199 protein-coding genes, 6 tRNA genes, 3 rRNA genes, 1 other RNA gene, 2 pseudogenes and 1 other annotated feature (2 of these 212 cut by a window edge) are annotated in these 230686 nt (G+C 52.5%); of the genes and pseudogenes, 123 read left to right on the top strand and 88 right to left on the bottom strand.

What is annotated here, in order from left to right; all coding sequences use genetic code 11:
- A protein-coding gene (gene hypF / locus I6L74_RS03510; protein WP_059177708.1) for a carbamoyltransferase HypF crosses the window boundary here: on the top strand, positions 1 to 498 show its 3' portion. 1758 nt of this gene lie to the left of the window's left edge; only the last 498 of its 2256 coding nucleotides appear in the window; its start codon lies off the left edge, out of view; its stop codon occupies positions 496 to 498.
- Positions 479 to 1501: a HoxN/HupN/NixA family nickel/cobalt transporter gene (locus tag I6L74_RS03505; protein WP_059177709.1), complete on the top strand. Its 1023-nt coding sequence runs from the start codon at positions 479 to 481 to the stop codon at positions 1499 to 1501. The genes hypF and I6L74_RS03505 overlap by 20 nt, the downstream gene beginning before the upstream one ends.
- Positions 1502 to 2012: 511 nt before the next feature.
- Here the strand turns inward: I6L74_RS03505 and norW are convergent.
- Positions 2013 to 3146: an NADH:flavorubredoxin reductase NorW gene (gene norW, locus I6L74_RS03500; protein ID WP_059177710.1), complete on the bottom strand. Its 1134-nt coding sequence runs from the start codon at positions 3144 to 3146 to the stop codon at positions 2013 to 2015.
- Positions 3143 to 4591 carry an anaerobic nitric oxide reductase flavorubredoxin gene (norV, locus tag I6L74_RS03495; protein WP_059177711.1) on the bottom strand — a complete coding sequence of 483 codons (1449 nt, stop codon included), beginning with the start codon at positions 4589 to 4591 and terminating at the stop codon, positions 3143 to 3145. Before norV ends, norW begins: the two co-directional genes overlap by 4 nt.
- A gap of 187 nt (positions 4592 to 4778) precedes the next feature.
- Here norV and norR point away from each other — a divergent pair, with 187 nt between their 5' ends.
- Positions 4779 to 6293: a nitric oxide reductase transcriptional regulator NorR gene (gene norR / locus I6L74_RS03490; RefSeq protein ID WP_059177712.1), complete on the top strand. Its 1515-nt coding sequence runs from the start codon at positions 4779 to 4781 to the stop codon at positions 6291 to 6293.
- On the opposite strand, the gene gutQ is transcribed toward norR, so the two are convergent.
- Positions 6290 to 7255, bottom strand: coding sequence for an arabinose-5-phosphate isomerase GutQ (gene gutQ, locus I6L74_RS03485; protein WP_059177713.1), 966 nt, complete (start codon positions 7253 to 7255; stop codon positions 6290 to 6292). The genes norR and gutQ overlap by 4 nt on opposite strands.
- A 202-nt stretch (positions 7256 to 7457) precedes the next feature.
- Here gutQ and mltB point away from each other — a divergent pair, with 202 nt between their 5' ends.
- The 19 genes from mltB to I6L74_RS03390 all read left to right on the top strand — a co-directional run bounded on the left by mltB (position 7458) and on the right by I6L74_RS03390 (position 22273).
- Positions 7458 to 8558 carry a lytic murein transglycosylase B gene (gene mltB, locus I6L74_RS03480; RefSeq protein ID WP_059177714.1) on the top strand — a complete coding sequence of 367 codons (1101 nt, stop codon included), beginning with the start codon at positions 7458 to 7460 and terminating at the stop codon, positions 8556 to 8558.
- Between the two features lie 311 nt (positions 8559 to 8869).
- Positions 8870 to 9523, top strand: a complete 654-nt coding sequence (locus I6L74_RS03475; protein WP_059177715.1) for a metal ABC transporter ATP-binding protein — start codon at positions 8870 to 8872, stop codon at positions 9521 to 9523.
- Entirely contained in the window at positions 9520 to 10383 is an 864-nt protein-coding gene (locus I6L74_RS03470; protein ID WP_059177716.1) for a metal ABC transporter permease, read from the top strand. The genes I6L74_RS03475 and I6L74_RS03470 overlap by 4 nt, the downstream gene beginning before the upstream one ends.
- 2 nt (positions 10384 to 10385) lie before the next feature.
- Entirely contained in the window at positions 10386 to 11264 is an 879-nt protein-coding gene (locus I6L74_RS03465; protein WP_059177717.1) for a metal ABC transporter substrate-binding protein, read from the top strand.
- Positions 11265 to 11394: 130 nt separating this feature from the next.
- Entirely contained in the window at positions 11395 to 11892 is a 498-nt protein-coding gene (gene pncC, locus I6L74_RS03460) for a nicotinamide-nucleotide amidase (protein ID WP_041689711.1), read from the top strand.
- A 92-nt stretch (positions 11893 to 11984) separates the two neighbouring features.
- Positions 11985 to 13043, top strand: a complete 1059-nt coding sequence (gene recA, locus I6L74_RS03455; protein WP_059177718.1) for a recombinase RecA — start codon at positions 11985 to 11987, stop codon at positions 13041 to 13043.
- A gap of 67 nt (positions 13044 to 13110) precedes the next feature.
- Complete coding sequence (gene recX / locus I6L74_RS03450; RefSeq protein WP_059177719.1) at positions 13111 to 13611, top strand: recombination regulator RecX; 501 nt, start codon at positions 13111 to 13113, stop codon at positions 13609 to 13611.
- Positions 13612 to 13742: 131 nt separating this feature from the next.
- Positions 13743 to 16370 (top strand): alanine--tRNA ligase, encoded by a 2628-nt coding sequence (gene alaS, locus I6L74_RS03445; protein WP_059177720.1) that lies wholly within the window; start codon positions 13743 to 13745, stop codon positions 16368 to 16370.
- Positions 16371 to 16611: 241 nt separating this feature from the next.
- The gene (gene csrA, locus I6L74_RS03440) at positions 16612 to 16797 is read left to right on the top strand and encodes a carbon storage regulator CsrA (RefSeq protein ID WP_000906486.1); all 186 of its coding nucleotides are present in this window, start codon (positions 16612 to 16614) and stop codon (positions 16795 to 16797) included.
- Positions 16798 to 17139: 342 nt separating this feature from the next.
- Positions 17140 to 17232, top strand: a tRNA-Ser gene (locus I6L74_RS03435).
- Positions 17233 to 17236: 4 nt separating this feature from the next.
- Positions 17237 to 17313: transfer RNA gene (locus tag I6L74_RS03430), tRNA-Arg, on the top strand.
- 197 nt (positions 17314 to 17510) lie between these two features.
- Positions 17511 to 17587, top strand: a tRNA-Arg gene (locus I6L74_RS03425).
- A gap of 29 nt (positions 17588 to 17616) precedes the next feature.
- Positions 17617 to 17693, top strand: a tRNA-Arg gene (locus I6L74_RS03420).
- A 160-nt stretch (positions 17694 to 17853) separates the two neighbouring features.
- Positions 17854 to 17930 (top strand) — tRNA-Arg (locus I6L74_RS03415).
- Between the two features lie 251 nt (positions 17931 to 18181).
- Positions 18182 to 18748 (top strand): fructose-1-phosphate/6-phosphogluconate phosphatase, encoded by a 567-nt coding sequence (gene yqaB, locus I6L74_RS03410; protein WP_059177721.1) that lies wholly within the window; start codon positions 18182 to 18184, stop codon positions 18746 to 18748.
- Positions 18745 to 19173 (top strand): YqaA family protein, encoded by a 429-nt coding sequence (locus I6L74_RS03405; protein ID WP_059177722.1) that lies wholly within the window; start codon positions 18745 to 18747, stop codon positions 19171 to 19173. The genes yqaB and I6L74_RS03405 overlap by 4 nt, the downstream gene beginning before the upstream one ends.
- 82 nt (positions 19174 to 19255) lie before the next feature.
- Positions 19256 to 20800: a glutamate--cysteine ligase gene (gene gshA, locus I6L74_RS03400; RefSeq protein ID WP_059177723.1), complete on the top strand. Its 1545-nt coding sequence runs from the start codon at positions 19256 to 19258 to the stop codon at positions 20798 to 20800.
- 151 nt (positions 20801 to 20951) lie between these two features.
- Positions 20952 to 21467, top strand: a complete 516-nt coding sequence (gene luxS / locus I6L74_RS03395) for an S-ribosylhomocysteine lyase (protein ID WP_015960161.1) — start codon at positions 20952 to 20954, stop codon at positions 21465 to 21467.
- A 41-nt stretch (positions 21468 to 21508) separates the two neighbouring features.
- A complete protein-coding gene (locus I6L74_RS03390; RefSeq protein ID WP_059177724.1) occupies positions 21509 to 22273 on the top strand; it encodes an AraC family transcriptional regulator in 765 nt (254 codons plus the stop codon).
- Here I6L74_RS03390 and leuA read toward each other — a convergent pair.
- The 5 genes from leuA to I6L74_RS03365 all read right to left on the bottom strand — a co-directional run bounded on the left by leuA (position 22270) and on the right by I6L74_RS03365 (position 28990).
- Positions 22270 to 23919 carry a 2-isopropylmalate synthase gene (leuA, locus tag I6L74_RS03385; RefSeq protein ID WP_059177725.1) on the bottom strand — a complete coding sequence of 550 codons (1650 nt, stop codon included), beginning with the start codon at positions 23917 to 23919 and terminating at the stop codon, positions 22270 to 22272. The two genes, I6L74_RS03390 and leuA, sit on opposite strands and share 4 nt — an antisense overlap.
- 111 nt (positions 23920 to 24030) lie before the next feature.
- Positions 24031 to 25578, bottom strand: a complete 1548-nt coding sequence (emrB, locus tag I6L74_RS03380; RefSeq protein WP_059177726.1) for a multidrug efflux MFS transporter permease subunit EmrB — start codon at positions 25576 to 25578, stop codon at positions 24031 to 24033.
- 16 nt (positions 25579 to 25594) lie between these two features.
- Positions 25595 to 26767 carry a multidrug efflux MFS transporter periplasmic adaptor subunit EmrA gene (gene emrA / locus I6L74_RS03375; RefSeq protein ID WP_059177727.1) on the bottom strand — a complete coding sequence of 391 codons (1173 nt, stop codon included), beginning with the start codon at positions 26765 to 26767 and terminating at the stop codon, positions 25595 to 25597.
- Positions 26768 to 26892: 125 nt separating this feature from the next.
- Positions 26893 to 27423, bottom strand: a complete 531-nt coding sequence (gene mprA / locus I6L74_RS03370; protein WP_059177728.1) for a transcriptional repressor MprA — start codon at positions 27421 to 27423, stop codon at positions 26893 to 26895.
- 382 nt (positions 27424 to 27805) lie between these two features.
- Positions 27806 to 28990, bottom strand: a complete 1185-nt coding sequence (locus tag I6L74_RS03365) for an MFS transporter (RefSeq protein ID WP_059177729.1) — start codon at positions 28988 to 28990, stop codon at positions 27806 to 27808.
- A 484-nt stretch (positions 28991 to 29474) separates the two neighbouring features.
- Here I6L74_RS03365 and I6L74_RS03360 point away from each other — a divergent pair, with 484 nt between their 5' ends.
- Positions 29475 to 30623, top strand: a complete 1149-nt coding sequence (locus tag I6L74_RS03360; protein WP_059177730.1) for an integrase core domain-containing protein — start codon at positions 29475 to 29477, stop codon at positions 30621 to 30623.
- A 230-nt stretch (positions 30624 to 30853) separates the two neighbouring features.
- Here I6L74_RS03360 and proX read toward each other — a convergent pair whose 3' ends face one another.
- From proX to I6L74_RS03320, 8 genes are all read right to left on the bottom strand, one after another.
- Positions 30854 to 31849, bottom strand: coding sequence for a glycine betaine/L-proline ABC transporter substrate-binding protein ProX (proX, locus tag I6L74_RS03355; RefSeq protein ID WP_059177731.1), 996 nt, complete (start codon positions 31847 to 31849; stop codon positions 30854 to 30856).
- A gap of 194 nt (positions 31850 to 32043) precedes the next feature.
- Complete coding sequence (gene proW / locus I6L74_RS03350; protein WP_059177732.1) at positions 32044 to 33111, bottom strand: glycine betaine/L-proline ABC transporter permease ProW; 1068 nt, start codon at positions 33109 to 33111, stop codon at positions 32044 to 32046.
- Positions 33104 to 34306 (bottom strand): glycine betaine/L-proline ABC transporter ATP-binding protein ProV, encoded by a 1203-nt coding sequence (gene proV / locus I6L74_RS03345; protein WP_059177733.1) that lies wholly within the window; start codon positions 34304 to 34306, stop codon positions 33104 to 33106. Before proV ends, proW begins: the two co-directional genes overlap by 8 nt.
- Before the next feature lie 332 nt (positions 34307 to 34638).
- On the bottom strand, positions 34639 to 35598 hold the full coding sequence (gene nrdF / locus I6L74_RS03340; protein WP_059177734.1) for a class 1b ribonucleoside-diphosphate reductase subunit beta: 960 nt from the start codon (positions 35596 to 35598) through the stop codon (positions 34639 to 34641).
- A gap of 9 nt (positions 35599 to 35607) precedes the next feature.
- On the bottom strand, positions 35608 to 37752 hold the full coding sequence (nrdE, locus tag I6L74_RS03335; protein ID WP_059177735.1) for a class 1b ribonucleoside-diphosphate reductase subunit alpha: 2145 nt from the start codon (positions 37750 to 37752) through the stop codon (positions 35608 to 35610).
- Positions 37725 to 38135 (bottom strand): class Ib ribonucleoside-diphosphate reductase assembly flavoprotein NrdI, encoded by a 411-nt coding sequence (nrdI, locus tag I6L74_RS03330; RefSeq protein WP_059177736.1) that lies wholly within the window; start codon positions 38133 to 38135, stop codon positions 37725 to 37727. Before nrdI ends, nrdE begins: the two co-directional genes overlap by 28 nt.
- Entirely contained in the window at positions 38132 to 38371 is a 240-nt protein-coding gene (gene nrdH / locus I6L74_RS03325; protein WP_059177737.1) for a glutaredoxin-like protein NrdH, read from the bottom strand. Before nrdH ends, nrdI begins: the two co-directional genes overlap by 4 nt.
- Positions 38372 to 38633: 262 nt before the next feature.
- On the bottom strand, positions 38634 to 38960 hold the full coding sequence (locus tag I6L74_RS03320) for an ElaB/YgaM/YqjD family protein (RefSeq protein WP_015960146.1): 327 nt from the start codon (positions 38958 to 38960) through the stop codon (positions 38634 to 38636).
- Positions 38961 to 39120: 160 nt separating this feature from the next.
- Here I6L74_RS03320 and I6L74_RS03315 point away from each other — a divergent pair, with 160 nt between their 5' ends.
- Positions 39121 to 39465 carry a DUF2002 family protein gene (locus I6L74_RS03315; protein ID WP_059177738.1) on the top strand — a complete coding sequence of 115 codons (345 nt, stop codon included), beginning with the start codon at positions 39121 to 39123 and terminating at the stop codon, positions 39463 to 39465.
- A gap of 32 nt (positions 39466 to 39497) precedes the next feature.
- On the opposite strand, the gene alaE is transcribed toward I6L74_RS03315, so the two are convergent.
- On the bottom strand, positions 39498 to 39947 hold the full coding sequence (gene alaE, locus I6L74_RS03310) for an L-alanine exporter AlaE (protein WP_059177739.1): 450 nt from the start codon (positions 39945 to 39947) through the stop codon (positions 39498 to 39500).
- Between the two features lie 649 nt (positions 39948 to 40596).
- On the opposite strand from alaE, the gene stpA reads away from it, so the two are divergent.
- On the top strand, positions 40597 to 41001 hold the full coding sequence (stpA, locus tag I6L74_RS03305) for a DNA-binding protein StpA (RefSeq protein ID WP_059177740.1): 405 nt from the start codon (positions 40597 to 40599) through the stop codon (positions 40999 to 41001).
- Positions 41002 to 41041: 40 nt separating this feature from the next.
- On the opposite strand, the gene I6L74_RS03300 is transcribed toward stpA, so the two are convergent.
- A complete protein-coding gene (locus tag I6L74_RS03300; protein ID WP_059177741.1) occupies positions 41042 to 41221 on the bottom strand; it encodes a GDFGVC terminal motif YodC-like protein in 180 nt (59 codons plus the stop codon).
- Between the two features lie 218 nt (positions 41222 to 41439).
- Here I6L74_RS03300 and I6L74_RS03295 point away from each other — a divergent pair, with 218 nt between their 5' ends.
- Positions 41440 to 41598 carry a YqaE/Pmp3 family membrane protein gene (locus tag I6L74_RS03295; RefSeq protein WP_072241742.1) on the top strand — a complete coding sequence of 53 codons (159 nt, stop codon included), beginning with the start codon at positions 41440 to 41442 and terminating at the stop codon, positions 41596 to 41598.
- A gap of 3 nt (positions 41599 to 41601) precedes the next feature.
- Here the strand turns inward: I6L74_RS03295 and I6L74_RS03290 are convergent, their stop codons facing one another.
- A complete protein-coding gene (locus I6L74_RS03290; RefSeq protein WP_059177742.1) occupies positions 41602 to 42531 on the bottom strand; it encodes a LysR substrate-binding domain-containing protein in 930 nt (309 codons plus the stop codon).
- A 367-nt stretch (positions 42532 to 42898) separates the two neighbouring features.
- On the opposite strand from I6L74_RS03290, the gene I6L74_RS03285 reads away from it, so the two are divergent.
- The 7 genes from I6L74_RS03285 (at position 42899) to I6L74_RS03255 (ending at position 51667) form a co-directional block, all read left to right on the top strand.
- A complete protein-coding gene (locus I6L74_RS03285; RefSeq protein ID WP_059177743.1) occupies positions 42899 to 43504 on the top strand; it encodes an ankyrin repeat domain-containing protein in 606 nt (201 codons plus the stop codon).
- Positions 43505 to 43612: 108 nt separating this feature from the next.
- Positions 43613 to 45154 (top strand): acyl-CoA synthetase FdrA, encoded by a 1542-nt coding sequence (gene fdrA / locus I6L74_RS03280; protein ID WP_059177744.1) that lies wholly within the window; start codon positions 43613 to 43615, stop codon positions 45152 to 45154.
- The gene (locus I6L74_RS03275) at positions 45154 to 46569 is read left to right on the top strand and encodes a YlbE family protein (protein WP_059177745.1); all 1416 of its coding nucleotides are present in this window, start codon (positions 45154 to 45156) and stop codon (positions 46567 to 46569) included. Before fdrA ends, I6L74_RS03275 begins: the two co-directional genes overlap by 1 nt.
- Positions 46570 to 46580: 11 nt before the next feature.
- Positions 46581 to 48125, top strand: a complete 1545-nt coding sequence (locus I6L74_RS03270; protein WP_059177746.1) for a hypothetical protein — start codon at positions 46581 to 46583, stop codon at positions 48123 to 48125.
- Between the two features lie 334 nt (positions 48126 to 48459).
- Positions 48460 to 49410 carry a carbamate kinase family protein gene (locus tag I6L74_RS03265; RefSeq protein WP_059177748.1) on the top strand — a complete coding sequence of 317 codons (951 nt, stop codon included), beginning with the start codon at positions 48460 to 48462 and terminating at the stop codon, positions 49408 to 49410.
- Between the two features lie 16 nt (positions 49411 to 49426).
- Positions 49427 to 50806, top strand: coding sequence for an amidohydrolase family protein (locus I6L74_RS03260; RefSeq protein ID WP_059177749.1), 1380 nt, complete (start codon positions 49427 to 49429; stop codon positions 50804 to 50806).
- Positions 50807 to 50932: 126 nt separating this feature from the next.
- Complete coding sequence (locus I6L74_RS03255; RefSeq protein WP_059177750.1) at positions 50933 to 51667, top strand: class I SAM-dependent methyltransferase; 735 nt, start codon at positions 50933 to 50935, stop codon at positions 51665 to 51667.
- Here I6L74_RS03255 and I6L74_RS03250 read toward each other — a convergent pair.
- The gene (locus tag I6L74_RS03250; protein WP_059177751.1) at positions 51661 to 52263 is read right to left on the bottom strand and encodes a short chain dehydrogenase; all 603 of its coding nucleotides are present in this window, start codon (positions 52261 to 52263) and stop codon (positions 51661 to 51663) included. The two genes, I6L74_RS03255 and I6L74_RS03250, sit on opposite strands and share 7 nt — an antisense overlap.
- A gap of 97 nt (positions 52264 to 52360) precedes the next feature.
- Between I6L74_RS03250 and I6L74_RS03245 the strand changes: the two genes are divergently transcribed.
- Positions 52361 to 53257, top strand: coding sequence for a LysR substrate-binding domain-containing protein (locus tag I6L74_RS03245; protein WP_059177752.1), 897 nt, complete (start codon positions 52361 to 52363; stop codon positions 53255 to 53257).
- 23 nt (positions 53258 to 53280) lie between these two features.
- Here the strand turns inward: I6L74_RS03245 and I6L74_RS03240 are convergent, their stop codons facing one another.
- Both I6L74_RS03240 and I6L74_RS03235 read right to left on the bottom strand, forming a co-directional pair.
- Positions 53281 to 53844, bottom strand: a complete 564-nt coding sequence (locus I6L74_RS03240; RefSeq protein WP_059177753.1) for an Ail/Lom family outer membrane beta-barrel protein — start codon at positions 53842 to 53844, stop codon at positions 53281 to 53283.
- Positions 53845 to 54142: 298 nt separating this feature from the next.
- On the bottom strand, positions 54143 to 54535 hold the full coding sequence (locus tag I6L74_RS03235) for a YdeI family stress tolerance OB fold protein (RefSeq protein WP_059177754.1): 393 nt from the start codon (positions 54533 to 54535) through the stop codon (positions 54143 to 54145).
- Positions 54536 to 54679: 144 nt separating this feature from the next.
- On the opposite strand from I6L74_RS03235, the gene I6L74_RS03230 reads away from it, so the two are divergent.
- From I6L74_RS03230 to I6L74_RS03220, 3 genes are read left to right on the top strand one after another with little or no spacing between them, the layout of a single operon-like run.
- Positions 54680 to 55192, top strand: a complete 513-nt coding sequence (locus I6L74_RS03230; RefSeq protein ID WP_059177755.1) for a hypothetical protein — start codon at positions 54680 to 54682, stop codon at positions 55190 to 55192.
- 9 nt (positions 55193 to 55201) lie between these two features.
- Positions 55202 to 55651, top strand: a complete 450-nt coding sequence (locus I6L74_RS03225) for a DUF421 domain-containing protein (protein WP_059177756.1) — start codon at positions 55202 to 55204, stop codon at positions 55649 to 55651.
- 9 nt (positions 55652 to 55660) lie between these two features.
- A complete protein-coding gene (locus I6L74_RS03220) occupies positions 55661 to 56185 on the top strand; it encodes a 2-oxo-tetronate isomerase (RefSeq protein ID WP_059177757.1) in 525 nt (174 codons plus the stop codon).
- Positions 56186 to 56211: 26 nt separating this feature from the next.
- Here the strand turns inward: I6L74_RS03220 and I6L74_RS03215 are convergent, their stop codons facing one another.
- From I6L74_RS03215 to I6L74_RS03205, 3 genes are all read right to left on the bottom strand, one after another.
- Positions 56212 to 56718 (bottom strand): ferritin-like domain-containing protein, encoded by a 507-nt coding sequence (locus tag I6L74_RS03215; protein ID WP_059177758.1) that lies wholly within the window; start codon positions 56716 to 56718, stop codon positions 56212 to 56214.
- Between the two features lie 26 nt (positions 56719 to 56744).
- Positions 56745 to 57239: a YciE/YciF ferroxidase family protein gene (locus I6L74_RS03210; protein ID WP_059177759.1), complete on the bottom strand. Its 495-nt coding sequence runs from the start codon at positions 57237 to 57239 to the stop codon at positions 56745 to 56747.
- A 93-nt stretch (positions 57240 to 57332) separates the two neighbouring features.
- Positions 57333 to 57518, bottom strand: coding sequence for a con-10 family general stress protein (locus I6L74_RS03205; RefSeq protein ID WP_059177760.1), 186 nt, complete (start codon positions 57516 to 57518; stop codon positions 57333 to 57335).
- Positions 57519 to 58240: 722 nt separating this feature from the next.
- Between I6L74_RS03205 and I6L74_RS03200 the strand changes: the two genes are divergently transcribed.
- On the top strand, positions 58241 to 59422 hold the full coding sequence (locus I6L74_RS03200; RefSeq protein WP_059177761.1) for an aminotransferase-like domain-containing protein: 1182 nt from the start codon (positions 58241 to 58243) through the stop codon (positions 59420 to 59422).
- 81 nt (positions 59423 to 59503) lie between these two features.
- The gene (locus tag I6L74_RS03195; protein WP_059177762.1) at positions 59504 to 60022 is read left to right on the top strand and encodes a DUF6622 family protein; all 519 of its coding nucleotides are present in this window, start codon (positions 59504 to 59506) and stop codon (positions 60020 to 60022) included.
- A 21-nt stretch (positions 60023 to 60043) separates the two neighbouring features.
- Here the strand turns inward: I6L74_RS03195 and nudI are convergent.
- The 6 genes and pseudogenes from nudI to I6L74_RS03165 all read right to left on the bottom strand — a co-directional run bounded on the left by nudI (position 60044) and on the right by I6L74_RS03165 (position 77193).
- A pseudogene (gene nudI, locus I6L74_RS03190) lies at positions 60044 to 60452 on the bottom strand (nucleoside triphosphatase NudI).
- Between the two features lie 81 nt (positions 60453 to 60533).
- Complete coding sequence (locus tag I6L74_RS03185; protein WP_059177763.1) at positions 60534 to 60971, bottom strand: hypothetical protein; 438 nt, start codon at positions 60969 to 60971, stop codon at positions 60534 to 60536.
- Positions 60972 to 61739: 768 nt separating this feature from the next.
- Entirely contained in the window at positions 61740 to 62909 is a 1170-nt protein-coding gene (locus I6L74_RS03180; RefSeq protein ID WP_096759592.1) for a beta-barrel domain-containing protein, read from the bottom strand.
- 10 nt (positions 62910 to 62919) lie between these two features.
- The gene (locus I6L74_RS03175; protein ID WP_059177765.1) at positions 62920 to 65112 is read right to left on the bottom strand and encodes a type I secretion system permease/ATPase; all 2193 of its coding nucleotides are present in this window, start codon (positions 65110 to 65112) and stop codon (positions 62920 to 62922) included.
- The gene (locus I6L74_RS03170; RefSeq protein WP_059177766.1) at positions 65109 to 66512 is read right to left on the bottom strand and encodes a TolC family outer membrane protein; all 1404 of its coding nucleotides are present in this window, start codon (positions 66510 to 66512) and stop codon (positions 65109 to 65111) included. Before I6L74_RS03170 ends, I6L74_RS03175 begins: the two co-directional genes overlap by 4 nt.
- Positions 66513 to 66591: 79 nt before the next feature.
- A complete protein-coding gene (locus I6L74_RS03165) occupies positions 66592 to 77193 on the bottom strand; it encodes a BapA/Bap/LapF family large adhesin (protein WP_059177767.1) in 10602 nt (3533 codons plus the stop codon).
- A gap of 773 nt (positions 77194 to 77966) precedes the next feature.
- Between I6L74_RS03165 and I6L74_RS03160 the strand changes: the two genes are divergently transcribed.
- From I6L74_RS03160 to I6L74_RS03150, 3 genes are read left to right on the top strand one after another with little or no spacing between them, the layout of a single operon-like run.
- Positions 77967 to 78512 (top strand): tetratricopeptide repeat protein, encoded by a 546-nt coding sequence (locus I6L74_RS03160; protein WP_059177768.1) that lies wholly within the window; start codon positions 77967 to 77969, stop codon positions 78510 to 78512.
- 59 nt (positions 78513 to 78571) lie between these two features.
- Positions 78572 to 79048 (top strand): sigma-70 family RNA polymerase sigma factor, encoded by a 477-nt coding sequence (locus I6L74_RS03155; RefSeq protein ID WP_059177769.1) that lies wholly within the window; start codon positions 78572 to 78574, stop codon positions 79046 to 79048.
- Positions 79045 to 79833 (top strand): anti-sigma factor family protein, encoded by a 789-nt coding sequence (locus tag I6L74_RS03150; RefSeq protein ID WP_059177770.1) that lies wholly within the window; start codon positions 79045 to 79047, stop codon positions 79831 to 79833. The genes I6L74_RS03155 and I6L74_RS03150 overlap by 4 nt, the downstream gene beginning before the upstream one ends.
- Here the strand turns inward: I6L74_RS03150 and I6L74_RS03145 are convergent.
- From I6L74_RS03145 to I6L74_RS03090, 12 genes are all read right to left on the bottom strand, one after another.
- Positions 79828 to 80379: a YceI family protein gene (locus I6L74_RS03145; protein ID WP_059177771.1), complete on the bottom strand. Its 552-nt coding sequence runs from the start codon at positions 80377 to 80379 to the stop codon at positions 79828 to 79830. The genes I6L74_RS03150 and I6L74_RS03145 overlap by 6 nt on opposite strands.
- Positions 80380 to 80498: 119 nt before the next feature.
- Positions 80499 to 80855, bottom strand: coding sequence for a KPN_00521 family repetitive protein (locus I6L74_RS03140; RefSeq protein WP_059177772.1), 357 nt, complete (start codon positions 80853 to 80855; stop codon positions 80499 to 80501).
- Between the two features lie 129 nt (positions 80856 to 80984).
- Positions 80985 to 81140 carry a hypothetical protein gene (locus I6L74_RS03135; protein WP_164841588.1) on the bottom strand — a complete coding sequence of 52 codons (156 nt, stop codon included), beginning with the start codon at positions 81138 to 81140 and terminating at the stop codon, positions 80985 to 80987.
- 154 nt (positions 81141 to 81294) lie between these two features.
- The gene (locus I6L74_RS03130) at positions 81295 to 82149 is read right to left on the bottom strand and encodes a PA4780 family RIO1-like protein kinase (RefSeq protein ID WP_059177773.1); all 855 of its coding nucleotides are present in this window, start codon (positions 82147 to 82149) and stop codon (positions 81295 to 81297) included.
- A 619-nt stretch (positions 82150 to 82768) separates the two neighbouring features.
- Positions 82769 to 83089 (bottom strand): TA system toxin CbtA family protein, encoded by a 321-nt coding sequence (locus tag I6L74_RS03125; RefSeq protein WP_004390416.1) that lies wholly within the window; start codon positions 83087 to 83089, stop codon positions 82769 to 82771.
- 33 nt (positions 83090 to 83122) lie between these two features.
- Positions 83123 to 83488, bottom strand: a complete 366-nt coding sequence (locus I6L74_RS03120) for a type IV toxin-antitoxin system YeeU family antitoxin (RefSeq protein ID WP_032819787.1) — start codon at positions 83486 to 83488, stop codon at positions 83123 to 83125.
- Positions 83489 to 83519: 31 nt separating this feature from the next.
- Complete coding sequence (locus I6L74_RS03115; RefSeq protein ID WP_059177774.1) at positions 83520 to 83741, bottom strand: DUF987 domain-containing protein; 222 nt, start codon at positions 83739 to 83741, stop codon at positions 83520 to 83522.
- An 8-nt stretch (positions 83742 to 83749) separates the two neighbouring features.
- Entirely contained in the window at positions 83750 to 84220 is a 471-nt protein-coding gene (gene radC, locus I6L74_RS03110; protein ID WP_059177775.1) for a RadC family protein, read from the bottom strand.
- 69 nt (positions 84221 to 84289) lie between these two features.
- A complete protein-coding gene (locus tag I6L74_RS03105; protein ID WP_004390419.1) occupies positions 84290 to 85111 on the bottom strand; it encodes a DUF932 domain-containing protein in 822 nt (273 codons plus the stop codon).
- A gap of 539 nt (positions 85112 to 85650) precedes the next feature.
- Complete coding sequence (locus I6L74_RS03100; RefSeq protein ID WP_004390421.1) at positions 85651 to 85830, bottom strand: hypothetical protein; 180 nt, start codon at positions 85828 to 85830, stop codon at positions 85651 to 85653.
- A 50-nt stretch (positions 85831 to 85880) separates the two neighbouring features.
- Positions 85881 to 86735 (bottom strand): hypothetical protein, encoded by an 855-nt coding sequence (locus I6L74_RS03095; protein ID WP_254204912.1) that lies wholly within the window; start codon positions 86733 to 86735, stop codon positions 85881 to 85883.
- The gene (locus I6L74_RS03090; protein ID WP_004390423.1) at positions 86704 to 87138 is read right to left on the bottom strand and encodes a hypothetical protein; all 435 of its coding nucleotides are present in this window, start codon (positions 87136 to 87138) and stop codon (positions 86704 to 86706) included. Before I6L74_RS03090 ends, I6L74_RS03095 begins: the two co-directional genes overlap by 32 nt.
- A 593-nt stretch (positions 87139 to 87731) precedes the next feature.
- On the opposite strand from I6L74_RS03090, the gene I6L74_RS03085 reads away from it, so the two are divergent.
- Positions 87732 to 88355 (top strand): inovirus Gp2 family protein, encoded by a 624-nt coding sequence (locus tag I6L74_RS03085; protein ID WP_032819788.1) that lies wholly within the window; start codon positions 87732 to 87734, stop codon positions 88353 to 88355.
- Positions 88356 to 88711: 356 nt separating this feature from the next.
- Here the strand turns inward: I6L74_RS03085 and I6L74_RS03080 are convergent, their stop codons facing one another.
- Both I6L74_RS03080 and I6L74_RS03075 read right to left on the bottom strand, forming a co-directional pair.
- Positions 88712 to 90244, bottom strand: coding sequence for a YfjI family protein (locus I6L74_RS03080; RefSeq protein ID WP_004390424.1), 1533 nt, complete (start codon positions 90242 to 90244; stop codon positions 88712 to 88714).
- A gap of 147 nt (positions 90245 to 90391) precedes the next feature.
- The gene (locus I6L74_RS03075; protein ID WP_004390425.1) at positions 90392 to 90610 is read right to left on the bottom strand and encodes a helix-turn-helix transcriptional regulator; all 219 of its coding nucleotides are present in this window, start codon (positions 90608 to 90610) and stop codon (positions 90392 to 90394) included.
- Positions 90611 to 90770: 160 nt separating this feature from the next.
- On the opposite strand from I6L74_RS03075, the gene I6L74_RS03070 reads away from it, so the two are divergent.
- Positions 90771 to 92012, top strand: coding sequence for a hypothetical protein (locus I6L74_RS03070; protein WP_059177776.1), 1242 nt, complete (start codon positions 90771 to 90773; stop codon positions 92010 to 92012).
- A 41-nt stretch (positions 92013 to 92053) separates the two neighbouring features.
- Here I6L74_RS03070 and I6L74_RS21355 read toward each other — a convergent pair.
- Positions 92054 to 92183, bottom strand: a pseudogene (locus tag I6L74_RS21355) (IS5/IS1182 family transposase); the annotation flags it as partial.
- Between the two features lie 340 nt (positions 92184 to 92523).
- Between I6L74_RS21355 and I6L74_RS03065 the strand changes: the two are divergent.
- The 3 genes from I6L74_RS03065 to hyoA all read left to right on the top strand — a co-directional run bounded on the left by I6L74_RS03065 (position 92524) and on the right by hyoA (position 101211).
- Positions 92524 to 94833 carry an AAA family ATPase gene (locus I6L74_RS03065; protein WP_059177777.1) on the top strand — a complete coding sequence of 770 codons (2310 nt, stop codon included), beginning with the start codon at positions 92524 to 92526 and terminating at the stop codon, positions 94831 to 94833.
- Positions 94830 to 96779: a UvrD-helicase domain-containing protein gene (locus I6L74_RS03060; RefSeq protein ID WP_059177778.1), complete on the top strand. Its 1950-nt coding sequence runs from the start codon at positions 94830 to 94832 to the stop codon at positions 96777 to 96779. The genes I6L74_RS03065 and I6L74_RS03060 overlap by 4 nt, the downstream gene beginning before the upstream one ends.
- Positions 96780 to 96897: 118 nt before the next feature.
- The gene (hyoA, locus tag I6L74_RS03055; protein ID WP_059177779.1) at positions 96898 to 101211 is read left to right on the top strand and encodes an NACHT domain-containing antiphage protein HyoA; all 4314 of its coding nucleotides are present in this window, start codon (positions 96898 to 96900) and stop codon (positions 101209 to 101211) included.
- Positions 101212 to 101365: 154 nt separating this feature from the next.
- Here the strand turns inward: hyoA and I6L74_RS03050 are convergent, their stop codons facing one another.
- The 5 genes from I6L74_RS03050 to smpB all read right to left on the bottom strand — a co-directional run bounded on the left by I6L74_RS03050 (position 101366) and on the right by smpB (position 106003).
- Positions 101366 to 102256: an SIR2 family protein gene (locus tag I6L74_RS03050; RefSeq protein ID WP_059177780.1), complete on the bottom strand. Its 891-nt coding sequence runs from the start codon at positions 102254 to 102256 to the stop codon at positions 101366 to 101368.
- 69 nt (positions 102257 to 102325) lie between these two features.
- Positions 102326 to 103240: an FRG domain-containing protein gene (locus I6L74_RS03045; RefSeq protein WP_059177781.1), complete on the bottom strand. Its 915-nt coding sequence runs from the start codon at positions 103238 to 103240 to the stop codon at positions 102326 to 102328.
- Between the two features lie 373 nt (positions 103241 to 103613).
- Entirely contained in the window at positions 103614 to 104855 is a 1242-nt protein-coding gene (locus tag I6L74_RS03040; protein ID WP_059177782.1) for an integrase, read from the bottom strand.
- 204 nt (positions 104856 to 105059) lie between these two features.
- Positions 105060 to 105422, bottom strand: a transfer-messenger RNA (tmRNA) gene (gene ssrA / locus I6L74_RS03035).
- 98 nt (positions 105423 to 105520) lie between these two features.
- Positions 105521 to 106003 carry an SsrA-binding protein SmpB gene (gene smpB, locus I6L74_RS03030; RefSeq protein WP_059177783.1) on the bottom strand — a complete coding sequence of 161 codons (483 nt, stop codon included), beginning with the start codon at positions 106001 to 106003 and terminating at the stop codon, positions 105521 to 105523.
- Between the two features lie 162 nt (positions 106004 to 106165).
- Here smpB and I6L74_RS03025 point away from each other — a divergent pair, with 162 nt between their 5' ends.
- Both I6L74_RS03025 and I6L74_RS03020 read left to right on the top strand, forming a co-directional pair.
- On the top strand, positions 106166 to 106603 hold the full coding sequence (locus tag I6L74_RS03025; RefSeq protein ID WP_041689497.1) for a type II toxin-antitoxin system RatA family toxin: 438 nt from the start codon (positions 106166 to 106168) through the stop codon (positions 106601 to 106603).
- Positions 106593 to 106880, top strand: coding sequence for an RnfH family protein (locus I6L74_RS03020; protein ID WP_059177784.1), 288 nt, complete (start codon positions 106593 to 106595; stop codon positions 106878 to 106880). The genes I6L74_RS03025 and I6L74_RS03020 overlap by 11 nt, the downstream gene beginning before the upstream one ends.
- Positions 106881 to 106961: 81 nt before the next feature.
- Here the strand turns inward: I6L74_RS03020 and bamE are convergent, their stop codons facing one another.
- From bamE to nadK, 3 genes are all read right to left on the bottom strand, one after another.
- A complete protein-coding gene (gene bamE, locus I6L74_RS03015) occupies positions 106962 to 107303 on the bottom strand; it encodes an outer membrane protein assembly factor BamE (RefSeq protein ID WP_015960091.1) in 342 nt (113 codons plus the stop codon).
- Between the two features lie 138 nt (positions 107304 to 107441).
- On the bottom strand, positions 107442 to 109103 hold the full coding sequence (gene recN, locus I6L74_RS03010) for a DNA repair protein RecN (protein WP_059177785.1): 1662 nt from the start codon (positions 109101 to 109103) through the stop codon (positions 107442 to 107444).
- 86 nt (positions 109104 to 109189) lie between these two features.
- On the bottom strand, positions 109190 to 110068 hold the full coding sequence (gene nadK, locus I6L74_RS03005; RefSeq protein WP_015960089.1) for an NAD(+) kinase: 879 nt from the start codon (positions 110066 to 110068) through the stop codon (positions 109190 to 109192).
- A gap of 122 nt (positions 110069 to 110190) precedes the next feature.
- Here nadK and grpE point away from each other — a divergent pair, with 122 nt between their 5' ends.
- On the top strand, positions 110191 to 110784 hold the full coding sequence (gene grpE, locus I6L74_RS03000; RefSeq protein ID WP_059177786.1) for a nucleotide exchange factor GrpE: 594 nt from the start codon (positions 110191 to 110193) through the stop codon (positions 110782 to 110784).
- A gap of 35 nt (positions 110785 to 110819) precedes the next feature.
- Here the strand turns inward: grpE and I6L74_RS02995 are convergent, their stop codons facing one another.
- Positions 110820 to 112106, bottom strand: a complete 1287-nt coding sequence (locus tag I6L74_RS02995; protein ID WP_059177787.1) for an HlyC/CorC family transporter — start codon at positions 112104 to 112106, stop codon at positions 110820 to 110822.
- 18 nt (positions 112107 to 112124) lie between these two features.
- Positions 112125 to 112916, bottom strand: a complete 792-nt coding sequence (locus I6L74_RS02990) for a cytochrome C assembly family protein (RefSeq protein WP_041689707.1) — start codon at positions 112914 to 112916, stop codon at positions 112125 to 112127.
- 166 nt (positions 112917 to 113082) lie between these two features.
- On the opposite strand from I6L74_RS02990, the gene ffh reads away from it, so the two are divergent.
- The 7 genes from ffh (at position 113083) to I6L74_RS02955 (ending at position 118638) form a co-directional block, all read left to right on the top strand.
- Entirely contained in the window at positions 113083 to 114444 is a 1362-nt protein-coding gene (gene ffh / locus I6L74_RS02985) for a signal recognition particle protein (RefSeq protein WP_059177788.1), read from the top strand.
- Positions 114445 to 114691: 247 nt separating this feature from the next.
- A complete protein-coding gene (gene rpsP / locus I6L74_RS02980) occupies positions 114692 to 114940 on the top strand; it encodes a 30S ribosomal protein S16 (RefSeq protein WP_059177789.1) in 249 nt (82 codons plus the stop codon).
- Between the two features lie 15 nt (positions 114941 to 114955).
- Positions 114956 to 115492, top strand: coding sequence for a ribosome maturation factor RimM (gene rimM / locus I6L74_RS02975; RefSeq protein WP_059177790.1), 537 nt, complete (start codon positions 114956 to 114958; stop codon positions 115490 to 115492).
- Between the two features lie 31 nt (positions 115493 to 115523).
- Positions 115524 to 116291 carry a tRNA (guanosine(37)-N1)-methyltransferase TrmD gene (gene trmD / locus I6L74_RS02970; protein ID WP_015960082.1) on the top strand — a complete coding sequence of 256 codons (768 nt, stop codon included), beginning with the start codon at positions 115524 to 115526 and terminating at the stop codon, positions 116289 to 116291.
- A 40-nt stretch (positions 116292 to 116331) separates the two neighbouring features.
- Positions 116332 to 116682 carry a 50S ribosomal protein L19 gene (gene rplS / locus I6L74_RS02965; protein WP_059177791.1) on the top strand — a complete coding sequence of 117 codons (351 nt, stop codon included), beginning with the start codon at positions 116332 to 116334 and terminating at the stop codon, positions 116680 to 116682.
- Positions 116683 to 116802: 120 nt separating this feature from the next.
- Positions 116803 to 117210 (top strand): DUF2946 domain-containing protein, encoded by a 408-nt coding sequence (locus tag I6L74_RS02960; protein ID WP_059177792.1) that lies wholly within the window; start codon positions 116803 to 116805, stop codon positions 117208 to 117210.
- 60 nt (positions 117211 to 117270) lie between these two features.
- Positions 117271 to 118638 (top strand): PepSY-associated TM helix domain-containing protein, encoded by a 1368-nt coding sequence (locus tag I6L74_RS02955; protein ID WP_059177793.1) that lies wholly within the window; start codon positions 117271 to 117273, stop codon positions 118636 to 118638.
- A gap of 5 nt (positions 118639 to 118643) precedes the next feature.
- Here the strand turns inward: I6L74_RS02955 and I6L74_RS02950 are convergent, their stop codons facing one another.
- From I6L74_RS02950 to I6L74_RS02935, 4 genes are all read right to left on the bottom strand, one after another.
- Positions 118644 to 119129: an OmpA family protein gene (locus I6L74_RS02950; RefSeq protein WP_059177794.1), complete on the bottom strand. Its 486-nt coding sequence runs from the start codon at positions 119127 to 119129 to the stop codon at positions 118644 to 118646.
- A gap of 13 nt (positions 119130 to 119142) precedes the next feature.
- Positions 119143 to 120363 (bottom strand): diguanylate cyclase DgcN/YfiN, encoded by a 1221-nt coding sequence (gene dgcN, locus I6L74_RS02945; protein ID WP_059177795.1) that lies wholly within the window; start codon positions 120361 to 120363, stop codon positions 119143 to 119145.
- Positions 120356 to 120889, bottom strand: a complete 534-nt coding sequence (yfiR, locus tag I6L74_RS02940) for a regulatory sequestration protein YfiR (RefSeq protein WP_082691901.1) — start codon at positions 120887 to 120889, stop codon at positions 120356 to 120358. Before yfiR ends, dgcN begins: the two co-directional genes overlap by 8 nt.
- A gap of 149 nt (positions 120890 to 121038) precedes the next feature.
- On the bottom strand, positions 121039 to 121413 hold the full coding sequence (locus I6L74_RS02935) for a DUF2799 domain-containing protein (protein ID WP_059177796.1): 375 nt from the start codon (positions 121411 to 121413) through the stop codon (positions 121039 to 121041).
- A gap of 212 nt (positions 121414 to 121625) precedes the next feature.
- On the opposite strand from I6L74_RS02935, the gene aroF reads away from it, so the two are divergent.
- The 3 genes from aroF to I6L74_RS02920 are packed head-to-tail and all read left to right on the top strand — an operon-like array spanning position 121626 to position 124760.
- Entirely contained in the window at positions 121626 to 122696 is a 1071-nt protein-coding gene (gene aroF, locus I6L74_RS02930; RefSeq protein ID WP_059177797.1) for a 3-deoxy-7-phosphoheptulonate synthase AroF, read from the top strand.
- Between the two features lie 9 nt (positions 122697 to 122705).
- Positions 122706 to 123827 (top strand): bifunctional chorismate mutase/prephenate dehydrogenase, encoded by a 1122-nt coding sequence (gene tyrA, locus I6L74_RS02925; protein WP_059177798.1) that lies wholly within the window; start codon positions 122706 to 122708, stop codon positions 123825 to 123827.
- Between the two features lie 60 nt (positions 123828 to 123887).
- Positions 123888 to 124760 carry an SMP-30/gluconolactonase/LRE family protein gene (locus tag I6L74_RS02920; RefSeq protein ID WP_059177799.1) on the top strand — a complete coding sequence of 291 codons (873 nt, stop codon included), beginning with the start codon at positions 123888 to 123890 and terminating at the stop codon, positions 124758 to 124760.
- Here I6L74_RS02920 and pheA read toward each other — a convergent pair.
- From pheA to bamD, 4 genes are all read right to left on the bottom strand, one after another.
- Positions 124757 to 125917 (bottom strand): bifunctional chorismate mutase/prephenate dehydratase, encoded by a 1161-nt coding sequence (gene pheA / locus I6L74_RS02915; RefSeq protein ID WP_059177800.1) that lies wholly within the window; start codon positions 125915 to 125917, stop codon positions 124757 to 124759. The two genes, I6L74_RS02920 and pheA, sit on opposite strands and share 4 nt — an antisense overlap.
- A 29-nt stretch (positions 125918 to 125946) precedes the next feature.
- Positions 125947 to 126072: a sequence feature (Phe leader region), on the bottom strand.
- Positions 126024 to 126071: a pheA operon leader peptide PheL gene (gene pheL, locus I6L74_RS02910; protein WP_106379811.1), complete on the bottom strand. Its 48-nt coding sequence runs from the start codon at positions 126069 to 126071 to the stop codon at positions 126024 to 126026. Its footprint overlaps the feature before it by 48 nt.
- Before the next feature lie 103 nt (positions 126073 to 126175).
- A complete protein-coding gene (gene raiA / locus I6L74_RS02905; RefSeq protein ID WP_059177801.1) occupies positions 126176 to 126517 on the bottom strand; it encodes a ribosome-associated translation inhibitor RaiA in 342 nt (113 codons plus the stop codon).
- Positions 126518 to 126787: 270 nt separating this feature from the next.
- Entirely contained in the window at positions 126788 to 127525 is a 738-nt protein-coding gene (bamD, locus tag I6L74_RS02900) for an outer membrane protein assembly factor BamD (protein ID WP_059177802.1), read from the bottom strand.
- Between the two features lie 130 nt (positions 127526 to 127655).
- On the opposite strand from bamD, the gene rluD reads away from it, so the two are divergent.
- From rluD to rrf, 7 genes are all read left to right on the top strand, one after another.
- Positions 127656 to 128636 (top strand): 23S rRNA pseudouridine(1911/1915/1917) synthase RluD, encoded by a 981-nt coding sequence (rluD, locus tag I6L74_RS02895; RefSeq protein WP_059177803.1) that lies wholly within the window; start codon positions 127656 to 127658, stop codon positions 128634 to 128636.
- Complete coding sequence (gene yfiH, locus I6L74_RS02890; RefSeq protein WP_059177804.1) at positions 128633 to 129364, top strand: purine nucleoside phosphorylase YfiH; 732 nt, start codon at positions 128633 to 128635, stop codon at positions 129362 to 129364. The genes rluD and yfiH overlap by 4 nt, the downstream gene beginning before the upstream one ends.
- Positions 129365 to 129493: 129 nt before the next feature.
- Positions 129494 to 132067 (top strand): ATP-dependent chaperone ClpB, encoded by a 2574-nt coding sequence (gene clpB / locus I6L74_RS02885; RefSeq protein WP_059177805.1) that lies wholly within the window; start codon positions 129494 to 129496, stop codon positions 132065 to 132067.
- A 454-nt stretch (positions 132068 to 132521) separates the two neighbouring features.
- Positions 132522 to 134061, top strand: a 16S ribosomal RNA gene (locus I6L74_RS02880).
- 84 nt (positions 134062 to 134145) lie between these two features.
- Positions 134146 to 134221 (top strand) — tRNA-Glu (locus tag I6L74_RS02875).
- A 231-nt stretch (positions 134222 to 134452) separates the two neighbouring features.
- Positions 134453 to 137363: ribosomal RNA gene (locus tag I6L74_RS02870) — 23S ribosomal RNA — on the top strand.
- 93 nt (positions 137364 to 137456) lie between these two features.
- Positions 137457 to 137572, top strand: a 5S ribosomal RNA gene (gene rrf, locus I6L74_RS02865).
- The 16S, 23S and 5S rRNA genes sit together here with 1 tRNA gene alongside, the layout of an rRNA operon.
- Before the next feature lie 213 nt (positions 137573 to 137785).
- On the opposite strand, the gene I6L74_RS02860 is transcribed toward rrf, so the two are convergent.
- From I6L74_RS02860 to trxC, 5 genes are all read right to left on the bottom strand, one after another.
- A complete protein-coding gene (locus I6L74_RS02860; protein WP_059179489.1) occupies positions 137786 to 138109 on the bottom strand; it encodes a YfiM family lipoprotein in 324 nt (107 codons plus the stop codon).
- A 43-nt stretch (positions 138110 to 138152) separates the two neighbouring features.
- Positions 138153 to 139508 (bottom strand): CDP-diacylglycerol--serine O-phosphatidyltransferase, encoded by a 1356-nt coding sequence (gene pssA / locus I6L74_RS02855; protein WP_059179488.1) that lies wholly within the window; start codon positions 139506 to 139508, stop codon positions 138153 to 138155.
- Between the two features lie 109 nt (positions 139509 to 139617).
- Complete coding sequence (locus I6L74_RS02845; protein ID WP_059179487.1) at positions 139618 to 142281, bottom strand: bifunctional acetate--CoA ligase family protein/GNAT family N-acetyltransferase; 2664 nt, start codon at positions 142279 to 142281, stop codon at positions 139618 to 139620.
- Positions 142282 to 142316: 35 nt separating this feature from the next.
- Positions 142317 to 143015, bottom strand: coding sequence for a tRNA-uridine aminocarboxypropyltransferase (locus I6L74_RS02840; protein ID WP_059179486.1), 699 nt, complete (start codon positions 143013 to 143015; stop codon positions 142317 to 142319).
- Between the two features lie 69 nt (positions 143016 to 143084).
- Positions 143085 to 143504 (bottom strand): thioredoxin TrxC, encoded by a 420-nt coding sequence (gene trxC, locus I6L74_RS02835; protein WP_059179485.1) that lies wholly within the window; start codon positions 143502 to 143504, stop codon positions 143085 to 143087.
- A gap of 206 nt (positions 143505 to 143710) precedes the next feature.
- Between trxC and I6L74_RS02830 the strand changes: the two genes are divergently transcribed.
- Complete coding sequence (locus tag I6L74_RS02830) at positions 143711 to 144808, top strand: tRNA/rRNA methyltransferase (protein WP_059179484.1); 1098 nt, start codon at positions 143711 to 143713, stop codon at positions 144806 to 144808.
- 75 nt (positions 144809 to 144883) lie between these two features.
- Here I6L74_RS02830 and ung read toward each other — a convergent pair whose 3' ends face one another.
- Positions 144884 to 145573, bottom strand: coding sequence for a uracil-DNA glycosylase (gene ung / locus I6L74_RS02825; protein ID WP_059179483.1), 690 nt, complete (start codon positions 145571 to 145573; stop codon positions 144884 to 144886).
- Positions 145574 to 145873: 300 nt separating this feature from the next.
- Between ung and grcA the strand changes: the two genes are divergently transcribed.
- Entirely contained in the window at positions 145874 to 146257 is a 384-nt protein-coding gene (grcA, locus tag I6L74_RS02820; protein WP_015960058.1) for an autonomous glycyl radical cofactor GrcA, read from the top strand.
- Between the two features lie 45 nt (positions 146258 to 146302).
- Here grcA and srmB read toward each other — a convergent pair whose 3' ends face one another.
- Positions 146303 to 147631, bottom strand: coding sequence for an ATP-dependent RNA helicase SrmB (srmB, locus tag I6L74_RS02815; protein WP_059179482.1), 1329 nt, complete (start codon positions 147629 to 147631; stop codon positions 146303 to 146305).
- A gap of 133 nt (positions 147632 to 147764) precedes the next feature.
- Between srmB and trmN the strand changes: the two genes are divergently transcribed.
- Positions 147765 to 148502: a tRNA(1)(Val) (adenine(37)-N(6))-methyltransferase TrmN gene (trmN, locus tag I6L74_RS02810; protein WP_059179481.1), complete on the top strand. Its 738-nt coding sequence runs from the start codon at positions 147765 to 147767 to the stop codon at positions 148500 to 148502.
- Here the strand turns inward: trmN and nadB are convergent.
- The gene (gene nadB, locus I6L74_RS02805; protein ID WP_059179480.1) at positions 148487 to 150106 is read right to left on the bottom strand and encodes an L-aspartate oxidase; all 1620 of its coding nucleotides are present in this window, start codon (positions 150104 to 150106) and stop codon (positions 148487 to 148489) included. The genes trmN and nadB overlap by 16 nt on opposite strands.
- A gap of 325 nt (positions 150107 to 150431) precedes the next feature.
- Between nadB and rseD the strand changes: the two genes are divergently transcribed.
- The 12 genes from rseD (at position 150432) to acpS (ending at position 160040) form a co-directional block, all read left to right on the top strand.
- Positions 150432 to 150536: a rpoE leader peptide RseD gene (gene rseD / locus I6L74_RS02800; protein ID WP_237730711.1), complete on the top strand. Its 105-nt coding sequence runs from the start codon at positions 150432 to 150434 to the stop codon at positions 150534 to 150536.
- Complete coding sequence (gene rpoE / locus I6L74_RS02795) at positions 150533 to 151108, top strand: RNA polymerase sigma factor RpoE (RefSeq protein ID WP_015960054.1); 576 nt, start codon at positions 150533 to 150535, stop codon at positions 151106 to 151108. Before rseD ends, rpoE begins: the two co-directional genes overlap by 4 nt.
- Positions 151109 to 151139: 31 nt before the next feature.
- Positions 151140 to 151790, top strand: coding sequence for an anti-sigma-E factor RseA (gene rseA / locus I6L74_RS02790; protein ID WP_059179479.1), 651 nt, complete (start codon positions 151140 to 151142; stop codon positions 151788 to 151790).
- Positions 151790 to 152743 carry a sigma-E factor regulatory protein RseB gene (gene rseB, locus I6L74_RS02785; protein ID WP_059179478.1) on the top strand — a complete coding sequence of 318 codons (954 nt, stop codon included), beginning with the start codon at positions 151790 to 151792 and terminating at the stop codon, positions 152741 to 152743. The genes rseA and rseB overlap by 1 nt, the downstream gene beginning before the upstream one ends.
- Positions 152740 to 153216 (top strand): SoxR-reducing system protein RseC, encoded by a 477-nt coding sequence (gene rseC, locus I6L74_RS02780; protein ID WP_059179477.1) that lies wholly within the window; start codon positions 152740 to 152742, stop codon positions 153214 to 153216. The genes rseB and rseC overlap by 4 nt, the downstream gene beginning before the upstream one ends.
- Before the next feature lie 186 nt (positions 153217 to 153402).
- Positions 153403 to 155202, top strand: a complete 1800-nt coding sequence (gene lepA / locus I6L74_RS02775; protein ID WP_059179476.1) for a translation elongation factor 4 — start codon at positions 153403 to 153405, stop codon at positions 155200 to 155202.
- Positions 155203 to 155217: 15 nt separating this feature from the next.
- Positions 155218 to 156192, top strand: a complete 975-nt coding sequence (gene lepB, locus I6L74_RS02770) for a signal peptidase I (protein ID WP_059179475.1) — start codon at positions 155218 to 155220, stop codon at positions 156190 to 156192.
- A 220-nt stretch (positions 156193 to 156412) separates the two neighbouring features.
- Positions 156413 to 157093, top strand: coding sequence for a ribonuclease III (gene rnc, locus I6L74_RS02765; RefSeq protein ID WP_015960048.1), 681 nt, complete (start codon positions 156413 to 156415; stop codon positions 157091 to 157093).
- A complete protein-coding gene (gene era, locus I6L74_RS02760; RefSeq protein WP_015960047.1) occupies positions 157090 to 157995 on the top strand; it encodes a GTPase Era in 906 nt (301 codons plus the stop codon). The genes rnc and era overlap by 4 nt, the downstream gene beginning before the upstream one ends.
- A gap of 198 nt (positions 157996 to 158193) precedes the next feature.
- A complete protein-coding gene (gene recO / locus I6L74_RS02755) occupies positions 158194 to 158901 on the top strand; it encodes a DNA repair protein RecO (protein ID WP_041689706.1) in 708 nt (235 codons plus the stop codon).
- A 27-nt stretch (positions 158902 to 158928) separates the two neighbouring features.
- On the top strand, positions 158929 to 159660 hold the full coding sequence (pdxJ, locus tag I6L74_RS02750; RefSeq protein ID WP_059179474.1) for a pyridoxine 5'-phosphate synthase: 732 nt from the start codon (positions 158929 to 158931) through the stop codon (positions 159658 to 159660).
- Positions 159660 to 160040 carry a holo-ACP synthase gene (gene acpS / locus I6L74_RS02745; protein WP_015960044.1) on the top strand — a complete coding sequence of 127 codons (381 nt, stop codon included), beginning with the start codon at positions 159660 to 159662 and terminating at the stop codon, positions 160038 to 160040. The genes pdxJ and acpS overlap by 1 nt, the downstream gene beginning before the upstream one ends.
- On the opposite strand, the gene I6L74_RS02740 is transcribed toward acpS, so the two are convergent.
- Together I6L74_RS02740 and I6L74_RS02735 are read right to left on the bottom strand one after the other, a co-directional pair.
- Entirely contained in the window at positions 160037 to 160297 is a 261-nt protein-coding gene (locus I6L74_RS02740; RefSeq protein ID WP_059179473.1) for a YfhL family 4Fe-4S dicluster ferredoxin, read from the bottom strand. The genes acpS and I6L74_RS02740 overlap by 4 nt on opposite strands.
- A 56-nt stretch (positions 160298 to 160353) precedes the next feature.
- Complete coding sequence (locus I6L74_RS02735; RefSeq protein WP_059179472.1) at positions 160354 to 161202, bottom strand: MurR/RpiR family transcriptional regulator; 849 nt, start codon at positions 161200 to 161202, stop codon at positions 160354 to 160356.
- A gap of 117 nt (positions 161203 to 161319) precedes the next feature.
- Here I6L74_RS02735 and murQ point away from each other — a divergent pair, with 117 nt between their 5' ends.
- From murQ to tadA, 4 genes are read left to right on the top strand one after another with little or no spacing between them, the layout of a single operon-like run.
- On the top strand, positions 161320 to 162213 hold the full coding sequence (gene murQ / locus I6L74_RS02730; RefSeq protein ID WP_059179471.1) for an N-acetylmuramic acid 6-phosphate etherase: 894 nt from the start codon (positions 161320 to 161322) through the stop codon (positions 162211 to 162213).
- A 17-nt stretch (positions 162214 to 162230) separates the two neighbouring features.
- Entirely contained in the window at positions 162231 to 163592 is a 1362-nt protein-coding gene (locus I6L74_RS02725; protein ID WP_059179470.1) for a PTS transporter subunit EIIC, read from the top strand.
- A gap of 3 nt (positions 163593 to 163595) precedes the next feature.
- A complete protein-coding gene (yfhb, locus tag I6L74_RS02720; protein ID WP_059179469.1) occupies positions 163596 to 164231 on the top strand; it encodes a phosphatidylglycerophosphatase C in 636 nt (211 codons plus the stop codon).
- Between the two features lie 24 nt (positions 164232 to 164255).
- Complete coding sequence (tadA, locus tag I6L74_RS02715) at positions 164256 to 164798, top strand: tRNA adenosine(34) deaminase TadA (RefSeq protein ID WP_082691936.1); 543 nt, start codon at positions 164256 to 164258, stop codon at positions 164796 to 164798.
- Here tadA and mltF read toward each other — a convergent pair.
- Positions 164683 to 166236: a membrane-bound lytic murein transglycosylase MltF gene (gene mltF / locus I6L74_RS02710; RefSeq protein WP_059179467.1), complete on the bottom strand. Its 1554-nt coding sequence runs from the start codon at positions 166234 to 166236 to the stop codon at positions 164683 to 164685. The two genes, tadA and mltF, sit on opposite strands and share 116 nt — an antisense overlap.
- A gap of 266 nt (positions 166237 to 166502) precedes the next feature.
- Between mltF and purL the strand changes: the two genes are divergently transcribed.
- The 5 genes from purL to glnB all read left to right on the top strand — a co-directional run bounded on the left by purL (position 166503) and on the right by glnB (position 174928).
- The gene (gene purL, locus I6L74_RS02705) at positions 166503 to 170390 is read left to right on the top strand and encodes a phosphoribosylformylglycinamidine synthase (RefSeq protein WP_059179466.1); all 3888 of its coding nucleotides are present in this window, start codon (positions 166503 to 166505) and stop codon (positions 170388 to 170390) included.
- Positions 170391 to 170982: 592 nt separating this feature from the next.
- Positions 170983 to 172416, top strand: a complete 1434-nt coding sequence (gene qseE, locus I6L74_RS02700; protein ID WP_106379798.1) for a two component system sensor histidine kinase QseE/GlrK — start codon at positions 170983 to 170985, stop codon at positions 172414 to 172416.
- The gene (qseG, locus tag I6L74_RS02695; RefSeq protein ID WP_059179464.1) at positions 172413 to 173177 is read left to right on the top strand and encodes a two-component system QseEF-associated lipoprotein QseG; all 765 of its coding nucleotides are present in this window, start codon (positions 172413 to 172415) and stop codon (positions 173175 to 173177) included. Before qseE ends, qseG begins: the two co-directional genes overlap by 4 nt.
- Positions 173174 to 174511 carry a two-component system response regulator GlrR gene (glrR, locus tag I6L74_RS02690; protein ID WP_059179463.1) on the top strand — a complete coding sequence of 446 codons (1338 nt, stop codon included), beginning with the start codon at positions 173174 to 173176 and terminating at the stop codon, positions 174509 to 174511. Before qseG ends, glrR begins: the two co-directional genes overlap by 4 nt.
- Before the next feature lie 78 nt (positions 174512 to 174589).
- On the top strand, positions 174590 to 174928 hold the full coding sequence (gene glnB, locus I6L74_RS02685) for a nitrogen regulatory protein P-II (RefSeq protein WP_002914032.1): 339 nt from the start codon (positions 174590 to 174592) through the stop codon (positions 174926 to 174928).
- A 38-nt stretch (positions 174929 to 174966) separates the two neighbouring features.
- Here the strand turns inward: glnB and hmpA are convergent, their stop codons facing one another.
- Positions 174967 to 176157 carry an NO-inducible flavohemoprotein gene (gene hmpA, locus I6L74_RS02680; protein WP_059179462.1) on the bottom strand — a complete coding sequence of 397 codons (1191 nt, stop codon included), beginning with the start codon at positions 176155 to 176157 and terminating at the stop codon, positions 174967 to 174969.
- Between the two features lie 302 nt (positions 176158 to 176459).
- Between hmpA and glyA the strand changes: the two genes are divergently transcribed.
- Positions 176460 to 177713 (top strand): serine hydroxymethyltransferase, encoded by a 1254-nt coding sequence (gene glyA, locus I6L74_RS02675; protein WP_059179461.1) that lies wholly within the window; start codon positions 176460 to 176462, stop codon positions 177711 to 177713.
- Positions 177714 to 177761: 48 nt separating this feature from the next.
- Here the strand turns inward: glyA and I6L74_RS02670 are convergent, their stop codons facing one another.
- Positions 177762 to 178184 (bottom strand): DoxX family protein, encoded by a 423-nt coding sequence (locus I6L74_RS02670; protein ID WP_015960030.1) that lies wholly within the window; start codon positions 178182 to 178184, stop codon positions 177762 to 177764.
- 183 nt (positions 178185 to 178367) lie between these two features.
- Between I6L74_RS02670 and I6L74_RS02665 the strand changes: the two genes are divergently transcribed.
- Entirely contained in the window at positions 178368 to 179507 is a 1140-nt protein-coding gene (locus tag I6L74_RS02665) for a 3-phenylpropionate MFS transporter (protein WP_059179460.1), read from the top strand.
- Positions 179508 to 179510: 3 nt separating this feature from the next.
- Here I6L74_RS02665 and csiE read toward each other — a convergent pair whose 3' ends face one another.
- Positions 179511 to 180788, bottom strand: coding sequence for a stationary phase inducible protein CsiE (gene csiE / locus I6L74_RS02660; protein ID WP_059179459.1), 1278 nt, complete (start codon positions 180786 to 180788; stop codon positions 179511 to 179513).
- Between the two features lie 124 nt (positions 180789 to 180912).
- Between csiE and I6L74_RS02655 the strand changes: the two genes are divergently transcribed.
- Together I6L74_RS02655 and I6L74_RS02650 are read left to right on the top strand one after the other, a co-directional pair.
- Positions 180913 to 181551, top strand: a complete 639-nt coding sequence (locus I6L74_RS02655) for a DUF1007 family protein (RefSeq protein WP_059179458.1) — start codon at positions 180913 to 180915, stop codon at positions 181549 to 181551.
- Complete coding sequence (locus I6L74_RS02650) at positions 181542 to 182522, top strand: nickel/cobalt transporter (RefSeq protein ID WP_059179457.1); 981 nt, start codon at positions 181542 to 181544, stop codon at positions 182520 to 182522. Before I6L74_RS02655 ends, I6L74_RS02650 begins: the two co-directional genes overlap by 10 nt.
- A 62-nt stretch (positions 182523 to 182584) precedes the next feature.
- Here the strand turns inward: I6L74_RS02650 and suhB are convergent, their stop codons facing one another.
- On the bottom strand, positions 182585 to 183391 hold the full coding sequence (gene suhB, locus I6L74_RS02645) for an inositol-1-monophosphatase (RefSeq protein ID WP_096759540.1): 807 nt from the start codon (positions 183389 to 183391) through the stop codon (positions 182585 to 182587).
- A gap of 136 nt (positions 183392 to 183527) precedes the next feature.
- On the opposite strand from suhB, the gene trmJ reads away from it, so the two are divergent.
- The 11 genes from trmJ to sseB all read left to right on the top strand — a co-directional run bounded on the left by trmJ (position 183528) and on the right by sseB (position 192597).
- Complete coding sequence (trmJ, locus tag I6L74_RS02640) at positions 183528 to 184262, top strand: tRNA (cytosine(32)/uridine(32)-2'-O)-methyltransferase TrmJ (protein WP_015960024.1); 735 nt, start codon at positions 183528 to 183530, stop codon at positions 184260 to 184262.
- Between the two features lie 149 nt (positions 184263 to 184411).
- Positions 184412 to 184903 carry a Fe-S cluster assembly transcriptional regulator IscR gene (iscR, locus tag I6L74_RS02635; RefSeq protein ID WP_059179455.1) on the top strand — a complete coding sequence of 164 codons (492 nt, stop codon included), beginning with the start codon at positions 184412 to 184414 and terminating at the stop codon, positions 184901 to 184903.
- Between the two features lie 244 nt (positions 184904 to 185147).
- On the top strand, positions 185148 to 186362 hold the full coding sequence (locus I6L74_RS02630; RefSeq protein WP_015960022.1) for an IscS subfamily cysteine desulfurase: 1215 nt from the start codon (positions 185148 to 185150) through the stop codon (positions 186360 to 186362).
- 23 nt (positions 186363 to 186385) lie between these two features.
- Entirely contained in the window at positions 186386 to 186772 is a 387-nt protein-coding gene (iscU, locus tag I6L74_RS02625) for a Fe-S cluster assembly scaffold IscU (RefSeq protein ID WP_005120408.1), read from the top strand.
- 16 nt (positions 186773 to 186788) lie between these two features.
- Positions 186789 to 187112 carry an iron-sulfur cluster assembly protein IscA gene (gene iscA / locus I6L74_RS02620; protein ID WP_015960021.1) on the top strand — a complete coding sequence of 108 codons (324 nt, stop codon included), beginning with the start codon at positions 186789 to 186791 and terminating at the stop codon, positions 187110 to 187112.
- A 196-nt stretch (positions 187113 to 187308) separates the two neighbouring features.
- Complete coding sequence (hscB, locus tag I6L74_RS02615; RefSeq protein WP_059179454.1) at positions 187309 to 187824, top strand: co-chaperone HscB; 516 nt, start codon at positions 187309 to 187311, stop codon at positions 187822 to 187824.
- A 14-nt stretch (positions 187825 to 187838) separates the two neighbouring features.
- A complete protein-coding gene (gene hscA / locus I6L74_RS02610; RefSeq protein ID WP_059179453.1) occupies positions 187839 to 189689 on the top strand; it encodes a Fe-S protein assembly chaperone HscA in 1851 nt (616 codons plus the stop codon).
- A gap of 1 nt (position 189690) precedes the next feature.
- Complete coding sequence (fdx, locus tag I6L74_RS02605) at positions 189691 to 190026, top strand: ISC system 2Fe-2S type ferredoxin (RefSeq protein WP_015960018.1); 336 nt, start codon at positions 189691 to 189693, stop codon at positions 190024 to 190026.
- A gap of 11 nt (positions 190027 to 190037) precedes the next feature.
- Positions 190038 to 190238 (top strand): Fe-S cluster assembly protein IscX, encoded by a 201-nt coding sequence (iscX, locus tag I6L74_RS02600; protein ID WP_015960017.1) that lies wholly within the window; start codon positions 190038 to 190040, stop codon positions 190236 to 190238.
- Positions 190239 to 190425: 187 nt separating this feature from the next.
- Positions 190426 to 191712 (top strand): aminopeptidase PepB, encoded by a 1287-nt coding sequence (gene pepB, locus I6L74_RS02595; protein ID WP_059179452.1) that lies wholly within the window; start codon positions 190426 to 190428, stop codon positions 191710 to 191712.
- A gap of 108 nt (positions 191713 to 191820) precedes the next feature.
- Entirely contained in the window at positions 191821 to 192597 is a 777-nt protein-coding gene (gene sseB, locus I6L74_RS02590; protein WP_059179451.1) for an enhanced serine sensitivity protein SseB, read from the top strand.
- 18 nt (positions 192598 to 192615) lie between these two features.
- Here the strand turns inward: sseB and I6L74_RS02585 are convergent, their stop codons facing one another.
- The 4 genes from I6L74_RS02585 to I6L74_RS02570 form a co-directional block, all read right to left on the bottom strand.
- The gene (locus I6L74_RS02585) at positions 192616 to 193386 is read right to left on the bottom strand and encodes a MurR/RpiR family transcriptional regulator (protein ID WP_059179450.1); all 771 of its coding nucleotides are present in this window, start codon (positions 193384 to 193386) and stop codon (positions 192616 to 192618) included.
- Positions 193386 to 194231, bottom strand: a complete 846-nt coding sequence (sseA, locus tag I6L74_RS02580) for a 3-mercaptopyruvate sulfurtransferase (protein ID WP_059179449.1) — start codon at positions 194229 to 194231, stop codon at positions 193386 to 193388. The genes I6L74_RS02585 and sseA overlap by 1 nt, the downstream gene beginning before the upstream one ends.
- Before the next feature lie 139 nt (positions 194232 to 194370).
- Positions 194371 to 195738 (bottom strand): 6-phospho-alpha-glucosidase, encoded by a 1368-nt coding sequence (locus tag I6L74_RS02575; RefSeq protein ID WP_059179448.1) that lies wholly within the window; start codon positions 195736 to 195738, stop codon positions 194371 to 194373.
- An 11-nt stretch (positions 195739 to 195749) separates the two neighbouring features.
- Positions 195750 to 197294 (bottom strand): PTS transporter subunit EIIC, encoded by a 1545-nt coding sequence (locus I6L74_RS02570; protein WP_059179447.1) that lies wholly within the window; start codon positions 197292 to 197294, stop codon positions 195750 to 195752.
- Between the two features lie 281 nt (positions 197295 to 197575).
- Between I6L74_RS02570 and I6L74_RS02565 the strand changes: the two genes are divergently transcribed.
- The 11 genes from I6L74_RS02565 (at position 197576) to I6L74_RS02515 (ending at position 214338) form a co-directional block, all read left to right on the top strand.
- Complete coding sequence (locus I6L74_RS02565) at positions 197576 to 202528, top strand: alpha-2-macroglobulin family protein (RefSeq protein ID WP_059179446.1); 4953 nt, start codon at positions 197576 to 197578, stop codon at positions 202526 to 202528.
- A gap of 10 nt (positions 202529 to 202538) precedes the next feature.
- On the top strand, positions 202539 to 204854 hold the full coding sequence (gene pbpC, locus I6L74_RS02560) for a peptidoglycan glycosyltransferase PbpC (RefSeq protein ID WP_436970137.1): 2316 nt from the start codon (positions 202539 to 202541) through the stop codon (positions 204852 to 204854).
- A gap of 156 nt (positions 204855 to 205010) precedes the next feature.
- Positions 205011 to 205442, top strand: a complete 432-nt coding sequence (ndk, locus tag I6L74_RS02555) for a nucleoside-diphosphate kinase (RefSeq protein ID WP_059179444.1) — start codon at positions 205011 to 205013, stop codon at positions 205440 to 205442.
- Positions 205443 to 205589: 147 nt separating this feature from the next.
- Complete coding sequence (rlmN, locus tag I6L74_RS02550; protein WP_059179443.1) at positions 205590 to 206756, top strand: dual-specificity RNA methyltransferase RlmN; 1167 nt, start codon at positions 205590 to 205592, stop codon at positions 206754 to 206756.
- A gap of 292 nt (positions 206757 to 207048) precedes the next feature.
- The gene (rodZ, locus tag I6L74_RS02545) at positions 207049 to 208059 is read left to right on the top strand and encodes a cytoskeleton protein RodZ (RefSeq protein WP_059179442.1); all 1011 of its coding nucleotides are present in this window, start codon (positions 207049 to 207051) and stop codon (positions 208057 to 208059) included.
- Positions 208060 to 208085: 26 nt separating this feature from the next.
- On the top strand, positions 208086 to 209204 hold the full coding sequence (gene ispG / locus I6L74_RS02540; RefSeq protein WP_015960005.1) for a flavodoxin-dependent (E)-4-hydroxy-3-methylbut-2-enyl-diphosphate synthase: 1119 nt from the start codon (positions 208086 to 208088) through the stop codon (positions 209202 to 209204).
- Between the two features lie 79 nt (positions 209205 to 209283).
- Entirely contained in the window at positions 209284 to 210558 is a 1275-nt protein-coding gene (gene hisS / locus I6L74_RS02535; RefSeq protein ID WP_059179441.1) for a histidine--tRNA ligase, read from the top strand.
- A gap of 13 nt (positions 210559 to 210571) precedes the next feature.
- The gene (locus I6L74_RS02530; RefSeq protein ID WP_059179440.1) at positions 210572 to 211192 is read left to right on the top strand and encodes a YfgM family protein; all 621 of its coding nucleotides are present in this window, start codon (positions 210572 to 210574) and stop codon (positions 211190 to 211192) included.
- Positions 211193 to 211202: 10 nt separating this feature from the next.
- A complete protein-coding gene (bamB, locus tag I6L74_RS02525; RefSeq protein ID WP_059179439.1) occupies positions 211203 to 212381 on the top strand; it encodes an outer membrane protein assembly factor BamB in 1179 nt (392 codons plus the stop codon).
- 110 nt (positions 212382 to 212491) lie between these two features.
- Positions 212492 to 213964, top strand: coding sequence for a ribosome biogenesis GTPase Der (gene der, locus I6L74_RS02520; RefSeq protein WP_059179438.1), 1473 nt, complete (start codon positions 212492 to 212494; stop codon positions 213962 to 213964).
- A gap of 158 nt (positions 213965 to 214122) precedes the next feature.
- A complete protein-coding gene (locus I6L74_RS02515; protein ID WP_059179437.1) occupies positions 214123 to 214338 on the top strand; it encodes a zinc ribbon domain-containing protein in 216 nt (71 codons plus the stop codon).
- Here I6L74_RS02515 and xseA read toward each other — a convergent pair.
- Positions 214335 to 215708: an exodeoxyribonuclease VII large subunit gene (xseA, locus tag I6L74_RS02510; protein ID WP_059179436.1), complete on the bottom strand. Its 1374-nt coding sequence runs from the start codon at positions 215706 to 215708 to the stop codon at positions 214335 to 214337. The two genes, I6L74_RS02515 and xseA, sit on opposite strands and share 4 nt — an antisense overlap.
- 159 nt (positions 215709 to 215867) lie before the next feature.
- Here xseA and guaB point away from each other — a divergent pair, with 159 nt between their 5' ends.
- From guaB to I6L74_RS02490, 4 genes are all read left to right on the top strand, one after another.
- Complete coding sequence (gene guaB / locus I6L74_RS02505) at positions 215868 to 217334, top strand: IMP dehydrogenase (protein ID WP_059179435.1); 1467 nt, start codon at positions 215868 to 215870, stop codon at positions 217332 to 217334.
- Positions 217335 to 217396: 62 nt separating this feature from the next.
- Positions 217397 to 218974, top strand: coding sequence for a glutamine-hydrolyzing GMP synthase (guaA, locus tag I6L74_RS02500; RefSeq protein WP_015959994.1), 1578 nt, complete (start codon positions 217397 to 217399; stop codon positions 218972 to 218974).
- A 659-nt stretch (positions 218975 to 219633) separates the two neighbouring features.
- A complete protein-coding gene (locus I6L74_RS02495; protein ID WP_164841603.1) occupies positions 219634 to 221073 on the top strand; it encodes an MFS transporter in 1440 nt (479 codons plus the stop codon).
- Positions 221074 to 221136: 63 nt separating this feature from the next.
- On the top strand, positions 221137 to 222816 hold the full coding sequence (locus I6L74_RS02490; RefSeq protein WP_059179433.1) for a glycoside hydrolase family 43 protein: 1680 nt from the start codon (positions 221137 to 221139) through the stop codon (positions 222814 to 222816).
- An 86-nt stretch (positions 222817 to 222902) separates the two neighbouring features.
- Here the strand turns inward: I6L74_RS02490 and I6L74_RS02485 are convergent, their stop codons facing one another.
- Positions 222903 to 224093, bottom strand: coding sequence for an MFS transporter (locus tag I6L74_RS02485; RefSeq protein ID WP_059179432.1), 1191 nt, complete (start codon positions 224091 to 224093; stop codon positions 222903 to 222905).
- A gap of 98 nt (positions 224094 to 224191) precedes the next feature.
- Here I6L74_RS02485 and I6L74_RS02480 point away from each other — a divergent pair, with 98 nt between their 5' ends.
- Positions 224192 to 225103, top strand: a complete 912-nt coding sequence (locus I6L74_RS02480; protein WP_059179504.1) for a LysR family transcriptional regulator — start codon at positions 224192 to 224194, stop codon at positions 225101 to 225103.
- Here the strand turns inward: I6L74_RS02480 and I6L74_RS21350 are convergent.
- A complete protein-coding gene (locus I6L74_RS21350) occupies positions 225072 to 225242 on the bottom strand; it encodes a YfgG family protein (RefSeq protein WP_072241889.1) in 171 nt (56 codons plus the stop codon). The two genes, I6L74_RS02480 and I6L74_RS21350, sit on opposite strands and share 32 nt — an antisense overlap.
- Before the next feature lie 369 nt (positions 225243 to 225611).
- Here I6L74_RS21350 and I6L74_RS02475 point away from each other — a divergent pair, with 369 nt between their 5' ends.
- Positions 225612 to 227852 carry an EAL domain-containing protein gene (locus tag I6L74_RS02475; RefSeq protein WP_059179431.1) on the top strand — a complete coding sequence of 747 codons (2241 nt, stop codon included), beginning with the start codon at positions 225612 to 225614 and terminating at the stop codon, positions 227850 to 227852.
- A 10-nt stretch (positions 227853 to 227862) separates the two neighbouring features.
- Here I6L74_RS02475 and ppx read toward each other — a convergent pair whose 3' ends face one another.
- Together ppx and ppk1 are read right to left on the bottom strand one after the other, a co-directional pair.
- Positions 227863 to 229404 carry an exopolyphosphatase gene (gene ppx, locus I6L74_RS02470; RefSeq protein WP_059179430.1) on the bottom strand — a complete coding sequence of 514 codons (1542 nt, stop codon included), beginning with the start codon at positions 229402 to 229404 and terminating at the stop codon, positions 227863 to 227865.
- A gap of 3 nt (positions 229405 to 229407) precedes the next feature.
- On the bottom strand, positions 229408 to 230686 hold the 3' portion of the coding sequence (ppk1, locus tag I6L74_RS02465; RefSeq protein WP_059179429.1) for a polyphosphate kinase 1. The gene runs 782 nt beyond the window's last position; the window shows 1279 of its 2061 coding nt (coding positions 783-2061); the start codon falls outside the window, past its right edge; the stop codon is at positions 229408 to 229410.

Raw genomic sequence — 230686 nt, 5'->3', positions numbered from 1 at the left:
CTGGCGTCGTCCTGCGGACGGTTATTTGATGCCGTGGCCTGCGCGCTCGCTATTGCGCCAGTGGTGCAAAGCTATGAAGGCGAAGCGGCCTGCAAACTGGAAGCGCTGGCGATGCGGTGCGCCGGAGTGGAACATCCCGTTACGATGCCGCTTAAAAATACTGTGCCAGACTTAGCCACATTCTGGCGGCAGTGGCTCGACTGGCAGGCGGAACCCGATGAACGCGCATGGATATTTCATGACGCGCTGGCGAAAGGGCTGGCAGATTTGGTTCGCTATCACGCCGAACGGCTGTCTCTTTCCACGATCTGCTTTAGCGGTGGTGTGCTGCATAACCGATTGCTGCGGGCACGTCTGCGGTTTTACCTCGCGGACGTCCAACTGCTTTTTCCATCAAAATTGCCTGCGGGCGATGGAGCTTGCTCTTTCGGGCAAGCGGTAGTCGCCGCCGCTCGAACCTGCTCACAAAGGAACTCACATGTTACGACTCATCCGTAGCGAACCCCGCGCGGTGCTTTTGCTCTCGGTTCTGGCAATGGCGAATCTGCTTGCCTGGGGCTGGGCATGGCAGACGTTTAGCGGCAGTACGGCGCTGATGGCTGCAAGCCTGCTGGCGTGGTGTTACGGGCTGCGGCATGCGGTTGATGCCGATCATATTGCCGCGATCGATACCGTGACGCGCAAAATGATGCAGCAAGGTAAACGACCTTCAGGCGTTGGTGCGTGGTTCTCTTTGGGTCACTCCACGATTGTGGTGCTGGCGACGGTCGCCATTGCGGCCACCGCGACGGCATTTCAACAGAACATGACCTGGTTTCATGAAACGGGCAGCGTGATTGGCACCGCTGTTTCCGCAACGTTCCTGCTGGCGATGGCGCTGGTCAATATGGTGATTTTACGTAGCGTCTGGCGCAGTTTTCAGGCGCTGAAAAAAGGGCGCATGACACGCGTTGACGCGGAACTCCCGGTGACAGGTGGCGCGATGAACTGGTTATTTGGCGCGACGTTCCGGTTGGTGAGCAAAAGCTGGCAGATGTATTTGGTCGGTTTCCTGTTTGGTCTGGGTTTTGACACGGCGACAGAAATTGGTGTGCTCGGTATCTCTGCCGCCAGCGCATCACACGGAATGTCGGTCTGGTCGATTATGATTTTCCCGGCGCTGTTTGCCAGCGGGATGGCATTGATTGATACGATTGATAATTTACTGATGGTTGGGGCTTACGGTTGGGCGTTCAATAAACCGCAGCGTAAGCTCTATTACAATATGACCATTACCGGCACCTCGGTCGTGGTGGCGCTTTTTATCGGTGGGCTGGAAGCATTGGGCCTGGTTATGGATAAGTTCCAGCTAAGCGGCGGCATCTGGAATGCTGTGGCGAAGGTCAACGATAATCTTGGCAACGCGGGATTTTTCGTGGTTGGCTTGTTTATCACCTGCTGGGTCATCTCTATGCTTAATTACCGATGGCGTGGTTACGATGCGCTGATGGTGCGCTCGTAGTCGTTTTTTTGCAGCCTGTTCTAACAGGGGATGGCGCTCTTTCAACGTGCGCGCCGCACACTTTTTTGGCAACAAATAAGATAAGGGAAATGGATTTCCCAACGATAATACAGGGCAATTTTTTATCTTTATCGAAAGATATTATCCATTCATATAACTTATTTTATTTCTGTTTCAGCCTATTAATCCAAATGTATGAATAGAAATGCGTTGTGGCTCGTGCGTGTTTTGGGGTAAGTGGGGATGAAAAGATTTTGCGTCCAAATTCGGAATATTATTGTCTTAAGTCGATAAAAACATGAAAATAGTCGTGCGTAATTAATTGATAATTATATGTTATATATTTGCATTTCCCGTATTTATAATAGTGATAATAAACAAAGGAATGATGGTGTGATTTATTTAATAATTATTTACCTTGTGAATCGAGCGCGTAAAAAAAAGCCCCGGGACATCGGGGCTGCGGATAATAAAATCCTAACATCAAGTAAGATGAGCAAGAGACTGAGGATTAAACGGGTAACGATTTCAACAGAGCGAAAGCCTCCTTCATTCGATCTTCGCTGACCACAAAAGCACGCAGCTGACCGTCATCATCTATTCCACGTGCCACCATACCTTGCGGCTCAAGCGTTATCTGCCAGTTAAGATCCTGACGCTGCGTTTCGCCAGCGAGATGCAGTGGCAATTCGGGCGTTTTCACTTTCACCAGCATGGCGGGTAATTTCAGCGGTGTGCTGATGCCAAGCAGATTTTTCGCTAAAACCATCGCACCGATCTGAATGGGCTGCAGGAACGGCAGCACCTGGCCGTTAATTTCTGCACAATCTCCCAGCGCATAAATATCGGGCTGTGTGGTTTGCAGATAGCTGTCGACCTTCACGCCGCGATGGGTTTCTGCGCCGGCCCTGCGGGCAAGCGCGGTTTCTGGCCGCAAACCGGTTGCGGCAATCACCACCTCCACTTCCACGCTGCGGTTACGGTCGAGCGTCGCACGGATCCCGGTGTCGGTTTTTGTCAGACTCTGCAACTGCGATTTCAGCAGGTGGTGCACGCCCATATCCGTCAGGCGATGCTGTAAGCGACTGCTGACTTCTGCGGGCATCAGGGCGGATAAAATACTGGCCGCATGATCAACCAGCGTCACGTATTTACCCGCCCGGCAAAAATCCATTGCCAGTTCGGTACCAATCAGGCCCCCACCAACAATCATCACCCGCCGGGCATCGCGAAGCGTGGTTTCGCACGCCTGGTACTCCTGCTGACTGTTTAGCGTCAGCATCAGCTCGTGGCCTTCAATCGGTGGCACAAAAGCGGATGCACCCGTTGCCAGCACCAGTTTGTTGTAGTGCCATTGCTTATCCTTGGCCTTCACGCAGTGCGCGGCGGCGTCGATATCGGTTACCCAGGTATACGGGAAAAGACGCAGATTGAACTGTTCAGCAAATTCCCCCGCCGGCTGGTGGGTGAGGTCGTTGGCGCGCTGGCTCAGGCTGATGACGTGGCTGAGATCCGGTTTGTTGTACTCGTCCATGCTGTCAGCTGCAATGAGCGTCAGCGGCACAGTCGCGTCCTGTTTGCGGATATTTTTCACCAGCTGACGGGCGGCAAAGCCCGAGCCGATGATCACGATTCCGTGGCTCATTTTGCCTCCGTTGCCAGGACGTCGAAAACGTCTTTGCCAAGTGAACATTCAGGGCACAGGAAATTATCCGGCACGTCACTCCACGGCGTGCCTGGCGCAACGTCCTGAAGCGGTTCGCCCAATGCAGGATCGTAGACCCACTGACAAACGCTGCACTGCATGCACGGGCCAAGTTCTGCTGCCGCAGCGGCGGCGCAGGCGCAATTTTCCTGCTGTTGCGTCGGTTTTACTGTGGCTTCAGGCAGCGGAGCGAGCGCCCACTGACGTGCAATCTCACGGCCGTGCTGGCGGCAAATTTCCAGCGCGTCGACGTCCGGACGCCATTTCGCTTTCAGGCTCATCGACATTTCAAAACCGGCATCTTGTAAGCGCGTGGACAGACGATCAACCGCGCCGCCGCTCCAGCCGTGGGAGCCAAAAGCGCTGGCTCGTTTGTTACGAAAACGCAGGCCCGTCATCTCTTCAACCAGACCGGCGATCTTCGGCATCATCACGTTGTTCATGGTGGACGTTCCCACCAGCACACCTTTCGAGCGGAAAACGTTGGTCAGGATTTCGTTTTTATCACTGCGCGCCACGTTGAAGATTTTCACCGCCACGTTCGGGTCAACTTCATTAATGCCCTGAGCAATCGCGTCCGCCATCATACGAGTATTGTTGGACATGGTGTCGTAGAACAGAGTGATGCGGTCTTCCTGATAATCCGCCGCCCATTTCAGATACAGCTCTACGATTTGCGTTGGGTTTTCACGCCATACCACACCGTGGGAAGTGGCAATCATATCCACGGGCAAATTGAAGCCGAGAATCTCAGTGATTTTTGGCGTCACCAGACGGCTGAACGGGGTCAGGATATTGGCGTAGTAGCGTTGGCACTGCTCGAACAGCTCGGTCTGATCCACTTCGTCGTTGAACAGGCGCTCATCGCAGTAGTGTTGACCAAAGGCGTCGTTACTGAACAACACTGCGTCGCCCGTCATGTAAGTCATCATGCTGTCAGGCCAGTGCAGCATTGGAGTTTCAACGAAGATGAGCTGTTTGCCGTTGCCAATATCCAGCGAGTCACCGGTTTTAACCGTGTGGAAGTTCCACTCCGGATGGTGATGATGACCGTTGATAGAATCAATGGCGTTGGTGGTGCAGTAAATTGGGGTGTTAGGAATGTATGACATCAGCTCGGTCAGCGCACCGGCATGGTCTTCTTCCGCATGGTTAATGATGATGTAGTCGATGGCGTCCAGATCGATTTCGCTGCGCAGGTTCTGCACGAACTCACGGCTGAATTTGTGATCCACAGTATCGATCAGGACATTTTTACCTTCACGAATCAGATAGCTGTTGTAGCTGCTGCCACGGAGGGTTTTATATTCGGTACCATGAAAATCACGCACTTCCCAGTCACGTTGACCCACCCAATGAATATTATTTTTAACCAGAATAGACATAGCAACCTCAAATTAATACGGTGTTTTTAAGTAAGATGATTTACTTATATCAAGTTGCGTGCCAACTATTTATCATGTTGATTTATATGGATTTTAAAAATAATGACTCATAATGAGTAGTCAAAATGACTATCTTGTTGACTGTCAATATGACAACATGCATTGTCAAAATGACCGCGAGGTAAAAATGAGTTTTTCCGTAGAGGTGCTGGCGAAAATCGCCATTGAACTGCAAACCGGGATTGGCCATCAGGATCGCTTTCAGCGGCTGATCTCCACGCTGCGCCACGTGCTGGATTGCGATGCGTCGGCACTGCTGCGCTACGAAGGACGACAGTTTATTCCGCTGGCGATCGACGGGCTGGCGCACGATGTACTGGGGCGTCGTTTTACGCTGGAAGGGCATCCGCGCCTGGAGACCATCGCCCGTGCGGGCGACGTGGTGCGATTCCCGGCGGACAGCGATTTACCCGATCCCTACGACGGATTAATCCCAGGGCAAGAGAGCCTGAAGGTTCACGCCTGTATCGGCCTGCCGCTGTTTGCCGGACAAAATCTGATTGGCGCGTTAACGCTCGACGGTCTGGAGCCGGACCAGTTCGATACGTTTAGCGATGAAGAGCTGCGCCTGATTGCCGCGCTGGCGTCTGGTGCGCTCAGTAATGCCCTGCTGATCGAACAGCTGGAGAGCCAGAACATTATGCCGGGCAGCCCGGTCGCGTTTGAGCACGTCGCGCATACGGAAATGATTGGTCTGTCGCCGGGGATGATGCAGCTGAAAAAGGAGATCGAGATTGTTGCGGCGTCCGATCTCAACGTGCTGATCGGCGGTGAAACGGGCACCGGGAAAGAGCTGGTGGCGAAGTCGATTCACGAAGGTTCGCCGCGCGCGGTTAATCCATTGGTGTATCTGAACTGCGCCGCGCTGCCCGAAAGCGTGGCGGAAAGTGAGCTGTTCGGGCACGTCAAAGGGGCGTTTACCGGTGCAATCAGCAACCGTAGCGGCAAGTTTGAAATGGCCGATAACGGCACGCTGTTTCTTGACGAAATTGGCGAGCTGTCGCTGGCCCTCCAGGCCAAACTGCTGCGCGTGTTGCAGTACGGTGATATTCAGCGCGTCGGCGACGATCGCAGTTTGCGCGTCGACGTGCGTGTTCTGGCGGCCACCAACCGTGACCTGCGCGAAGAGGTGCTGGCCGGGAATTTTCGTGCCGATCTGTTCCATCGTTTAAGCGTGTTTCCGCTGTCGGTGCCGCCGCTGCGCGAGCGTGGCGAAGACGTAGTGCTTCTGGCAGGTTTTTTCTGCGAGCAGTGCCGGTTAAAAATGGGCTTATCACGCGTGGTGTTAAGCCCCGGCGCGCGCAGCCATTTGTTACGTTACGGTTGGCCGGGCAACGTGCGTGAGCTGGAGCATGCCATTCATCGTGCGGTGGTCCTGGCACGTGCCGCACGTTTGGGCGATGAGGTGGTGATCCACGCGCGACATTTTGCTTTACACGATGAAACCGCGCCTGCCGTGGCGCAGGAAACGCCTGTCATAGCTAATGAAAATTTGCGTGAAGCGACGGACGCGTTTCAGCGCCAGATGATTACCCGCGCGCTGGATCAAAATGGACGTCGCTGGGCGGCTTGCGCGCGCGCACTTGAGATGGACGTCGCCAACCTGCATCGGCTGGCGAAACGCCTTGGGCTAAAGGGTTAAATAATCCCGGCTTGATAGAAATCCTGCAGGTTGATGGCGCCGCAAAGCTTGCCGCTGTCGTCAACGACAGGTGCCGCCGTGATTTTACGTTTCATCAATATCTCTTTGGCTTCGATGGCGCGGCTTTCAGCGTTTAATGTCAGCCCGCCCGCGGTCATCGCATCACTCACAATAGCGTCCAGACTGCCGCCGCCGACCAGCCAGCGGCGAAGGTCACCGTCGGTGAAGACACCCTTAACCAGACCGGTTTCGTCGCAGACGGCGACCAGGCCCAGCCCGGTGCGGCTCAATTCCAGCATCGCGTCCATGACGCTGGTGCTGAGTTTGACCTGCGGGACCGCCTCTTCAGTACGCATTAAATGGTGAACTTTGTTGAGCAGACGCGCACCCAGCGCACCTGCTGGATGAGAGCGCGCGAAATCTTCTTCATTAAAACCGCGCGCCTGCATGACGGCCATCGCCAGCGCGTCGCCCATCATCAGGGTATTAACGGTGCTGGACGTTGGTGCGAGATGCATCGGGCAGGCTTCGCGTTCAACGGAAATATCCAGCGTCGCTTTCGCGGCCAGCGCCAGCGGTGAGCGGGACTTTCCGGTCATCGCCAGCAGTGCAACGGATTTTTCCTGCAAACGAGGAATGATCAAATCCAGCTCTTTTGCCGAGCCGGAATAGGAGATAAACAGCATCACGTCGCGACTTTCGATCATCCCCAGATCGCCATGCAGGGCTTCTGCCGGATGGACAAAAAAGGCCGGCGTGCCGGTGCTGGCGAGCGTGGCGGCAATTTTCTTGCCGATATGCCCGGATTTACCAATGCCTGCGACGATCACTTTGCCTTCGCATTGAATAATGGTGTTGGCTGCGCGGACAAAATCATCGCCCAGTCTTTCTGGCAGGCGGCTGGCTTCCTGTAGCTCCAGCATTAATGTCTGACGGCCTGTGTTTAGCAGAAAATCACTCATTTTTATCTCCGGTTAAAATCCCTTGCGCCTCTCGTCTGAGAAGCCGACAGAAATGTGGCTGCGCCCATGATAGTGCATTCTCCTGGTGGGGATCCTGCCCAATACCGAAAGATTTTGCTTAGCGCCACAGAACTCCTTCCTTGAGGTGTCGCGGATGCTTTACCATACTTGCCACTTATCGAATTCTTTCAATGGATGTCTCATGGTCAAGCGTCGTTACGCAGCGCTCATTCCCGCGCTGATTATGCTTGCTGCCTGTAGCAGCAAACCGAAAACAGAGGAAGTTCAACAGACGGCTGGCGCGCCCTCCGGCGGTTTTCTGCTGGAGCCGCAGCACAATGTCATGCAGATGGGCGGTGATTTCGCCAATAACCCTGCGGCCGAACAGTTCATCGATAAGATGGTGAGCAAGCACGGTTTTAACAGACAACAATTGCACGAGATTTTGTCCCAGGCTAAACGTCTGGATTACGTGCTGCGCCTGATGGACAGACAAGCGCCAACCGCGCAGGCTCCGACAGGGCCGAACGGTGCGTGGCTGCGCTATCGTAAACAGTTCATCACCCCGGACAACGTGCAAAACGGCGTGGCATTCTGGAATCAATATGAAGATGCGCTGAACCGCGCATGGCAGGTCTACGGCGTTCCGCCTGAAATCATCGTCGGTATTATTGGTGTGGAAACCCGCTGGGGCCGCGTGATGGGCAAAACGCGCATTCTCGATGCGCTGGCGACGCTTTCCTTTAACTATCCGCGCCGCGCAGACTATTTCTCGTCCGAGCTGGAAACCTTCTTACTGATGGCGCGCAACGAGCAGGACGATCCGCTGGATCTGAAAGGCTCATTCGCGGGCGCAATGGGTTATGGCCAGTTTATGCCGTCGTCCTATAAAGAATACGCGGTGGACTTTAACGGTGACGGGCATATCAACCTGTGGGATCCGGTGGATGCCATCGGCAGCGTGGCGAACTACTTCAAAGCGCACGGGTGGGTGAAAGGCGAGCCGGTTGCCGTGCAGGCCAACGGACAGGCGCCAGGGCTGGAAAATGGTTTCAAAACCAAATATAGCGTGGCACAACTGGCGTCAGCCGGGTTAACGCCAATGCAGCCGCTGAACAACAACCAGCAGGTGAGCTTACTGCGTCTGGATATTGGTACGGGTTATCAATACTGGTACGGCCTGCCGAATTTCTACGCGATTACCCGCTACAACCACAGCACGCACTACGCAATGGCGGTGTGGCAGTTGGGCCAGGCGGTTGCGCTGGCGCGTGTGCCTGCGGCATCCCCGTTTAGTCAGTAAGTTTTCCCACTGATGTATGGTTTGCCGGAGCAGGGGCTCATCTCCGGCAAACCATCAGGTCGCTCGTTGATACGTCGCGCTTTATTTTTACCGCCACGGTAAGAAGAGCAACGGTAACATTTCGCCACACTCCATTATCATCTTCTGTATTTACATCTGCATCGCAATTTATTAGTGTTATGTTATAACATTATTTGTGGTGTCAATATGTCTATCTCGCTTCTCTCTCTTTCCGCGCTGGCGCGACTCCTTATGGCTTTTGGGCTGATATCGATTATTGCGTTGGCGGTGCGCTGGGCGGTGATTCTCCCATGATTGAGCTACAGAATCTGGTGGCCGGATATGACGGCCAGTCGGTTACTCAGGCGCTCAATGGCGTCATTGAGCGCGGCAGTATGACGGCAATTATCGGCGCGAATGGCTGCGGTAAATCGACGCTGCTAAAAACGCTCGCGGGATTTATTCCTCCGGTGAGCGGGGGTTTTCGCTGGCAGGAAAAACGTCCGGTCATCGGCTGGCTGGCCCAGCGCCACTCGCTGGAAGCGCAATTTCCCCTGACCGTCCAGGATGTGGTGAGTATGGGTTGTTGGCCCGGCATCTCTTTATTGTCGGGATTGCAGCGCAAAACGCGTTTGCGTATCGCCAGCGCGCTTGAGCGGGTTGGGTTGCAGGCGCTGGCAACGTCGACGATTGATGAACTCTCCGGGGGGCAATTCCAGCGCATGCTTTTTGCCAGAGTGCTGGTGCAGAACGCGCCGTTGGTGATGCTGGATGAACCTTTTACGGGTGTCGATGAAGCCACCTGTAACGTGCTGATGGAATTGATGCTGGATATGTATTTGCAAGGGCAAACCGTTCTGGCGGTGTTGCATGACAGCGAGCGCGTGGCACGTCATTTCCCTCAGACACTGCGTTTAGATACCGGCACACCGTGTTGGGCAACAGTACGCGCGAGGGTGGCATGATCTGGCATCTCTTTTTCCAGCCATTTATTGAATACGGATTTATGCGTCGCGCGCTGGTGGTGTGTCTGGCCCTTTCTGTGAGTACCACGATGCTGGGCGTTTTTTTACTGCTCCGCCGCATGAGTCTGATGGGTGATGCTCTGTCGCACGCTATTTTACCGGGTGTCGCGGTGGGTTATTTGCTCAGCGGTATGTCACTGCTGGCGATGAGTGTGGGCGGATTTATTGCCGGAATTTTGGTTGCGCTGATTGCCGGTTTGGTCAGTCGGCGTACGCCGCTCAAAGAAGACGCCAGCTTTGCGGGACTTTACCTTGGCTCCCTGGCGCTGGGCGTCACGCTGGTTTCACTTCGCGGTTCCAGTGTCGATCTTCTGCACCTGCTTTTTGGCTCGATTCTGGCGGTTGATAACGCTGCGGCACTGTTTGTGGCGGGCGTCTGCATATTCACCTTATTGATGCTGGCCATTTTCTATCGTGGCCTGGTCACCGAAGCATTCGATACCGCCTGGTTACAGGTCAATTCACGCGCGTTGCCCGGATTGTTACATGGGCTGTTTCTTGCCTTGCTGGTGCTTAACCTCGTCGCCGGATTTCAGGTGCTGGGCACGCTGATGGCGGTGGGCTTAATGATGCTGCCTGCCGTCGCTGCACGCTGCTGGATGCGAACATTGCCAGGACTGTTACTTATGGCGGGCATCAGCGGGATTTTTTGCGCCTGGTTTGGATTGAGCCTGTCATGGGCGGCAAGTTTGCCTGCCGGGCCGTCTATCGTACTGACCGCGAGCGCGTTATTTATTTTTTCCGTTTTATTTGGCTCGCGCAGCAATCTGCGTGCGCTTTTTCAACGCAAGGGGACGTGAAGATGAAACGAACAAGGGTAATGATTGCGCTGGTGCTGGGATTCATGACGCAGAGCGCGCTGGCTAAAACGCTGAACGTGGTGACGAGTTTTTCCATTCTCGGTGACATCACGCAGGAAGTGGGGGGCAAGCATGTGAGCGTGACGACGCTGGTTGGCCCGGATGGCGATCCGCATACCTTTGAGCCCTCACCAAAAGACAGTGCAGCGCTCAGTAAAGCTGATGTGGTGGTGGTGAACGGTTTAGGGCTGGAAGGTTGGCTCGACCGGCTGATCAAAGCGTCAGGGTTTAAAGGGACGCTAGTGGTGGCTTCTTCTGGAGTTAAAATCCACACTTTGGAAGAAGAGGGCAAAAGCGTAACTGATCCTCACGCCTGGAACAGCGCTGCGAACGGGGCGTTGTATGCACAAAATATTCTTACAGGTCTGGTGCAAGCCGATCCGCAAGATAAAGCGGCGCTGGAGGCTTCTGGTCAGGCGTATATCGCTCAGCTCACGCAGCTGGATAGTTGGGCGAAAACGCAGTTTAGCCAGATTCCCCAGCAAAAACGTAACGTGCTGACCAGCCATGATGCGTTCGGCTATTTTAGTCGTGCTTATGGGGTGAATTTTATCGCTCCTCAGGGGCTTTCTTCCGAGAGTGAGGCGAACGCTGCACAGGTGGCGGCGATCATTGATCAGATTAAGGCTGACGGCGTGAAGACCTGGTTTATGGAAAACCAGCTCGATCCGCGTCTGGTGAAACAAATTGCCACTGCAACGGGCGCCCAGCCCGGTGGGGAACTTTATCCTGAGGCGCTGTCGGCCAAAGGTGGCGTGGCGGATACTTACGTAAAAGCCTTTCGTCATAACGTCAAAACGATTGCGGATAGCATGAAGTAATTCTTTTTTTGAGCCGATGACGTCGCATCGGCTTTTTCTGAAGCCTCCTCGTAAAACCTGAACCCCATCTCCCTATCTCACGAGAAAGTGCTACATTGTGCTGCATGTTTTTCAGGAGCCGAAAGCGATGATGACTGACCATGAATTGATGCAGCTGAGCGAAGTGGTAGGGCTGGCGTTGAAGCAGCGTGGCGCTACGCTGACAACGGCGGAATCCTGTACGGGCGGATGGGTGGCAAAAGTGATTACGGATATCGCGGGTAGCTCCGCATGGTTCGAACGCGGCTTTGTAACCTACAGCAACGAAGCCAAAGCCCAGATGATTGGGGTGCGTGAACCGACCCTTGAACAGCACGGCGCGGTGAGCGAGCCGGTGGTGGTTGAAATGGCCATCGGTGCACTTAAAGCCGCGCAGGCAGATTTTGCGATTTCTGTCAGCGGTATCGCCGGACCCGATGGCGGTAGCGACGTGAAACCCGTTGGTACCGTCTGGTTTGGTTTCGCCACGGCACAAGGCCAGGGAATCACCCGCCGGGAGTGCTTCAGCGGGGATCGTGAAAGCGTGCGCCGTCAGGCAACGGAATACGCGTTAAAAACGCTCTGGCAACAATTTCTACAAAACACTTGATACTGTATGACCATACAGTATAATTGCTTCAACAGAACAGTTTTCACCTCCCGGGAATACGTAAGCGGATTTCCGGCATGACAGGAGTAATAATGGCTATCGACGAAAACAAACAGAAAGCGTTGGCGGCAGCGCTGGGCCAGATCGAAAAGCAATTCGGTAAAGGCTCCATCATGCGCCTGGGTGAAGACCGTTCCATGGATGTGGAAACGATCTCCACGGGTTCGCTTTCTCTGGACATCGCGCTGGGCGCGGGTGGCCTGCCAATGGGCCGTGTCGTAGAAATCTACGGACCGGAATCCTCTGGTAAAACGACGCTGACTTTGCAGGTTATTGCATCAGCACAACGCGAAGGCAAAACCTGTGCGTTTATCGATGCAGAACACGCGCTGGATCCAGTCTATGCCCGTAAACTCGGTGTAGATATCGATAATCTTCTGTGTTCTCAGCCGGATACCGGTGAGCAGGCATTGGAAATCTGTGATGCGCTGGCACGTTCTGGCGCAGTTGACGTTATCGTTGTCGACTCCGTTGCGGCACTGACGCCGAAAGCGGAAATTGAAGGTGAAATCGGTGACTCTCACATGGGCCTCGCGGCACGTATGATGAGCCAGGCAATGCGTAAACTGGCCGGTAACCTTAAGCAGTCTAATACGCTGCTGATCTTCATCAACCAGATCCGTATGAAAATTGGTGTGATGTTTGGTAACCCGGAAACCACTACCGGGGGTAACGCACTGAAGTTCTATGCGTCCGTTCGCCTGGATATCCGTCGTATCGGCGCAGTGAAAGATGGCGATAACGTGATCGGCAGCGAAACCCGCGTGAAGGTTGTGAAGAATAAAATCGCCGCTCCGTTCAAGCAGGCTGAATTCCAGATCCTTTACGGTGAAGGTATCAACTTCTTTGGCGAGTTGGTTGATCTCGGCGTGAAAGAGAAGCTGATTGAAAAAGCAGGCGCCTGGTACAGCTACAACGGCGACAAAATTGGTCAGGGTAAAGCGAATGCTATCTCCTGGTTGAAAGAGAACCCAGCAGCAGCGAAAGAAATTGAGAAGAAAGTGCGCGAACTCCTTCTCAGTAACCAGGATTCTAAACCTGACTTCGTTGTTGATGCCGCAGATGCTGAAGAAACCAACCCAGATTTCTAATGATCTGGTGTAAAAACAAGGGCTGCTATTGCGGCCCTTTTTGCATTTGTCATACAGCAGGTTTTATATGAGTGAATCAAAACCGCGTCGTCCTGCCTACGCCCGTTTATTAGACCGTGCCGTGCGGATTCTTGGTGTACGCGATCACAGTGAACAAGAACTGCGGCGCAAGTTAGCTGCTCCCGTTATAGGTAAAAATGGACCGGAGGCGATCGATGCGACTGAGGAAGACTATGATCGCGTGATCGCCTGGTGCTATGAGCACAGCTACCTGGATGACACGCGTTTTGTGACGCGTTTTATCGCCAGCCGGAGCCGTAAAGGTTACGGGCCTGCGCGAATTCGTCAGGAACTTAATCAGAAAGGGATCGCTCGCGAAGCAACAGAACAGGCGATGCGTGAATGCGATATAGACTGGGGTGAACTGGCGCGGGATCAAGCCGTTCGTAAGTACGGTGAACCTCTGCCGCGTGAATTTTCAGAAAAAGTAAAAATCCAGCGTTTCTTACTCTACCGTGGCTACCTGATGGAAGATATTCAGGCTATATGGCGTAATTTTACCGATTGAACGCATGCTGCATTTTACTTCCCTCCAAAGAAAACTTATCTTATTCCCACTTTTTCCAGTAGCTGGCCCGTCCAATCGTCAACAGGTACAGGCTGGCTGCGACATTTCGTTAGCTTGATTTCAGGATAATTATGAGCAAGAGCACCGCTGAGATCCGTCAGGCGTTTCTCGATTTTTTCCATAGTAAGGGACACCAGGTAGTTGCCAGCAGCTCCCTGGTACCGAACAATGACCCGACTCTGCTGTTTACCAACGCCGGGATGAACCAGTTCAAGGATGTATTCCTTGGTCTCGATAAGCGTAATTATTCCCGTGCGACAACCTCACAGCGTTGCGTACGTGCGGGCGGTAAACATAACGATCTGGAAAACGTCGGCTACACCGCACGTCACCACACTTTCTTCGAGATGCTGGGTAACTTCAGCTTCGGCGACTATTTCAAACACGACGCTATCCAGTACGCATGGGAATTGCTGACCGGTGAAAACTGGTTCAACCTGCCGAAAGAGCGTCTGTGGGTTACCGTTTACGAAACCGACGACGAAGCTTACGAAATCTGGGAGAAAGAAGTTGGTATCCCGCGTGAGCGAATTATTCGTATCGGGGATAACAAAGGCGCGCCATATGCGTCTGACAACTTCTGGCAGATGGGCGATACCGGTCCTTGCGGTCCGTGCACCGAGATCTTCTACGATCACGGCGACCATATTTGGGGTGGACCTCCAGGGACAGCAGAAGAAGACGGCGATCGCTATATTGAGATCTGGAATATCGTCTTTATGCAGTTCAACCGTCAGATTGACGGCACGATGGAGCCACTGCCAAAACCGTCCGTTGATACGGGTATGGGTCTGGAACGTATTGCAGCCGTTCTGCAACACGTCAACTCCAACTACGATATCGATCTGTTCAGCACGCTGATTAAGTCTGTTGCTGAAGTGACCGGTGCCACCGATCTGAGCAATAAATCTCTGCGCGTTATCGCAGACCATATTCGTTCTTGTGCGTTCCTGATTGCTGATGGCGTGATTCCGTCGAATGAAAACCGTGGTTACGTGCTGCGTCGCATCATTCGTCGTGCTGTTCGTCATGGCAACATGTTGGGCGCGAAAGACACCTTCTTCTACAAACTTGTCGGTCCGCTGGTGGGCGTCATGGGCGATGCAGGCGAAGAGCTGAAACGCCAACAGTCGCAGGTTGAGCAGGTCCTGAAAACAGAAGAAGAGCAGTTTGCTCGTACCCTGGAGCGCGGTCTGGCACTGCTGGACGAAGAACTGTCTCAGCTGACCGGCGATACGCTGGATGGCGAAACTGCCTTCCGTCTGTACGACACCTACGGCTTCCCGGTTGACCTGACGGCAGACGTTTGCCGCGAGCGCAACATCAAAGTGGACGAAGCTGGCTTTGAAGCCGCCATGGAAGAACAGCGCCGCCGTGCGCGTGAATCCAGCGGTTTTGGCGCGGATTACAATGCGATGATCCGTGTGGACAGCGCATCTGAATTCCAGGGTTACGATCGCCTGGAATTGAACGCCAAAGTTACCGCCCTGTTTGTCGACGGCAAAGCCGTAGAGAGCATTAGCGCTGGTCAGGATGCGGTTGTCGTTCTCGATCAAACCCCATTCTATGCGGAATCCGGTGGTCAGGTCGGCGATAAAGGCGAACTGAAAGGCCACGGCTTTAGCTTCTCTGTCAGCGATACTCAGAAATACGGTCAGGCAATTGGCCATATCGGCAAACTTGCTTCCGGTTCTCTGAAAGTCGGTGAGGGCGTTCAGGCAGAAGTCGATGAAGCACGTCGCCAACGCATTCGTCTGAATCACTCTGCAACGCACCTGATGCACGCCGCATTGCGTGACGTTCTGGGCACTCATGTTGCGCAGAAAGGTTCTCTGGTCAACGACAAAATCCTGCGTTTCGACTTCTCTCATTTTGAAGCGATGAAACCGTCTGAAATCCGCGCGGTTGAAGATATGGTTAACGCGCAGATCCGTCGTAACCTGCCTATCGAAACCAACATCATGGATCTCGAGGCGGCCAGAGCTAAAGGCGCGATGGCGCTGTTTGGCGAGAAATATGATGAGCGCGTTCGCGTGCTGAGCATGGGTGATTTCTCTACCGAACTCTGCGGCGGGACTCACGCTTCCCGTACCGGTGATATCGGCCTGTTCCGTATCCTATCCGAATCGGGTACCGCGGCGGGTGTGCGTCGTATCGAAGCGGTAACAGGTGAAGGTGCTATCGCCAGCCTGCACGCTGAAAGCGATCAGTTGCACGATATTGCTCAACTGTTGAAAGGTGACAGCCACAATCTGGGTGAGAAAGTGCGTAGCGCACTGGAACGTAGTCGCCAGCTCGAAAAAGAACTGCAGCAACTGAAAGAGCAGGCAGCCGTTCAAGAAAGCGCAAATCTCTCCAGCAAAGCGGTTGATATTAAAGGTGTCAAACTGCTGGTCAGTGAACTGGCAGGTGTTGAACCTAAGATGCTTCGTACCATGGTTGATGATCTGAAGAACCAGCTCGGTTCGACAATTATCGTTCTGGCGACAGCGGTCGAAGGTAAGGTTTCTCTGATTGCGGGCGTCTCTAAGGATGTGACTGACCGCGTGAAAGCAGGGGAATTGATTGGTATGGTCGCTCAGCAGGTGGGTGGCAAAGGTGGCGGTCGTCCGGACATGGCGCAAGCCGGCGGTACGGATGCAGCGGCACTTCCAGCAGCATTGGCCAGCGTTGAAAGCTGGGTAAGTGCTAAACTGTAATAATTACAAAGCGTAAACAGACGCCATAACCTTGCAGTTATGGCGTATTAGTTACTACGCTATCGACAATGATAAAGTCAGGTTGAGTTTGTGTATATCGGCTAAACTTACGTTTAACAGAATGTGATGCCGTGACTGCTTACACTTTACGTGTTTGTCATCGCTTACTTTTTGGCGTTATATGATGGATAATGCCGGGATACAAGAGACCCGACTCTTTTAATCTTTCAAGGAGCAAAGAATGCTGATTCTGACTCGTCGAGTTGGTGAGACCCTCATGATTGGGGATGAGGTCACCGTGACAGTTCTAGGGGTAAAGGGTAACCAGGTTCGTATTGGTGTGAACGCCCCTAAAGAAGTCTCTGTCCATCGTGAAGAGATCTACCAGCGTATCCAGGCTGAAAAATCCCAGCAGTCCAGTTACTGATATTATCGCGTCTCGCTTTCCGGCGAGACGCAACCCTCTTGCCATTGTTCCTGCATAAAGTTACCGTTCTATTTCATTCGCTCGATTTTTCACACTCTCCAGAATCTTATCTCATCCAAAATCAGTCTCTTCACCTGCAGAAAGCTGCTTTAACGTGTGTAAAATCCGCTTATAAAACACCCTCTTTGTGGTTTTTGCATGCGAATTGCCTGTGATTTGTGCAAACGATAAATGTCTGTGGAAAATTGTTTGACTTATAAGTCCCAGAAAGTAATATATGCGCCACGCAGCGACGAAGAGCTCTTAACAAGTTCTCCGAAGCACTCGCAAGAGGCGTTGTGTGGTGAGGTGGCCGAGAGGCTGAAGGCGCTCCCCTGCTAAGGGAGTATGCGGTCAAAAGCTGCATCCGGGGTTCGAATCCCCGCCTCACCGCCATTTTGCATCCGTAGCTCAGCTGGATAGAGTACTCGGCTACGAACCGAGCGGTCGGAGGTTCGAATCCTCCCGGATGCACCATCTTCTTCGAGATAACAGCGGCACTGTTATTTCACGGTCCGCGAAATTATCGCGAGCACCAGGGAAGATAACGTTGCTTCAGCAACGGCCCGAAGGGTGAGGCGCAGCCGAGTAATCCTCCCGGATGCACCATCTATTACTTCATATTGCTTTCGAAGTGACATGACGTATCAAGCAGTACCATAGTAAATCCCGATGCATCCGTAGCTCAGCTGGATAGAGTACTCGGCTACGAACCGAGCGGTCGGAGGTTCGAATCCTCCCGGATGCACCATTTACTATTTCTGAAGGCAGTACCCTGATGCATCCGTAGCTCAGCTGGATAGAGTACTCGGCTACGAACCGAGCGGTCGGAGGTTCGAATCCTCCCGGATGCACCATCTTCTCCAAATTAACAGTGAATCTGTTAGTTCATGGTCTGCGACTTTATCGCGAGCACCAGGAAGGATAACGTTGCTTCAGCAACGGCCCGAAGGGCGAGGTAGTACCAAGTCATCCTCCCGGATGCACATTTATCATTTCTGAAGGCAGTACCCTGATGCATCCGTAGCTCAGCTGGATAGAGTACTCGGCTACGAACCGAGCGGTCGGAGGTTCGAATCCTCCCGGATGCACCATCTTCTCCAAATTAACCTCAACTCTACTCATTCATGGTCTGCGAATTTATCGCGAGCACCAGGAAAGATAACGTTGCTTCAGCAATGGCGACGCAGGGTGAGGCAATACCCAGTCATCCTCCCGGATTCACCCTCTCTTTCTTCTTCAATTTATCCCCTGAATTTTTCATCAGCTATCACTCTTACTGTCAGCGACAAAAATCCTTGTTTACGTTAAAGTAATGCTTTGTTAATCGTTGGGCGAGAGCACGATGTACACACAGTATGACGGTCTGATCTTCGATATGGATGGCACTATCCTGGACACCGAACCCACTCATCGTAAAGCGTGGGATGATGTTCTGAGTCGTTACGGAATGCGTTTCGATTTACAGGCAATGGTGGCGCTCAATGGCTCGCCAACCTGGCGTATCGCTCAGGCGGTGATTGAACTTAATCAAGCCGATCTGGACCCCCACCTGCTCGCTCGCGAAAAAACCGACGCCGTCAAAGCGATGCTTTTAGACACGGTTCGTCCGCTTCCGCTGATTGATGTTGTTAAAGAGTGGCACGGCCGTCGCCCGATGTCAGTGGGGACGGGGAGTGAAAGCGCGGTAGCCGAAGCTTTGCTCAATCATCTTGGACTGCGTCACTATTTTTCGGCAGTGGTCGCCGCCGATCATGTTAAAAATCATAAACCCGCGCCGGATACCTTTCTGCTGTGTGCAGAATTAATGGGTGTCGCCGCGTCTCGGTGCGTGGTTTTTGAGGATGCAGATTTTGGTATTCAGGCCGCGCATGCCGCCGGAATGGATGCAGTGGATGTTCGCTTACTGTGAGTGACTTGCTGTCACTTGCTTCGTTATTTGCCAGCAGTTTTTTAAGTGCCACACTCTTACCGGGTAACTCCGAAGTTGTGCTGGTCGCGATGCTGTTGTCAGGCGTGAGTCAGCCCTGGTTGTTGGTCTTAATAGCAACAATGGGTAATAGCCTTGGAGGGCTGACTAACGTTATTCTTGGTCGTTTCTTTCCGCTGCGTAAAAAATCACGCTGGCAGGAAAAGGCAGCAGGCTGGCTTAAACGCTATGGTGCTGCCACGCTTTTATTAAGCTGGATGCCTGTAATAGGGGATTTGCTGTGTCTGCTGGCAGGGTGGATGCGCATCTCATGGGGACCAGTGCTCTTTTTTTTATGCCTTGGTAAGGCGTTGCGCTATGTCCTCGTGGCACTGGCAACACTGCAAGGCATGACGTGGTGGCACTAATTGGTGGAATGAATAAACGACCTTCAATCGTCAACCATTACAATTATGCTGGATAACTATTATTGACAGGCGGGAGGTCAATTTGATCCCGGACGTATCACAGGCGCTAGCCTGGCTGGAAAAGCACCCTCAGGCCCTGAAGGGTATACAGCGCGGGCTTGAGCGCGAAACACTGCGCGTAAACGCGGATGGTAGTTTGGCAACAACCGGCCATCCGGAGTCGTTAGGCTCTGCGTTGACTCATAAATGGATCACGACCGATTTTGCCGAAGCGCTGCTGGAATTTATCACTCCGGTTGATGGCGATATCGATCATATGCTGACGCTAATGCGTGATGTCCACCGCTACACCGCCCGTCAGTTGGGTGATGAGCGCATGTGGCCACTCAGCATGCCTTGCTACATTGAGCAGGGCCAGGATATTGAGCTGGCGCAATACGGCACGTCGAATATTGGTCGACTGAAAACGCTGTACCGCGAAGGTTTAAAAAACCGCTATGGCGCGTTGATGCAAACCATCTCCGGGGTGCATTACAACTTCTCGTTGCCGATGGCGTTCTGGCAGGCAAAATGCGGTGAAACGGATAAAGAAGCGATCTCAGCGGGCTATTTCCGCCTGATTCGTAACTACTACCGTTTTGGCTGGGTGATCCCGTATCTGTTCGGTGCCTCCCCGGCGATTTGCTCCTCATTCTTGCAGGGCAAACCGACGACGCTACCGTTCGAAAAGACCGACTGCGGCATGTACTATCTGCCGTACGCCACCTCATTACGCCTCAGCGATCTGGGTTATACCAATAAGTCGCAAAGCAATCTCGGTATTACGTTTAACGATTTGCACGAGTATGTGGCAGGATTGAAGCGGGCGATCAAAACGCCGTCGGAAGAGTACGAAACGATCGGGCTCGAAAAAGACGGTAAACGCCTGCAAATTAACAGTAACGTTTTGCAGATTGAAAACGAACTGTATGCGCCGATTCGCCCGAAACGCGTCACGCGCAGCGGCGAAGCACCGTCAGATGCGCTGGAGCGCGGCGGCATCGAGTATATCGAAGTCCGTTCCCTGGACATCAACCCGTTCTCGCCCATTGGCGTTGACGAGCAGCAGATCCGTTTCCTCGATCTGTTTATGGTCTGGTGTGTTCTGGCGGATGCGCCGGAAATGAGTGCTGACGAGTTATTGTGTACGCGCACCAACTGGAATCGCGTAATACTTGAAGGACGCAAACCTGGCCTGACATTAGGCATTGGTTGTGAAACGGCACAGTTCCCGCTGGCAAAAGTGGGCAAAGATCTGTTCCGCGATCTCAAACGCGTCGCGCAGACGATGGACAGCCTTTACGGTGGTGAGGAATATCAAAAAGTGTGCGACCAACTGGTCGAGAGCTTTGATAACCCTGAACTGACGTTCTCGGCACGCATTCTGCGTTCTATGATTGATCAAGGTATCGGTGGCACAGGCCGTACGCTCGCTGCGCAGTACCGTGACATGTTGCAGCAGGAGCCGCTGGAAGTGTTGAGCGAAGAAGATTTCGTGGCGGAACGCGAGGCATCCATTGCACGCCAGCGTGAAGTCGAAGCGGCGGACACTGAATCGTTCGATGCGTTTTTGGCGAAACACGCCTGACAGAAAAGAAAATGGCCACATCGCTGTGGCCAAAATAACATCTCTGAAATCAGGGATGATGATAACAAATGCGCGTCTTTCATAGAGTAAGACGCGCGGTTGAACAAAGAGTTCATTTTATTTTAAAAATAATCACTATCGGAGGTGACGTATGCCGTTATTAGATAGCTTCACAGTCGACCATACCCGTATGGAAGCACCTGCTGTACGTGTGGCAAAAACCATGCATACCCCGAGCGGCGACGCGATCACCGTGTTTGACCTGCGTTTTTGCGTGCCAAATAAAGAAGTGATGCCCGAAAAAGGCATTCACACGCTGGAGCACCTGTTCGCAGGCTTCATGCGCGATCACCTGAACGGTAACGGTGTTGAAATCATCGACATCTCTCCGATGGGCTGCCGTACCGGTTTCTATATGAGCCTGATCGGCACCCCTGAAGAAACGCGCGTGGCGGATGCCTGGAAAGCGGCGATGGCCGACGTACTGAAAGTCAAAGAGCAGAACCAGATCCCTGAGCTGAACGTCTACCAGTGCGGTACGTATCATATGCACTCGCTGGAAGAAGCGCAGGAGATCGCGCGTCATATTCTCGATCGTGATGTTCGCGTGAACAGTAACGAAGAGCTGGCGCTGCCGAAAGAAACGCTGAAAGAGCTGCACATTTAGTGCGCCATTCCCCTCTCCTCAGGGAGAGGGAAGCCTAACCCATGACCACCACCACAGCCTTCTCTTTTACCCATCGCCCTTTGGTTCCTTACGCTCATGATTATCGTCATGGTGACAGCGAGCCGTACCATCAGCACGATTGTGCCCAGCTACTGCATAGCCTGAGCGGAGTTGTTCGCGTTGATACGATTGCAGGATGTTGGGTCGTTCCACCTGGACGAGGCGTCTGGTTGCCAGCGGGTACGCAGCATGCGATTCGCATTACCGGCAACGTGGCGGCGCGCACGCTTTTTATCGATCCGCTTGCCCGCGCCGATCTGCCGGCGTCCTGCCAGATCGTGCAGATCTCGCCGTTACTGCGTGAACTTATTGTCGCCTCGCTCGATCTCCCCGAATCTTATTCTCCCGGCAGCCGCGATGAGCGCGTCTACGAACTGATTCTGGATGAAATCCGCACCCTGCCTGTCCTGCCGTTTCATCTCCCGGAACCGCAAAGCGAGTCATTGCGACAGCTTTGTCAGCAGATCCGCCAGGACCCCGGATTAACCTTGAGCAGCGCGCAGGCCGCAAGCCTGACTAGCATGAGTGAGCGCACCCTTAACCGCCATTTTCAGCAGCAAACCGGGTTAAGCTACGGGGAGTGGACGAGAAGGGCGCGTCTGGTTGAAGCCCTGCTGCGACTGGCGCAAGGCCAGCCGGTATTACGCGTTGCGCTGGACCTGGGTTACGGCAGCCACAGCGCTTTCACGGCCATGTTTCGCCGGGTAATGGGCATTTCGCCCAGCGATTATTTCAAAGATGCCTAACCGACGGCGTTAAACAGCGCCTGAATTGACGCGCGCGCCACGTCGCTATCAATCCCCACACCCCATCGACTGGTACCATCCTGGAAAAGACAGCGGATGTACGCCACCGAGCGGCTGTCGCTGCGCTCCCCCAGCGAATGCTCATGATAATCCTTAATCACAAACGGCTTATCCAGCCAACGGCTGATGCCATTGGCGGCGGCCGACAGCAAACCGTTTCCCTGGCCCTCAAGCTGCCGCGTCCCACCACCGGTGACCACCGAGGCGGCCAGGCGCAACTGTCCGTCCTGCAGGCTCTCACTGCGATACGTTTCCAGGGTAAAGTGTCCAGAGGGCATCAGTCCGTAACGGCTGCGGAAAAGCTGCCAGAGCGCGTTTTGCGTCATCTCTTTCCCCTGGCTGTCGGCCTCCTGCTGCACATGCTGGCTAAAATCTTGCTGCAGCGCACGCGGTAATTTCAGACCGTGATTCTGCTCAATCAGCCACGCGCTGCCGCTTTTTCCCGACTGGCTGTTCACGCGGATCACCGCTTCGTAGGAGCAGCCAATATCCTGCGGATCGACCGGCAGATAGGGCATCTCCCAGCGGTCGTCCGGCTGACGCGCATCGAAGCCTTTTTTAATCGCATCCTGATGCGAGCCTGAAAATGCCGTATAAGCCAAACGCCCCGCCCACGGATGACGTGGATGCACCGGGAGCTGATTACAGCTTTCCACCACCTCAACGACCTGATTCATATCGCTGAAATCCAGATCCGGGCTGACGCCCTGGGAGTATAAATTCATCGCCAGCGTCACCAGACACACATTGCCCGTGCGCTCGCCGTTGCCAAACAGACAGCCTTCCACGCGATCCGCACCGGCCATCATCGCCAGTTCGGCACAGGCGACGCCCGTACCGCGATCGTTATGCGGATGAACGCTAATACACACCTCGCTGCGACGGCTAAAGCGGCGGCAGAAATATTCAATCTGATCGGCATACACATTCGGCGTATTCACTTCAACGGTCGCGGGCAGGTTGATAATCATCGGGCGCTCGGGGCACGGCTGCCAGATTTCGGCCACGGCCTCACAAATTTCCAGCGCAAATTCTGGCTCGGTAAAGCAGAACGTTTCCGGGGAGTACTCGTACTGCCAGCTCGTTTGTGGATTTTCTTCGCAGAGCTGTCGGATCAGACGCGTGGACCGGGTTGCGAGCGTAATAATTTGCGCCTTGTCCATGCCAAAAACCAGGCGGCGAAACAGCGGGGCGGTGGCGTTATACAGATGAAGGGTCGCCTTTTTCGCACCGCGCAACGATTCAAAGGTGCGAAGAATCAACTCTTCCCGCGCCTGAGTTAAGACCTGAATCGTGACGTCATCGGGAATGCGATTTTCGTCGATCAGCTGGCGAACAAAATCAAAGTCAGTTTGCGATGCGGATGGGAACGCGACTTCAATTTCTTTAAAACCGCAGCCAAGGAGTAACTCCCAGAATTGCAGTTTGCGTGCGCTGTCCATCGGTTCGGCGAGCGCCTGATTGCCATCGCGCAAATCGGTGGAAAGCCAGCGTGGCGCATGGGTGATACGTTTCTCGGGCCAGCGACGGTCGGGCAGAGAGATTGGGGGGAAAGGCTGATATTTTTGTGCGGGTTGTTTCAGCATGATGCGCTCCTGTTGTCTTTTCACTATCGTGAAGCGATTTCAGGAGCGCTGCTTTATCAGAACTGACAGAAGCTAGAGAGAAACGGACAACTTTCTCGTCTACGGAACCGGTTAGTGCGCACCACCGCCGCCACCACCCGCGCCGAATGGCGGTTTGGCAAACCATATCAAGCTCAGGAGCAGGATAAATATCCCCGCCGAAATCCAGAAAATCTCGTTCGCGGAGATAATCAGACCCTGATTGGTGATCTGCTGGGCGATCCAGCCGGAGGCCTGCTGCTGCGTCATGCCCATTCCTTCGAGCTGGCTGTACATCTGCTGCGCGTTCGGGTTGTAGACGTTAACCGATTCCGTCAGCTGGGCGTGGTGCAATGATTCCCGGCTGGTCCACAAGGTGGTGGTAATCGACGTCCCGATTGAGCCTGCCAGCGTTCGGGTAAAGTTCGATAAGCTCGAGGCCGCCGCCATACGCTCAGGCGGCAAGCCGGACAGCGTGATGGTGGTCAGTGGCATAAAGAAGCACGCCACCGCAAAGCCCTGGATAAACTGCGGCCACGCGGACGCGCCAAAATCCATCCCCGGTTCGAACGTGTAGGCACGCCAGTAGAAACAGACGGCATACATAATAAAGCTGAATGTCACCAGCCTGCGCATGTCGAGTTTATGCGCAAAACGACCGATAATCGGCGACAGGAGTACCGGAATCAATCCCACCGGCGCTGACGCCAGGCCCGCCCAGGTTGCCGTATAGCCGTATACCTCCTGCAACAGCTGCGGAAGCAGCACAATTGCACCGAAGTAGAGCATGTAGGCGAGACTGATACACAGGCAGCCGATGGTAAAGTTTCGCGACTTAAACAACGACAAATCGACTATCGGGTTATCGTCCGTGAGCTCCCAGACAATCAGGAAACTTATCGCGACCACCGCCACGACGGTCAGCACGATAATCTCTTGCGAGGCAAACCAGTCCAGCTCTTTACCGCGGTCCAGCATAATCTGCAGGCTACCGATGCCCACCACCAGCAGTGCAAGACCCACGCCGTCAATGCGTCGTTGCTCGGTCTTCGTCTCGCGACCACGCAGCGTTTGCAGCGTGAGCAGCACGACGACCGCGCCAATCGGCACGTTGATAAAGAAGATCCAGCCCCAGTGATAGTTATCACTGATAAATCCGCCGAGAATCGGTCCGCAAATCGGCGCGACGATAACGGTCATCGACCATAGCGCCAGCGCGATAGAGCGTTTAGCGGGCGGATAGTTGTTCAGCAGCAAACTTTGCGACAGCGGAATCAACGGCCCCGCCACAATCCCTTGAATGACGCGGAAGAAGATCAGCATCGTCAGGCTATTGGACATCCCACACGCCCATGAGGCGAGGACGAACAGTACCGTCGACCACATGAACAATCTGACTTCGCCGACGCGTTTTGCCAGCCAGCCCGTGATAGGAATTGAGATCGCATTCGCGACCCCGAACGAGGTGATCACCCAGGTCCCCTGGCTCAGTGACGAGCCAAGGTTACCGGCAATCGTCGGGATCGCCACGTTTGCGATGGTGGAGTCCAGCACCTGCATGAAGGTCGCCAGCGACAGCGCAATGGTCATAATGACCAGTGGCGCGCCTTCCAATGGTTTTTGCGATTTTTGCGGTTGCATAACGCTCACCTTCGGATTAACCGGCGTTCGCTTTCACGATGTCATCGATCAGCTTATTGACGGGATCAAGGCTGATTTCACGGGCATTACTTTCGTAAGCCGGATTAGTACGCACCTGGTTCGCCAGCATTTGACCATCACGATTGGTGGTATCGACGGTCACCAGCGTGGACAACCCGATACGCAGCGGATGATCCGTTAGCTGTTTTTGATCCAGTTCGATACGCACCGGTAGACGCTGGACCACTTTGATCCAGTTGCCGGTCGCGTTTTGCGCTGGCAGCAGCGAGAACGCGCTCCCTGTCCCCATATCCAGACCGACCACTTTCCCGGTGTATTCCACGTCATCGCCGTAAATATCACTGACGATAGTTGCCGTTTGGCCGATACGCATATGCGCGAGCTGCGTCTCTTTAAAGTTTGCATCTACCCACAGATTAGTGGCCGGAACCACCGCCATCAGCGGAGTGGTTGGGCTAATCTGCGCGCCAGGCTGCACGGAACGTCGTGAGACATAGCCGGTCATTGGGCTGACGATTTTGGTACGCTGCAGGGCAAGCCAGGCGTTACGCACTTCGGTTGCAGCCTGTTTTACCGCCGGCTGGTCTTCCAGGCTGGTGCCCAGAATCATCGCCTGATTCGCGTTGTACTGTTGGATTGCTACATCAAGCTGTGCCTGTGCACTGGCCACGGCGTCACGCGCGTGTTGCAGCTCTTCGCGACCAATCAGGTTCGCCGTGCCAAGCGGTACGCGACGATTCAAATCGCTTTGCGCTTGCGCCAGCGCGGTTTTCTGCACGTCGATGCTGGCCTGCAATTGCTTGCTGTTAATCATCGACTGGCGTGTCTGTCGCACGCTGGAAGCCAGCTCGGTCTGCGCCTTTTCGAACGCCTGCTGAGCATCGGTCGGATCGAGCGTAACCAGCACATCCCCTTTTTGCACAAAGTCGGTATTGTCAGCCCAGACTTTCGTCACGCTGCCCGACACCTGGGCCATAATCTGAACCTGGTTCCCTGCCACGTATGCATCATCCGTTTCCTGAATATGACGCAACACTAAAAACCAATAGATACCATATGCCACAGCAATAATAATAAAGAGCAAGGTCAGCAGCAGAAGGGCACTCTTACGTTTGCCTTTCTTGTTAGCTGGTTGCTGCGGGGGAATATTCTCCGCATTTGCGCTCATTGTTGTTCTCCACGATCTTCTTATTTTCACATCGGCTGAGCCGACCTGTTGTCAGAAAGGCCAGCAGTGTGATGTGCTGGCCTGTCAGTTATTGTTAAATCTGGATGTTTGAGCGTGTCGTCGTGTTAGCTCAGCGCCTCAAGAATGACGCCATCTTCATCCATCTGATCCAGACGGGTGAGGAGCTTACGGGTGATTTGCTCTAGCTGATCGCGCTCGGTCGTGCTCAGCGCCGACCAGAGTTGGTGCAGGCAGTTGTGCTGAGGTGGCAGCACCCCGCGCAGGAATTCGTGACCTTTATCGGTCAATTGTAGATGCAAACAACGGCGGTCGTTGTCGCTTTCACGGCGCTCAATCCAGCCGCGTTTTTCCAGCTCATCGGCGATGCGAGTGGCATTGGTGCGCGATGAACCCAGCGCACAGCTCAGTTCGGACGGCTGAATGCTGTGATCTTCCTGAGACTCCAGGGTAATCAACGCCATAAATAACGTCTCGTTAATCCCTTGAGCTTTCAGCATTTTATTGCGGTTATCCAGCAGTTTACCTTGCATGTGCATGCACAGGCGGGTCAGCAGAATTTCCTGATATGGGAAGTCCTCATGACGACTGGCGCGAAATTTAAGCATTTGTTCAATGGGCGTAAACGAACTATCCATTTGGGCATGACCTCATTAATTACAGTCGATATAGTAACGACAGTGACAAATAATGTAAATGAATTATTTGTGCGGTTATATCCGCCAAACTTATATCACTGTCAGCAAGTGCCGGGTGAATCCGTGACCCGGTGAGCACAGAAAAGGAAGGGCAAACGCCCACGAAAGACGGGGTCGGGCGACGAGAAACAGCATGAGGTTTCAAACGGAGAGGATGTAATGTCAACCTGGTGAAACTGGGAGCAGCCTGTAAGTATGAACTGTTCATGCGGCAATCTAATATGTCACCCACATTAAAATTTCTGGGATAAATGATTACCTTTAACCTTAACAGACTGCAGGGCTCCTTAACACCCTAAGAAGCCCCAAACCGATGTAAAGCTTAGTTAATTGCTTCCTGTAGGTGATATCCGCGCCACCAGATGATGACGTTGATGACAGCGACGACTGTTCCGGCCAGACAAACCCCCGCCCAGCCAGCGTGTTGCCACGCCGAGGCGGAAATCAGTGACCCCGCAGCCCCACCGATAAAGTAGCTGGTCATGTAACCGGCCGTCAGGCGGTTACGCGCCTCGGGTTTCAGGCGATAGATAACCGTCTGGTTGGTGATATGCACGCCCTGAACCGTCAGGTCGAGAACCAGAATCCCAACAATCAACGCCATCACGGAAATATGCCCATACCAGATAGCCGCCCAGGAGAGCAGCAGCAGAATCAGCCCTGCGGTGGTGGTCAGGTGCGATTTGCCCTTATCCGCCAGTCCACCTGCAGGACGTGCGCCTAACGCGCCTGCTGCGCCGGCCAGACCAAACAGGCCAATCATGCCTTCGGAATAGTTAAACGGCGGTGAGGCTAGCAGGAACGCCATCGACGTCCACAAAATGCTGAAGTTGGCGAAGGTAAAACAGCCAAGCAACGCGCGGGTACGCAGCAGTTTATCTTGTGTGAACAAGCTGAAAACGGACCCAAGTAGCTGCGGATAGTTCAGGTGATTTTCCTGCTTCACTTTTGGCAATCCGCGCCACAGCGCCAGAGCCATGATCACCATGAGCACCGACGCCACCCAGTAAACGGTGCGCCAGCCGCCGAGGCTTGCCAGCAATCCTGCCACCGTTCGCGCCAGTAAAATCCCGAGCAATAAACCGCTCATGATGGTCCCGACCACTTTGCCGCGTTTATCAGGTGCAGCCAGCGTTGCCGCCAGAGGCACCAGAATTTGTGCGACGACCGAGAATAACCCCGTGAGCGCGGTGCCAATAATCATCATGGTAAGCGACTGGCTGGATGCGGTGATCAGCATGCCGCCCGCCGCCAGCAGCGTCATGGAGACAATCAGCCTGCGGCGTTCAAACATATCGCCTAACGGCACCAGGAACAGCAAACCGGCGGCGTAACCCAGCTGTGCAGCGGTCACAATAAACCCCGCCGAGCTGGCTGAGAGGGAAAAGGCGCGCGCAATGGTGTCCAGCAGCGGCTGCGCGTAATAGTTACTGGCGACCGCCAGGCCCGTTGCCACAGACATTAAAAGGATGAGTGCAGGGCTAAGCCCTTGAGATGTTTTTGTCATTAGATTCAGGAATCGTGAGTTAAGTAATGATTTTTCCAGAAACCAATCATAACGGATGAGGATGAATGTTGGGGAATTGTTGCGTGGTGGTTTGTGCGGTTTTGATCTATTGCCTGACTACGGACTTTTATTGTGGGGTGAGGGCCGTTGAGCCTGTATTTATCAGGAGAAAATGTATTTGAGGTAATACAGAAATAAAAAGGCGATGGCCTGGTCCGGCTGTAAATCGCCGAGTCGTTGACTATAGGCCGAGGCGACGCGCATGGATGCGCGGCGAGGGCGCATTTACAGGGCCGTTACAGCGCCCGTCCCCGATAGCCGTAGGGAATAAGACGAGGGTACCGCGAAGCGGCGATTTTCTTGCCGGGAGCCGGGATTGTTAAGGGGGCGGCGATGTATGAACCGGTCACATGGGTAACACTTTAAACCGGGCACATGGGTAACAGGTTATAACAGTACGGTAAACAGCTGACGGAGGTTTACCGTGCCCTGGACTGAGACTGTTACCATGCAACGTTTGCAGTTTGTCGCGGCCTGCCTTGAAGGCAACCTTCCAGTTGCCGAGGTATGCCGCCGCTTTAATATCAGCCGTAAGACCGGTTACAAGTGGCTGGCTCGTTTTTCACCGGATGAGGCCGCCTCCCTGGCTGACCGCTCCCGGGCGCGCCATCACCAGAACTCAACCCCTGAACCCATGGTTCAGCTGTTGCTGGACACTAAACAGCAGCACCCGCTATGGGGGCCGGAGAAAATCAGGCAGCGACTGCTTAACCTGAATATCATCTGCGTGCCTGCGGCCAGTACGATTGGAGAGCTGTTTCGGGTTCACGGGCTGGTTAAAAAGCGTCGGCCTCCGGCTTTTAAATCCACACGTCCTCATGAACTACATACTGTCGTCCACCCGAATGAGGTCTGGAGTGCCGATTTCAAGGGTAAATTTACTCATACCGGCGGGCGCTGGTGTCATCCTTTCACGCTGACCGACAACTGTAGCAGGATAGTGCTGGCGTGCGATGCCACCTATATGCCTGACGGCCGGTTTGTCATTCCCTGCCTTGAACGGGTGTTCCGGGAATGCGGTATGCCGCAGGTGCTGCGTACGGACAACGGACCGCCGTTTGCCGGTGCTGGCCTGTGGGGGCTGAGCCAGATGTCCATCTGGCTGATTAAATGTGGTGTCCTGCCGGAACGTATCCGGCCGGGTAAACCCACGGAGAACGGGCGGCATGAGCGGATGCACCGGCCCCTGAAGGATGCACTAAAGCGGCATACAAAGTTCACGTCCCTGGAAGAGCAGCAGGCCTGGCTGGATGCCTGGCGTAGTGAGTTTAATGACATTCGCCCCCACAAGGCGCTGGGCGGAAAAACACCCGGCTCGGTCTGGTATCCGTCAGAGCGCATCTTTACCGGCCCATGGAAGGCAATGCCGGTACCGGATGATGCACGGACATTACGCGTCTCAGTAAAAGGCGATTTATGCTTTAACAGTACCCGGATATTTTTATCGGAGGCGCTGAGGGGAGAATGGATATGGATGAAGCAGGTCGAAGAAGATCTGGATGAGATAGGATTTGGTGCACTGATACTGGCCCGGTACGACAGACGAAATCATCGTATAATCCGGGCCGATTAAGTCAAAAAGTGTTACCTGTGTGACCGGTCAGATCTGTAACCCATGTGACCGGTTCATACACGATAGCCCCCTTAACACGTTCACCGGTTCTGGTGTAACAAAGAAGCCGAGAACGAAAGGTGAACGGAACGAAACTCAGAGCCGCCTGTTCCCCCTCACCCCAGCCCTCACCCAAGAGGAGAGGGCGTTGCCCATGCGGGCATCTCAGGAGCGAGTGGAAAATGAAAAGACTATTTCTGCGCGGCCAGCGCTTCTTTCACCCAGCCATCAAACTGCTGCTGGTGGGCTTTGATCCAGCCGTCAACGTGACCCTGAATATTCGCTTCGGACGATTTGCCTTCATGCATCATCGCGTTCTGCGCGTTGATATCCGCCAGGGGCAGTTTCATCACGGAGAACAGTTTCGCCGCCGCCGGGTTCTTCTCAGCCCAGGCTTTGTTCGCCACGATATGCATCGTATTCACCGGGAAGCCATAGTTCATGCCGTTCGGCAGCTTGGTGTCGATATCTTTCTGCTCGCCTGGCAGAGAGGAGAATGGCACCTGCAGCCACACCACATCTTTACCCGGCTTCAGCACATCGCTGACCCAATATGGGGTCCAGGTGTAATAGATAACCGGTTTACCCTCTTTAAAGCGCGCGATGGTATCTGCCATCATCGCCGAGTAGTTCCCGTGGCTCACGTCAACGGTCTTCTCGAGATCGAACGCTTTGTTCTGATGGTTAATCACCGCTTCACAACCCCAGCCCGGGGAGCAGCCCATCATGTCGGCTTTGCCGTCACCGTTGGTGTCGAACAGTTTGGCGATCTTCGGATCTTTCAGCTGTTCGATATTGGTGATGTGGTATTTCTCGGCGGTTTTCTTGTCGACCAAATAACCCTGCGCCGCACCGGTCACAAACGTCCCTTCGCGATAGAATTTTTTACTTCCGCCCGCAGCAGCGTACATATCATCATGCAGCGGCTTCCAGTTAACGGCGGTGAACGTGGCGTCGCCAGAGGCGATCGAGGTATAGCCCACGTTGTAATCCACTTCACTTGGCTTATTGACCGTATAGCCCAGTTTTTCCAGCGCGCGGCTGACGATCATGGTCTGGAACGTCTCTTCGGAAATGGTGCTCTGAACCGGTTGAACGGTAATGCCTTTGCCCGGGAGATCAGCCGCAAACGTGCTGGTTGAGACAAGGGTGGCAAACGCTGTGGCAAAAAGTACGTTATGTCGCATCGTTATTCCTTATTACATTACACTTCATCATTCCGGCCGCCTCGTCGTTGGCTGCACGCATTCACCCCAGTTAAGTACCATCGGTACGCGCCCTGGGAATCATTCGTTTGCCGCCGCGATGGAACCTGAATAATTTTGTGTAAAGTTCATGAGTTGAAGACCCGACGGCAATGTGTCGCCGGGCGCTTACAGGATTACTTCGTGAATGGGCGGCTCAGCAGGCCGACAGGACCGGTTTGGTACCAGCGACGGTTACCGCGACTGCGTGAATCGCGACCCACAGCCTGGGTCAGACGGTCAAGAATGATGGCGAGGATCACAATCCCCACGCCGCCCACGGTGGCAAGACCCATATCAAGACGGCCAATACCGCGCAGTACCATCTGGCCAAGCCCGCCAACGGCGATCATCGAGGCGATCACTACCATGGAGAGGGCGAGCATCAGCGTCTGATTAACTCCCGCCATAATGGTGGGCATGGCCAGCGGTAGCTGGACTTTGAACAGCATCTGTCGTGGGCTTGCGCCAAACGAGCGTGAAGCTTCAATCAAATCGGCCGGCACCTGGTTAATCCCCAGAATTGTCAGGCGAATAATCGGCGGCAGGGCGAAGATAATGGTCACCACAACACCCGGCACGTTGCCGATACCAAACAGCATCACAATCGGCACCAGATAGACAAACGCCGGTGTGGTCTGCATCGCATCAAGCAGTGGCCGGATGATTTTGGCCGCCCTTGGACTGCGCGCCAGCCAAATGCCCATCGGTAAACCGATGATGATGCAGAAGAACAGGGCAGTGAGCACCAGCGCCAGCGTGACCATGGCCTGCGACCACGCGCCGATAGCGCCAATCGCAATCAGTGAGATCAGCGTGGCAATCCCCATTCCAGCGCTGCCGAACTGCCAGGCGATCATGGCGAACAGGATGATTGCCACTGGCGCAGGCATGCCCAACAACATTTGCTGGAAGCCGTTCAGAATGTAATCTACCGGCACGCGAATGCCCTGGAACACGGGACGGAAATGCGTGACAACCCAGTCGATACCTTCGGTCACCCAACTGTCCAGCGGGATCAGCGTTTTATGGAACGGGTCCATAATATTGAAATGTTCCTGTGCAGGCGCAGGGGCACTGTTTAGCCAGTCTGCTGCACCGCCGCCATCGGTAGGGGCAGGGGTCGAAGAACCCCACGCATCTGCCGATTGTGCCGCGCTATCCGCTGCTTCTGTGGTTCCCCACGGGTTTGATTGATCAGCCATTGTTTGCCCCCTCGCGATCTAAAGCCTGCAGCAACATCCGTTTTGAGATGATGCCGACGTATTGTTGTTCTTCTCCGATAACCGGTACGGCGCACGGCGCCTGACCCACATGAGAGAGCAACTCGCTGAGCGGCGTTTCGGCGTCCACGGCAAGCGGAGCGTCAATTAACGCCGCATCGATTCCCAGATTTTCGCTTAACGCGCTTTTCAGTGAATCGATGGAGACAATGCCAACATATTTATTACCGCGTTCAATCACATAACCGTATTCACGGTCTTCATCCTGCAGCAGCTTCAGCGCCGAGCGCGGGCCAAAACCTGGCGTACGACGAATAATGCCGTTCAGCGCGCGACGGGCAATATCTTTGGCGCTAAATACCTGGCTAATATCCACGCCACGGAAGAAGGTGCGAACATAATCATTTGCCGGATTATTCAGTATTTCGTCCGGGGTGCCGACCTGAACCACTTCACCATTTTGCATAATGGCAATACGGTCGCCAATTCGCATGGCTTCATCAAGGTCATGGGAAATAAATACCACGGTGCGCTGATGTTTTGCCTGAAGTTTTACCAGTTCATCCTGCATCTCGGTACGAATTAAGGGATCGAGCGCCGAGAAGGCTTCATCCATTAATAAAATATCGGGATTAATGGCTAATGCGCGGGCCAAACCCACACGCTGGCGCATACCGCCCGAGAGTTCATCCGGATAACCGTGAGCATAATTTTCGAGCCCAACCTGACGCAATGCATCCAGCGCTTTTTCCTGGCGCTCAGCCGCAGGGATTCCCGCTAATTCCATACCGAAGGCGGTATTATCCAATACCGTCATATGTGGCATTAGCGCGAATGACTGGAAGACCATTGCAATCTTTTTCCTGCGCACGTCGCGCAGCTCAGCATCGGATATTTTTGCGATATCAACGCCGTCAATTAGCACCTGTCCACGAGTGGGTTCAATCAGGCGATTGAGAAGGCGTACCATGGTGGATTTACCCGATCCGGATAATCCCATGATGACGAAAATCTCGCCTTCTTCAATGGCCAGACTGGCGTCTTTAACGCCAAGCGAAAGCCCTGTTTTCTCCAGGATTAATTCTTTTGAAAGTCCTTTTTCAATATATTTGAAGGCTCGCTGCGGATTATCGCCAAATACTTTATACAGATTTTTAACTTCTAATTTAATTGCCATGCAATAGAGTCAGTCCTGTTATTTATCTATGTCGATATCATTACCAGTGGAAATAATTAGCCGGCATTACCCTAACATACTCAGAATCTGAGACAACCCTTGCCAGGCTTGAAGCCTGAATTTTGCAACAAGCGAAACGGCTGAATTTCCCATGAGGTAAGGGCTGAGCGCTGGTCGAATTTTTCTGATATTTTTGTCAATGCACAGGAGAATTTCACCTGAATCGCAATGATTCAGGTGAATATGAAGCCAGGATGACAGTGTAGATCACGCGGAAATATATGTCGGAGATTTTAGGATTTATATTAAATTAATGAACGCTATATTTTGCCTCAGAAATCCCAATCCGCATCTTCGGTTTCTACTGCTTTACCCATTACATAAGACGAGCCCGAGCCGGAGAAAAAATCATGATTTTCGTCGGCATTCGGGGAGAGGGCCGCCAGAATCGCCGGATTCACTTCCGCCATTTCGGGAGGGAACAGCGCTTCATATCCCAGGTTCATCAGCGCTTTATTGGCGTTGTAGCACAGGAACGCTTTCACGTCGGTTTCCCAGCCTGTTCCGGCGTACAATTCTTCGGTATAACTCAGCTCGTTATCGTACAAATCCATCAGCAAATCGAGCGCAAACCCTTTCAGTTCTTCCCGTTTTTCTTCACTGATTTTCTCCAGCCCTTTCTGATATTTATAGCCGATGTAATAGCCATGTACCGCTTCATCACGAATGATCAGACGAATCAGATCGGCGGTATTGGTCAGTTTGCCGCGACTGGACCAGTACATCGGCAGCCAAAAACCAGAATAGAAGAGGAAAGATTCCAGGAACACGCTGGCGATTTTCTTCTTTAAGGGGTCATCGGCGTGATAATACTCCAGCACCAGCTGAGCCTTACGCTGCAGCGAGGCCGATGCTTCGCTCCAGGAATAGGCGGCATCCACGTCTTTGGTCTGGCACAGCGTCGAGAAAATCGAGCTGTACGACCGGGCATGCACCGCTTCCATAAAGCTGATATTCGACATTACCGCTTCTTCATGTGGCGTGAGCGAATCGCCCATCAGCGCGGGCGCACCCACGCTATTTTGAATGGTGTCCAGCAGCGTCAGGCCAGTGAACACGCGGATCGTCAGCTGTTGCTCGGCGTGGCTAAGCGTTTGCCAGGCCGGGATATCGTTCGACAGCGGCACTTTTTCCGGTAGCCAAAAGTTGCTGGTCAGGCGGTTCCAGACCTCCAGGTCTTTATCATCCTGAATCTTGTTCCAGTTGATGGCGCTCACGCGTGACAGTTTCATCCTTTCTCCTTACAGCGCGCAGGACACGCAGCCTTCGATTTCAGTGCCTTCCAGCGCAAGCTGGCGCAGGCGAATGTAGTACAGCGTTTTAATGCCCTTTTTCCAGGCATAAATCTGCGCCTTGTTGATGTCGCGCGTGGTGGCGGTGTCAGGGAAAAAGAGGGTTAACGACAGCCCCTGATCGACATGCTTCGTGGCCTCGGCATAGGTATCGATAATCTTCTCCGGCCCGATCTCATAGGCATCCTGATACAGCGCCAGGTTTTCGTTGGTCATAAAGGGCGCGGGATAGTAAACGCGCCCGGTTTTGCCTTCTTTGCGGATCTCAATTTTCGAGACAATCGGGTGAATACTCGACGTCGCGTGGTTGATATACGAGATCGATCCGGTCGGCGGCACCGCCTGCAGATTCTGGTTATAGATGCCGTACCTCATCACGTCGTCACGTAGCTGCTGCCACATTTCGCGCGTGGGTAGCGTGACGCCGGCGCGGGCAAACAGCGCACGCACTTTCTCGGTTTTCGGTTGCCAGCTGTTTTCCAGATACTGATTAAAATACTCACCGCTGGCGTATCGCGAGTCTTCAAATCCGGCGAAACGCTGACTGCGCTCGCGCGCCAGCCTCATTGAGGTATTCAGCGCATGCCAGGTGATGGTGTAGAAATAGAGATTGGTGAAATCCAGCCCCTCCGGGCTACCGTAGGCGATCCCCTCGCGGGCCAGATAGCCGTGCAGATTCATCTGCCCAAGCCCAATGGCGTGTGAAGCGGCATTTCCCGTTTCAATCGACGGCACGCTGCGGATATGGCTCATGTCTGACACCGCCGTCAGCCCGCGGATTGCCGTTTCGACGGTGCGGCCAAAATCGGGTGAATCCATGGTGTGAGCAATATTCAGCGAGCCCAAATTGCAGGAGATATCTTTGCCGATGTGCGCGTAATCCAGATTCTCGTCATAGGTCGAGGCGCTGTTAACCTGCAAAATCTCGGAGCACAGGTTGCTCATATTGATGCGCCCGGCGATTGGGTTGGCGCGATTCACCGTGTCTTCATACATGATGTACGGATAGCCAGACTCAAACTGGATCTCGGCAAGCGTCTGGAAGAAATCACGGGCGTTAATGAATTTTTTACGCACGCGATCGTCGGCGAGCAGTTCGTCGTAGAGTTCACTGATCGCCACATCACCGAAGGGTTTGCCGTAAATTCGTTCGATATCGTAGGGGGAAAACAACGCCATCTCGGCGTTTTCTTTCGCTAACTGGAAAGTGATATCCGGGATCACTACACCGAGAGAAAGGGTTTTGATACGGATTTTTTCATCGGCGTTTTCACGCTTGGTATCCAGGAAACGCAGAATATCCGGGTGATGCGCATGCAGATAGACCGCTCCAGCGCCCTGACGTGCTCCCAGCTGATTAGCATAGGAAAACGCATCTTCCAGCATTTTCATCACCGGGATAACGCCCGACGACTGATTCTCTATGCGCTTAATCGGCGCGCCGGATTCGCGCAAATTAGAGAGCAGAAACGCAACGCCGCCACCGCGTTTTGATAATTGCAGGGCAGAGTTCACCGCGCGCCCAATCGACTCCATATTGTCTTCGATTCGCAACAGGAAACAGGACACCAGCTCGCCGCGCTGCGCTTTGCCGCAATTCAGGAACGTGGGCGTGGCGGGTTGAAAACGCGCGGAGAGCATTTCGTCCATCAGCTGCTGCGCCAGATTTTCATCTCCTTGCGCGAGCGTTAGCGCCACCATGCACACGCGGTCTTCAAAACTTTCGAGATAGCGCTTACCGTCGAAGGTTTTGAGCGTATAGCTGGTGTAATACTTCCACGCCCCCAGGAACGTCTGGAAACGAAAACCGCTGGCGTGGGCGCGTTCAAACAGATTCAGCACAAAGTGACGATCGTAGCGAGTGAGCACCCGCTCTTCGTAATAACCTTCGTTCACCAGATAGTCGAGCCGCGCGTCCTGGCTGGCAAACGGCACGCTGTTGGGGCGCACGTGGGCGGCAAAAAAAGCGTCCACCGCCTCTGCATCTTTCCCGAACTGAATATGCCCCTCACGATCGTAGAGGTTAAGCATGGCATTCAGCGCGTGGTAATCCGTTGATCCCTGCATTACGCGTTCTGCGGTTGTCGTTGCCAAAATTCGTTCACTCCTTTACGCACGTTTTCTACGTCCTGCTGTGTCCCCATCAGTTCAAAGCGATAGAGATACGGCACGGCGCATTTTTGAGAAATCAGGTCCCCGGCGCGGCAGAAGGCTTCGCCGAAGTTGCGATTGCCTGCCGCGATAACGCCGCGAATCAACGCCCGGTTATGGGGATCGTTGAGAAAGCGGATTGCCTGACGCGGCACTGCGCCCGCCGTTCCGCCACCGCCATAGCTGGGAACCACCAGGATATAAGGCTCGTCTACCTGAATGCGTTCGCGTTCGTTCAGCGGAATGCGCACGGCGGGCAGTCCGACACGCTCGATGAAGCGGAGCGTATTTTCGGAGCTGCTGGAGAAGTAGACGAGAATACTCATGCGCTGGCGGCTTGAGTTTGCAGACGGTTAATCATGTCCGGGCGAAAGCCTGACCAGCTGGTTTCGCCAGCAATCACCACCGGCAATTGGCGGAAACCTTGCTCGCGAAGCGCGTCGGCGGCCTCAGGGACTAAATCGACATTCACCATCTCAAACTCCACGCCGCGGCTTTCCATCGCCCGCTTTGTGGCGTGGCACTGAACACAGTCGTTACGAGTGTAAATAGTAATGCTCATGATTCGTATTTCCCTCTATGATAAGAGAACGGCGCGAATGAACGCGTCAGGCTATGGGTGTCTTGCTAAATGGAATACTAGATGTAGTTGATGTAAGTTTCAACCACACAAGATATGGGAAATTTGAATTGATTGTGGCGTCACGATGAGCGCAGCGGCGCAGGGCGGATGAGATGGGTGTTGTGGCGATTTTGTCGCCATAAAAATAAAACCCCCCGTTCGCGAGGGCGAACGAGGGGTCATTAATAATTCCAGCGCGGAATTATTTACGTAACGTCAGCAGCGCGCCGATAAAAATCCCGACGGCGGCGACAGTACCAATCGCACACACCGGTTTTTCACGAACGAACGTACTTGCGCATCCGATGGCATCGCACGCCGCTTGCGAAGTACGCGAGCGACCATTCATGCGCGCGCGGGTTTCACGTAGCAAAGACTGAGCCTTACGTCTGGCGACATCCGCCTCGTCCTTTGCATCTGAGCCCCAGGATTTTAAAACATCTTCCAGCGTGTCAGCTAATTGGCTGACATCATTACGAATATCCTGAGCGTCGTCATTAATATCGTTTCGGTTCGGTCTGTTAAACATACGATCCTCCATAATTTTGCGTTCACATTCAGTTTAGCCCATGATTTTAATATCTGAAGCGAGTCGTGATGAATCTCGCCCTTTATGGATTTATCTGAAAGCGTTACGAATGCTGATTACTGTAAGGTTGCCCGGCAGTAAAAGATAACGAGGATAAAATATGTATTTACGACCCGATGAGGTGGCACGCGTTCTTGAAAAAGCGGGTTTCATCATGGATGCAGTCACACAAAAAACATACGGTTATCGCCGTGGCGATAATTATGTCTATGTTAATCGCGAGGCTCGAATGGGTCGCATGGCGCTGATTATTCACCCGACCTTGAAAGACAGAAGTTTGTCATTTGCTGAGCCCGCCTCGGATATCAAAACCTGCGATCACTATCAGGAATTCCCCCTGTATTTAGCCGGGGAAAGACATGAGCATTACGGTATTCCGCACGGTTTTAGCTCCCGCATGGCGCTGGAGCGATTTCTGCAAGGATTGTTTGGCGAAGCGCCATAAGCACGCGACTGGCAGTAGCCAGTCGCAGTCGATCACGCTTTAGACGTTGTGTACTGACTCACCTTGAACAGACGGCGACAGTAGTCAAGGAAGTAGCCGTAGGCCGCGCCCATCATCATTGACACCACAATATTCGAACTGACGGCAGCGGCAATTTGATGCCAGTCAGCGCCGACCGTAAGCAAAATCGCGACATAAACCGGTGACTGAAATGTCACATAGGCCAGCACATCTGCCAGGTTTTTCATCCAGCCTGATGGACTGAATCTGCGCGCCATACGCATTATCGCATCACGGTAAAAACCATACGGCCATGCAATAAGGATATTGACCGGAATGGCCACCAGCCTGGAAGAAAGCGACTGCTCAAAAGACATTCCGGAGAGGAATATCTCGATCAGCATGTTCACTACGGAACAGTAGACAACCATCGCGAAAGTGTCCGCTACTGCATGGCGCAGGCGAGACTGCGGTGAGAACATGTCCGAACTCCTTGAGAGCAACACAGTATAGTGACAATACCCGCGGCATAAGGTGCTTTAGGTTGCTTTTTTTGATGTGTATAGAGTATATCTCTGCCTGTTAACTCACAATGAGTGAATAATTTTTATTAAATGCCTTTTTTCCTATAAAATTCTCTAAAAAAGCCTGCTTTTTTATCGTGCTGGTGATTTCTGTTTTTATGTAAAAGATAACTATATTTATCAATTGTTTAAATTTTTTTTTGTTGATGTGAAATCACACTCAACGCTTCTATCAGCAGGCTATCCTTTCGTAAGTTCAAAACACACGGCATTTGTGATTAATGTTCTTTATGCATGTGAAAAGCAGTCGAAAATTCTGTAATCGCAGCAGGTGTTTTATGCAGGTGAGGTGACTGACTATTCAGTTATCAGGATTGTGAAGCAGGAAGGTTGCTCAAAATAGCAAAACGTTGAATTTAAAATTGTGTGATGAATAAAATGAAAGAAGGCATTAAATGACGAAAATAAAAGTAACAATATCTAAATAACTATTTTTGAATAGCCTTAATAATTGTCAGGAAGGAATGCAACTGGATATTCAAAGTAAAGTGGATTACCATGTTGTCCTATTGCTCATTGAATCAACTCATAAAAGGTCTTCAGTAATATGTCTTCAATGTTACAAAATCTTAATAATATCCGTACCCTTCGCGCAATGGCGCGTGACTTCTCAATTGACGTGCTCGAAGAAATGCTGGAGAAATTCCGCATCGTTACGGAAGAAAAACGTAATGAGCAAAACGAAATGCAGCAGCAGCAGGCGGAACAGCAGCAGAAAATTAATGCACTGCTGGAGCGGATGAAAGCGGACGGTATTTCTCCAGAAGATTTACTGGGTAAAGACGTGTTAAAAGGCGCAAGCCAGTCGCAGAAACGTCAGGTACGTGAAGCGAAATATCGTTTTACTGATGTGAATGGTGAAGAAAAAACCTGGACCGGTCAGGGTCGTACACCGAAAGCGATTGCAACTGCACTGGCAAACGGTAAATCACTGGAAGATTTCTTAATCTAATTGTGATGTATTGCAGGGCGGTTTTTCACCGCCCTGAGTATTAGCAAACGCCGAAATCGCCGTCTTCTTTATAAAGCGTCACATCCGCCGCCTTCAACGTGTACTTCTCACCCTGCTCCTGACTCGCCTGAACAGCAATTATTTGATCGCCATGCACTTCAACGACTTTCAGCTTCGGGCCGCCCATACGCGGTTGCACAAGATCGCCAACAGAAAACATATCATCCTCCTCATTTAGTGACCTTTACCTTAGCCCACGCCTCAGTCCTGGTACAGGGGTAACGCGGGTTTACCCCTTAATCGCCAGTCTCTATCAGTGTAAAGAGGGTAAAGGAGGGTAAAAGCGCAGCTGCGAGGTGGCGGAACACGCTAAACTCGCTACGCTTAGAGATAAATCTCTTTTTTTACAATTACCTGCTTAGTGTGTATGGAGAATGTATGGGTTTCTGGCGTGTTGTTTTTACGATTATTTTACCGCCCCTTGGCGTGCTGCTTGGCAAAGGTTTCGGTTGGGCATTTCTGCTTAACATCGTCCTGACCCTGTTGGGGTATATCCCAGGATTGATTCACGCCTTCTGGGTGCAAACCCGCAATTAGATTTTACGTTCGCCAGAGTAAATCGCTATAAATCCCGGTCAGCACTCCCTGTGGGGCAAACTGCTGTTTGATCCAGCGGGTGACCTGACCGGTCGCCGCATGTTGCGTTGCGAGCAACATACGCGAATCCTGACGCGGATTATTAATTCGACGCGTAATCAGCAGCCCATCTTCCATCGCTTCTCGCGCCATATGTTCCGGTAAAAAACCGATTCCATCACCCAGGATCTGACACTGGCATTTGGTGTTAAAGTCCGGGACCAGAATCGCCTCCTGCCCGTGTAACAACCAGCCCACTTTTTTATTGATGGTATGCGCCGTATCTTCGACCATGATATTCGGATAAAGCCGGAGCTGGCTTTCGGCGATGGGTTCAGGCGCAAACGCGAGCGGATGCTGGGGTGAAATCGCAAACACCCAACGAATCGCCCCAATTTCGGTGTAATCAATGCCTCCGCCATCCAGCAGCGTGTCCGGCGCACCAATCGCAATATTGGCCTGATTATTAATAATGGAATCCCAGACGCCGTTATAAACCTCAGTGGTCACCGTAATCTGACAGGTGGGAAACTGCTTTTTTAACACCTGGAGCAGCCTGGCCGTATGGCGCGGGGTATATAAAAGCTGGTTGATACAAATACGCACCCGCGCTTCAATGCCCTGGGAAATGGTATCTATCCCGCGCTTAATCGCGTGAAAGTCATTCAGCAGATCGGTCGCTTTGCGATAAAAGTAAAAGCCGGATTCGGTCAGTTCAATGCTGCGCGTATTGCGCACAAACAGCACCACATCCAGCCCTGTCTCCATACGCTTGATGGTGTAGCTTATCGCCGACGTGGTCACGCCCAACTCTCCAGCCGCTTTGCTGAAACTGCCAAAACGGGCTGCGGTGGTAAACGCCAGCAAGTTTTCTTCCGTAAATATCGAATTCATTACCGCGCGCTCCGCGTAATGGTCAAATGGGATTATTGAATCTATTTGTAATCCGCGCTAACGGCAATCAGTATTGAACAATATTTAACACTGCGGTTACAACTGATTTGAACAGAATCACACTTCTACGATTTTGTTTCAGCCCACGGCTGGCAAGGGGTTTCGAGCCATAAGCAGAATGCCATTTTGCAGGTGAAAAGCGGGCCAGCGATAAGAAAAACATTGCACCGACGCACGTTTTGACTGGATTGTTAATTTTAATTCAACAATCCACGACCTTACGATGAATGATATTTAAGCGGATTCTTTTATGCATGCGCTGTTGCTATTCTCAGGTTATCAGAAATGAAAACATCGGAGTCTTAATATGTCTGCACATGAACTCGTTACTGAATTTCTGCTGGCCGCAGAACAGGGCAATGCCAATGCGCTACAGGCCTGTCTGGATAAAGGCGTGGATATCAACGCCACCAATCGTCAGAAAAGAACCGCCGTTATTATTGCCAGTCTGCATAAACATTATTCTTGCGTTGAACTGCTTATTTCCGCCGGGGCGGATATCGATAAGCAGGATCAAACCTGTTTTAACCCGTTCCTGATTAGCTGCCTGACTAATGACGTAACCCTGCTGCGCATTGTGCTGCCAGCCAACCCGGATCTCGACCGCCTGACGCGTTTCGGCGGTGTGGGCATCACGCCTGCTAGCGAAAAAGGGCACGTTGACATCGTGCGCGAACTGCTGACCCACACCGATATTAACGTCAACCACACCAATTTTGTCGGCTGGACGCCGCTGCTGGAGGCCATCGTATTAAATGACGGCGGCGCAAAACAGCAGGAGATCGTCAGGCTGCTGCTCGACCACGGCGCGAATCCGCATATGACGGATAAATACGGTAAATCACCGCTCGAACTGGCGCGCGAAAAAGGCTATCACCCGATTGCCGAACTGCTGTTAGCCGCCGGCGCGTAATTCATTCGGCAAGTCTTACCGGGCTTGCCTGCACTAAAAAATATCAGTTTTCACATCATGCCTTAAACATGATGACGGCCCCCTTTTGCCCGAATTCGGGAGGAAATAATGCCTACCAAAATCGTTATAAAAAAGAATACCTATTTTGATTCTGTCTCGCTGATGTCGGTCTCGACCAAAGCCAATAAATTGCCCGGCGTTGAACAGGCATTTATCGCGATGGCGACCGAAATGAATAAAGGCGTCTTAAAAAATCTCGGATTATTAACGCCGGAATTGCAGGACGCCAAAAACGGCGACCTGATGATTGTCATTAAAGGTGACGCGGCGGATGACGAAACGCTGGCTGCCATCGAAGCGTTATTTACCCGCAAAGAGAGTTCGGGCTCACACGAATCGCGCTACGCCACGTTGGCTAGCGCCAAAACGCATCGCCCGGACAGTAATCTGGCGGTGATATCCGTCAATGGACTCTTTGCCGCCCGCGAAGCGCGTCAGGCGCTGGAAAACGGTCTCAACGTGATGCTCTTTTCCGATAACGTCAGTCTGGAAGACGAGCTGGCGCTCAAGCAACTGGCGCATGAAAAAGGATTGCTGATGATGGGACCGGACTGCGGCACCGCCATCATCAACGGCGCGGCGTTGTGCTTTGGCAACGCGGTGCGCCGTGGCCCGATTGGCATCGTGGGTGCGTCCGGCACCGGCAGCCAGGAATTGAGCGCGCGCATTCATGAATTTGGCGGTGGGATTTCTCAGCTGATTGGCACAGGCGGACGCGATCTCAGCGAGAAGATCGGCGGTCTGATGATGCTCGACGCCATCGACATGCTCGAAGCCGACGACGCGACCCAGGTCATTACGCTTATCTCCAAACCGCCAGCCCCCTCGGTTGCTGAAAAAGTGCTGGCCCGTGCGCGCGCCTGCCGTAAGCCGGTGGTGGTCTGTTTCCTCGGTCGTAATGAACCGCCTGCGGATGAAGACGGCTTGCAGTTTGCGCGCGGCACAAAAGAGGTGGCGCTGAAAGCCGTCCTGCTGACCGGCATCAAAAAAGAGTCTCTGGATCTGCACCCGCTCAACTGGCCGCTAATCGAAGAGGTCCGCGCGCGCCTGACGCCGCAGCAAAAGTACATTCGCGGGCTGTTCTGCGGCGGTACCTTGTGCGACGAAGCGATGTTCGCCGCGCTGGAGAAATTCGACGACGTTTACAGCAATATTCAGCCCGATCCGACCAAACGCTTAGCCGATGTGAACGTCAGCAAAGCCCACACGTTTCTCGATTTTGGTGATGATGATTTCACCAACGGCAAACCGCATCCAATGATCGACCCGACCAACCGCATCAGCCGCCTGTTACAGGAAGCGCGCGACCCGGAAGTGGGCGTGATCGTGATGGATTTCGTGCTCGGTTTCGGCTCTCACGACGATCCGGTCGGAGTGATGCTCGACGCAATTAAAGAGGCGCAGGCGATTGCCAAAGCCGACAACCGTCCGCTGGAAATCCTGGGCTACGTGCTGGGCACCGATCTCGATACGCCAGCGCTTTCGCAGCAGTGTCAGTTGCTCACCGACGCTGGCGTTATCTGGGCGAGCAGCAGCACCAATACGGGATTACTGGCGCGTGAATTTGTCTGCAAAGGGGAGAAAGCCTAATGAAAACCTTATTTAACCAGCCGTTGAACGTCATTAACGTCGGCATCGCCATGTTCAGCGACGATCTGAAAAAGCAGCACGTTCCGGTCACTCAGCTCGACTGGATCCCGCCGGGGCAGGGCAATATGCAGGTGGTGGAAGCCCTGGATCAGCTGGCGAACACGCCGCTGGCCGACAAAATCGCTGCCGCCAACAAAATCGCGCTGGAGCGCATTATTCAGTCCCATCCGGTGCTGGTGGGCTTTGACCAGGCCATCAACGTCGTCCCTGGCATGACGCGTACCACCATTCTGCACGCGGGCCCGCCGGTAGCGTGGGAAAACATGTGCGGCGCGATGAAAGGCGCGGTGACGGGGGCGCTGGTGTTTGAAGGGCTGGCGAACGATTTAGATGAAGCTAACACGCTGGCGGCATCGGGCAAAATCACCTTCTCGCCGTGCCACGAGCACGACTGCGTGGGCTCGATGGCGGGCGTTACGTCCGCGTCGATGTTTATGCATATCGTCGAAAACAAAACCTACGGCAACCGCGCGTTCACCAACCTTAGCGAGCAAATGGCGAAAATCCTGCGCATGGGGGCGAACGATCAGAGCGTGATCGACCGTTTGATCTGGATGCGTGACGTGCTCGGCCCGATGCTGCGCGATGCGATGAAGGTCATCGGCGAAATCGATCTGCGGCTGATGCTGGCGCAGGCGCTGCACATGGGCGACGAGTGCCATAACCGCAATAACGCAGGCACCACGCTGCTGATTCAGGCGCTGACGCCGGGGCTGATTCAGGCGGGCTATCCGGTTGAGCAGCAGCGCCAGGTGTTTGAGTTTGTCGCCAGCAGCGACTACTTCTCCGGTCCAACGTGGATGGCGATGTGTAAAGCCGCGCTGGATGCCGCTCACGGCATTGAATACAGCACTGTGGTCACCACCATGGCGCGCAACGGGTACGAATTTGGCCTGCGCATTTCCGGCCTGCCGGGTCAATGGTTTACCGGTCCGGCGCAGCAGGTGATCGGCCCGATGTTTGCGGGCTATAAGCCGGAAGATTCCGGCCTGGACATTGGCGACAGCGCCATCACCGAAACCTACGGCATCGGCGGTTTTGCAATGGCCACCGCACCCGCCATCGTCGCGCTGGTGGGCGGCACGGTTGATGAAGCCGTCGATTTCTCGCGTCAGATGCGCGAAATCACGCTCGGTGAAAACCCGAACGTCACCATTCCGCTGCTCTCGTTTATGGGTATTCCGACGGCGATTGATATCACCAAAGTGGCGGGCAGCGGCATTTTGCCGGTGATCAACACCGCCATCGCCCACAAAGACGCCGGCATTGGCATGATTGGGGCGGGCATCGTACACCCGCCGTTTAGCTGTTTTGAAAAGGCGCTGTTGACCTTCCGCGATCGCTACTTCCTATAAGGTAAGCATCCATGAAAAGCATGAAACTGGAGTGGAAAAGAGGTGACTGGGCGGCATATTTCGGGTTGATGACCAACAACCTGACCAATTTGCTCACCATGATGGGGCTGCTCATTTTTGTCGTCGGCATCCCGAAAGAGATTGTTTATGGACGTATCGCGCCGGCCTTCGGGCTGGCGGTACTGGTGGCGAGCGTGTGTTACACCTGGTTTGGCCTGCAAATGGCGCGTCAAACCGGACGTAACGACGTCACCGCGCTGCCGTCGGGACCCAGCGCACCGTCGATTTTTACCGTTACGTTTCTGGTGCTGATGCCCGTTTATCAGCAAACCGGTGACGCAGACTTTGCCATCCAGATTGGGCTGGTGTGGTGTTTTGTTGAAGCGATGATTCTGGCGGGCGGTTCGTTCCTCGGTGAAACCATTCGCAAGATGATTCCACGCACCGTGCTGCTGTCGTGCTTGTCCGGCCTGGGCCTGCTGCTGCTGGCGATGAACCCAATGCTGCAGGCGTTCGAAGCGCCGACCGTGTCGTTCATCGTGCTGCTGCTGATCTTCATCAACTGGTTTGGTAAAAAGCCGATCTTTGCCCGCATTCCGACCGGTTTACTGCTGCTGATCGCCGGTACGGCGCTGGCGTGGATCTCCGGCCTGCAAAGCCCGGAAGCGATCAAAGCGTCCATGTCATCGTTTGGCTTTAACCCGCCGTCAGTCCACGTTGACAGCTTTATGCAGGGTCTGCCACACGCGCTGCCGTATCTGGCTTCTGCGGTTCCGCTGGGACTCGCGAACTACATCTTTGACCTCGAAAACATCGAAAGCGCCCACGCGGCGGGGGATGAATACCCGACGCGTAAAGTGATGCTGGCAAACGGTCTGGCGTCGATGCTTGGCTGTCTGATGGGGAACCCGTTCCCGGTCACGGTTTACGTTGGTCACGCAGGCTGGAAAGCGATGGGCGCGAGCATCGGCTATACGCTGGCGTCTGGCGTCACCATGTTCATCGTGCCGCTGTTCGGGCTGGGGGCGTTTATGCTCGCCATCATTCCGATGACCGCCATTGTGCCAATTCTGGTGTTTATCGGCGTGGTGACCGCCAACCAGGTGGTGAGGGAAACGCCCAAAGTGGAGGTGCCCGTCATCTTTATCTGTCTGTTCCCGTGGATCGCCAACTGGGCGCTCACCATGATGAACAGCGTGATGGGGGCGGCGGGAACCAACGCGGCGAAAATCGGCACCGACGTGCTGCACAGCAAAGGAATTTACTACGAAGGGCTGATGCACCTCGGCAACGGCGCACCGCTCGCCAGTATGCTCTGGGGCTGTATCGCCATTTTCGCCATCATTAATAAACCGCTGCGCGGGGCGATTGCCGCTGCGGTCGGTGCGCTGTTGGCGCTGTTCGGGGTGATCCATGCGCCGGTGGTGGGCTTCGCCGAAGGCAGCTCGCTGACGTTCGTCACGGCCTACCTGATGATGAGCGGCATGTTCGTGGTGAAACATTTCCTCGAGAGCCGTGAAGCGGCGCGTGCGGGATCACCGGTTTCAGAATCCTGATAATGCCTGATGCCCTCACCCTAACCCTCTCCCACGGGGAGAGGGAACACTCCGGAGCAGCATTTCCCCCTTTGCCACGGGGAGAGGGAACAGTCCAGAGCGGCCTTTTCCTTTTTCTCACGGGGAGTAGGAACAGTCCGGGCGGCATTTTCCCCTTTCTCACGGGGGAGTGGGAACAGTCCGGAGCGGCATTTCCCTCTTTCTCAACGGGAGAGGGGATTGCCCGGAGCAATTTTTCCCCTCTCGGCCACAGAGTGAGGGTGCTTTACTCCCTCTCCCTGTGGGAGAGGGCCGGGGTGAGGGCATCAGACCGCACTTTTTCAAAGGAAAACAGATGAAAGAACTCATGGTCGTCGCCATCGGCGGCAACAGCATTATCAAAGACAACGCCAGCCAGTCGATTGAACATCAGGCGGAGGCGGTCAAAGCGGTCGCGGACTCGGTGCTGGAAATGCTGGCCTCCGATTACGACATCGTCCTGACGCACGGCAACGGCCCGCAGGTGGGATTAGATCTGCGTCGTGCAGAGATCGCGCACGAGCGCGAAGGGCTGCCGCTCACCCCGCTCGCCAACTGCGTGGCAGACACCCAGGGCGGGATCGGCTATCTGATTCAGCAGGCGCTCAACAATCGACTGGCCGCGCGCGGGGAGCAAAAAGCAGTCACGGTCGTCACGCAGGTTGAAGTCGACAAAAACGATCCCGGTTTTGCCCATCCGACCAAACCGATCGGCGCGTTCTTCAGCGAAGCCCAGCGCGATGAGCTACAACTCGCCCATCCCGACTGGCATTTCGTTGAGGATTCCGGGCGCGGCTACCGCCGTGTGGTGGCTTCTCCACAACCCATACGGATCGTGGAAGCGGACGCCATCAAAACGTTGACGCAAAAAGGCTTCGTGGTGATCGGCGCGGGCGGCGGCGGGATCCCGGTGATTCGCTCGGAAACGGGCGAGTATCAAAGCGTGGATGCCGTCATCGATAAAGATCTCTCCACCGCGCTGCTGGCGCGTGAGATCTGCGCCGACGTGCTGGTAATCACTACCGGCGTCGAGAAAGTGTGCGTCAACTTTGGCAAGCCGAATCAGCAGGCGCTGGACACGGTGAACGTCGCGCAGATGACGCGCTATAGGGAAGAGGGCCATTTCCCGGCGGGCAGCATGTTACCCAAAATCGTGGCCAGCCTGGCATTCCTGCACCACGGCGGAAAACGGGTCATCATCACCTCACCAGACTGCCTGCCCGCGGCGCTGCGCGGTGAAACGGGCACCCATATTGTGAACGCATAAGAATAAGGAAGATAAGATGAATGAGAATAAAAGCCGCCGGGAGTTTATCAGCCAGAGCGGCAAAATGGTCACCGCCTGCGCGCTGTTTGGTGCGACCGGTTCCGTCGCGTATGCTGCTGATTCTGCGAAACAGACCTGCGAGACCGGCAAACCGATGAACATCACCGCGAAACACTATTATCTGGATAACGTGCTGCTGGAGGCGGGTTTTCATTTTGAAGGCTCAGTGCCCGTCAGCACGCGCACTGAGCTAAAAACGCTGGAGATCAAAGACGGTAAAATCGTCGCGCTGCGCGATAACAAAAGCCACGCCGACGCCACGCTGCCGCACTACGACGCAGGCGGCAAGCTGATGCTCCCGACGATGCGCGACATGCATATCCATCTGGACAAAACGTTTTACGGTGGCCCGTGGCGCTCGCTCAATCGCCCGGCGGGAACCACCATTCAGGATATGATCCGCCTGGAGCACAAGCTGCTGCCCGAGTTGCAGCCCTACACTCAGGAACGCGCGGAAAAACTTATCGACCTGATTCAGTCGAAGGGCTCCACCATTGCCCGCAGCCACTGCAATATCGAACCCACTTCCGGCCTGAAAAGTCTGGAAAATTTACAGGCGGTGCTGGCGCGTCGCAGCGCCGGTTTTGAGTGTGAAATCGTCGCCTTCCCGCAGCACGGTTTGCTGCTTTCAAAATCAGAGCCGCTGATGCGCGAGGCGATGCAGGCTGGTGCGCACTACGTCGGCGGGCTGGACCCGACTAACGTTGACGGCGCGATGGAAAAGTCCCTCGACACCATGTTCCAGATTGCGCTGGACTACGACAAGGGCGTGGATATCCACCTGCACGAAACCAGCCCGGCAGGCGTGGCGGCGGTGAATTACATGGTCGACACCGTCGAAAAAACGCCGGAACTGAAAGGCAAACTGACGATCAGCCACGGCTTTGCGCTGGCGATGCTCAACGAACAGCAGGTCGACGCGCTGGCAACCCGTATGGCCGCGCAGCAGATCGCTATCGCTTCCACCGTGCCGATTGGCACGATGCACATGCCGCTCAAACAGCTGCGTGATAAAGGCGTATTTGTGATGACGGGGACCGACAGCGTGATCGACCACTGGTCGCCGTACGGCCTGGGCGACATGCTCGAAAAAGCCAATTTGTACGCGCAGCTGTATATCCGTCCGAACGAGCAAACCCTTTCGCGTGCGCTGGGGATCGCCACGGGGGATGTGCTGCCGCTCAACGACAAAGGCGAGCGCGTATGGCCGAAGGCGCAAGATGACGCCAGCTTCGTGCTGGTGGACGCTTCCTGTTCTGCCGAAGCCGTGGCGCGCATTTCGCCGCGAACCGCCACCTTCCATAAAGGAAATATCGTGTGGGGTTCGGTGGGCTGAAGCGCTGTTTCCACCCTGGCGGGATCCTCATAAATTGACAATGTGCACAACATACTCCCTCTCCATTTAGGGAGAGGGTAGGGTGAGGGATATACTCTTAAGCACATTCTTACAGAGGGATCTCACATGGCACAGAATATCTACGACAATCCGGCATTTTTCGAAGGCTACGCGCAGCTACCGCGCTCGGTGCAGGGGCTGGACGGCGCGCCCGAGTGGCCCGCGCTGAAAACGATGCTGCCGGACTTGCGCGATAAATCCGTAGTCGACCTCGGCTGCGGTTACGGCTGGTTCTGCCGTGTGGCGCGGGAAATGGGCGCGACGCAGGTCACGGGCATTGATATCTCGGAAAAAATGCTCGCGCGTGCTGCGGAACTGACCAGCGACGCGGCGATTCGCTATCAACGCAGCAGTCTGGAATCGCTGTCGCTTGCAGAAAACAGCCTCGATTTAGTTTACAGCTCGCTGGCACTGCATTATCTGCCGGAACTCGACACCCTGTTTGCCAAAATTCAGCGCGCGCTGAAGCCCGGCGGCAGTCTGGTGTTTTCGATGGAACACCCGATCTACACCTGCGCGTCGCGTCAGGGTTGGCTCACGGATGATAACGGTGTGCGCTATTGGGGCGTGAATCAGTATCAGCAGGAGGGCGAACGCGTCAGCAACTGGCTGGCGGACGGTGTTATCAAATATCACCGCCCGCTTGGCACGACGCTCAATGCGCTGATCGCGGCAGGGCTGACGATTCGTGAAGTCAACGAATGGGGCCCAACGCAGGCGCAGACGGATGCCTGGCCTGCGCTGGCTGAAGAAGCGGAACGCCCGATGCTGGTGCTAATCGCGGCTGAAAAAACTCAGTAACCGACTTTATACACCCGCCCGCTCTGGACGCCTTCGACGCTGCGGCGATAAGCCTGCGCGACGGTGGCGGCGGGTACGCTTTCAAAGCCCGGGAAAAATCCGTCGTAAGCGTCGGCTGATTCGCTCAACACCGTCGGGCTAACCAGGTTGATACGAATTCCGCGTGGCAGTTCGCAGGCGGCGGCGCGGACAAAACCTTCCAGTGCAGCATTCACCGTGGTGGCGTTGACGCCCTGGGCAATCGGCTCGTCTGCCACAATGCCGCTTATCAAGGTGATCGAACCGTCTTCATTCAGGTAGTGCTGGCCCGTCAGCGCCAGCCGCACCTGGCCCAGCAGTTTGTCCTGCAATCCCTGATTAAAATCACTGTCTTTCATGGTCTCCAGAGGGCCAAAATGCAGGCCACCGCTGGCGGAGACAATCGCATCCACTGGACCTATCTTCTCGAACAGCGCCTGGACGCTCTCCTGCGAGGTAATATCCACCTGCTCATCACCGTTCGTACGACCCACACGAATCACCTCGTGGCGACGGCTCAATGCTTCCGTTACCGCACGACCTACCGTACCGCTGGCACCAATAATGACGATTTTCATAGCTGACTCCTTATGTTGTGTGCCTCCATTCTTTAATAAATAAAACATGAGATAAACTGGGCTAAAGTTAGATGATTGCTAACCAGGAGTTTGTAATATGGATAAGCTTCGCGGCATGGAGACGTTTATCGCGGTGGTAGAGAGCGGCAGCTTTACCGGCGCGGCGTCGCGCTTAGCGATGTCGGCGGTGATGGTGGGGAAATACATCGCGCTGCTGGAAACACAGCTGGGCACGCGCCTGCTGGAGCGCAATACCCGTCGTCAGAGCCTGACCGATGCGGGACGCGTCTATTATGACGAGGCCAAACGCGTGCTGGAGCAAGTGTCGATTGCGGAAAGCGCCGTCGAGCGATTGCGCGCCGCACCTGCCGGAACGCTGCGCGTGAGCGCGCCAACCTCATTTGGCGGCTGCGTAATTGCGCCGCTCACCGCCACGTTTTTGCAGCACTGGCCGGATGTGCGGGTTGAGCTGGATCTGACGAACCGAATGGTGGATCTGGTCGATGAAGGCATCGATCTGGCGATTCGGATCGGCGATATTCATCACGAGGATCTGGTGGCGAAATATCTCTGTCCCTACCGGATGATCATCTGCGCGGCACCGGCGTATCTGGCGCGACACGGTACCCCACAAACGCCCGCCGATCTGGTCGATCATTTGTGCCTGTCGCATACGGTGTGGACGGCGCGAAACGAGTGGCGACTGCCGGGTGTAGAAGGGGAAGTGCGCTGGAAGCGCGACGCGATTTTGCGCTGTAACGATGGCTACGGTTTACGCATGGCAGCGATTGCCGGCGCGGGTTTGCTGTTGCAGCCTGAAGTGCTGGTCGCGGAAGCGTTGGCGCAAGGCAGATTGATACGCGTGCTGGAAAATTTCACCCCTGAGCCAAGACCGGTGCATTTACTGTGGCGTCAGGATTTGCGTCCGTTGCCAAAACTCACGCACTTTATTACGCATATTTTAGCGGGAGCACAAACGCTGACCTCTCCCTGACCGGGAGAGGTCAATTCAACAGACTAGAAGCGGTAACCTACGCCCAGGTTCCAGCCATTGATAGAGTAGCTGTCGCCCTGGAGATCGGCGTTGGTTCCTTCGTAACCCACGTTAATTGCCAGATCGGCGGTTGGGTTAAACTGCACGCCCGCGCCGTACGCGAAAGAGGTCGATTTTTCAGAAATGCTGTCTTTCTGCGTGTAGCCATCGCCCGCGTTGACCCATTTGGTGTCGCCATCCGCTTTGGTACGTGCGACGCCGCCCAGAGCATACAGAGAAACGTATTCGTTAATACGGTACGCTGGACCGGCCATCAGTGAGTAATATTTCACATCAATGTGATTTTTCACGGAGTCAGAATCGACAAAATAATTCTGATCTTCATCGCCGCTCATATAGGTGAAAGAACCCACCACGCTCAACGGGGAATCCCATTCATAACGGTACTGTGCGTTCACGCCGCGAATATTTTTAAAGTTCTCAACTTTGCTCTGCGCATAACCCAGAGAAACAGTATGATTATCCGCAAGAGCCGCGCCGCTGACCAGGCTCGCAGCCACGAATACCGCCAGAGATATGTGTTTCATTTTCCGTAATCCTTTATGCCGTTTTTTTGTCGATAATGCCGAATAATATCGGCAAAGATGTCATGGATATTCCATGGCAAAGAGAGCGGTTAAAATTGTTGGTTTTTTTAGCAGGTGATGAAATGGGGAACAATCCTAAAGGACAGATTAATCCTGGTATTTGCATCCCAGATATTGGTAGGGGTTACGATATTCAGTGTGGGTGTCGTTGGAATTTACCTTAAGGCGGAAATATTGCGCAGGGCAAAGCGATCGGTTATCTCTCTTTCTGCTTTGCGCTGCGCAGGCACATCAACGGCTATTTTTGAATATGGTCGACTCGCACGACCGGCGGGGTCATTTTCTTATCCAGACTACCGTTTATGCTGATCGTATTATCGGGTTCAACCGTCCTGCCATCAAAAACTGATTTTGGAATAATAGTGGCAATTTCACCGGTCTTATCGCGGAAGGTGTATTTATCACCCCCCGACCCGTCAATTAAATTACCGCGCAGTGAAATGGTCGCGCCATCGTGCATCTCTTTGGCCTGTTCCACGGTCATGGTGCGCGCATTTTCTGTGCCGCGATATCCATCATCAATCGCGTGCGGTGGCGGTGGCGCGTCCCCTTTTTGAAGCCCACCGGTATCATCCGCCCATGCCGTTGGGATGAGCAAACAACAGAAAAGCGGCGCAAGGGATAATTTCATACTGACCTCCAAAAAAGCGAAACCTGACTTAATATTAAGTCTGGTAGTGGATTCATTATCTGGCAAACGGGATGAGTCCTAAAAGATATTTGTGTTAAGAATCATCTCGCTACAGAGCAATAATCGAAGCGGCTGAGGGGATAAATGACATCGTCACATCATCACCATGACAAATTGCCGGGCGTCAAAGAGAACCGCTTTGCGCTCAATTTTGAGTCCGGGTTTCAGTCGGTGGGTTTTGCGGTTTTGCTGTGCATCATTCTTGCGGCTGTGCTGGGGTTGTTTTCCAATGGCTATTTCAGCTCCGCGCAACAAGACAATAATTCACAAACGCTAAGCGTGAATTATGAACGCTTTGGACGATTGCAAACCGAATTCAAACTTCATTTCACCGTTCATCCCCAGAACACGGATAAGTATGTCGTAAGCCTCGGCGGGAAATTTAATGAGGATTTTCAGCCCGGGAGTCTCTCTCCTCAGCCCGACAGCATGTACAGCCGAGGGAAAACGCTCTATCTGATCTATAACGATGTGAACAATAAAAGTGATTTCAGCGTCTGGATGTATATCACTCCCACTGTTCCCGGAAAATCAGTGAGTTCCATTAGCGTTAACGGCCAGCCAGGTATCACATTCTGGCAGTTTATTTATCCTTAGGAGAGCGATATGGAGATGGTATTCCGTGCGATCGCCATTTACCTTATTTTACTGGTGGTATTTAAAATAGTCGGCCGCCGCGCGTTGTTGCAGATGACCAGCTTTGATTTAATTCTGCTGCTGATCATCAGTGAAGCCACACAGCAGGCATTGCTGGGCAACGATTTCTCGGTAACCGGGGCGATGCTGACGATTGTCACGCTGGTGACGGTGGATATTCTTTTCGGGATCATGAAGAAGTATATTTCCGGCGCGGAGTCTCTTCTTGATGGATCACCCATTATTTTGCTCGAAAATGGCCTGCCTTTGTCTGACAAGCTCAAAAAAGTAGATGTCTCCTGCGATGATATTTTAGTCGCTGCGCGGCAGAATCACGGAATTACAGAATTTAGTAAAATCAAATACGCCATTCTTGAACGTAACGGTCATATTTCCATTATTCCTGTAGACAGTGAGTAGGGAGCCTTGATGAGTACCAGCGTTTATAACGAAGCGAAAACTACGGGCGAGTTGACAAAGCGGGTTGCGAATGTCCTCACCGAGCAAGAATTAATGTTAACCACGGCGGAGTCCTGTACCGGCGGCAACCTTGCCGCGGCGTTGTGCGCTGAGGAAAATACCGCCGCTTTTTATGACGTCGGGTTAATTACTTTTAGCGATGAAGCGAAGCAAAAAATGTTGGGCGTCCAGGCGAACACGCTTGAGAAATATACTGCCGTCAGTGAACAGACCGTCAGAGAGATGTCTGCGGGGGCGCTAGCGCGGGCTGGCGCTGATACCAGTATTGCCATAAGCGGATACGCGGGGCCCGATGGCGGTGATGACGGCACCCCGGCGGGCACCGTCTGGTTTGCGTGGAATTTTCGCGGGGAGATTTCGACGGACAGAGTGATCTTTACTGGCGACTGTCAGGACGTCATCGAGAAAGCCGTGCGGTATGCGCTGTCGGCGTTCCTCGCGAAACTGTCCATCTGGAAAAAGCATAAGAAGTAGCACGCGGGGCGTGCTACTTTCCGCCATTATTTTTTCGCTTCAACGCCTGAGGCGGCCGAGCGGAGTAGAAATTGCTCGGTTGTCGTTGGGATATGCTGAATCAGCCAGTCAGCCATCGCCTGTTCTTCGGCAAGAATGGACTCAATCGCTGGGATCGAGGCGGTATCTCCCGCTCTTTTTGCTGCCGCCAGCAGCGAGGTATAACAGGCAATTTCGAACTGCTCGAAAACGTACCCGCTGATCGAGCCTTTCACGATCTCATCGGATGGGAACATACCGCCGATAGACTGCCCCAGTGCGGCCATTTTGCTCACGGAGTCTTTTATCACCGAGCGGGAAATATCATTTCGGTCGAGGATCTCTTCCAGAACGGTGATTTGACGTTTTGTCTCACTAACATGTTGTTCGATGCGTGCGCGGACGTCAGGATAATTATCGATACGGCTGACCATCGATTCCAGCATGGATTCGGCTTGCTTTTCCATCGCATGGGCATCGCGTAGCCAGTCATGGTAATGTTCTACGTGATTCATTATTATCGTCCTCTGGTTGTGTCGAATTATGCCTGGGCTTTTTGATTGATATTACTAACGGCTAAATCGGTTAATTTCAGGTCGGTGGATTTTTCTTCTTCCAGCGTTTCGGTTAACAATTTCACCGCTTTTTTATAGCCTAATTGCGCTGCAAGGGTGGCGAGCGTTCCGTAACTGGCAATTTCGTAGTGTTCAACTTTTTGCGCCGCGGCAATTAGTGCGGCGTCCCGAACTTCATTTTTTTCAGTGCTTTCGATGACTTCATTGGCTTCTTCAATTAACCCTTCCATCGCCACACATTTCATGCGTTTAATTTTAAGATTTGGTTCCTGCTCAACGATCTGATCGATACGTTCAATTTGTCCGTGCGTCTCTTCAAGGTGAGCTTTAAACGCAGCGCTTAATTTTTCGCTTGAGGCTTCACGAGCTAATTTAGCCAAGCCACGCGTAAGCTGTTTCTCTGCGCTGTACGTATCTGATAGCAGGTGAATAAAAACATCTTCCAGGGTTTTCATATTCATAGGGTTTCCTCACTTACACAGCAAAATACTGCGAGTCCGCAGACTCGCAGAGATAGCGTTTTAACGTCATGACAAAGTTAAGAAATATAAAGCTCAGGACTTGTCAGATTTACGACCGCCGCCGTGACTGTTCTGACCGCCTTTCTTACCGGCTTCGGAGGCGCGTTGCGGATCGTTTTTGAAGTTCCCACCGCTTTGCTGACCGCCTTTTTTCCCTGCATCAGATGCTTTTTCACGGTCTGCAGCGAAATTACCGGAACCACCACGATGCTCTGCCATAATATCAACCCTCTTGATGCGTTTATGTCAGGAGGATACGTAATAAAGCGTATCCGTTGTCGTTCAGTACTTAAATCTAGCCGCTATTTAAAACGTGTCAAACCCCGTAATTGTTAATTAATAGCCTGATTTTTACTGAATGCACAATATATCGCTTCGCTTGTCGCCAGAATATTGGGCGCATAAGCTGATAGTTATTAAGGAAACTTAAGCGGATTGCAGTGAGGTAGGTTTGTGCCGCTTCGAAACAAGAGGCGACTCCAGGCGTGGTGGGGATGTTTACAAGGATTTACAAACGTTTTTTTCGCATAGAACACGCTTTTGAATCGCGCTTGCAGGATAAGTCTTAAATTTTATTGTGTTATTAAATTCCAGGTTTTGTAACGGGGTTTTCCTATAAAGAGGGGGTGATTTAAAAATAGGTGTTATCACATTCTGGAATTAGGTGTTATCACATTCTGGAATACTGGGGTAAACGGCTGTTAATAACTAAAGTGCCATTCTAAAGATTGAGTGTTATTAATTAAAAACAGAGGATATTCTGCATGATATATTTCTTCAAGGATTGTGCTTCTATTTCTTTCTGCCCATCCCTTCACGCTCAGGGGACCGTCAGCGTGAAACCTTTTACGCGGACAGGCACAAAAATGATTATCAAAGCGCAAAACATGTGTTACTAAGTTGTAATCATCATAAAAACAGATAATACAGGTATTAATAGCGTGACAACTCATAAGCTCGCCACCAGTGTCCAGGCACTGCAATCCTCCGCCATTCGTGAACTCTTAAAGCACAGTAAAATGCCCGGCGTCATCTCACTTGGCGGAGGCATCCCTAACCCGGAACTCTTTGATCATGAAGGGTTAAAGATGGCGGCTGAGGCCGTGCTTTCTCACCATTTTGGCGAAGCGTTTCAGTACGGTTTGAGCGAAGGTTTTCCGGAGTTACGTGAGGCCATTCAGCAGATTTCTGCCGAACGCGGTATTCAGTGCAAGGCCGATGATGTGGTGGTGACCTCCGGGTCACAGCAGTCTCTGGATATTCTGGCGCGCGCGTTAATCAATCCTGGTGATACCGTTGTGGTCGAACGCCCAACGTATTTGGCTGCGTTGCAGGTCTTTAGTCTGGCGCAGGCGAATATTGAATCGGTTGGAACCGATGGCGACGGAATGAAAGTCGACGAACTTGAAGCGCTGGTCGCGAATAAAACGATCAAAGCGGTTTATATCGTTCCCACGTTCGGCAACCCTGGCGGTGTAACGCTTTCTGAAAGCCGCCGGAAACAGCTGGTGGAGCTGTCTAAGCGTTATGATTTCGTCATTATCGAAGACGATCCGTACAGCGAAATTAATTATACCGACGATGTTTTCCGCCCACTGATGGCGCACGCCAAAGCCATCGGTAACGAACACAACGTCGTTTACACCTCGACCTTCTCTAAAATCCTGTCACCGGGCACCCGCGTGGGTTGGGTGATTGTTCCCGAGTGGCTGAAAAGGGCTGTCGTCAACCTGAAGCAAACCACCGATCTGCACACCAGTACGCTGTCGCAGCTAATGACCAGCGAATACCTCAAAACCGGCCGTTTGCCAGCGCAGATTAAGATGATCCGCGAAGTGTACCGTCAGAAATATCAGACGTTCTCGCAGGAACTTGACGCTGAGCTGGGCGATATAATGACGTTCCATAAACCAAAGGGCGGCATGTTCCTGTGGGCTAAAATGAGTAACGGGATGAACACCACCGCCTGGCTTGAGAAAACGCTCAGCAACGGCGTCGTGTATGTGCCAGGTGAGTTCTTCTATTGCAGCGAACCGGATCATTCCACGCTGCGGATGTCGTTTGTGACGGCGACGGAAGAGCAACTGAAAGAAGCGGTGAGACGCCTCAAAATTTCGTTGTAATACCAATGCCTACGCATGATGGCGTTTAAGCCATTATGCGTAATAATCACCGGGTGTATCGACGCGACGACGATAAAACCTATGATGGAAACGCTCCCTCAAATTCTGACCCACACACCTGTCTGGGTATGGATTTTATTTGTCTTTCTGATCACCCGGGGCATTAAAGCCCGCCAACCCGCTACCGTGACGCTGGAAAAACTCGCCATCATCCCGGCGATTTTCCTGATCTGGGATATTTACGATCTGGTGATGCACCGTCAGTTGACCCTCAGTACGTTTGCGCTGTGGATTGCCGGGATTCTGGCTGGCGCAGCGCTGGGCTATGTGCTGAGTAAGCACGTTTCGGCCACGCGCGCAGCAGCGCCCCGCAGCATTCATCGTCAGGCCGACTACTCGGCGTTGCCGTTTATGATGCTGGCGTTTCTGGTGAAGTACGCTCTGGGAGTCATGACGGCGATGTCCCCCGAGACGCTGCAACAGCCTGGCATGAGCGCGTTTGCGATTATTTCTGGAGGCGTGTTTGCAGGCGTCTTTTTAGGCAAGTTCATCCGCTACCTGAGCGTCTATTTTTCCGGGGCACCCCAGCAGGCGGGGTAGTGCAAACCGAGCAGTCGTGCGCTACAGCAACCCTTTCTGCGTAAACGTGAGGCGCGTCGCGTCGTTCAAATCCAGCGCGCTCAGTGATTCCGGGGTCACCCATGCAATGTCCTGAAACTCTTCGTTAAACGTCACGTCTCGGTTGGCGCTGATGCAATCGAAAATCAGGTAGATCATGTAAATCTGTTCTGTGGTGCCGTCAGCGTAGGTTTTGACGCGGATGTCATCACGAAACGCCCAGGGTTTGACATCGGTAATCTCAAGCCTCTCGCCCAGCTCCTCGCGAATTTCACGTCGCAACGCCTCTTCCATGGTTTCACCCGGCTCCATACCGCCACCCGACAAACACCCCACGGTCGGACGCCATTTTGCACAGCAGATAGGCCCCGTCATTCTGGATAATCGGACAGACGATAGTGCGTTGACGCATGGTAACTCCCTGATTTTTATGTTGGCGGTACGGTAGCAGAGTAAACAGCCGCACTGTGCGCAAGTGCGGCTGTGCTGTTTCTTAATTAATCGGATTTAAACCCGATTCTGAACGCACCCAGCGCGGGGCTTTCAGTCTGTCGGCAAAAAAGGTGGTCAGTTCACACAATAAGTCTTCCATCACGCTGGCGGCGTGAGGCGCGAGCGCACCGCTGATGAGCAGGTGAGTAATTTCCTCACAGTAACGGCAAAGCTCCACCGGTTCGGGATCGAATAACGGCTCATACAACGGGTGTGAATCGACGGTCAGATAATCCACCAGATGCGCAGGAATCGGGTCGAGCAGCGTCGGGCGCAGCAGAGACAGACAGGTGGAAAGACGCCCACAAAGCGCCGCTTTCGCCACGGGGTCGGTCTCTTCCACTATCGCCTCGCCATAATTTTCGCAGTTGCTGGCCAGTTCAGTGAAATCGGTATGGTGATCGAATGGGGTGGTGATAAATGCGTTGCTGATATTCATATGACAGTTTCCATTAAGTGATTTGATGACCACCACCCGAAATGCCAATTTCATGGGTGGCGGGTCTGAACGGAGTTGGCATTACCGGCCTTAATGGACACCGGCGCGTCTTGCGACGCCCCCGTCCAGCCCACCATTGAGATGTTGCCAGACGCACGGCGCAACAAGATTTTCGCACCGCCATTAAGTTTACCGAGATGCCAATCCCGACGCCAGATTTTGCTGGCGTGAGAGGAACATACGCTTCGGCGAGGCAAGCGAAAAGGGGGGATCAGAACAGAAGTTACATCCTGCGAGGCTGCTTCAGGAAAAATGTACGGTGTTGCATTTTCCCCTCGCCCTCTCCCTAAAAGGGATAAGGCACCGATCGCGTACAGCGATGTGACACCGGTGATTTCACTCAGGCCCTATAGCGCTGTCCTTTTCCGGCTGTAAATCGCTGAGGCGTTGGCTGACGGTAGGGGCGACGCACAGGGATGTGCGTCGAGGGCGCGACTTACAGGGATGTTACCTGCGCCCGTCCCCGTGAGCCGGAAGGAAAAAGACGAAGGCACCGCGTAGCGGCGATTTTCTTGCCGGGAGCAGGGGTCGCCAGGGTGGTGGCGATTGAACCACCCTGGCACGTTCACGTGTTCCGGTGGCAACAGAGAAGCAAGAAACGTGAGGTGAACGGAACCGCCGCTTGAGCAGCATGTTTTCCCTAACCCTAACCCTAACCCTCTCCCCAGAGGGGCGAGGGGATCGAATGTGCAAGCAATTGCCGCAATCTTACCGCTCTCGCATCGCCTCTTTCGCGCGGTTAAACGGTTTAATCATATAATCCATCACCGATTTCTCGCCGGTTTTGATATCCACCGTCGCGATCATCCCCGGCACGATCGAGAAATGCCTGCCCGCTTTGTTAACCAGATAATCCTGGCTGGTGCGAATAAACACGCGGTAATAGAACACTTCGGGCTTGGCCTCATCCTGGATGGTGTCCGGCGAGATGGTTTCAACCACGCCCTGCAACCCGCCGTAGATGGCATAATCGTAAGCGGTGATCTTCACCAGCGCCTTTTGCGCAGGATGAATAAAGGCGATATCGCGCGGCGACAGGCGCGTTTCGATCAGCAGATGATCGTCCACCGGCACGATCTCCATCAGCTCACCGTTGGGGGGGATCACGCCGCCAATGGTTGTGACTTTGATATTTTTCACGATCCCGCGCACCGGGGAGCGCACGGTCAGGCGCGTCACCGAATCTTCGCGTCCTTTCAGCACCGCCGACACCATATCCACTTCCGCATTGGCTTTCGACAGCGCCTCGCGCGCCTGGACGTAATATTGCGAGCGCACGTCGGTGAGCTTCAGCTCCAGATCGCTTTTTTGCCGCTGGAGACGCAGCGCTTCTACCCGGCTGGCGGCACCGGTTTTGATCAGGCGTTGCGTAATATCCAGCTCTTTATTCGCCAGACTTAGCGCGGCTTTCAGCTCCCGCTGGGTGTCTTCCAGCTGCGCCCGCCGGGATGTGTACAGCCGCGTTTCAGTGGCGATCAGGTCCGGCCATTTTTGCAGCGAAGCGGGAAACACCAGCGGCAGATCGTTGACTTCTGCGGTCAGGCGCACGCTGGAGGCCAGCGATGCCCGGTAGCGCGCCGCACTTTCACCGACGTTTGATTCCGAACGGGTGGGATCGAGGCGCGCCAGCACTTGCCCCGCCTGCACCTGATCGCCTTCGTGGACGGTCAGCTCCGCCAGAATGCCTCCGTCGAGCGACTGCAATACCTGCTCGCGGGAGCTGGGGATCACCTTGCCCGTCCCCGTCGACACTTCATCCAGAATGCCGTACCACGCCCAGATGCCGACGACGATAAACAGCAGCAGGGAGAAAATGACAATACGTCGTGCGCCGGAGTAGCCGCTTTCGGAATCGAGCGCGTTATCCAGATCGTCCATCGCCGCGACGTCACGCTGACTGATTTTCATTTTTCCACTCCCGTCCATTTGCCTGCTGTTGCTGCTGCATCCGGCTGTTGTTCAGCGCCTGCGCTTTTGGTGCATCCATGACCAGCATGCCGTCTTTCAGCACCACCACGCGCTCCACCAGTTCCAGCACCGGCACGCGGTGCGTTGCCACAATCAACGTCCGATTGCCGAGCCAGTCATTCAGGCGCTGGATAAATTCGCGCTCGGTGTGTTCGTCGAGTGATGCGGTGGGTTCGTCCATTAGTACGATATTGGGATCGCGCAGGAACATGCGCGCCAGTAAAATCGACTGGCGCTGCCCGCCCGACAGCCCGACGCCGTTTTCCATGATGGGATAATCCAGCCCTTTCGGCAGCTTTTGCACAAAGCTCGCCGCACCGCACATCTCCAGCACGGCGACGATCTCTTCATCGGTGGCGCGCGGCATGCCCAGCGTGATGTTTTCGCGCAGCGTGCCGTAAAACAGGCGCGCGTTTTGCGTCATAAAGCCGACGTTGCGCCGCACATCCGCCACGTCCAGGTGCGGCAGGCTGAGATTATCGAGGCGCAATTCGCCGCCCGCGAGATCCATTCCGCCCGCCAAAGCCTGCAGCAGGGTTGATTTACCCGCGCCGTTGCGCCCGAGGATCGCCACTTTTTCACCGGGTTTGATCTCCAGACGATTAATACGCAGCGCCATACGCGGATCTTCCGGGTGATAGCGGAACTGCGCCTGATCGAACAGATAGTGCCCACGCAGCACGTCCTGGCGGATCGGCGTCTCTTCCCGCTGATTTTCCGTCGGCAGCTGCATAATGCTGTCCAGCCCTTCTTTCGCCGCTTTCACCTGCTGCCAGCGTGCCAGCACGCCGCACAGCGTGGCCATCGGGGCAATCATTCGCGAGGCCAGCATTGAGGCAGCGACCACCGAACCGGTGGTGAGCGTGCCCTCAATCACCATCGGCGCGCCGACCACGATCACGCCCGCGTACACCAGACTTTGAATGGTCATGCCCCAGCTGATCAGGTTTTGCGTCAGTTCGCGGGTTTTCAGTCCCGATTCGGCGGTGATCTGGATATAGCTGTTCCACTGCTGCAAAAAGCGGTTTTCCGCCTGCATCAGCTTGATGTCTTCCAGCCCCTGTACGCTTTCGACCAGCACGGCGTTGCGCAGCGTCGATTCGTGGGCCGACTGTTTTGCCAGCGCCGCCAGTTTCTTTTGCAACAGCAAACCGGGCAGCACCATCAGCACGGCGGCGACCGGAGCGATCCACGCTAGCTGCGGTGCGATGATCGCCAGCACGATCACAAACAGGAAAAAGAACGGTAAATCGACGATCGTTGAAATGGTCGACGAGGTGACCATCTCGCGGATCTGCTCCAGCTCGCGTAGCTGCGAAATAAAGCTGCCGGTGGAGCGGGGGATCGCGCTGTTGCGCAGGCGCAGCGCGTGGCCAAACACGCGATCCGACACGCGCAGATCGGCGCGTTTCCCGAGCAGATCCATAATGTGCCCGCGCGCCATGCGCAGCACAAAGCCAAACAGCGTGGCGATCAGCACCCCGATCGTGAGCACGTAAAGCGTCGGGTAGGATTGCGCGGGGATCACCCGGTCATACACCTGCATCGAAAACAGGATCCCGGAAAGCGATAACACGTTGATAAACAGCGCCGCCAGCATCACCCAGGTGTACGGCCGCAAATCGCGCATTACCAGCCGATACAGCCAGTCCGGGCGGTATTTCGAGATATAGGCATCGACGCGGCTGTCTTTCAGCGCCGCCAGCGGACGCAAGGCGACGACGTGACGGATGGCGGGCAGGAGCGCGGTCATCGACACGCGGTTATTTTGCGGCGTGGCGTCGATAAAACAGATATCCAGCGTATCTTCGCCGTCAAAATGTTCAATCACGCCGATTTTGCCTTCGTTGAGTTCCACCACCACCGGCAGCCGCCAGCTGTTGATGGACTGCTGCGTGGCGGTCAACAGTTGAAACGACAGTCCCGCTTCACGCGCCAGCTGTGTGAGCGCGGGCACCATCGGTTTACCTCGCAGCCACGGTGCGCTTGCGACCAGCGCGCCGGGGGAGCAGGCCACGCGGTAACGGCTGGCGACGTAGCCAAACGCCTGCGCCCAATGTTCCAGCAACTCCTCGGAGAGATGTTCACCCTGCGGAATATCGGTTGGCTTCATGGCTGGATCTCCACGGTCTGAATCGTGCGGTTCTCGAGATCGAACGAATGACGCAAACGACCCGTGTTATACAGGCAGCTCAGCTGGAGCTGATGCAGTTGCCCGAGGGTTTGCTGCTGCGTAAACCGCGCCTGATACACTTCCTGCTCGGCGTTGAGCACGTCCAGCAGCGGGCGAGTGCCGAGATCCAGATACTGCTGCTGATAGAGCTCACGGGTACGGGCGCTGAGTGCCTCCTGGCGACCCTGAATTTGCAGCGTGCTCAGCAGGCTCATCACCTGGCTGCGCGATTCCAGCAGCTTTTGCCGCACGTCGAGGCGCGTACGCTGGATAGTGGATTGCGCGGCGTCAACGGCGTGGCCGGCAGCATTGCGCCGCGCGCTCAATCCTCCGCCCTGATACAGCGGCATCTGGACTTTGACCCATGCGGAATACTGCGTGCGATCCAGCGTTTCGTTGCCCGCATAACGCTCGTTGAGATAGTGGCGCACTTCCGGCTCCAGCGAGACGGTTGGCGTCATTTGCGCGTTCGCGTAATCAAGATTCGCCTGAGCCACGTTCGCCTGCGCCCAGGCGGAGAGCACCGCAGGCACCAGACGATCGTCCGGTTCGGCGATATCACAGCTGCGCTTTAGATTATCGGGGAAATCGTTACTGATTTGATTCAGGTTATTCCAGCCGAGAAAACTCATCAGCGTGGCGCGGGAACTCTCAAGGCTGGCCGTATATTGCATCAGCTGAGCGCGTGCGCCTTCGATACGCGCATCGGTCTGAACCACATCGGAGAGCGAGGTGGCGCCTTCGTCATTGCGCTGCCGGGTCAGCGACCCGATAGATGACAGCGCATCAAGCTGCTCTTTGGCGGTTTCCACCATTTGTTGCCAGGTTTGCACTTGCACCATCGCCAGCGCGGTATCGTGGGCGATGGTATCAATGCTCACCAGCACGTTGGCCTGCTGTTGGGCGACACCGGCGGTTTCGGCACGCACCTGACTCGCGACTTTGCCAAAGTCATACAGCATCTGGGAGAGCGACAAAACCAGTGACGGGGTAAAGTTGTTGCCGTCCCCGTTGTGGGTAAAGCCATTGTCCATACCTGCATTAATTTGCGGGTAATATTTGGATTTGGCGATATCGACGACTTCCGATTGTTCATACAGTTTGCCAACGGCTTCACTGATGGTTGGATGCCAGTTAACCGCGCGGTTGACGGCATCGCCAAGCTTGAGCGTACCCGGCGCCGCTTTGCCGGGTACGGGGGCGATCCGGCCATTCAGTGAGGGTAATTCCTGTTCTTCGCTGAGCACGCCGGGATTGATGACCGACGCTGGATTTGCCGCGAGAACAGGGACAGATATCAGGCAGCACGAGAGCCACCAGTAAGGCATCTTTATTCCCATTCTTTGTCCCTAATAAAAAAATGTTGCCTAATGCCTGCGCCCGGGCGCTGAACGCCCGGGTCGTTTCTGACTTTTGCTATCAGGTAATGATGCTGTGATGCTGATTGACTAACTCGTCATAGGTGGCCTGGACGTTGTCCAGCGTAACAAGCGTAGTATTAGTGTAGGCACTCCCTGCGCCATCGCGGTCGATTGAGATCACCGTGTTGTTGCCGTTTTGCGTGACGTGGACGTAATTACCCAGCGTTGAGGCCTGTCCGTTCCAGCCCACCAGCAGATCGCCGATGTCAATTTTATCCCCCTGACTTACCGAGAAATTGGTCCAGTGATCCCCGGTGCTGTTGCCCGCTGTGGAATTCCCCACGGTGTTGTTCAGCACCTGGTAAATCAGGGTGTCACCGTAAGCCGTCCCGGTAATGAGATCGTTATGCTCCGAGCTGATGAACTGCGGCGCCATATTGATGGTCAGCGAGGCGGTGTCCGTTTTGCCCGCCGCATCGGTCAAGGTGTAGTTAAAGACCTCTTTCGATGTGATGCTGGAGAGGGAAACCCCGGTGTTGAGCGTATAGGTGTAATGACCGTCAGCGCCGATTGAGAGCGTGCCGTAATGGCCCTGAATAGTTGCCGTCGCGGTGCCAGCGGTATACGGGTCAAGCGTGGTGGTGACGCCGTTATAACCGGTGACGCTCAAACGCGTATCCACCGAATGCAGCTGATCCGACGCCCCCTGCGAGTCGCTACCGTCAAAGATATTGCCATTAACCGTATGCCCGCTGGTGGAATCGAACTGGCTCAGCGAATAAGCCGTCCCCGTGACGCTTGGGGTAATGACGATGCCGCCCACGCTCAACCCCGGCACGTTGCCGGTGAAGTTCAGCGTGTAGGTTCCGGCATCCAGATCCAGTCCGGCAAGATTGATATCGATTTTTCCGCCCAGCAGCGCACCGCCGGCAAACGAACCGCTGCGGATAACCGTTGAGCCATTACTGATCGACCAGTTCACCGTCAATCCACCCAGCGCCAGCAGCGATGCGACGTTGAAGTGCAGCGCCACGTTATGCAGCGCCGTGTTGGCATCCACCACAAATGTGCCGCTGCCCGTGCCCTGAGTAGGGGCTAATAGCGCTGTGGTCCAGCTTGCCGTTCCCACGGTGGTATCGGAATACGCAGTGGTGTGGTGCAGGGAGGTCACGTCCATCACGGTGCTGATGTCGTTCACCGCATCCAGCGCCCGCGCGGTTGGAGTGATATTCAGCGACGCCGTGTCTTTATCCCCGTTTGGCGCAGTAATGGTGTAGACGAAGGTATCCGGCGTTTTGATGTGATCCGCGCCGATGCCGCTGCGCAGCGTGTAGGTGTAGTTCCCCTGAGCATTAATCGTGAGCGTACCGTATTCACCCTGAATCACGGTAACCCCCGTGGCGTTAACCGCGACGCCGTTGACCTCGGTGACCAGCGTGCCCTGCGGCGCAATATCGTCCGTCAGCACGTCGCCTGTCGTTGAGGCTCCCTCGCTCGCCACGTTATAAACATGGTCCTCCAGCACGTTAAGGGTATAGCCCGTGAGCACCGTGATCCCCGCCGCGGTGTTCAGCAGGAACAGGTATTCCCCCGCCGGCAGATTCAGCGTCAGCGTACCCGAGGTCCCTCCCAGCAGCGGCGCGCGCAGCCAGCCCGGCTGAACGCGCATCTGCTCGAAGGTCTGCGTCGCATCGTTGAATTTATAGATGTACAGATCAAATACCGAGGCCAGTGCCACGCCCCCGACCGAGGCCTGGATCGTCATGGTGCGGGTGGTGCCTTCCTGCACGCTGTAAATGATCGGATTGCTCAGATCGTCGAGCAGGTTCAGCCCCAGCGTGCTGCCAAGATTGATGCCAGCGACGGTGAATCCGCCCTGTGAAGAGGGACCGTTATTGATCGCGTGCACGCTGGTGTCATAGGTCAGCGATGCCGTATCGTCTACCGCCGTGACGCTATTGACCACGGTATTTGCGCCCAGTGAGATCACCAGTTTGGCTGAGGCGATGGCACCGTTATGCCCGATGGTATAGGTGAAGCTTTCGGTACGACCCAACACGGCGGCGCTGGTGTTGGTTAGCGTGTAGGTGTAACTGCCGTTCAGGTTGATGGTCAGCGTGCCGTACTGCCCCTGGATAATCGTTCCGTCCGCCGTCACGTTGACCGTATTCCCTTGCGCGTCGGTCACTGCCGTGATGCGGGTCCCCGCAGGCGCGTTATCGCTGCCCGCCGTCGAGTCCTGGTCATAAATGACGTTGCCGCTTTGGGTTGGGATCCCGGTGATGGTCCCGGCGCTGGTTTCAGTCACATCCACATCGAGACTGGTGTAAGACCCCGTGGCCAGCAGGTTGGTGTTGTAGCTCAAGACGCGATACTGGCCGTTTTCCAGTCCTGTCATGTTGAGCGTCACGCCGCTCGCCCCGAGCGTAAGCAGGTTGGCAAACTGCGGCAGGCCAGTATCGACCACCGTCGTCCAGGTGTTATTGACGCTGTCCCAGCGCTGAACCACTACCTCCAGCGTGTTGAGCAGCGAGAGCACCACGCCCGTGGCGTTTGCGTTAATCGAGATATCTGCGTTGCCGCCATCGGAGACCACGAATCCAACCTGCGCCGTGTCGTTGCCCAGCAGCGTCAAAACGTTACCGAGTGCGCCAACCAGCAGGAAACCGTAATCGCTGTACTGAGCGTTGGTGACCGTGGCCGTGGTGCTGATATCCAGCTCCTCAACGTTATTGCTGGCCGACAGCGGAACCACCGGTGACAGCACCGTTCCTGGCGTTGAGGTGTTCCCGGCGGCATCGGTGGCGGTGATTTGCAGAGCGTTGCCTTCGGTCTGTTTGTTGATGAAGGTGTAGCTGTACGTGCCGTTGCTGTTGGCGACGGTCGTGACCGTTGAATTGTCAGGCAAGCGAATCGTCACCGTGCTGCCCGCTTCGGCGCTGCCGGTCAAGACGCTACCGTCGGCGTTAAAGGTTCCGTTCGGGGCATTCGGCGCGACGGTATCAACAATAATGGTTGTGGGGGTGGATACCGGACCGACGCCGCCCACCACGTTGGTCGCCGTGGCGGTAAAGGCATGTGAACCCTGACTTAAAACCGGTGTGGTAAACGACCAGTCGCCGTTAATGTCGGTGGTCGCGGTCCCCATCGCCACGCCGTTGTTATACAGCGTGACGGTGGAGTTTGGCTGCGCGGTGCCGGTCAGCGTCGGGGTAGTGTCGTCGGTCGCTTTCCCGTTGGTCAAATTGCCGGTCAGAGTGCCGACGTTATCGTCAATCGTGACGATCACCGGCGCGTTTGGCAGGTTGGTAAACGGCGCAACCACCGAGGCGCTGCCGCCGACGTTACCGGCCTTATCGGTGGCAAACGCCAGCAGGGATTCGCCGTTGGTTTGCGGCGGAGAAATAGTGACGTTAAAGCTCCCTGTACCATCCGCCGTTGCGGTTCCGAGCACGGTTCCGCCGCTGGTGGTAATCGTCACGGTGCTGCCCGCTTCGGCAATACCCGTGACGTGCGTCCCGTTGGTGATCACCGCGAGCGTGGTCGGCAGGTTAGGGGCAAGGGTATCCACCACGACCGAGGAGATAGACGACGGCGCGCTGGTGTTGCCCGCCGTATCCGTGGCGGTTGCCGTAAAGTTGTGCTGGCCGTTGGTCAAAATGGTAGAGGTTTGCGGCAGCGTCCAGTTGCCATTGGCATCGGCGGTGACCGTGCCGACCAGCGTATTGCCGTCGTAAATGCGCACCACTGCGTTGGCTTCTGCGGTGCCGTTCAGCGTCGGTTGTGTATCGTTGGTTGGCGTGCCCCCGGCGATCGTCCCCAGGTTCGGGACGACGTCATCGACAATAGACGTGATGATCGGTGCATTTGGTGGGGTGGCATCCAGATTGAGCACAAACGGCGTCGTCGGATCGCTGGTATTGCCCGACGCATCGGTTGCGGTGATCGTCAGCGGATGTTGGCCGTCGGCTAACGCTGGCGTTGGCGTAAAGCTCCAGGTGCCGTCTGCGGCGGTTACGCTGCCGATTTGCACGCCGTTATCGTAGATTTTAATCGTTGAACCCGCCTCAGCCGTCCCACTGAGGGTGGGCTGCGCGTCATTGGTTATCTGCCCGCTGGTGATCGTGGTCGTGGTACCCACGTCATCTACCACGTTCACCAGCACCGGAATGGCGGGCGGCGTGAGGTCAATGTTCAGGCTGAACGGTGACGACGGATCGCTGGTGTTGCCCGCCGCATCGGTCGCCCGCGCCACGAACTGGTGCGGCCCTTCAGGGAAGGTGGTGTTGAGCGTGACGGCCCAATTACCGCTGGCATCGGCGGTGGTTGTGCCGACAAGCGTAATGCCCTCATAAATGTTGATGGTGGCGTTAGGCTCGCTGGTGCCGACCAGGCGCGGCAAGGTGTCATCGGTGGTTTGCCCATTACTCAATGGCCCGGTGACGGTACCGACGTCGTCGATCGCCTGCGTAATCACCGGGGCCAGCGGCGCGGTGGTATCGACAATGACCGTGAAGCCAGGCGAGGCCACGCTGACGTTACCCGCCGCGTCTGTCGCGGTGGCGGTCCAGGTATGACTCCCGTTGCTCAACGCGCTGCCCGGCGTAAAGCTCCAGTCGCCTGATGCGTTGGCCTGAGCCGTGCCGACCTGCACGCCGTTTTCATAAATGATCACCGTTGCGTTGCCCGCCGCCGTCCCGTTCAGCGTCGGCGTGGTGTCATCGGTGGTTTTTCCGTTAGTCACCGGAATCAGTACGCTTCCGACATTATCGGTAGCGTTAATAATGACCGGTGCGGAGGGGGCGAAGGTGTCGACCGTCAGTTCGAACGAGCTGGTGTTGCTGGTATTGCCCGCAACGTCTGTCGCGCTAACGGTAATGGTGTGCGTGCCTTCGGTCAGCGGCGCGGTCGGGGTGAATGTCCAGTTCCCCTGGGCGTTGACGACGGCGGTGCCGAACGGTTGACCATCATTCAGCAGAGTAATGGTTGCCCCGATTTCGCCCGTGCCGTTAAAGGTCGGGCGATTATCGTTGGTGGTGTCACCGCTGTTGATTTCCCCAATCACCGGGCCGACGTCATCCAGTACAGTGAGCACAGTCGGCGTCGCGGGTGGTGTGGTGTCGACGGTGAACGAGAAGACAGGCGAATTCGCGGACACGTTGCCCGCCGCGTCGCTGGCGTTGACCCTGATGTTGTAAGGGCCGTCGGGCAGATTCGCGGGGGGCGTGAAATTCCACGCGCCGTTGACGACGGTGGCCGTGCCGATTTCAATGCCGTTATTGAGAATATGGATCGTGCTGCCCGTCACGCCCGTGCCGCTCAGCGTTGGGGTCGCGTCGTTGGTCACCTGTCCCGGGGTTAAATTACCGAATGCGCCGCCGGCAACGTTGTCGTTAATCGTGTTCAGCACCGGGACCGCTGGAGGGGTGATGTCGATGACGACCGTGTACGCATTGGATGCAATGCTGACGTTACCCTGCGGATCGGTCGCTTTGACGGTGAAGGTGTGCGAGCCTTCGCTCAGGGCGGCGGTAGGGGTGAATGTCCACGCGCCGCTGCTGTTGGCGGTAGCGGTGCCAATCTGCGTTGCACCTTCGAAAATGGCGATGATGCTGTTGGCTTCCGCCGTGCCGGAGAGCGTCGGTGTGGTGTCGTTGGTGACGCCGTTAGTCGGAATATTTTCTATTGTACCGACGTTATCTTCCGCGCCGACAATCACTGGGGTGGTGGAGATCGTATCGACCACAATAGTGAATGCCGGTGAGTCGCCGCTCTGATTGCCCGCCGGATCGGTGGCGCGGATCGTTAAGGCGTTACTTCCCTCAGCCAGGGCGCTCGGCGGGGTAAAGCTCCAGGTGCCTGTCGACCCCACCAACACGCTGCCGAGCAGAACGCCGTTGCTGTAAACGGAAAGGGTATCGCCCGCCGTCGCGGTTCCGCTTAGCGTTGGCTGATTGTCATTGGTGATTTGGCCGGTGGTGAGCGGACCGGTGCCGGGTCCCACATCATCAGTGACTGTGCCAATGGTTGGCGCGTTTGGTGCGGTTAAATCGATAGTCACCGTTGCCGCGGCAGAAAGGCCGCTGGTCGCCGCCCCGACGCTAGCCGTGGCGGTGAAGTTATAGACCCCTTCCGCCAGGGCGCTGCCGGCAGGAATGGTGTAACTCCAGGTGGTTTGCCCTGCACCCAGCACAATGGTGGTGATCTCAACACCGTTCTGATACAGGGTGATGGTGCTATTTTCTGGACCGGTGCCGCTGATCGTCGGCGTCGTGTCGTCAGAGCTGGCGCCTTTGACCTCGACGTTGCCTGCGCCGTTATCATCAACGATTGAGGTGATGACCGGCACATCCGGCAGATCGGGTGCATCCACGACGTTAAAGCTGGTCGGATCGCTTACGTTACCCGCCGCGTCTTTCGCCACGATCGTGAGGGTGGTTTCGTTGGTTTGCGCAGGTGAAAGGGCGATGGAGAAGTTACCGCCCACGGCAATGCCGCGACCCAGCTCAATAGTGGTGCCGCCAGGACCAGGGCCGGTGATAATCACCAGCGATCCAGGTTCAGCCGTACCGGTGATCGGCGTCCCTTCAATAGCCAGAGAGGTGACCGCCGGAGCCGCGGGTGGAGCGGTGTCGATAGTCACGTTGGTGGTAGACGTACCCGAGGTGTTACCCGCCGCATCGCTGGAGGTGACGGTGATGACGTGCGGGGCGTCGGGCAGCGGCGTGCCCGATGTCCAGCTCCAGCTGCCGTCAGGCTGTACCGTGGCGGTAACGGATGACGGGTTGCCGTCGATAGAGACGGTAATTTTCGTGCCCGGTTCGCCAGTACCGCTCAGGGTTGGGGTGTTATCGTTGCTGTACAGCACGCCGTTTGCAAGGGTACTGTCAGAGACGGCCTCAATTTGCGGCGTGGTCGGCGCGATGGTATCGACGGTGACGGTATAAACCGGGCTCAGGGGGCTGACGTTACCTGCTTTGTCTACTTCTGCTGCCGTCAGGTTGTGCGCCCCTTCGCTAAGCGCGGTGCCCGGCGTAAAGCTCCACACACCACCCGAGACACTGGCTGTGCCAATCTGCACGCCATTGTTATAAATAATGATGGTATCGCCATCCGCCCCTGTTCCGGAAATGGTCGGGGTATTGTCCTGCGTGGCACCGCCGTTGCCTACACCCCCCGCTGCCGTGATGGCCGGAGCCAACGGCGCATCGGTATCGACGGTCACGGTGATCGAGCCTGATGTCCCCGACACGTTGCCCGCTTCATCGGTTGCGGTGGTGGTGAACGCGTGCGACGTTTGCGTCAGGGGCGTATCCGGTCGCCAGCTCCAGTTGCCCTGGGCGTCAACGGTCACGCGGCCGACTTCCACTTTTGCGGCGCCGTTAATGCTGTCATAAATGACGATCACATCGTTCGCCGTACCCGTGCCGCTCAGCACCGGACGCGGATCGTTGGTGCTGCCATTATTGCTGACAGGGCCAGTTATCTCAGTGACGTTATCCGTAACCACCGGAATGCCCGGCGTGGCCGGTGCATCGGTATCAATCACGATGGTTACCGGCTGCGACGGGGCGCTCTCATTGCCCGCGCCGTCTTTGTTGGTCACGGTTAATGCGATGTCATACGTGCCATTAACCAGCGGCGGTACAGGCGACCAGCTCCATTTATTGTCACTATTGACGATGACCACATCGGGTTGTTTGACGCCATCAATGTAAATCGTGACCGTATCACCCGCATTCCCGGTGCCGCTCAACGTTGGCGAGGTATCGCGCGTCGCTTCTCCGGGATTAAGCTGAGTACCGGTGGGGGCATTGTCCGGGTTGACGGTAATCTCTGGTGAATCAGGCGTGGCGGGTGCGACGGTATCGACCACCAGCGTAAACGAGCCAGAAGGGGTGGAGGTTCCTGCGGCATTTGTCGCCACCGCCGTTAATACGTGCGTGCCGTCCGTCAGCGTATTGGGCGGGGTAAAGCTCCAGCCGCCGTTGCCATCGAGCACGGCAGGCCCCAGCAGCGTCGTGCCGTCGTAAATGGCAATTGTGGTGCCCGCAGGAGCCGTGCCCTGCATCACAGGATGGGTTTCGTCCGTCGCTGAGCCGCTGGTGAGGGTGCCCTGGACATCACCGGTATTATCCGTGACCGTGGTAATGGACGGCGGCGGCGGCGCAGTCGTATCTACCGTGAAGGTAAATCCGCCAGACGCTGTACTCACGTTGCCTGCTTTATCAATCGCGGCTGCGGTCAGGGTGTGTTGCCCGTTTGGGATCACAATGGTCGGGGTGAAAGTCCAGGCTCCGCCATCATTGACCACCGCCGTGCCGATCTGCGAGCCGTCAAGACGAATGCTGATGGTTGTACCCGGTTCACCCGTGCCGTTAAGCGTTGGACGGTTATCGTTAGTGGTTTCGTTGATATTGAGCGCGCCGGTTCGACCCGGCACGTCATCGATCAGTTGGGTAATGACCGGGGCCGCAGGCGCGAGGCTATCGACGGTAATACTCCAGCTGTTTGACGTTTCACTGCGGTTGAGCGCATCGTCCACGGCGACGGCGGTTAAAACATGTCCGCCTTCCGGTAAATGCACAACTGGCGTAAACGACCAGCTCCCGTTGGAGAGCACGTTAGCGGTACCTATTTGGGTGTCACCGCTGTAGATATAAACAAGCGTTCCCGGTTCGCCGGTGCCGGTGATGGTTGGCGTATTGTCGTTGGTCAGCCCGTTTTGCGGAACAGGACCGGTCACGTTAGCGGCATTGTCTTCCACGGAGACTATCGTCGGCGTCTGTGCAGGCGTGATGTCCGGGGCGGTGGCATTCGCCGTGGGTCCCGTGTTTCCGGCTTTATCGGCGGCCTCGGCGGTGAGGGTTTCGCCGTTCAGTTTTGGCGGAGCGATCGTCACGCTAAAGTTGCCCTGATCGTCTGCTTTGCCTTCGCCAATTTTTACGCCATCTTCGCGGATGGTCACGGTACTGCCCGGTTCCGCGGTCCCGGTGACTTTGGTTCCGTCACCAGAAACGACGGGATTATCGGGTGCTAACGGTTTGGTGGTGTCAGGCGCATCAGCCTGTCCTGGCAGACTGGTGTTGCTCGACGGATCGGTGGCAACCACCTGTAAAACTTCACCATTCGTTTGTGGCGGACTGATGGGTACGGTGAATTTCCCGTCGCTGCCCGCGGGGCCCTCACCAATCACATCGCCATTAGGCGCTTTTATCGTAACGGTGCTGTTCGGTTCAGCCGTACCCGAGACGCTATTCCCACCGTTATTCACGACAAGGTCGCCCGGTATCGCCGGTGCGGTGCTGTCAGTCGCGATGGCGGTGGCTGGAGGGCTCTTGTTACCGGCCTCGTCAGAGGCAACCGCCGAAATCGTCTGACCGTCAATTTGGGGCGGCGATAAGGTAATGGTGAAGTTACCGTTGCCATCGGCTTTGCCGCTGCCAATCGGCTGACCGTTGCTGGTGAGGGTAATGGTGCTGTTTGGCTCTGCGGTCCCGCTGACCTGAGTGCCCGCAGGGTTGAGTGTGATCACCGGTGCGTTCGGCGCGACGGTATCCACCATCAGGGTAAATGCACCGGATGGCACACTGACATGACCCACCGCATCGGTTGCGGTAAAGGTCAGGGAGTGATTGCCCTCAGAAAGGGCCGTGCCGGGCGTAAATGACCAACTGCCGTTAGTGCCGACTTTGGTTGTGCCGATTTGCACGTCTTTATCGTAAATCGTAATGAGGGTGCCGGGTTCACCGATACCGCTCAGCGTCGGGCGGGCATCGTCAGTGACCTGGTTTTGAGTGAGAGGGCCGGTAATGCTCCCGACATCATCGTTCACAAGAACCAGGGTAGGGGCATCAGGCGTCACCAGATCGGGCGCGGTGACGTGGCCGTCTTGACTGATGTTTCCAGCGGCATCGGTTGCCGTTGCGGTGATTTGCTCACCGTTAATCAGCGGCGTGCCCAATTCGATGGTGAATTTCCCGTCGCTGCCGGTTTTTCCTGTTCCGACTAAATTGCCGTTGGCATCCCTGAGCGTAATGATACTGTTGGGTTCAGCCGTACCGGTAACAATTTTACCGTCTCCCGAGAAGGCGAGATTTGTCGGTGCGTTGGGGGGTGTTGTATCCGGATTTCCCGGGTTCCCTGGATTGCCCGGATTTCCTGGGTTGCCAGGATTACCCGGATTGCCTGGGTTAGTCGTGTTCCCGTCGTCGCCACCGCCATTACCACCGCCGCCTCCGCCGCTACTCGCCGCCACGGCAATACCCCCTGCAACAGTCGCGCCACCGAGTACCCACGGCCAAATAGCGGCACCGCCGAACGCTTCACCCCCTGATGCCGCCATAAGAGCGTCAATTGATGAGATAGCTTCGTAATGCTCCACTGCAGTTGGGTCTTCTATCCACCACAATGCACCGTTGCTTTCTTCCAGCACCAGCATGCTTGAGCCCTGCGCATCGCCGACGTAAAAGTTTTTAAGCGTAATGGTTTCGCCGGAGTTCAGACTGACGACAAGGTCATTTCCGTTACGGGTGTAGTGCGAAATATCCGCTCTACCCACGTGGAGCTTAACAATTGAGGATTGACTCAGTGAGACTTGCTGACCTTCCGTGGTGGTTTCCACGCCAGTGAGTTTCGAAATGACAGAGATTTGGCTCATATATAATGACTCCTGACAGTTTTTTAATGGCGTGTAAGATGAAGCCTGCTTTTTGCGGGTAATGAGCGCCCCCGGCGGAGTCGCTATTTATTGAAATAGTGCTCACCGTCATTTTTTAGAGCGATCGATGCCCGCCAGCATATCGAGTGGCTACATCAGATTATTCAAAGGATGTACTGTAGATAATGTCTATTTTTGCTTTGTTATCTGTTATTTAAAATCCTGTATTTTATAGCGGTATTATTTTGGGGTGCCTGAAAATGATATAGCTATAAATAACGAATTAAGCAAATTAAGCGCCATTGATATCGCAGTTAAGTCTATCTGAAGTGACTGTTTACGTACGCGTGTTTATCAGCCTTTTCGCCGCTGATGTGCCCTGCGTAAGGCTTTTATCGCAGGATGTTTACAGCGCTGGGAATTCAACGGCCGTATTGGTCTATGAATATATTTTTCGGGGGGTTATGTAAATATTCAGTCAATTTAGAGAGGCTAAAGTTTTAGTTTAGGAGTGGTGTATAATAGAGTTTAAGATATATTATGTTTACGCCCACCGTTTGAAATAACACTGGCAATATAGAAATGCTGTGCTAGTTAAATGGGGTAATTAAGCTGTCGTTAATCTTTATTTAATTTAATACCCGGCGCTTGCGTGAGGAATACGCAATCAGCATGATTTTTATATCAGTAAAAAATTTCATTTTCTTCGAATAGAACGGGAGGCTCAGGCGTTTACACCTTGTTCACCTGACCAACACCCACAGGAGTAGAAAATGAAAGTTAAATCGCCACTTTTTAACCCCCGTTCTCTGGCTATCCCAATGCTGTTATTTTGCTTACAGGCACCACAGGCATTGGCGATGGGGGATAACAGTACCGAGAGCAAAACGCCCGATTGCCCGAAAGGCCAGGTCTACGACAGCACGACGAAACAGTGCGTGCCGGAGAAATCGACCCGCCTTAGCGATCGGGATAAAACCAACTATGCCTATCATCTTGCGAAAAAAGGTGAGTATCAGGCCGCGTTGAATTTGCTGGATACGCTGAAAAATGCCAATACTGCTGAGGCGTGGAATTATCGCGGGTACGCGACGCGTAAGCTCGGGCGCACGGACGAGGGAATCGGTTACTACCAGCGTTCGCTTGCCCTTGAACCGAATTACGCCAAAGCCCGCGAATATCTGGGTGAAGCCTGGATAGTGAAAGGCCGCCCGGATCTGGCAAAAGAGCAGCTGCAGGTTATCGCCGGAATTTGCGGCCAACACTGCGAAGAGTATCGCGATCTGCAGAGCGCGATTAACGGGCATCCGGAATCCTGACCCTTACAGGAGCGCTAAAAATTACCACCAGTGATGTTCGCCAACATCTTGCAGCCCATCTGACGCGCCTCTGGCGCTATGGCCTGGTGCTGTCTCGCAATCGGGATCTTGCTGAAGAGCTGGTTCAGTCCACCTGCGTGCGCGCGCTCGAAAGGAGCGCGCAATACTCTCCTGGCACGCGTATCGACCGATGGTTGTTCTCGATTCTTCATTCGATTTGGATTTCCGATCTCCGCGCTCGCCACGTCAGAATGGGGCAGGGATTCGTGCCCAGCGACGAACTTATCGCCCCGGATACGCATGGGCAGGATGAAGATCGTATGCACTACCAAAAAATTATGCAGAGCGTGAACGGCCTCCCGGAAGCGCAGCGTAATGCGGTGTTTTTAGTGTATGTCGAGGGCTTTACCTATCAGGAGGCGGCAGACACGCTGTCGGTGCCGATTGGCACGATAATGAGCCGACTGGCAACGGCACGGGCAACGCTTGCGAAATCAGCCGCCGTGCGGCCTGTGGCAAAGGAGAAACGATCTTGAACTCGCTACGTTTTACTCCCCCCTATGACGATGATGCGATAGTCGCCTGGCTTGACGGCGAAATGGAAAATGCTGACGCTCAGGCCTTTGAAAAGCAGCTAAACAGCGATGAATCCCTCGCTGCACGTACCGCTGAGCTGATGAAAAGCACGCAGGATTATCCGCGCGCTTTTGCGCCTTTACTGGACGATGCGCCGTACGCGCGAATGCAGGCAAAACTGGACGCTTATCTGGACGCCCAGTCGACGAAACGCACAGGCGTGAGCCGTCGGGCAATGATCGCCGCGTCGCTCAGTTTCCTGGTTATCGGGTCGGGATTGGGTTATCTGGTGCGCCCGTCCGGTGAGAACCGTGACGAAAATGGCCATATTCGCGATCTCGAAGCCCAATACATGTCGCTCTATAGCGCTGAGACTTTGCTCGATCTGGACAGCTCACCGTCAATCCTTCAGAAAGGGCTGACGCGAACTGCCCAGGACATTGGGCTAAACCTCCAGGAGCAGCAACTCGCATTGCAAAGCGCGGAGCTGAAAATGGTCCGCATCCTGCGCTACGAGAGCACATCTATTGCGCAGATAGCCTGGATCCATGCAGATTACGGCCCGATGGCGCTCTGCATTTCTCCGCTGGAGCAGCAGAGTCGCACGGACATCACCCGTGAAACGCGACACGGCATGAACGTCGCGTGGTGGAATAGCCGGGGCTATCAATTTGTGCTTATCGGACGTAATCCTGCCGAGCAGTTGCATGAAAGCGCACGGCATTTGCACTCTGCGCTGTCATGATTTGGCATGGATATCAATTTTGATATTGATGCGATCGTCGACCACCATGGCGAATTTATCCATGTGCCAGGCGGAACGTGATATGGCGGTCGTCGCCTGAAGGGAGATTTCATCGGTCACTTTGCTACCTTCCAGCACCGCCTCAAGGATCACCGGACGCTGAACATCTTTGACCTGTAACGAACCAAATACCCTGAAACGACCGTTCCCGAGTGACACTACTCGGGTGCTGCTGAACACAATATTGGGGTAGCGCGCGGCATCGAAAAACATGTCACTTTTAAGCTGCCAGGTCAGCAGGCTGTTAGAGGCGACCAGCGTCGAGACGGGGATTTTCACGTTGATGCGATCGGCAAATTCATTTTCGGGATCTAACGTCACATTTCCCGTCGCGCTGTCGAGATTAGCCCAGGAAAGAATGCCGCCGAACGCGTGCCAGGAGAGGGTGATAGGTGTGCTATGCGTATCAATGACATAGCTGACAGGCATTGCGCGTAGGCTCGGGCACAGCATCAGCGTTAACAAAAGTAGTGTCAGGCGAGTCATCGTGGGATCTCCATTAAGCGACAGGGTGTAAACGCATGGAGTCGGAAAGTTATTCGAAAAGTTTTTAGGCGGGCAATAAAAAAGGCCGCGAGGCGGCCTTGGGTAGGGGAGAAAAGGGATTATTCAGTGACTTTCTTTTCAAGCGTCGCTGCGCCTTCTTTGGTCTTATTCCAGCCTTTCTCTGTACCTTCTTTAGTGGCATCCCACCCTTTCTCGGTACCTTCTTTGGTTTTATGCCAGGCTTTCTGCGAGTCTTCACTCACTTTACTGCCAAAGCTTTCGCTTTTGCCTTCCGCGGCATGTTCAGATTTCAGCTTCAGCTGTTCACCTTTGTGCTGCTCTTCATGCAGTTTTTGCTTGGCGTTGTTCGCGTTTTCATTCGCAGCGGCAACGGTATCGTCGGTTGCATGTGTGGTTGCGGCAAAAACAGGCGTCGCCAGCAGAAGTGCAGATAATGCAATAATTGTCTTTTTCATAATATCCTCAACTAACGTTATTCATGTTATGAGCGTGTTAAGGATGGCACGAGCGAAGCGGCACGGCTCTAGGAAAAAACTGTAAGTGGATCAGTGGGCTTTGAAGCGTGGAAGCGTTTAAAGGAGATTTTACAGCGACAGACCTATCACCGCGTTGACCACTGAGGAGATCATAAACACGCCGCCGGTTATCAAAAAAACACGCTCTTTACGCGTAGCCGCAAGCGCGAGCATGACGATCGCCACGACGAAGAAGGGGATGGCGATGATGCTGAACGTGTTCATAAGGGGGCCTGCGAATAATAGAGGTCAGAGTTAACAAAACATCCTAATGTGAAACGCGCCAGTGGATAAGCCGTGAAATTTAATAGGGTGGTTAGGCTGTTTGCATACTGTTTTATACGACATAAGCCTGGCAACAACCCCTCTCTTTCCACCGCTATTGATCGTCGCGTTCCTGGGCTGCGCGCTGCCGATCGTAGTACTCATCTTCTGCCGCAATAATTTCATCCATCAGTGAGCCCATATCGACATCCTGAAGCTCTTCGACAAAGAGACCGGTCAGCGGGGATTCTGGGGTCAGCTTCCCGTCTTCATATAACGCCCAAATTTCTTTCGCATAACGCGTTTGCAATAGTTGCGGGGCGAACTGGCCGTAGTAGGCGGTAATGTTGCCCACGTCACGTTCAAACATAGATTCTGCGTGGTTGTTCGCGGCGGCGTCGACGGCCTGCGGGAGATCGATAATCACCGGGCCTTGGGCATCCAGTAATACGTTAAATTCAGATAAGTCGCCGTGCACAATGCCAACGCATAACATGCGAACGATATTGCGGATCATCGTATGGAAATCTGCAACGGCGCTTTCTTCCGTTAACGTCACATCGCTCAGGCGCGGCGCGACCATGCCCTCTGCATCAGTCACCAGCTCCATCAATAACACGCCATCAATACACATATAGGGTTGCGGGACGCGCACCCCGGCGTTCGCGAGGCGGAACAGCGCATCGACCTCGGCCATTTGCCAGGTCTCTTCTTGCTGCTTGCGTCCGAACTTTGAGCCTTTTTGCATGGCGCGCGAATTACGCGTGTTACGGACTTTGCGCCCTTCCTGATAATGCACGGCCTGTTTAAAGCTGCGCTGCGAGGCTTCTTTGTACACTTTGGCACACTGGATTTTGTCGCCACACATGACAGTGTAAACGTCGGCTTCTTTGCCGCTTTTGAGGCGCTGAAGCACATCGTCTACCAGACCGTCATCGATCAGGGGTTGGATTCTGTTTGGAATTTTCATGCCGCTTTATACCTTATTTCAGGTGCTTTTCGTACCAATAATACAGGCGGTGATACTGAAAATGAAGGCTGCGACAGACCGATGTGAATGTCAGGGTAGGGAAGGCACTTAACCCCGTTCAGATTTGCCAGTGAGGCGCACCTTGTTATAGCAGAGGGGTTCGTTTTGTCGCGTTTAGCATTAGGTCATAAAACGCATTGGCATGGGGGGCAGCACTCAGTGAAAGTCATTCGGTGACTACGAGAGGCGCTGTCTTGGGTCTATCACCGCACGAAAGGGGATATGATTAAGGTACGTTTTGCCATCTCCCTAAAACTTCGCCCACTAGCACAGGATGAAGATGCATTATCTTGGACAACTATGGACAAATTGAGGGCACAAAAAAGCCCGCAGGGCTTGCGCCGTGCGGGCTCTTAGGACTTCATCGGATGACTCTGGTAATCACCGATGGAGAATTTTGGTGGGCTGGGGGAGTCTGAATTGGTGTTGTAATTCATTGAAATAACTTAGGTAACCTCTAATTCAACTTTTCTTTGGTGCCTATACAGGTGCCTAAAAGTTTTTTCACCCCTTTTTGATGAGAAAAATAAAGCGAGATAGGGAGAAAGACTTGCGCTATTTATGTGTGCACTAATCCGGTAGCTCGCCTGGCTCTGAGTAAATCGATAGTAGTCAGGAATGGTGTCTGCTCTTGCCAGGTGAATCCTTTACGGTCGATGCGCACCAGTTCATAGCGTTCCACCAGGAAATTCACCGCATCAGCAAGTGTGATACCCGCCTCGATATGTTCCTGGATGGCTGAATCATCATGGAATGGTGTGTCGTTGAGCGTAAGACCGTAATGGTGTTCCAGTAGGTACGTTAACAGTTGCTGCCAGACCTGAACGGGCGACAGGCGTGGCGAAACCGGCACCGTGGCCGGTACAGTTGAAATATGCATGAGTTGAGTCCCTGATAAAGGAAGAGGAAGGTGTTACCTGGTTACGGCTGACTGGGGATAAATAGCGATGTAAACGTAACCATGAGAGCCGAGAGTGTCAGCTTCACAGGTGAGTCCATTGTGATGCAGAGTGACGCAGTGTTGACAGCGGGGATCAAGCTCTCCAGTGGTGAGCATCCGCTCTAGCTGTTTCATCATCAGTGGAAACACCTGGTCCAGACGCAATGCTTCATCGTCACTGAATGAGCCATCAAACCCAGCCCGATCAGTCAGAAAGTAGAGACGGTTGCCTTCCTGTACCAGGCGAGCGCCGAAGCACGGCGTGATATTACGTTTTAATCCCCACTGAAGGCAGGATGCGTTCTCCGCTGATGAGCCGGATAAGGTGGTCGATTGCATTAACATATTCCTTAATGACTGAGAGAAGTGATTAATTCATCGTCACGCTGCGAAGGATGGCATATGGGCCTGCGCGATCCTGACGACGCTCAACAAAAACAGCGAGTACACCGCTGATATTCTGAACTTCACGTCCGTAGTAATGGCAGACACTGCCATGCCACTGGTAGTGACCTGTACAGAAGGCAGATAACCGGGATTCGGGATGCTGACGATAAATATGCATCGCCTGGCGCTTACTGATGATTTTCATTCTGCACCTCACAACCAACCACATTCAGCAAAAGACACCACTTCGTTCCCAACAACCAAATGATCCAGCACTCGCACTTCTACCAGTGCTAACGCTTTCATTATTCGCTGGGTGATGTGTTTATCCTGCTGACTGATTTCTGTCGTACCAGACGGATGGTTATGCGCCAGAATTACTGCAGCGGCGTTGTGCTTCAGGGCTGACTTCACCACTTCGCGCGGATGTACTTCGGTATGGCTAAGCGTGCCGGTAAACAGCGTTTCTCGCTCCAGCAAACAATGCTGATTGTCGAGATACATCACGATGAAGACTTCCCGCTCCAGGTGAGCCATCTGCAGTTGCAACCAGGTTTTTGTGAGGCTGGTGGAGGTAAATGACTCACTCGGTTGACGCTGGTATTTCTCCAACAGACGTAATGCTCGCCGGATGACTCGCTGCTCGTTTGCTGGAAATACGGGGGATAAATTGATCGCAGGCATGGCTGCTCCTTAGAAGAAAAAGCTCTTCCTAATCTTCGGAAAGGCGTTAAGAGAAAATAGAGGAAGGATTCATAAAGCAAGCTGCAGCATATTCTCGGCCATCACCCAAAGGGCACGATTGAGTTTCACATCACCGTCGATACCTTTAACGGCGCGTGTATGTGCCCGTTTACCTTTGGTAGTTCGTCCAGACAGTCCACCTTTAATCAGGTTTTCCTGAATACGCTGGTAAGTGGTCCAGAGATCGTTACTTTCATCCTGCCAGCGGCGCGGAGATAGTATCTGCGATTCCGTCACCGGCTGATGTTCTTCACCAAAGCGATAGGTTAATGCTGCTTTCGCCATTGCCTGCTGTGCCGGTGGCGGTAACAAAAGCGACTGCATGGCATCGCGCTTCTCTTCCACCCGGTCAAAAATCCCCAGTACTTCGTAAGCCCCTTCAATGACTTTCTCCACCACGTTACCTTTATGCGGCACGCGTACTTCCCCAAACGACTCACCACAAATCAAACCATTCTGACAAACTGAACGAAATAATCCCGGTAGCATCTGGTATGAACTGGAGCCGTCGTGGCTATTAAGGAGGATGATTTCTGGCACCTGTTTGCCAGTGATCTGGCCTTCGCGACGCAGGCGCAGCATGTGTTTGGTGTGATCTCGCTTGCTCTGGTCCCGAACTCGGGTCTGGCAGGCAAAGAATGGCTGGAAGCCTTCGCGTTGTAGGTTATCGAGCAGGGAAATAGTCGGGATATAGGTGTACCTGTCACTGCGGGATTCATGTTTATCTTCGCTGAAGACACTCGGCACATAGTGTGCCAGTTCGTCACGGGTTAACGGGCGGTCGCGGCGAACAAGATTGACTGAGCCGAAGCGGCTGGCTAAACGGGTCATAAAAACTCCTGTAGAGAATGGGCATAAAAAAGGCCACCCCGAAGGATGGCCCTGTCTGTTATTAATGAGTCTGATTAGGTCGCTGGCGGTAACGTTGGTTGTAGCGCAGGTGGCACTAGTTCTGCTGAGTCGTGTCTTTCGGCCCCGGTAGAGCTGGAGTTGCGCCAGTAACGGGGCTTTCCGTGACTGGAGATAAGCCAGGCACCATTCCCTTCTGACAACCAGTCTGACCGGTACGGGCAGAAGCTCATAAGCCTTACTGAACACCGACTCGATAAATACATCGTCACTGAGTTTATCTTCAGCAATGTTCAGCAAGCCGTTGATAACGATAATTTCGAGCAATCGCTTATATCGTGTAGTACGGGATTCTGGCACTTCTGTCGTTTGCTCACTGACACTTTCTTCAACCCGCTCAACCGGATTATCAGTGGAGGAAACATTTCGCCGTATACTGAATTTCTCTTTCAGTCCTTTGAGTTTCCCCTGGGTATTTTCAGACATATAACTTTGATCCTCTGAGCGCTCAGAAAGGGTGATCAGGCGAGTGTGGCGAGTTTTTTAATGATGCGTATCAGACTCAGTGTGGTGAGGCTGGCTCCCAGAGCTTTAACCGCAACAGAATTGCTGCGCATCAATGTCACACCGGCAACACTCAAAACAAGCTGCCAGGTACAGTCCACGGTTGGTGGCGTTTCCTGCTGTAATGTTTTTCCCACTGAACCTCCATTAGCTGAATGCCGAATAAAAAGTTATCTCACTGATAAGGTTATTTATAACCATTGGGAACCCAATGGCCCTGCTTACGGATATCAGTAATGATGTCTCCCTGGTTGATCGAAATAGTGCGCCAGCCCGGCTCGTTGGCGGACGGATTACCGTAGGTATACCCCACTGACATAGTGAATGCTTCACCCGTCGTGGTGGTTAAATCTGCTTCATATGCCGCTTCGGTATTTTGTTTACGGATGAAACGCACGGTATTAATGGCACGACAACGCAAAGTACTTTTGGCATGTTCAAATGAGTTATCCGCCATCTGGCAACCTTCAGATTTAATTTCATCCGTCAGGCTTGTCGAAGCATTAAAGTTTTTAGGGGCAGGAACGAAATTAGCCATATCGCTGCGCATTGTTGGCGGATCTGTCTGAAGCACAAGATAAACAGGACAATCTGATTTTCCGACTTCACAGGCTTTTGCGACGTAATCACGTACCAGCCAGCCTTTATTGCCGAAATATTCAGCACCGCTCTCGTCTTTACATTGTGACCACGTGGCTTTTTGTCCCATCATCACGCCGTCTACCAGGACGCAGGTAACGGCTTTTACAGGCTTCCCGTCCCAGCGAACAGCGTCAAAGGGTTGAATGCCGGTATGATTCACATCAAGCGTATAAGCCTGCGGGTTCTTCGCTATCCTGTCATTTGCCTGTTTCAGTTGATTACTGCCTTCCTGAGTCAGAAAGAAGGTATAGCGTTCGGGATGTATGTCGCCGTGAATTGTCATTGCAGACGAGACCAAAGGAATAAACAGTGCTGCGGAGCTGAGAGATAAAATAACGAGTTTACGCATAAGGTTTCCTTTCAGTTTATTAATGATTAATACAGTCCTGCCAGGTGGCATCAGCCAGCGCCTCATTCAGCCCTTTGGCGATGAATTGTTTAGATATAGCGGCATTCATAGAGGTCATTTTTATAACGTCTTTTTCACTTGTCGCTTTTAGCGCAGTAAAGGCCGTTTCATCCAAAGGATGGTTCGTACCATTGATACTGACTCCAGGTTCAGAAAGTCCTGTTTGTGACGAGACGCGGTAATCCTCTGCAGGCATGCTGTAAGCAGCAGACAGCTTTCCGCTTGTGCAGGTCAGTGTGAGTACTTCACCTGAAGCATTTTGAGTATTGAGTTCAAACTCCATGGCACTGATGTTTCCGTACCAGTCACCCCATTGCTGGTCACCCTGTACGGCGCTGGCACTGTGGCTCAGCAGCAGTAACCCAGCCAGAGTTGCGTAATGGTTTCTGAGCATTCAGTTTCCTTTCCTGATGATTTACATACAAAAAAGCCCGCTTCCGTTTTAAGGGGAGCAGGCTGATCGTATTGATTAAATGATGCTGCGGATAATCGTTAATACAGATCAGTTTCCAGGAATTGATCGTTATCATCTATTAAAATATCGATCAATCCATCTTTATCAATAGGTTTAAGCTATCTAATGTTGAGTATCGATCGGTGCGACAGATCAACAAGTTGCAGCAACCGAATGACATTAGTCAGACTGATTCATTTGGGTGATATAGGTTTGAAATGATCTGTAATACAATTTTATCCGTCGAATAAATCACAAATCATCATAATGCTGATTACTCATTTTAAAGTATCTAACTTCAGAGTGATTATTGACTATATTATGTAAGTTAATTGATGTTATTAAGTGTTTCTTTCTTCTATAGCAAAAATGCCTGTCGGTTAATATTACATGTCTGATTGGTATTATAATAATAAAGATGACTTAATACAGTTAAGTCAATAACATTGACTATTTCCTAAAATGTAAATTTGAATGTATTAATTAACTCTTCTTGCAGATTGTATTGAGATGAATAACACAAGGATTGAAGTATGAGCAACGATATGGGTTACAATCAGCATCACATCAACCGTATTCATGAAACACTGCAGAATTCCTTACGTGAGTACCCAAGGACGTTTATCCTGAATATTATTCTGAGGTTTCCTGATGCTAATTACGAAAGCTATAAGACAGATCATCAATTGATAACCCGCTTTATGGAGTCGTTAAAATCACAGATTAAACAAACGCAGAAGAGAAAGGTAAAACAGGGTAAACGAGTTCATCCCCGTAACGTTCGTTATGTATGGGCGAGAGAGTTCGGTGAAGAAAAAGGAAAGAAGCATTATCATGTGGCATTGATGCTGAATAACGATGCCTATTACAGTGCCGGTACCTATTATCCGATACAGGGACATTACGTTCACTGTCTGGGATTGATGATTATGGAGGCATGGATCAGAACGTTGAACCTTCACGCATATCAGGAGTATCAAAAAAAATATTATCCCCTGATAGAGTTTGTACATGAAGGTGATTTTAATTTGAATGCAAATGGGGAACATTTTGCCTGGCATTACGATACTATCATGAGAAGACTGTCTTATCTGGCTAAGCGATTTAGCAAAGATAATTCTGACAAACACAGGAATTTTGGTTGCAGCCAGTCCTGAATCATTGAGAGGTCCAATCAAAACCACAATCTGACACGGCTGTAGCAGCGCTGTAGCGACACAGGCTATAACAATAGAGCAACTTGTCTGAGCTGTAATGCTTCCTCGCTAAACTGTGTTGAAGTGATTCCGTCTGTCCCGTGCTGGGTGATTTGTGAGCAAAAGAGCAGGTTTCATTTGCGGGTACTTTCCAGAATGCCGCTACAGTTCGCTACAGTAGCGGTTGTAGCAGAGGAGCAATGTATCACTGTGTATTTTTCAGATGGATAAGGCTCGCGATCTCCTCCGGACCACGAGCCTGTGTATTGTTGCGTTATCCAAAAAAATAGTGCTCAGGTATGAGGTAGCTATTCTGGCTAAGTAGGGTTCTGAGGCGAAGGTGGCTGTTTATCATCATAAAATGGCATATAGCGACCATCGTTCATGCGCCAGGTAATATAAATCGCCGGGTTTTCAGGGGATTTAACAATATAAGCGAAAACACCTGTGTTCATGATGGCATTCAGCAATGGTTCCAGTCTTTCGCTGCGGCGAAATTTGTTCGGACCATATTTAATGACATCGTTCTTTTTGAACGGTAAGCCATTAGTGGACCTGAATTTATGATAGATCCACTGAGTCAGTATTTGCACGTCCTGCTGGAATTTATACTCATCCGTGAACTGATAAAACCAGGCCGCGGTATGATTGAGATACCAGTTCATCATCGCTGATGCCCGCGAAATAACATCAAGAGTAATAATGTCGTCGTCTTGGTTGGCGAAGTAATTCAGCAACGCAGCGATACGCAACGCATTCGTACTGGCTTTAAGTACCATGGGTTTGATATATGACCAGGCACCACCCGGGAGTATGTATCTCAGCCAGTTTTCACGCATCGTCTCCCAGTGGACTTCAGCTTCAGGTGAAAGCTTGAGAACCTTTTTCTTACCTTCACCTGAATTAATTTGTTTAAGCTGTTGCCCGAGTAATTTACCAATCAGGTCGTGAAAGCAGGTTAAAGCACTTTCATCACGGTAAGCGGTAGCCGGACGATAATGGTGGCTCAACACACAGGAACTCAGTGTGTTGTTTGGGGTGATATTTGAAAAGAGAAAGCGGGATAAAAAACCGCTCTCTAATGCTTTATCACCATCCTTTTTCATGTAATCGAAAAAAAGCGAAGGCTGTAACATCAATGACACCGTCAGCGTGGGTTTAAAGCACTGGGTGGCACGCTGATGACGATTATGCTCATACACATCGCCATCCCAGGCTTTATTGAAGAACGCCAGATTATCTTTAAGACGTGCGTCAAAGAAGTTGCTTGCTTCATCAGAAATCAGACCTGCGCAGGGATAGGCATTCAGGCCAGCGATGAGCGCGGCAAGCGAGGTGTCATTGTAGACCAGCGTCGAAAGTAGAGGCTTGACGGGTTCAACCGATGCGTGAGATTTCAGGGCTGCCTGGGCCTCGTCTGTACACTGGTCTTTTTTAACTGCATCGCGCAGCTTACTTTCCAGCGCCTTCAAACTGGTTTTCCAGACGACATAATCTTCGCGCCAGACAACCATGTTTACCCGATGCGATTCGGCCAACTCAGCCCTGAAAGCATCAAAGGGTTTCATTACCTGTTTGCTGACGGACGATTTGCCCGTTCCTGAATCAGCGAGCGTCAGGATGTTGAGTGAACAATGCTCCTCCGTGCCCGTGTAGGGATTGAGTACATTGATATGCGAATGGCAGGCCAGCGATACTGCCGCTAAAACAGCGTTCACGGCCAGTACAGTCGGTACTTTTCCACCATCCTGAAGATAGTTGATGGCGTTTTGCATTATCAATGGCAATGCATCAACGGGGAAGGGACTGGCAGAATTAACCAGTGGAAGTGCAGGGGGTAAATATGACATTTCAATTTCCTTTTTTTCAATCCAAATAACGCAGGGATGACATCACCGATGCGACTAACCCTGCCGGGTAAGGGCATGCGGTGAATGTTTTTTTATGTGGTATTTCAGGATGCTCCTTCGACAGTCGCCTGCAGAGGAGAGAGAAGATCAGAGCAGTGCGTGTTTGCGCTGCAAAACCCAATCGTCAAGTTCGGATTCGAGCCAGCCAACTGATTGTTTACCTAGAGGGTAGGGTTTCGGGAATGCTGGGTCATGACGTGGGGATTTGGCATTGAGCCAGTCATAGATGGTGGAACGAGCGATGCCGAGTTTGGCCGCAACTGCTCGCATGCGCAGGATTTTTACCGTCCGGGTGTAGGTGGTCATCTTTCTACCTCATTGAACTGTAAGGATGTAAGTTATTTGTTTAATAACGGCTCTCCGTTATTCAATACCTGAGCCGACTGGCTGGTATACGATGGATTGTAATGAAGTCGAATGGTGTCTAAAATTGGCAATTACCACTTACTTTTTTTGACACTAACTTATGCCAGCCACAACATCTGTACAGAAAGCAGCGTTTGATGCTATCGACAGTCTTCACTTTAGTCAGGTGGTGATGAGTCTCATATGCGCAGACCCCGTTGCAGAAGAGTGGTATCGCCGTATTTTTCGCAGAATCAACAGTATCCTTCAGAAGGCAGGGATCACTGGAAAACAGGCCCAGATAGCCAGGCATTATTTGCTGGGTGCTCTTGAAATCCACTTGTCTATTGATAGCAACTATTTTTCGGATAAAGTTGAGCACAATAATAAAGGTGTTGATGGTGGTGCACCTTATAACAGAGAACTTCACGAGAAATTTGTTGAACACAACCGAAATTATAGTATCGCTATACTTTGCAATATTGCTGATTTTAATGGTGTCGACAGAGAGTTCTTTTTTCAGGCAACGGAGGAGTTATTTAATGATAAGATATTATCTACCATGCCGCGTTTTATCAGATATCGTCTTACCGAATGTTGCTATGCGCTGGAATATCCTGATGCTCCTCTCTTTTTTTATCGGGAGTTGGTGACTCTGGGTATTGTTTTATGTGGAAAATACTCACATCATCGTGACCGGTTTGTGAAGAAGTCTGATTCAGAATTATCACATTTGTTCATTCGTGCAGGCTTACTTTTTGAGTTTAAGATGCTGCAAAGAGCAGTGCAGGTGATAACCTCCCTCAATAAAAATGGTACTCTTGTTTTACCCGCTGCAGATCTCCGAATGTCCTTTACAGAGCGAAAGAATATTGCTGATTACTATAAAAGACTTGTTGATGTTTGGTTGCTGGAAGATAAGCCTGGTTCATTTGTTGTTTTTCAGTGTAAAAGTGATGTTTCGGATTTAGATGTTAAAATACTTCTTAAAAATATGAGCAGATTTTATTTTCATAAACGAATGTTTGATGGTACGCAGGGAAGCTGGCTGGGAACACTGGGAGCATTTGATATTGAGGTTAGCCGTTGGGTAGAACCAGAGCTTGCGATTTATTACGAGGGTAATAATAGTCTTACAATTTCAGAAGAAATTAGATCTAAGTTTATGGAGTTTGGTTTTAGTGTATCAGCTAGAAATTTGTATTTGCGGCATAAAGCGGTAAGAAAAAATAGTTACTCTAAAATCCGATATTATTATGCCCTCTTATTGAATCAGCCATGCATCTTCCCTTGGTATCTTAATGACAATAGTTGTTACGACATGGCTCTGGGGTTTGATGGTTCTGAAGACTTTGTTGAATAAATAAAATTTAAGGCGAGTTCCCTGTAACAGATCATCGTTCTTGCAATACGCACGCTTTCTGGCATCTCCGCCTTAGTCATTTCGTTCAGCGCACACTCCATACCCAAAAACCTCTGCAACCTGACCGTCGTAGTCACGCAACGTCAGTGTTCCGCCGAACAACTGTTTTATGTGTCTGCTGGTACTTTATCAGCGCCTTCTGGCGCTGGGATAGGATCACTCTCAGGAAGGATTTATATTTGAACATAGTTCTTGAACAAGTGGGTTTACGTCATTACGCAAATCTATAGGCCATGCCGATTGCTAACCCTATGCCCAAAAACACTGTGACATGAATCAGTTAGAGTATATTTAAGGATTGGCATTTTTTAGCGAAGCGGTAATATGACTTGCCGTGTCAATTCTTTCTAATTGTGCCTCAAGAGCATCAAGGTTGAAGGACTCGGGCTTGCGGCGTGGCGCTAAGCTGCTACAGGTTGGCGCATCCCTATACGGATCGAGAGGAGCCACAATGTCAGCAGCAGACGCCACTACATCATTATCTGGGCAGATATCCCTTCGGTTTGTTGAGCTTTGCCAGTTCCGCCGACTTGGTAAGGTCCAGCTTGAGATTGATCCTAAGACTACTATTCTCGTCGGTGCTAATAATAGCGGCAAAACATCAATTCTGGCAGCGCTGCGCCACTTCCTCGCAGATGGCTCGTCATTTGGTGCTTTCGACATCAGTGTTTCTCAATGGCCAAAATTGCGGGAACTTGGAAGAGCTTGGGACGCATTAGAAGAAGACCCATCTACGTCTGGCGCATCCGAAGGTGAATGGGAAGAGCAACTCCGAACCTTACTTTCGGCGATGCCAACGCTAGATCTATGGTTCGATGCTAAGGCCGGTATGTTCCACTATGTCTCCCCGTTCTTGTCAAAATTCAGTTGGAAGGGGGGTGGGGTAGGTGTCCGATTGCGTCTGGAACCTGCTACGAACATTGAGGAGCTGAAGCAGTTGGCTTGGAAGTATCACCTGACGAGAATACCTGTGAAGGATATGGGAAAGGATTCGCTTGCGTGGCCGATTGATCTTCTTGATTTTTGGCTGCGAGAACCTTCTCAACTCGGCCAGGTTCGGGCCTATAAGTTAGATGCCGATAACAACCCTTTGGACGGAATAAAGACCTACGTTAGCCAGGTACTGGATGCTGACTCTAGCCCAATTGATCGTAAGCACCTGCAGAAACTTATAAAAGTAGACTTTGTGGCTGCACAGCGTGGCCTTGGTAGTGAGGAAGCTGATTCCCGATCTGCTTCTGGCCCCCATCGCATAGGTTTATTCTCCAACCAGCTTCTCAAATTTGCTCGACAGCACCTAAATGTGGCTGCAACAGGTCATGGGCACCGAGCTGACCTCATAAAAGCTGTTGCTGAGGCGCAGCAGGAACTAGATAAAAAGATCCATGAGGCTATAGGACCTTCGGTAGAAGAGGTTAAAGAGCTTGGGTATCCAGGCTTGCATGATCCCCAAGAGATTCGTTTCCGAACGCGCATACAGACAGCTGATTTACTCGACCATGGAACCGCTGTTCAATACAGCATGCAGAAGGATTCGTTAGAAGAGCTTCTCCCGGAATATTCCATTGGTCTCGGTTATCAGAATTTACAATCGCTTAGTTACCAACTTGTTTCTTTCAAAGCTGCTCGCCTAAATCCTGAAAAGGGCGCTCCAGTACCTGTTCACCTGGTTATGATTGAGGAGCCCGAGGCTCATTTGCACGTCCAGGTACAACGTATATTTCCTGGCAAGGCACATAAGTTAATAAGCCCTAACGGTAGCGATGAGTTAGGACTTAAAAGCCAATTGATTATCAGTACTCATTCTAGCCATCTAGCACATGCTGAGAATTTTGACCGGCTACGATATGTTCGCCGCATTGCTAAGAGTGATGAACAAACCATGCCTACCACTGAGGTGGTCAATCTTGGGCAAGTTTTTGGTGATGATAAAACGACCCGTCAATTCGCTGAGCGTTATTTTCGCGTTCAGCACACAGATCTTTTATTCGCCAATGCTGCAATCTTTGTCGAGGGGGTTGCTGAGCGTATGCTGTTGCCTCTTTTCATTGAAAGAGATTTTGCAATACTCAACAGTCGCTATCTGTCCTTCCTTGATATTGGTGGTAGCCATGCTCATCGGCTAAGGTCTCTCGTTGAAAGACTCCGTATTCCTACTGTAATTATTACAGATATCGATCCTGTTGAAGAAAAACTTGGTAAACCTAAAAAAAATGGTGAACCAGCTAGAACCTTGGTTGCTGTGGCTAATACAGGACAGCCCGGGCTGCAATGCGGAAACCCGACTCTTCGTGGATGGCATCCTAAGCTGCAACAGCTTGAAGATTTCAAGAATCCGAAAGATGAGCATCTTGTCTGGAACGAAATTGCCGAATGTTCTGTCCGATTCGCATGGCAATTGCCTGTAGCCGAAGCCGATAGTCAGTGGCCGAGTACTTTTGAGGATTCGCTTATCCTAAGAAATATTCCTTGGTTTAAGGAGTTGATGAATGAAAAGGTCGATGACGAAGGCAAGCAAATAACGCCGCCGAAAGGCGCGCTGGGCTCAGTAGCAAGACAGGTTGCTGAAAATGATAATATTCCAGAACTGCTCGCGGCCCTGCATAAATTAATGCATGGGTCTTTTAATAAAGGAGACTTTGCCGCAAGCATCTTTGAAAAGGTCGCTGCGGAAGAGCCGATTGTCTGTCCTAAATATATCGTGGATGCATTGGAATGGCTCCAGACACAGCTTGAGCCAAGCAAGGAGGTGATACCATGACTAACTCACCAATCCTTGACAGCAATGATCGCGATGCAGGGGTAGTAGAAGAAATTTGTGGCTATCTTACAGATATTCCACCTCGTAACTACTTCCTTTTTGCAGGGGCTGGTTCTGGTAAAACACGAACATTGGTGGAAGTTTTACGTCGCCTTACTGGTGTGTCCAAGCATGAGAAAGGGGGGCAATTAGCACGGTCCCTGAAGATGTATGGGCGTTCGATTAGAGTTGTGACCTACACCAAGAATGCTGTCTCTGTAATCAACGGACGTCTTGGGGACAATAATTTAGTCAGTGTGTCTACCATCCATTCGTTTTGCTGGGAATTGATTAACGGGTTTAACGATGACATTCGTGAGGCTCTTATTGCATTAAAAGAAGCGCAACTTGCTAGAGACACTGCAGAGGCGGAAGCAAAACCGAGAGGTATAACTCCAGCTAAACAACGCGCTCTCGACGAAATTATAGATGAAATCGAAATTCTGCGAGCGACAGAAGTATTCATATACCATCCCGACCGTAATACGTATGGTCCGGGTGCTTTACCACACAATTACGTACTGGACGCGACTGCATGGTTGCTTCGGAATAAACCGACACTTCAAAGTATTCTCAAAGATCGACATCCAATCATACTTATTGATGAGTCGCAGGACACGATGAAAGGTGTACTGGACTCATTGATGTTACTTGCCGAAAAGCGGGAGCGAGATTTGACTCTTGGTTTGCTGGGAGATCATCGACAACGAATTTATACAGATGGTCATGCGGATCTTCCAAGCATTGTTCCGGAAAACTGGGCAACGCCTGAGTTACAAATGAATCATCGTAGTCAGCGACGGATAGTCACACTGATTAATAAAATCTGGGAAACTGAACTGGAAGGTAGGACGCAACCAACAAAGGGTTCAGCACAACATCCCCGAACGGAAAAAGCTGGTGGAACGGTTCGGCTCTTCTTGGGGGATACATCACGAAGTCCAGAAGATAAAGTGCTTAGTGAACGCTGGTGCGCTGAGCGAATGTTTGAAATTAGTGGTTTAGCAGATTGGAATCAAGGGCAATATCAGTTGCTTGCGCTTGAGCATAAGCTTGTTGCCACTCGTGGCTCGTTTCTTGATGTTTATGAGGCAATGGTTCTGTTAGATCCTAATGCAGCAGCGCCATCTGGCAGTGGTGATAATAAGGGGCCTTCATCTGTACAAACATTGCTTAATGAACTGGCACACTTGGAAGCCTGTATAAGCAATGACGGGATTCTAAATGAGTTCATGGCAACTGAGGTTTTTAGACGATATGGCAGGTTAGATAATATTCCTCAAGACTATGAAGCAAGAGCCGCACGTACTGACGAAATACTCAAGGCGGTAAATATATTTGCGGCGGCTTGCGCTCAACCAGAGTCAACGGTTGCTGATGTGTTAGCGCCAGTCTTGTGTGCAAGCTTGTTCGAGATAGATCATCGCCTTCAGGAGGCTTATGCCGATAAGTCACCAACCCCCCCAGCTCCTGGACGAGGTGAGGATGAGTCAAAACAAACAAGAAGGCGCCGTGGATGGTGTGCACTGTTTGCTGCTCCATGGAAACAACTTAAGTGCTATCGGAATTACCTTGCTGGGATTTCAGAGCTTGCAACACATCAGGTAGTTAAAGGCTCTGAGTTCAAGCACGTCATGGTTGTAATGGATGATGAGCTTGCCGGAGGGTTCCTCATTAAATACGACAAGGTTTTTGGCGGTATGGAGCTAAGTAAACGGGACAAAGATAATGCTGAAGCTGGCAAAGAGACAACCATCGACCGGACTTTACGATTACTGTACGTAACTTGCAGCCGTGCGCAAGAATCGCTCGCCTTAGTGCTTTGGTCGTCCGATCCAGCTGCAGCAATGACCAGAATTAAGCAAAGCCAATGGTTTGCTGAAGACGAAATACAGGTCATTCCATAGTGTCGCCAAAAGATAGATATGCAATACCGAATCCTAAGGATAATTCCATTGCCGAGTTAATCCTTAGTTCTCTGAAAATAAGAGCGTATCAGAATATAGACTCTCGAGGTGTTTTGAAATGATGTACCAGTCTGTCCCGCTTGCACGATATTTTTCTTTACTACCTAAGTCAAAGGCTGACTCAGATGAAAGCGAATTGCACTCGCTTTGGAGTACACAGAAACGCACTGAGTGGCAAACGCTTGAAGAAGAATATCGCTGTGTCATTTTGGCGGAAGCAGGAGCGGGAAAAACCTTCGAGATGGAATCTCGGGCAAAGCATATCCAGCAATCAGGTCGAGCAGCATTCTTCATCAGAATAGAAGATATAGAAGATGGTTTCGAAAATGCTTTTGAAGTTGGTTGCGCAGAATCCTTTGAAAACTGGCTGAAATCTCACGAGGATGCATGGTTTTTTCTTGACTCGGTCGATGAGGCTCGCCTTGAAAATCCTCGAGCTTTTGAGAAAGCAATTAGGCGTTTTTCATTGAAGATCAAATCAGCGCAACAGCGTGCGCACATTTTCGTTTCTAGTCGCCCATATGCATGGCGTGCACGAACTGATCGAGAACTGTTAGAGCAACATTTACCCTTCGAAAAGTTGCTGGCTGATGCGACGGTCATTGAAGAAAGTGATTCTAATGAAATCGATGAAGATGAGGTAGTTGAAGTATGTAGCGCTCTACAAGTATTTATACTCGATCCTCTAGATGAGAGTGGCATTCGTATCTTTGCCGAACATCGTGAAACACCACAAATAGAAAAGCTGATTATTGAACTTCACCGTGCAAATCTGACATCGATGGCAGCGCGGCCATTCGATCTTGAGAGTATTTTGGCTAAGTGGAAAACCGAACAAAGGCTTGGTGGACGCCTTGAGTTACTTCAGCACAATATTGATCTTCGTTTAAACGAGATTGATCCAAACCGTTCGCAACGGCAACCACTCAATCGAGAGAATGCAATATCAGGCGTACGTTTACTTGCCGCTGCGGCTATTATGACTGGTGAACCTGGCATTCGAATCCCAGATGCCACCCATCCAGGCGAAGGCATTGATGCGGAAGTTGTTTTAGGTGATTGGAACCCATCAGAGGTTAGAGCACTACTTGAACGTGGTATCTTCAATGATGTCATATATGGCATGGTACGATTTCGGCACCGAGAAGTGCGAGAGCTCCTCGCTGCAGAATGGTTTAGTCGTCAATTAAATGATGGTCATTCTCGTCGAGCAATAGAGTCCCTATTTATTCGCGAACAATATGGTCAATTAGTTATAACTCCTCGTTTACGACCGATATTGCCTTGGTTAATCTTGTTCGATAGTGAATTACGTCAAAAAGTATTGAAAATATCGCCTGAGATCGTGGTTGAGGGAGGAGATGTAGCTCGCTTACCTTTAACTGAACGACAAATGATACTCACAGATGTCGTTAGACGTATTGCTGAAGGCAAGGATGATCATTCGGCACGTGATAATAATGCCATTGCCCGTATAGCCCAACCAGATTTAATGAATGATACCCTCAATTTAATTCTGGAGTATCGAAAAAATGATGATGCTATTTTCTTCTTGGGAAGATTAGTTTGGCAAGGTGGTATGACGGGGTGTGTGCCGACTCTTTTAGAAATTGCAATTGATCCAGCCCTAGGTATTTATGCTCGGATCGCAGCTATACGCGCTGTGATGTCATGTGGAGATAGGACACATATAAATCATCTATGGAGCGAGCTGATTCGTTTACCTTATATTTTACCGCGACAATTGCTGGCTGAGGTACTGGGAAATGCTAGCCCTGATGCTGTCTCTGCTAATTTATTGTTGGTGTCGTTAGAAAAACTGGAAACTTATAAGCGGTATGAAACATCTGGATTAAAACAAGCTTTGCATGATTTCATTGATCGCTTCCCGAATGATTTGACCGCGCTAAAACCGTTGGAAACAATAATTAGTGGTCTGAACGGTTATCTTGACCGAGAACCTTATATTGAGCGAGGGGAGTGCCATGCCTCGAAAGAGTTCGTATGGCTTTTAGGCCCGGCAACACATGCAGTTGAACGATTGGTTTCTACATATTCTGAAGCAGCACTTTCATCGGATGCACTTGCTGTTATGTTAAAAGTTCCGGCGGTGCGATTCTGGCGAAGTGAGGATTTCGACGAGTACAAAAACATACTTCATGAAATTGTTCCTGTTTGGAAGGAACTAAATGATGCACTGTTCTGGAAAAGTATTGAAGAAGCGCGTAGCAGAATCGAGACAAAGAAATCCGAACGGCTGATCGATGATTACTCTGTGCAGTGGCTCGGTCACTTTTGGCAATTCGGGCCTGAACGATTCGAAGACGTGCTGAGTTTTATCGCTGCGCACGATTTTTTGGATGACAAGCTTGTGGCGGTTTCCCTTGCCTTTAGGCTTTATAATTTGGCTGAGAAACCTGAAGACTGGTTACGTGAACTCAGACGTGTAACAGAAGATCGAGCCGAGGTTAAAGAGTACCTTGAGACTTTTTTGAACCCGCAGAGGTTGCAAAAAGCTTTTGAATGGGAAGAAAAAGAAGCACGGCGTCGGGAGAAACGGGCAATAGAAAAAGAAGAGCGCAACCGTAACCGGATTGCGTGGATTAATCGCTTAAGGGCTACACCGGATTTTATTAGAAATCCCCCTGGATTTAAACCAGGAGATTTCAGTAATGACCAGCATTGGCTTTTGTGTGAAATTGAAGGTAACGGTAATCGTTCTGATGGGGCAAATTGGGGAAAGTTGATACCTGAATTTGGTGAGGATGTTGCAAGAGCATACCGTGATGCAGCAATTAGGCATTGGCGAAATTTTATCCCTTCTCTGAAGTCTGAGGGCAGTGAAGCAAACTCAGTTCCCTATAAATTAATATTTGCTATGGCAGGCCTGGAAATCGAAGCAAATGAGAATGATGCTTTTCCAGCATGTTTGACTGACGCTGAGGTGCAGCATGCACTTCGGTATATTATCTGGGAGCTAAATGGGCTACCAAAATGGCTGGAGAAGTTACATCATACTTTTCCTGAAATGGTGCTGGGAGCAATTCTTACAGAATTAAATTGGGAATTGACGCATACTGCAGTCGACGAGTCTATGCATTATATTTTGTGTAAACTTGTGATTCATGCACCATGGATACATCCATACTTGGCTCCAGCATTAATTGACTGGATGGAGCAAAACAAAATCGTTAACTCAGACCTACTTCGTTACTGTATTTATATTTTGCAAAACGGAAATGTTGATTCTAAGGTTATATTAAAGCTAGTTGAATTAAAAGTTTCGCAAAGCGCTGTAAAAGAGCAGTTAGCGACTTGGTATGCACTTTGGGTTGACCTTAATGCGGAAGAAGCGATTCTTGTCGTTGATAGTTGGTTGTCAGGCCTCCAGTCAGAAGAGGCTTCAATAGAAGCACAGTTGTTTATAACAAAATTAATGGGGACTCGTTTTTCTAGGAATGCAGCTTATGGTAATGGCGACAGCCTCGGAGTCAAACACCTTAAAGCGTTATATATTCTCATGCATCGATATATTCGAGTTGAGGATGATATAGAACGGGCTGGTAAGGGGGTGTATTCTCCGGAGCTGAGAGATGATGCGCAAGATGGCCGTAATGCTCTGTTTAACAGGTTGTCTGCAATTCCAGGAAAAGAGACCTATTTTGCCTTAATAGAACTATCTGGAGAACATCCAGTTATTGAATCCCGCTCTTGGATGAGCAAGTTAGCTTATAAACGAGCTGAAGAGGATGCAGATTTAGAACCATGGTCGGCACAGCAAATGCGAGAATTTTCTAGGAGCCAGATGAGTACGCCAACAACACATCGACAGCTCTTTGATCTTACTGTTAACCGCCTGATTGATCTCAAGTCATGGATCGAAGTCGGAAATGATAGCCCATACAGGACTTGGCAAAGAGTTGAAGGTGAAACCGAGATGCGGAACCTAGTGGCGGGTTGGTTGAATAATAATTCTTCAGGCCGCTATAGCTGCGCTCAGGAAAACGAGCTTCCGAATAGACAAAGACCAGACATCTGGACTCAAAATCCACATATCCCCTCGCCAGTGCCTATCGAACTGAAATTGCTCGATAACTGGTCCGGCCCAGAATTATGTGAGCGGCTACGCAATCAACTTGCAGGTGATTACTTACGAGAGGAAACAGCAGGCTGTGGAATAATGCTTTTAGTTTGGCAGGGAAAATCTAACCAAGTTTACTGGCAGATTGGGAAGCGAAGAGCAAAGCTTTCTAACTTTGAAGAAGCACTTAAATTTTATTGGAATTCTATTGCCAGTAATTTTCCAGGTGTTGCTGCGATCGATATAATTCTTATTGATCTTACCTTAAGAAACACTAAATCGAATATCTAAGGTGGCTGTTGAAGCACATTTTAATGTTGTGAGATTATAGTTAGTTATTTCCAATGTTATTAGATATTCAAACTGAATGCCAGTTGTGAGAAAACGTATAAGTTAGAAGTAAATGGGTCCAGTCAAGTTGTAGGATGGACTGGACTTATTACTTTTACGCTGCTATTGAATCTTTGAAATTAATATTCATTTTATTAATTGCAGAATTATACATTTTTTTGTAGTCATTATTAGATAAATTAAGAGCTACAACCTCTACATTAAATGATTTTAAAAGCCCTGCTTTTTCAGTTGAAATTTCATTGACGTAAAAGTAAATTTTATTATTAACTAATCCATTAGAAGAAAAACGAGCTCGCTTGTTAAGTAGCCACCAAATATCAATCTCAGTATAATCCAAAGAAAAACCAATAATGTGCACATTAGTAGAAAAGAAGAGATCAACCCAGGATGTGAAACAAAAGGATGAATTCTCAAGTTTCTTCAGCATGGGTTCAACATATCGTTCCTCCCCGTCAATCTTATGCTTATATGTTCCTTTCACATAAGAATCTATTTTACTTACTGATCCACAATAGTGATCTAACCCAAGCATAATAGATTTTGGCTGCCCTATTTCACCATGTATGTTCCAAAGGAATTTTATTCCTTCTATAGAATCATATTTTCTCTTTCTTCTTAAACTATAAATATCTTCAGTGCTCAATTTTTCAGGTGTAAGCCCAAGAGCCTTTTCGAAAGCATAGTCGTAATTTGTAGTTAAATAATTTTCAATCTTTAATGTTGCTAAGGTTTTAAGTATTTCATTGGAATCTTGTAGTTGTAATTCTTTGGCTATTACCTCTTTAATTTCAAGCTCATCTATTTTTTCTCGTTTTTCAGAGGTGTGTTTTTCCATGAAAATTCTTTCATACACCATGGTGTTAGGTAGTTCACCGCTTGAGAAAATACTAGTACCTTTTATTTTGTCTAATAAGTCACTCCAGCTAATTGCATTCGTCGAAAGTCTATTGATTCCATTTCCAAATAACAGTGTGTTACCCATATCTCGCCTATAAACAGTACGTGTAAATTGTATGATTTCTCAATGTGATTAAAAGCACGCTGAGTCTTGCTAGTGTAATTTATACTGAGTTAATATATGCTCAGCAACACCTTTGTATCCAGGGAAAATTCTGGCTGCATCGTACCCTAGTTTAGACAAAATATTACTTCCTTTTTTGGCTTGTGAGCATGGTAGAGTGAACCGTTTGAATAATACGATGTTTTCTTCTTTTTTGTATGTGTCGGCGACTAGAGCATCAAGCGGTCTGCGATCTACTACTTTGACTAGGCCATTCTGCAAAAGTTGCATTTCATTAATCATTGAGGGCAATTGGATTGGCCAATGAGTAAATAGGCCCTTCTGAGCATTCAAATTAGGGTTGTTTGCATAATGAGGTGTGATGAAATCAATGTTGATTCTATTAACTGTTGGTTTTAAAAAAGATATGTATTCTTTGTTAAGTGCCCATATTTCTAACCTGCCTTCTTTCTCGAACGCTCCTCTTAGTGCAAAAAATAGTGCTACAAATATGTCATATGTCCAATCAAGTAATCTTGTTGGTATACCATAATGTTGCGCTAGTGCGGCAGTTTCTAATAAGTCTTTGGGGATCCATATATCACTTTCGTATGGGGTGTTGAGACCATGAATATCAAATTGTTGAGCTAGATTAACTCTCATCCTATCAGAAGTTGGAACATCTAATCCTCTTTGATCTGCTAAGCGATAAAAAGCTCTTAGGACCGAGTACTCGCCCTTAACTTGCCATGATTGCCAATTATGCTGAGGTTCAATAGGTCTACCTAATCCACACGTTTTCCAAAACCAATCAATATTGTTTAATCTCAATGCAGTCGGGATCAATTCATATGATTCTTGACTATGTCCTCTAAAAATAAAGCCTTCCAAGTTTGAACTCTCTCCCCATGGAGAAAAGAATTCAAACATTTCGTCTATACTCACAAAATCAAGGGATTCAATCATCGAAACGCCTACAAGTAAAAATTCTAAGGATGCCTAGGTCCCGGAAGTCTAAAATTATTCTAGGCTGCTTTCATTAAATTATTCATGCAAAATTACTGCTAATTCACCATTGTTTCAATAGGTTATTGTGTAATGATGAAATCATGTTCGACAGAATCTATGCATGTGGTCCAAAATTTTCTCATCCCTCATCCCTCATCCCTCATCCCTCATCCCTCATCCCTCATCCCTCATCCAGCAGTTCAGTGAGAGTTTCTGTGTTGAAGCGGCTAAGAACTGATTACACCAGCGTATGCCCATGTTCGCATCTGGTACACCAAGTAAGGATTCAGTCAACTTAGTAAACACGTCAGATCATATCTTCGTTAATAGGCTATCCAACTAACCGCATTCCCTTCATCCCACCTTCAATTATACTTCCGCAGTCTGCAGCCATCACGAAATCAGCCCACCACTGCATCATTGGTCGTCGCTGCTCAAGGTAATCGCTGCGGTTATAAGCGCGGCGAACCTCATTCTTATCCACATGGGCCAATGCAGCCTCAATAACATCAGGTGAAAATCCCTGCTCATTAAGGGCCGTACTTGCAATAGATCGCAGACCGTGTGAAACAAGCACACCACCAAAACCTGCACGTTTCAGTGAAGCGTTTACGGTTTGGCTATTCATTGGCTGGTTGGGCTTGATACGGCTAGGGAAGATAAATTCCCGGTTGCCGCTTAACGGCTTCATCATCTCCAATATCGCAATTGCTTCATCTGACAATGGAACAGTGTGGTCGCGGTTCATTTTCATGCGTGATGCAGGGATTTTCCATTCTCGTGCTTCCAGGTCTATCTCGTCCCAGCGGGCTTCAGCTGCTTCAGCAGGGCGGGTGATAGTAAGAAGTTGCCACATAAACAGGCACCGTGTTGGTAGGATAATGTTGGCGGTACGCATGGTCTGCATGAGTTGTGGTAGCTGGTCTGGACGGATACTTGGCATGTTCTTTTTCTGAGGCTTCTCGAATGCCTTGCCAATATTGACGCTGGGGACAGCATCAATCAGGCCTGTGTTTTGAGCATAAACCATGACCTCATTGATTCGTTGGCACAGGCGACGGACGGTTTCCAGAGCTCCTCTGGCCTGAACCGGTTGAACGGCCTGAACCAGTGTATGAGCTTTAATATCTGTAATACTGATATCGCCAATCGCTGGTAAAACGTCTCTCTCCAGCGAGCGCCAGATATCCTCTGCGTAGTCCTTGGTCACACTAGCTTTCTTCACATTCCACCAACGTTCAGCTACGAGTTGGAAAGTGTTGGTTTTGGCTTCAAGCGAACTGCGCAGCTGTTCTTGGTGATGCTCCTGCGGATCGATTTGTTTTGCGAGGAGAACGCGAGTCTCTGCCCGGTAGCTTCTCGCATCAGCAAGGGTAACTGACGGGTAAGCTCCAATGCTCTTTTTCGCTCGCTTCTTGGTGGCAGGGCGAAGGTAGCGAAACTGCCAGATTTTACTGCCACTTGATTTGATGAGTAGTTCAAGGCCATCGCCATCATAGAGAACGTAGTCCGCTTCCTTGGGTTTGGCGGATTCGATTTCTTTGACTGATAAAGGTTTGGTTTGTCTTGCCATTGCCGGGTTTCCATAGTTTTAGGCACCTCAAAAACAATAATGCTTTATGAGGTGCCTAACAAGGTGCCTAAAAGGTTCGGATTTAATTAGTTTGCTTCAGACTTCCCAGGACAAATTGCAGGCACAAAAAAGCCCGCAGGGCTTGTGCCATGCGGGCTCTTTAGACTTTATCGGATGACTCTGGTAATCATCGATTGAAGATTTTGGTGGAGCTGGGGGGATTTGAACCCCCGTCCGAAATTACTACATCCTCGGTACTACATGCTTAGTCAGTCTTTACATTCGCACGCCAGCTGCGGACAGACACGCCACTAACGAACTAGCCTGATTAGTTTTAGCACTTCAGCCCCAGGCAGGACATCCGCGCGATCTCTTTTGGGTTTGACCTCTCTTTATCCCCGTCTTAAGAGCGGAAGCTAGGGAGAGAGGGCTCTTAGCAGGGTATTAAGCTGCTAAAGCGTAGTTTTCGTCGTTTGCGACTATTTTTTTGCGGCTTTTTACGAGGCAAACCGCCCCTCGGCATGCACCTTGGGTTTCGCAAATCCCGTCGAATCCAGAATCAGCCCCAATGTGTTGAACTCAGTATACCAGAATTGCGAACAGAGACGCCAGTCCGGAAGGTCAAGTTCTTAAATTACTGTAATCTGTATAAAATTTACGCGGGATTACCGCCCCGCGTGTTTCATGATTCGTGCTTTATCGACCTGCCATTCGCGATCTTTCAGATCTGAACGTTTGTCATGCTGTTTCTTACCTTTCGCCACGCCAATTTTGACTTTGCACCAGGCGTTCTTCCAGTACAGCGAGAGCGCAACGACGGTGTAGCCTTCACGGTTAATGCGTCCGTAAAGGGATTCCAGCTCGCGCTGATTCAGCAGCAGCTTACGGGTGCGAATCGGGTCGCAAACGTAGTGGGAAGAGGCGACAGCCAGCGGCGTAAAGTTCGCGCCGAACAAGAAGGCTTCGCCATCCATCAGAATCACATAACTGTCGCTGATATTGGCTTTCCCCGCACGCAGGGATTTCACTTCCCAGCCCTGTAAGGAGAGACCAGCTTCGAATTCTTCTTCAATGAAATATTCATGGCGGGCACGCTTGTTGAGCGCAATGGTGGCCGAGCCAGGTTTATGTACTTTTTTCTTCGTCATAAGTGTCGTAAAACCATAGGTAATCTGATTTCAAAAAGTAACCTCATTGCGACTGCGTCCTGTGAGGTCTAACGCGCTATCTTAGCACGAGATGAGGCCTGCCGTTTTTTTAACAAGGGATAAATGTTATTATTTGTTGGTTGTGTGACCATGGAAAATGCTATGCCTCAGATTAGCCGTACTGCGCTTGTTCCTTTTAGCGTGGAGCAAATGTACCAGTTAGTGAACGACGTTAAGTCCTATCCACAGTTTATTCCGGGATGCACCGGAAGCCGAGTGCTGGAAGCCGGTCCGACTCAGATGACGGCGGCAGTGGATGTCTCGAAAGCGGGGATCAGTAAAACGTTTACCACCCGTAACACGTTGACCGACAATCAGAGCATTTTGATGCATCTGGTTGATGGCCCGTTCAAAAAGCTGATGGGTGGCTGGAAGTTTACGCCACTGAGTGCTGACGCGTGCCGCATTGAGTTTCATCTGGACTTCGAATTTACCAATAAGCTGATTGAGCTGGCGTTTGGTCGGATTTTCAAGGAGTTGGCTGCGAATATGGTTCAGGCGTTCACTGTCCGTGCGAAAGAGGTTTACAGTGTCGCGTAAGATCGCTGTCGAAGTCGCTTACGCATTACCTGAAAAGCAGTATCTGCAGCAGGTAAAATTGGATGAGGGCGCAACCGTTGAGGACGCGATCCGGGCATCCGGTTTGCTGGAACTTCGTCGCGACATTGACCTGGCTAAGAATAAAGTGGGCATCTACAGCCGGCCCGTTAAGCTGGGCGATGTGCTGAATGATGGCGATCGCGTTGAGATTTATCGTCCGCTGATTGCTGATCCGAAAGAGCTGCGTCGTCAGCGCGCGGAGAAGGCAGGGAAGTAGAAACTTCTCTCGCTGGCTTCAGAAGAGGTAATAAAAAAGGTGCTCAATGAGCACCTTTTTGCATTTCTCAATTCTGAAAACTTACTCTTTGGTGAGAGCCGGTTTGTTGTCAATGTTCGTTAACACACCGCTGCTGTTAAAGGTCAGCGTGAGCGTCTGCTGCGTTACGCCTTCATGACCAGGCTGCTGGCGGAAAACGTAGAACCAGGTATTGGTGCCGAATGGATCGGACATCATCGGGGTTCCCAGTGCATAAGCGACCTGCTGTTGTGTCATACCGACACGAACTTTTGACACATCGTTAGGTGTGAGGTAGTTCCCCTGGTTGATGTCAGGACGGTAAACCACTCGCTCCAGAGTGGAACAACCTGCGGTCAACATCAGAAGAACCGCTGCGACAGCGGTCAGCGTTTTACAGCGCATAGTGATTTGATTCCTTTTCGGGCCCGAGCAATACGCGGCTCATATGTTATATGCCGATGATAATAGACCTTGCCCCACTTTGAAACCGGTCTGACGGCGTTTTTGTTGTTCTGTATGACCCTGAGATCCCGAAAAAGTTTATGCAGCCAGCAGTTCTTTGGCATTTGCGAGCGTATTTCGTGTGACTTCACTACCGCCCAACAGTCGTGCCAGCTCCTGCAGACGCGCACGTTTATCAAGCGGCTGCATATGGGTTTCTGTCATTTCGCCATCCGTTTCTTTACTCACAAAGAAATGATGGTGCCCACAACCTGCCACCTGCGGAAGGTGAGTGACGCACATCACTTGGGTAGACTCACCCAACTGGCGTAATAATTTGCCCACAACGGCAGCAGTTGGGCCGCTGATCCCGACATCCACTTCATCGAAGATCAGTGCTGGCGTTTCCATTTTACGTGCAGTAATCACCTGGATGGCCAGAGCGATACGGGAAAGCTCACCGCCCGATGCCACTTTCGAGATCGCCTGTAAAGGCTGTCCTGGGTTCGTTGTTACGCGAAACTCAACACGATCTGCACCGTCGGCGGTGAGATGTTGTTCTTCAAATTTGACGTCGATCGCAAAGACGCCGTGTGGCATTGATAATACATGCATGCTGTCAGTAATGTGCTGACTCAATTCCTGAGCGTACTGCTGGCGTACCCCATGAAGCTGCTTGGCTGTGGCCAGCGCCTGCTGATGGTGAATATTCGCCGCCAGTGCAAGGGTTTCCAGAGAGTCGGCTTGATCGTCAAGCTGCTGCTGCTCATCCAGTAAAGACTGATGATAATTGGGTAGCTCTTCCGGCGTGACGTGGTGTTTACGTGCCAGAGAAATCTGTTTGGAGATGCGTTGTTCAAGTTCAAACAAACGATTCGGATCAAGATCCAGACGCTCACAATAATGGCGCAGCTCTTCACTGGCTTCAGAAATCTGAATCGCCGCTTCTTCAAGCATATCCATTACGCTTGAAAGTTTACTGTCCAGTCCCACCAGCTCAGTCACCTGTTGGCGAACGCTATACAGCTGGCTTTGCAGGTTGACGTCTTCACCATCGGCCAGCAGATTTAAGGCGTGCTGGCTGGTTGAAATCAGGTGGCCGCTGTTCGCCAGTCGTTTGTACTCTTCGTCGATTTGTTCGAATTCGCCTGGCTGTGGCTGAAATTCATTAAGTTCTTTAAGCTGATACTCCAGCAGTTCGGCACGCGCTAAACGTTCCTGACTTTGCTGCTGTTGCTGGGCCAGCTCGCGGCAGCTTTGATGCCACTGACGATAGTGCTCAGCCATCAGTTGAGTGAGCGCATACTCACCTGCATAGCCGTCGAGAAGGGACTTTTGTTGTTCAGGCTTAATCAATTGCTGATGGGCATGTTGACCGTGGATTTGGATCAGCAACTGGCCCAATTCCCGAAGTTGGGACAGAGGAACCGCAGTACCGTTGATAAAGCCGCGAGAACGACCATCGCTACTGATCACGCGACGAAGTAAACACTCACGTCCATCTTCTAGCTGGTTCGCCTCAAGCCATCGCAGGGCGGCAGGGGTGTCTTTAAGGGAGAAACGTGCGCAGAGATCGGCGCGGTTTGCGCCTGAGCGTACGATATCGCCTTCGGCACGACCGCCAAGGCACAAGCCGAGCGCATCAATGGCAATAGATTTACCCGCACCGGTTTCACCGGTAATGGCCGTCATTCCGCTCAGGAAGTCGATCTCAAGTTCACGAACAATGGCGAAGTTGCTGATGGTCAGTTGTGCCAGCATAATTGTTTTCCTGTATGAAAAACCATAACTGTATTTTCATACAGTATAAACTGGTTTTTTATACAGTAAAGTACTGGATGCAAAAATTAGAACAATTTTTTCGACCAGCCGAGTTTCGAACTTAATGTATTGAAATAGCTGTAGTCTTTTGGATGGATCAGATTTAAATGGTAGTCGCAACGACGGATTAACACGTCTTCACCTTCCTGGATAGGCAGGGCAATCTGGCTGTCGCAGCTAATTTCGAGGTCGTTACGACGATGTGAAAAGCGTAGTCGGATCGTGCTGCTGCTGTTAATCACCAGCGGGCGAGCAGAGAGGGTGTGCGGGAACATGGGAACTAACGTGATCGCGTCCAGAGACGGAGTCAGAATCGGTCCGCCCGCGGAAAGGGAATATGCCGTTGAGCCAGTGGGTGTCGAAATGATTAACCCATCAGAGCGCTGTGAAAAGGCGAAAACTTCGTCGATATAGACTTCAAATTCAATCATATGTGCGACTTTCCCAGGGTGCAGCACAACTTCATTAATCGCCGTACTGATGCGCTTCTGGCAGTCTTGCTGGCATACTTGCGCTTCCAGCAGAAAGCGTTTTTCGCTGATATAATGACCATCGAGTACATCAGCAAGCTGCTGATGGGCGTTGTCAGGGTCGAGATCGGTCAGGAAACCCAGGTTGCCGCGATTGATACCAATGACCTTAATATCGTAGCGCGCCAGCGTTCGTGCGGCACCCAGCATGTTGCCGTCACCGCCGACCACGACCGCGAGATCGGCCTGCTGTCCGATTTCCGCCAGCGTGCCGGTTTTCACATTTTTAAGCTGTAATTCCTGGGCAATTTGCTGCTCAACCATCACTTCATAACCTTTCGCGCACAGCCAGCGATACAGCATTTCATGTGTCGTCAGCGCGGTTGGATGACGTGGATGTCCGACAATTCCAATACACTTGAAATGATTATTCATTTTCTGGAGGTCCTTGTGCCGAATGATGGTGACAATGTGCTTTGTTCCCTTGAATCCCGGAAACTGATCCCCATAATAAGCGAAGTTAGCGAGATGAATGCAGAAAAAACGCGGAGAAATTCATGAGTAGTAAAGAACAGAAAACGCCTGAGGGGCAAGCCCCTGAAGAAATTATCACGGAACAGCATGAAGAAGTTGAGGCTGTAGAGCCAGACGCTTCTGCTGAGCAGGTGGACCCGCGCGATGAAAAAATTGCGAATCTGGAAGCTCAGTTAACTGAAGCGCAGAATCGTGAGCGCGAAGGTGTGCTGCGTGTTAAAGCTGAAATGGAAAACCTGCGTCGTCGTACTGAGCTCGACGTTGAGAAAGCGCATAAATTTGCGCTGGAGAAATTCGTCAATGAGCTGTTGCCGGTGATTGATAGCCTGGATCGCGCGCTGGAAGTGGCAGACAAAGCGAATCCGGATATGACGGCGATGGTTGAAGGTCTTGAACTGACGCTGAAATCCATGCTGGATGTGGTGCGTAAGTTCGGCGTTGAAGTGGTTGCAGAGACTAACGTAGCGCTGGACCCGAACGTTCACCAGGCCATTGCGATGGTTGAGTCAGAAGACGTTACTGCCGGTAACGTGCTGGCCGTGATGCAGAAAGGCTATACGCTGAATGGCCGTACAATTCGTGCTGCCATGGTCACTGTCGCGAAAGCGAAGGGCTAATTCCGTTTCCCCTCTCCTAACGGAGAGGGGATTTCTCATTCTGCGACGCTGTCCCGCAGCGGTTTAACCGGAATGACTTTCACCTGCTTAATCATATTTTCCTGCACATCCAGAATATCAATATCGTACTGGCTGATACGCACGCGCGTTCCGGCTGCCGGGATCTCTTCCAGCACTTCCAGAATCATACCGTTAATCGTGCGCGCGTCATCTTCCGGCAGGTGCCAGTTAAATGCTTTATTGAGTTCGCGAACGTTAGTGCTGCCATCAATCAGCACGGAGCCGTCATTTTGCGGCGTGACTTCCTCTGCCAGTGACGGCGACATTGACGTTGTAAAATCGCCGACAATCTCTTCCAGAATGTCTTCCACGGTGACCAGCCCCTGAATATCGCCATATTCATCCACCACCAGACCCGCTTTCTTTTTATTTCGCTGGAATTTGACCAGTTGGGTACTGAGCGGTGTGCCTTCAGGTATCACGTAAATCTCATCAGCCGCACGCAGCATCACCTCTTTGGTGAACTCTTTCTTTTCCTGCATGAGTCGCCAGGCTTCGCGCACGCGCAGCATGCTGATGGCGTCATCCAGCGAATCACGATACAGCACGATACGTCCGTGAGGCGAGTGCGTGAGCTGGCGGACAATCGCTTTCCAGTCATCGTTGATGTCGATACCGACAATTTCATTGCGCGGAACCATGATGTCATTGACGCTGATCTTTTCCAGGTCCAGTACCGAGAGCAGCATGTCCTGGTGGCGGCGGGAAATTTGCGAGCGTGATTCGTTCACCAGCGTGCGCAGTTCGTCTTTGCTGAGTGCGCTGCTGATGGTGACATCCGCTTTAATGCCCATTAAGCGCATCAGTAGACGTGTCACTTTGTTGAGCAACCAGACCAGTGGCATCATCAGGATCAGCAATGGCCCCAACAGAAAACTGCTCGGATAGGCCACCTTTTCGGGATAGAGCGCGGCGATGGTTTTTGGCAATACTTCGGCGAAAACCAGCACCACAAACGTCAGTACGCCGGTGGCAATAGCCACGCCTGCGTTGCCGTAAAGGCGCATCCCGACGATGGTGCCCAGCGCAGAAGCCAGAATGTTGACCAGGTTATTACCGATCAAGACCAGGCTAATCAGGCGGTCAGGCTTGCGGAGCAGCTTTTCAACGCGGCGTGCGGCACGGTTGCCTTGTTTAGCGCGATGACGTAACCGGTAGCGGTTTAGCGTCATCATGCCGGTTTCCGAGCCAGAGAAGTAGGCGGAGATGACCACCATGACGATCAGCGTAACGATCAGCGTGGTGGTTGAGATGTGTTCCAGGGGGAACTCCTTTATTGCTTAGCTGACAAACTGCTGTATGACGCGGCTACCGAAATAGGCCAGGGTCAAAATGCCAGCGCCTGCGACGTTAAACCAGACAACGCGACGACCGCGCCAGCCCTTGTGATAATGTCCCCACAACAGGACAACATAAACAAACCACGCGATGATAGAGAGCACGGCTTTATCGATGTTCTCAACGCTGAATAAATTCTGCATATAAAACAGACCGGTGCACAGCGTCAGGGTGAGCAGCACCACGCCAATCTGGGTGATGTGAAACATCTTGCGCTCTATAACCATCAGCGGTGGCATTTCCTGGTTGAATACCAGCTTTTTGTTTTTTAGCTGGTAGTCAATCCACGCCAGCTGCATTGCATACAATGCGGCAATAATCAGCGTCGCGTAGGAGAAAAGCGACAGCCCAATGTGTACCATCATGCCGGGTGTGGTTTCCAGATGCGTGATGAACTCGTTTGGCACAAAAGTCGCGAAAGCCAGATTGATGAGCGCGAACGCATAAACAATTGGCAGCAATAACCAGCCGCGATTTTTAGAGGCGACGATGGTCATCACCGTACAAATCATCAGGCTCACCAGCGAACCGACGTTCAGCACGCTCAAATTCTGTACGCTGCCATCGCCTGGAATAATACGCGATTCCAGGGCAAACGCATGGCTCACCAGTGCGATCACTGCCGACAAAATAGCCATCCGTCGCCAGCCGCTGTTTTTTTGCAACAGGCCAGGAATGATCAGCGCAAGGCTGAAAGAGTAGGCAACAAGGGCGATCAGTGCGAAAACAGGCATATAGGCGTCGACAGTTGTCTGAATAAGAAAGATAAGCAGTATAACGTTACGTGACGCGTGCTCCAACCGTTGCATAACAACAAAGACGCCTTCATGTTATACTCCGGCAAAATTCTGTGTATGTGTCGCTGTGGCGACCCAACGTTTCTACATCAGGCGAGAGACAATGTTTGATAATTTAACCGATCGTTTGTCGCGCTCGCTGCGCAACATCAGCGGCCGTGGACGACTTACCGAAGACAATGTTAAAGAGACGCTGCGCGAAGTGCGCATGGCGTTACTCGAAGCCGACGTGGCGCTGCCGGTCGTGCGTGAATTCATCAACCGTGTGAAAGAAAAAGCGGTTGGTCATGAAGTGAATAAGAGCCTGACGCCGGGTCAGGAGTTCGTCAAAATCGTGCGTAACGAGCTGGTTGCGGCGATGGGCGAAGAAAATCAGGTTCTAAACCTGGCCGCGCAACCGCCAGCGGTCGTTCTGATGGCCGGTCTGCAGGGGGCGGGTAAAACCACCAGTGTCGGTAAGCTGGGTAAATTCCTGCGCGAAAAGCACAAAAAGAAAGTGCTGGTTGTTTCTGCCGACGTTTATCGCCCTGCGGCGATCAAGCAGCTAGAAACCCTGGCGCAGCAGGTTGAGGTCGATTTCTTCCCTTCCGACGTGGCGCAAAAACCGGTTGATATCGTCAATGCCGCGTTGAAAGAAGCCAAACTGAAGTTTTACGACGTGCTGCTGGTGGATACCGCCGGTCGTTTGCACGTTGATGAAGCGATGATGGATGAAATCAAACAAGTTCATGCCGCGATCAATCCGGTAGAAACGCTGTTTGTTGTCGACGCCATGACGGGCCAGGATGCGGCAAATACCGCAAAAGCGTTTAACGAAGCGCTGCCGCTGACCGGCGTTGTACTGACCAAAGTGGACGGCGACGCCCGTGGCGGTGCAGCGCTCTCTATTCGTCATATCACCGGTAAGCCGATTAAGTTCCTCGGCGTGGGCGAGAAGACCGACGCGCTGGAGCCATTCCACCCGGATCGTATTGCTTCGCGTATTCTCGGTATGGGCGACGTGCTGTCGCTTATCGAAGATATCGAGAGCAAGGTTGACCGTGCGCAGGCTGAGAAACTGGCGAGCAAGCTGAAAAAAGGCGACGGTTTTGATTTGACCGACTTCCTGGAACAGCTGCGTCAGATGAAAAACATGGGCGGCATGGCGAGCCTGATGGGCAAACTGCCGGGCATGGGCCAGATTCCTGACAACGTGAAAGCGCAGATGGATGACAAAGTGCTGGTGCGTATGGAAGCGATCATCAACTCGATGACGCTGAAAGAGCGCGCAAAACCAGAAATCATCAAAGGCTCACGCAAACGCCGTATTGCTGCCGGTTGCGGTATGCAGGTGCAGGACGTTAACCGTCTTCTGAAACAGTTCGACGACATGCAGCGCATGATGAAGAAAATGAAGAAGGGCGGTATGGCGAAAATGATGCGTGGCATGAAGGGCATGATGCCGCCAGGCTTCCCTGGCCGCTGATCGACCTGGCTTGTTTGCCATTTTGGCACTGGAGTGTGCTCGCCATCCTCACGTACTACATGTACGCTCCGGTGGCTGTGCGCACGCCAGCACCAAACTGGCTGCACCGCTGACGGTCTTTCGTATCAGACTTATCAAGTGTTGATTGCATTTTCTCCAGAAATCAGTAAAATTTTCGGGCTTTTAATATGACACTGGGCTCCGTTCCTCGATGGGGCCCAGTGTTTTATTCACACAAGAGGATGTTATGGTAACTATTCGTTTAGCACGTCACGGCGCGAAAAAGCGTCCGTTCTACCAGGTTGTTGTTACTGACAGCCGTAATGCACGCAACGGTCGCTTCATCGAGCGCGTTGGTTTCTTCAACCCGCTGGCTAGCGGTGCAGAAGAAGAAACGCGTCTGGATCTGGATCGTGTCGCTCACTGGGTTGGCCTGGGCGCGACTGTTTCCGATCGCGTTGCAGCGCTTATCAAAGCAGCAAACAAAGCAGCTTAATCTGTCACGGTGGTCATGATGAGCAATAAAGCACCTGTTGAACCGATCGTATTGGGAAAAATGGGTTCTTGCTACGGTATCCGTGGTTGGCTCAGAGTGTTTTCCTCCACTGAAGACGCTGAAAGCATTTTTGATTACCAGCCCTGGTTTATCCAGAAAGGCGGTAAGTGGGAAGAGGTCGAGCTGGAAAGCTGGCGTCGCCACAATCAGGATATCGTGATCAAGCTGAAAGGCGTTGACGATCGCGATGCTGCGAATCTCCTGACGAATTGCGAAATTGTCGTTGATTCGTCGCAGTTGCCACAGCTTGACGATGGCTACTACTGGAAAGACCTTATGGGTTGCCAGGTAGTGACCACGGAAGGATACGAGCTCGGTAAAGTCATTGATATGATGGAAACTGGCTCAAATGACGTTCTCGTCATTAAGGCAAACCTGAAAGATGCATTTGGCATCAAGGAGCGGTTGGTTCCGTTCCTCGATGGACAGGTTATCAAGAAAGTCGATCTCACTACTCGTACGATTGAAGTAGATTGGGATCCTGGTTTTTAAATTCTCCGGATAAACGGTAAAAGACGGCGCTATGTGGATTGGCATTATCAGCCTGTTTCCTGAAATGTTCCGCGCGATTACTGATTACGGGGTAACTGGCCGGGCAGTAAAAAAAGGCCTGCTGAACATCCAGAGCTGGAGTCCTCGCGACTTCGCGCATGACCGGCACCGTACCGTGGACGAACGTCCTTACGGCGGCGGACCGGGGATGTTAATGATGGTGCAACCTTTACGGGACGCGATTCATACAGCAAAAGCCGCGGCAGGTGAAGGCGCAAAGGTGATTTATCTGTCACCTCAGGGACGCAAGCTTGATCAAGCGGGCGTGAGCGAACTGGCAACGAATCAGAAACTGATTCTGGTCTGTGGTCGCTACGAAGGGATAGATGAGCGTGTAATTCAGACCGAGATTGATGAAGAATGGTCTATCGGCGATTACGTTCTCAGCGGTGGTGAGTTACCGGCAATGACGCTGATTGACTCCGTAGCCCGGTTCATTCCGGGTGTACTGGGCCATGAAGCATCGGCAACAGAAGATTCTTTTGCCGACGGATTGCTGGACTGTCCACACTATACTCGTCCTGAAGTGTTAGAAGGGATGGAGGTACCGGCGGTCTTACTGTCAGGTAACCATGCCGAGATACGTCGCTGGCGTTTGAAGCAGTCGCTGGGCCGCACCTGGCTTAGAAGACCTGAACTTCTGGAAAACCTGGCTCTGACTGAAGAGCAAGCAAAGTTGCTGGCCGAGTTCAAAAAAGAACACGCACACCAGCAGCATAAACATGATGGGATGGCGTAAGCCCCCAAATATCAGTTTACCCAGGATAAGAGATTAAATTATGAGCAACATTATTAAGCAAATTGAACAAGAGCAGATGAAGCAGGACGTACCTTCATTCCGTCCGGGTGATTCCGTGGAAGTGAAAGTATGGGTTGTTGAAGGTACCAAAAAACGTCTGCAGGCATTCGAGGGCGTGGTTATCGCTATTCGTAACCGCGGTCTGCATTCTGCATTCACTGTTCGCAAAATTTCCAACGGCGAAGGCGTTGAGCGTGTCTTCCAGACTCACTCTCCTGTTATTGACAGCATTGCTGTTAAACGTCGTGGTGCCGTTCGTAAAGCTAAACTGTACTACCTGCGTGAGCGTACTGGTAAGTCAGCTCGTATCAAAGAGCGTCTTGGCGCTTAAGCGACATCCGTGTTAAAAAGGGCTGGCCGTAAGGCCGGCCCTTTTTTATGCAAATGACTCCACGATGTTAACCATCTTTTCATAAATCATTTACAATGCCTCCTCTTCAATGGAGGGCAATTGGATAACGCACTGCATCATTCAGCCTTGAAACGCGCAGCGGCCTGGACCGCGCTGTTTGCGATCTTGCTGATCGTGGTCGCTCCTCTTATCTCCATCTCGCTGCAAAAAGATCCCATGAGCACCCTGCCTGGCATGCATCACGACATGAGTGCTATGCCAATGGATGATCATCATGGTGATACCACCACACACTCAATACCTGTCGATCATGCTGAAGCGTGCGGGTACTGTGTGCTGATGGCGCATGTTCCAGGGATGATTTTAGCCCTGGTGGTGCTGCTCAGTGCCGTCTTGCAGAGGCTTAGCATAAAACTGCCACGCCCGGTGGCGAGCCATTGGCACTATTTCCCCTGGTTATATCCTGATACCCGCGCGCCGCCGCAGTGGGCAGCTTTTTCCCGTTAAAAATAAAACGCACACCTCATTGGGTGTGCCGATAACTTTTTACCTGCACAAAGGAAAAGTATGACCACCTGTACTCCGCGCGCAGCATGGGGGAACCTGCTACGTCGCCTGCATTTTTATATTGGGCTATTTGTCGGCCCGTTTATCTTTTTTGCCGCGCTTACCGGAACCTTGTACGTCGCGACGCCGCAGCTTGAGACTTATATTTATCAGCCTGCGCTGTACGGCGAAGTGACTGGTGAACCGCAGTCTTTGGCTAAACAAATTGCAGTGGCTGAAAAAGCAGTGGGTAAGGACTTACGTCTCCATGCCGTACGGCCGGGCTTGGCGAGCGATGAAACCACTCGCGTGATGTTTACCGATCCACAACTTGGGCCGTCGGAACATCGGGCTATTTTTATCGATCCCGTCAGTCTTGCGGTACGTGGCGATATGACGGTATATGGAACCAGCGGGATCCTGCCACTACGCCAGACCATCGATTATCTGCATAGCTCACTGATGCTGGGAGATGTTGGCCGTTTATACAGCGAGCTGGCAGCGTCATGGATGTGGATTGCCGCACTGGGTGGGATTGCACTGTGGTTTTACACTCGTCCAAAACGGCGTATCAACAATCGATTCCAGAACCGTCGTCGCGTACATGCGTCGTTAGGTTGGGTGCTCCTGGGGGGCATGCTGCTGTTTTCCGCCACCGGGCTCACCTGGTCCCAATGGGCGGGGGGAAATGTCGATAAGTTGCGCGCTGAAATGGATTGGTTAACGCCTCAGATCAATACCAAACTGCAGGGCGCGGCGGAAGCGGTCGATCCTCACGCTGAACATCGCGGGCATCACAGTGCGATGATGATGCCTGAGACGGCAATGGATCTGACGCTTTTCGACAGCAGTCTTCTTGCCGCACGAGCAGCTGGAATTGATGCCAGCAAGCTGGAGATTCGACCGGCAAAAATGGCCGATCAGGCGTGGACCGTGACGGAAATTGATCGTGGCTGGCCGACACAGGTTGATGCGGTCGCTATTGATCCGCATTCCATGCAAATCCTTGATCGCACGCGTTTTGCTGATTTCCCGCTGATGGCGAAGCTGACCCGCTGGGGTGTCGATTTCCACATGGGGATTCTCTTTGGGCTGGCGAATCAGCTGGTGCTGATCGCTTTCGGTATCGCACTGTGCGTGCTGATTGTCTGGGGGTATCGAATGTGGTGGATGCGACGCCCGGCGAAGTCGGCAAGCAACCCTGTACTCACCCTTTGTCAGTGCTGGCTGGCGCTGCCAGTGAGCGGACGGATTGTCTCGCTCATGGTAAGCATCGCGCTGGGGCTGGCAATGCCAGTGATGGGATGCAGTCTGCTGCTTTTTGTGGTCATTGACTGGTTGCGCTGGCGCGCACAGTCGACGCTATCACTGGCTGAATCAGCAAAATAATCGTTTTAAGGCGTGCTGATCACCACCGCAACACGGCGGTTTTCAGCGCGTCCTTGCGACGTGGCGTTGCTGGCGACCGGATATTTTTTACCTAATCCCTGTGTAGTGAGATTGCTGCGCGGGATATTTGCCCCTTTAGCCCAGGCATCAGCCACCACGTTTGCCCGCTTTAACGACAGGGATTCGTTGTAACTATCCTCACCGTAGTTATCGGTATGCCCATCCATTCGAGCGTGGGTTAACCCCGTTCCCGCCAGGCGTGTAGCCATCGACTGAATTTGCTGCTCGCTCTCCGCTCTGAGTTGCGACTCATTTTTGCCGAATAAAATTTTGTCAGAGAGACCGAGTGACCAGTCACCGTTCATTTCATTGAAGCCGTAAGACTTCATCGCAGCGATTTGTTCTGGCGTAAATTTTCCCGGAGGGGGAGTATGACAGCCCGCCAGAATTGTTGATGCTAATAAAACCGGAGCGAGATATCGCCTGAACATAACGTATTCCTTTTTAAGATATTATTTTTGTACGCTGGTTTTTCACCAGATACATATTACGGTCGGCTTGCTCCAGTAATGCCTCTACTGAGGTATTTTCCCACGTAAGAGCAAAGCCAATGCTGAGTGACATGTTTGCGGTGTTTCCGTTATGAAGATCGTACGGACGGAGGAATTGCTGCGAAAGGGCTGCACAAAGTTGTTGGACGTCTGTTGCCGAATGGACGCCGTAAAGAATCATGGCAAACTCATCTCCACCCAGGCGGTACGATTGATGACGTTTCGCACCAAACTCAACCATGCGGTTCGCCACTTCAATCAACACACAATCCCCGGCCGCATGGCCCCAGGTGTCGTTGATGAGCTTAAAGTCATCGCCATCAAGGAACAGCAGCGCGGAATTGGTTTGTGCAGAAGAGTCTTTCATCAGCGCCGCAATGCTGTTGCGGAAGGCGGCACGATTTGCAAGACCGGTCAGGGGGTCATGCATCGCGGTTCGCATCAACTGCGCATTTCTCGCCTGTAGCTTAAGCTGCCACTCTTCCATTTCATCCAGCAGGCTATTAAAGTCCTGGCCGAAGCGATGAAATTCTTCAATACACTCTTCTTCCACCCGACGTGAAAAGTTGCGATTCGATTTAACGTCATGCACAACATCAGTGATGTTTTGTAGCGCGTTGACTATCCCGTTATGCAGAGACTGCGTGATGGACAGTGCAACAAAGGCAGCGAACAGGATACATCCCGTCAGAACGGCGAAAGACATCCAGATAAAGTGGCTGATCAGGCTGTCGCGCGCAGTAATACGCACTTCACCAATAGCATGACCGTTGTGTAAAACGGCCTGAACCGCAGGCGTGGGGAATAACCGGCGGCTGACCAGCGTTCCCAGCGCGTCAGGATTATCGTTGGGATTCCATGACCAGCGCGCAAAACGTTTACCCTGTGCGTCGAGCACTTCGGCTACGGCAAACTGCCCCTGTTTGCCCAGCATAGCAAGCGTCTCGGTGGCGGCTGCTGCGTCGTTGAACACCAGCGAAGCCTCAAGACTGCGGCTCATGGTGGCACTGGTTAATTCGAGATTTTTTTGCGCATATTGTTTTAGCGTGACAACGGAGGCAATCGATAATAACAGCCATATCAGGGTCATAGTGATAACGACGCTAATCATACTGATACGTCTTAACGTTCTTTTAAATGTTGGTCGTGACGTTGAAGTGGATTCCTTATTCATGCTTCTTATTCCGGGCAAGCATTAACACTTCTGGATTAACCCTGACACCACTGCGCGAAAGTGCATCCAGATTTATAGAAAATCGAACTGCGTCTTCATTAATTATCAAGCAGAATGCGCTGCCAATAACACATTCAGTGTTTTGTTCGGCGATTAATAGCAACGCTCTTCCCTGATAACGATTTATTAATTCAAGCTGGCTTGCGGGGGATTCGTTCCCAAAATAAATAGCATCGCAAGTGGCATTGAGTGCTTCAGCGTCGTTATGAACAATCAGCGGAGTATAGGGTAAGGGAACAGACCCACTTTCACTGAGCGCTTGAGCATAGCGTGAAGAGGCAAAAATACAGAGCTTGGGCTGACCAGAGAGCGATGGCCAGCGGGTATAACTGACGATACCAGAGACGATCGCGCGGACTGACTTATCCGTAGACGTCTGCGTTGCGGCGAGCGTTTCCCCTCCGACAGTCAGAAGTATTAGCGCCAGTGTCAGTTGGCATAAAGAGATCGAAAAATAATGTCTCACACGAAACCGCCACACCGCTCTGAAATATATCTCTCAATATTATCAGCAGAATATCATTTTTTACCGGAGTCGTCATTATGTGAAATTGTTGTTCGCTTGACTTAAGTAAAATCTAAAGCTGCATTGAATACAGTCGCTATGCGATAAAGTCAATTAAGTCTGGAAGCGCGTAAGCCTTCATCCATCCCTTTTTGCCAGGCGTGACGCAATAAGTCCGAATTTTCTGCTGTATCGCAACTGGCTGGGAATATTTTCCCCGAGAGACCCCACGCATAGACAAAATCTTCAGTACATATTCTTTTCTGGCCATCCGCATAGCCGCGAAGATATTCACTACGATTGACATCGGGATCGTTAAAATTATCGGCGAGCGTTTCATTGCTTTTTACCGACGCACCGTTCATGGCATCTTCTTTGCCGGCAGTAAACCAGCTGGTGCCGGTCCAGGTTGGCTGGAAGGTATAGGGATTGATTTGACAGCCTGTCAAAAGCAGTGCCAGCAGGGCGAAAACCAGTGGGCGCATAATTATTCTCCTTTTCGTTCAGCATAGCCTGGCGTTTAGAAATACGACTGTAATTTTATATTTACGGTTTTGACGAGATTATTTTGCCGAAATATGCCTAGTGTAAATTAAAATTTACGGATTTTGGATTGAAATCTTTACTTCTTGTGGTATTGTGAGTTCACCTCATTGAGGAAAACACTATCGCAAACGAGCATTACAGGATCGCCATCATGCAAAAAGACGCGCTGAACAACGTACATATTACCGACGAGCAGGTTTTGATCACTCCGGATCAGTTAAAGCGGGAATTCCCACTGAGTTCTGATCAAGAAGCGCAAATCGAGCAGTCGCGCCAGACCATCTCAGACATTATTGCTGGTCGCGATCCGCGCCTGCTGGTGGTGTGTGGCCCTTGCTCAATTCACGATCCTGAAACCGCGATTGAATATGCTCGTCGATTTAAAGTGTTAGCCGAAGAGGTCAGCGATAGCCTCTACCTGGTTATGCGTGTTTATTTTGAAAAACCTCGTACCACCGTGGGCTGGAAGGGCTTGATCAATGACCCGCATATGGATGGCTCGTTTGATGTTGAATCCGGCCTGAAGATTGCGCGTCACCTGCTGGTTGAACTGGTCAGCATGGGGCTGCCACTGGCGACTGAAGCGCTCGATCCGAATAGCCCGCAATACCTTGGCGATCTGTTTAGCTGGTCTGCGATTGGTGCACGTACAACCGAATCACAAACCCACCGCGAGATGGCTTCTGGCCTGTCGATGCCGGTTGGTTTTAAAAATGGCACCGACGGCAGTCTGGCCACCGCGATCAACGCCATGCGTGCTGCTGCCATGCCGCACCGCTTTGTCGGGATTAACCAGGCCGGGCAGGTTTGCCTGCTGCAAACTCAGGGTAACCCGGATGGGCATGTGATTTTGCGTGGTGGTAAAGCACCGAACTACAGCCCCGCTGATGTGGCGCAGTGTGAAAAAGAGATGGAACAGGCGGGACTGCGTCCTGCTCTGATGGTAGATTGCAGCCATGGTAATTCGAACAAAGATTACCGTCGCCAGCCTGCGGTTGCGGAATCCGTAGTCGCACAAATTAAAGATGGTAACCGTTCTATTATTGGTCTGATGATTGAGAGCAATATCCACGAAGGGAATCAGTCGTCGGAACAGCCGCGCAGTGCGATGAAACACGGTGTGTCCGTTACGGATGCCTGCATCAGTTGGGAAGCGACAGACGCCTTGCTGCGTGAGATCCACAAAGATTTGAATGGTCAACTGGCGACGCGTCTGGCTTAAGAGGTTTTTATGGTTGCAGAATTGACCGCACTGCGCGATCAAATTGATGAAGTGGACAAGGCGCTGCTGGATCTTCTGGCACGCCGCATGTCGCTGGTCGCTGAAGTCGGTGAAGTGAAAAGCAAATACGGTTTGCCGATTTATGTGCCAGAGCGTGAGGCGTCAATGCTGGCGTCGCGACGTGATGAAGCGCAGTCCATGGGGCTCTCCCCTGATTTAATTGAAGATATACTACGCCGCGTGATGCGTGAGTCTTACTCCAGCGAGAACGACAAAGGCTTTAAAACCCTGTGTCCGTCGTTGCGCCCGGTGGTGATTGTGGGTGGCGGTGGCCAGATGGGGCGTCTGTTTGAGAAAATGCTGACGCTTTCTGGCTATCAAGTGCGGATTCTTGAAAAAGAGGATTGGGCGCGTGCGGCAGATTTGCTGGCTGATGCGGGCATGGTTATCGTCAGCGTGCCGATTCATGTTACTGAGCAGATTATTGCCAGGCTCCCTCCGCTCCCGGATGACTGCATTCTGGTTGATCTGGCGTCCGTAAAAAATGGTCCACTCCAGGCGATGATGAAGGCGCACAAAGGCCCGGTATTGGGATTACACCCCATGTTTGGCCCGGACAGCGGCAGTCTGGCAAAACAGGTGGTCGTATACTGCGATGGTCGTCAGCCCGAAACCTATCAGTGGTTCCTGGAACAGATTCAGGTATGGGGCGCGCGTTTACATCGCATTAGCGCTGTAGAACACGATCAGAACATGGCATTTATTCAGGCGCTGCGCCACTTTGCGACCTTTGCCTATGGCTTGCATCTGGCAGAAGAGAACGTTCAGCTTGAGCAGTTGTTGGCGCTCTCGTCACCGATCTACCGTCTCGAACTGGCCATGGTGGGGCGTCTGTTTGCGCAGGATCCGCAGCTTTACGCGGATATTATTATGTCGTCAGAGAATAATCTGGCGCTGATCAAACGTTATTATCAGCGTTTTGGTGAGGCTATCGCGTTACTTGAACAAGGCAACAAGCAGGCGTTTATCGACAGTTTCCGTAAGGTCGAGCACTGGTTTGGGGATTACGCGAAACGTTTTCAGAACGAAAGCCGTACCTTGTTGCGCCAGGCGAACGATAGTCGCCAGTAGCCCAGTGATGTATATACTAAAAGCCAGCTAAGCTGGCTTTTTTCATTTTGGGGATGGGTCATGGTTGAACCGCACGTTTTGTTTGATTACACCGGGCATTTACCTGAATGCCCTACCTGGAGTGAGTGCGAGAATGCACTCTATTGGGCGGATATTCTGGAAGGTGAGATTCATCGGTATCATCTCCCGACGGCTGCTCACTCTGTGCTGTCTTTCCACGAAGAGGTCGGGTGTTTTGCATTACGCGAAAAGGGCGGTTTTATCGTGGCAATGCGTAATGCGATCTGGCTTGCTGACAAACAAGGTTTGCTCCAGCGCAAAGTTTGCGACAACCCCTCCAATCCTCAGCTGGCACGCTTTAATGATGGCGGGACCGATCATCTTGGGCGTTTTTATGCAGGGACATTCTGGGGGCCGGGGGATTATAACGGCGCAATACTGATGCGTATTGATAACGACCTGACCCCTCACGTTATTCAGTGTGATATCCACGGGCATAATGGCCTGGCGTTTAGCCCGGACCACGGATGGATGTTTACCTCGGATACGCCCAATAGCGTGATTTACCGTACGCCGTTAAATGAACACGGTGAACCGGGTACGCGTGAAGACTTTCGCCGGTTTGAAAAGGGAGAGGGAATACCTGACGGTGCGGCGATGGACGTTGAAGGGTGCTACTGGAGTGCGCTGTTCGACGGCTGGCGTATTGCCCGTTTTTCACCCCAGGGTGAACAGCTGGAAGAATATCGACTGCCGGTGCGTTGTCCGACGATGGTCTGCTTTGGTGGGGATGACATGAAAACGCTGTTTATCACGACGACGCGGGAGAATATGGACGCTGAAGAGGTGGCTGAATATCCACTTTCTGGCGCGATCTTCACCCTGCCAGTCAACGTGGCAGGAATGAAGAAAATCCGCTTTATCGAACGTTAAGCGGGATCGACCGGCACCACGTTTTCGCCTGGATAACAGCCCAACACCTTCATTGAACGGGTGATTTCACCCAGTTCACGCAGGGCTTTCTGCATGGACGCGGACTCCAGGTTGGCCTGGATATCGAGATAAAACATCTCTTCCCACGGATTTCCGTTGATTGGACGGGACTCCAGCTTGGTCATGATCAGATTGTGGTTACGCAGAACCAACAGCGCTTCAACCAACGCACCGGCTTGCTGACCCGTTGCCATGAGCAGCGTCGTTTTGGCAGGCACCTGTTCAGATACGTTAATGGCTTTGCGCGCCAGGACCACGAAGCGGGTGATGTTTTGCGTTTGATTTGCCAGGTTCCGCTCCAGTACCTGCAATCCATACAGCGCACCGCCGGCTTCGCTGCCCAACGCCGCAACGGTTGGCGAATTAGCCTGTGCGACTTTTTCCATCGCTGCTGAGGTACTTTCGGTGTACTCAATTTTCCAGTTCGGATAGCGATTCAGGAACTGACTGCACTGCTGGAACGGCTGCGGGTGGCTGTAGACCGTGTTGATCTGGCTGAGATCGGTTGAACCCGAAACCAGAACGCAATGATCAATAGGGATATTCAGCTCACCAACCAGTGACAGACTGGTGTGCTGGAGCAGATCGTAGACATCGTTTATCGCCCCGGAGCTGGTGTTTTCAATCGGGACGACGGCGTAATCAGCTTGGCCAGTTTCGACCTGATTGAAAATATCGGCGAATTTTGCGCAACCGCTCTCAATGAACTCTTCGAAATGACGTGCCGCATACTGGCGTGCAGCAAGATGGGAATACGAACCCTTTGGCCCGAGGAAGGCCACGCGCGCTGAGTGCGGGTTAGTTTGATTCAAATGCTGTTGCAGCAACGCCTGCTGGGTGAGAACGGAATCTTCGATGATGAGCTGAAAAAGGCGAGTGATGTAGTGCGCATCAAGATGATGGGCTTTACCAAGCTGAATCAGGCGTTCCAGCAAATCACGCTCACGATCGATGTCTCGCACCGGGCGGTGGGAATCCAGCTTGGCTTTACCCACGTCGACTGCAAGCGCACGGCGTTCTGCCAGCAGTGCCAGTAGTTTCTCGTCCAGCGCGCTGATTTTTACTCGCAGATCCAGTAACGGGTTTTCCGATGTCATAGCGTTGCCTATTTCGTTTATTGTTATCATAAAAAAAGGCCTCCCGTTTTGGGAGGCCTTGTTGTTCGTCTTCGCATTCTTTATCACACGACGAAACGCCTCCCATTCAGGGGAAGGTAAAAAAGAATGCGAAGAAAAACGGGGTATATTTCATGAATTCATCCTGTGAGTGATAGCTCTAAAGTACCCGTACTGTTTTCATTCTGTCAATAAAAAACGCGCCCGAAGGCGCGTTGGCGGTACACTCAATTTAAAGGATTACTCTTCTTCAACTTCTTCCGCTAAGCTTGCGTCTTTCACCGATGTAGCGGCGCGACGGGCTTCGCCTTTGTGTTGCACTTTATTGAGCTGCCGTTCCAGCTTGTTGATCAAATCGTTGATAGCCGTGTACATATCTTCGTGTTTAGCGCTGGCGACCAGATGGCCGTTAGGAGTATTGATAGTTGCATCAGCGGTAAAACCCTTCGGTTCCTTAGACAGAATGATATGTGGGTTAATCAGGTGTGTTTGCCATTTATCCAGTTTGGCGAGACGGTCTGCGACGTGCTGGCGGATTGCCGGAGTAATTTCCATTTGTTTACTGGTAATGTTCACTGTCATAAAAGTTACCTCTTGTCTTTCCGTCTTAGTGATTCCAGCATACCTTTCCCAATGTCAAAATGTGTGATCTAAATCACGTATTTTTGTCACTTTTTGTCAGGGAACCTTTTTTGTGAGGCTCGACAGGAACACGCGTCTTTTTGCTTGTCGAAGTGCGGATTTGCAGCCATAGTTGATAGGATTGGTCGGGGCTAGATCGCCCTAACAAGCGATGAAATGATTAAAAAAAACGGCAGCCCATGGGCTGCCGTTTTGCATGGCGTAAAGCAATCAGGTATTGCTGCTGTTCGCGGCAATGATCTTCGCCACTTTCTCTGCCTGAGCGTTCATCTGCATCTGGCGATAGGCATTTTCCATCAGCTTCAGCGCGTCGCGGGTCGCCTGAGTATCAGGGTAATCACGCAGCATTCCTTCTACGCGGTTCACCACTGCCACCCATGCACCACGGCGGGTATAGTATTCGGCTACGAAGTATTCATACTTAGCCAGACGATCTTTCAGGAACACCAGACGCTTGGTCGCATCGGTGATGTACTGGCTGTTTGGATATCCGCGTACCAGTTTTGAGAAATCGTTGAAGGCATCGCGTGCGTGCTGCGGGTCGCGGTCAGAACGATCCACACCGAAGAAACCTTGCAGGGCACTATCATCCAGCGCCATGTTGGTTAGGCCACGCATATACATGACGTAATCAATGTTAGGATGAGTCGGATTCAGACGCATGAAGCGATCAATTGTTGCCTGAGCCAGCGGCAGATCGGCGTTTTTGTAGTAGGCGTAGATAAGATCTAACTGTACCTGCTGGGAATAAGGACCAAATGGATAACGATTATCCAGCGCTTCCAGTTGCGTTATGGCCTGTTTCCAGTTACCGTCCTGGAGTTTTTGCTGAGCAGTCGCATAGATTTCATTCGGCGGATTGTCAGGGACCTGTTCATTTGAACCGGAGCAGCCCACCAAAGCCAGGCTCAACGTGGCCGCTGCCACCAGATATTTCATGCGCGTCATGACGTTTTGACTTTCCTCAAATGTTTGTCCGGGAGAATCTCTTTCCTGCTCCCGATTAAGACCAGCTACAATAGCACACTATATTATACGGCAAAGCCGTAAAACCCAACGTTAAACGAAGAAGCAGTCTATGGCACAACGAGTAGAACTCACCGCAACAGTCTCCGAAAATCAGCTCGGTCAACGCTTAGATCAAGCTTTGGCCGAAATGTTCCCTGATTATTCGCGTTCACGCATAAAAGAATGGATTCTTGACCAGCGCGTGCTGGTTAACGGCAAAGTTTGGGACAAGCCAAAAGAGAAAGTGTTAGGTGGGGAAGTGGTCGCCATCAATGCTGAAATTGATGAAGAAGTGCGTTTTGAAGCACAAGATATCCCGCTTACCATTGTCTATGAAGATGATGACATTCTGGTGATCAATAAGCCTCGCGGCTTGGTTGTCCACCCGGGCGCTGGCAATCCTGATGGTACAGTGCTGAACGCGCTGCTCCATTACTATCCGCCGATTACCGATGTGCCGCGCGCAGGCATCGTGCATCGTCTGGATAAAGACACAACCGGTTTGATGGTCGTCGCAAAAACCGTTCCCGCGCAGACGCGGCTGGTGGAGTCATTGCAACTGCGTGAAATCACCCGTGAATATGAAGCGGTCGCGATTGGTCACATGACCTCAGGCGGAACGGTAGAAGAACCGATTAGCCGTCATCCGACCAAACGCACCCATATGTCAGTGCACCCGATGGGGAAACCCGCGGTAACGCATTACCGCATTATGGAACATTTCCGCATTCATACGCGTTTGCGTCTGCGTCTGGAAACGGGCCGTACTCACCAGATCCGTGTGCACATGTCACACATTACGCATCCGCTGGTGGGCGATCAGGTTTATGGCGGACGTCCGCGTCCACCGAAAGGGGCTTCTGAAGAGTTTATCAGCACGCTGCGTAAATTTGATCGTCAGGCTTTGCACGCCACGATGCTGCGTCTGTATCACCCCATTACGGGCATCGAGATGGAATGGCATGCGCCAATTCCTCAGGATATGGTCGAGCTCATCGAAGCGATGCGTGCAGATTTTGAAGAGCATAAGGATAAAGTGGACTGGTTATGACCAAACTCATTGTCCCGGAGTGGCCACTGCCTAAGGGTGTGGCTGCCTGTAGTTCTACCCGAATCGGCGGCGTGAGTCAGGATGCGTGGGAGTCACTGAATTTAGGTGCGCACTGCGGCGATAACCTTGACCATGTTGACGAAAACCGCAAGCGGATGTTTGCGGCGGGGCATCTGCCTTCAAAACCGGTTTGGCTTGAGCAGGTGCATGGCACTGACGTATTGACGTTAACGGGCGAGCCCTATACCTCAAAACGTGCGGATGCTTCATACAGTAATACTCCCGGGACAGTGTGTGCCGTTATGACTGCGGACTGTTTGCCCGTTCTGTTGTGCAATCAAGCCGGTACAGAAGTTGCAGCAGCGCATGCCGGATGGCGTGGGCTGTGTGCTGGCGTTCTGGAAGAGACCGTGGCATGTTTTGCAGATCGTCCGGAGAACATCATTGCCTGGCTTGGTCCGGCCATCGGTCCACTGGCCTTTGAAGTCGGCCCTGAAGTGCGGGACGCATTCATTGCACAAGATGCGCAGGCGGCGAGTGCGTTTCAGGTCAAAGGGGATAAATATCTGGCTGATATTTATCAACTGGCTCGCCAGCGCTTAAACAATGTCGGCATCACGCAAATCTTCGGCGGCGATCGGTGTACCTTCACAGAAAAGGGTGATTTTTTCTCTTATCGTCGCGACAACACCACGGGTCGTATGGCAAGTTTCATTTGGCTGATATAACCTAGAGAATCAAGACGATCCGGCACGCGCCGTTTTCTTTTCGCATAATTCAGGTCATTAACCTTGAATAATTGAGGGATGACCTCATTTAATCTCCAGTAGCAAATTTGACCTGTTATGGGAGGAGTTATGCGTCTGGATCGTCTTACCAATAAATTCCAGCTTGCTCTCGCCGACGCCCAGTCACTCGCACTGGGGCGCGACAACCAATTTATCGAACCTCTTCATTTAATGAGTGCCTTGCTGAATCAGGAAGGGGGATCGATACGTCCTTTACTCACGTCTGCTGGCATTAATGCTGGCCAGTTACGCACAGCCATCGATCAGGCACTGAGTCGTTTGCCGCAGGTAGAAGGTACCGGTGGTGACGTACAGCCATCACAGGACCTGGTGCGTGTACTGAATCTTTGCGACAAGCTGGCGCAAAAACGTGGGGACAACTTTATTTCGTCAGAACTCTTCGTTCTGGCTGCGCTTGAATCACGCGGCACCCTGACCGATCTGTTGAAATCGGCCGGAGCCACAACCGCCAACGTGAGTCAGGCAATTGATCAAATGCGTGGAGGTGATAGCGTGAATGACCAGGGAGCCGAAGACCAACGTCAGGCTTTGAAGAAATTTACCATTGATCTGACCGAACGTGCCGAGCAGGGCAAACTCGATCCGGTCATTGGTCGTGATGAAGAGATTCGTCGAACCATCCAGGTGCTGCAACGCCGCACCAAAAATAACCCGGTGCTGATCGGTGAGCCAGGTGTGGGTAAAACCGCCATCGTCGAAGGTTTGGCGCAGCGAATTGTTAACGGTGAAGTGCCAGAGGGCTTGAAAGGTCGGCGTGTTTTAGCGCTGGACATGGGGTCGCTGGTGGCCGGTGCGAAATACCGCGGTGAGTTTGAAGAGCGTCTGAAAGGGGTTCTGAACGATCTGTCGAAACAGGAAGGCAATGTCATTCTGTTTATAGATGAACTGCACACAATGGTCGGGGCAGGTAAAGCCGATGGCGCCATGGATGCGGGCAATATGCTCAAACCCGCTCTGGCACGCGGTGAATTGCACTGCGTGGGTGCCACCACGCTTGACGAGTACCGTCAGTACATCGAAAAAGATGCAGCACTTGAGCGTCGTTTCCAGAAGGTATTTGTCGCCGAGCCGACAGTTGAAGATACCATTGCTATTCTGCGTGGCCTGAAAGAGCGCTATGAGCTGCACCATCATGTGCAGATTACTGACCCGGCGATTGTCGCGGCGGCAACGTTGTCGCACCGCTATATTGCCGACAGACAGCTGCCGGATAAAGCCATCGACCTGATTGATGAAGCCGCATCCAGCATTCGTATGCAGATAGACTCGAAACCGGAAGAGCTCGACAGGCTGGATCGCCGAATCATTCAGCTTAAGCTGGAACAGCAGGCGCTGAAGAAAGAGTCAGATGACGCGAGTAAAAAACGCCTTGATATGCTTAATGAGGAACTGGACGACAAAGAACGCCAGTATTCCGAGTTAGAAGAGGAGTGGAAAGCGGAGAAAGCGTCACTTTCTGGAACGCAGACTATCAAGGCTGAGCTTGAGCAGGCGAAAATTGCAATCGAACAGGCTCGTCGCGTAGGCGATCTGGGACGAATGTCAGAGCTGCAGTACGGCAAAATTCCTGAGCTGGAAAAACAGCTCGAGTTTGCCATGCAGTCTGAAGGTAAAACGATGCGGCTGCTGCGTAACAAAGTAACCGATGTCGAAATTGCCGACGTGCTGGCTCGTTGGACCGGCATTCCTGTCGCCCGCATGCTCGAAGGTGAACGCGATAAACTGCTGCGTATGGAGCATGATCTGCATCATCGGGTGATTGGTCAGAATGAAGCTGTCGAAGCGGTATCGAATGCTATTCGCCGTAGCCGCGCGGGATTGTCTGATCCTAATCGTCCTATTGGTTCGTTCCTGTTCCTTGGACCTACGGGTGTGGGTAAAACGGAACTGTGTAAAGCGCTGGCGAACTTCATGTTTGATAGCGATGACGCGATGGTGCGTATCGATATGTCGGAGTTTATGGAGAAACATTCCGTCTCGCGCTTGGTTGGGGCACCTCCGGGATATGTGGGTTATGAAGAAGGCGGTTATCTGACAGAAGCTGTGCGTCGTCGCCCTTATTCCGTCATCCTGCTGGATGAAGTGGAAAAGGCACATCCGGATGTCTTCAATATCCTGTTGCAGGTATTGGACGATGGTCGACTGACGGATGGGCAGGGGAGAACGGTCGATTTCCGTAATACGGTTATCATTATGACCTCGAACCTGGGTTCCGATTTGATTCAGGAACGATTCGGCGAACTTGATTACGGCCATATGAAAGATCTGGTGATGGGCGTGGTGAGCCACAGTTTCCGTCCAGAATTCATTAACCGTATAGATGAAGTTGTGGTCTTCCACCCTCTGGGTGAGAAACACATTGCTTCTATTGCTCAGATCCAGTTGCAGCGTTTGTATAAACGTCTTGAAGATCGTGGCTATGAAATCCACATCTCTGACGATGCGCTGAAGTTGCTAAGCGAAAATGGTTACGATCCGGTGTATGGTGCTCGACCTTTGAAACGGGCTATCCAGCAGCAGATTGAAAACCCATTGGCACAACAGCTTCTTTCCGGGGAGCTGGTGCCAGGGAAAATCATCCGTCTGGAAGTGAACGAAGACCGAATCGTTGCAGTACAGTAAGCCGTGAAACAGCAAAACGAGCCCTTAGGGGCTCGTTTTTGTTTGGAAATTGAGCTTGGTTGTTTATTTAAAAATCAATTTGCCTGGAAAATAGACGTTTGGAAAATAATTTTCACTTTATACTTGCGGCCTCAGAATAACTCCCTATAATGCGCCTCCACTGACACGGAACAACGGAACACAAGCCGCCGGGTCAGCGGGGTTCAGCGATGAACGCCGGCAGAGAAAAGCGAAAATAAACGCTTGACTCTGAATGAGGAAAACGTATTATACGGGACCTCGCAACGGTGAGCGAAAGCCGCGTTGCACTGCTCTTTAACAATTTATCAGACAATCTGTGTGGGCACTCAAAGTGACATGGATTCTAAACGTCTTCGGACGCTAAATGAATAACCAAGTCTCTGAGTGAACATACGTAATTCATTACGAAGTTTAATTCAAGAGCATCAAACTTAAATTGAAGAGTTTGATCATGGCTCAGATTGAACGCTGGCGGCAGGCCTAACACATGCAAGTCGAGCGGTAGCATAGAGAGCTTGCTCTCGGGTGACGAGCGGCGGACGGGTGAGTAATGTCTGGGAAACTGCCTGATGGAGGGGGATAACTACTGGAAACGGTAGCTAATACCGCATAACGTCGCAAGACCAAAGAGGGGGACCTTCGGGCCTCTTGCCATCAGATGTGCCCAGATGGGATTAGCTAGTAGGTGGGGTAATGGCTCACCTAGGCGACGATCCCTAGCTGGTCTGAGAGGATGACCAGCCACACTGGAACTGAGACACGGTCCAGACTCCTACGGGAGGCAGCAGTGGGGAATATTGCACAATGGGCGCAAGCCTGATGCAGCCATGCCGCGTGTATGAAGAAGGCCTTCGGGTTGTAAAGTACTTTCAGCGAGGAGGAAGGCATTGTGGTTAATAACCACAGTGATTGACGTTACTCGCAGAAGAAGCACCGGCTAACTCCGTGCCAGCAGCCGCGGTAATACGGAGGGTGCAAGCGTTAATCGGAATTACTGGGCGTAAAGCGCACGCAGGCGGTCTGTCAAGTCGGATGTGAAATCCCCGGGCTCAACCTGGGAACTGCATTCGAAACTGGCAGGCTAGAGTCTTGTAGAGGGGGGTAGAATTCCAGGTGTAGCGGTGAAATGCGTAGAGATCTGGAGGAATACCGGTGGCGAAGGCGGCCCCCTGGACAAAGACTGACGCTCAGGTGCGAAAGCGTGGGGAGCAAACAGGATTAGATACCCTGGTAGTCCACGCCGTAAACGATGTCGACTTGGAGGTTGTTCCCTTGAGGAGTGGCTTCCGGAGCTAACGCGTTAAGTCGACCGCCTGGGGAGTACGGCCGCAAGGTTAAAACTCAAATGAATTGACGGGGGCCCGCACAAGCGGTGGAGCATGTGGTTTAATTCGATGCAACGCGAAGAACCTTACCTACTCTTGACATCCAGAGAACTTAGCAGAGATGCTTTGGTGCCTTCGGGAACTCTGAGACAGGTGCTGCATGGCTGTCGTCAGCTCGTGTTGTGAAATGTTGGGTTAAGTCCCGCAACGAGCGCAACCCTTATCCTTTGTTGCCAGCGGTTCGGCCGGGAACTCAAAGGAGACTGCCAGTGATAAACTGGAGGAAGGTGGGGATGACGTCAAGTCATCATGGCCCTTACGAGTAGGGCTACACACGTGCTACAATGGCATATACAAAGAGAAGCGACCTCGCGAGAGCAAGCGGACCTCACAAAGTATGTCGTAGTCCGGATCGGAGTCTGCAACTCGACTCCGTGAAGTCGGAATCGCTAGTAATCGTAGATCAGAATGCTACGGTGAATACGTTCCCGGGCCTTGTACACACCGCCCGTCACACCATGGGAGTGGGTTGCAAAAGAAGTAGGTAGCTTAACCTTCGGGAGGGCGCTTACCACTTTGTGATTCATGACTGGGGTGAAGTCGTAACAAGGTAACCGTAGGGGAACCTGCGGTTGGATCACCTCCTTACCTGAAGAACCTGCCTTTGTAGTGTCCACACAGATTGTCTGATGAAAAGTAAATAGCAAGGCGTCTTGCGATTGAGACTTACACGTCCCCTTCGTCTAGAGGCCCAGGACACCGCCCTTTCACGGCGGTAACAGGGGTTCGAATCCCCTAGGGGACGCCACTTGCTGGTTTGTGAGTGAAAGTCGCCGACCTCTGTATCTCAAAACTGATTGCACTGTGTAAACAGTAAGTCATGTTTGAGATATTTGCTCTTTAAAAATCTGGATCAAGCTGAAAATTGAAACGACACACTGTGTCTGCTCTCCGTAATAAGAGCAGATAAGCGGTGTGTTCGAGTCTCTCAAATTTTCGCAACACTGCGGGTGTTTTACGAAACATCTTCGGGTTGTGAGGTTAAGCGACTAAGCGTACACGGTGGATGCCTAGGCAGTCAGAGGCGATGAAGGACGTGCTAATCTGCGATAAGCGTCGGTAAGGTGATATGAACCGTTATAGCCGACGATTTCCGAATGGGGAAACCCAGTGCAATCCGTTGCACTATCGTTAAGTGAATACATAGCTTAACGAAGCGAACCAGGGGAACTGAAACATCTAAGTACCCTGAGGAAAAGAAATCAACCGAGATTCCCCCAGTAGCGGCGAGCGAACGGGGAACAGCCCAGAACCTGAATCAGTTTGTGTGTTAGTGGAAGCGTCTGGAAAGTCGCAGGGTACAGGGTGATACTCCCGTACACAAAAATGCACATACTGTGAGTTCGAAGAGTAGGGCGGGACACGTGGTATCCTGTCTGAATATGGGGGGACCATCCTCCAAGGCTAAATACTCCTGACTGACCGATAGTGAACCAGTACCGTGAGGGAAAGGCGAAAAGAACCCCGGCGAGGGGAGTGAAACAGAACCTGAAACCGTGTACGTACAAGCAGTGGGAGCCTTGATTTATCAGGGTGACTGCGTACCTTTTGTATAATGGGTCAGCGACTTATATTCTGTAGCAAGGTTAACCGTATAGGGGAGCCGAAGGGAAACCGAGTCTTAACTGGGCGTTAAGTTGCAGGGTATAGACCCGAAACCCGGTGATCTAGCCATGGGCAGGTTGAAGGTTGGGTAACACTAACTGGAGGACCGAACCGACTAATGTTGAAAAATTAGCGGATGACTTGTGGCTGGGGGTGAAAGGCCAATCAAACCGGGAGATAGCTGGTTCTCCCCGAAAGCTATTTAGGTAGCGCCTCGTGAACTCATCTTCGGGGGTAGAGCACTGTTTCGGCTAGGGGGCCATCCCGGCTTACCAACCCGATGCAAACTACGAATACCGAAGAATGTTATCACGGGAGACACACGGCGGGTGCTAACGTCCGTCGTGAAGAGGGAAACAACCCAGACCGCCAGCTAAGGTCCCAAAGTCACAGTTAAGTGGGAAACGATGTGGGAAGGCACAGACAGCCAGGATGTTGGCTTAGAAGCAGCCATCATTTAAAGAAAGCGTAATAGCTCACTGGTCGAGTCGGCCTGCGCGGAAGATGTAACGGGGCTAAACTGTGCACCGAAGCTGCGGCAGCGACGCTTATGCGTTGTTGGGTAGGGGAGCGTTCTGTAAGCCGTCGAAGGTGTCCTGTGAGGGATGCTGGAGGTATCAGAAGTGCGAATGCTGACATAAGTAACGATAAAGCGGGTGAAAAGCCCGCTCGCCGGAAGACCAAGGGTTCCTGTCCAACGTTAATCGGGGCAGGGTGAGTCGACCCCTAAGGCGAGGCCGAAAGGCGTAGTCGATGGGAAACAGGTTAATATTCCTGTACTCGGTGTTACTGCGAAGGGGGGACGGAGAAGGCTATGTTAGCCGGGCGACGGTTGTCCCGGTTTAAGCATGTAGGCGGAGCGTTTAGGTAAATCCGGACGCTTATTAACGCTGAGGTGTGATGACGAGGCACTACGGTGCTGAAGTAACAAATGCCCTGCTTCCAGGAAAAGCCTCTAAGCATCAGGTAACATCAAATCGTACCCCAAACCGACACAGGTGGTCAGGTAGAGAATACCAAGGCGCTTGAGAGAACTCGGGTGAAGGAACTAGGCAAAATGGTGCCGTAACTTCGGGAGAAGGCACGCTGATGGTAAGTGAAGCGACTTGCTCGTGGAGCTGAAATCAGTCGAAGATACCAGCTGGCTGCAACTGTTTATTAAAAACACAGCACTGTGCAAACACGAAAGTGGACGTATACGGTGTGACGCCTGCCCGGTGCCGGAAGGTTAATTGATGGGGTTAGCGGTAACGCGAAGCTCTTGATCGAAGCCCCGGTAAACGGCGGCCGTAACTATAACGGTCCTAAGGTAGCGAAATTCCTTGTCGGGTAAGTTCCGACCTGCACGAATGGCGTAATGATGGCCAGGCTGTCTCCACCCGAGACTCAGTGAAATTGAACTCGCTGTGAAGATGCAGTGTACCCGCGGCAAGACGGAAAGACCCCGTGAACCTTTACTATAGCTTGACACTGAACACTGGTCCTTGATGTGTAGGATAGGTGGGAGGCTTTGAAGCGTGGACGCCAGTCTGCGTGGAGCCAACCTTGAAATACCACCCTTTAATGGCTGGTGTTCTAACGTAGACCCGTAATCCGGGTTGCGGACAGTGTCTGGTGGGTAGTTTGACTGGGGCGGTCTCCTCCTAAAGAGTAACGGAGGAGCACGAAGGTTAGCTAATCCTGGTCGGACATCAGGAGGTTAGTGCAATGGCATAAGCTAGCTTGACTGCGAGAGTGACGGCTCGAGCAGGTGCGAAAGCAGGTCATAGTGATCCGGTGGTTCTGAATGGAAGGGCCATCGCTCAACGGATAAAAGGTACTCCGGGGATAACAGGCTGATACCGCCCAAGAGTTCATATCGACGGCGGTGTTTGGCACCTCGATGTCGGCTCATCACATCCTGGGGCTGAAGTAGGTCCCAAGGGTACGGCTGTTCGCCGTTTAAAGTGGTACGCGAGCTGGGTTTAGAACGTCGTGAGACAGTTCGGTCCCTATCTGCCGTGGGCGCTGGAGAATTGAGGGGGGCTGCTCCTAGTACGAGAGGACCGGAGTGGACGCATCACTGGTGTTCGGGTTGTCATGCCAATGGCATTGCCCGGTAGCTAAATGCGGAAAAGATAAGTGCTGAAAGCATCTAAGCACGAAACTTGCCCCGAGATGAGTTCTCCCTGACTCCTTTGAGAGTCCTGAAGGAACGTTGAAGACTACGACGTTGATAGGTCGGGTGTGTAAGCGTAGCGATACGTTGAGCTAACCGATACTAATGAACCGTGAGGCTTAACCTTACAACGCCGAAGCTGTTTTGGCGGAAAGAGACGATATTCAGCTTGATAACAGATTAATTGACGTGCAGAGATGCATGTTGATAACAGAATTTGCCTGGCGGCTTTAGCGCGGTGGTCCCACCTGACCCCATGCCGAACTCAGAAGTGAAACGCCGTAGCGCCGATGGTAGTGTGGGGTCTCCCCATGTGAGAGTAGGGAACTGCCAGGCATCAATAAAGAAGAACCCCGGTCCGCAAGGCCCGGGGTTTTTTGCTTGTGTTTTTTGGGTGAGCTGCGCAGAAAACAAGCCAGCCTGATACGTTGGCCAGAGGTTTACTGCGTCTGTAGCCACGCCTCAATAAAATCGGCAATCTCATATTCTGGAATTTTGCCAACTCGTTGATACAGTTAGTGCGAAAGAAGGGAAGGGGCATGGGCATCATCAATAATGAGCGAGTTGCCATAATGAATAACCTGCCGTAGCACCGGCAATGTCCCATGCAAAATCTTTCCAGCTCCAGCCGCTTCCAGCAGACCGGCTATCCCACAATTCTTTTGTAGCGCCAAGACTCACTGAAAACATAAGCCCGTAAAAAGCGCTACGATCACGGCTATAACCCTGATGCTGAGCGTATTCGTTTCCTGCTGCAGAAAGCATCGCAGAGGCTATAAAATGCTGGGCTTTGTCCTGTCCCTGCCAGCGATCGTTGGCCATATGGCTGCAGCCAGAAAGTAAAAGAAGAGTACACAGGAAAGGGATGCGCATCGTTAACTCCAAAAAAAGCCCTGTCAATGACAGGGCCTGGGCATTACAAAATGCGGCTAATTAAGCGATCAATACGTATCCGGCGTAAACGGCGGATAAGCTTACGCACTTTCACCGGATAGTCTGCAATACTCTGAAGATCGCGATAGTGGCGAACAGTGAGTGTATGAGTACGGATTAATTCGAGTTCACGTTCACGTTGGGCAGAAAGTTCATGCCGTGGATCGTGAATCAGGATCGCATTTTCAAGATCCAGACGCCATGCTCGTGGGTTTAAATTATTCCCTGTCAGAAGCATCCAGTTATCGTCCACCCACATACCTTTAAGATGATAGCTGTTGTCATCATCCTTCCAGAGACGAACGATGAGCTGATCGGTATTGACGTAATATTGCAGACGGCTCAGGAATCGGCGCAGGTTAATTTCATAGAGATAGGGTAGCGCACCAATAATCTTAAATGGCTGATCTTCTGGGATAAAGAAATCATTTGCCGTTTTATCGCCAACGATAATTTCGACTTTTTTACCATCACGCAGTAGCTGGATGATGTTACGAACCAGGATGGCGGGTAAATTGAAATACGGCGTACAGATAGTCAGCTTTTGTTCAGTACAGGGCATCAAATGATAGATGGTCTTATTCAGCAGGCTGGATTTACCCAAACCGACTAATGGCGTAACTGAAAGCTGTTCATTATCTGCATCGCCATGAAAATGATAAACCGCATCGCGTAATTCCTGACGGAAAAGGCGGACGTCATTTTTAATTTCCGGACTTTTTGGACGATTAGGATCATCAAGGCGATTCACGCCGCGGCCATGTACCAGGTTTTGATCCACCCAGTTAAACATAATATCCGTCATCTGTTTATTGCGAATAAGGTGATAACGATCATAACGATATTTATCGAGCTGATGCAGATAAACGTCATTAAGGCTGGCGCCACTATAAAGGACGCAGTCATCAATGATGAAGCCTTTAAAATGCAGAACACCAAGCGCTTCGCGAGTATTGACGGGTACGCCGTAGACACGCACGTCTACGCTTGGATTTTCCTGAGCCATGCGGCAGTACCAGTCTGCATTGGTGTTTGATGCAGCAGCGCCAATCCGGCCTCGTTGTGCACGATGCCAGTCAACTAGTATGCGAACGTCAAGTTCCGGGCGCTGACGTTTCGCCTCATAGACTGCGCTTAAAATGGCACGTCCGCCTTCATCCTGTTCAAGATAAAGTGCCACAATACAAATACGCTGAGTGGCACTCGCGATCTTTTCCAGAAGTGTCTCCCGAAAATGGGCGGGAGCATAAAAGAACTCGACATCATCAACTGACTGAGAAATCTTCGGTAGTTGAGCAAGGTGTTGTTGATGTTTATTGCGCTTAAATTTTGACAACATCACAGTGCGTATCTTCTCTGTTCATTGAAGGGTTATCTGACATCTGCAGACAACATAAGCGGACAATGATACCACCAGTAAAGTCCAAGTGGTCAACATTTCCAGTACCTTACTTCCGACTCAACGCCGGTGTCAGACTAAGCGACAGAGCAACAATCCCTTCGTCCAACTGAATATCTACGTCAAATCCGAGTTTACGCGCCAGGGTAATCATGCCGCGGTTATGGGGCATCGTAATACCATTCAGGCACAGCAATCCGTGATCGCGAGTGTAACTGATCAGTTTTTCTAACAGTTGCCGCCCCAGACCGAGTCCTTTCAGATCGGACCGAACGAGCACCGCAAATTCCGCATCGACATTGTCAGGATCGGAGATCGCACGCGTCACGCCCAGGATCTCATCGCCGCTATCATGATGACGAACGGCCACAAAGGCCATTTCCCGATCGTAGTCGATCTGGGTCATATTGGCTAAATCTTCGTGGGTAAATTCGCTGATCTCACTAAAGTAACGATAATACAAATCCTCTTTAGTAACCTGCCCGATAAAGACTCGTAGCTGCGGCTCGTCTTCAGGGAGGATAGGGCGAAAGAGCACGCTTTCCCCGCTTTTTAACTCGACCCACTCTTCCTGGTGCAAAGGATAAGGGCGGATGGCCAGTCGATTCTCCCGGACACCATCAAATGGCGCGATATCCAGCGTCACATCCAGAGCCGTAAACTCGTTACCTGAAGCCAAAAGCGGATGAATATCTAATCGCTGGATTTCTGCACAATCAACAATCAGGTTCGATACTTGCACTAAAAATTGGCTTAACCCGGCAATATCCAGAGGCTGAAGCGCACTGCGTCCACGGATTTTTTTACTTTTGATAGCCTGAATCACCAGATAGCGCGCCAGGTTCATATTCAGCGGAGGCAATGCCACGACAGCCTGTTCTTCCGGGTGCCACTCTACGCCGCCTTCGCCCAACATGATCAGCGGACCAAATACAGGATCCTGTTCGACCACGACTCTCAGTTCTTGCGCTCCGGCACGATTAGCCATGCTTTGGACCAGTAGCCCATGAACCCTGGCTTGGGGCCAGGCCATTTTGACGCGATCAAAAATTGCTTCAGCGGCCTGCTGCACTTCCGCTGCGGTGCGCAGGTAAAGCATCACCCCTTGTACATCCGACTTATGCGGAATATCAGGGGAGCGGAGTTTCAATGCAACGGGATAACCAATCTGTTCGGCAATGTGCACAGCCTCGGCGCTATCTCCGGCGATCCAGGTCGAGAGAGTGTGTATGCCATAGGCATCGAGGATCGGCTGGACCTCATGAGTATCAAGCGCACGCGCACCGTCTTCGATTGCCGAACGTAACAGATTATGAGCCGCTGTCGTGTTTGCCGTAAGATTGTCAGGTAACGCGGGCGTTTCACGCAGTTGTTTTTGGTTACGACGATACTCAACCATATGCATAAACGCCGTAATCGTCCCTTCTGGCGTGCGGTACGTCGGGAGCCCAGCCTCGCTGAATAAGCGCCGCGCTTCTTGCGACGAAAACTCACCGCACCAGTTCGTCAGCAGAGTGACGTATTTTCCACGTGGATGATTTTTGACAGCATCGATTAACGCTCTGGCGCTTTCGCTGCCTGGGGCTGCGGCGCTAGGCGAGTGGATCACCATTAGCGCATCAAAGTCTTGACTATCCAGCAATAATGAAACGGCTTTGGTATAGCGCTCGCTGCTGGCATCGTCTCGCAGATCGAGCGGATTACCCGGCGTCACGCTGTCCGGAAATGCTTCACGTAATTTGCCAAGCATCTCTTCACTCAACGTGGCCAATTTTCCATTGCGTAACCACAGCTCATCCAGCGCCAATGCAGCGGGCGCGGCACCATTGCTGATGATCATCAGCCTTTCACCACGCAATGGACGCATATGGCTCAACGTCTCTACGGCAGAGAAAAGCTCATGAGTATCCTGCACACGCAGCAGACCTGCGCGCTGAATGGCGGCGTCCCAGGCAGGATCCATACCTGAATGGGAGTGGAGCAGACGCTGCGCTGCCGGGCTACGACCGCTTTTAATGACCAGAATAGGTTTGTTACGCGCGGCACTGCGGGCTGCGGAGACAAAGCGTCGCGCGTCGCTTAAATGTTCCAGATACAGCAGTATGGCGCTGGTTTTACTGTCACGCGCGAGGAAATCCAGCAGCTCATCCACGTCGATATCGAGGCTATCACCCAGTGCGATAAAATACGAAAACCCCATTTCACGCTGCTGGGCCCAATCAAGAATCGTGTTAGATACGGCTGCTGATTGAGAAATAAAGGCTAACTTACCTTTACGTATCGGGACTGGAGAGAAGCTAGCGTTTAAACCCTGCCAGGGGGCCAGCAATCCCAAACTGTTTGGCCCCAGCAGGCGCATCTGAAAACGGCTGGCACAGGCCAGGAGTTCTGCCTGCTGCTCAGGCGGGGAAGAGAGAATGATGCAGGTTTTACAGCCTTTCTCACCCAACGCTTCCAGCAACGTGATGTTGCGTTTGGCATGCGTACACAGAACAGCGAGGTCGGGTACAAACGGCAGACTGGCAACATCGGGCCACGCAAGCACACCCTGAACCGCTTTATATGCCGGCGTAACGGGCATCACCGGACCATTAAAGCCCCCGGCCAGCAGATTGCGCATCATTAAATATCCCGCGCGATCGGGTTTCATGGATGCGCCAATAACGGCAATAGATTTAGGGCGGAGTAGCGCTTCTAGCCCTCGCTGGCTCATACAAGTCTCCTGAAAGCACGAGTGACCTGATGATTTTAAACGCTTTCTGACTCTTCTGCTGTGACGCTTCCCGAACGATTGGGTTTTCCTGCCAGATAACGCTCACGGAAACAGGAAAAATGGTTGCCCAAAGCGCTGGCAGCGAGGGTATCGCCCGCCAGATCCAGCAGAGCGATAGCCACTTCAGCCGTGCAATATTGATCTTCAGCATGAGCTGCACGTAGTCGGTAGGCCGACACTCTGGAGAGATCGACCGAGATCACAGGGAGTGCATCCAGATATGGGCTCTTGCGAAACATTTTGCGCGCTTCGGTCCAGGTGCCATCCAGCATAATGAACAGAGGGGGCTTTCCCGTCGCCGGCGTTGACATCACCTTCCTGTCAGGCCCTGCGTAAGAGGCAGGAAACACCACCATCGGTTGATAATCTGGGTTTGCAACCAGATCAAGCAGTGCCTGTGGTGGATCGGTTCGCGACCACTGGAACGCAGCAGTATTCGGGAGAATATCGGCAATCAATCGGCCAGTATTGCTGGGTTTCATGGGCTCAGTATCAAACATCACCAGGCAAAAACGGCTGTTAGCGTCGCTGGAAGCCAGCGTTTCGCACAGGCAGAGTTTAAGGGGCAGCAAGCAACGCTGGCAGCGACGAACGCGGTTGCCACGAGCAAGAAAAGGACGGGTCGCACGCGCCAGGCGTTCGGCGCGTAATTGGAGTACGGCGTTATCAGTCATAGAAGTGGCGTAGGGAAAATGCCATTTTCGCAGAGCCAACTGCGGGGCACAAGATGCACCCCGCGAATGTTAGAGCGATTCGTTCAACCAGCTTTCAAAAGGCACCTTTGGTACGGCCCCATTAAGCATATCGACCATTTCGCCATTTTTGAAAATCATGATAGTCGGAATGCTGCGAATGCGAAAACGCGCGCTGAGTTCGCGTTCAGCTTCGGTATTCACTTTCACAAAACGCATTTTGCCGCTGCGTTCTTCCGCTACGTCCTCAAAGATGGGCGCAAAGTTACGGCACGGGCCACACCAGGGTGCCCAGAAATCGACGACAACAGGGAGATCGTCTTTCAGCAGTTTGTCGAGCGTTGCACCCGTGGCGTTAATCACGTCGCCATCGAAAAGCTCATGACCGCAACGCCCACATTTTGCTCCATCATCAATGCGGCCTTCCGGAATGCGATTAAGAGCCTGGCAGTTGGCACATACGGTATTCATAACTAACCTCTGATAGAGCAGTAGCACAAAGCGGCATAATGCCGATAATGTTTCCGAGATGTTACATATTATCATTGAGCTTGTTTGAAACGACAATGCGTTTTATTCAATAGGAACAATAGTCACAGGCTTTTAAACGAAATAATGGCTATGCGCTTGCACATCGGGTAATCTGCGCGCTTCGCGCAGCGCTGGTGGAGAAAAGCATGAACGATGAACTGAAAAATAAAAGCGGCAAGGTCAAAGTGATGTATGTCCGCAGTGATGATGATTCTGACAAACGCACCGTTAATCCGCGTACCGGAAAGGGTGCAGGGCGTCCAGCATCGTCGCGTGCAGACGGTGGCCGTCGCCCCGCCCGCGATGACAGAAATTCCCGCGGTGATGACCGCAAACGTGATGACCGTAAGCGTGACGATCGCAAACGCGACGACCGCCCTCGGGATGATTTCCAACGTGATTCCTCGCCATGGCGCACGGTGTCTCGTGCCCCAACTGACGACGCACCGGCTAAGGCCGATCACGGTGGAATCAGTGGTAAAAGCTTCATCGATCCGGAAGTGCTGCGCCGTCAACGCGCAGAAGAAACCCGTGTGTACGGTGAAAATGCGTGTCAGGCCCTGTTCCAGAGCCGTCCGGAATGTATCGTTCGTGCCTGGTTTATCCAGAGCGTAACGCCGCGTTTCAAAGAAGCGCTTCGCTGGATGGCTGCAAACCGTAAGGCATACCACGTTGTTGATGACGAAGAGCTGACGAAAGCGTCGGGCACTGAGCATCACGGTGGCGTTTGCTTCCTGATCAAAAAGCGTAACGGCACAACCGTTCAGCAGTGGGTCAGCCAGGCGGATGCCGATGACTGTGTACTGGCACTGGAAGATGTGGGTAACCCGCATAATCTGGGCGCAATGATGCGTAGCTGCGCGCACTTCGGCGTGAAAGGCATCCTGTTACAGGATGCGGCAATTGTCGAGTCAGGTGCAGCGATTCGTACGGCTGAAGGTGGGGCTGAACATGTCCAACCGATCACCGGCGAAAGCGTACTGGATGCAATTGAGGAATTCCGCAAAGCGGGTTATTCCATCGTTACTACATCCAGCCATACAGGCACGCCGCTGTTCCAGGCGACGTTGCCGCGCAAAATGGTGCTGGTGCTGGGTCAGGAACGTGATGGTTTGTCTGATGCTGCGCTTTCCACGGCCGATTTGAGTGTTTCTATCGAAGGGACTGGCAAAGTAGAAAGCCTTAACGTTTCCGTTGCAACCGGCGTTCTGCTGGCTGAATGGTGGCGTCAAAACAAAGCGTAATCTCGCATTGTTTACTGTGCCCGGCGATTGTCGGGCATATTCATTTTGGTGTTTACCTGTAAATCCGCTTAAAAATTACTCACTTTCCGCCGGTAATACTGGCATCCAGTCGATAGGCTTCTCGCCACGTTTTGCTAACCACTCATTCGCTAACACAAAATGATTGCAGCCAAAAAAGCCGCGATGAGCTGACAGCGGAGAAGGATGGGGCGCTTTCAGTACGTGGTGGCGCTTGGGATCAATAATCGCCCCTTTCTTCTGCGCATGCGCTCCCCACAGTAAAAACACAACGCCTTCCTGATGTTCGTTGATCAGGCCAATCACTTTGTCGGTGAACGTTTCCCAGCCGAGGCTGGCATGAGAATGTGCCTGTCCTGCGCGCACGGTCAACACCGTATTGAGAAGCAGCACTCCCTGATGCGCCCAGCTTTCCAGATAGCCATGTGCTGGACGCGTAAAACCAGGTATAGAACCTTCCAGCTCTTTATACATGTTCAGCAGCGAAGGCGGGGTGGCAATGCCTGGACGAACAGAGAAAGCCAGACCATGTGCTTGTCCTGGACCGTGGTAGGGATCCTGACCCAGGATCACGACTTTGACGTTATTCAACTCGGTGTAACGAAAAGCGTTGAACACATCTTTTTGCGGCGGATAGATTGTTTGGCCTGATTGTCTTTCATCGGCGACGGTGTTGAGCGTATTCAAAAAATAGGGTTGTTGTTTTTCATCAGCCAACACGTCATGCCATGTTAATGAAGTGGTCATCTCGCTCTCCTGCGAATTTTATCTGCGCCTAGCTTAACCGTTAATCTCGGGGGCGCAAAATCCGTTAGGAATAAAGTCTTTAAGACTTGAAAAGAATGAAAACAAACCCAGATTTCACGGAGTGAAAATTGATATAAAACAACAAATCCAAACCACACAATTTGTAAGGTCTGGTTTTTGTTGATTTAGGTCAATGAATGGGGCGGGTTCGACTGATATATATACACTCAAGAAACAATGGTTTTACCAATTGGCCGCTAATGGCCGACACCAAATAATGTAGGTTATGGGAGGCATCATATGATTACGGGTATCCAGATCACTAAAGCTGCAAATGACGACCTGTTGAATTCCTTCTGGCTGCTGGACAGCGAGAAAGGTGAAGCGCGTTGCGTCGTGGCGAAAGCCGGTTTTGCGGAAGACCAAATTGTGCCAGTAAACAAACTGGGCGAAATCGAATACCGTGAAATCCCAATGGAAATCCAACCAGAAGTACGCGTTGAAGGTGGTCAACACCTGAATGTTAACGTACTGCGTCGCGAGACCCTGGAAGATGCGGTTAAGCATCCAGAAAAATATCCGCAGTTGACCATCCGCGTTTCAGGTTATGCCGTACGCTTTAACTCACTGACGCCAGAACAACAGCGCGACGTGATTGCGCGTACCTTTACTGCAAGCCTGTAAGGGTTGCGGTAAATAAAAACGCCGGGTATTAAGCCCGGCGTTTTTTTATTCTTCTTTCGTAGAAGTCGCTGTTGAGCCACTTGGCTTACGGCGTTTACCAATATTCTTGGCATCGCGGTGACGGTCCTTCACGCGCGGTTTTTCTTTTTCTTTCTGTTTCTGCTCTTCACGTTTCGCAAGCACTTTCTTGGACGGTTTACCCGTCATTTTCTCGCTTGGCGGGCGCGTCGTAGGGCGTAACTCATCAATCACGCGCGCTTTCACGGGCTCCTCGATGTAACGGCCTACTTTTTGAAGCAGCAGATAGTCATGTGCCTCAACCAAAGAAATCGCCGTGCCCTTCAGGCCCGCACGTCCGGTACGACCGATACGGTGAAGATAGGTATCCCCGCTGCGCGGCATGTCGAAGTTAATAACATGACTTACTTCAGGAATGTCGATGCCGCGCGCCGCTACGTCGGTCGCCACCAGAACATTAACGCGACCTTCAGTCAGACGTTTAATCCCTTCGGTGCGTTTCACCTGCGGCATGTCACCTTCAAGATAACAGTTATCGATGCCCGCGGAACGCAGCTGAGCCGCCAGCTCATGCACGCGCTCGCGTTTACGCACAAAAACAATGGTACGCGTCGTATCATCTTGTTTGAGCAGGTGCTTTAGCAACTCAAGCTTGTGTTCAAAGTTATCGGCGCGGTAATACCACTGGTGGATCTTTTTGCGCTCACGCGTAGACGGCGTGGCGGAAACTTCGGCCGGATCCTCAAGAAGACGCTCGGCAAAGTCTTTAATCGCATCGCCTTCAAGCGTCGCGGAGAACAGCATCGTCTGTTTACGCCAGCGCGTTTCACCTGCGATATGCTCAATGTCCTGCGCAAAGCCCAATTCCAGCATACGGTCTGCTTCATCGAGGATCAGCGTTTCTACTGCGCGGCAGTCAAAGTTCTCTTCTTTGATGTATTGCATCAATCGACCGGTTGTCGCCACCACGATATCCTGGTTCTCACTGAACACTTCAGCGTGGTTCATGTAAGCGACACCACCGGTGATGGTGGCAATATCCAGATGGGTTTTTGCGGCTAATTCACGCGCATGTTCTGCTACCTGAACGGCTAACTCACGTGTAGGTGTCAGAATCAAAATACGCGGTGGGCCAGATTTCTTGCGAGGGAAATCAATAAGATGCTGCAAGACAGGCAGCAAATACGCCGCCGTTTTACCGGTGCCTGTCGGCGCAGAACCGAGTACATCACGGCCTTCTAACGCAGGCGGAATGGCAGCCGCCTGGATGGCAGTCGGGCGTGTGAAGCCTTTATTCTGGAGAGCTTCCAGCAGGCATTCATCGAGTTCAAGTTCGGAAAAAGTCGTTACAGTCATGTTCTACCTCTGTGTGGGGCGCTGATTATAGACGTTATGGCTGCAATCTTCATCTGTTTGTATGGATATCCCTTTTCCACCACTTCGCTTTCCCCTATGCTACTCCCGTTTTATTTAAGAAGGTTGTTTTGACATGTCCCAACCCAAAGCGCTGTTGCGCCGCGATGGTTTCACATTTAAACAGTTCTTTGTAGCGCACGATCGTTGCGCGATGAAAGTCGGCACTGATGGTATTTTACTCGGTGCATGGGCTCCCGTCGCGGGCGTAAAGCGAATTTTGGATATCGGTAGCGGGAGTGGCCTTTTAGCGCTGATGCTGGCGCAGCGTACAGAGCAGCATGTCACGATTGATGCGGTCGAGCTGGATGTTCAGGCGGCAAATCAGGCCAGGGAGAACGCAGCTGAATCGCCCTGGGCTGAACGCGTTCAGGTGCAATGCGCTGATATACTGGCGTGGGCACCCGAGCAAACGGCGCGCTACGATCTTATCGTCAGCAATCCCCCTTATTATGAGCCGGGCGTTGACTGCGGCACGCCAGAACGTGACCAGGCACGTTATACCGGTTCGCTTGCACATCCTGCGCTTTTAACGGCGGCAGCCAATTTAATCTCCGAAGAAGGTTTTTTCTGCGTCGTTTTACCTGAAAATACCGGAAATACTTTCATCAAGACTGCGCTCGACATCGGCTGGTTTTTACGTCTGCGAACCGATATTGCCGATACCGAGGGAAAACTGCCTCACCGGGTATTGATTGCGCTATCCCCGAAAGAGGGGGAGTGTTTTAGCGATCGAATGGTAATTCGCGGGCCAGACCAGCGCTACTCCGAAGATTACACTGCGCTGACCCAGCCATTTTACCTGTTTATGTGAACAAGTGGGGCCAGAATTGACGGCCCCGATTCTTCCAGTTGGTCGGGGTAATCCAGCGTGTAATGTAAGCCGCGACTCTCTTTACGCATCATGGCGCACCGGACAATCAGCTCAGCAACCTGTACCAGATTACGCAGTTCAAGCAAGTTATTGGACACGCGGAAATGGGCGTAATACTCATCGATTTCTTGTTGGAGCATGGTAATACGCCGCAATGCGCGTTCCAGGCGTTTAGTGGTTCGCACAATCCCGACGTAATCCCACATAAACAATCTCAACTCATGCCAGTTATGCTGAATGACCACCAGTTCATCCGGATTATCGACTCGGCTCTCATCCCACGCAGGAAGGGATTCTACCTGGCGGGCATATGGCGTACGTTTGGTGATATCTTCTGCAGCTGACCAGCCATAGACCAGACATTCGAGCAGCGAGTTTGATGCCATACGGTTTGCCCCATGCAGCCCGGTGTAGCTCACCTCGCCGATAGCATAGAGACCATCAACGTCTGTACGCCCATGGTCGTCCACCATTACGCCGCCGCATGTATAGTGTGCAGCAGGGACAATGGGGACGGGCTCTTTGGTCAGATCGATTCCCAGTCCGAGTAATTTCTCATAGATAGTCGGGAAGTGCTGACGCACAAAATCAGCGGGTTTATGGCTGATGTCGAGGTACATGCAATCGACGCCGAGACGCTTCATTTCATGGTCAATGGCGCGAGCCACAATATCGCGCGGGGCAAGTTCGCCGCGTGAATCAAAGTCTGGCATAAACCGCGAGCCGTCGGGGCGTTTAAGATGAGCACCTTCGCCACGCAGGGCTTCGGTCAACAGAAAGTTACGCGCCTGAGGATGGAACAGTGCAGTCGGGTGAAACTGGTTAAACTCCAGATTGGCGACACGGCAGCCGGCACGCCAGGCCATAGCAATACCATCGCCTGAGGAGATGTCTGGGTTTGTCGTATATTGGTAAACTTTAGAGGCACCGCCCGTTGCCAGCACCACAGATTTTGCCTGGCAGGTTTCCACTTTTTCTTTATTACGGTTCCAGACCCACGCGCCAACGACACGTCGTGTTCCCGGCAGGCCAATCTTATCGGAAACAATCAAATCAACCGCGTTGCTGCGTTCGAGTACCTGAATATTCGGATGGTTGCGCGCCTGGCTCACCAGCGTGGTCTCAACTTCTCTACCCGTGGCATCAGCAGCGTGCAAAATGCGTCGATGACTGTGACCCCCTTCACGGGTGAGGTGATAGCCCTCTTCTCCATTCGGCTGAATATGCGTATCGAATAAAACGCCCTGATCGATAAGCCACTGAACACAGTGGCGTGCATTGCTGGCTACAAATTCAGCGGCGTGCTCGTCGACAATTCCTGCGCCTGCTATCAAGGTATCTTCGACATGTGAGGCAATGCTGTCCGTTTCATCAAAAACAGCCGCAATGCCACCCTGTGCATAGAAAGTGGAACCTTCGCTCATCGGCCCTTTGCTCAGGACAATCACTTTCTGCTGAGAAGCCAGGCGAAGTGCGAGGGACAGGCCAGCCGCGCCGCTGCCGATAATCAGTACATCACATTGGAGTTCTGGAGTTGTGTTCATGATTTTTGTTTAATTTACTAAACAGGGTTTGGCCAGAATAGCACCAGCACGCGATATACAGCACGTTTTTTTTATTGTGTGTTGCGCCGCCTAAACATCGGCGGGGGGCCTAAAATTATGCAAATGTGCGAAAATATTTTGCGAAGCAGATCGTTAGCTTCAGATTTAGTGGTGAAAAAATACCTGTGTTGCGGTACTCTGCTCGCTGTAAAAATGCCATTTCCTATTAGAAATTGGGGTACGTATCGTTAACAGACATATAATGAGAGAAAATGAACTGTCTGCGACACGATGAACAAAAACAAAAGCCTAACGGAACTTACTGATGAACAGACACTCTAATCTCCTGCTTGCTCACATTGCAGTGTTTCTAGAGTGGCGTTTCGATAGCGCGTGGAATTTAGGTTTGGGGAGACATTACCTCGGATGAGCGAGCAGTTAACGGACCAGGTCCTGGTAGAACGGGTCCAGAAGGGAGATCAGAAAGCCTTTAACTTACTGGTAGTGCGCTATCAGCATAAAGTGGCGAGTCTGGTGTCCCGTTATGTCCCTTCAGGGGATGTCCCTGATGTGGTACAAGAGTCTTTCATTAAGGCCTATCGCGCGCTGGATTCTTTCCGGGGAGATAGTGCTTTTTACACCTGGCTGTATCGAATTGCTGTCAATACAGCGAAGAATTATCTGGTTGCTCAGGGGCGTCGTCCGCCATCAAGTGATATTGATGCTATTGAAGCTGAAAACTTCGAAAGTGGCGGTGCGTTGAAAGAAATTTCGAACCCTGAGAACTTAATGTTGTCAGAAGAGCTGAGACAAATAGTTTTTCGAACGATCGAGTCGCTCCCGGAAGATTTACGTATGGCAATTACGTTACGGGAACTGGATGGCCTTAGCTATGAAGAGATAGCTGCCATCATGGATTGTCCGGTCGGGACGGTTCGCTCACGTATTTTTCGTGCGCGAGAAGCTATTGATAATAAAGTTCAACCGCTTATCAGGCGTTGACGATAGCGGGATACTGGAAAAGGTATTAGGCATGCAGAAAGAAAAACTTTCCGCTTTAATGGATGGTGAAACGCTGGACAGTGAGTTGCTCAATGAGCTATCTCATTCTCCCGATATGCAAAAGACCTGGGAGAGTTACCATCTCATCCGTGATTCTATGCGCGGTGATACGGGCGATGTTCTCCATTTCGATATCTCAGCACGCGTAATGGCGGCCATTGAGAACGAGCCTGTACATCAAACCATTCCGTTGATTCCTGAAGCTCAGCCGGCACCGCATCAATGGCAAAAGATGCCGTTCTGGAAAAAAGTGCGTCCATGGGCGAGTCAGCTTACCCAAATGGGTGTGGCAGCATGCGTATCGCTTGCAGTTATTGTTGGCGTCCAGCACTATAATGGTCAATCTGAAGCGAATCAGCAGCCTGAAGCGCCAGTGTTCAATACGCTGCCGATGATGGGCAAAGCAAGTCCGGTTAGTCTGGGCGTGCCAGCAGATGCGTCGGTAAGTCCTGGTCAGCAACAGCAGGTACAGGAACAGCGCCGTCGTATTAATGCGATGTTGCAGGATTACGAATTGCAGCGCCGCTTGCACTCGGAACAACTCCAGTTTGAGCAGGCGCAAACCCAGCAAGCTGGCGTGCAAGTACCAGGAAACCAAACTTTAGGAACGCAATCGCAGTAATGAAGCAACTTTGGTGCGCCATGTCTTTGGTGGCGGGTAGCCTGTTCTTCTCTGCCAACGCCTCGGCTGATTTATCGTCCGGGGCGTTGTTGCAGCAAATGAATATGGCCAGCCAGTCACTCAATTATGAGTTGGCTTTTGTCAGTATCAATAAGCAAGGTGTAGAGTCGTTGCGCTATCGCCATGCTCGTCTTGATAAACAGCCGCTTGCCCAGCTTTTACAGATGGACGGCCCGCGCCGTGAAGTTGTTCAGCGCGGTAATGAAATCAGCTATTTTGAGCCAGGTCTTGAACCTTTTACGCTCAATGGTGATTACATCGTCGATTCGCTACCCGCCCTTGTCTATACCGACTTTAAGCGTCTGTCTCCCTACTATGATTTTATTTCGGTTGGCCGTACCCGCATTGCGGATAGGCTGTGCGAAGTGATTCGCGTAGTGGCGAAAGACGGCACACGATATAGCTACATAGTGTGGATGGATACGGAAACCAAGCTACCAATGCGTGTCGATCTGCTCGATCGAGACGGAGAAACGCTTGAGCAATTTCGTGTGATCTCCTTTACCGTGAATAATCAGGTTGGCACCAGTATGCAGAGTCTGGCTAAAGCTAACCTTCCGCCGCTGCTGTCGGTTCCTGCGGGCGATGCGGCTAACTTTAACTGGGTGCCATCATGGATACCTCAAGGTTTCAGTGAGATATCCAGCAGCCGCCGTCAGCTTCCAACGATTGAAACCGCGGTCGAATCCCGACTTTATTCTGACGGTTTGTTTAGCTTCTCGGTGAATATCAATCGCGCGACAGCTAACAGTTCCGAGCAAATGCTCCGAACGGGCCGCCGAACAGTAAGTTCGACGATCCGCGATAATGCTGAAATCACCATAGTGGGAGAACTGCCTCCGCAAACGGCGAAGCGTATTTCTGACAGCATTAAATTTAGGGCCGCGCAATGATTAAAGAATGGGCCACGGTGGTTTCGTGGAGCGATGGAGTCGCGCTTGTCATGTGCGACGTCAAAGCCTCATGTAACAGTTGTGCTTCCCGTGCCGGATGTGGCTCTCGCGTACTCAACAAACTCGGGCCGCAAACGACGCATACGATTTCCGTGCCCAGCGAACAGCCTCTCACCGAAGGGCAAAAGGTCGAGCTTGGTATTGCTGAAGGCAGTTTGCTTGGCTCGGCAATGCTGGTTTACCTCTCGCCGCTCGTGGGCTTATTTGTGCTTGCGGGAATTTTCCAGGTGTTATTTGGAACCGATCTTGCGGCAATGTGCGGCGGAGCGTTGGGTGGTGTGGGTGGTTTCATGTTGGCACGTGGTTTTTCGCAAAAACTCGCTGAGCGAGAAGCCTGGCAGCCTGTCATTCTGAGCGTAGGCCTTCCTCCCAATATGCTTCGCGTTGAAACGCTTTCTTCTGAAGCCCGGTAATGACACCGGGCTTTATCTTTATTTACATCTCTGAAATGAAAACCCCGAATCCTCGCGCTAAGCTTGGCTTCAACAGCATTTCCTGGTGACGAAGATGTAGTGTAGAATGCTGCGTTTTCGCACTGAAAAACGTCAGGCTAAGAACAGCGGCCTCCAGGAATTCGTAAGGCATAATTATTTAATTATATGAAGAATATACGTAACTTTTCGATCATTGCTCACATTGACCACGGTAAGTCGACGCTGTCTGACCGTATTATTCAGATTTGCGGTGGCCTGTCTGATCGTGAAATGGAAGCCCAGGTTCTGGACTCCATGGACCTGGAACGCGAACGTGGGATTACCATCAAAGCGCAGAGCGTCACGCTTGATTACAAAGCCGCCGATGGCGAAACCTATCAACTGAATTTCATTGACACCCCAGGCCACGTAGACTTCTCGTATGAGGTTTCTCGTTCGTTGGCAGCCTGTGAAGGCGCGCTGCTGGTGGTCGATGCAGGGCAGGGCGTAGAAGCCCAGACCCTGGCGAACTGCTACACCGCAATGGAAATGGAACTTGAAGTGGTGCCGGTTCTTAACAAAATCGACCTGCCTGCTGCTGATCCGGAACGAGTAGCGGAAGAGATTGAAGACATCGTGGGCATTGATGCTACCGATGCTGTGCGCTGCTCCGCGAAAACCGGCGTGGGTGTTCCTGAAGTACTGGAACGACTGGTTCGCGACATTCCACCACCGGAAGGCGATGTGGATGCCCCGCTGCAGGCACTGATTATTGACTCCTGGTTTGATAACTACCTGGGCGTTGTGTCGCTGGTCCGAATCAAAAACGGCACCATGCGTAAAGGCGACAAAATCAAAGTGATGAGTACCGGTCAGGTTTATAACGCCGATCGCCTGGGGATTTTCACGCCAAAACAGGTTGACCGTACTGAACTGAAATGCGGTGAAGTTGGCTGGCTGGTTTGTGCCATTAAAGACATTTTGGGCGCGCCTGTCGGCGATACGCTGACGCAAGCCCGTAACCCGGCTGACAAAGCGCTGCCAGGCTTCAAAAAAGTGAAACCGCAGGTGTACGCGGGTCTGTTCCCGGTCAGCTCCGATGATTACGAAAACTTCCGTGATGCGCTTGGTAAGCTAAGCCTGAACGATGCTTCCCTGTTCTATGAGCCAGAAAGTTCTACTGCGTTGGGCTTCGGCTTCCGCTGTGGCTTCCTCGGTCTTTTGCACATGGAGATCATTCAGGAACGTCTGGAGCGTGAATACGATCTGGATCTGATCACCACGGCGCCGACCGTAGTGTATGAAGTTGAAACAACCAACAAAGAAATTATTTACGTCGACAGCCCATCCAAGCTGCCGCCTCTGAATAACATCGAAGAGCTGCGCGAGCCTATCGCCGAATGTCACATGTTGCTGCCGCAGGAATTCCTGGGCAACGTAATTACGCTGTGCATCGAGAAACGTGGCGTGCAGACCAACATGGTTTACCACGGTAACCAGGTTGCGCTCACCTATGAAATCCCAATGGCAGAAGTCGTACTCGACTTCTTCGACCGTCTGAAGTCAACCTCGCGCGGTTACGCGTCGCTCGATTACAACTTCAAACGCTTCCAGGCTTCCAACATGGTCCGTGTGGATGTGCTGATCAACAGTGAGCGCGTCGATGCGCTGGCGCTGATTACGCACAACGATAACGCACCGTACCGTGGCCGCGAGCTGGTCGAGAAAATGAAAGAACTGATTCCGCGTCAGCAGTTTGATATCGCGATTCAGGCAGCCATTGGCAACCATATTATTGCTCGTGCAACGGTAAAACAGCTGCGTAAAAACGTTCTGGCGAAATGCTACGGCGGTGACGTCAGCCGTAAGAAAAAGCTGCTGCAGAAACAGAAAGATGGTAAGAAACGCATGAAGCAGGTTGGTAACGTTGAGCTACCACAGGAAGCGTTCCTCGCCATTCTGCACGTTGGCAAAGACGGAAAATAATTCTAAGGAGTTGGCATGGCGAACATGTTTGCCCTGATCCTGGTCGTTGCGACACTGGTGACGGGTCTGTTGTGGTGTCTGGATAAGTTTATTTTTGCCCCTAAACGTCTCCAGCGTCAGGCCGCCGCGCAGGCAGCGACGGGTGATCAACTGGATCCGAAAACCCTGAAGAAAGTCAGCCCTAAACCGGGCTGGCTGGAAACCGGCGCTTCCGTGTTCCCAGTTCTGGCGATTGTTTTGGTGGTGCGTTCATTTATTTATGAACCCTTCCAGATCCCGTCAGGTTCGATGATGCCAACGCTTTTGATTGGTGATTTTATTCTGGTAGAGAAGTTTGCTTATGGCATCAAAGATCCTATCTACCAGAAAACATTGATTGAAACCGGTCATCCAAAACGCGGCGATATCGTGGTCTTCAAATACCCCGACGATCCGCGTCTGGATTACATCAAGCGTGCAGTGGGTTTGCCTGGTGACAAAGTCAGCTACGATCCAGTAGCGAAAGAAGTCACCGTTCAGCCAGGTTGCAGTTCCGGTACGGCATGCGAAAACGCGCTGCCAATCACCTATTCCAACGTTGAGCCGAGCGACTTCGTTCAGACTTTTGCGCGTCGTAATGGCGGAGAAGCCACAAGTGGCTTCTTCCAGTTGCCAAAAGGTGAGACTAAAGAAAACGGTATTCGCCTGGTAGAACGCAAGGAAACGCTGGGTGATGTAACGCATCGCATCTTGACCGTTCCGATCGCACAGGATCAGCTGGGTATGTATTACCAGCAGTCAGGTCAGCCGTTAGCGACCTGGATCGTGCCGCCAGGACATTACTTCATGATGGGTGATAACCGCGATAATTCCGCGGACAGCCGTTATTGGGGCTTTGTTCCGGAAGCCAACCTGGTAGGTAAAGCGACCGCGATTTGGATGAGCTTTGAGAAACAAGAAGGCGAATGGCCGACTGGCGTCCGCTTGAATCGGATTGGCGCGATTCATTAATCGTGTGAATTGAACACGTAACCACGGATAAACGTGGTTACGTGAATTATTTAAGGGATAATCTCACCTGGCTAACGACATCCCCACCCGTTGTGTATAGAATATTCCCCCGAAGTTTAAGGTTGGCGCAGAGCCAGTGCCACGGCACACGAAACCGCGTTGGTTTTCTCAGGTCGGTTTCGTGTGCTGCATTTTTGACGCATTCATTTATTGGTATAGCATGAACCCCATCGTAATTAATCGGCTTCAACGGAAGCTGGGCTACACTTTTCAGCATCACGAATTATTGCAACAGGCATTAACCCATCGCAGTGCCAGCAGCAAACATAATGAGCGTTTAGAGTTTTTAGGTGACTCCATTTTGAGTTACGTGATCGCCAATGCGCTTTATCACCGTTTCCCCCGCGTTGACGAAGGCGACATGAGCCGCATGCGTGCCACGCTGGTACGCGGCAATACGCTTGCCGAAATTGCACGCGAGTTTGAACTGGGTGAATGTTTGCGACTGGGTCCCGGCGAACTGAAAAGCGGCGGTTTTCGCCGTGAATCTATTCTCGCCGATACTGTCGAAGCATTAATCGGTGGCGTTTTCCTTGACAGCGATATTCAGACTGTTGAGCAGCTGATTCTGAACTGGTATCAAACGCGTCTGGATGAAATAAGTCCGGGCGATAAACAAAAAGATCCGAAAACGCGTCTGCAGGAGTATCTGCAGGGTCGCCATCTGCCGCTACCATCTTATCTGGTGGTGCAGGTCCGTGGTGAAGCGCACGATCAAGAATTTACCATCCATTGCCAGGTTAGCGGCCTGAGTGAACCGGTGGTTGGCACAGGTTCAAGCCGCCGTAAGGCTGAACAGGCTGCCGCCGAACAGGCGTTGAAAATGCTGGAGCTGGAATGAGCGAAGAAAAAAGTTACTGTGGTTTTATTGCTATCGTCGGACGTCCGAACGTTGGCAAGTCAACCCTGCTGAATACCTTACTTGGGCAGAAGATTTCAATCACGTCCCGTAAGGCGCAGACCACGCGTCACCGTATCGTGGGCATCCATACAGAAGGTGAGTATCAGGCAATTTACGTTGATACTCCCGGCCTGCATATGGAAGAAAAACGTGCCATTAACCGCCTGATGAACAAAGCGGCGAGCAGTTCGATCGGTGATGTTGAGCTGATCATCTTCGTCGTGGAAGGAACTCGCTGGACGGCGGACGATGAAATGGTGCTGAACAAACTGCGTGACGGCAGAGCACCGGTCATTCTTGCGGTCAACAAAGTTGATAACGTGCAAGAGAAAGCCGATCTGCTGCCACACCTGCAGTTCCTGGCAAGCCAGATGAACTTCCTTGATATCGTTCCGCTGTCTGCGGAAAGCGGAATGAACGTGGATACCATCGCGGGCATCGTGCGTAAACATCTGCCAGAAGCGATTCATCACTTCCCGGAAGATTACATCACCGACCGTTCTCAGCGCTTTATGGCCTCTGAAATCATCCGTGAAAAACTGATGCGTTTCCTGGGCGCTGAACTGCCGTACTCTGTCACCGTTGAAATCGAGCGTTTCCAGACCAACGAGCGCGGCGGTTATGACATCAACGGGCTGATCCTCGTTGAACGCGAAGGGCAGAAGAAGATGGTGATTGGTAACAAAGGTTCCAAGATTAAAACCATCGGTATTGAAGCGCGTAAAGACATGCAGGACATGTTTGAAGCACCGGTACACCTCGAACTGTGGGTGAAGGTCAAGTCTGGCTGGGCCGATGATGAGCGCGCACTGCGCAGCCTCGGTTACGGCGACGACGTCTAAGTTTTCATGCTTAATGGCTTTCACGCTGCAGGACAAAACACACCGTGTTTTGAACAGCGCTTGCCTTGGCTCCGCAAGAGCGAGGCCAGAAGCCGAGTCATGCGGCAAGATCGCGAATCTCCGGGAGCTTACTTCGGTAAACGACCAGGGTGAACGGGTACAGCCAGCGCACCTGCAGCGTGAAAGACGACGAGTATGATGGAAGGCTGGCAGCGCGCATTCGTCCTGCATAGTCGTCCCTGGAGCGAAACCAGCCTCATGCTGGACGTCTTCACGGAAGAATCTGGTCGCGTGCGTCTTGTGGCAAAAGGCGCACGATCCAAACGTTCCAATCTGAAAGGGGCTCTGCAACCTTTCACCCCTCTTTTAGTGCGCTTTGGTGGTCGTGGGGAAGTCAAAACCCTGCGCAGTGCTGAAGCCGTCTCTCTGGCGCTTCCCCTTTCCGGTATCACGCTTTACAGCGGCCTGTATGTCAACGAACTCATCTCACGCGTTCTGGAACATGAGACACGCTTCTCTGAACTCTTTTTTGATTATCTGCACTGTATCCAGGCGCTGGCTGGCGCAACAGATTCGCCGGAACCGGCATTACGTCGGTTTGAGCTGGCACTGCTCGGGCATCTTGGCTACGGCGTCGATTTTCTGCATTGCGCGGGGAGCGGGGATTCCGTCGATGACACCATGACCTACCGTTATCGGGAAGAGAAAGGTTTTATCGCCAGTATCGTCATTGATAACACCACCTTTACGGGGCGACATCTCCGGGCACTGTCCGAGCGTGAATTTCCCGATCAGGACACCTTACGCGCGGCAAAACGCTTTACCCGAATCGCCCTCAAGCCGTATCTTGGTGGCAAGCCCTTAAAGAGCCGAGAATTATTCAGGCAGTTTGTGCCAAAGCGTTAACGAACAACGAGAAAACCGAGGATTGTCATGGCTGAATTACTGTTAGGCGTCAACATTGATCACATCGCCACGCTGCGTAATGCGCGCGGTACGGCATATCCTGATCCGGTTCAGGCGGCGTTTATTGCCGAGCAGGCGGGCGCAGACGGTATTACCGTTCATTTGCGTGAAGATCGCCGTCATATCACTGACCGCGATGTGAAAATTTTGCGCCAGACGCTGGATACCCGCATGAATCTGGAAATGGCGGTGACGGAAGAGATGCTGGCGATTGCCTGCGAAACCAAACCGCATTTCTGCTGCCTGGTGCCGGAAAAGCGTCAGGAAGTGACCACAGAAGGTGGGCTAGATGTCGCCGGTCAGCAGGATAAAATGCGCGATGCCTGCAAACGTCTCGCTGACGCCGGAATTCTGGTTTCCCTGTTTATCGACGCCGATGTTGAGCAGATCAAAGCGGCCGCAGCGGTCGGCGCGCCGTACATCGAAATTCATACCGGCTGCTATGCCGATGCTAAAGATGAAGCCACGCAGGCTAAAGAACTCGCCCGCATCGCGAAAGCGGCAACTTACGCCGCCAGCCTCGGCTTGAAGGTTAACGCCGGGCACGGTCTGACGTATCACAATGTTAAAGCAATTGCGGAAATTCCAGAGATGTTCGAATTGAACATCGGTCACGCCATTATCGGACGTGCGGTGATGAGCGGTCTTAAAGAGGCGGTGTCGGAAATGAAACGTCTGATGCTGGAAGCGCGTCAGTAATGGCGATTCTGGGCTTAGGCACGGACATTGTTGAAATCGGCCGTATCGAAGCGGTGATCGCCCGGAGTGGCGATCGCCTGGCGAGACGCGTGCTGAGCGACAACGAATGGGCTATCTGGGAAACGCATCAACAGCCGGTGCGTTTTCTGGCGAAGCGTTTTGCGGTCAAAGAGGCAGCAGCGAAAGCCTTCGGCACGGGCATCCGCAACGGACTGGCTTTTAATCAGTTTGAAGTGTTTAACGATGAACTGGGCAAACCGCGCCTGCGTTTATGGGGTGAGGCGCAAAAACTGGCTGAGAAGCTTGGCGTGGTCAATATGCACGTGACGCTGGCGGATGAACGGCGCTACGCCTGCGCGACGGTGATTCTCGAAAGTTAAACTTTGTCGGCGTGGTGCATCAGTACAAATTTGTCCCACAGCTGCTCTTCTGATTCCACATGCGCAGGATCCTTAAGGATAGTATTTGGAATAGGGCACACTTTCTGACAAGTCGGCGTCTCGTAATGACCGATGCATTCGGTACAGCGATCGCTGTTAATCTCATAAATGCTGTCACCCATCGAAATCGCCTCGTTAGGGCATTCGGGTTCGCACATATCGCAATTGATGCATTTTTTGGTGATTAACAGCGCCATCAGGAAAATCTCAGTAACATCACAAACAGGGCGGGCATTATACGCTCATTCCCTGCTCAAACCAGTTTTTTTACCAGCTCTTCGCTGTGACGAATTCGTTCCGGCGCATGTTCTAAATCCTGCTGTACGAGCGCCACAAAGAGCAAATCCGTCAGCATCATCTGCGCGCTGGTGGACGAAATCGCCGCGCTGCGCGTCGCTTGTTCCTCAGCAATGGTGTACAGGCAACGCGTGGCGCGTTGTTGCAGGGCGTTAGGCGTAAAACCGGTGATCGCCAGGATCTTCCCGCCCACACGCAGCGCCTCATCAGAGGCCAGATTGATTTCACGCCGCTCGCCGGAATACGAAATTGCCACCAACAGATCGTCTGGAGCCATAGCCTGAACCGTCGACAGGAGGGCATGCATATCCTGTTCGGCCATGGCGTTGTAACCAATTTTCGTTAGCTTCCAGCCAAAGTTCCGCGCCACCAGTCCGGATGCGCCAATACCCGTCAGAATGATCCGTCTCGCACTGCGCAGCATGGCGACACTCTCGAGCAGTTTTTCTTCGCTATTCACATCAAGCGTGGCGTGCATGGCCGTCACGTTCTCCTTGATGAGTTTTTCCCCGACGAGCCGCATCGGGTCATCACCGCGGATCTGATTGTGCAGCGGCATGGATTGCGGATTAGGGTTGTTGACCAGCGCTTCGCTGATCGCCAGTTTTAGTGCTGGAAACCCTTTGAAGCCAATCTTTTGCGCAAATTTCACGACGCTCGACTGGCTGACTCCCGCTTCGCTGGCGAGCTGTTGAGAGCTTAAGTGACGCGCATGATCGGGCTGCGCCAGCAGGAAATCCGCCAGTTTTTTGTCGCTCTGGGCAAAGCCCGCATAACGCTGGCGAATACGGATTAAGCAGTTCATACGTCCTCCTGGCGAAAATGTGATAGCCGCAGCAAATCGAAGTTTGCTCACCTGAATGAATTTTATATTCCACTATAGTACGAGTATTATGAATTAAAAATTCTTGAGGTACAAAAGATGAATCTTGGCTCGCTAGTTTCTGAATCACGTAATCCACAAACCATGGACCTGGATGCATTGTCCACCTTTGACCTTGTAACCCGTTTTAATCAACAGGATACGCTGGTCGCGCAGGCAGTGAAAGAGACATTGCCCGAGGTTGCTAAAGCCGTGGATGCGGCAGCCGATGCGCTGAAAGCCGGTGGACGCATAATTTACATGGGTGCAGGGACCAGCGGCCGGCTAGGAGTGCTGGATGCATCTGAATGTCCGCCAACCTTTGGCGTGCCGCACGGTCTGGTTCTTGGTCTGATTGCAGGCGGACCCGGCGCGTTATTAAAAGCGGTTGAAGGGGCTGAGGACAATCAGCAACTGGGCGCAGACGATCTCATGGCCGTTAATCTGAGTGCTAATGATGTCGTGGTCGGTCTGGCCGCGTCCGGGCGCACACCGTACGTCATCGGTGGACTGGAATATGCCAAACAGCAGGGCTGCACCACGGTCGCTATCTCCTGCAATCCGGGTTCGCCGATTGCCCAGATCGCGGCGATTGCGATCTCGCCGGTTGTGGGGCCAGAAGCGTTGACTGGCTCAACGCGGCTTAAATCCGGCACGGCGCAAAAGCTGGTGCTCAACATGATCTCTACCGGTGCGATGGTGAAATTCGGCAAGGTCTACCAGAACCTGATGGTGGATATGCAAGCCACCAATATCAAGCTGGTGGACAGAGCCTGCCGCATGGTGGTGCAGGCGACAGGGGCCAGCCGTGAAGAGGCTGAGGCTGCGCTCAATAAAACCGATCACGATGTGAAACCCGCCATTCTGATGATTCTGAGTGGGCTAGACGCCGCGGCGGCGCGCGCTAAGCTCGACGCTCATCACGGTTTCTTGCGAGCGGCGTTGGAAAACTAAAAATAACAGAGGCGTGTATGGAAAAAACAGCAGCGCTCGCCAGCGAGATTTTGCAGGGGATTGGCGGAGAGAAAAATATTCTGCGTCTTGAAAACTGCATGACGCGGGTGCGAGTAGAAGTTCAGGATGACGATCGGCTTGATATTGCTCGTCTGAAAAAGCTCTCTGGCGTCAGCGGATACGTCAAACAAGGTGCCCAGCATCAGCTGATTGTCGGGCCGGGTAAAGCCGCGCAGGTTGTCGATGCGATGCGGGCATTAATAGGGGCTGGTGGCGCTGGCGTGCTTGATGATGCCGAACGCACCAAAGCGCAGGCGAAAGCCAAATATAAAGCGCCAATGAGCGATGCGCTGCGACAGCTGGCTAACGTCTTTATTCCGCTGATTCCTGCGTTTATCGCCTCTGGTCTGATTACTGGCATTATCAATATTCTCAAGCGGCCAGACATCGTCGGGGATTTCGCCACGCAGTATCCCAATATGCTGGGGATCCTGGGCATATTCGGCAGCGCAGTATTTGCCATTATGAATATCCTGGTCGGCGTTAATGCCGCGAAGGTGTTTGGCGGATCGCTGGCGATGGGCGGCGTAATGGCAGGGATCCTTTCCAGCCCGCAGTTGGCGCAGATCACGCTGTTTGGTGAGGCGCTCCAGCCGGGGCGGGGTGGCGTAATCGCGGTGCTGTTGGTGGTCGTTCTGATGTGCTGGGTGGAGAAAAAGCTGCGCAGCCTGCTGCCTGGCTCAATTGAGTTAATCCTTAATCCGCTACTGACGACGCTGATCACCGGGAGTATCGCGATTGTGGCGCTGCAACCGCTAGGCGGTTGGATCTCAGAGGCCATTGCTCACGGTGCTTCTTTAGCTATCGATCGCGGTGGCCTGCTGGTTGGGGCGATTCTGTCCGGGACCTTCCTACCACTGGTATTAACCGGTTTACATCAGGGGCTGGTGCCGATTCACGTTGAACTGGTTCAGGCGCATGGCTACAACGCCCTGCTGCCAATCCTGTCGATGGCGGGCGTTGGACAAGTGGGTGCGGCCATTGCGGTACTGATGAAAACGCGCAACGCCCGACTGAAAAAGGTCATCAAAGGGGCGCTCCCTGTTGGGCTGTTGGGTATCGGCGAGCCGCTTATTTTCGGCGTCACGCTCCCGCTCGGCAAACCGTTCCTCGGTGCGTGTCTGGGGGGGGCCGTGGGCGGGGCGCTGATCAGCTACTGGAAAGTGGCAACCGTTATTACCTTTGGCATTTCAGGTTTACCGCTGGCATTAACCATCGTGACCGGAAAAGTCATGCTCTATCTGTTAGGCTATCTAATAGCAGTAATAGCCGGGTTCTTGTTTACCTGGCTGTTAGGGTTCAACGATCCAGAGGAGTAAGGTTTGGTTAATCACGAGCGACGTGTTGTCTTTTTCGATTTAGATGGAACGCTGCATCAGCAGGATATGTTTGGCACATTTATGCGCTATCTGCTGCGCCGCCAGCCCCTCAATGCGCTGCTCGTGCTGCCTCTTTTGCCGGTGATTGGCATCGCGTTGTTGATTAAAGGACGCGCGGCTCGTTGGCCGATGAGCCTGCTGTTATGGGGATGTACTTTTGGTCACAGTGAGGCGCGGCTCATGCAGCTTCAACAGGATTTTGCCCTGTGGTTCCGTGAGCATGTCATCGCGTTTCCGGTAGTCCAGGAACGCCTGACCACCTATCTGAATGCCAATGATGCCGATATCTGGTTAATTACCGGTTCGCCCCAGCCGCTGGTGGAGCAGGTCTATTTTGATACGCCGTGGCTGCCACGCGTAAATCTTATCGCCACCCAAATTGGCCGAGCCTATGGTGGTTGGGTGCTGACCCTGCGCTGCCTCGGGCATGAGAAAGTCGTTCAACTCGAGAAAAAAATCGGCACGCCGCTGCGGCTGTACAGCGGTTACAGCGACAGCAAACAAGATAACCCACTGCTCTACTTTTGCCAGCACCGCTGGCGAGTCACGCCGTCTGGTGAACTTCAGCAACTGGAATAGTGTTAATCATAACGGGTGTGTATAATGCGCCCGCTTTTCAGACTGGAGTATTATCCGTTGTCCGACCTTGAACTCAATCATGAATACTGGATGCGCCATGCGCTTCAGCTTGCCCAACGCGCCTGGGATGAGGGCGAAGTGCCCGTGGGTGCCGTACTGGTGCACAACAATCAGGTGATTGGGGAAGGGTGGAACCGCCCGATTGGGCGTCACGATCCGACTGCACATGCTGAAATTATGGCGCTGCGTCAGGGCGGTCTGGTATTACAAAACTATCGTCTGCTCGAAACCACGCTGTACGTCACGCTGGAACCTTGCGTGATGTGCTCTGGCGCGATGGTTCACAGTCGCATCGGGACGCTGGTCTTTGGGGCGCGCGACGAAAAAACAGGCGCGGCGGGGTCGCTGATGGACGTGCTACGGCATCCGGGTATGAACCACCAGGTGCAGATTATCGACGGGGTGCTTGCACCAGAGTGTTCGGGGCTATTAAGTGATTTCTTTCGAATGCGCCGTCAGCAGAAAAAGCAACAAAAGGCAGAATCGACGTCGTCGCCGGGTGATTGAGTTCATGCGGTGAAACCACCGGATAGCTCTGCGCGATCTGCTTTGCCTGCGTCACTTCCTTTTCCTTTTCCATCAGATAACCCACCAGGCTTATCTGATATTTCCGGATATTTTCCACATAGGCGTAAGCCTCATGCCCACGCGCATAGCCGTAGGTCAGTTTGTTGTACCAGGGTTTCTGGCTTAAGAGTGGCAAACGCTGTTTAACGTCGGACCAGCTGTCCGGGTTGCCTTTCGTTTTCGCCGTCAACGCACGGGCGTCGAGCATATGCGCGTAGCCCATATTGTAGGCCGCGAGCGCAAACCAAATCCGCTCTTCTTCCGGTACGGTATCCGGTACTTTTGCCATCATGTCCTGCAAATAGCGCGCGCCGCCACTGATGCTTTGTTCGGCGTCGGTGCGATCGGTCAGGCCGAGACTTTGAGCGGTATTTTTGGTGAGCATCATCAGCCCGCGCACACCGGTCGGTGACGTCGCCTGGGCATCCCAATGCGATTCCTGATAGGAGATAGCCGCCAGCAGACGCCAGTCAATTTCCTCGGCGTATTTCTCAAAGAGGGGCTGCAAATCGGGCAACACGCTGTCAACGGCACGCAGGAAGCTGCGGGTATCAACGTAATCAAAATCACCGCCGTGCCCTAAATATTTCTCTTCAAGCCGCGCCAGGATGCCTTCTTCATTCATGGAATTGAAAAAATCGAGTATGGCGGCGGAAAGCGTCTGATCGTCGTCGAGCGGACTAAACCAGGTGACGGGCTGTTCATCGGTCACATCAAGCGCAACGGCGATTTCTGGATGAACGCGCTGGAAAAAACTGATCGCAACAGAATCGGCGATCGTGTACGCCAGCTTTTTGTCTTTTACTTGCTCCAGCAGCGCAGTCGTGCCGAGTTTCTCATCAACTTTCCAGCTCAGATCCGGATATTTTTTCTCTTTCAGCACACGCAGATCGTCAATGACCACGTGCCCCGGTGCGACGGTGAGCTGCTGATCGTTGAGCGTGGCCATCGTACGTGGACGAACGCCACCGACGCGGTATACCACCTGCTGCGAAACAGAATAGTATGTCGGGCCAGGTTGATAGTTTTTGCTCCGCTCACTGTTATACACAAGCCCGGCGGCCAGCAGGTCGGCATCGTCATTATCCAGGTCGTCAAACAGCTGGCTGATATTCTGGCGAACGGTGATTTTGAGCTTTACGCCAAGGTAATCGGCAAACTGTTGCGCCAGTTCATAGTCCAGGCCAATGATTTTGCCATTCACATTGTTATAGGTCAGCGGGGAGTCGAGAGTACTGACGCGCAGTTCCCCCCGCGACTGAATCGCGGCGATACGGTTTTCGGCTTTGCCGAACCAGGGAATAGAAGGCCATAAGGCCGCTGCCAGCAGCAAGGTGACTATGCCGATGAGCAGATAATTAATCTTGAATTTTTTCAATTAGTTAATTCTCTGCGCCGTGCGATGCCTCAGTGTGCTGTAGTCATGTTAAGAATAAGGTTTACCATTGAATGAGCGGCATTTTGCGTAAACTTGCGCCAGTTGGCAACTAATTACAGAGACAGGTAACACCAATCGATAAAAATTCAGAATGATTTTATTTCGACGCAAACGGTTTCGTCGGCGCTCAGGATTCTCTATAATGACGCCCGTTTTCCCCTTGCGCACACTGTAAGCGCCTCAAGCGCTTCGAAGACGAGAGACTTATGATGGAAATTCTGCGTGGTTCGCCTGCACTATCTGCCTTCCGTATCAACAAACTGCTGGCACGTTTTCAGGCTGACGGCCTTCCGGTAAGCACTATTTACGCTGAGTATGTCCATTTTGCCGACCTGAATGCTCCTTTAAATGCAGAACAGCGAGCGCAGCTCGAACGCCTGCTCAAGTATGGTCCGAGTCTGAGCAGCCACACGCCGACCGGTAAACTGATTCTTGCTACACCTCGTCCGGGCACCATCTCCCCCTGGTCTTCTAAAGCGACTGACATCGCCCACAACTGCGGCCTGAGCCAGATCATTCGTCTGGAACGCGGCGTAGCGTATTACGTTGAAGCCTCGACGTTGACAGATGAACAGTGGCAGACGGTGGCCGCTGAGCTGCACGATCGCATGATGGAGAGCGTGTTTGCCTCTCTGGACGACGCGCAACAGCTGTTTTCTCATCATCAGCCTGCTCCTGTGCAAAGCGTGGATCTGCTGGGCTTGGGCCGCCAGGCGCTGATTGATGCCAACCTGCGTTTAGGGCTGGCGCTCGCGGATGACGAAATTGACTACCTGCAGGATGCGTTCATTAAGCTGAACCGCAACCCTAACGACATCGAACTGTATATGTTCGCGCAGGCGAACTCTGAGCATTGTCGTCATAAGATTTTTAACGCCGACTGGATTATCGACGGTGAAGAACAGCCAAAGTCGCTGTTCAAAATGATTAAAAACACCTTTGAGAAAAACCCTGAGCACGTGCTGTCTGCGTATAAAGACAACGCGGCGGTCATGGAAGGGTCTGAAGTGGGCCGCTTCTTCGCCGATCGCGAAGCAGGGCGCTATGACTTCCACCAGGAGCCAACGCATATCCTGATGAAGGTCGAAACGCATAACCACCCGACGGCGATTTCTCCGTGGCCGGGTGCGGCGACAGGCTCCGGCGGCGAAATTCGTGACGAAGGCGCAACCGGACGTGGCGCGAAACCAAAAGCAGGGCTGGTGGGCTTCTCCGTTTCTAACTTGCGTATTCCGGGCTTTGAACAGCCGTGGGAAGAAGATTTCGGCAAGCCTGATCGCATTGTCACCGCGCTCGATATCATGACCGAAGGCCCGCTGGGTGGCGCAGCCTTTAACAACGAATTTGGTCGCCCGGCCCTGAACGGCTACTTCCGTACCTACGAAGAAAAAGTCGACAGCCATAACGGCGAAGAGCTGCGCGGGTATCACAAACCGATCATGCTGGCGGGTGGGATCGGCAATATTCGCGCCGATCACGTCCAAAAAGGCGAGATCGTCGTGGGCGCTAAACTTATCGTCCTGGGCGGTCCGGCCATGAATATCGGTCTTGGCGGCGGCGCGGCGTCTTCTATGGCGTCCGGTCAATCTGACGCAGACCTTGATTTTGCGTCCGTTCAACGCGACAACCCGGAAATGGAACGTCGCTGTCAGGAAGTGATCGACCGCTGCTGGCAGCTTGGCGATGCCAACCCGATTCTGTTTATCCACGACGTCGGCGCGGGCGGTCTTTCGAACGCCATGCCAGAGCTGGTGAGCGATGGCGGCCGCGGCGGCCGCTTCAATCTGCGCGATATTTTGAGCGATGAGCCAGGCATGAGCCCGCTGGAAATCTGGTGTAACGAATCTCAGGAACGCTACGTGATGGCCGTTGCTGCCGATCAGTTGCCGCTGTTTGACGAGCTGTGCCGCCGCGAGCGCGCGCCGTACGCGGTGATTGGCGAAGCGACAGAAGAGCTGCACCTGACCATGAACGATCCGCATTTCGACAATCAGCCGATCGATCTGCCGCTGGACGTGCTGCTGGGCAAAACGCCAAAAATGACCCGCGACGTGCAAACCCGTAAAGCGACGGGCAAGGCGCTGGATTTGCAGGGTGTGACGATTGCTGATGCGGTAAACCGCGTTCTGCATCTGCCTGCGGTGGCAGAGAAAACCTTCCTGGTGACCATCGGTGACCGTTCCGTGACCGGTATGGTGGCACGCGATCAAATGGTTGGCCCGTGGCAGATCCCGGTGGCGAACTGCGCGGTTACGACCGCGAGCCTCGATAGCTACTATGGCGAAGCGATGGCGCTGGGCGAACGTACGCCTGTTGCACTGCTCGACTTTGCTGCTTCTGCGCGTCTGGCTGTTGGCGAAGCGCTGACGAACATTGCGGCCACGCAGATTGGCGACATCAAACGCATCAAGTTGTCCGCAAACTGGATGGCGGCCGCAGGTCACCCTGGTGAAGACGCGGGTCTGTACGAAGCGGTGAAAGCGGTAGGGGAAGAGCTGTGTCCGGCGCTGGGCCTGACTATTCCGGTGGGCAAAGACTCAATGTCGATGAAAACCCGCTGGCAGGAAGGCAATCAGCAGCGCGAGATGACGTCTCCGCTGTCGCTGGTGATTACCGCTTTTGCGCGTGTTGACGATGTGCGTCATACCATTACGCCGCAGCTGTCTACCGACGATAACGCCCTGTTGCTTATCGACCTGGGTAAAGGGCACAACGCGCTGGGCGCGACCGCGCTGGCGCAGGTGTACCGTCAACTCGGTGACAAACCTGCTGACGTACGCGATGTGGCACAGCTGAAAGGCTTCTACAATGCGATTCAGGCGCTGGTTGCTGCGCGCCAACTGCTGGCCTACCACGACCGTTCAGACGGTGGCCTGATGGTTACTCTGGCTGAGATGGCCTTTACCGGCCACTGCGGCGTGGAAGTGAATATTGCTGGGCTGGGTAACGATCGTCTGGCGGCGCTGTTCAACGAAGAGCTGGGTGCGGTGATTCAGGTACGTGCGGCGGATCGCGAGGCTGTTGAAGCGTTGCTTGAACAGCACGGTCTGGCTGATTGCGTACATTTTCTGGGTAAAGCCGTGGCGGGCGACCGCTTTGTCATTGAAGCGGACGGCCATGCGGTGTATAGCGAGAGCCGCTCCCGACTTCGCATGTGGTGGGCTGAAACCACCTGGCAGATGCAGCGCCTGCGTGATAACCCGGAATGCGCTGACCAGGAGCATGAGGCGAAAGCCAACGATAACGATCCTGGCCTGAACGTGAAGCTCTCTTTCGATATCAACGAAGATATTGCGGCTCCGTATATTTCGACTGGTGCGCGTCCGAGAGTGGCGGTGCTGCGCGAGCAGGGCGTGAACTCCCACGTTGAGATGGCGGCAGCGTTCCACCGTGCAGGCTTCGATGCTATCGACGTCCACATGAGCGACCTGTTGGCTGGCCGTATGGGCCTTGAAGACTTCCAGGCGCTGGTGGCCTGCGGCGGCTTCTCCTACGGTGACGTGCTGGGCGCGGGTGAAGGCTGGGCGAAGTCCATTCTTTTCAACAACCGCGTGCGCGATGAGTTCGAGACCTTCTTCCATCGTCCACAGACGCTGGCATTGGGCGTGTGTAACGGTTGCCAGATGATGTCCAATCTGCGCGAAGTTATCCCGGGTAGTGAAGCCTGGCCGCGCTTTGTGCGTAACCAGTCGGACCGCTTTGAAGCGCGCTTTAGCCTGGTCGAAGTCACTCAAAGCCCGTCGCTGCTGTTGCAGGGTATGGTGGGTTCACAGATGCCGATTGCGGTTTCGCATGGTGAAGGGCAAGTTGAACTGCGTGACGCTGCGCATCTCGCAACGCTCGAAAGTAAAGGTCTGGTGGCGCTGCGCTTCGTCGATAACAACGGCAATGTGACGCAGAACTACCCGGCAAACCCGAATGGCTCGGCGAACGGCATTACCGCAGTGACCAACGAAAGTGGCCGTGTAACCATTATGATGCCGCATCCGGAGCGCGTATTCCGTACCGTCAGCAACTCGTGGCACCCGGAAAGCTGGGGCGAAGACAGCCCATGGATGCGCATTTTCCGCAATGCGCGCAAGCAGTTGGGGTAATCCATCTGCTTCCCGTCGGACGATAATCGTTGCGTCCGGTGGATGAGACGTGCTTTCAAAGCCCGGTTCGCATCTATGCGGCCGGGTTTTTTCATTGTGACATCACGCATCTTTAGGTGTCGGTATTACACGACAATGGCACAGTTACCATGTCTCTAAACGGAGACACTTAACGCTATGATTTATAAAGCAGTCTGGAAGTTTGAAATAAGGTGTAGCCAATGAGCGACACTTAGCCTGGAAATCATTCAGGCGATAAGTAACACGATATTGTAGTAAAAATCATATATTTCATAATGTTAATATTTTGTTTTGATTTTTGGCACGGCTGTTGCATAATATTAATCAGTGGCTCATTCACCCTCTTATGTCAGCCCCTTCGGGACGCGCTACATAAACTTCGAATGACGCACAAAAAGGTGCCTGCCGTCCAACTACTGATTATTGCTCATGCTTTATCAGGCTCCGGGCGAAACGTCGAGTAAGGCACCGCCTCATTTCACAACAAAGCCGGGTTTTTACCCGGCTTTGTTGTATCTGAAGGTCAGACTCGGTACGCTCTCCAGACCCCCCTCACTGAGAGAGTCATGCGTTGAAACGCTGGTCTGTTTTTCCTCGCTCCCTGCGACAGCTTGTTATGATGGCCTTCCTGCTCATCTTGTTACCCCTGTTGGTGCTGGCATGGCAGGCGTGGCAAAGCCTTAATGCGCTCAGCGCCCAGGCCGCGCAGACTAACCGCACGACGCTCATTGATGCCCGCCGCAGTGAGGCGATGACCAACGCCGCGCTGGAAATGGAGCGCAGCTATCGCCAGTACTGCGTGCTGGACGACCGTACGCTGGAAAAGGTCTATCAAAATCAACGCAAACGCTACAGCGAAATGCTGGACGCGCATGCGGGTGTGCTCCCGGACGATAAGCTTTATCAGGCGTTGCGCCAGGATCTGAACGATCTGGGGCAATTGCAGTGCAAAAACAGTGGGCCTGATGAGGTCGCAACTGTCCGGCTCGAAGCGTTTGCCAGCGCCAATACCGAGATGGTGCAAACAACCCGTACCGTTATTTTTTCGCGTGGGCAGCAGCTGCAACAGGAAATCGCCGAGCGCGGTCAGTTCTTTGGCTGGCAAGCGCTGGTGCTGTTTATGGTCAGCCTGGCGCTGGTGCTGCTGTTTACCCGAATGATCATCGGCCCGGTAAAAGGCATCGAACGGATGATTAATCTTCTGGGTGAAGGAAAGTCCCTCGGGAATACCGTGGTCTTTAAAGGGCCACGGGAATTGCGCTCCGTGGGTCAACGCATTATCTGGCTCTCGGAGCGGCTGGCGTGGCTGGAATCACAGCGCCACCAATTTTTACGCCATATCTCCCACGAATTAAAAACGCCGCTCGCCAGCATGCGCGAAGGGACTGAATTGCTCGCCGATGAAGTGGCAGGGCCGTTAACCGCTGAGCAAAAAGAGATCGTCGAGATCCTCGACGCCAGTAGCCGTAATCTGCAAAAACTGATTGAACAACTGCTTGATTACAACCGTAAACTGGCCGATGGCGCGGTTGAACTGGAACGCGTTGAGATCGAACCGCTGGTGGATATGGTGCTCTCCGCCCACAGCTTGCCAGCGCGAGCTAAAATGATGCATACCGAACTGGATCTCCAGGAGCCAGTCTGTTTTGCAGAGCCTATGCTATTAATGAGTGTACTGGATAATCTTTATTCCAATGCGGTGCACTATGGTACTGAATCCGGTAACATTTATATTCGTAGTTTCACCCAGGGATCGCGGGTGTGTGTCGATGTCGCCAATACCGGAGATCCCATTCCGGATGACGAAAAAAAGATGATTTTTGAGCCCTTTTTCCAGGGAAGTCATCAGCGAAAAGGTGCGGTAAAGGGGAGCGGGTTGGGCTTAAGTATTGCCCGCGATTGCATACGGCGTATGCACGGCGAGTTGTATATCTCGCATGACGATCGCGCGGATGTTTGCTTTCGTATCGAACTGCCTCTTGAGCCGGAAAAATCAATGCAATGAATCTAAGTCTGGTGAGTATGTTACACGTCTTTTCTCGCGCTATTAACGCGGTGTTTTCCAGTAAAATTATCCGTACGGGGCTGCCATGTCTGCTGCTGGCGGGATGCGTTGCCCATACGCCGAAAAGTGCAATCAGCGATAAACAAGACGATAAATTACCTGAGCATCAGTTGGCCGATTTTCTCTCGACAGAGTGCGAAAACATCTGGCAGCTGAGCGGCCACGACGTCGAAGCGAACCCTCTGTTCTGGTTGCGTGGCATTGATTGCGCCGATCGGTTGTCACCAGCGGCGGCGCGCGCGCAGGCCCACCAGTGGGCTGATGATACCTGGCAGGACAGTTTCAAACGCGGCATCCTGCTGGCCAATGCCAAAATTAACCCGGTCGAGCGTCGTGTGAATACCACGCGGATGGATGCGCTCAGCCCACAAATTCCTGCGCAAGTGCGCCCGGTATATCAACTCTGGCGCGACGGGCAGGTCCTGCAATTGCAGCTTGCCGAAGAGCGCTTCCGCTACGGTAAATTGCAACAATCTGCGGACGGTGAACTGGATACGCTTCGGTCACAACAACAGTATTTGCGCGCGCAGCTTGAGACCACGACGCGCAAGCTGGAAAATCTCACGGATATTGAGCGTCAGCTGTCCACGCGTAAACCGGCCAGCAACTATTTGCCGGATGCTTCTAAGACCAACGCACAGCCGGCCAAAACGCCTGATGAGGACAGTGATACTTCGAAACAAGAGGACGTGAAGCCATGACAAGTCGCAAACCTGCCCATCTCCTGCTGGTGGATGACGATCCCGGCTTGCTGAAGCTGTTGGGAATGCGCCTGGTCAGCGAGGGTTACAGCGTTGTCACCGCCGAAAGTGGGCAGGAAGCGCTGAAAACGCTTGGTCGAGAGAAAATCGATCTGGTGATCAGCGATCTGCGTATGGACGAGATGGATGGCATGCAGCTGTTCGTTGAAATCCAGAAGCTGCAGCCCGGAATGCCGGTCATTATTCTCACGGCGCATGGCTCGATTCCTGATGCGGTCGCCGCAACACAGCAGGGGGTATTTAGCTTCCTGACCAAGCCGGTGGACAAAGACGCGTTGTATAAAGCGATAGACGATGCGCTGGAACATTCCGCTCCGTCCGTTGATGAAAAATGGCGTGAATCCATCGTGACGCGCAGCCCGATTATGCTGCGCTTGCTGGAGCAGGCGCGCATGGTCGCACAATCGGACGTCAGTCTGCTGATTAATGGGCAGAGCGGGACCGGGAAAGAGATCCTGGCGCAGGCGATTCACAACGCCAGCCCGCGCAGCAAAAACGCATTTATCGCTATTAACTGCGGTGCGCTTCCTGAACAACTGCTGGAATCTGAACTCTTTGGTCATGCGCGCGGCGCGTTTACGGGCGCGGTGAGCAGCAGGGAAGGGCTTTTCCAGGCCGCAGAAGGCGGGACACTTTTCCTCGATGAAATTGGTGATATGCCCGCGCCATTGCAGGTCAAACTGCTGCGCGTGTTGCAGGAGCGCAAAGTGCGCCCGCTGGGCAGCAACCGTGATATCGACATTAACGTGCGGATTATCTCGGCTACTCACCGCGATTTGCCAAAAGCGATGGAGCGTAAAGAGTTCCGCGAAGATCTGTACTACCGCCTGAACGTCGTCAATCTGAAAATCCCGGCGCTGGCGGAGCGCGCGGAAGATATTCCGCTGCTCGCAAATCATCTTTTGCGTCAGTCGGCGGACAGACATAAGCCGTTCGTGCGCGCGTTTTCAACCGATGCAATGAAACGGCTGATGACCGCAGGCTGGCCGGGTAACGTGCGCCAACTGGTGAACGTGATCGAACAGTGCGTGGCGCTGACCTCCTCGCCGGTGATCAGCGATGCGCTGGTGGAGCAGGCGCTTGAAGGCGAAAACACCGCGCTGCCGACGTTTGTTGAAGCGCGTAATCAGTTTGAGCTGAACTATCTGCGTAAGCTGCTGCAAATCACCAAGGGCAACGTGACGCATGCCGCGCGCATGGCCGGGCGAAACCGCACCGAGTTTTATAAACTGCTGTCGCGCCATGAGCTGGAAGCGAACGACTTTAAAGAGTAATACCGCAAATTTGATTGTTTATGATACTGTGAGCAATCGATTACGAAGCTGCAAAAGACAGGCGTTTAAGGACCCACCATGAAAAAGATTGATGCGATTATTAAACCTTTCAAACTCGATGATGTACGTGAAGCGCTGGCGGAAGTTGGCATTACCGGCATGACAGTGACAGAGGTCAAAGGTTTTGGTCGCCAGAAGGGCCACACCGAGCTGTACCGTGGCGCAGAGTACATGGTGGACTTCCTGCCGAAAGTGAAAATCGAAATTGTGGTGACTGACGATATCGTGGATACCTGCGTGGATACCATTATCCGCACGGCGCAAACCGGTAAAATTGGTGACGGTAAGATCTTTGTCTTTGATGTGGCGCGCGTTATCCGTATTCGTACGGGTGAAGAAGACGACGCCGCCATCTAATCTGAATATTCCCCTCCCACTCGGGAGGGGAAATCGTACTACAGCACTTTATGCGGGCCGAAGCATTCGTAATGAATGTTGTCTTTATTCACGCCCAGCTCAACCAGCTGCTTCGCGGCAAACTGCATAAACGCCACCGGCCCACAAACGTAAAACTGCATTTCTGGCGCGCTGAATAGTCCCTCATGTAGACTTAAATCCATCAATCCTTCGCTGTCAAAATGGCCCGTTGCACGGTCTGCGTCCGTCGGGAGACGATACCAGGTGTGTGCGTTAAAACGCGGCAAACCGGCCGTCATGGCGGCGATCTCATCGGCAAAGGCATGCACATCGCCGTTTTCAGCCGCGTGGAACCAGTTAACCTGAGCGCTATGTTTTGCCTGAGCAAGCGTGTCCAGCATCGCCAGCATGGGCGTTTGGCCGACACCTGCGGAAATCAGCGTAACAGGCGTATTGGCGTCAACAGCCATAAAGAAATCCCCCGCCGGGGCGGCAAGATGAACTTCTTCGCCCACCACGGCGTGGTTATGCAGCCAGCTTGATACCTGGCCGCCCTCTTCGCGTTTCACCGCAATGCGATAGCCTTTACCGTTTGGCTTGCGGGTCAGTGAATATTGGCGGATTTCCTGATGCGGGAATCCCTCAGGCTTGATCCACACGCCAAGATACTGGCCTGGCTGATAGTCCGCGACAGGTAAACCATCAACCGGCTCAAATTCAAAACTGGTGATCAGAGCGCTACGCGGCGTTTTTTCAACGATGCGGAAAGCACGCGTTCCTTCCCAACCGCCGTTTTTAGTGGCGTGTTCACTGTAGATTTGTGCTTCGCGATTGATAAACACATTCGCCAGCACGCCGTAGGCTTTGCCCCAGGCATCCAGCACCTCCTGACCAGGACTGAACATCTCATCCAGCGTCGCCAGCAGATGACTACCGACAATATTGTACTGCTCCGGTTTGATCTGGAAGCTGGTGTGTTTTTGGGCAATTTTTTCGACCGCAGGCAAAAGCGCTGCAAGATTATCGATGTTGCTGGCGTACGCCGCGATGGCGTTGAACAGGGCTTCGCGCTGATCGCCGTTGCGCTGGTTGCTCATGTTGAAAATCTCTTTGAGCTCCGGGTTGTGCGCGAACATGCGATCGTAGAAATGGGCGGTAAGTTTTGGTCCGGTTTCAACCAGCAGGGGAATAGTGGCCTTGACCGTAGCGATGGTTTGAGCGTCTAACATAGCATTTTCCTTCAGGTGATTTTTTAATGATGTATTTCATATGCATCTTATAAAAAATAACCCTGCGTTGTAAATGGGTCTGTGCATCATGAAAAATGTGCATCACAAACCTGAAAAGAAATCCGTTGAAAATCGTGAGGGCTTTATTCCTCAAACCCTTGCGTGGCGTACAGGTAAACGTTTGCGTAAATTCGTTTGTCAAGACCTGTTATCGCACAACTATTCGGTTATACTGTGGCGCGTTGTCCAACAGGACCGGCTTTTTAGGCCAAATTTTATTGTTAGCTGAGTAGGAGAAGCGGATGTTAAAGCGTGAAATGAACATTGCCGATTATGATGCAGAACTGTGGCAAGCAATGGAGCAGGAAAAAGTACGTCAGGAAGAGCACATCGAACTGATCGCCTCCGAAAACTACACCAGCCCGCGCGTTATGCAGGCTCAGGGTTCTCAGCTGACCAACAAATACGCTGAAGGTTATCCAGGCAAACGCTATTACGGCGGTTGCGAGTACGTTGATATCGTTGAACAGCTGGCGATCGACCGTGCAAAAGAGCTGTTTGGCGCAGATTACGCTAACGTTCAGCCGCACTCCGGTTCTCAGGCTAACTTTGCGGTTTACACCGCGCTGCTGCAACCGGGTGACACCGTGCTGGGTATGAACCTTGCACAAGGCGGTCACCTGACTCACGGCTCACCGGTTAACTTCTCAGGCAAACTGTACAACATCATCCCTTACGGCATTGATGAGTCCGGTAAAATTGACTACGAAGACATGGCGAAGCAGGCTCAGACCCACAAACCGAAGATGATTATCGGTGGCTTCTCTGCTTACTCAGGCGTAGTTGACTGGGCAAAAATGCGCGAAATCGCAGACAGCATCGGTGCATACCTGTTCGTCGATATGGCGCACGTTGCGGGTCTGATTGCGGCAGGCGTTTATCCGAACCCGGTTCCACACGCACATGTCGTGACCACCACCACCCATAAAACCCTGGCGGGTCCGCGCGGCGGCCTGATCCTGGCGAAAGGCGGTGACGAAGAGCTGTACAAAAAACTGAATTCTGCTGTTTTCCCAAGCGCTCAGGGCGGCCCGCTGATGCACGTGATCGCGGCCAAAGCCGTGGCGCTGAAAGAAGCGATGGAGCCAGAGTTTAAAGTTTATCAGCAGCAGGTTGCGAAAAACGCCAAAGCGATGGTTGAAGTCTTCCTGAACCGTGGTTACAAAGTGGTTTCGGGCGGTACTGAAAACCACCTGTTCCTGCTGGATCTGGTTGATAAAAATCTGACCGGTAAAGAAGCAGACGCAGCCCTCGGCCGCGCAAACATCACCGTGAATAAAAACAGCGTACCGAACGATCCGAAGAGCCCGTTTGTGACTTCCGGTATCCGTATCGGTTCTCCGGCTGTGACGCGCCGCGGCTTCAAAGAAGCTGAAGTGAAAGAGCTGGCTGGCTGGATGTGTGATGTTCTGGATAACATCAACGACGAAGCGGTGATCGAACGTATTAAAGGTAAAGTGCTGGATATCTGCGCACGTTTCCCTGTGTACGCATAATTCTGCTCATCGTAATAGAAAAGGCCGCGCAAGCGGCCTTTAGTTTATCTAGCGCCGGTCAATGGAAATAGCACCGGGCCCGGTCACCGCCAGCAATAAAAATGCGCCAGCGATACTGACGTTTTTGTAGAAATTGATCATGTTTGGCATCACCGCATCGCCACTCATATCCCAGTAGTGGTGCCCGATCACCGCCGTTCCCAGCGTATAAAAGACAAACAGCACGGCCAGCGGGCGCGTAAAGAAACCGAGTACAATCAGGATCGCGGCAGGCACTTCCATCACCACCGCAATAATCGCGGCAAGCATGGGCATGGGCGCACCCAGCGACGTCATATATTGTACCGTTCCATCAAACCCGGTCATTTTGGGAATACCAAAAATTATAAACAGCACCACGACCGCAATACGGGCGATCAACAGTATTAACGAACGAGACTGGCCGAAATCGAAATAGCGTAGTGAGTTCATGGGGAAATGACCTCTGCAAGTGTTGTTATTTAAACGTAATACACATTCACCGTCGCCGCCATCAGCCGAACGGTTCCAGTGATGTTAATTTATCGTTAATTTATCGTTAATTTATAGCAGGCTAACGGCTTGCTTAATTTCGCTATTCTCGCCAGACTAACGCCTCCAAATCGGGAGGGATTCATGATTTTGCATTCCACACGCTGGCTGGCGCTCAGCTATTTCACCTACTTCTTTAGCTACGGTATTTTTCTGCCTTTCTGGAGTGTCTGGCTCGCAGGGATTGGCCTCACGCCCGAAACGATCGGCGTCCTGCTTGGTGCGGGTCTGGTGGCGCGTTTCTTAGGCAGTTTGCTGATTGCGCCGCGCGTCAGCGATCCCTCGCTGCTGATCAAATCCGTGCGTATCCTGGCACTTCTCACGCTGGTGTTCCTGGCGGGCTTTTGGGTCAGCCAGCAGTTTGCGTGGCTAATGGTGGTGATGGTCGGTTTTAACCTCTTTTTCTCCCCGCTGGTTCCCCTGACGGATGCGCTTGCCAATACCTGGCAAAAACAGATGCCGATGGATTATGGCCGGGTGCGCCTGTGGGGGTCGATAGCCTTTGTAATTGGCTCTGCGCTGGTGGGAAAACTGGTCAGCCTTTACGATTATCACGCCATTCTGGCGCTGTTGAGTGTCGGTATTGCCTCAATGCTGCTGGGGATGCTGCTGCGACCGTCCGTGATGCCACAGGGCGAAAGCCGCCATCAGGAGAGTGCGGGCTGGTCAGCCTGGAAAATGCTGATCGTGCAGAGCTGGCGTTTTCTGGCTTGCGTCTGTCTGCTACAGGGCGCACATGCGGCGTACTACGGTTTCAGCGCGATCTACTGGCAGGGCGCGGGCTATTCCGCTTCGGCGATCGGTTATCTGTGGTCGCTTGGCGTGGTGGCGGAAGTGGTTATTTTCGCTCTGAGCAAGAAACTGTTCCGCCGCTTTGGTGCGCGCGATTTGCTGCTGCTGTCCGCCGTGTGTGGCGTGGCGCGCTGGGGGATCATGGGCTGGATGACCGAGTTACCGTGGCTTATCGTGGCGCAAATCCTGCACTGCGGCACCTTCACCGTGTGCCATCTGGCGGCAATGCGTTACATCTCAGCGCGTGAGGGCAGCGACGTTATTCGTCTGCAGGCGATTTATTCTGCCGTGGCGATGGGCGGCAGTATTGCCGTGATGACGGTTTTTGCGGGCTATTTGTACCAGCATCTCGGTCACGGCGTGTTTTGGGTGATGGCGCTGGTTGCGTTGCCCGCGATGGTTGTGCGGCCGAAAGTGGCCGCACGCCGTTAAGCGTTACGATTCCAGCATCACGCGAATATGTTCTTGCTGCTGCGTGTTCAATGCCTCTACGGCATGAATGAGCGGCGGCGAGAACAGCGGCAGGGCGGTGGCGTAAGGCGTAATCACCAGCGCCGCCTCTCGCGGTGCCCCGTCTTTCTGGAAAGCCTGTAGCGTCAGATAGCGAATATTCAACGGCAACAGAGTCAGCTCCCGCAGTTGTTCCTCAATCAGCACTTCGCACGCTTTGTCTTCACCCGTGAGCAACACCACCTGTTTTTCATACAGGTCGGTCTCCTGCATCAGCCACGCGCCAAAGATGACGGCGACCAGGCACATCTCTTCATCCGAAAAACGCAGGCCAAATTCGGCTTCGACTTCAAACAGAACATGACGAGTGGTACGCATCAGGCGCGGATAAAGACGCCCAATCTCTTCGGGCAGGCTGTTATCGATTCCGATGCCGAACAACGAACGATCCAGCGCCTGCGTCAGATGGATATACAGCTGGTCCATTAGCCCTTGTTCATCGCTAAAGCGCATTCCCGTTTGGCCGCGAAAGCGACCGATCATTCGCGAAATCGCCTGGCGCAGCCGTTCATCCTGCTGATGGGCATCCCGCAGCGGATCGGGGGTGCGGATCATCATGAACAGCAAGGACAGAAAAAGATTCTCATCGGTATGAGGATTCTGTAGCACGCGTCGCTGCCAGTGACGAACAATCTCCTGCGCGGTCAGAAATTCCCCGCGAGACTGCGCCCAGTTACGTTGCACGGGAGAAAACTGCGGCGTGAGGCCGAGATGATGCTGTATCAGGCAATACTGCAGGTACAGTTGCAAAAACTGAACGTCACGGCACTCAAACTGGCGCTGCAGTCTGCGCGAACAGAAGTTGATCAGTGCCCGCAGATTGGTATCGTCATAAAGCGTGCGTGCAATACCAAGCTGTTTAAGCTGCGTTTTAAGCGCCGGGGTAAACTGCTGAGTGATAAAGTGCGGACACAGGCGCAATGCCCGACGCAGCCAGTGCAGCAGGCATAAGCGTTGATCGAGCGCAGTGCCTTCAAGCCGGTAGCTGCCGTCATGATGCGTCGCGATGTCGAGCCGGTGATAGCGCTGGATTTCATCGCGCGTCTCGGCTATATCTTGCCGTGCAATGTCGTCGTCGACCCCATTAATGCCAACAATGCTTTGCGGGGTAACGGCAAAATCGGGCAGGTAAAGCATCAAAAGCACCTGGCAGCGACGCTGCGAACTGGAAAGCACAGATGGTATTTCAAGTGTCGTCATCATCTGTCGGTATCCAGGAGAAGTATTCGATAAGAATAGCTAAAGGATGTGCGCTGGAAAGCGCGGCGGCAGCTCTTTCCGTCAGGAATGCGGGAGAACATCACAGAATTTTTGACGTGAGGAAACGATGCAAATAGTTAAACAAAGCGCCGGCGCGCTATTTTTGGCGGTTTTATCTTTCGCTGCCGCTGCGCATCCTCACAGTTTTATCAGCATGAAAACGGAACTGGTGGCGGATGACGCGCAGATTAGCGGCTTGAAAATGCGCTGGACGATGGATGAAATCACCTCCGCCGATCTGCTCTATGATGCGGGCGATGCCAAACCGGGCGATGAAATCTGGAAAAAACTGGCGGCGGAAGTGATGGCAAATGTCCTCGGTCAGCACTATTTCACCGAATTCTGGCATAACGGGCAAAAGGTAAAGTTCCTGAATCGCCCTACAACATACGGCATGGCGCGTGACGGTCATCAGGCGGTTTTAACCTTTATTCTGCCTCTGGCACAACCGCAGCCGCTGGCCGGACAGAAATACACATTCGCCACGTTTGATCCGAGTTATTACGTCGATATGAGTTACGCCGAAGACCGTGACGTCACGTTGCCTGCGGCGCTACAAAAACGCTGTAGCATCGCCGTACATACACCTAAGCCCAGCGACGAAACGCTCAATTTTGCGATCGCGCTGGATAAAGACGATGCGCCGCCGGAGGACATGGAACTGGGCAAACAGTTCGCGCAGCAGGTGACCGTAAAATGTCAGTAATTTCAGCGTCGATGAAGACAACGCGTCGTTGGCTACACCTGTGGCCGCTGGCGCTGTTTCTGGTCATTGCGGGGATTGCCGCGCTGTGGTTCTGGCAGGCGTGGCCGCAGGTGATGATGAAAAGCATCCTCTGGCAAAGAGAGGTTAACCAGCAGATGAGCGGCTTGCTGAAAGCCGTTGTGGAGAATCCGTCAAAGGCGGGAGGCTCGCTGTTGATTTTCAGCTTTCTCTACGGCGTGCTTCACGCCTTAGGGCCGGGGCATGGCAAAATTGTCATTACCACCTGGCTTGCGACACATCCTTCGAAGCTGAAATCCAGTATCGGTTTAACGCTCGCGTCGTCTTTATTGCAAGGCTGCGTGGCGATTGGTCTGGTGGTCGTGGTGCTCACGCTGCTGCAACTCCCCGCTCGTCAGCTGCATATGAGCAGCTTTTGGCTTGAGAAGGGCAGCTATGCGCTGGTGGGCTTACTGGGCGTGATGCTCTGCTGGCGGGCGATCAAAAAGTTAAGTGCGCTGCTGCGCAAGCCGAAATTCAAAGCCTTTACCCCGCATCATGTTCATGACGAACGCTGCGGGTGCGGCCATCAGCATTTACCGACGCAGGAACAGCTCCAGAGCGGTGATGACTGGCGCGCGCGGCTGATGATTATTTTGTCCATGGGAATGCGACCCTGTTCCGGGGCGATCATGGTTTTGCTGTTCAGTAAGGTGATTGGCGTATTTGGCTGGGGTGTGGTGTCCGCCCTGGCAATGGCGGCTGGAACGTCGTTGACGATTACGTCGCTGGCGCTGCTGGTGCACAGCTTCCGTCAACTGGCCGTCAGGCTGAGCGGTAATAAAGCTCCGGTTCTGTGGCGACAAGTGGGGTGGACGACATTAGCATTAGCGGGTGGCGTGGTTCTGCTGGTGGCGGCGGTGACAATGTGGTTCAGCGCGGTGCCGGTAGGGCGGGGGTTACGACCGTTTTAACAGGGTGCGCGCTGATGCTCTCACCCTGGCCCTCTCCCGCAGGGAGAGGGAACCGAAAGGAATTAACGCTTCAGCGCATCACTCAGTTCGTCACGCATGCTCGCCAACATCGCTTTCACTACGCGTGGGTTACCCGCAACGATGTTACCGCTCATCAGGTGGTTGTGACCGCCTGTGAAGTCACACACCAGTGCGCCTGCTTCACGTGCAATCAGTTCACCCGCAGCAAAGTCCCATGGCTTCAGTGCGATTTCGAAATAGCCATCAACGCGGCCAGCGGCGACGTAGGCCAGATCCAGTGCAGCAGAGCCTGAACGACGGAAGTCCGCACATTCGGTGAACAGCTTGCCGAGGATTTTCATATACGTGGTGGCGTGCTGTTTGGCTTTGAATGGGAAGCCGGTCGCCAGAATAGTGCCATCCAGATCGCGAGAGTTGGTCCCACGCAGACGATAACCGTTCAGCTGTGCGCCTTGACCGCGCGTTGCGGTGAACAGTTCGTTACGCATTGGATCGTAAACAACAGCGACTTCAGTACGGCCTTTGATGCGTACTGCGATAGAAACAGAGAAGTGTGGAAGGCGTTTGACGAAGTTGGTGGTGCCATCCAGTGGATCGATAATCCATTGAACATCCTGATCTTCGCCTTCATTCTCACCGCTTTCTTCGGCGATGATGGTGTGCTGCGGGTAAGATTTGCGAATGGTTTCGATAATAATCGCTTCTGCGGCTTTATCGACGTTAGTCACAAAGTCATTGCTGCCTTTCTGGCTGGTTTCTACAGAATCGGGAGTTTCGTAGTGTTTGGCAATTACATTACCCGCCTTGCGCGCTGCGCGCACGGCGATGGTCAACATAGGATGTTGCATCGGTTACTCTCACTGGATGTTAAAGAACAGGGAAACGAAAACGGCGCAGAGTATAGCAGCGAGTTCGGATCATGTCTCTCGTTTATGATAATATGCCGGAATATTCTTCAGACAATGACCTCAGACAACTAAAACTATGCTGCAAAATATTCGAATCGTGCTGGTCGAAACATCGCATACCGGCAATATGGGCTCTGTTGCCCGTGCAATGAAAACAATGGGTTTAACCAATCTGTGGCTGGTGAATCCACTGGTGAAGCCAGACTCTCAGGCAATCGCGCTGGCTGCGGGTGCCAGTGATGTCATCGGCAACGCGCAAATCGTAGACACGCTCGACGAAGCGCTGGCGGGTTGCAGCCTTGTGGTTGGCACCAGCGCGCGCTCGCGCACGCTGCCGTGGCCGATGCTGGATCCACGCGAATGCGGTCTGAAAAGTACTGCAGAAGCCGAACATGCGCCGGTGGCGCTGGTGTTTGGCCGTGAACGCGTTGGTTTGACTAACGACGAGCTGCAAAAGTGCCATTACCACGTGGCGATTGCGGCCAACCCTGAATACAGCTCGCTGAATCTGGCGATGGCGGTACAGGTTATTGCTTACGAAGTGCGCATGGCATGGCTGGCCGCGCAGGAAAAAGGCGAGACCGCTGAACCCGAAGAAACACCGTATCCGCTGGTGGATGATCTTGAGCGTTTTTACGGCCATCTGGAGCAAACGCTGCTCACGACCGGCTTTATCCGCGCCTCTCATCCAGGTCAGGTCATGAATAAGCTGCGCCGCCTGTTTACCCGTGCCCGTCCAGAAACCCAGGAATTGAACATTCTGCGCGGCATGTTGGCGTCAATTATTGAGCAAAAAAACAAAGAATCCTAAACGGCACAGAAGGTTAAATACCTGACTAAAACAGTCAAGTAAATAGTTGACCAATTTAGTCGGGAATGTCAGACTTGCCCCTGCTATGCAATACCCCCATTTTACAATAAAAAACCCCGGGCAGGGGCGAGTTTGAGGTTAAGTAAGACATGAGACTGACATCTAAAGGGCGTTATGCCGTGACCGCGATGCTGGACGTTGCGCTCAACTCCGAAACGGGCCCGGTTCCGTTGGCAGATATTTCAGAACGTCAGGGAATTTCCCTGTCTTATCTGGAGCAGCTTTTCTCCAGACTGCGTAAAAATGGATTGGTTTCCAGCGTTCGTGGCCCAGGCGGTGGATATCTGCTGGGTAAAGACGCGGGCAGTATTGCAGTTGGCGAAGTGATCAGCGCTGTTGACGAGTCTGTAGATGCGACGCGTTGCCAGGGCAAAGGCGGTTGTCAGGGCGGCGATAAGTGCCTGACCCACGCGCTGTGGCGCGATCTGAGTGACCGTCTGACCGGCTTCCTGAATAACATCACTCTGGGTGAGCTGGTGAATAACCAGGAAGTTCTGGATGTTTCTGGTCGTCAGCAGAGCCATGAAACGCAACGCAGTACCCGCGCGCAAGACGCTATCGACGTTAAGTTACGCGCATAATTTACCTGTCCTGTTTCTGGGCGCAGCTGCGTTGGCCGCGCGTGTTCACCCCAGCCACTTACGCATGTAAGCTCCTGGGATTCACAAGCTTGCCGCCTTGCTGCACCGCAAAACAGTTTGGGTAAAAAATTATAAAAGAGATTTTAGAATCAGGCCGGGGCATCCGTGCCCCGTTAACTCGGTCGTACATCCAGCCGGTTGCCTGATTCCTTGCATTGAAGCGATGTACGGAGTTTATAGAGCAATGAAATTACCGATCTATCTCGACTACTCCGCAACCACGCCGGTGGACCCGCGTGTTGCCGAGAAAATGATGCAGTGTCTGACCCTGGACGGAAACTTTGGTAACCCAGCTTCCCGTTCTCACCGTTTTGGCTGGCATGCTGAAGAGGCGGTTGATATCGCCCGTAATCAGATTGCTGAGCTGGTGGGTGCCGATCCGCGTGAAATTGTTTTCACCTCCGGTGCAACCGAATCCGATAACCTGGCAATAAAAGGTGCAGCCAACTTCTATCAGAAGAAAGGCAAGCACATTATTACCAGCAAAACCGAACACAAAGCCGTGCTCGATACCTGTCGTCAGCTGGAGCGTGAAGGGTTTGACGTCACCTACCTTGCGCCAAAAAGCAACGGTATCATCGACCTCAAAGAGCTCGAAGCGGCAATGCGTGATGACACCATTTTGGTTTCCATCATGCACGTTAACAACGAAATCGGCGTGGTTCAGGATATCGCGACTATCGGCGAAATGTGCCGTGCGCGCGGCATCATCTATCACGTTGACGCCACCCAGAGCGTGGGCAAACTGCCTATCGACCTGAGCCAGCTGAAAGTGGATCTGATGTCCTTCACCGGCCACAAGATCTACGGCCCGAAAGGTATCGGCGCGCTGTACGTTCGTCGTAAACCACGTATCCGCATCGAAGCACAGATGCACGGCGGCGGTCACGAGCGCGGCATGCGTTCAGGGACTCTGCCTGTTCACCAGATCGTGGGGATGGGCGAAGCCTACCGTATCGCGAAAGAAGAGATGGAAACCGAGATGGCGCGCCTGCGCACTCTGCGTAACCGTCTGTGGGACGGCGTGAAGGACATGGAAGAAGTGTACCTGAACGGCGATCTTGAGCAGGGTGTTCCAAACATTCTCAACGTCAGCTTCAACTATGTTGAAGGTGAATCGCTGATTATGGCGCTGAAAGACCTGGCCGTTTCTTCCGGTTCTGCCTGTACGTCTGCAAGCCTTGAGCCATCCTACGTGCTGCGCGCACTGGGCATGACCGATGAGCTGGCACACAGTTCTATCCGTTTCTCTTTAGGTCGTTTCACTACCGAAGAAGAGATTGACTACACCATCAAGCTCGTTCGCAACTCCATTGGCCGTCTGCGCGACCTTTCTCCACTGTGGGAAATGTTCAAACAAGGCGTGGATATCAACAGCATCGAATGGTCACATCACTAATCGGTAGGTAAGGAGATTCAATCATGGCATACAGCGAAAAAGTTATTGATCATTACGAGAACCCACGCAACGTTGGCTCTTTCGACAACAGCGACGAGAGCGTAGGCAGCGGCATGGTTGGCGCGCCAGCGTGTGGCGACGTGATGAAGTTGCAGATCAAAGTCAACAATGAAGGTATCATTGAAGACGCACGTTTCAAGACTTACGGTTGCGGCTCTGCAATCGCGTCCAGCTCCCTCGTAACCGAGTGGGTGAAGGGCAAGTCTCTGGACGAAGCACAGGCAATTAAAAATACCGATATTGCTGACGAACTCGAACTGCCACCCGTGAAAATTCACTGTTCAATCCTGGCAGAAGACGCGATTAAAGCCGCTATTGCGGACTACAAAAGCAAACGTGAAGCAAAATAAGAGTTGAGGTTTAAGTATGTCGATTACCCTTAGCGACAGCGCTGCCGCGCGAGTAAGCTCCTTCCTGGAGAACCGTGGTAAAGGCTATGGCCTGCGACTGGGCGTACGTACCTCCGGCTGTTCCGGTATGGCTTATGTACTGGAATTTGTGGACGAACCGGCGACGGATGACACCGTGTTTGAAGACAAAGGCGTGAAGGTAGTGATCGATGGCAAGAGCTTGCAATTCCTCGACGGCACTCAGCTGGACTTCGTCAAAGAAGGCCTGAACGAAGGGTTTAAATTCACCAACCCGAACGTAAAAGATGAGTGCGGTTGCGGCGAAAGCTTCCACGTATAGTCGCGATCCGCTGTTATACCGATAATTCGTGTTGCAGAAAGGCGGCAAGCGGGTGAACCCCAGAAGCTTACTTGAGTAAGTGACTGGGGTGAACAAGTGAAGACAACGCATTTGCAACGTGAAGGAAGAAGGTATAACCCCACGCGCAGCGCTCCTGCAGTGGGGTTTGTTTTAACAGGCTAACCCTGAGATTGTTATGGATTATTTCACCCTCTTTGGGTTGCCCGCCCAGTACTCGATTGATCTTCCCGCGCTGACGATCCGTTTTCAGGATTTGCAACGTCAATTCCATCCGGATAAATTCGCCAGCGGTACCCCGGCGGAGCAACTGGCGGCTGTATCACAGTCTGCAACCATCAATCAGGCATGGCAAACTCTGCGTAACCCATTGGCTCGCGCGGAGTATCTGCTTTGCCTGCACGGTTTTGATCTGACGAGCGAACAGCACACTGTACGTGACACCGCGTTCCTGATGGAACAGCTGGAGCTGCGTGAAGAGCTGGATGAAATCGGCCAGGCGAAAGACGAAGCGCGTCTGGAAAGCTTCATCAAGCGGGTGAAGGGAATGTTCGATTCCCGCCATCAGCAGATGGTTGAACAACTGAATCACGAGACGTGGGACGTGGCGGCCGACTCTGTACGCAAGCTGCGTTTTCTCGATAAACTACGAAGCAGCGCAGAACAACTCGAAGAAAAACTGCTCGATTTTTAATTTCGGAAGCGATTATGGCCTTATTACAAATTAGTGAGCCTGGCTTAAGCGCCGCACCACACCAGCGTCGTCTGGCGGTGGGCATTGACTTAGGCACCACCAATTCCCTCGTGGCGACCGTTCGTAGCGGCCAGGCTGAAACGCTGGCCGACGCCGAAGGGCGTCATCTGCTGCCGTCCGTCGTCTACTACCAGCAGCAGGGCCACTCGGTGGGATATGACGCGCGTACCAACGCGGCGAAAGATCCTGCCAACACCATCAGCTCCGTTAAACGCATGATGGGCCGCTCGCTGGCGGATATTCAACAACGCTATCCACATCTGCCGTATCAACTCCAGGCGAGTGAAAACGGCCTGCCGATGATCGCAACCGATGCCGGAGTGCTGAACCCGATTCGCGTTTCCGCCGATATCCTGAAAGCCCTGGCCGCGCGCGCGACCGCGACGCTTGAAGGCGATCTTGATGGCGTCGTGATCACCGTACCCGCGTATTTTGATGATGCACAGCGTCAGGGCACCAAAGATGCCGCGCGTCTGGCGGGCCTGCACGTATTGCGTCTGCTGAATGAACCGACGGCTGCGGCGATCGCCTACGGTCTGGATTCCGGTCAGGAAGGCGTCATTGCCGTGTACGATCTCGGCGGCGGGACGTTTGATATTTCCATTCTGCGCTTGAGCCGTGGCGTGTTTGAAGTACTGGCGACAGGCGGTGATTCCGCGCTGGGTGGCGATGACTTCGACCATCTGCTGGCAGATTACATTCGCGAGCAGTCGGGTATCGCCGACCGTAGCGATGTCCGCGTACAGCGTGAACTGCTGGATGCCGCCATTGACGCGAAAATCGCGCTCAGTGATGCCCAGGCTGTCACCGTGAATGTGGCGGGCTGGCAGGGTGAAATCACCCGCGATCGGTTCAATGAACTGATTGCCCCACTGGTTAAACGCACGCTGTTGGCGTGTCGTCGTGCGCTGAAAGATGCAAATGTCGACGCCAGCGAAGTGCTCGAAGTGGTCATGGTTGGTGGTTCGACCCGCGTGCCGCTGGTGCGCGAGCGCGTGGGTGAATTCTTCGGCCGCATGCCGCTGACGTCTATCGACCCGGATAAAGTCGTGGCAATTGGCGCGGCTATCCAGGCTGATATTCTGGTCGGCAACAAGCCGGACAGCGAAATGCTGTTGCTGGACGTCATCCCGCTTTCCCTCGGTTTAGAAACCATGGGTGGCCTGGTCGAGAAAGTGATCCCGCGTAACACCACCATTCCGGTGGCGCGCGCGCAGGAATTTACCACCTTCAAAGACGGTCAAACTGCGATGTCGATCCACGTGATGCAGGGCGAGCGCGAGCTGGTTCAGGATTGCCGTTCGCTGGCGCGTTTTGCGCTGCGGGGTATTCCGGCATTACCTGCGGGTGGGGCGCATATTCGCGTCACTTTCCAGGTCGATGCTGACGGTTTGCTGAACGTCACGGCGATGGAAAAATCGACCGGTGTCGAATCGTCTATCCAGGTAAAACCGTCTTACGGTCTGACGGATAGCGAAATCGCCTCCATGATTCAGGATTCAATGAGCTATGCCGAACAGGACGTGAAAGCGCGCATGCTGGCAGAACAAAAAGTGGAAGCCGCACGCGTACTGGAAAGTCTTGAAGGCGCACTCACTGCAGATGCCGCGCTGCTCAGCGCCGCAGAGCGTCAGGTGATTGATGAAGCAACGGCCCATTTACGGATCGTTGCTGAAGAAAATGACGCTGACGCAATAGAACAAGCGATTAAAAACGTTGATAAAGAAACCCAGGACTTCGCCGCTCGCCGCATGGATAAATCTGTCCGTGTTGCGCTGAAAGGCCAGTCCGTGGACGAGGTTTAATATGCCAAAGATTGTTTTTTTGCCTCATGCGGACCTGTGTCCGGATGGCGTAGTTCTGGAAGCTGAGACCGGCGAAACCATCCTCGATGTTGCCCTGCGCAACGGTATCGAGGTGGAACACGCCTGTGAAAAATCCTGTGCCTGTACGACCTGCCACTGCGTAGTTCGTGAAGGTTTTGACTCCCTTGCGGAAAGCACGGAAGACGAAGATGACATGCTGGATAAGGCATGGGGTCTGGAGCCCGATAGCCGTTTGAGCTGTCAGGCGCGCGTCACCGATGAAGACCTGGTGGTCGAATTCCCTCGTTACACGATTAACCATGCCCGCGAGCATTAACAGAGGTTAGTATGGGACTGAAGTGGACTGATAGCCGCGAAATCGGCGAGGCGTTGTACGATGCCAACCCCGATCTCGATCCGAAGACCGTGCGATTCACCGATATGCATCAGTGGATCTGCGATCTGGAAGATTTTGATGACGATCCCAGCGCATCCAGTGAAAAAATTCTGGAGGCAATTCTGTTAGTCTGGTTAGATGAAGCAGAATAATTCCCACGTCATGCTTCACGTTGCCGATGCGTTGGCTGCGCTTGTTCACCCCGGTCACAGAGTTATCTCTGCTCCCGGAGATTCACTCGCTTCCCGCCTTCCTGCAACGCGAATCATTTAGTGGAAAGAGACTCTATGGGCTGCCTTCTGGCGGCCCGTTTGCTAGTTGCTAATAAGGATAAATAAAATGACCGAAGCGATGAAGATTACGCTCTCGAATCAGCCTGCTGATGCACGCTGGGGCGAAAAAGCCACCTACAGCATCAACAACGATGGCATCACCCTGCACCTGAATGGCAGCGACGATTTGGGCTTGATCCAGCGCGCTGCTCGCAAAATTGACGGCCTGGGTATTAAGCACGTGACGCTGGCCGGTGAAGGTTGGGATACGGATCGCAGCTGGGCATTCTGGGCGGGTTATAAAGGCCCGAAAGGGACGCGTAAAATCGAGTGGGCAAACCTCGACGAAGCCGGTCAGAAAGAGCTGGAAAGCCGTCTGATGATCATCGACTGGGTGCGCGACACCATTAACGCACCGGCGGAAGAGTTAGGTCCGGAACAGCTGGCACAGCGCGCAGTGGATCTGCTGTGCAAAGCGGCAGGCGACAAAATGTCTTACCGCATCACCAAAGGCGAAGATCTGCGCGAGCAAAACTACATGGGTCTGCATACGGTCGGCCGTGGTTCTGAGCGTCCGCCCGTCCTGCTGGCGCTGGACTACAACCCGACGGGCGACAAACAAGCGCCGGTATACGCCTGTCTGGTCGGTAAAGGCATTACCTTCGATACCGGCGGTTACAGCCTGAAGCAGAGCGCGTTCATGGACTCGATGAAGTCCGATATGGGCGGCGCGGCCACCATTACCGGTGCGCTGGCTTTTGCTATCACCCGTGGTCTGAACAAGCGCGTGAAGCTGTATCTGTGCTGTGCGGACAACATGGTGAGCGGTAACGCTTTCAAACTGGGCGATATCATTCGTTATCGTAACGGTAAAAACGTCGAAGTGATGAACACCGACGCCGAAGGCCGTCTGGTCCTGGCGGATGGCCTGATTGATGCGTCTGCGCAGAAACCAGAGCTGATCATTGATATGGCTACGCTGACCGGTGCGGCGAAAACCGCGCTGGGCAACGATTATCATGCGCTGTTCACCTTTGACGACAAACTGGCGAGCCGTCTGATGGCGAGCGCGGCGGCTGAGAACGAACCGTTCTGGCGTCTTCCGCTGGCTGAATTCCACCGCAGCCAGTTGCCGTCTAACTTTGCCGAGCTGAACAATACCGCGAGCGCGGCGTATCCAGCGGGGGCAAGCACTGCGGCCGGTTTCCTGTCCCATTTCGTGGAGAACTACCATGAAGGCTGGCTGCACATCGACTGTTCCGCAACCTACCGTAAAGCGGGCGTTGAGCAATGGTCCGCGGGCGCAACCGGTTTGGGCGTACGCACCGTTGCGAATCTGCTGACGGCTGAGTAATGACTGCCCCTCACCCGAATCCTCTTCCAACGTGAGAAGAGGTTTTGCTCCTTCTCCCGTGAGGGAGAGGGCCAGGGTGAGGGGGTAAATGCGATATCTGGAAAGTTTATGTCCGATACCAAAAACGAATTAGAAACTCTGCTGGAGCAAGCGGCGACTGAGCCAGCCCATCGCCCGGCATTTTTCCGCACTCTGCTGGAATCCACGGTGTGGGTGCCTGGAACGGCGGCGGAAGGCGAGCAGGTTGTTGAAGACAGCGCGCTGGACCTGCTGCACTGGGAAAAAGACGACGGCACCTCGGTGATCCCGTTCTTTACCTCGCTCGAAACGTTGCAGGAAGCGGTGGAAGACGAGCAGGCGTTCGTCGTTATGCCGGTGCGTACGCTCTTTGAAATGACGCTTGGCGAAACGCTGTTCCTCAATGCCAAGCTGCCGACGGGTAAAGAGTTCACTCCGCGTGAAATCAGCCATCTGATTGGCGAAGAGGGCAATCCGCTGAGCACGCAAGAAGTGCTGGAAGGCGGCGAAACGCTGTTGCTGTCTGAAGTAGCGGAACCACCGGCGCAGATGATTGATTCTCTCACCACGCTGTTCAAAACCATCAAGCCGGTCAAACGCGCGTTCCTGTGCTCTATCAAAGAGAGTGCCGACGAACAGCCGATTCTGCTGATCGGTATTGAGGCGGACGGCGACATTGAAGACATTATTCAGGCGGCGGGAAGTGTGGCCACTGACACGTTGCCGGGCGATGAGCCGATTGATATTTGTCGGGTTGTGAAAGGTGAAAAGGGCATCAGCCACTTTATAACTGAACACATCACGCCGTTTTACGAGCGTCGCTGGGGCGGATTCCTGCGCGATCTTAAAACCAACCGCATTCTCTAAAGTGGCCGGGGTGAGCACTCACCCCGTCGCTTCCAGCAGCAATAAATCCATCAGCAAAACCAGATTTGATTCAAACGACGTCACGCCTGCGGCTTCGGCAGCGTAATGCACCGCCTCGTCATACAGCGCGAAATGCACATCCGCCATTCCCGCCAGGGTATTCGCCGACGCGCGCGTAAAGGCGACCACCGTCATGCCGACATTTTTCGCAATCCGCGCTTTATCCAGCACCTGTTCCGTTTCACCGCTGCGGGAAACGGCGATAAACACCTGATAGCGCGCCGCGTTGCTCAAAAAGATATTTCGGCTATCGCCGGGCCCGGAGATAAACGCCGTTTTTCCTAACACCTGTAACTTTTTTGTCAGGTATTCAGCAAACAAATATGAAAAGCCTGCGCCGTAGAGAAAGAAGCTCTCTTTCTCGCGCAATAGCGCCGCAAACTGCTGTCGTCTCTCCTGCGTGGCCCATTGAAACGTCAGCTGATAGTTGGCGATAAACTGATTAAACAGAGCAGGGAGTTGGGGCAAATCCTGAGCCTGCGACGCAATATGCGGCGTATCGGAAAGCAGCTGTTTACAGTGCCAGATAAACTCGCTGAAACCGCTAAACCCCAGCTTTTGGCACAGCCGCATGATGGTCGCGGTCGAGACAAATGTCGCCTGCGCCAGTTCGCGTACGGTGATATTGCCCACCAGCAACGGGTGTTCTGTCAGATGCGCTAAAACGCGATACTCTGCGCGGGTCAAGGATTCACCGCGCGTCAGCAGCGTTGCCAGGCGATTATCCATTACGGCGTAGGTTCAATTGGCAGGTCGTCGCGCGCACCCCATTCGCTCCAGGCACCGTCGTAGAGCGTGACGTCGGAAACACCCAACGTCGCCAGTGCCAGAATCACCACGCATGCCGTCACGCCGGAACCACAGCTGGCAATAATGGGCTGATGAAGATCCACCCCCTGACGCTCAAAAATTTCGACCAGTTCATCGGTGGTTTTCAGCTCACCTTCAAAGACTAAATCGCCCCACGGCACGTTGAGCGCGCCGGGAATATGCCCGCGCTTCAAGCCTGGACGGGGTTCGTCCGCTTGCGCGTTAAACCGCGGAGCCGGACGGGCATCGACAATTTGCGCTGTTTTTTCGTGGCTGACCAACAACACATCGGTGAGGCGTTTCACCAGGGCTGCGTCTAACGAGGCGTCAAAATCCCCCTCTGGCAACGCAACATCACCCTGCTGCAAGGGCAATTCATCACGCTTCCAGCCCGCGAGACCGCCCGCCAGAATAGACACGTTATCAGCACCAAAGGCTTTCAGCATCCACCACGCACGCGGGGCGGAGAACAGATTCCCTTCGTCGTACACGACCAGATGTTTTTCGCGATTCACGCCCAGCTCGCGCATGGCCACGGCAAAGGCTTCCGGGCGCGGCAGCATATGGGGAAGCGGGGAAGTGTGATCGGACAGGGCTTCAATATCAAAAAAGACCGCGCCCGGCAGATGTCCGGCGCGGTATTCAGCGGTGAGGTCGCGGTGCTCCTGACCGGGAGGCGCCATACGGGCGTCAATAATTTGTACTTCCGGATCGTCGCTATGCTCAATCAGCCAGTCGGCTGCAACAAAATATGAGGTGGACATGGTTGCCTCCATTTTCGCCACTTAACCGTTCTACTCAGTGCTGCAAATACTGCAGCTCGAAGGATTGACGGTAAAAATGGATTGTCGGTGTTTTTTCTGACACCGACAAGCAAACCACGTTCAACTCGCGAGCAACCCCTTATTTTTTCACCGCTTCGCCGTCCTGCCAGGCTTTTTGCAGCGCGGGCCAGTAATCCCGGTTAGCTTCAATCATGTCATCCAGAATCGCTTTCGCGTGATCCATTGTCGGCACCGTGCGGTTCAGCGTGAAGGCCTGCAGGGCTTTTTCATAGCTGCCTTCGACGGTCGCTTCTACCAGGAGTTGCTCAGACGCGAGCTGCTGCTGCAGAAGCGTTTGATGGAACAGCGGCACCTGTCCGACGCGAATCGGTTCCGGCCCTTCGGATGTGATGTACGCAGGGACTTCAACAACCGCATCGTAAGGCAGATTGGTAATCGCGCCACGGTTTTCGACCATCACCAGATGGCGCTGGCGCAAATTGAATGCCAACGAACGGGCAACATCCACAATAAATTCGCCGTGAACGCCGACATGGAACGCATCGGATAACACGCCGGTACGCTTGTACTCTTCAGCCGCCGCGAAAAGCTTTTTCTCGCGCCCGTTCATCACTTCGTTGGCGCGGGTGTACTCCGGGTTCTGATGTTCGACTATCTGGTTTGGCATCAGGTAATACTGCAGATACGGATTCGGCAGATATTCCGGGAAGTTATCCATGATCGGCTTAATGTTGCGCCAGGTTTTGACCCATGACGGATCGGAGTGCTGCGGATCGGTTTTGGCCGCGTCTTCGGTCAGTAATCCAAATTTAGCAATGTGGCTGCGCAGCTCTGGCAGTCTGTCGACGCCGTCCACCATCACGCGCGTAAACCAGCCGAAGTGGTTCAGGCCAAAGTAATCGACTTCCAGTTTGTGGCGATCAACGCCCAAAATCGCCCCCATATTGCGCATCGCCGCCACCGGCATGTCGCAAATGTTGAGCACGCGTGCGTTCGGACGCAGACGGCGCACGCCTTCTGCCACAATCGCCGCCGGGTTGGAGTAGTTCACAATCCAGGCCTTCTCGTGGGCGAAACGCTCGACCAGATCGATCAGCTCAACCATCGGCAGGATTGTGCGCAGTCCGTAGGCCAGCCCACCCGGTCCGCAGGTTTCCTGGCCGACCACGCCGTGACGCAGTGGGATCTTCTCGTCCTGCTCGCGCATTTTGTACTGACCGACGCGCATCTGAGCGAACACAAAATGCGCGCCGCTGAATGCCACTTCGGGATCGTCAGTGACGGTAAAAATAATGCTCTGGCTGTGATCGCGTATGACTTTTTCTACGACCGGGGCAATCGTGTTTTGACGCGCGGCGTCGATGTCATAGAGGCGAATTTCTGCCAGCGGAAAATCCTGTAACTGCACCATCAGGCTTTTCACAATGCCAGGCGTATAGGTGCTGCCGCCACCGGCGATGGACAGAATAAAAGGGGGTTTAAACATGTTTATCTCCTTCAGAGAAACGTCTCAACGGCTTCTCGCATTTTTTTGACATGCAGCCCGTAGACCACCTGAACGTTGTTACCTTGTTTGATAATTCCCTTCGCGCCGGTCGCCTTGAGCCGTGGCTCATCAATAATGGCGACATCTTTCACGGTGACGCGCAGTCGGGTGTAGCAGTTATCCACCACTTCAATGTTTTCTCGTCCGCCGAGGCCGATAACAATGGATTCTCCCAGCCCGTCGTTATTGCCTTTCGCCTGATACTCTTGCTTGCTGTACAGGCGGGTCTCCTGATCTTCGTCCTCACGCCCCGGCGTCTTCATGTTGAATCGCAGGATCAGGAAGCGGAACACGATGAAATAGAGCGCGAACATAATCAGCCCGACCACGATGTACATCGGCCAGTTCGACTTCTCCGTGCCGAGCGGCAGGTTATAGAGAATGAAATCGATAATGCCGTTGGCGCCGATGGCGTGAACGCCGAACAGATAAAACAGCATCATGCCGAGGCCGGTCAGCACCGCATGCACAACGAAAAGCAGCGGGGCAACGAACAGGAAGGAAAACTCAATGGGCTCGGTGACGCCCACCAGCAGCGACGTCAGCGCCGCAGGGATCAGAATCGCTTTGGCGATTGCTTTGCGCTCCGGTTTAGCGGTCATGTACATCGCCAGAGCCGCGGCGGGCAGGCCAAACATTTTGCTGATGCCGCGCGCGTCCCATACCACGGTGCTGCTGAGTTGCTTCACGTCCGGGCAGGCCATCTCGGCAAAGTAAATATTGCGCGCGCCCTGGTAAGTCGTCCCGCAGACTTCCTGCGTGCCGCCCAGTTCGGTATAGAGGAAAGGGGTGTAGACAAGGTGGTGGAGGCCGGTCGGTACCAGAATGCGCTCCAGGAACCCATAAATGGCCACGCCAAACGGACCAGACCCTTTAATCGCCAGCGCCATCGTGCTGATACCGTGTTGAGCAAAGGGCCACAGCTCGCTCATTATGACGCCCAGCAGCATTGAGACCGGTAGCATGATAATGGCGACAAAACAGTGGCCGGAATAGATCGCCATCGCCCCGCTAAACTGTACGCCGGAGTATTTGTTGTACAGGTATCCAGAAAGAGCACCGGTCAGGATCCCGGCAAAGACGCCCATCTCCAGAACCTGCACGCCCAGCACCATGCTTTGGCCGGCTGCTTTCATATGCTCGGCGGGAGCGAGTTCCCCCTGCAACTGAAGCGTCACATTCATGGCGTTGATAAACACCACAAATGTCACCAGACCGATTAACGCCGCGTAACCTTTGTCACGCGCCGCCAGGCCAACAGGGATCCCGACGGCAAACACTAATGCCAGATTTACCAGCACCGATACGGCAGATTTGGCAATCAACTGTCCAATGTGTTGAATCAGCGGATTCCCCAGAAACGGCAGGTACTCGGCAAGATTACCGTTACCTAACACGTTGCCGAAAGCGATGAACAGACCGACAATGGGTAAGATAAGTACCGGTCCGTACAATGATTTTCCGAAGTTTTGTAGGGCGTTCACGGCTCGTTTCATGGCTATCTCTCTTATTGAACCGCGCACTCAGAGTGCGTCTCAGGCTTAAAACTAGCAGGTGATGGGGCAAGGTATCCAGCTATCTTATTGTTTTAAAAACAAATGACTTAGAAGGTTACATGTAACGTGCGACACTGTGACCGGTGTGGCAGCAGGGGTTCAGGCAAAGCGATATGCGAGGCGCTTTCCAAATTCTTGCACTGGACTTTTGAATTAATCAAACTAGCCGATAATAATTACCCGGATGACCATCAACAGGCCTCACAGGCCAGGGACAAAAGATGAAACCGTTTCGTATAGCCGCACTTTCGCTGGCACTGTTTTCCACGTTCACGCTCTTCGGTTGTGATAACAGCGACGATAAAACACAGGTCGCTGCACCAGCTGCATCGGCCGCCGCGCCTTCCAAAGCGACTGAAAAACCTGATGGTGAAAAGCTTGCGAAACTGGCTGCGCAAAGCGAGGGGAAAGCGCTGACGCTGTTGGATGCGTCTGAAGTACAGCTTGATGGCGCATCGACCCTGGTGCTGACGTTTTCTGTCCCGCTCAATCCTGATCAAGATTTCGCCCGTACCGTCCACGTCGTCGATAAAAAAAGCGGGAAAGTGGACGGCGCGTGGGAACTCTCTCCCACGCTCAAAGAGTTGCGCCTGCGTCACCTGGAACCGAACCGCAATTTGGTGGTGACTATCGAGCGCGATCTTCAGGCACTGAACAAAGCCACATTTGGTATTGATTACGAAAAAGCCCTGACTACGCGCGATATTGAACCCAGCGTGGGGTTTGCCAGCCGGGGTTCACTCCTGCCGGGAAAAGTGGTCGAAGGTTTGCCGGTCATGGCCCTGAACGTCAACAACGTGGACGTGAATTTCTATCGAATTAAGCCGGAATCGCTGGCGGCGTTTGTTAGCCAGTGGGAATACCGCAATTCTCTGACCAACTGGGAATCCGATAATCTGCTCAAAATGGCAGAGCTGGTGTATACCGGACGCTTTGACCTGAATCCGGCGCGTAACACCCGTGAAAAACTGCTGCTCCCGCTGCGCGATATCAAGCCGTTACAGCAGTCAGGTGTCTACATCGCCGTGATGAATCAGGCCGGGCATTACAACTACAGCAATGCCGCCACACTGTTCACATTGAGCGATATCGGCCTGTCTGCGCATCGCTACCACAATCGTCTTGATATTTTCACCCAGAGCCTGGAAAACGGCGCCGCGCAATCCGGCATCGAGGTCACGCTGCTGAATGATAAGGGGCAAACCCTGGCGCAAGGCACCAGTGATGAGCAGGGGCACGCGAAGCTCGAAACCGATAAAGAGGCCGCGTTGATCCTGGCGCGTAAAGACGGGCAAACGACGCTGCTCGACCTGAAACTCCCGGCGCTCGATCTGGCTGAGTTTGATATCGCCGGTGCGCCCGGTTTCAGCAAACAATTCTTTATGTTTAGCCCGCGGGATCTCTATCGTCCGGGCGAAACGGTCATTCTCAACGGTTTGCTGCGTGACAGCGACGGCAAGCCGCTTCCGGATCAGCCTGTGAAGCTGGAAGTCCTCCGTCCCGACGGGCAAGTGGCGCGCACGTTTGTCAGCCAGCCAGAAAATGGGTTGTATCGCTTTAATTATTCGCTTGATAGCGGCGCGCAGACCGGCATGTGGCATATTCGCGCAAATACGGGCGACAACCAGCAGCGGATGTGGGATTTCCATGTCGAAGATTTTATGCCGGAGCGCATGGCGCTTGAACTTAAAACGCAGAAAACGCCGGTTTCGCCGCAAGATGAAGTGAATTTCAATGTGGTGGGTTATTACCTTTACGGTGCCCCCGCTAATGGGAACAGCCTGCAAGGGCAGTTGTTCTTGCGACCACTGCGTGAAGCTGTCACCGCATTACCTGGCTTCCAGTTTGGTGACATTGCAGAAGAGAATCTCAGCCGCAGTCTGGATGAAGTGCAATTGACGCTCGATGAAATGGGGAGAGGGCAGATTTCAACCGAGAGTCAGTGGAAAGAAACCCATTCACCGCTGCAGCTTATCCTTCAGGCAAGCCTGCTGGAATCCGGTGGCCGTCCGATAACCCGTCGTGCGGAGCAGGCGATCTGGCCTGCGGAGACACTTCCAGGTATTCGCCCACAGTTTGCCAGCAAAGCGGTCTATGACTACCGAACCGATACCACGGTGAATCAGCCGATTGTTGATGAAAACGGTAACGCCAGCTTCGATATCGTCTATGCCGATGCTAGCGGGGCAAAAAAAGCCGTCTCAGGCTTACAGGTTCGTCTGATCCGTGAGCGCCGTGACTACTACTGGAACTGGTCGGAAAGCGAAGGCTGGATGTCCCAGTTTGATCAGAAAGAGCTGGTTGAAGGTGAGCAGGAGATGACGCTGGCAGCCGACGAGACGGGCAAAGTGACGTTCCCCGTAGAGTGGGGTTCATACCGTCTGGAAGTCAAAGCGCCAGACAATGTGGTCAGCAGCGTGCGTTTTTGGGCCGGTTATAGCTGGCAGGACAACAGCGATGGCACCGGTGCGGCTCGTCCGGATCGCGTAACGCTGAAGCTCGACAAACCCGCCTATCAACCAGGCGATACCATTAAGTTGCACATCGCCGCACCGGCCGCAGGCAAAGGTTATGCGATGATAGAGTCCAGCGAGGGGCCGCTGTGGTGGAAAGAGATCGATGTGCCGGCAGACGGGCTGGAGCTTGCAATACCGGTCGATAAAACCTGGAAGCGCCACGATCTTTACCTGAGCACGCTGGTGGTTCGTCCGGGGGATAAATCCAAATCGGCCACACCAAAACGTGCGGTGGGTCTGCTGCATCTGCCAATGGGAGATGAAAATCGCCGTCTGAATATCGCGCTGGATAATCCGCAGAAAATGCGCCCAAATCAAACGCTGTCCGTAAAAGTTAAGGCCAGCGTCAAAGAGGGGACGATCCCTCAAAAAGTGAACGTACTGGTTTCCGCCGTGGATAGCGGTGTATTGAATATTACCGATTACGCCACCCCGGATCCGTGGCAGGCCTTCTTCGGCCAGAAACGCTACGGCGCAGATATCTATGATATTTATGGTCAGGTGATTGAAGGGCAGGGCCGATTGGCGGCGCTACGCTTTGGTGGTGATGGCGATGAACTTAAACGCGGCGGTAAACCGCCTGTGAATCATGTCACTATTATTGCTGAACAGGCGCAGCCCGTCGTGCTGGATGCCAATGGAGAAGGAACGGTTTCATTACCGATTGGCGATTTCAACGGCGAGCTACGGCTGATGGCGCAGGCCTGGACCGAGGATGACTTCGGTAGCAATGAAAGCAAAGTGATCGTCGCCGCGCCCGTCATTACTGAACTGAACATGCCACGTTTCCTGGCCAGCGGCGACACCACACGCTTAACGCTCGATCTCACTAACCTTACCGACCAGCCGCAAATGCTGAATGTCGCGCTGAGTGTTTCAGGGCTGATGGCACTTGAAGGTAGCCAGCCGCAACCGGTTAAATTAGCACCGGGTGCGCGAACCACGCTCTTTATCCCGGTGCGGGCTCTGGAGGGCTACGGTGACGGTGAGATCGCTGCAGAAGTCTCAGGTTTGACGCTTCCGGGCGAGACATTCGCTGCGCAGCAGAAAAGCTGGAAAGTCGGCGTGCGTCCGGCATTCCCTGCACAAACGGTCAATACGGGTGCGATGCTCAATCCGGGCGAAAGCTGGACGGCACCTGCCCAACACCTCACCGGGTTCTCTCCGGCAACCCTGCAAGGGCAACTGCTGCTCAGCGGCAAGCCACCGTTAAACCTGGCACGTTATATCCGCGAGTTACAGGCTTACCCTTATGGTTGTCTGGAGCAAACCGCCAGCGGATTGTTCCCGTCGCTTTATACCAATGCAGCACAACTCGCAGCACTGGGCATCAAAGGAGACACCGACGATAAACGTCGTGCGGCCATTGATATTGGCATTTCGCGCTTGCTGCAAATGCAGCGCGACGAGGGTGGTTTTGCCTTGTGGGATAAAAACGGTCCCGAAGAGTATTGGCTCACCGCATACGTTACTGACTTCCTGGTACGTGCCGGTGAGCAGGGCTACAGCGTGCCAGTTGATGCCATCAATAATGCCAACAGCCGTCTGCTGCGCTATCTGCAAGACCCCGGCATGATGTCGATTCGCTACAGCGACAATGCGCAGGCGAGTAAATTTGCCGTGCAGGCTTATGCTGCGCTGGTGTTAGCACGTCAGCAAAAAGCACCGCTGGGGGCGCTGCGTGAAATCTGGCAGCGTCATGATCAGGCCGCTTCAGGGCTGCCGTTGATGCAGTTAGGTATGGCGCTGAAATTGATGGGTGACGCACCGCGAAGCCAGCAGGCACTGGATTTAGCGCTTAAAACTCCGCGAAGTGATTCCAGAAACTGGATGGCAGATTATGGTAGCCAGCTTCGTGATAATGCGCTGATGCTCTCGCTGCTGGAAGAGTACAAGCTGCTGCCGGATGCGCAAAATAGCCTGCTGAATGTGCTGTCAGAGCAGGCCTTCAGCCAGCGCTGGCTGTCAACTCAAGAAAGCAATGCCCTGTTCATGGCCGGACGTTCATTACAGACGCTTTCCGGAACATGGCAGGCAACGACCAGCCTGTCTGAAAATATGCTCAGTGGCGATCGTGCGCAGGTGCAAAATGTCGCTGGCGATCGGCTTGGCGCATTGCAGGTCACAAACAGCGGGACAGGACCGATGTGGGTGCGTCTTGATACCGCAGGTTATCCGGAATATGCGCCGCAGCCGAGTTCAAACGTTCTGCAAATCGAACGCCATATTCTGGCCACCGATGGCAGCACCAAATCGCTCTCTTCGCTTAAAAGCGGTGAGCTGGTGCTGGTCTGGCTGGAGGTCAAAGCCAATCAGAATGTCCCTGATGCACTGGTGGTCGACTTATTGCCTGCCGGGCTTGAGCTTGAAAACCAAAACCTGGCCAGCAGTAGCGCCAGCCTGCAGGACAGCGGCAGTGAAGTCCAGAATCTGCTCAGCCAGATGCAACAGGCTGATATCCAGCATATGGAGTTCCGCGACGATCGTTTCGTTGCGGCAGTCCCAGTAAACGAAGGGCAACCCGTTACGCTGGTCTATCTGGCGCGTGCTGTAACGCCAGGAACATACCAGGTTCCGGTTCCCCTGGTAGAGTCCATGTATGTTCCGCAGTGGCGGGCAACAGGTGCGGCAAGTGGCCCGCTGATTGTCGTTCCGTAACGTGCGGTTAATGCATCTGAGACGGTCCCGCTGGCTATGGCTGGTGGGCGTTCTTCTTATTCTATGGGGACTGGTTTTCGCCGCCGATCGCCTGTGGCCGTTGCCTTTAAAAGAGGTCAGTCCCGCCCGCGTGGTTACAGATGAAAAAGGAATTCCGCTTTGGCGGTTTGCGGATAGCGAAGGGATATGGCGCTATCCGGTCACCATTCAGGAGGTCTCTCCGCGATATCTTGAAGCGCTGATCCAGTATGAGGATCGTTGGTTCTGGGAGCATCCCGGTGTGAATCCCTTCTCAGTCATGCGCGCGGCCTGGCAGGATTTGCGGTCGGGTAAAGTCGTCTCAGGTGGCAGCACGCTCACTATGCAGGTTGCGCGGCTTCTTGATCCTCATCCGCGCACCTTTGGCGGAAAAATCCGCCAGCTATGGCGAGCCATGCAGCTTGAATGGCATCTTTCCAAACGCGATATTCTCACGCTTTATCTTAATCGTGCCCCGTTTGGCGGGACGTTACAGGGAGTTGGTGCCGCAAGCTGGGCTTATCTTGGTAAATCCCCTGCCCAGTTGAGTTATTCAGAAGCCGCGCTTCTGGCGGTGCTCCCTCAGGCGCCAAGCCGCCTGCGGCCAGACCGCTGGCCGGATCGCGCTGAGGCGGCCAGAAATAAAGTTCTGGAGCGCATGGTGACGCAAGGGGTCTGGACGGCGCAACAGGTCAAAGAGTCGCGCGAAGAGCCTGTCTGGCTTGCACCACGACAGATGCCGCAATTAGCCCCGCTGTTCTCGCGCATGATGCTCAACAAAAGCCGTGAAAATAAAATTGTCACGACTCTGGATGCCTCCCTTCAGCGACAGCTGGAAGAGCTGGCGATGAACTGGAAATCCCGCCTCCCGTCGCGTAGCTCATTGGCGATGATCGTGGTTGATCATACCAACATGAAGGTGCGCGGTTGGGTGGGGTCGGTAGACATCACTGATGACAGCCGTTTTAGCCATGTAGATATGGTCAATGCGATCCGATCGCCGGGATCGGTACTGAAGCCGTTTATTTATGGTATGGCGCTCGACGACGGGTTGATTCATCCCGCCTCTCTGCTACAGGATGTTCCGCGCCGTACGGGAGATTATCGGCCTGGTAATTTCGACAGTGGATTTCACGGCCCCGTCAGCATGAGTGAAGCATTGGTCCGTTCGCTGAATCTACCCGCCGTGCAAGTGCTGGAAGCTTACGGGCCAAAACGTTTTGCAGCGTTGCTCAGTAACGCCGGTTTACCGCTACTCCTCCCTGCAGGCGCACAGCCTAATTTATCACTCATTCTCGGCGGAGCAGGGGCACGACTTGCCGATATTACGGCAGCCTACAGTGCATTTGCCCGGCACGGTAAAGCCGGTCGATTGCGCGTGCAGCCAGGCGATCCGCTCGTCGAGCGACCTTTACTTTCGCCGGGCGCTGCGTGGATTATTCGGCGTATTTTAGCCAACGAGTCGCAACCGCTGCCTGATGCTGCGCTGCCACAGGTTGCGCCGCTGGCGTGGAAAACCGGCACCAGCTATGGCTACCGCGATGCCTGGGCGGTGGGTTTGAACGCGCGTTATCTTATTGGTATCTGGACGGGTCGCCCCGACGGCACACCTGTCGCAGGGCAGTTTGGGTTTGCCAGCGCTGTGCCGCTGCTGAATCAGGTCAACAACGTGCTTCAGTCAAACTCGATGACAGACGAATCTCGCCTGCCACGCGATCTGCGTCCTGATTCGGTGGGGCGCGGCGTTATTTGCTGGCCGGGCGGACAATCGCTACCCGTAGGAAGTGAAAATTGTCGCCGCCGGTTGTCGACATGGCTCCTTGACGGGAGCCAGCCGCCAACGCTGTTGCTGCCGGAGCAGGAGGGCATTCGAGGAATTCGTTTTCCAATTTGGTTAGATAAAGCGGGCAAGCGCGTTGCAGCTGATTGTCCGGGCGCGCAAGAAAAAGTGTTAGATGTCTGGCCGCTACCGCTTGAGCCGTGGCTGCCTGCATCTGAGCGAAGAAGGGCGCGTATTCCGCCATCATCTTCCGTTTGTCCCCCTTTGGCACAGGATTCACCCGCACCCTTCCAGTTAACCGGGATGCGCGAGGGGGCTGTTATCAAACGTTTGCCTGGCGAATCGCGCGTATCGTTGCCGCTCGCCACATTTGGCGGGGAAGGGAGACGCTGGTGGTTCCTGAACGGCGAGCCTTTGGATGCTCAAGGGCGTACTTACACTTTACAGCTTGATAAAGCAGGCGATTATCAGGTACTGATCATGGATGAAACAGGGCAGGTCGCCACAGTAAACTTCGTCCTGCAGTGAACAAAATCAAATGGGCGATAGGGTCTGTTGCTAAAGCTCGTCTTATTTTAAAAAAATGTTACTTAGATCCATAGGCAATAGGACTAATGCTCTCTATAATCCGCGCCAGGTCATACAGACGTATGCAAAACAACAGAACAAATTACAGGGGTTATCATGACTATTGAACGTACTTTTTCCATCATTAAGCCAAACGCGGTGGCAAAAAACGTTATTGGCAGCATCTTTGCTCGCTTTGAATCTGCAGGGTTCAAAATCGTTGGCACTAAAATGCTGCATCTGACCGTTGAACAGGCTCGCGGCTTCTATGCAGAGCATGACGGTAAACCTTTCTTCGACGGTCTGGTGGAGTTCATGACTTCCGGCCCGATCGTTGTTTCTGTGCTGGAAAGCGAAAATGCAGTACAGCGTCACCGCGATCTGCTGGGTGCAACCAACCCGGCTAACGCCCTGGCGGGTACTCTGCGTGCTGATTATGCGGATAGCTTCACTGAGAACGGAACTCACGGCTCTGATTCAGTGGAATCTGCCGCGCGCGAAATCGCCTATTTCTTTGGTGAAGGCGAAGTGTGCCCACGCACACGTTAATTTTTTCGTAAATGCTGCGTGCAAACGTGGCATCCCTGCGCCAGAATTTGTACAATGCTACGCCCCGGAAGAGCAGACTGCTCACCGGGGCGTTTCTTTTTAACCCTCCACGGGCCATAACGTGTAACAACGAGGCCGGAAAATACTATGTCTGAATTAGTGAATACCTCCGAAGTCGCCACTGTCGCGGTTCCCAATAAAAATGGAAAAATCAACCTGCTGGATCTGAACCGTCAGCAGATGCGCGAGTTCTTTCTGGAAATGGGCGAAAAGCCGTTTCGTGCCGACCAGGTCATGAAGTGGATGTACCATTATTGCAGCGATAACTTTGATGACATGACGGACATCAACAAAGTGCTGCGCAATAAGCTGAAAGAAGTGGCTGAAATCCGCGCTCCTGAAGTGGTCGAAGAGCAACGCTCTGCCGACGGCACCATCAAATGGGCGATTGCAGTAGGCGATCAGCGTGTTGAAACGGTGTATATCCCGGAAGAAGATCGTGCGACGCTGTGCGTCTCCTCTCAGGTGGGGTGTGCACTTGAGTGCAAATTCTGTTCAACGGCGCAGCAGGGCTTTAACCGCAACCTGCGCGTTTCTGAAATTATCGGCCAGGTCTGGCGCGCAGCGAAAATCGTTGGCGCGGCCAAAGTTACGGGCACTCGTCCTATCACCAATGTGGTGATGATGGGCATGGGTGAGCCGCTGCTGAACCTGACCAACGTCGTTCCAGCGATGGAAATCATGCTGGACGATTTCGGTTTTGGCCTGTCCAAACGACGCGTGACGCTCTCTACGTCTGGCGTTGTCCCTGCGCTGGATAAGCTGGGCGACATGATTGACGTTGCGCTGGCGATTTCTTTGCATGCACCCAACGATGAAATCCGTGATGAAATTGTACCGGTTAACAAAAAGTACAATATCGAAACCTTCCTCGCTGCCGTGCGCCGCTACCTTGCGAAGTCCAATGCGAATCAGGGCCGTGTCACTATCGAGTACGTGATGTTGGATCATGTGAATGATGAAACCGATCATGCACATCAGCTGGCTGAGCTGCTTAAAGACACACCGTGTAAAATCAACCTGATCCCATGGAACCCGTTCCCGGGTGCGCCATATGGACGTAGCTCGAACAGCCGTATCGACCGTTTCTCCAAAGTGCTGATGGATTATGGGTTTACCACTATCGTGCGTAAAACCCGTGGCGATGACATTGATGCAGCCTGCGGACAGCTGGCGGGCGACGTGATTGACCGTACCAAACGCACGTTGCGTAAGCGTATGCAGGGTGAGACGATCGACGTTAAAGCTGTTTGATTATTATGCAGTCACGGCGCATGCTTTGCGTCGTGAAGCATTAGCTTACTGAATAATCAGTCAGATTCATTGTAATCACTTAATAATTACGGTGCGTTTCTGACGACTTTAAGGCAGTATGTAACGTCGTAACAACAGTTTAGCTTCGCGAGTTGAGCTGCACTGTAAACTAAGGCCTGGCAGTCCTATACTGTCTGTCTAAGGTTAATTGACCAGAAGTTTCGCGGTGCGGGTGGCATTGTGTCTGACCGGCACCTGAATCCTAATTTACACGTACCAGTAGTTGTAGCGAATGAATACTGAAGCCACTCACGATAAAACTGAAGCACTCTCCACTGGCGTTCGTCTTCGCAACGCCCGTGAACAACTCGGACTCAGCCAGCAAGCTGTTGCAGAACGCTTGTGCCTGAAAGTTTCCACGGTACGCGATATTGAAGAAGATAAGGCACCCGCCGATCTTGCTTCAACGTTTCTGCGTGGTTACATCCGCTCTTATGCAAAACTGGTGCATATTCCCGAAGAAGAACTGTTGCCGATGATGGAAAAGCATGCACCGGTTCGCGCGGCGAAAGTCGCTCCGATGCAGACCTTCTCTCTGGGCAAACGTCGTAAAAAACGTGACGGCTGGTTAATGAGCTTTACCTGGCTGGTTCTGTTTGTGGTTATCGGCCTGACCGGCGCCTGGTGGTGGCAAAACCACAAAGCGCAGCAGGAAGAGATCACCACCATGGCCGATCAATCTTCAGCGGCATTGAATAATTCCGGTAACAACGGCGCGCAAAGCGTGCCGTTAAACACCGACAGCGCTTCGACGTCAAGTGAACCTCAAACCGCTGCGACGGACTCTCAGACTGTTGAACCTGTCCAGACTCCAGCGCCGACAATGACGCCAGATCAGACGACTGCGCAAAACGCAGTGGTTTCGCCTTCTCAAGCAAATGTTGATGCTGCACCGGCGGCAACGCCCACAACGACGGATAATACTAACGCTGCTCAGCCACTGCCTACCGATCAGGCTGGCGTTGCTGCAACGGCTACCGATGCCAACGCGCTGGTCATGAACTTCTCCGCCGACTGCTGGCTTGAAGTGACAGACGCGACAGGTAAAAAGCTGTTCAGCGGTTTGCAGCGTAAAGATGGCACGTTAAATCTAACGGGTCAGGCACCGTATAAGCTTAAAATCGGCGCTCCATCTGCGGTACAGATCCAGTATCAAGGTAAACCTGTCGATCTGAGCCGTTTTATCAGAACAAACCAGGTTGCGCGTCTTACCGTTAGTGCCGAACAATCTGCAGCACAGTAACAGGCGAGTAACGCGGGAGACTTTTCATGCATAACCAGGCTCCGATTCAGCGTAGGAAATCCAAACGGATCTACGTTGGGAATGTGCCGATTGGCGATGGTGCACCTATCGCCGTCCAGTCGATGACCAACACCCGTACCACGGATGTTGCTGCGACAGTTAATCAAATCAAAGCATTAGAGCGCGTAGGGGCGGATATTGTTCGCGTTTCCGTGCCGACAATGGATGCGGCTGAAGCATTCAAACTCATCAAGCAACAGGTCAATGTTCCGCTGGTTGCTGATATCCACTTCGACTATCGCATTGCGCTAAAAGTGGCGGAATACGGCGTCGATTGCCTGCGTATTAATCCGGGTAATATCGGTAGCGAAGAGCGTATCCGCGCGGTAGTGGATTGTGCCCGCGATAAAAATATTCCTATCCGCATCGGCGTTAACGCCGGATCGCTGGAAAAAGATCTGCAGGAAAAATACGGCGAACCTACCCCGCAGGCGCTGCTGGAATCAGCTATGCGTCATGTCGATCATCTTGATCGTCTTAACTTTGACCAGTTCAAAGTGAGCGTTAAGGCGTCTGATGTGTTTCTGGCGGTCGAATCCTATCGTTTGCTGGCAAAACAGATCGAACAGCCGCTGCACCTTGGGATCACGGAAGCCGGTGGCTTGCGTAGCGGTTCCGTTAAATCGGCCATTGGTTTGGGACTGTTACTATCCGAAGGCATCGGCGACACGTTACGCGTGTCGTTAGCGGCCGATCCGGTCGAAGAGATCAAAGTTGGTTTCGATATTTTGAAATCACTGCGCATCCGCGCGCGCGGCATCAACTTTATCGCGTGCCCAACCTGTTCACGTCAGGAGTTTGACGTTATTGGTACGGTAAATGCGCTCGAGCAACGTCTCGAAGATCTCATTACGCCAATGGATGTTTCGATCATTGGTTGTGTCGTTAACGGTCCTGGTGAAGCGCTGGTGTCTACCCTCGGGGTGACTGGCGGCAACAAGAAAAGTGGCCTTTATGAAGATGGTATTCGTAAGGATCGTCTTGATAATAACGACATGATCGATCAGCTTGAAGCCCGCATCCGAGCGAAAGCGACAATACTGGATGAAGCGCAGCGCATCAGCATTCAGCAGATCGAGAAATAACGTGATGGGAAGCGGTGCTTCCCATGTATGATTGAACCCATTCTTAGGGTTCTTTTTTGTATATAGAAAGAGAATAAACGTGGCAAAAAACATTCAAGCCATTCGCGGCATGAACGATTATCTGCCTGGCGAAACCGCCATCTGGCAGCGCATTGAAGGCACACTGAAACAGGTGCTCGGCAGCTACGGTTATAGTGAAATCCGTTTGCCGATTGTAGAGCAGACCCCGTTATTTAAACGCGCGATTGGTGAAGTGACCGACGTCGTTGAAAAAGAGATGTATACCTTTGAGGACCGTAATGGCGATAGCCTGACGCTGCGTCCTGAGGGAACGGCGGGCTGCGTACGTGCCGGCATCGAACATGGTCTTCTGTACAATCAGGAGCAGCGCCTGTGGTATATCGGCCCAATGTTCCGTCACGAACGTCCTCAAAAAGGCCGTTACCGCCAGTTTAACCAGCTGGGTGTCGAAGTGTTCGGTCTGCAAGGCCCGGATATTGACGCTGAACTGATCATGCTGACGGCGCGCTGGTGGCGCGAGCTGGGGATTTCTCAGCACGTTGCGCTGGAGTTGAACTCAATCGGATCCCTTGAAGCGCGTGCGAACTACCGTGATGCACTGGTTGCGTTCCTCGAACAGCATAAGGACAAGCTTGACGAAGATTGCCAGCGTCGCATGTACAGCAACCCGCTGCGCGTTCTTGATTCCAAGAATCCGGATGTTCAGGCACTGTTGAACGATGCACCTGCGCTGGGTGATTATCTCGACGAAGAGTCTCGCGAGCATTTCGCAGGGCTGTGTAAATTGCTTGAAGCCGCTGGCATTGCGTACACCGTAAATCAGCGTCTGGTGCGTGGCCTGGATTATTATAACCGCACCGTGTTTGAGTGGGTGACCACCAGCCTCGGCTCGCAGGGCACTGTCTGCGCTGGTGGGCGTTATGACGGTCTGGTCGAGCAACTGGGTGGTCGCGCTGCGCCGGCAGTTGGTTTCGCGATGGGCCTTGAGCGACTTGTTTTGCTGGTTCAGGCAGTTAATCCGGAATTTAAAGCAGAATCCGTTGTCGATATATACCTGGTCGCTTCAGGTGCGGACACGCAGTCTGCGGCCATGCAGTTTGCCGAACGTGTGCGCGATGCGCTACCGGGCGTTAAACTGATGACCAACCACGGTGGTGGCAACTTCAAAAAACAGTTTGCCCGTGCTGATAAATGGGGCGCAAGTGTTGCACTGGTACTGGGTGAGTCCGAAGTGGCCGCTGGTGAAGTCGTGGTGAAAGACCTGCGCTCTGGTGAGCAAACAACGGTAACGCAGGATGGCGTTGCGGCGCACTTGCGCACTTTACTGGGCTAAGGGGAAGAACGGCGTGGAAATGTACGAGAACGAAAACGACCAGGTTGATGCGGTTAAACGCTTTTTTGCTGAAAACGGCAAAGCCCTGGCTGTTGGTGTGATTTTAGGTGTGGGCGCGCTGATGGGCTGGCGTTACTGGAACAGCCATCAGGCTGATTCCGCGCGTGGCGCTTCCCTGGCTTACGAAAATACCGTTAGCGCAATTCGCGCCGATCAGCCTCAAACGCTGACGGCCGCTGAAAAATTCGCTGCTGACAATAAAAACATCTACGGCGCACTTGCGTCGCTTGAAGTTGCTCAACAATTCGTTGATAAGAACGAACTGGATAAAGCGGCTGCGCAGCTCCAGCAGGGTCTCTCTGCGACGAGCGATGATAATCTGAAAGCGGTGATCAATCTGCGTCTTGCCCGTATTCAGGTTCAGCAGAAAAAGGCTGACGATGCGTTGAAAACGCTCGACACCATTAAAGGCGAAGGTTTTGCAGCCATTGTAGCTGACCTGCGCGGTGAAGCTCTGCTGAGCAAAGGCGACAAACAAGGCGCGCGCAGCGCGTGGGAATCAGGCGTGAAAAGTAACGCCTCACCTGCGCTGAGCGAAATGATGCAGATGAAAATAAATAATTTGTCCGTCTGAGAGGGACCCGATGCAATTGCGTAAATTACTTCTGCCAGGACTGCTTTCCGTTACGTTATTGAGCGGCTGTTCACTGTTCAGTGGCGAAGAAGATGTTGTAAAAATGTCACCGTTGCCAACCGTTGAAAACCAATTTACCCCCTCCACCGCGTGGAGTTCTTCTGTGGGTAGCGGTATTGGTGATTTCTACTCCAATCTGCATCCAGCATTTGCAGACAACGTTGTCTACGCGGCTGATCGCAAAGGCACTGTTCGCGCATTTAATGCTGATGACGGTAAAGAAGTCTGGTCTGTGAACCTGGCAGAAAAAGACGGTTGGTTCTCTCGTGCACCTGCGCTGCTCTCTGGCGGTTTGACCGTTTCCGGCGGACACGTTTATGTCGGTAGCGAAAAAGCCCAGGTTTATGCGCTGAACACCAGCGATGGCTCCATCGCGTGGCAATCTCGCGTTGCGGGTGAAGCGCTGTCACGTCCTGTCGTCAGTGACGGTGTTGTGCTGATTCACACCAGCAATGGTCAATTGCAAGCGCTGAACGAGGCTGACGGTGCCGTGAAATGGACCGTTAACCTGGACATGCCATCACTTTCTCTGCGCGGTGAATCTGCTCCGGCTACGGCTTTTGGTGCAGCAATCGTGGGCGGTGACAACGGCCGCGTGAGCGCCGTACTGATGCAGCAAGGACAGATGATTTGGCAGCAGCGTATTTCTCAGGCTACAGGTCCGACTGAAATCGACCGCCTGAGCGATGTTGATACCACCCCAGTCATTGTCGACAATGTGGTTTATGCGCTGGCTTATAACGGTAACCTGACGGCGTTGGATCTGCGCAGCGGCCAGGTCATGTGGAAACGTGAGCTGGGTTCTGTGAATGATTTCGTCGTTGAAGGTAATCGCATTTATCTGGTTGATCAGAACGATCGCCTGCTGGCGCTGAACACCGATGGCGGCGTTACGCTGTGGACGCAAAGCGATCTGCTGCACCGTCTGCTGACTGCACCGGCGCTGTATAATGGCAGCCTGGTCGTGGGTGATAGCGAAGGTTACATGCACTGGATTGATCCAGAAAACGGACGCTTTGTGGCGCAGGAGAAAGTCGATAGTTCAGGATTCCTGACCGACCCTGTTGTTGCGGATGGCAAGCTGCTGATCCAGGCAAAAGACGGAACGCTGTACGCAATCACGCGTTAATCGTAGCGTTTGTAGTATAATAAACGGCTCCTGTTAACTCAGGAGCCGTTTTACTGTTTTTATAGACGTCGTGAATACGGCGTTATTTTGAATTTTATGAGGCTTCAAACATGGTACCTGTGGTCGCGCTTGTCGGGCGCCCGAACGTTGGAAAATCCACTCTTTTTAACCGTTTAACACGCACCCGTGATGCGCTGGTTGCGGATTTCCCGGGGCTGACTCGTGACCGTAAGTACGGTCGTGCTGAAGTGGAAGGACGAGAGTTTATCTGTATCGATACCGGTGGTATTGATGGTACAGAAGACGGCGTGGAAACGCGTATGGCGGAACAATCTCTGCTGGCAATCGAAGAAGCGGACATCGTGCTTTTCATGGTTGATGCCCGTGCAGGTTTAATGCCAGCCGATACGGCTATCGCCAAACACCTGCGTTCTCGCGAGAAGCCAACCTTCCTGGTGGCGAACAAAACTGACGGTATTGATGCCGATCAGGCTGTTGCGGATTTCTGGGCTTTGGGCCTGGGAGAAATCTATCCAATTGCAGCTTCTCATGGTCGTGGCGTTACCAGCCTGCTGGAAACAGTTTTGATGCCATGGGTTGACGAAATCAATCCGCCAGAAGAAATTGACGAAGACGCCGCATATTGGGCGCAATTCGAAGAGGCCGCGGAAGGTAAAGAAGAGCCTGTGGACGACTTTAACCCGCAGGATCTGCCGATCAAGCTGGCGATTGTCGGCCGTCCGAACGTAGGTAAGTCAACGCTAACTAACCGTATACTTGGTGAAGATCGCGTCGTGGTTTATGACATGCCGGGCACCACCCGTGACAGCATTTATATCCCGATGCAGCGTGATGAGCGCGAATACGTGCTGATTGATACTGCGGGCGTGCGTAAACGTGGGAAAATCACCGATGTGGTGGAAAAATTCTCGGTTATCAAAACGCTGCAGGCGATTGAAGACGCTAACGTGGTCATGCTGGTTATCGACGCGCGGGAAGGTATCTCCGATCAGGATCTCTCCCTGTTGGGCTTCATCCTCAATAGTGGGCGCTCACTGGTTATCGTCGTCAACAAGTGGGACGGCCTGAGCAATGATGTGAGAGAGCAAGTCAAAGAGATGCTGGACTTCCGTCTGGGCTTTATCGATTTTGCTCGCGTACACTTTATCTCGGCGCTGCACGGCAGTGGTGTGGGCAATCTGTTCGAATCCGTTCGTGAAGCCTACGACAGCTCAACGCGTCGTCAGAGCACCGCGATGCTGACGCGCATTATGACCATGGCCTCCGAAGACCATCAGCCGCCGTTAGTTCGTGGTCGTCGTGTGAAGCTGAAGTATGCTCACGCCGGTGGTTATAACCCGCCAATCGTGGTCATTCACGGTAACCAGGTGAAAGACCTGCCTGATTCCTACAAACGCTATCTGATGAACTACTTCCGAAAATCGCTGGATGTGATGGGCACGCCTATCCGAATTCAGTTCAAGGAAGGGGAAAACCCGTTTGCGGATAAACGCAACACACTAACGCCAAACCAGATGCGTAAGCGTAAGCGTTTGATTAAGCACATTAAGAAAAGCAAATAATTGCGCGATAAAACCCGACTCTGTCGGGTTTTTTGTTTTTTTATCCGCTGGGATTCACAATGGGTCAGGGCAGTTAAATGATCGCAGGGGATTACAGCGGGTGTTAACGACGCCATGTTAGAATGATCGTGTAACTAACATTCAATTGAGGAGTCACAATGACGATTATCTGTCCGGAGTGCCAGGCAAAGCTTGAGCCTGAAAATGGGATGGCGCATTGCGGCAACTGTGGTAACGATATCGCTCTGGTGGCGCGTTGCCCTGAGTGCCATCAGCCTCTTCAGGTCTTAAAGGCTTGCGGCGCGATCGATTATTTTTGCCAGAACGGCCATGGGTTGATTTCAAAAAAACGCGTTGAGTTTGAGCCGGTTTAAACCGGCTTTTTCTTACGCGTTTTTTTGGCAGGCGTTATACCTTTGACTTCGCTTTCTACCCAGCCATCAGCCAGGCGGGTCGTCATCAAATCTCCCGCCTTAACCTGTTTAGTCTGTTTCAACACTTTACCATCCGTCGCTGTGGTCACGCTGTAGCCACGTGCCAGCGTGGAGAGCGGGCTGACGGCTTCGAGATGGGTGACCGCATTCCCAAAACGTTCTCGCGTAGTGCTCAAACGTGCGCGTAAGTTCTCAGCGAGACGATATTCCAGCTGTTGGATACGGGTTTGCGCCCGATAGATTTTTGGCTGCGGGTTTTGCTGATTCAGGCGCTGCGTCATGCGCTGCTGACGAGAAACAGCGCGTTTGAGCTGGTTATCCAGCGCGAAATTCATGCGCTGACGCAGGCGTTCCAGTACGGTTTGCTGGCGCGCAAGTCGCAGCTGTGGATGCTGCTGCTGCAGCCGATGGTGCAATTGCGTAAAGCGATGGGCGCGATTGGCCAGGAAATAGTCCATCGCCATTTCCAGACGCTGTTGTCCGTTCTGTATCTGGCGCAGCAGTTCCAGCTGATTTCGACTCACTATCTCAGCCGCCGCGGACGGCGTTGGCGCACGCATATCCGATACAAAATCGGCGATAGTGACATCGGTTTCATGCCCAACGGCGCTGACGACGGGTATCTGACTGGCAAAAATCGCCCGTGCGACGCGTTCGTCGTTAAAGCTCCAGAGATCTTCCAGCGATCCGCCGCCGCGTCCGACAATTAACACGTCACACTCATGGCGCGCATTCGCCAGCTCAATAGCTCGAACAATTTGCCCCGGCGCGTCGTCACCCTGAACCGCTGTTGGGTAGATAATGACGGGCAGGGAAGGGTCGCGACGCTTTAGCACATGCAGAATATCATGCAGCGCTGCACCGGTTTTAGAGGTGATGACGCCGACGCAGTGCGCAGGCGAGGGGAGTGATTTTTTGAACTGCTGATCGAACAGACCTTCCGCTGACAGCTTCGCTTTTAACTGCTCATATTTTTGCTGTAACAACCCTTCGCCTGCGGGCTGCATGCTCTCAACGATGATTTGATAATCACCGCGCGGTTCGTACAGCGTGATATTGGCGCGGACCAGCACCTGTTGGCCATGCTGAGGACGAAACGTCACGCGGCGATTACTGTTGCGGAACATTGCGCAGCGCACCTGAGCGTTATCGTCTTTAAGCGTAAAATACCAGTGACCGGATGACGGCTGCGTGAAATTGGAAATCTCACCGCTGATCCAAACCTGTCCCATTTCCTGCTCGAGCAGTAAACGAACCGATTGATTGAGACGGCTAACGGTATAAATTGAGGGGCTTTGGGAAGATAACATGTGAGCGGGATCAAATTTTAAATCAGCAAGTTATTCAATCGATAGTAACCCGATGAGACACGATCGCAAGCATTTTTTATAAAAAAGTGTAGATGCAATCGGTTACGCTCTGTATAATGCCACGGCAATATTTAACCCTCCAGGTCAGAGATATTGCCCATGCTACGTATTGCCAAAGAAGCACTGACGTTTGACGACGTCCTCCTCGTTCCCGCTCATTCTACCGTTCTGCCGAATACTGCCGATCTCAGCACGCAGTTGACTAAAACCATTCGCCTGAACATTCCTATGCTCTCTGCGGCAATGGACACCGTGACTGAAGCGCGCCTGGCGATCGCCCTGGCACAGGAAGGCGGCATCGGCTTTATTCACAAAAACATGTCTATCGAACGCCAGGCCGAAGAAGTTCGCCGCGTGAAAAAACATGAATCCGGTATTGTCTCCGACCCACAGAGCGTTCTGCCAACCACTACGCTTGCGGAAGTCAAAGCGCTGACTGAACGTAACGGTTTTGCGGGCTATCCGGTTGTTACCGAAGATTACGAGCTGGTGGGTATTATCACTGGCCGTGACGTGCGTTTCGTGACTGACCTGTCTCAACCCGTCAGTGTTTACATGACGCCGAAAGAGCGTTTGGTTACCGTGCGTGAAGGCGAAACGCGCGACGTCGTGCTGGCCAAAATGCACGAAAAACGCGTTGAGAAAGCGCTGGTTGTTGACGACAGCTTCCATCTGCGCGGCATGATCACCGTGAAAGACTTCCAGAAAGCAGAACGCAAACCGAACGCCTGTAAAGACGAGCATGGCCGTCTGCGCGTTGGTGCTGCGGTTGGCGCAGGTGCGGGCAATGAAGAGCGTGTTGACGCGCTGGTTGCTGCAGGCGTTGATGTTCTGCTGATTGACTCCTCACACGGCCATTCCGAAGGCGTTCTGCAACGTATTCGCGAAACTCGCGCGAAATATCCTGACCTGCAAATCATCGGTGGCAACGTAGCCACAGGTGCTGGTGCACGTGCTCTGGCTGAAGCCGGTTGCAGCGCAGTCAAAGTCGGTATCGGTCCTGGCTCCATTTGTACTACCCGTATCGTCACCGGCGTCGGTGTACCGCAGATCACGGCGGTTTCTGATGCAGTAGAAGCGCTGGAAGGCACCGGTATTCCGGTTATCGCCGATGGCGGTATTCGTTTCTCCGGTGATATAGCGAAAGCCATCGCGGCAGGCGCAAGCGTGGTGATGGTGGGGTCAATGCTGGCGGGTACTGAAGAGTCTCCTGGCGAAATCGAACTGTTCCAGGGCCGTTCTTATAAGTCCTACCGCGGGATGGGGTCTCTGGGCGCGATGTCCAAAGGGTCTTCCGATCGCTACTTCCAGACTGATAACGCAGCCGACAAACTCGTGCCGGAAGGTATCGAAGGTCGCGTGGCATATAAAGGCCATCTGAAAGAGATTATTCACCAGCAGATGGGCGGCCTGCGTTCCTGTATGGGTCTGACCGGCTGTGGTACCATCGATCTGCTGCGTACTAAAGCGGAATTCGTACGTATCAGCGGTGCGGGCATCCAGGAAAGTCACGTTCACGACGTCACGATCACTAAAGAGTCCCCGAACTACCGTTTAGGCTCCTGATAAGTTTCCGCGCCCGGCTCAATGCCGGGCGCTTTGTTTCACTTGCCTCGGAATTATCGTCAATGACGGAAAACATTCATAAACATCGCATTCTTATCCTGGACTTCGGCTCCCAATACACGCAACTCGTTGCTCGTCGCGTTCGTGAACTTGGCGTTTATTGTGAACTGTGGGCGTGGGATGTCACGGAAGCACAGATCCGTGAATTTAATCCAAGCGGCATTATTCTGTCTGGTGGCCCGGAAAGCACCACTGAAGACAACAGCCCGCGCGCGCCGCAGTACGTCTTTGAAGCCGGCGTTCCTGTATTTGGCGTATGCTACGGCATGCAGACGATGGCGATGCAGTTGGGCGGCCATGTTGAAGCCTCGAACGAACGCGAATTTGGTTATGCACAGGTCGAAGTGTTGACTGACAGCGCGCTGGTGCGTGGTATCGAAGACTCCCTGACCGCAGACGGTAAACCGCTGCTGGACGTGTGGATGAGCCACGGCGATAAAGTGACGGCTATTCCGTCAGACTTCGTGACCGTTGCCAGCACCGAAACTTGTCCGTTTGCCATTATGGCTAACGAAGAAAAACGCTTCTACGGCGTGCAGTTCCACCCGGAAGTGACCCACACCCGTCAGGGTATGCGCATGCTGGACCGCTTCGTGCGCGATATCTGCCAGTGTGAAGCCCTGTGGACGCCGGCCAAAATCATCGACGATGCCATTGCGCGTATCCGTCAGCAGGTTGGCGACGACAAAGTGATTCTCGGCCTGTCCGGTGGCGTTGACTCCTCCGTGACCGCGATGCTGCTGCACCGTGCTATCGGTAAAAATCTGACCTGTGTTTTCGTCGATAATGGCCTGTTACGCCTGAATGAAGCAGAGCAGGTTATGGACATGTTTGGTGACCATTTCGGCCTGAATATTGTTCACGTTGAAGGCGAAGAGCGCTTCCTGACCGCACTGGCGGGCGAGAACGATCCAGAAGCGAAACGTAAAATTATCGGCCGCGTGTTCGTTGAAGTCTTCGACGAGCAAGCGCTGCGTCTGGAAGATGTGAAGTGGCTGGCGCAGGGTACGATTTACCCTGATGTGATCGAGTCTGCTGCTTCTGCCACCGGCAAGGCGCACGTCATCAAATCTCACCACAACGTGGGCGGCCTGCCGAAAGAGATGAAGATGGGTCTGGTTGAACCGCTGCGTGAGCTGTTCAAAGACGAAGTGCGTAAGATTGGCCTTGAGCTGGGTCTGCCATACGACATGCTGTACCGTCACCCGTTCCCGGGCCCAGGTCTGGGCGTGCGTGTGCTGGGCGAAGTGAAGAAAGAGTACTGCGACCTGCTGCGTCGTGCCGATGCTATCTTCATCGAAGAACTGCACAAAGCCGATCTGTACAACAAAGTGAGCCAGGCGTTCACCGTGTTCCTGCCGGTTCGTTCCGTCGGTGTGATGGGCGATGGCCGCAAGTACGACTGGGTTGTATCCCTGCGTGCAGTTGAAACCATCGATTTTATGACGGCACACTGGGCGCACCTGCCGTATGATTTCTTAGGTCGCGTGTCCAACCGCATCATCAACGAAGTGAACGGTATCTCCCGTGTCGTGTACGACATCAGTGGGAAGCCGCCAGCGACGATTGAGTGGGAATAATTTTACGTCCGACTATCGCCTGCACGTAAAGCAGTAAAATACTTCTGAGCCCGCGTAACTGCGGGCTTTTCTGTTTTTGTATCTGGCATTTTCTGCGCTACAGGGTGTGTAACTCGTTTATCCCGTTTTATGAATTCCATCGTGTGAGCGACTATTTTGAGACGTTGTGTTCGTTGAAGGGTTGTCCAAATCGGTTTCAGGCGGATTGAACAAAATAAACGGACATAATGAATTTCCTGCGTTAAATTTCAGCAAATAAATGACTGAAGCATATCCTGTATTTTCCGGGGTGATTACTCAATTACGTTATTTCACTCTGACGTTAAGATAATACTCAAACGTGACATATCTCCCAAAAATGACTGTCATGTATAAAACGCGATATTAGGCCTGCGAAGCATGGTTTGTCAGGAAATTCAGGGGGTAAAAATATCGTTTTAGCGGGAACTATTCACTGGTCGGAGAGGTGATTTTGAGAGCTGCTAGTTACCATTTCGAATATAGGATTTATAAATGGCATTTGTATCGACGATCACAGAAATAAAAAAACATAATTAATTAATTTAAAAACGTAATGGATTCTCTGGGGGGCCTGTGTCAGAAACTCTTTCACCTTCACAAAAGAAACCGGAGAATGGATTAGAATGAGTGAAAAAATATTGCAAAACCGGCATGATGAATATCATAAATTAACCCGCGGCGAGCGGATTGGTTATGGCATGGGTGACTTTGCGCAAAACCTTGTGTTCGGTACAATAGGTGGTTTTCTGGCTCTTCATATGTTGACTGTAAATACAATCAGCACAGCAACTGCAGGGTTTATATTTCTGTTTGTCCGAATCATCAATGTTGTATGGGACCCGATGGTTGGGACTTATGTAGACAAACGAAGTTCACCCGCGGGGAAATATCGCCCCTGGCTTTTGAGAGCAGGCGTTCCACTTGTTATTCTGTCAGCTTTACTTTTCGCACCCATTCCTGGCATCAGGGGATCGGTTCCATTTGCATTTATCGTTTACCTCGCGCTGGATTTAGTCTATTCCGTTGTGAACATTCCTTATGGTTCGCTTAATGCATCACTGACAAGAGATCCGGAATCCATTGATAAACTGACCAGCACGCGCATGATGCTGGCCAACAGTGCCAATCTTCTTGTCTATACTTTATTCCCTATGTTTGTACAAATGGCCTCCCCAAAAGATCGAAGCCTCAAGGATACGGGTTTCTTTGGCCTTAAACTTAATATGGGGAACTACACGGATCCATCAGCGAATTATGCCTGGTTTGGCGTTTATTCGATATATATGATATTAGGCGCGGTGGCGCTTTTCATCTGCTATAAATTTACCAAAGAACGTGTGGTGGCAACTGCAGAACAGACGGCCAACGTTAAAGCGACAGATCTGTTCCTTGAACTCAAAAATAACCGACCGCTTATCATACTCGGATTATTTTTCATGTTGGCCTTCACGTTCATGTTTTTTGTGAACACCGTTAATGGCTTTTTCAATCAATATGTTGTTAACCATTCTGAATGGATGGGGGCTATCGGCCTTGTTGCTTCAATTCCGGGCATTTTATTCCCAATTTTTTGGTCAAAACTCAAGAAAATTTTTGGCAAAAAAGGCTTCTTCCATCTGTTCCTCGCCATGTTTATTGTCGGCCAGTTGTTGACTTACGTTTGGTCACGCTCAGGAATGCATGATGAACTCTGGCTTGCTTACATCGCAACATTCATTAAACAGTGGGGCTTAAGTTCAGCCACGGGTTTCATGTGGGCACTTGTCCCTGAAGTGATTGCTTATGGCGAATTAAAATCAGGCAAGCGAAATGCAGCAATCATTAATGCGATTATGGGGCTCTTTTTCAAAATTGGTTTTACGATTGGCGGTGCGATTCCACTTTGGTTACTCGCCGCTTATGGCTTTAACGAAACGGGCGCATATCAAAATACAAATGCGATCGACGGAATCATCATCACAGCGGTTTGGATTCCCATCGCTTTAGCCGTTATTTCAATGATTGTCATTCAAATCTATCCAATCTCAGACGAAAATGTCACAGATATTAACCGCCAGCTTGATGAGATACGCGTATAGTTTGAAGAGTCATTATAAAACTTAGTAAATATAAAATAAAATTCTCAGAAAAGGTCTAATGATATGTCGCTTATTCAAAACCCTATCTTACCTGGATTTAATGCAGATCCGAGTATTATCCGTGTAGAGGACACCTACTATATTGCAAACTCAACCTTTGAATGGTTCCCAGGTGTTCGTTTACATGAGTCGAAAGATCTTAAACACTGGAATCTTCTCCCAAGCCCACTGTCAACCACTGCGCTTTTAGATATGAAAGGCAATCCTTCATCCGGGGGGATTTGGGCACCGGCTCTCTCTTATGCTGATGGCAAATTCTGGCTGGTTTATACGGATGTGAAAATCACGGAAGGCGCTTTTAAAGATATGACAAACTATCTGACCACCGCGACAGATATTCGTGGTCCATGGACCGATCCGATTAAACTTAATGGTGTGGGTTTTGATGCGTCACTATTCCATGACGACGATGGGCGTAAATATATCGTTCAGCAAACCTGGGATCACAGAGAATACCATCATCCCTTTGATGGCATTACGTTGACTGAGCTCAATACACAAACTCTGAAATTAAAACCCGAAACAGCGCGGACTCTTTATCGAGGCACTGCCGTTGCTCTCGTCGAAGGGCCACATCTCTACAAACTGAACGGGTATTATTATCTTTTTGCTGCTCAGGGGGGAACCGTATTTACCCATCAGGAGGTTGTGGCACGGTCAAAAACGTTAGATGCCAATAGTTTTGAGACGCAGCCGGGGGAAGTGTTCTTAACGAATGTCGATACGCCAGACAGTTACATTCAGAAGCAAGGACATGGCTCTTTAGTTTCAACTCCTAAAGGTGAATGGTATTACGCTTCGCTGTGCGCGCGCCCGTGGAATCGGCCTGGTGAGTCTGTTTACGATCCTCGTGGCTGGTCAACTTTGGGTAGGGAAACGTCCATCCAAAAAGTGTATTGGGATAAAGAGGGCTGGCCACGTATCGATGGCGGTCACGGTGGTAAAACGTTTGTCGAAGGACCCACTGATGCCATTTATACCGAAAGTGCAAAAGATCATAGCCAATACGATGAATTTAAAACGCCGACACTCGATCCTAACTGGAGTACGCTCCGTGTCCCTTTCACTGAAAAAATGGGAACAACAGGCGATGGAAAGCTAACGTTAATAGGCCAGGGTTCTTTAGCGAATACCCATGACCTGTCGCTTATTGCCCGACGTTGGCAAGCCTTTTATTTTGACGCGCACGTCAAAGTTAAATTTAATCCCTTTAATTATCAACAAATGGCAGGCTTAACGAATTATTATAATGACCGTCACTGGAGTTTTGTATTCATTACCTGGAATGAAATTAATGGCGCCGTAATCGAAGTTGGCGAGAATAATCGCGGGAAATATACGTCACATCTGAAAGATGAAGCAATCAAGATTCCAGAAGATGCGGAATACGTTTGGTTCCGCACAAAAGTTCGCAAGGAAATTTATACTTACGAATACAGTTTTGATGGGATCACATTTGTTGAAATCCCTGTCAAATTAGATTCCGCCGTTCTTTCAGATGATTATGTTTTGCAAAGCTATGGCGGGTTCTTTACCGGCGCATTCGTTGGCCTGGCCGCTGTGGACTATTCTGGTTACGACGCCCGCGCTGAGTTTTACAATTTCAATTATCAGGAGTTGGGCGATGCATTAGTTGATAGTGACACGTATAGCTGGGAAGCCTTTGAATCGCGTGTTTATTAAATGCTTAAACGTAAATTCAGATGAGAAGTGCAGCGCCCGGTCATGATGGGTACCGATAAGCACGGCTTGCCGTGCTTATCGTCTTTTTACGGTATTGTGCTCTCTGCTCGTGCAGGAACGGATGGCTGTTTTTGTTTCACGGCAATCCCTACTGCCAGGCCGCCAATAATGAGCGTGAGTCCCCACGACACCCACATCGAACCGCTGATCCCTAATGCTTTGTTTAACTCCGCATACGCATAAGGCGATACCGCGGCCATGAGCTGAGCGGGGATCAATAGCACGCCCGTTCGCCGTGCATAATCCTCAGGTGCGAAAAGTTCCAGAGGGAGGGTGGCTTTGACGATCGTGACCAGGCCGTTGATCGCGCCATACCCCAGAACAAACCCGGCGGCAGATTCGATAAACACCGAGCTGCTTATTCCCAGTAAAAAGCACAGTGGCATGGCGAGCGCGGTAATGAGCATGAGCTGCGTTGGCGTTAATCTCGCGCCAGCCATCACGTCTAACAAGCGCGCGCCCGTCTGACCAATGCCCCATAGCATCCCAATCGTAACGGGCAAACCCGCGTTCGCGATAAATTCCGGAAGGTGCGTGGATGTTCCATTTGAGACAAACGTGATCAACGCGATAAACGCAGCATAAAGCCAAGCGTTTAAGCGAGCGTGAGGTTGTGGGGCGACAGGAGCCTTCGGTGTAGCTTTTACTGTAAGGGTCTGATGGGGTAGCACGCGTATCAACGTCGCACTCAATAGCCCGAAAAGAGCATACATCAGCAGCGCTTCTCGCCAGCTCATTATCGTCAGCAACGCTGCACCCAGCGGCCAAAAAATTGCAGAAGCGAGTCCGCCAGCCAGAGTGACACGAGAGATCATCCGTCGCGCATTTTGCCCGTAAAGATTCACAAGGGATGCGAACAACGCGTCGTACAAAGACAGACGCATACCGACTCCCGCCAGCAGCCACGCGCAATACCAACCCGCTAAAGCGTGTGATTGAGCCATTATCAGGCAGCTAATCGAAATCAGTAGCGTGCCGCACATCACCACTCTCTGCCCGCCAAAACAGGCCAGTAATCGGGCCACAAACGGTGAAACGCCAGCCATCACCAGCATGGCCATAGTCAATCCCAGATAGATTTGTGGTGATGACCAGCCCGTCTCGGTCGCAATGGCGCGCGCGAAGGTTCCCGGCATATAAAACGAAATTCCCCAGTTGATTAGCTGATTGCTTCCAGCGGCAAGCGAAAGAAGGCGGGGGGCGGCCGGTGTTTTCATTATGTTTCATTCCTTTAGGCAGTTGTCCTCAGCATACTGCGCGCGGTATGGTGCTGGCAGGTCCCTGTGTTTATGAACGCGATAAGAGAAACTTTGCGATGACGGTGTTGAATCTGGGTAATCTGGCGACCTTCCGACTGGTCATCCAGCGCGGCAGTTTTTCTGCTGCTGCGGATGCGCTTGGGCTTTCTCAACCTGCGGTGAGTTTGCAGATTCGCCAGCTTGAGCAGTTTCTCCAGACACGTTTAGTTGAACGCACCGGACGCGGCGTCAAAGCCACGGCGGCGGGCCTGGCATTACTGAATCATAGCGATCGTATTGAACATGTGGTCGATGAGGCGATTTGCTCGGTGAGGGCGTTGAGTGACGAGATCGGTGGCACAGTGACGATAGGGACGGGCGCAACGGCATGTATTCATCTGCTGCCACGACTACTACAGCAACTACGACAGGATCATCCGCTGCTGGGCGTCGGCGTGACGACAGGCAACACGCTTGATATTGTCCGAGCCGTCGAGGAAAACCGTCTTGATATCGGACTTGTGACCCTTCCGGCAAGCGGTCGTTCGCTTGATGTGATGCCGATTCTGGATGAGGAGTTTGTCTTTATTATTGCGCGCGAGCAGGGGGACCGAATATCGCAGCTCACCCCCGCGATTTTGCATACGCTGCCGCTGATTGCGTTTGAATCAGGGAGCGGAACGCGGGCGCTTATCGATGGTTGGTTTCAAGGGAGTGCTTTTTCGGTCACGCCAGTGATGCAGTTAGGCAGTATAGAAGCCATCAAACGTATGGTGAGAGCAGGGCTGGGATTCAGTATTGTCCCGAGAATGGCGGTTCAGCATGCAGCGGATCGCGAGGGTTTAACCGTCGGTTCACTGGATCCCATTCTGCATCGGCAGTTAGGTATCGTCATGCGTCAGGACAAAATTCTCAGTAAAGGAATGGCTGAAGTGATTCGGTTGCTGCGTCAGGAAGCTAGCGGTTTGTGGTATCCAGTGGCTGAGTAACCTGTTGAGACTGAATTTTGTCCTGATGATGATACCAGGCGCCAATAGAGGAATAAACGAAGCGACCAAAGAAAAACAGAAAGCTAATCAGCAATATAATGCGGGTCATTCGAGTGTTAAATCGATGTCGTTTGTGCATACGCGTTGCCTGACTCACTGTATTTTCCTGGGCATACCCTTTCGGGCGATGCGGCTATTAAGGCACAGTGGGAAGAAGGGGTCAATTATGGCAAGTGTAAAAATTCGTCAATGTTTACATTAATTATTGTTATCGATGATGATTCAAGTATTTATCGCTTTGATAGAAAAGAGAAAACAGCACAATAATCTTGTCATAAAAACCTTTTTTGAACAATATAGTTTGATTTAAGTCAATTCCTGTCGGTCATTGAGCACTAAAATTCTCCTGCCATCGTGTTTATATCTCGCAAGCAGTATGTGGCAATGATGTCAGGATGGATGCCTGTCTGAAATTCTCTCTGGATTAAAGGACTTATATTGGACATCTATGAAAATTCTGGCATTCCTTAAGAAAAATAAAGACCGTTGGTGGGCTCTTCCTCTCATTTTGCCGGTTGCTTTACTCCCCGTATTTAGTGTCGCCAGCACGTATGCGCAATTAAGCGGTGGCCTGGTTGCGCTCTATTATATGCCTTTGGCATTTTTACTCGCCACGATGTTGTTTTTTGGCCTCGCGGCAGTGCCCGGTATTATTCTGGCGCTGTTTTGCCGCTACTACCCTACCACCGGGTGGTTCGAAACCATCGCTATTATTTGTCATTTTATCGTTCCGCTGATCCTCAGTTGGGGGGGATATCGCGTGTTTGCCCCGCATCGCAACATGGTGGCATATGGTGATGACCGGCTGATGGCGCAACGTATCTTTTGGCAGGTCATCTGTCCGTCGACCCTCTTTTTGCTGCTGTTCCAGTTTGCGGTCTATCTGGGTATCTACGCGACGCGTCAGAGCATGGTCGGTATAAATCCAATGAGTATCCGCACCTTGATTAATTATCAAGGCTTGCTGGTGGGAGGGTTGACGGGCGTGCCGTTCAGCTATCTGTTGATTCGTGTGATTCGCCATCCCCGCTATCTGAAAGGGCTTATCTCCCAAATCCGACTGCAAATTGACAAAAAAGTGAGCGTCGCAGAAGTTGTCATCTGGGGCGGAGTACTGGTTGGACTGTTGTCTCTACTGCTCATACCCATCAATGAAAACAGCTCAATATTCAGCACCAACTATACGCTGTCATTGCTGATGCCTGTGATGCTTTGGGGCTCAATGCGTTTTGGCTACAAGCTGATGTCGTTGATCTGGACTCCGGTTCTGATGGTGTCCATTCATTATTTTTACCGCTACATCCCGCTGTATCAGGGTTACGATATCCAGCTGGCGATCACATCATCAAGCTATCTCGTTTTCTCGTTTGTGGTGATTTATATGGCCATGCTGGCGACACGTCAGCGCGTCATCATGCTTCGCGCCAGCCGACTGGCGTTTCTCGATCCCGTCGTTCATATGCCTAACCTGCGTGCATTGTCGCGTGCGCTGACAAAATCACCGTGGTCAACGCTGTGCATGCTCCGCATCCCAGAGCTGGAAGTGTTAGGGCGCAATTACGGCGTGCTGTTGCGGATCCAGTACAAGCAAAAGCTCGCCGCGTGGATTAACGGTACGCTCGAGCAAAATGAGTGCGTCTATCAATTGTCGGGATACGATCTGGCTGTACGACTGAATACAGAGTCGCATTCCGTGCGAATCGAGGCGCTGGATGAACACATCAAGCAGTTTCGGTTTATCTGGGATGGCATGCCGCTGCAGCCGCAGATCGGCGTGAGCTATTGCTGCGTGCGTTCTCCTGTAAACCATCTTTATTTGCTGTTGGGTGAGCTGAGCATCATTGCGGATTTATCATTATCCACCAATCATCCTGAGAGCTTACAGCAGCGCGGGGCAGCGCATCTGCAACGGAGCCTGAAAGATAAAGTGGCGATGATGAATCGTTTGCAAGCGGCGCTTGAACATAACGAATTTGTGCTGATGGTGCAGCGGGTGCAAGCCATTCGTGGCGATCACTACCATGAAATTTTGCTGCGCATGCCGAATGATAATGGCACGTTACTCTCACCGGACACCTTCCTCCCCGTTGCACAGGAATTTGGTTTGTCGTCGCGAGTGGATTTATGGGTGCTTGACCGCACGCTGCAGTTTATGGCGACACACCGCGAAAGGCTGCCGGGCATGCGGTTTGCCATCAATCTATCGCCCTCAACGGTATGCCGCTCGCAATTCCCCCTTGAGGTTAATCGGTTACTTAAGAAATACGCGATTGAAGCCTGGCAAGTAATCTTCGAAATCACCGAAAGTAGCGGTTTTGGCAATGCCGTTTTGGCCGATCAGATCGTCAAACAGCTTCAGATGATGGGCTGTCGAATTGCTATCGACGATTTTGGTACGGGATACGCAAGCTATGCCCGACTGAAAAGCGTCGACGCAGATATTCTGAAAATTGATGGCAGTTTTATTCGCAATATCGCCGACAACAGCCTCGACTATCAAATCGTTGCCTCTATTTGCCATTTGGCGCGGATGAAGAAAATGCTGGTCGTGGCGGAATACGTGGAAAGTGAAGCGATACGCAGCGCCGTCACCGCGTTAGGAATTGACTATTTGCAAGGCTATTTGATCGGTAAACCTGAACCGCTTGAAGAGCTTGTCGAGACTCAGACGTCGTTGTCAGACGCCTGAGTCTCACGCGTTATGCCGCAATTTCCGGTGATTCTTCTTCTTCGATTTTCAACAACCAGCCCGTTACGGCTTCCCAGTATTGCTGCTCTTTTTCGAGATCCAGCAGTACTAGCGCATTCTGGCTAAACCAGCCATGCGGGAAGCTCAGCGTCCAGTGATGGTCATCAGTTTTCAGCCTTAACGTTGGCGGCGTGGTTGTCGCCTGGCGCTGATTATTGAGTAACACACCCAGGCGCAACAGCTGGATCAACGGCAGGAACTGCTTTTTCTTGAACAGCGTAAAGCGCGGCAAATCGTCCAGCTTGATCGCTTTACGATGGTAGCGCACCAGCGTCGCCATCATGGTTTGCTGTTCCTGATTAAAGCCTGGCAGATCGCTGTTTTGCAGAATGTAGGCCGAGTGGCGATGCATTCCGCTGTGGTTAATGTTCAGACCCACTTCGTGCAGGGTGGTGGCCCATTTGAGCAGTGCCGCCAGCTGTGGGTGCGCCAGTTTGGGATTTTGCGCTTCCCACTGTTCATAGATATGCGTTGTGGTTTCCAGAACGCGCTTGGCTTGCTCACGGTCAATGTTGTACTGATTCGCCAGGCTTTGCGCGGTGCGGCTGCGAATATCCTGATGGCGGAAGCGACCTTCCATTTCGTACAGCACACCTTCACGCAGCGCACCGTCAGAAAGACGCAGTTCGCGGATCGCCAGGGCATCAAACACGCCGCACAAAATCGCGAGGCCAGGCACAAATACAGCCTTACGCTCGTCGGAAAGCCCCGGCAGGCTGAGCGAATCGAAACTCTTGTGTTTCAGAACCTCTTCGCGCAGCATTTCCAGGCGTTCCGGGGTGATAAAACCGTCTTTTTCGCCCATCGCCAGCAGCACTTCGTGAGAGGCCTTGATACTGCCGGATGCGCCTAGCGCGACATTCCACCCCTGGATACGATATTGCCACGCCAGTGATTCGAGCTTTTGTACTGCGGCCATGCGCGCACGCTGGAAGTTCTCACGGGTGATCGCGCCGCCAGGAAAGTACATTTGTGCAAAGCTGACGCAGCCCATACGACGGCTTTCGACCAGTTTTGGCTCGAAATTTTCGCCAATCACCAGCTCCGTCGAACCTCCACCGATATCGATGACCAGCTTGCGGCCTTTTTCCGGCTGGGTATGTTCCACGCCCATGAAAATCAGACGCGCTTCTTCATTGCCCGAAATGATTTCAATGGGGTAGGGGATCACTTTTTCGGCGCGTTTCAAAAACTCCGGCGCGTTCAAAGCCTGGCGCAGAGTATGCGTGCCGACGATACAGACGCTGGATGCGGAAAAGCCTTGCAGCCGCTCAGCAAAGAGTGACAGGCAGGCTAAGCCACGCTCCATCGCCTCTTCGCTGAGCATGTTTTTATCGTCAAGACCGTCGGCCAAATGGACGCGCTGCTTGAGGCGACCGATGATCTGCATCGCGCCATCGACTTCGCGGGCGATGACCATATGGAAGCTGTTAGAACCTAAATCGACCGCAGCAAATTCCTGCGGTCGTGGGGTCTTATCATTTATCGGCATAGGTTAATCAGGTTGCTCGAGTGATTTGATATAATCGTAAATCGCCAGTTGTGCGCGCACTTTGCGGCGGTTGCCGCGCTGCACATAGCGGTTACTCAGTTCTTTGTCGATATAACGCGCTTTTACGGTGTCACTCAGTAAAAGTTCGATAATATCCAGGATCTGCTGCTTCAGACGCGGGTCCAGCAGCGGGGTGGCGACTTCAATTCGGTAATCAATATTACGCGTCATCCAGTCCGCAGAGGAGAGATAAACCTGTTTATCGCCACCATTTTCGAAAATATAAACGCGATCGTGTTCGAGATAGCGGTCAACGATACTGATCACCCGAATATTGTCGCTGATGCCTTCAAGTTCAGGAATCAACGAGCACATTCCGCGGATCAGCAGGTTCACCGGCACGCCGGAGCTTGAGGCGGCGTAAAGTCGGTCCACCAGTCCTTTGTCGACCAAATTGTTGAGTTTCAGCGTAATGCCTGATGGCTCGCCTTTCTGCGCTGCGGCGATCTCTTTGTCGATCATCGCGTACAGAAGTCGGCGCGAGTTCTGTGGCGAAACCAACAGATAATCGAAATTCACCGGACGATACGGATTCTCAATAAAGTTAAATACCCGACGCACTTCGTTGGTGATGCGCGCATCGGCGGTTAGCAGCGAGTAGTCGGTGTAAATCCGCGCGGTTTTCTCGTTAAAGTTGCCGGTGCCGATATGGGCGTAGCGCACCACGTCTTCGCCTTCTTTGCGCGAAATCAGGAACAGCTTGGCGTGAATTTTCAGGCCTGGTGCCGAGAAGATAACGTGTACACCGGCTTCAGTCAGACGACGCGCCCAGTGAATGTTGGCCTCTTCATCAAAGCGAGCCTGCAACTCCACCACTACCGAGACTTTTTTGCCGTTGTGCGCAGCGTGGATCATCGCATCAATAATGCGCGAGTCTTTCGCCACGCGGTAAATATTGATTTTGATTGCCAATACGTTGGGATCGAACGAGGCCTGGCGCAGCAGTTCCAGCACGTGTTCAAACGTGTGGTACGGGTAATAGAGCAGCACGTCGCGCTCGCGGATGGCGTCAAATCCGTTACGGAATTTATCGAACCAAATATGACGCAGGCGGGGCAGCGGCTTGTTGACCAGATTGGCTTTGCCGACGTTCGGGAAACCAATAAAGTCTTTAAAGTTGTGATAACGACCACCCGGCACGATGGAGTCATAGCGGGAAATCGTCAGCTTATCGCGCAGCATTTCCACCAGCGCATCGGGCATATCGCGCTGATAGACAAAG

The organism is Lelliottia amnigena (genome assembly GCF_019047465.1).
Lineage (GTDB): Bacteria > Pseudomonadota > Gammaproteobacteria > Enterobacterales > Enterobacteriaceae > Enterobacter > Enterobacter amnigenus.
The sequence above is the reverse complement of the archived record's forward strand: the minus strand, read 5'-3'. Positions and strand labels throughout refer to the sequence as shown.

What these genes read in the sequence shown, in the direction of transcription:
- I6L74_RS03505 (WP_059177709.1), top strand. Translation starts at nt 479, where the DNA reads ATGTTACGACTCATCCGTAGCGAACCCCGCGCGGTGCTTTTGCTCTCG.
- norW (WP_059177710.1), bottom strand. Translation starts at nt 3,146, where the DNA reads ATGAGCCACGGAATCGTGATCATCGGCTCGGGCTTTGCCGCCCGTCAG.
- norV (WP_059177711.1), bottom strand. Translation starts at nt 4,591, where the DNA reads ATGTCTATTCTGGTTAAAAATAATATTCATTGGGTGGGTCAACGTGAC.
- norR (WP_059177712.1), top strand. Translation starts at nt 4,779, where the DNA reads ATGAGTTTTTCCGTAGAGGTGCTGGCGAAAATCGCCATTGAACTGCAA.
- gutQ (WP_059177713.1), bottom strand. Translation starts at nt 7,255, where the DNA reads ATGAGTGATTTTCTGCTAAACACAGGCCGTCAGACATTAATGCTGGAG.
- mltB (WP_059177714.1), top strand. Translation starts at nt 7,458, where the DNA reads ATGGTCAAGCGTCGTTACGCAGCGCTCATTCCCGCGCTGATTATGCTT.
- I6L74_RS03475 (WP_059177715.1), top strand. Translation starts at nt 8,870, where the DNA reads ATGATTGAGCTACAGAATCTGGTGGCCGGATATGACGGCCAGTCGGTT.
- I6L74_RS03470 (WP_059177716.1), top strand. Translation starts at nt 9,520, where the DNA reads ATGATCTGGCATCTCTTTTTCCAGCCATTTATTGAATACGGATTTATG.
- I6L74_RS03465 (WP_059177717.1), top strand. Translation starts at nt 10,386, where the DNA reads ATGAAACGAACAAGGGTAATGATTGCGCTGGTGCTGGGATTCATGACG.
- pncC (WP_041689711.1), top strand. Translation starts at nt 11,395, where the DNA reads ATGACTGACCATGAATTGATGCAGCTGAGCGAAGTGGTAGGGCTGGCG.
- recA (WP_059177718.1), top strand. Translation starts at nt 11,985, where the DNA reads ATGGCTATCGACGAAAACAAACAGAAAGCGTTGGCGGCAGCGCTGGGC.
- recX (WP_059177719.1), top strand. Translation starts at nt 13,111, where the DNA reads ATGAGTGAATCAAAACCGCGTCGTCCTGCCTACGCCCGTTTATTAGAC.
- alaS (WP_059177720.1), top strand. Translation starts at nt 13,743, where the DNA reads ATGAGCAAGAGCACCGCTGAGATCCGTCAGGCGTTTCTCGATTTTTTC.
- csrA (WP_000906486.1), top strand. Translation starts at nt 16,612, where the DNA reads ATGCTGATTCTGACTCGTCGAGTTGGTGAGACCCTCATGATTGGGGAT.
- yqaB (WP_059177721.1), top strand. Translation starts at nt 18,182, where the DNA reads ATGTACACACAGTATGACGGTCTGATCTTCGATATGGATGGCACTATC.
- luxS (WP_015960161.1), top strand. Translation starts at nt 20,952, where the DNA reads ATGCCGTTATTAGATAGCTTCACAGTCGACCATACCCGTATGGAAGCA.
- I6L74_RS03390 (WP_059177724.1), top strand. Translation starts at nt 21,509, where the DNA reads ATGACCACCACCACAGCCTTCTCTTTTACCCATCGCCCTTTGGTTCCT.
- leuA (WP_059177725.1), bottom strand. Translation starts at nt 23,919, where the DNA reads ATGCTGAAACAACCCGCACAAAAATATCAGCCTTTCCCCCCAATCTCT.
- emrB (WP_059177726.1), bottom strand. Translation starts at nt 25,578, where the DNA reads ATGCAACCGCAAAAATCGCAAAAACCATTGGAAGGCGCGCCACTGGTC.
- emrA (WP_059177727.1), bottom strand. Translation starts at nt 26,767, where the DNA reads ATGAGCGCAAATGCGGAGAATATTCCCCCGCAGCAACCAGCTAACAAG.
- mprA (WP_059177728.1), bottom strand. Translation starts at nt 27,423, where the DNA reads ATGGATAGTTCGTTTACGCCCATTGAACAAATGCTTAAATTTCGCGCC.
- I6L74_RS03365 (WP_059177729.1), bottom strand. Translation starts at nt 28,990, where the DNA reads ATGACAAAAACATCTCAAGGGCTTAGCCCTGCACTCATCCTTTTAATG.
- proX (WP_059177731.1), bottom strand. Translation starts at nt 31,849, where the DNA reads ATGCGACATAACGTACTTTTTGCCACAGCGTTTGCCACCCTTGTCTCA.
- proW (WP_059177732.1), bottom strand. Translation starts at nt 33,111, where the DNA reads ATGGCTGATCAATCAAACCCGTGGGGAACCACAGAAGCAGCGGATAGC.
- proV (WP_059177733.1), bottom strand. Translation starts at nt 34,306, where the DNA reads ATGGCAATTAAATTAGAAGTTAAAAATCTGTATAAAGTATTTGGCGAT.
- nrdF (WP_059177734.1), bottom strand. Translation starts at nt 35,598, where the DNA reads ATGAAACTGTCACGCGTGAGCGCCATCAACTGGAACAAGATTCAGGAT.
- nrdI (WP_059177736.1), bottom strand. Translation starts at nt 38,135, where the DNA reads ATGAGTATTCTCGTCTACTTCTCCAGCAGCTCCGAAAATACGCTCCGC.
- nrdH (WP_059177737.1), bottom strand. Translation starts at nt 38,371, where the DNA reads ATGAGCATTACTATTTACACTCGTAACGACTGTGTTCAGTGCCACGCC.
- I6L74_RS03320 (WP_015960146.1), bottom strand. Translation starts at nt 38,960, where the DNA reads ATGTTTAACAGACCGAACCGAAACGATATTAATGACGACGCTCAGGAT.
- I6L74_RS03315 (WP_059177738.1), top strand. Translation starts at nt 39,121, where the DNA reads ATGTATTTACGACCCGATGAGGTGGCACGCGTTCTTGAAAAAGCGGGT.
- alaE (WP_059177739.1), bottom strand. Translation starts at nt 39,947, where the DNA reads ATGTTCTCACCGCAGTCTCGCCTGCGCCATGCAGTAGCGGACACTTTC.
- stpA (WP_059177740.1), top strand. Translation starts at nt 40,597, where the DNA reads ATGTCTTCAATGTTACAAAATCTTAATAATATCCGTACCCTTCGCGCA.
- I6L74_RS03300 (WP_059177741.1), bottom strand. Translation starts at nt 41,221, where the DNA reads ATGTTTTCTGTTGGCGATCTTGTGCAACCGCGTATGGGCGGCCCGAAG.
- I6L74_RS03295 (WP_072241742.1), top strand. Translation starts at nt 41,440, where the DNA reads ATGGGTTTCTGGCGTGTTGTTTTTACGATTATTTTACCGCCCCTTGGC.
- I6L74_RS03290 (WP_059177742.1), bottom strand. Translation starts at nt 42,531, where the DNA reads ATGAATTCGATATTTACGGAAGAAAACTTGCTGGCGTTTACCACCGCA.
- I6L74_RS03285 (WP_059177743.1), top strand. Translation starts at nt 42,899, where the DNA reads ATGTCTGCACATGAACTCGTTACTGAATTTCTGCTGGCCGCAGAACAG.
- fdrA (WP_059177744.1), top strand. Translation starts at nt 43,613, where the DNA reads ATGCCTACCAAAATCGTTATAAAAAAGAATACCTATTTTGATTCTGTC.
- I6L74_RS03275 (WP_059177745.1), top strand. Translation starts at nt 45,154, where the DNA reads ATGAAAACCTTATTTAACCAGCCGTTGAACGTCATTAACGTCGGCATC.
- I6L74_RS03270 (WP_059177746.1), top strand. Translation starts at nt 46,581, where the DNA reads ATGAAAAGCATGAAACTGGAGTGGAAAAGAGGTGACTGGGCGGCATAT.
- I6L74_RS03265 (WP_059177748.1), top strand. Translation starts at nt 48,460, where the DNA reads ATGAAAGAACTCATGGTCGTCGCCATCGGCGGCAACAGCATTATCAAA.
- I6L74_RS03260 (WP_059177749.1), top strand. Translation starts at nt 49,427, where the DNA reads ATGAATGAGAATAAAAGCCGCCGGGAGTTTATCAGCCAGAGCGGCAAA.
- I6L74_RS03255 (WP_059177750.1), top strand. Translation starts at nt 50,933, where the DNA reads ATGGCACAGAATATCTACGACAATCCGGCATTTTTCGAAGGCTACGCG.
- I6L74_RS03250 (WP_059177751.1), bottom strand. Translation starts at nt 52,263, where the DNA reads ATGAAAATCGTCATTATTGGTGCCAGCGGTACGGTAGGTCGTGCGGTA.
- I6L74_RS03245 (WP_059177752.1), top strand. Translation starts at nt 52,361, where the DNA reads ATGGATAAGCTTCGCGGCATGGAGACGTTTATCGCGGTGGTAGAGAGC.
- I6L74_RS03240 (WP_059177753.1), bottom strand. Translation starts at nt 53,844, where the DNA reads ATGAAACACATATCTCTGGCGGTATTCGTGGCTGCGAGCCTGGTCAGC.
- I6L74_RS03235 (WP_059177754.1), bottom strand. Translation starts at nt 54,535, where the DNA reads ATGAAATTATCCCTTGCGCCGCTTTTCTGTTGTTTGCTCATCCCAACG.
- I6L74_RS03230 (WP_059177755.1), top strand. Translation starts at nt 54,680, where the DNA reads ATGACATCGTCACATCATCACCATGACAAATTGCCGGGCGTCAAAGAG.
- I6L74_RS03225 (WP_059177756.1), top strand. Translation starts at nt 55,202, where the DNA reads ATGGAGATGGTATTCCGTGCGATCGCCATTTACCTTATTTTACTGGTG.
- I6L74_RS03220 (WP_059177757.1), top strand. Translation starts at nt 55,661, where the DNA reads ATGAGTACCAGCGTTTATAACGAAGCGAAAACTACGGGCGAGTTGACA.
- I6L74_RS03215 (WP_059177758.1), bottom strand. Translation starts at nt 56,718, where the DNA reads ATGAATCACGTAGAACATTACCATGACTGGCTACGCGATGCCCATGCG.
- I6L74_RS03210 (WP_059177759.1), bottom strand. Translation starts at nt 57,239, where the DNA reads ATGAATATGAAAACCCTGGAAGATGTTTTTATTCACCTGCTATCAGAT.
- I6L74_RS03205 (WP_059177760.1), bottom strand. Translation starts at nt 57,518, where the DNA reads ATGGCAGAGCATCGTGGTGGTTCCGGTAATTTCGCTGCAGACCGTGAA.
- I6L74_RS03195 (WP_059177762.1), top strand. Translation starts at nt 59,504, where the DNA reads ATGATGGAAACGCTCCCTCAAATTCTGACCCACACACCTGTCTGGGTA.
- I6L74_RS03185 (WP_059177763.1), bottom strand. Translation starts at nt 60,971, where the DNA reads ATGAATATCAGCAACGCATTTATCACCACCCCATTCGATCACCATACC.
- I6L74_RS03180 (WP_096759592.1), bottom strand. Translation starts at nt 62,909, where the DNA reads ATGGACGATCTGGATAACGCGCTCGATTCCGAAAGCGGCTACTCCGGC.
- I6L74_RS03175 (WP_059177765.1), bottom strand. Translation starts at nt 65,112, where the DNA reads ATGAAGCCAACCGATATTCCGCAGGGTGAACATCTCTCCGAGGAGTTG.
- I6L74_RS03170 (WP_059177766.1), bottom strand. Translation starts at nt 66,512, where the DNA reads ATGGGAATAAAGATGCCTTACTGGTGGCTCTCGTGCTGCCTGATATCT.
- I6L74_RS03165 (WP_059177767.1), bottom strand. Translation starts at nt 77,193, where the DNA reads ATGAGCCAAATCTCTGTCATTTCGAAACTCACTGGCGTGGAAACCACC.
- I6L74_RS03160 (WP_059177768.1), top strand. Translation starts at nt 77,967, where the DNA reads ATGAAAGTTAAATCGCCACTTTTTAACCCCCGTTCTCTGGCTATCCCA.
- I6L74_RS03145 (WP_059177771.1), bottom strand. Translation starts at nt 80,379, where the DNA reads ATGACTCGCCTGACACTACTTTTGTTAACGCTGATGCTGTGCCCGAGC.
- I6L74_RS03140 (WP_059177772.1), bottom strand. Translation starts at nt 80,855, where the DNA reads ATGAAAAAGACAATTATTGCATTATCTGCACTTCTGCTGGCGACGCCT.
- I6L74_RS03135 (WP_164841588.1), bottom strand. Translation starts at nt 81,140, where the DNA reads ATGAACACGTTCAGCATCATCGCCATCCCCTTCTTCGTCGTGGCGATC.
- I6L74_RS03130 (WP_059177773.1), bottom strand. Translation starts at nt 82,149, where the DNA reads ATGAAAATTCCAAACAGAATCCAACCCCTGATCGATGACGGTCTGGTA.
- I6L74_RS03125 (WP_004390416.1), bottom strand. Translation starts at nt 83,089, where the DNA reads ATGCATATTTCAACTGTACCGGCCACGGTGCCGGTTTCGCCACGCCTG.
- I6L74_RS03120 (WP_032819787.1), bottom strand. Translation starts at nt 83,488, where the DNA reads ATGCAATCGACCACCTTATCCGGCTCATCAGCGGAGAACGCATCCTGC.
- I6L74_RS03115 (WP_059177774.1), bottom strand. Translation starts at nt 83,741, where the DNA reads ATGAAAATCATCAGTAAGCGCCAGGCGATGCATATTTATCGTCAGCAT.
- radC (WP_059177775.1), bottom strand. Translation starts at nt 84,220, where the DNA reads ATGCCTGCGATCAATTTATCCCCCGTATTTCCAGCAAACGAGCAGCGA.
- I6L74_RS03105 (WP_004390419.1), bottom strand. Translation starts at nt 85,111, where the DNA reads ATGACCCGTTTAGCCAGCCGCTTCGGCTCAGTCAATCTTGTTCGCCGC.
- I6L74_RS03095 (WP_254204912.1), bottom strand. Translation starts at nt 86,735, where the DNA reads ATGCCACCTGGCAGGACTGTATTAATCATTAATAAACTGAAAGGAAAC.
- I6L74_RS03090 (WP_004390423.1), bottom strand. Translation starts at nt 87,138, where the DNA reads ATGCTCAGAAACCATTACGCAACTCTGGCTGGGTTACTGCTGCTGAGC.
- I6L74_RS03085 (WP_032819788.1), top strand. Translation starts at nt 87,732, where the DNA reads ATGAGCAACGATATGGGTTACAATCAGCATCACATCAACCGTATTCAT.
- I6L74_RS03080 (WP_004390424.1), bottom strand. Translation starts at nt 90,244, where the DNA reads ATGTCATATTTACCCCCTGCACTTCCACTGGTTAATTCTGCCAGTCCC.
- I6L74_RS03075 (WP_004390425.1), bottom strand. Translation starts at nt 90,610, where the DNA reads ATGACCACCTACACCCGGACGGTAAAAATCCTGCGCATGCGAGCAGTT.
- I6L74_RS03070 (WP_059177776.1), top strand. Translation starts at nt 90,771, where the DNA reads ATGCCAGCCACAACATCTGTACAGAAAGCAGCGTTTGATGCTATCGAC.
- I6L74_RS03065 (WP_059177777.1), top strand. Translation starts at nt 92,524, where the DNA reads ATGTCAGCAGCAGACGCCACTACATCATTATCTGGGCAGATATCCCTT.
- I6L74_RS03060 (WP_059177778.1), top strand. Translation starts at nt 94,830, where the DNA reads ATGACTAACTCACCAATCCTTGACAGCAATGATCGCGATGCAGGGGTA.
- hyoA (WP_059177779.1), top strand. Translation starts at nt 96,898, where the DNA reads ATGATGTACCAGTCTGTCCCGCTTGCACGATATTTTTCTTTACTACCT.
- I6L74_RS03050 (WP_059177780.1), bottom strand. Translation starts at nt 102,256, where the DNA reads ATGGGTAACACACTGTTATTTGGAAATGGAATCAATAGACTTTCGACG.
- I6L74_RS03045 (WP_059177781.1), bottom strand. Translation starts at nt 103,240, where the DNA reads ATGATTGAATCCCTTGATTTTGTGAGTATAGACGAAATGTTTGAATTC.
- I6L74_RS03040 (WP_059177782.1), bottom strand. Translation starts at nt 104,855, where the DNA reads ATGGCAAGACAAACCAAACCTTTATCAGTCAAAGAAATCGAATCCGCC.
- smpB (WP_059177783.1), bottom strand. Translation starts at nt 106,003, where the DNA reads ATGACGAAGAAAAAAGTACATAAACCTGGCTCGGCCACCATTGCGCTC.
- I6L74_RS03025 (WP_041689497.1), top strand. Translation starts at nt 106,166, where the DNA reads ATGCCTCAGATTAGCCGTACTGCGCTTGTTCCTTTTAGCGTGGAGCAA.
- bamE (WP_015960091.1), bottom strand. Translation starts at nt 107,303, where the DNA reads ATGCGCTGTAAAACGCTGACCGCTGTCGCAGCGGTTCTTCTGATGTTG.
- recN (WP_059177785.1), bottom strand. Translation starts at nt 109,103, where the DNA reads ATGCTGGCACAACTGACCATCAGCAACTTCGCCATTGTTCGTGAACTT.
- nadK (WP_015960089.1), bottom strand. Translation starts at nt 110,068, where the DNA reads ATGAATAATCATTTCAAGTGTATTGGAATTGTCGGACATCCACGTCAT.
- grpE (WP_059177786.1), top strand. Translation starts at nt 110,191, where the DNA reads ATGAGTAGTAAAGAACAGAAAACGCCTGAGGGGCAAGCCCCTGAAGAA.
- I6L74_RS02990 (WP_041689707.1), bottom strand. Translation starts at nt 112,916, where the DNA reads ATGCCTGTTTTCGCACTGATCGCCCTTGTTGCCTACTCTTTCAGCCTT.
- ffh (WP_059177788.1), top strand. Translation starts at nt 113,083, where the DNA reads ATGTTTGATAATTTAACCGATCGTTTGTCGCGCTCGCTGCGCAACATC.
- rpsP (WP_059177789.1), top strand. Translation starts at nt 114,692, where the DNA reads ATGGTAACTATTCGTTTAGCACGTCACGGCGCGAAAAAGCGTCCGTTC.
- rimM (WP_059177790.1), top strand. Translation starts at nt 114,956, where the DNA reads ATGATGAGCAATAAAGCACCTGTTGAACCGATCGTATTGGGAAAAATG.
- trmD (WP_015960082.1), top strand. Translation starts at nt 115,524, where the DNA reads ATGTGGATTGGCATTATCAGCCTGTTTCCTGAAATGTTCCGCGCGATT.
- rplS (WP_059177791.1), top strand. Translation starts at nt 116,332, where the DNA reads ATGAGCAACATTATTAAGCAAATTGAACAAGAGCAGATGAAGCAGGAC.
- I6L74_RS02955 (WP_059177793.1), top strand. Translation starts at nt 117,271, where the DNA reads ATGACCACCTGTACTCCGCGCGCAGCATGGGGGAACCTGCTACGTCGC.
- I6L74_RS02950 (WP_059177794.1), bottom strand. Translation starts at nt 119,129, where the DNA reads ATGTTCAGGCGATATCTCGCTCCGGTTTTATTAGCATCAACAATTCTG.
- dgcN (WP_059177795.1), bottom strand. Translation starts at nt 120,363, where the DNA reads ATGAATAAGGAATCCACTTCAACGTCACGACCAACATTTAAAAGAACG.
- I6L74_RS02935 (WP_059177796.1), bottom strand. Translation starts at nt 121,413, where the DNA reads ATGCGCCCACTGGTTTTCGCCCTGCTGGCACTGCTTTTGACAGGCTGT.
- aroF (WP_059177797.1), top strand. Translation starts at nt 121,626, where the DNA reads ATGCAAAAAGACGCGCTGAACAACGTACATATTACCGACGAGCAGGTT.
- tyrA (WP_059177798.1), top strand. Translation starts at nt 122,706, where the DNA reads ATGGTTGCAGAATTGACCGCACTGCGCGATCAAATTGATGAAGTGGAC.
- I6L74_RS02920 (WP_059177799.1), top strand. Translation starts at nt 123,888, where the DNA reads ATGGTTGAACCGCACGTTTTGTTTGATTACACCGGGCATTTACCTGAA.
- pheA (WP_059177800.1), bottom strand. Translation starts at nt 125,917, where the DNA reads ATGACATCGGAAAACCCGTTACTGGATCTGCGAGTAAAAATCAGCGCG.
- raiA (WP_059177801.1), bottom strand. Translation starts at nt 126,517, where the DNA reads ATGACAGTGAACATTACCAGTAAACAAATGGAAATTACTCCGGCAATC.
- bamD (WP_059177802.1), bottom strand. Translation starts at nt 127,525, where the DNA reads ATGACGCGCATGAAATATCTGGTGGCAGCGGCCACGTTGAGCCTGGCT.
- rluD (WP_059177803.1), top strand. Translation starts at nt 127,656, where the DNA reads ATGGCACAACGAGTAGAACTCACCGCAACAGTCTCCGAAAATCAGCTC.
- yfiH (WP_059177804.1), top strand. Translation starts at nt 128,633, where the DNA reads ATGACCAAACTCATTGTCCCGGAGTGGCCACTGCCTAAGGGTGTGGCT.
- clpB (WP_059177805.1), top strand. Translation starts at nt 129,494, where the DNA reads ATGCGTCTGGATCGTCTTACCAATAAATTCCAGCTTGCTCTCGCCGAC.
- I6L74_RS02860 (WP_059179489.1), bottom strand. Translation starts at nt 138,109, where the DNA reads ATGCGCATCCCTTTCCTGTGTACTCTTCTTTTACTTTCTGGCTGCAGC.
- pssA (WP_059179488.1), bottom strand. Translation starts at nt 139,508, where the DNA reads ATGTTGTCAAAATTTAAGCGCAATAAACATCAACAACACCTTGCTCAA.
- I6L74_RS02845 (WP_059179487.1), bottom strand. Translation starts at nt 142,281, where the DNA reads ATGAGCCAGCGAGGGCTAGAAGCGCTACTCCGCCCTAAATCTATTGCC.
- I6L74_RS02840 (WP_059179486.1), bottom strand. Translation starts at nt 143,015, where the DNA reads ATGACTGATAACGCCGTACTCCAATTACGCGCCGAACGCCTGGCGCGT.
- trxC (WP_059179485.1), bottom strand. Translation starts at nt 143,504, where the DNA reads ATGAATACCGTATGTGCCAACTGCCAGGCTCTTAATCGCATTCCGGAA.
- I6L74_RS02830 (WP_059179484.1), top strand. Translation starts at nt 143,711, where the DNA reads ATGAACGATGAACTGAAAAATAAAAGCGGCAAGGTCAAAGTGATGTAT.
- ung (WP_059179483.1), bottom strand. Translation starts at nt 145,573, where the DNA reads ATGACCACTTCATTAACATGGCATGACGTGTTGGCTGATGAAAAACAA.
- grcA (WP_015960058.1), top strand. Translation starts at nt 145,874, where the DNA reads ATGATTACGGGTATCCAGATCACTAAAGCTGCAAATGACGACCTGTTG.
- srmB (WP_059179482.1), bottom strand. Translation starts at nt 147,631, where the DNA reads ATGACTGTAACGACTTTTTCCGAACTTGAACTCGATGAATGCCTGCTG.
- trmN (WP_059179481.1), top strand. Translation starts at nt 147,765, where the DNA reads ATGTCCCAACCCAAAGCGCTGTTGCGCCGCGATGGTTTCACATTTAAA.
- nadB (WP_059179480.1), bottom strand. Translation starts at nt 150,106, where the DNA reads ATGAACACAACTCCAGAACTCCAATGTGATGTACTGATTATCGGCAGC.
- rseD (WP_237730711.1), top strand. Translation starts at nt 150,432, where the DNA reads ATGAACAGACACTCTAATCTCCTGCTTGCTCACATTGCAGTGTTTCTA.
- rpoE (WP_015960054.1), top strand. Translation starts at nt 150,533, where the DNA reads ATGAGCGAGCAGTTAACGGACCAGGTCCTGGTAGAACGGGTCCAGAAG.
- rseA (WP_059179479.1), top strand. Translation starts at nt 151,140, where the DNA reads ATGCAGAAAGAAAAACTTTCCGCTTTAATGGATGGTGAAACGCTGGAC.
- rseB (WP_059179478.1), top strand. Translation starts at nt 151,790, where the DNA reads ATGAAGCAACTTTGGTGCGCCATGTCTTTGGTGGCGGGTAGCCTGTTC.
- rseC (WP_059179477.1), top strand. Translation starts at nt 152,740, where the DNA reads ATGATTAAAGAATGGGCCACGGTGGTTTCGTGGAGCGATGGAGTCGCG.
- lepA (WP_059179476.1), top strand. Translation starts at nt 153,403, where the DNA reads ATGAAGAATATACGTAACTTTTCGATCATTGCTCACATTGACCACGGT.
- lepB (WP_059179475.1), top strand. Translation starts at nt 155,218, where the DNA reads ATGGCGAACATGTTTGCCCTGATCCTGGTCGTTGCGACACTGGTGACG.
- rnc (WP_015960048.1), top strand. Translation starts at nt 156,413, where the DNA reads ATGAACCCCATCGTAATTAATCGGCTTCAACGGAAGCTGGGCTACACT.
- era (WP_015960047.1), top strand. Translation starts at nt 157,090, where the DNA reads ATGAGCGAAGAAAAAAGTTACTGTGGTTTTATTGCTATCGTCGGACGT.
- recO (WP_041689706.1), top strand. Translation starts at nt 158,194, where the DNA reads ATGGAAGGCTGGCAGCGCGCATTCGTCCTGCATAGTCGTCCCTGGAGC.
- pdxJ (WP_059179474.1), top strand. Translation starts at nt 158,929, where the DNA reads ATGGCTGAATTACTGTTAGGCGTCAACATTGATCACATCGCCACGCTG.
- acpS (WP_015960044.1), top strand. Translation starts at nt 159,660, where the DNA reads ATGGCGATTCTGGGCTTAGGCACGGACATTGTTGAAATCGGCCGTATC.
- I6L74_RS02740 (WP_059179473.1), bottom strand. Translation starts at nt 160,297, where the DNA reads ATGGCGCTGTTAATCACCAAAAAATGCATCAATTGCGATATGTGCGAA.
- I6L74_RS02735 (WP_059179472.1), bottom strand. Translation starts at nt 161,202, where the DNA reads ATGAACTGCTTAATCCGTATTCGCCAGCGTTATGCGGGCTTTGCCCAG.
- murQ (WP_059179471.1), top strand. Translation starts at nt 161,320, where the DNA reads ATGAATCTTGGCTCGCTAGTTTCTGAATCACGTAATCCACAAACCATG.
- I6L74_RS02725 (WP_059179470.1), top strand. Translation starts at nt 162,231, where the DNA reads ATGGAAAAAACAGCAGCGCTCGCCAGCGAGATTTTGCAGGGGATTGGC.
- tadA (WP_082691936.1), top strand. Translation starts at nt 164,256, where the DNA reads ATGCGCCCGCTTTTCAGACTGGAGTATTATCCGTTGTCCGACCTTGAA.
- purL (WP_059179466.1), top strand. Translation starts at nt 166,503, where the DNA reads ATGATGGAAATTCTGCGTGGTTCGCCTGCACTATCTGCCTTCCGTATC.
- qseG (WP_059179464.1), top strand. Translation starts at nt 172,413, where the DNA reads ATGAATCTAAGTCTGGTGAGTATGTTACACGTCTTTTCTCGCGCTATT.
- glrR (WP_059179463.1), top strand. Translation starts at nt 173,174, where the DNA reads ATGACAAGTCGCAAACCTGCCCATCTCCTGCTGGTGGATGACGATCCC.
- glnB (WP_002914032.1), top strand. Translation starts at nt 174,590, where the DNA reads ATGAAAAAGATTGATGCGATTATTAAACCTTTCAAACTCGATGATGTA.
- hmpA (WP_059179462.1), bottom strand. Translation starts at nt 176,157, where the DNA reads ATGTTAGACGCTCAAACCATCGCTACGGTCAAGGCCACTATTCCCCTG.
- glyA (WP_059179461.1), top strand. Translation starts at nt 176,460, where the DNA reads ATGTTAAAGCGTGAAATGAACATTGCCGATTATGATGCAGAACTGTGG.
- I6L74_RS02670 (WP_015960030.1), bottom strand. Translation starts at nt 178,184, where the DNA reads ATGAACTCACTACGCTATTTCGATTTCGGCCAGTCTCGTTCGTTAATA.
- I6L74_RS02665 (WP_059179460.1), top strand. Translation starts at nt 178,368, where the DNA reads ATGATTTTGCATTCCACACGCTGGCTGGCGCTCAGCTATTTCACCTAC.
- csiE (WP_059179459.1), bottom strand. Translation starts at nt 180,788, where the DNA reads ATGATGACGACACTTGAAATACCATCTGTGCTTTCCAGTTCGCAGCGT.
- I6L74_RS02655 (WP_059179458.1), top strand. Translation starts at nt 180,913, where the DNA reads ATGCAAATAGTTAAACAAAGCGCCGGCGCGCTATTTTTGGCGGTTTTA.
- I6L74_RS02650 (WP_059179457.1), top strand. Translation starts at nt 181,542, where the DNA reads ATGTCAGTAATTTCAGCGTCGATGAAGACAACGCGTCGTTGGCTACAC.
- suhB (WP_096759540.1), bottom strand. Translation starts at nt 183,391, where the DNA reads ATGCAACATCCTATGTTGACCATCGCCGTGCGCGCAGCGCGCAAGGCG.
- trmJ (WP_015960024.1), top strand. Translation starts at nt 183,528, where the DNA reads ATGCTGCAAAATATTCGAATCGTGCTGGTCGAAACATCGCATACCGGC.
- iscR (WP_059179455.1), top strand. Translation starts at nt 184,412, where the DNA reads ATGAGACTGACATCTAAAGGGCGTTATGCCGTGACCGCGATGCTGGAC.
- I6L74_RS02630 (WP_015960022.1), top strand. Translation starts at nt 185,148, where the DNA reads ATGAAATTACCGATCTATCTCGACTACTCCGCAACCACGCCGGTGGAC.
- iscU (WP_005120408.1), top strand. Translation starts at nt 186,386, where the DNA reads ATGGCATACAGCGAAAAAGTTATTGATCATTACGAGAACCCACGCAAC.
- iscA (WP_015960021.1), top strand. Translation starts at nt 186,789, where the DNA reads ATGTCGATTACCCTTAGCGACAGCGCTGCCGCGCGAGTAAGCTCCTTC.
- hscB (WP_059179454.1), top strand. Translation starts at nt 187,309, where the DNA reads ATGGATTATTTCACCCTCTTTGGGTTGCCCGCCCAGTACTCGATTGAT.
- hscA (WP_059179453.1), top strand. Translation starts at nt 187,839, where the DNA reads ATGGCCTTATTACAAATTAGTGAGCCTGGCTTAAGCGCCGCACCACAC.
- fdx (WP_015960018.1), top strand. Translation starts at nt 189,691, where the DNA reads ATGCCAAAGATTGTTTTTTTGCCTCATGCGGACCTGTGTCCGGATGGC.
- iscX (WP_015960017.1), top strand. Translation starts at nt 190,038, where the DNA reads ATGGGACTGAAGTGGACTGATAGCCGCGAAATCGGCGAGGCGTTGTAC.
- pepB (WP_059179452.1), top strand. Translation starts at nt 190,426, where the DNA reads ATGACCGAAGCGATGAAGATTACGCTCTCGAATCAGCCTGCTGATGCA.
- sseB (WP_059179451.1), top strand. Translation starts at nt 191,821, where the DNA reads ATGTCCGATACCAAAAACGAATTAGAAACTCTGCTGGAGCAAGCGGCG.
- I6L74_RS02585 (WP_059179450.1), bottom strand. Translation starts at nt 193,386, where the DNA reads ATGGATAATCGCCTGGCAACGCTGCTGACGCGCGGTGAATCCTTGACC.
- sseA (WP_059179449.1), bottom strand. Translation starts at nt 194,231, where the DNA reads ATGTCCACCTCATATTTTGTTGCAGCCGACTGGCTGATTGAGCATAGC.
- I6L74_RS02575 (WP_059179448.1), bottom strand. Translation starts at nt 195,738, where the DNA reads ATGTTTAAACCCCCTTTTATTCTGTCCATCGCCGGTGGCGGCAGCACC.
- I6L74_RS02570 (WP_059179447.1), bottom strand. Translation starts at nt 197,294, where the DNA reads ATGAAACGAGCCGTGAACGCCCTACAAAACTTCGGAAAATCATTGTAC.
- I6L74_RS02565 (WP_059179446.1), top strand. Translation starts at nt 197,576, where the DNA reads ATGAAACCGTTTCGTATAGCCGCACTTTCGCTGGCACTGTTTTCCACG.
- pbpC (WP_436970137.1), top strand. Translation starts at nt 202,539, where the DNA reads ATGCATCTGAGACGGTCCCGCTGGCTATGGCTGGTGGGCGTTCTTCTT.
- ndk (WP_059179444.1), top strand. Translation starts at nt 205,011, where the DNA reads ATGACTATTGAACGTACTTTTTCCATCATTAAGCCAAACGCGGTGGCA.
- rlmN (WP_059179443.1), top strand. Translation starts at nt 205,590, where the DNA reads ATGTCTGAATTAGTGAATACCTCCGAAGTCGCCACTGTCGCGGTTCCC.
- rodZ (WP_059179442.1), top strand. Translation starts at nt 207,049, where the DNA reads ATGAATACTGAAGCCACTCACGATAAAACTGAAGCACTCTCCACTGGC.
- ispG (WP_015960005.1), top strand. Translation starts at nt 208,086, where the DNA reads ATGCATAACCAGGCTCCGATTCAGCGTAGGAAATCCAAACGGATCTAC.
- bamB (WP_059179439.1), top strand. Translation starts at nt 211,203, where the DNA reads ATGCAATTGCGTAAATTACTTCTGCCAGGACTGCTTTCCGTTACGTTA.
- der (WP_059179438.1), top strand. Translation starts at nt 212,492, where the DNA reads ATGGTACCTGTGGTCGCGCTTGTCGGGCGCCCGAACGTTGGAAAATCC.
- I6L74_RS02515 (WP_059179437.1), top strand. Translation starts at nt 214,123, where the DNA reads ATGACGATTATCTGTCCGGAGTGCCAGGCAAAGCTTGAGCCTGAAAAT.
- xseA (WP_059179436.1), bottom strand. Translation starts at nt 215,708, where the DNA reads ATGTTATCTTCCCAAAGCCCCTCAATTTATACCGTTAGCCGTCTCAAT.
- guaB (WP_059179435.1), top strand. Translation starts at nt 215,868, where the DNA reads ATGCTACGTATTGCCAAAGAAGCACTGACGTTTGACGACGTCCTCCTC.
- guaA (WP_015959994.1), top strand. Translation starts at nt 217,397, where the DNA reads ATGACGGAAAACATTCATAAACATCGCATTCTTATCCTGGACTTCGGC.
- I6L74_RS02490 (WP_059179433.1), top strand. Translation starts at nt 221,137, where the DNA reads ATGTCGCTTATTCAAAACCCTATCTTACCTGGATTTAATGCAGATCCG.
- I6L74_RS02485 (WP_059179432.1), bottom strand. Translation starts at nt 224,093, where the DNA reads ATGAAAACACCGGCCGCCCCCCGCCTTCTTTCGCTTGCCGCTGGAAGC.
- I6L74_RS02480 (WP_059179504.1), top strand. Translation starts at nt 224,192, where the DNA reads ATGACGGTGTTGAATCTGGGTAATCTGGCGACCTTCCGACTGGTCATC.
- I6L74_RS21350 (WP_072241889.1), bottom strand. Translation starts at nt 225,242, where the DNA reads ATGCACAAACGACATCGATTTAACACTCGAATGACCCGCATTATATTG.
- I6L74_RS02475 (WP_059179431.1), top strand. Translation starts at nt 225,612, where the DNA reads ATGAAAATTCTGGCATTCCTTAAGAAAAATAAAGACCGTTGGTGGGCT.
- ppx (WP_059179430.1), bottom strand. Translation starts at nt 229,404, where the DNA reads ATGCCGATAAATGATAAGACCCCACGACCGCAGGAATTTGCTGCGGTC.